We start from the raw sequence: 226,600 nt of genomic DNA on the forward strand, positions 1-226,600 counted from the left end.
GCCCGAGCGCAACCGCTACATGAAAGGCCTCTACGCCTGGGTCGGCCTGCCCACCGCGGTACTGCAGTACGACCGTGCCGCACGCCACGCCGGGCGCAGCAAGTGGGGCTACGCGGCGCTGGCCGGCCTGGCGCTGGAAGGCATCACCTCGTTCTCCACCGCGCCGCTGCGCCTGGCCACCATGGCCGGCGCGCTGACCGCGCTGGCAGGCGGGCTCTACTGTCTCTGGATCGTCGCCAAGGCGCTGCTGTTCGGCGATCCGGTGGCCGGCTATCCCTCGCTGGTGGCGCTGCTCGCCTTGCTGGGCGGCATGCAGTTGCTGGGCATCGGCATCGTCGGCGAGTACGTCGGCAAGACCTATCTGGAAGCCAAGCAGCGGCCGCTCTACCTGATACAGGATGAGCACCTGGTCCTCGCCGCCACCCGGATGGCCGAATGGAAGACGCGCCGCCATGCCTGATTCCAGCCGTCGGCCGACGACCGGATTCGGCCTGTTCTGGCTGCTGTGCGCGATACTCGGCCTGCGCCTGCTGAGCATGGCCGTACTGCCGATGAGCGACACCACCGAGCCGCGCTATGCCGAAACCGCCCGCCTGATGGCCGAGCGCGGCGACTGGATCACGCCCTGGTTCACTCCCGAGTTGCCCTTCTGGGGCAAGCCGCCGCTCTCGTTCTGGGCCCAGGCAGCGTCCTTGAAACTGTTCGGCGTGCATGACTTCGCCGCCCGCCTGCCGAGCTGGCTGGCCATGATCGGCATCCTGTGGCTCACGCTGAGGCTGGCGCGACAGCAGGGCAGCGAACGCCTGGCCTGGTGGTCCGGCCTGGTGCTGGCCAGCATGGCGCTGGCCTTCATCAGCGCCGGCGCGGTGCTCACCGACCCTTTCCTGGCTTTCGGCACCACCCTCAGCCTGGTCTCACTGGCCCTCGCCAGCCGCGGCCGGCGCGTACCGTGGGGCTGGCTGTTCTTCGTCGGCCTGGCGATCGGCCTGCTCGCCAAGGGGCCGCTGGCGCTGGTGCTGGTCGGCCTGCCCGGCACAGCCTGGCTGCTGTGCAAGGGCCGCTGGCGTCGCGCAGCGGACGCCCTGCCGTGGCGGGGCGGCAGCCTGCTGGTCGCCGTGCTGGTGCTGCCCTGGTACCTGGCAGCCGAACTGAAGACGCCCGGATTCCTGGACTACTTCCTGCTCGGCGAACATTTCCGCCGCTTCGTCGATCCGGGCTGGGCCGGCGACCTGTACGGCAACGCCCACCGCGAGACGCACGGCACGATCTGGCTGTTCCTGCTGTGGGCGAGCTTTCCCTGGGGCATCGCCGGCCTGGCCCTGCTGGCCCACCGCCTGTGCAGCCGTGCCGGCCGCGCCACGCTGCGCAAGGCACTGGCCGACGACGACGTGCGTCTGCTGCTGGCGGCCGGCTTCGCCCCGGCGGTGTTCTTCAGCTTTGCCGGCAACATCCTGTGGACCTACCTGCTGCCGGGCCTGCCCTTTCTCGCCATCCTGATCGCGCGCGGCCTGCTGCCGCTGCTGGATGCGACACCCGTGCGGCGGACAGCGCTGGCACTGGTGCTGGCAGTCCCGCTGATGCTCAGCGTGGCGGGCGTCCATCTTGCCCTGCATCCGCACACGCTGAAATCTGCCGCGCCGCTGATCGCCGCGCTCGAAGCACTGCCGGGCGGCAGCGTGGAGCGCCTGTACTACCTCGAGGACATGCCGTTTTCCGCGCGCTATTATTCGCGCGACGCCGCCCGCCGCATCGAGCGTGCCGAGCTGCTGGCGGCGCTGGCGCAGGCGGCCGACGGCTCTCCTCCTCTGTTCATCGCCGTCCGTCGACGCGATCTGGACTGGCTGGAACAAGCCGCCGGAACGCAACTGGCGGTACGCTACCGCGGCGCGCAACACATCCTGCTGCAGCACAACCCGCCGACGCCGCGCTGACGGCCAGGCCACTTTTACGAGACTGCCGATGCGTCTGCTGGTCATCGAGGACAACGCCGACATCCTGGCCAACCTGGTCGACTACCTGGGCATGAAAGGCTATGTCGTGGATTGCGCCGCCGACGGCCTCACCGGCCTGCACCTGGCGGCCACCCAGCACTACGACCTGATCGTGCTCGACGTCATGCTGCCTGGCGTGGACGGTTTCAGCCTGTGCGAACGCCTGCGCAACGGCGAACGCAAGAGCGTGCCGGTGATCATGCTGACCGCGCGCGACGCGCTGGCCGACCGCCTGCAGGGCTTTCACAGCGGTGCGGACGACTATCTGACGAAACCTTTCGCCCTGCCGGAGCTGGCCGCGCGCATCGAGGCCGTGCTCAAGCGCAGCCATGGCGGCATGCGCCGCGACCTGTGCGTCGGCGATCTGCGCTACGACCTCGACACGCTGAAAGTCAGCCGCGCCGGGCAGGGCCTGCATCCCGGCCCGATCGGGCTCAAGCTGCTCGCGGTATTGATGCGCAAGAGCCCGGCAGTCGTGCCCCGCGAAGTGCTGGAGGAAGCCCTGTGGGGCGACAACCCGCCCGACAGCGATGCGCTTCGCAGCCACATCCATGCGCTGCGCCAGCAGATCGACAAGCCTTTCTCCCGGCCGCTGCTGCATACGGTGCATGGCATCGGCTACCGCCTTGCCGATGGCTGAGCGCCTTTCACATCTTTTTCACTTGCCGTGCACCTTTCCTTGACCGCTGCCTGATTACCTTGCGTGGACTCTGCACCGAATGGAGTCCACCCCATGCCCCGCAACACCGCCCCAGCCGACGTCGAACTGCCATTCAGCGCCAAATACGACGCCGGGCATTCCGAGGCCTACCACGACAAGCATCTCAGCGGTCTGCGCCGTCGCCTGTCCAACCGCCGCGACCAGCAACTGGCACGCCAGGCCCTCGTGCTGGCCGGCGAGCCGCAATGGGTGCTGGACCTTCCATGCGGCGCGGGGCGCTTCTGGGAAGTGCTGGGCGAGCAGCCTGCGCGCCAGATCATCGCGGCCGACAACTCCGCCGCCATGCTGGACGTCGCGCTGCACCACTGTCCGGCAGGCCTGCGCGAACGCATCCGCCCGCTGCATACCTCGGCGTTCGCCATCGATCTGCCCGACCGTTCGGTCGACAGCATCTTCTGCATGCGCCTGCTGCACCACATCGGCGAGCCCGAACACCGCCTGGCCATGCTGCGCGAGTTCCATCGCGTCAGCCGCGATACGGTGATCCTGTCGCTGTGGGTGGACGGCAACTACCTGGCCTGGCGGCGCCGGCGGCAGGAAACGCAGCGGCAGCGGCGCGGCAGGACGGGCTACCAGAACCGCCACGTGCTGCCGCGCGCCACCGCGGAAGCCGAGTTCGCCAGCGCCGGTTTCGAGATCATCGGGCATCTCGATTTCCTGCCCCTGCATTCGATGTGGCGCGTCTATGTTCTGCGCCGCGCCTGAACGGCCCGCCGGGACGGCAATCGCGGGCAGGAACGACTTCGATTACTGGTGGACACTGCCGGGCGACTGGGTGGAAGAACCCAATGAACGGCGGAGCGGCTGGAGCGGCGTGATCCGCGCCGTGACCGGGAACGGCGTCGCCTACGTCAAGCGCCAGCGCAATCATCTGTTCCGCAGCCTGCGCCACCCGCTGGGCTGGCCCACGGCCAGCCGGGAGTGGTACTTCCTGCTGCAGCTGCGCGCGCTGGGCATCGCCGCACCCACCCCGCTCTTTCACGCCGTCCGGCATACGGCGGCCGGCATCGAAGCAGTGCTGGCAACCGCCGCACTGGAGGACTACCATCCGCTGCACGAACTGGAGGCATTGCCGGCGGACCGGCGCGCCACCGTCGCCGATGCGCTGGGCCAGACGCTCGGCCGCCTGCACCGCGAACGCCTGCAACACAGCTGCCTGTATGACAAGCACGTCATGATCCGCCTGCACCACGACGCTCCGCCCGATGTCGCGCTGCTGGACCTGGAAAAGATGCGCCGCCGCCTGACGCCGGGCCAGGCGGCGCGCCACGACCTCGCCCAATTGCGCCGCCGCCAGCGCCTGTTCGACGATCAGGAGTGGGCGCGGCTGCTCGCCAGCCACGCCCGCGCCCTGGCCGGCGAGCGCTCGAGCCGTCGATGAAAACCTCGCTCTCGCGCCGGCTGTTCCGCACCTTCCTCGCCATCGGCTTCATCAACGTCGCCGTCACGCTGGTCATCATCGAGAGCGTTTACGACGACATGGAAGACAGCATCCTGCGGAACGAACTGGCATTGGAGCGGGCCTTCCTGGAGCAGCACGTCGGCGGCACGGAGGTCGAATCCCGCGACACGGCGCTGCTGACCACGCTGTACGTGCCCGATGGCGCCACCACCGAACTGCCGGAAATCTTCCGCAACCGCCCGGTGCCGTTCTCGGCCGAAGTGGAAGTGGCTGACAAGACCTGGCTCATCTCCATCGAGCGTGTGGCGGCGCCCGCCGGCGTGATCTACCTCGCCCAGGACATCACGCTGATGGAAAGCCGCGAAGCAGCGCAGCGGTTTGGGTGGGGCTTGTTCGCCCTGCTGGTACTCGGCCTGGTCGTGCTGCTGACGCGCATCGGCACCCGCCGCATCCTCGGCCCGCTGGAAGACCTCACCCGCCACATCGCGCGCCTGCAGCCCGGCTCGCCGGTCGCCCGCATCGACAGCCGCTACGAGGACATGGAGCTGGCCAACATCGCCGCCACCCTCAACCAGTTGCTCGATGCGCTGGACGCCTACGTCCAGCGCGAGAAATCGCTGGTCAGCCTGGCCAGCCACGAGCTGCGCACGCCGGTGGCGGTGATCTCCGGCGCGCTGGACGTGCTGGCGCAGCGCAATTCGCTCGGCGACGCCGATCGCCACACGGTGGCACGCATCCGCCGCGCTGCCGACGAGATGCGGGCCGATGTCGAAACCCTGCTCAAGCTCGCCCGCCGCTCGGGCGACAGCGACCAGCCGGAAGACCTCGACCTGACCGACAGCGTGCGCGCGGTCGTGGCAGAGCTGGAAGACGGCGCGCCGCAGCAGGCCGGACGCATCCGCTGCAGCCTGCCGAAGCCCGCGCCCGTCGTACACGCCGATCCGACCCTGGTACGCATGCTGCTGCGCAACCTGGTGCAGAACGCGGTGCGCCACACCGCCGGCGAGGTGCATGTCGAACTCGGCGCCAACAGCCTCAGCATCAGCGATGCCGGCGCGGGACTGCCGGAGCACATCCGCGCCCGCCTGAACGCGCCTGCGGGCCGTCTCGTGCCGGAAGACGGACTCGGCCTGTTCATCGTCCGCCTGATCTGCGAGCGCCTGGGCTGGCTGCTGCGGGTGCGCCGCAGCGATGCCGGCGGCACCGTGCTGGACCTGCTGTTCCTGCCCGATGCGGCGCGCAGCGCCCAGGAATGAAGCACGGCGCGGGCGCCCTCAGTTCGGATAGACGATTTCCACCGCCTCCGGCGCCAGCCAGTCGCGCAGGCTTTCCAGCAGCGCATCGTCCAGCCGCACCCGCCAGCCGTCGCCCAGCGGCAGCTCCGCCTCGGCGGCGGCGTTGCGGTAGTTGACCCGTACCGGGCAGCCCCCTTCGCGGAAGGGTTCGAGCAGGGTCTGCAGCTTGCCGGCGGCCGCGAGCGCGCCGCCGCTGGCCGCGACTTCGCCGTTGATGCGCACCTGCAAGGCGCGGGCGAAGCGGCTGCGCGCCTCGCCGAGCGTGAGCAGCCGGTCTGCAACGATGCGCAGGCCACCGGAGAAGTCATCGTTACTGACCTTGCCTTCGACCACCAGAATCTCGTCGGTGACGATCTTGCCGCGGTTGGCGTCGAGCACTTCGGAATAGACCGCGACCTCGCGCGGCTGGCTGCCGTCGTCGAGCTGAACGAAGGCCATCTTGCCGCGGTTGCCCATCTTGGTACGGGTTTCCATCACCACGCCGGCCATCATCGTGATGTCGCGCGAGGGCTCCAGTTGCGCCAGCGTGCGCCGCACGAAGCGGCGCACTTCGGGCTTGAAGGCGTTGAACGGATGGCCGGAGAGGAAGAAGCCGATGGCAAGTTTTTCCTCCTTCAGCCGCTCGCGCTCGGTCCACGGCCGGACCCTGGCGAACTCCGGCGCCGCGCCGGCAGCCTCCGGCATCATGTCGAACAGGCCCCCCTGCATGGCGTTGGCCGCAGCCTGCTCGGCGGCCTCCATCGCCAAGGCCACAGTCGCCATCAGTTGCGAGCGATCCAGGCCGGCGTGGCCTTCCAGCGTATCCATCGCGCCGGAACGGATCAGCGCCTCGATGACGCGGCGGTTCACCATCCTGCGGTCGACCCGTTCGCAGAAGTCGAACAGATCACGGAAGCCGCCCGCCTTTTCGCGCGCGGCGATGATCGCCCGCACCGCCGGCTCGCCCACGCCCTTGACCGCCCCCAGGCCATAGCGGATCGTCTTGCGATCTACCGGCACGAAGCGGTAGTCGGAGGTGTTCACGTCCGGCGGCAGCACCTTGATGCCGTTGGCGACGGTGTCCTCGAAGAAGATCTTGACCGTGTCGGTGTTGTCCAGGTCGGACGACATCGTCGCCGCCATGAAGGCGGCGCAGTGATGCGCCTTCAGCCAGGCGGTGTGGTAGGTCACCACCGCATAGGCCGCGGTGTGCGACTTGTTGAAGCCGTACTCCGCGAACTTGGTCATCAGATCGAAGAGCTGCTCGGCCAGCGCCGGGTCGTAGCCCTTCTGCTTCGCGCCTTCGGCGATGGTGGCGCGGTGCTTGGCCATCTCCTCCGGCTTCTTCTTGCCCATCGCGCGGCGCAGCATGTCGGCGCCGCCCAGGGTGTAGCCGCCGATGATCTGGCTGATCTGCATCACCTGTTCCTGGTACACGATGACGCCGTAGGTCGGCTCCAGGCAGGCTTTCAGGTCGGGGTGGAAGTAGTCGATCTCCTGCTGGCCCTTCTTGCGCAGGATGAAGTCATCCACCATGCCCGAGCCGAGCGGGCCGGGACGGTACAGCGCCAGCACCGCGATGATGTCCTCGAAGCGGTCGGGCGCGAGCTTCTTCAGCAGCTTCTTCATGCCCTCCGATTCGACCTGGAAGATCGCCGTGGTATTGGCGTCCTTCAGGATCTGGTAGGCGGCGGGGTCCTCGAAACCCAGGCTCATCAGGTCGGGCCGGCTGCCTTCCAGGCGCTCGACATACTCCAGCGCCAGCTCGATGATGGTGAGGTTGCGCAGGCCGAGGAAGTCGAACTTCACCAGGCCGACCGCCTCGACGTCGTCCTTGTCGAACTGCGACACCGGCGAGGCATCGTCGCCGTCGGCGATGTACAGCGGGCAGAAGTCGGTCAGCTTGCCGGGCGCGATCAGCACGCCGCCGGCGTGCATGCCGACGTTGCGCGACAGGCCTTCCAGCGGCTGCGCCAGAGCCCACAGGGTCTGGACCGCCTCGCCGTCGTTGCCGTCCTTCATCATCTCGCCGATCTGCGGCTCCATCTCGTAGGCCTTGTTCAGCGAGACGGGCTTGGCACCCTCGATCGGGATCAGCTTGGACAGGCGGTCGCACAGGCCGTAGGGCAGGTCGAGCACGCGGCCGACGTCGCGCACCACCGCCTTCGATGCCATGGTGCCGAAGGTCGCGATCTGGCTGACGGCGTCCTTGCCGTAGCGCTCGCGCACGTATTCGATGACGCGGTAGCGGTTGTCCTGGCAGAAGTCGATGTCGAAGTCGGGCATCGACACCCGCTCGGGGTTCAGGAAGCGCTCGAACAGCAGCGCGTAGGCCAGCGGATCGAGATCGGTGATGTCGAGCGAATAAGCCACCAGCGAGCCCGCGCCCGAGCCGCGTCCCGGCCCCACCGGCACGCCATTCTTCTTGCCCCAGCGGATGAAGTCGGCCACGATCAAAAAATAGCCGGGGAAACCCATCTGGATGATGGTGTCGGTCTCGAACTTGAGCCGCTCCTCGTAGCGCGGGCGCTGCTGCTCGCGCTCCTCGGGGTGCGGGTAGAGCTGTGCCAGGCGGCGCTCCAGGCCGATCTTCGCCTCCTGGACGAGGAAGTCGTCCAGCGTCATGCCGTCGGGCGTCGGGAACTGCGGCAGGAAGTTCTTGCCCAGCTGCACCGTCAGCGAACAGCGGCGGGCGATCTCGACGGCGTTTTCCAGCGCCTCGGGCATGTCGGCGAACAGCTCGCACATCTCCGCCTGGCTCTTCAGGTACTGCTCTTCGGTGAAGTCGCGCGGCCGGCGCTTGTCAGCGAGCACGTAACCCTGAGCGATGCACACGCGTGCCTCGTGGGCCTGGAAGTCCTCGCGCTTGAGGAATTCCACCGGGTGCGTCGCCACCACCGGCAGGCCGAGTTCGCCGGCGATCTCGAGCGCCTGGCGGATGTAGCTTTCGGTGCCCGGGTGGCCGGCGCGCTGGACCTCGATGTAGAAGGCATCCGGGAACAGCCGTGCCCAGTCCGCCGCCAGTTGCGCCGCCTGCGCGGGATTGCCGGCGGCGATCGCCGCGCCGATGTCGCCCTGCATCGCGCCCGACAGGCACAGCAGTTCGCTCGCCGCGCCGTTCTCGAACCACTCGCGCCGCATCTCGGCACGGCCGCGGTACTTGTTGTCGAGATAGGCGCGCGTCAGCAGCTCGCACACCTGGCCGTAGCCCGCGCGGTTCTTGCAGATCAGCAGCACGCGATGGGGCTTGTCGCGCTCGACTTCGTTCTGGATCCAGGCATCGACGCCGACGATCGGCTTGACGCCCTTGCCGCGCGCGGTCTTGTAGAACTTGACCATGCCGAACAGGTTGGCGAGGTCGGAGATGCCGAGTGCCGGCATGCCGTCGGCCGCGGCGGCAGCGACGGCCTGGTCGATCTGGACGATGCCGTCGGTGATCGAGTATTCGGAATGCAGGCGGAGATGGACGAAGCGCGGCTGCGGCGGCGAAGCTGGCGAGTCCTGGGAAAGCGTATTCTGGGAGGCAGTCATGGCGGCGATTTTACCCGAGCCCGCCGGCCCTCACCGCCCTCTGATTGCGCCCTCATCGTTCCTTCGTTGTTCCCGCCCGCTGCGCCCGGCTACGGCAGCAGGATGGTCGACCCCGTGGTCCGGCGCGCTTCGAGATCGAGATGGGCCTGCGCCGCATCCTTCAGCGCGTAGCGCTGGTTGACGGCGATGCGCAGCCTGCCCGCACCGACGGCCTCGAACAGCGCGGCGCTGCGCAGTTCCAGCTCCTCGCGCGTAGCGATGTAGTCGAACAAGGTCGGGCGGGTGACGTACACCGAGCCGGCCCGCGCCAGCAGCGCGCAATCGAAGGGCGCGACCGGCCCGGTGGCGTTGCCGAAGCTCACCATCATGCCGCGCCGCTGCAGGCAGGATACGGAGTCGAGGAAAGTGTCGCGGCCCACCGAGTCGTAGACCACCGCCACGCCCGCGCCGCCGCTCAGCTCGCGTACCCGCTCGGCGAAGCGCTCGCGCGAATACACGATCACGTGGTCGCAGCCGAGCGCTTTCGCCTGCGCCGCCTTGTCGTCGTTGCCAGCGGTGCCGATCACGGTCGCCCCCAGCAGCTTCGCCCACTGCACCAGGATGGAGCCAACGCCGCCGGCCGCGGCATGCACCAGGATGATGTCGCCCGCCTTCACCGGGTAGGTGCTGTGCAGCAGGTAGTGCGCAGTGAGGCCTTGCAGCATCATCGCCGCGCCCTGCTCGAAAGAGATCGCCTCGGGCAGGCGCACGAGGTGGTGCGCCTCGATGTTGCGCGCCTCGGCATAGGCGCCGAGCGGACCGCTGGTATAGGCGACGCGGTCGCCGGCCTTCAGTTCGGCCACGCCTTCGCCGACGGCCTCGACGACGCCGGCCGCTTCCATGCCCAGCCCGGACGGCAGCGACAGCGGATACAGCCCGCTGCGGTGATAGGTGTCGATGAAGTTCAGCCCCACCGCATGGTGCCGGACCCGCACTTCTCCCGCGTCCGGCGCCGGCAGCGCCACCTCTTCCCATTGCAGCACTTCGGGGCCGCCCGTACGGTGAAAGCGAATCGCATGCGTCATGTCCGTCTCCTGTGTGAGCGTGCGCGACGGCATTGCCTCAGCGCACGAGTGAGATACCGATGCGCCACTGGCCGCCGTTGTCCTTGTCGTAGTCGAGCAGGGTTTCGCCGTAGCCACCGATGTACTGCAGATGCAGGAAGGCGCCCACGCCCGAGAACACGCTGCGGCGCAGCGGCCAGGACAGATCGAACTGGCGGCGCATCTTGCCCGCCGTACCCCGGCGCAGCAGCGAAGTGAGCATCAGGCCATCGTCCCGGCCGTAGCGCAAGCCCAATTCGGCATAGCCGCGGTAACGAGCAATATCTGGATTGTCCTCGCGGTCGAGATAGGTCCATACCTTGGGTTCGAGGCCGAAGTAACTCACGCCGTCATCCAGGTAATGGCGCCCCTCGGCCTTCAGGAACAAGGTATCGATGCTGCGCGAATCCTCCTCGTCCTTACCGTTCGATTCATGCTCGTAGCCGCCGGACAGGGCAACGAAGCCGCCCCGCGCAGGGTCGGAGACCAGCCAGCGGTAGAACAGCGAAGGACGGAAGCTGGTGTCGCGGAAAGGTTTCGAATCCGACTGCAGATCCCACAGCGAAGTCTGGGTGAAACCGAAATAGAGGCCACGCGCGACCGGGAAATGCTCGCCGACGACACCCTGGTCGTCGAACAGGCGATAACGGAAACTGAACTGGAAGCGCGCCGAGACCGGATCCTTTCCGCCGACGAGGAAATACATCGGCTCATGGGCAGCGAGCGCCGAAGGCTGGACCGGCTCGTGATGCGTCGCCGCCGCCGGCACGACGGTTCCGCTGCGCGCGAGGTCGTTCGACTGCGCAGTCTCCGCCGGCATGCGGAAGGCCGCTCCCGCATCCATGACGATGCGGGCCGACGCCGCATCGGACAGGGACAGCGTGGCGAAGCCGGTGACCTCGGCCGGCCAGCGGCCGAGGTAGCGCCGCTGCCGCGTGCGCTCATCGGCCGCAGCGGCAGCGACCAGTTCGAGTGCGATGTGCGGGCCGCCGTCGGGCAGTTCGATCTGCGCCGCCAGACGCTCCGGCAGTTCCGCCCCATCCGCCGGACCGATGACCACGACATCGAAGCTGCGGCCCGGCACCACACGCGGCTCGGGCGATGCCAGCAGCCACCCGTCCGCCATCGCGGGCAGGTTCGTCAGGCCCAGAATGCATGCGAGCATGCAGCGGGCGAGCGGGGCATGAAACGTCTTTGAAGTTCGGCAGGACGACATGGACAGTGCCGGACGGGCACGCTTTCGGTAGTTGATCGAGCACCTGGGCGCCACCCGCGGAGATGGCGCCCGGCAGATTGGATTCAGCCCGCCTGTTCGGCGCGCGAGGCCTGCGCGTCCACCACCGCCAGAGCGGTCATGTTGACCAGGCGGCGCACCGTGGCCGAAGGCGTCACGATATGCACCGGCTTGGCCGCGCCCAGCAGGATCGGCCCCACCGACACACCGTCGCCATTGGCGATCTTCATCAGGTTGAAGGAGATGTTGGCGGCGTCGAGGTTGGGCATCACCAGCAGGTTGGCTTCACCCCTGAGGCGCGAATCCGGGTGCAGGTTGTCGCGAATTTCCTCGGACAGCGCGGCATCGCCGTGCATCTCGCCATCGACGTTCAGGTCGGGGGCGGTTTCGCGCAGGATCTCGCAGGCACGGCGCATCTTGCGCGCCGACACCGACGTGGAGCTGCCGAAGCTGGAATGCGACAGCAGCGCGACACCGGGCTCGATGCCGAAGCGGCGCAATTCGTTGGCCGCCATCAGCGCGATGTCGGCCACCTCTTCGGCGCTCGGATTTTCGTTGACGTAGGTGTCCGTGACCGCAAGCATGCGCTTGGTCAGCAGCAGCAGGTTCATCGCCGCGAACTGCTTGGCGCCGGGCGCCAGGCCGATGACGTCCCCGACCTGCTTCAGGTGGTAATCGTAGGAGCCGAAGGTGCCGCACACCAGCGCGTCGGCATCGCCACGGCGCAGCAGCATGGCGCCGATCAGCGTGGTGTCGCGCCGGATCTTGGCCTTGGCCAGTTCGGGCGTGACGCCGTCGCGGCTCATCAACTGGTAATACTCGGTCCACAGTTCGCGGTAGCGCGGATCGGACTCCGGATTGATGATTTCGAAGTCGCGTTCGGGTACCAGGTTGAGGCCGATCTTCTTGATCCGCATCTCGATCACTTCCGGGCGCCCGATCAGGATCGGCCGCGCCAGCCCTTCGTCGAGCACCACGCGCACCGCATGCAGCACGCGCTCCTCCTCGCCTTCGGCGTAGATCACGCGTTTCTGCTCGGCCGGCACCCGCTTGGCGGCGGAGAACACCGGCTTCATGACCATGCCGGACTGATAGACGAAAGCGTTCAGGCCCGACGCATAGGCGTCGAAATCCTCGATCGGCTTGGTCGCCACGCCCGAATCCATCGCCGCCTTCGCCACCGCCGGCGCGATCTTGACGATCAGGCGCGGATCGAAGGGCTTGGGAATGATGTACTCGGGGCCGAAGCTCAGATCCTGGCCGCCGTAGGCGCTGGCGACGACGTCGCTCGCCTCGGCCTCGGCCAGCTCGGCGATCGCCTTCACGCAGGCGAGCTTCATCTCCTCGTTGATCGTGGTGGCGCCGACGTCAAGCGCACCGCGGAAGATGAAGGGGAAGCACAGCACGTTGTTGACCTGGTTCGGGAAGTCCGAACGGCCGGTGGCGACGATGCAGTCGGGGCGCACGGCCTTGGCGTCGGCCGGCAGGATTTCGGGGTTCGGGTTGGCGAGCGCGAAGATCAGCGGCTTGTTGGCCATCCTCGCCACCATTTCGGGCTTCAGCACGCCGGCGGTCGACAGGCCGAGGAACACGTCGGCGCCCTCGATGACCTCGCCCAGGGTGCGGGCAGCGGTCTGCTGCGCGTAACGGGCCTTGGTCGGCTCCATGCTGGCCTCGCGGCCTTCGTAGATCACGCCCTTGGAGTCGCAGACGTAGATGTTCTCGCGCCTGAGGCCGACGCTGACCATCAGGTCGAGGCAGGCGATGGCGGCCGCACCGGCGCCGGAGCACACCAGCTTGACCTCGGCGATGTCCTTGCCCACCACCTTCAGGCCGTTGATGAGGCCGGAGGCCGAGATGATCGCGGTGCCGTGCTGGTCGTCATGGAAGACCGGAATCTTCATGCGTTCGCGCAGCTTCTTCTCGATGTAGAAGCACTCCGGCGCCTTGATGTCTTCCAGGTTGATGCCGCCCAGCGTCGGCTCGAGCGAAGCGATGATGTCGATCAGCTTGTCGGGGTCGTTCTCCGCCAGTTCGATGTCGAAGACGTCGATGTTGGCGAATTTCTTGAACAGGCAGCCCTTGCCTTCCATGACCGGCTTGGACGCCAGCGGGCCGATGTTGCCCAGCCCCAGCACCGCCGTGCCGTTGGTGACCACCGCCACCAGGTTGCCGCGGCTGGTCAGTTCGAAGGCTTCGGCGGGATCGGCGACGATCGCGTCGCAGGCCGCGGCCACGCCGGGTGAATAGGCCAGCGCGAGGTCGCGCTGGTTGGTCAGGCCCTTGGTCGGAACAACCGAAATCTTGCCCCGCGTCGGCGAACGGTGGTAATCGAGCGCAGCGGCGATGAAATCCTGATCCATGCTTGGGTTCCCTCTTGGAATGAGTGTGTTTTGTGAGCTGTGGCGGCGCTGCCGCCCGCCGCATCGCACTGCCTGGAAAAAAGCGAGGAAGCGCGCGCGATTCCGCCATCCGGGTGGGTTTGTTCTTGTTGGCCCGCACGCCGCACCCACCGGCCGTGCCGGCCGCAGGATACCCGGCAGAGTTGACGTTGCGGAAGTTTAGCTCAGCACACAGGCCTTTGGCACGGTGCTTCCCACTGATATCCACTATCCGCAAAAACCCCTGTCCATGCCGCTTTTTGGCAGAATGCGGGCTCCGATCGAGGGAGCGAAGAATGCGACGCGTGGTATTCAATCAGAAAGGCGGGGTGGGCAAATCGACCATCACCTGCAACCTGGCGGCAATCAGCGCCCAGCAGGGCAAGCGCACGCTGGTCGTCGATCTGGACCCGCAGGGCAACTCCACCCAGTACCTGCTCGGCGCCTCGGCCGAGGATCTGGATGCCACGCTGGCCGACTTCTTCGACCAGACGCTGAACTTCAAGCTCAACCCGCGCGGCACTTCCGACTTCGTCGTCGCCACGCCCTTCGAGCACCTGCACGTGATGCCCTCGCACCCGCTGCTCGAAGAACTGCAGGGCAAGCTGGAGTCGCGCTACAAGATCTACAAGCTGCGCGATGCGCTCGAAGAGCTGGCGGACGATTTCGACTGCGTCTTCATCGACACGCCGCCGGCCCTGAACTTCTTCACCCGCTCGGCGCTGATCGCCGCCGATGCCTGCCTGATCCCGTTCGATTGCGACGAATTCTCGCGCAAGGCGCTGTATTCGCTGCTGGAGAACGTGCAGGAGATCAAATCCGACCACAACCGCGAGCTGCAGGTCGAAGGCATCGTCGTCAACCAGTTCCAGCCGCGCGCCAGCCTGCCGCAGAAAGTGGTGCAGGAACTGATCGACGAAGGCCTGCCGGTGCTGCAGCCTTATCTGTCCGCCTCGGTCAGGATCAAGGAATCGCACGAGCAGGCGAAGCCGATGATCCACCTCGATCCCAAGCACAAGCTGTCGCAGGAGTTCGTCGCCCTGCACGACACCCTGGCGCGCAAGTACGGCGCCTGACGGCACGGCAAGGCGAAGAAGCCCTGCCCGCGATGGCAGGGAGCGCCGACGCCCGCCGTTTCAACTCCCGGGGTCGGGAATCCGCAGCCGCTCGGCCATCCAGTCGATGAACAAGCGCACCCGGGACGACAGCAGCCGCGAATGCGGATACACCAGTTGCACCGGCAGCTCGGGCGGCTCGAATTCCCGCAGCAGGCGGACCAGCCGCCCGTCGGCCAGTTCGGCGGCGACCTGGTAATGCAGCAGCCGGGCGATGCCGAGCCCCTGCACGCAAGCCAGGCTGGCAGCCTGGACCTGGTTGGTGCCCAGGCGAGCCGGCACGGGCACGGTCAGCGCCGCGCCGCCGTCGATGAAATGCCACTCTCCGCCCTGCTGGGCGAAGACGATGCAGTCATGTTCGCGCAACGCGGACGGATGCGGAAGCTGCCGGCCCGCACGCAGGTAATCCGGGCTGGCACACACCACATGCCGCGTCCTGCCCAGCGGCACCGCCACCATCGACGAATCGGGCAATTGCCCGATCCGGACGGCGAGATCCAGCCCCTCTTCCAGCAGATCGACCATGCGGTCGAGCAGGATCAGCTCCACCCGCATCGCCGGATGCTGCGCCAGGAAGGCATTGACCAGGGGCGCGACATGGCGACGGCCGAACTCGACCGGCGCGGTCAGGCGCAGCAAGCCGCCGGGGCTGTGCCGGCGCGCGTCGAAGCTGTGCTCGATTTCGTCGAACTCGGCCAGGATGCGGCGGCTCCAGGCGAGGAACTCCGCACCCTCGTCGGTCAAGGCCAGGCGCCGGGTGCTGCGGTTCAACAGGCGCACGCCGAGGTGTTTTTCCAGCGCCGCCAGGCTGCGCACCACCGACGCGGCGGACTGCCCCGACGCCCCTGCAGCCGCGCTCAGGCTGCCGGCATCGACGATGCGCACGAAGGTGGCCATCGCTTTCAGTTTGTCCATCGCTCGCCTTTCATTTGTGCATCGAACGCAATGGTGTTGTCAGCCCGGCGGCATTGATGGTGCGCGCCGGGGCACCGACACTCGTCCCCGTCCCGACACCGCCGCCGATTTTCGACATGAACGCCGCCGCTTCCCCGATCGTGCCCCCACCGAGCATCCCGTCGCCCGCCGGCGCGGCGCGCTGCCCGGCCCGCATCCTGGCCTACGACCATGTCGGCATCCGCGTCAGCGACCGCCGCCGCGCGCTCGATTTCTACCAGGCGCTCGGCTTCGCCGAAAGCCTGCGCTTTCCCGAGCACGAAGCCAACGAGATGCTGAGCCCGGACGGCGTGCGCATCAACCTGATCTTCAATGCCGCGCGCCGGCCCGATGCACGCAACGTGCTGCTCGACGAACCCGTCAAGCTGCCGGGCATGACCCATCCGGCTTTCATCGTGGACGACCTCGGCGCACTGCAGGCCTGGCTGCGCCAGCGACGCATCACCATCACCGAAGGACCGCATCACATCGGCCCGCGCCGCATCGCGCTGTTCATCCGCGACCCGGACGGCAACGTACTCGAATTCAACCAACTGATGGACCACCCCGAAGGAGACAAGACATGAAACTCTACGATCTGGAACTGTCCGGCAACTGCTACAAGGTCAGGCTGTTCGCGGCACTGGCGAACATCAAGCTGGAGATCGTGCCGGTCGATTTCCTCGGCGGCGAGCACAAGCGCCCGCCGCTGACCGGGCTCAACCCCTGGGGCGAACTGCCCATCCTGGTCGACGGCGAACGGGTGCTGCGCGATTCGCAGGCCATCCTGGTCTACCTCGCCGGTACTTACGGCGGTGCGGCGTGGTGGCCGGCCGAAGCCCATCTGCAGGCCGAGATCGTGCAATGGCTGTCCACCGCGGCGAACGAAATCCAGCATGGCCCCGCTTCGGCCCGCCTGGTGGACAAGTTCGGCTACGCCATCGACAAGGCCGGCACCCTGGCCAAGGCCGCCCGCATCCTGCCGCTGCTCGACGCCCATCTCGCCGAACGGGACTGGCTGGCGCTGTCGCGCCCGACCATCGCCGACTGCGCGGTGTTCCCCTATGTCGCGCTGGCACCGGAAGGCGGCATCGAGCTGACGCCCTACCCCAACATTCTGCGCTGGATCGAGCGCATCAAGCGCCTGCCGGGCTATCTCGCGATGCCCGGCACCTGAGCGCGGCTCAGGCCGGATCCAGCTTCGCCACCGCCAGCAGCAGCCATTTCATGCCGGCCGAGCCGAAGTTGATCTGCACCTTGGCGTCGCTGCCGCTGCCCTCGGCGGCGACGATCACGCCCTGGCCGAAGCGGGCGTGGTTGACCGTCTGGCCGATGCGCAGGCCGTTGGGCAAGGCGGCAGAAGCTGGACGCGCCATCCGGGCGGCGGCCGGCCGCGGCGACGCGGCGCCCGAAGGCTTGAAGTAGCCCCCGCTCATGCCGCCCATCGCACCGCCCTGCGCGGAGCGCGGGTTCGGCGGCGTCAGCCACTTGGTCAGTTCGGCGGGAATCTCCTCGAGGAAGCGCGAGCGCAGGTTGTAGCGTGTCTGGCCGTGCAGCATGCGGCTCTGGGCGAAGGACAGGTACAGCCGCTCGCGCGCCCGCGTCACCGCGACATACATCAGCCGGCGCTCTTCCTCCAGACCGTCGGTCTCGAGGATGCTGTTCTCGTGCGGAAACAGCCCCTCTTCCAGCCCGGACAGGAAGACGACGTTGAACTCCAGCCCCTTGGCCGAATGCACCGTCATCAGTTGCACCGCGTCGGCGCCCTGGTCGGCCTGGTGGTCGCCCGCCTCGAGCGAAGCATGGGCGAGGAAATCGGCCAGCAAGGCGTGATCCTGCGCCAGCCCGGTCTCTTCTGCCGGCTGGAACTCGGCGAGGAAGTTGGCCGCGGCGCTCACCAATTCGTCCAGGTTCTCCAGCCGCTCCTGGCCTTCCTTGTCGGCCTTGTAATGCGCACGCAGGCCACTGATGTCCAGCACGTGGTCGACCAGTTCCGGCAGCGGCAAACTGGCGGTGTCGCGCCGCATGTCCTCGATCAGGCGCACGAACTGGCCGAGCGCCGTCCCCGGTTTGCCGGAAAGATGCGGCACGGCGGCATACAGGCTGGAGTTCCAGGTGCGCGCGGCGTCGCCCAGCACTTCCAGCGTGCGTGCGCCGATGCCGCGGGTGGGGAAATTGACCACGCGGGCGAACGAAGTGTCGTCGTCCGGGTTGGCGATCAGGCGCAGGTAGGCGAGCGCGTGCTTGATCTCCTGGCGCTCGAAGAAGCGCAGGCCGCCATACACGCGGTAGGGAATGCCGGCCGAGAACAGCTGGTGCTCCAGCACCCGCGACTGCGCGTTCGAGCGGTACAGCAGCGCGATCTCGCTGCGCTGCGCGCCGTCGCGCACCAGCGACTGGATCTCCTCGACGACCCAGCGCGCCTCGTCGCCGTCAGAATAGGATTCGAACACCCGGATCGGCTCGCCCGCGCCCTGGTCGGTCCACAGGTTCTTGCCGAGCCGGTTGCTGTTGTGGCGGATGATGGCGTTGGCGGCATCGAGGATGTTGCTGTGCGAACGGTAGTTCTGCTCCAGCCGGATCACGTTCCGGACGCGGAACTCGCGCTCGAAGTCGCGCATGTTGCCCACTTCCGCGCCGCGGAAGCGGTAGATGCTCTGATCGTCGTCGCCGACGCAGAACATCGCCGCGCCACCTTCCCGCCCTTCGTCGGCGAACTGCTTCAGCCAGCGGTACTGCAGGCGGTTGGTATCCTGGAATTCATCGACCAGGATGTGGCGGAAACGGCGCTGGTAATGGCGGCGCAGCGGCTCGTTGCGTTCGAGCAGCTCGTAGCTGCGCAGCAGCAACTCCGCAAAATCCACAACAGACTCGCGCTGGCACTGTGCTTCATACTCTTGGTAGAGCTGGACGCGCAGCCGAGTGTAGTCGTCCCAGGCCTCGACCGCATGCGGGCGAAGCCCGGCTTCCTTCTGGCCGTTGATGAAGTGCTGCAGCTCGCGCGGCGGGAACTTCTCGTCGTCGACGTTCAGCGTCTTCAGCAGGCGCTTGATCGCGGCAAGCTGGTCGCCCGAGTCCAGGATCTGGAACAACTGCGGCAGCCCGGCATCACGGTGATGCGCGCGCAGCAAGCGATTGGCCAGGCCATGGAAAGTGCCGATCCACATGCCGCGGGTGTTCACCGGCAGCATCGCCGTCAGGCGGGCGAGCATTTCCTTGGCCGCCTTGTTGGTGAATGTAACCGCCAGGATGCCGGCGGGATCGACCTGGCCGGACTGGATCAGCCAGGCGATGCGGGTCGTCAGCACCCGCGTCTTGCCCGAGCCGGCGCCGGCCAGGATCAGGGCGTGCTGCGGCGGCAGGCTGACGGCCTGCAGTTGTTCGGTGTTGAGATTGGCGAGCAGGTTGGACATCGGCGCTCCTTGCAAGGCCGTGCATTGTAATGCGGAGCCGCAGTGCGATCGATTCGGGCACAGCCGGCGCCCTGCCTGCAGGCCCGGCGGAAAGTGGCGAAGCAAATCGATGCTGCGATGTTGCGCCGCAACAACATGCAGCTTGCCAAGCATCGCCTCGGACGCTATTTTTGAATTGTGCGAAGCAGCAAAATTGCTGATGAAAGCGGAACCATTTCACGACACATCCGCCTAATCAACCATAAAATCAACCACAGAGAGCCACCGCAGCCCAATGTTGCGGTACAACATAGCTCAGCGTACGGTCCATAAAACCGTCAAGAGCTCGACGCCGTGACCCGGCGTATAGGAGAAACACCATGAAAACACCCAAACTGCTTCCGTGGTACGCCCGCAAGGCGGGTGTCTCGACCGAACGCGCCGAAGCCTTGTGGCACAAGGCCGTGCGCGAAGCCACCGCCGAGACCGGCTGGGTCGGCAATTCGGAATACTGGGGCGCCTGCATGGCCAGCTTCCTGGCACTGCTCGACAAGGAACGCAACACCTTGTGTGCGCCGCAGGTGCTGCCCTTCGTTCGCAGCCACAACCGCATGTGGCGCCTGCCCTTGCTGGCGATGGAAGACATGTGCTCCGCTCTCCACGCCAACTGGCAGCGCCAGCGCCACGCAGGCTTCCCGCGCCGGGCGGCCTGACCCGATCGGCCCAAGGGGCATCGAACTTCCGTGCGCAGCCAGAGCTGCGTACTCCCGTCTCCCTCCCTCTCCTTCAATGGAGATTCGGCATCCCGTTTCGGCGGGGTGCCATTTTTTTGCCCATACGATGCCGGCGTCGCCGGCCGCCTCTGCCAGCATGCCCCGCTTCGCGGCCCGCCCCGGCTTCGCGGTATACTCGCGTGTTTCCAACGCTTCCGAGCCCGCACGCACACCCATGCAGGACAAATACCAGCCCGCCGCCGTCGAGGCGGCCGCCCAGCAGCACTGGGACTCCACCGACGCCTTCCGTGCGACCGAAGACGCGAGCAGGCCCAAGTACTACTGCCTGTCGATGTTCCCCTACCCGTCGGGCAAGCTGCACATGGGGCACGTGCGCAACTACACCATCGGCGACGTGCTCGCGCGCTTCCACCGCATGAAGGGCTACAACGTGCTGCAGCCGATGGGCTGGGACGCCTTCGGCCTGCCGGCCGAGAACGCCGCGATCAAGAACAGGGTGCCGCCGGCGAAGTGGACCTACGACAACATCGCCTACATGAAGCAGCAGCTGCAGTCGCTCGGTTTCGCCATCGACTGGAGCCGCGAACTCGCCACCTGCCAACCGGACTACTACAAGTGGAACCAGTGGCTGTTCCTGCGCATGCTGGAAAAGGGCATCGCCTACAAGAAGACCCAGGTGGTCAACTGGGACCCGGTCGACCAGACCGTACTCGCCAACGAACAGGTCATCGACGGCCGCGGCTGGCGCACCGGCGCAGTGGTCGAAAAGCGTGAGATCCCCGGCTACTACCTGGCCATCACCCGCTACGCCGAAGAGCTGCTGGGCGATCTCGACGAACTCGAAGGCTGGCCCGAGCGGGTCAGGACCATGCAGGCGAACTGGATCGGCAAGAGCACCGGCGTGCGCTTCGCCTTCGGCCACGAGGTCCGCGACGACGCCGGCGAACTGATCGGCGATGGCAAGCTGTGGGTGTTCACCACCCGCGCCGACACCATCATGGGGGTCACCTTCTGCGCGGTCGCCGCCGAGCACCCGCTGGCGACGCAGGCCGCGCGCGACAACCCGGAACTGGCCGCCTTCATCGAAAAGTGCAAGCATGGCTCGGTGATGGAAGCCGACATGGCGACGATGGAGAAGGAAGGCCTGCCCACCGGCCTGAGCGTCGTCCACCCGCTGACCGGCGAGCGCGTGCCGCTGTGGGTCGGCAACTACGTGCTGATGAGCTATGGCGACGGCGCGGTGATGGGCGTGCCGGCGCACGACGAGCGCGACTTCGGCTTCGCGCTGAAGTACGGCCTGCCGATCAAGCAGGTCATCGCGGTCGGCGACAATGCCTTCTCGAGCACGGCCTGGGCCGACTGGTACGGCTCCAAGGACGGCGTCTGCGTCAATAGCGGCCGCTACGACGGCCTCGGCTACGCCGACGCGATCGAAGCGATCGCCGCCGACCTCGCCGCCGCCGGCGGCGAGAAGAAGGTCCAGTGGCGCCTGCGCGACTGGGGCGTGTCGCGCCAGCGCTACTGGGGCTGCCCGATCCCGATCATCCACTGCGAATGCTGCGGCGACGTGCCGGTGCCGGACGATCAACTGCCGGTGGTGCTGCCGGAAGACTGCATCCCCGACGGCTCGGGCAACCCGCTGCTCAAGCGCAGCGACTTCATCGACGTCGCCTGCCCGAAGTGCGGCGCGCCGGCGAAGCGCGAAACCGACACCATGGACACTTTCGTCGATTCGAGCTGGTACTACGCCCGCTACTGCTCGGCCGGCAACGACGGCGCCATGGTGGACGCGCGCGCCGGCTACTGGATGCCGGTGGATCAGTACATCGGCGGCATCGAGCACGCCATCCTGCACCTGCTGTATTCGCGCTTCTGGACCAAGGTGATGCGCGACATGGGCCTGACCACGGTCAAGGAGCCCTTCGCCCGCCTGCTGACCCAGGGCATGGTGCTGAACAACGCCTGGCTGCACAAGCCCGAAGGCGGCGGCAAGAACTACTACTGGGAAAGCGAGGTCGAGGTCGTCCGCGACGCCAAGGGCCAGATCACCGGCGGCCGGCTCCAGGCCGACGGCACCGTGCTCGAGCACGAACTGACGACGATGTCCAAGTCGAAGAACAACGGCGTGGACCCGCAGGCCCTGATCGAGCAGTACGGCGCCGACACCGCGCGCTTCTTCATGATGTTCGCCAGCCCGCCGGAACAGACGCTGGAATGGAACGACGCCGGCGTCGAAGGCGCGCACCGCTTCCTGAAGCGGGTGTGGTCCTTCGCCCACGCCTACGCCACCGAACTACGCCCTGCGCTGCCGGCCGGTCCGACGCTGGGTACGGTCAAGCTGCCGGCCGAGCTGGCCGAGCTGCGCCGCGAGCTGCACCTGGTGCTGAAGCAGGTCGGCTACGACCTCGGCAAGCAGCAGTTCAACACCGTCGCCTCCGGCGCGATGAAGATGCTCAACGCGCTGGAGAAGGCGCCGCGCAGCGGCGCCGATGCCGCCGAAGTGGCCGGCGAAGGCCTGTCGATGCTGCTGCGCGTGCTGTCGCCGATCTGCCCACACATCGCCCACGTGCTGTGGCGCGACTGCGGCTTCGGCGACGACATCCTGGACGCGCCGTGGCCCGAAGCGGCCGAATCGGCGCTGGTGCAGGACGAGGTCGAGCTGATGCTGCAGGTCAACGGCAAGCTGCGCGGCAGCGTGCGCGTGGCCGCCGATGCGGGCAAGGACGCCATCGAAGCGGCCGCGCTGGCTTCCGAAGCGGCGCAGAAGTTCATGGAAGGCCGGCCGGCCAGGAAAGTGGTCGTCGTGCCCGGCCGCCTGGTCAACATCGTCGCCTGAGGACAAGGCCATGCCCCACGCTTCGATACCCCCCCCGCCGGTCGCCACCGCCGCCGCGCTCTCGCGCAGCCGGCGGCGCCTGCTGCTCGGCGGAGCCGGCCTCGCCGGCCTGCTGCTGTCGGGCTGCGGCTTCAAGCTGCGCGGCCCGCAGCAGCTGGATTTCGCCACGGTGCACATCAATGCCAGCGAGCTTTCGGAACTGGGCGCCAGCCTGCGCCGGCTGATCGCCACCACCGGCAGCACCCGGGTGGTCGAAGACCCTGCGCAGGCAGATGCCCGCCTGCAGATCCTCGCCAACAACCGCGGCCGCGAGATCCTCAGCCTCACCGGTGCGGGCAAGGTGCGCGAATACCAGCTCACGCAGACGCTGCGCTTCCAGTTGCTCGACAAGAGCGGCGCGGCGTTGCTGCCGCCCACGGCGATCTCGGCGGCGCGCGAATACACTTTCGACGACTCCCAGGTGCTGGGCAAGGAGCAGGAAGAAACCCTGCTCTACAACGACATGCAGCAGGATCTGCTGCAACAGCTGATGCGCCGGCTCGCCAGCGTGCAGCGCGCGCACTGAGCGCCCGAACCGGCACCGCGCCGTGAATCTGCGCCCTGACCAACTCGCCGCCCAGCTCGACAAGCCGCTCGCTCCGCTGTGGCTGTTGCACGGCGACGAGCCGCTGCTGGTGCTCGAAGCCGCCGACGCGATCCGCGCCGCGGCGAAGCGGCAAGGCTTCGAGGAGCGCGAAACCCTGGTCGTCGGCCAGGGTTTCAAATGGGATGCGCTGGCGCTCGCCGCCGGCAACCTGTCACTGTTCGGCGGCGCCAAGCTGATCGATCTGCGCATTCCCGGCGGCAAGCCCGGCCGCGACGGCGGCGAAGCGCTGCAGCGCTACGCCGCCAGTCTGCCGGCGCAGACGCTGACGCTGATCACGCTGCCCGAGCTCGACTGGCAGGCGCGCAAGACCGGCTGGTTCAAGGCCGTGTCGGAGGCGGGCATCTGCATCGAGCTCAACGCGCCCGAACGCGAGCGCCTGCCCGACTGGATCGGCCGCCGGCTCGCCGCGCAGAAGCAGACCGCCGGCGCCGACGCACTCGCCTTCATCGCCGAGCACGTCGAAGGCAACCTGCTCGCCGCCCACCAGGAAATCCTCAAGCTCGGCCTGCTGCACCCCGAAGGACAATTGACGCTGGAGCAGGTGCGGGAGGCGGTGCTCAACGTCGCCCGCTACGACATCGACATGCTGCGCCAAGCCGTCGCCGAAGGCGACCCGGCGCGCTGCGCGCGCCTGCTCGAAGGCCTCAAGGGCGAAGGCGCGGCGCCGCCGCTGGTACTGTGGACGCTGGCCAACGAAACCCGCACGCTGGCCAGCCTGTGTGCCGGACGCGCCGCCGGCCAGCCGCTGCCGGCGCTGTTCAAGGCCGAACGCATCTTCGACCCGCGCCGCCAGCAGGCTCTCGGCCGCGCGCTGGGGCGCCTGAACCAGGGCGCGCTGCGCGCCGCGCTGATGCACGCTGCCCGCATCGACCGCATGATCAAGGGCCTGGTCGCTGGCGACATCTGGGACGAGTTCCTGCAGCTGGCGCTGCGGCTGGCGCGCCGCACATAGCCCGCGGGCGACGTTCGGTGTTTTAATTGGGCTTTGGGCTACCGCGCCCTCATCTCACCAGACACCGCGATGGACATCCAGAACTACATGCAGACCCTCGGCCGCCAGGCCCGCGCCGCCTCGCGCGTACTGGCCGCCGCCTCCACCGCCACCAAGAACGCCGCGCTGCTGGCGATGGCCGCCGAAATCCGTGCCCGCCGCGAAGCACTGCTCGCCGCCAATGCGCAGGATCTCGAAGCGGCACGCGCCGCCGGCCTCGAGCCCGCACTGATCGACCGCCTGACGCTGACCGGCAAGGGTGTCGAAGCCATGGCGGAAGGCCTCGAACAGGTCGCCGCGCTGCCGGACCCGGTCGGCGAGATGACCGACATCAAGCGCCGCCCGTCCGGCATCCAGCTCGGCAAGATGCGCGTGCCGCTGGGCGTGATCGGCATCATCTACGAAGCCCGCCCCAACGTCACCGCCGACGCCGCGGCGCTGTGCCTGAAGTCCGGCAATGCCGCGATCCTGCGCGGCGGCAAGGAAGCAATCAACGCCAACCGCGCGATCGCCGCCTGCGTGCGCAGCGGCCTGCTCGCCGCCGGCCTGCCCGAGCATGCGGTGCAGGTGGTCGAAACCACCGACCGCGAAGCCGTGGGGGCACTGATCGCGATGCCCGAATTCGTCGACGTCATCGTACCGCGCGGCGGCAAGGGCCTGATCGAGCGCATCTCCAAGGACGCGCGCGTGCCGGTAATCAAGCATCTCGACGGCAACTGCCACGTCTATATCGACGACGAAGCCGACCCGGCCAAAGTCGTGCCCATCGTCGAGAATTCCAAGACCCAGCGCTACGGCACCTGCAACACCGCCGAATCGCTGCTGGTCGCACGCGGCGTCGCCGACATCTACCTCGCCGAAATCGGCCGCATGCTGGCCGGCAAGGGCGTCGAGATGCGCTGCTGCGCCGATTCGCTGGCGCTGCTGCGCGAAGCCGGCATCGACGCCGCCAAGCTCGTCGCCGCCACCGAAGCCGACTGGCGCGAGGAATATCTCGCGCCGATCATCGCCATCAAGCTGGTGGACGGCCTCGACGAGGCGATCGCCCACATCAACGGCTACAGCTCGGGCCACACCGAAGCGATCGTCACCGAGAACTACAGCCACGCGATGCGCTTCCTGCGCGAGGTGGATTCGTCCTCGGTGATGGTCAATGCCTCCACCCGCTTCGCCGACGGCTTCGAATACGGCCTGGGCGCGGAAATCGGCATTTCCACCGACAAGATCCACGCTCGCGGCCCGGTCGGGCTGGAAGGCCTGACCAGCCAGAAGTGGATCGTGTTCGGCAACGGCGAGACACGCAAATAAGACGAAATCGAGACACAAGCGAGTGACGCAACCGAGCCACGCCTGATTTCCGGGCGCTCTGACGGAGCCTTCCCTGATGAAAGCACTTGTCCGTACCCTGCTGGCCGCCACCTTGCTGTCGGCCAGCCTCGCCCAGGCAGTGGAAGTGGCGGGCATCGACTTCGCGCCGCAGACCCAGGTCGACAACGGCACGCTGAGCCTGAACGGCGCCGGCCTGCGCACCCGGCTGACCTTCAAGGTCTATGCGATGGGGCTCTACCTGCGCAGTCCGAGCACCAGCAGCGCCGACATCCTGCAGGACAGCGCCGAGAAGCGTATCCGCATCGTCATGATTCGCGACCTCGACGGCAAACAGTTCGCCGATGCGATGCTCGACGGCCTGAAGCGCAACCATGACGACGAAACGCTCGCGGCACTGAAGCCCTCCATAGACGCCCTGCTCGCCGCCGTGCAGGGCAGCGGCGAGGCCAAGGCCGGCACCGAAGTGATCCTCGACCGGCTCGCCAGCGGCGCAACGCGCCTGCTGATCAACGGCCAGCCGCAAGGCAGCGACATTGCCGACCCGGCTTTCTACCCCGCCCTGCTGCGCATCTGGCTGGGCGAGCGGCCGGCCGACTCCGGCCTCAAGGCGAGCCTGCTGAAGCCCACACAATAGGCAGCCCGCAATGCGTGCCCAGGACACCCCGGCGGACGCCGGTTTCGATGCCGTGATCGCGCTGCCCTTCGGGCCGTTCGGCATTCGCGCAGCCGACGCTGCGGTCGGCGAACTGGTCTTCCTGCCGCCGGACACGCCGCTGCAGGCACCCGCGAACGAGACGGCCCGCATCGCGGCCGAAGCCCTGCACGGCTGGATCGAACATCCGGAGCGGCCCTTTCCGCTTCCGCTCCGCGAATGCGGCACGCCTTTCCAGCGCCGCGTGTGGGGCGAGATCAGCGCCATTCCGGCAGGCCGGACACGTACCTACGGTGAGTTGTCCACCCGGCTCGGCAGTGCGGCGCGCGCGGTCGGCCAAGCCTGCGGCGCCAACCCCTACCCGCTCGTCGTGCCCTGTCATCGCGTCACCTCGGCCAGCGGCCTCGGCGGCTTCGCCAACGCCACCGGCGGCTGGCTGCTCGACGTCAAGCGCTGGCTGCTGAGGCACGAAGGCGCGGCATGACGGCACGCCCGGCCGCTGCCGAAGCCGGTCCGAGTGCCGAAATCCGCAGCGAACTCGACCGCTTCACCGACAGCCTGTGGCTGGAGCACGGCCTCGCGCGCAACACTCTCGACGGCTACCGCAGCGATCTCGCCCTGTTCGCGGCCTGGCTGGCGGAACGCGGCCTGTCACTGCCGCGCGCGCACGCGGGCGACCTCGCCGCCTATCTGGCCGAGTTCAGCCTGCGTGCCCGCCCTGCCAGCCAGCGGCGCCTGCTGTCCGCCTGGCGGCGCTATTACCGCCATCTGCTCGCGAACCGCGAGATCGCCGAAGACCCGACGCTGATGCTGGACCCGCCGCTGCCCGGCCAGCGCTTTCCGAAGACGCTCAGCGAAGCCCAGGTCGAAGCGCTGCTCGCCGCTCCCGACATCGGCACGCCGCAGGGCCTGCGCGACCGCTGCATGCTCGAAGTCCTGTACGCCGCCGGGCTGCGCGTATCCGAGTTGATCGGGCTGAAGCTGTTCGCCGTCAGTCTGGATCAGGGCGCGCTTCGGGTGATGGGCAAGGGCAGCAAGGAAAGGCTCGTGCCGCTCGGCGAAATCGCCGCCGACTGGCTCGTGCGCTACCTGCGCGAAGCCCGCCCCGCTCTGCTCGCCGGCCGCAGTTGCGACGAAGTTTTCGTCACGCGTTTCGGCAGCGGCATGACACGGCAGATGTTCTGGCGCATCATCAAGCAGAACGCACTGCTGGCCGGCATTCCCCAGGAGCGCATTTCCCCCCATACGCTGCGCCATGCATTTGCGACCCATTTGCTCAACCACGGGGCCGATCTGCGCGTCGTCCAATTGCTGCTCGGTCATGCCGATATCTCGACCACCCAAGTGTATACCCATGTGGCACGTGAAAGACTCAAGCAACTGCATGCCAAGCATCACCCCCGGGGCTGACGGCGGCTCATCGCGCCGTCATGTCCTCCCGCCCCGTCCCATCTCTCCAGCTTCTTCCGGATTCCGATCATGAGCCGACACGATATCCGTCCGCCGGAGACTCCGGCGACCCGTTTCCTGAAACAGCACGGCCTGGCCTATTCGAACCATCTTTACGAATACGAGGAGCACGGCGGCACCGCCGTTTCTTCCCGTGAATTGAATGTCGACGAACACGCGGTGATCAAGACGCTGATCATGGAAGATGAAAATGCCCGTCCATTGATCGTGCTGATGCACGGCGATCACAAGGTCTCGACAAAGGAACTCGCCCGCCAGACCGGGCGCAAGCACATCGAGCCGTGCAAGCCCGAAGTCGCCAATCGCCATACGGGCTACCTCGTCGGCGGCACCTCGCCTTTCGGCACCCGCAAGACCATGCCGGTCTACATGGAAAGAAGCATTCTCGACCTGCCGCTGATCTATATCAATGGCGGCCGCCGCGGCTATCTCGTCGGCGTTCATCCGCACGACATTCTTCGAATCCTGCGGGCAGAGTTGGTCGAAGTGGCGAATTGATTGCCTCGAATGGCGCGGGCGCCCCAATCGAATCATTCAAAATACAAAAAACCATCGTATTGCGCCGCAATTGCTGGCAGAATCCGGACATGGCCGCCCGGCACTGCTGATCGATTGCTTGCCGGCCCAATTGTTTGCCGGCCAGACTCGGCATGAATTCATCCAATTCCAACTCGCACAACCAACGAGGACACACCATGGACCTTTCGAGCTACTCGCTTCCCGAACTGCGCCGTCTGCAGGCAAAGGTCGAGACTGAAATCCGGCGCCGCAGCGACTCCACACGCCGCACCCTGCTGAAGCAGGTGCAGAAGCTGGTCGCCGAACAAGGCCTCACCCTCGACGACCTGATCGACGCACCCGCCGCCGCGGCACCGGCCAAGGCGCCTGCCACCAAGGCCAAGCGCGGCACCGTCAAGAAGGCCAAGACGCCTTCCGTCATCAAGTACCGCAATCCGGCCAATCCCGAGCAGGGCTGGAGCGGCCATGGCCGTCGTCCCCAGTGGGTGCTCGACTGGCTGGCACAGGACAAGCCTCTGGAAGGCCTGGCGGCTTGAACTGGCCGACCATGCGATGAATGAGCCGGGCCTGTGCGCCCGGCTTTTTCATTTGCTGCGCTGAAACGCGCAAGGCGGCAAGCCTGCCGCATCCCGGAATACCCATCCATTCGGGCCAATGAATGCGCGGAATGCATCCATCGGCAGGTGAAATTGCCCGTGTTTCAAACTTCCGCCGGTGGCGGCGCCGTGCCGTCCCGCCCACGCTGAATGAAGACCCCGACACGGCGCACGTCCTTCATCACACCGATCTTCGCCACGCGCAGTTTCACCCAGGGCGCGCCGAACTCGTCGAACAGCAGCTTGACGACGAATTCACCCAGGCTTTCGATCAAGTTGAAATGACGCAGCCCCAGTTCCTCACGAATGCGCTGGGTGACGACTGCATAATCGATGGTATCCGCGATATCGTCCCGCTCGGCCGCGGTATCCGGAACGCCGAAGGTGAGATTGAGTTCGACGGTCTGCTGCCCGGTTTTCTCCCGCGCATAAACGCCGACCCAGGCCTTGACCCGCAATTCCTCGATGAAGATGAAATCCATGCTGGTTCCCGTTTAGAATCGTTGCGATTCTATCCTGTGCGCACACGCCGGCCGCGGCCGCAGATGCGCTTTCGCCACGTTGTCCTGAACATTTGATGCATTCGCCTCCTCCGATCCGGAGAGGCGCGGAGCGAAGATGCCCCTCATTGCCCTGCTCTTCGGAGCTTATCTGCTCGGCTCGATTCCTTTCGCCATCGTCACCAGCAAGCTGTTCGGCCTGGAGGATCCGCGCCGCTACGGCTCGGGCAACCCGGGCGCGACCAATGTGCTGCGCAGCGGCAACAAGGGCGCCGCAGCACTGACCCTGATCGGCGACTGCCTGAAAGGCTGGCTGGCAGTGTGGGCGGCCACCCGGCTGGGATTCGGCCCGCTGGAAGCCGCACTTGCCGGCCTTGCCGCCTTTCTGGGCCATGTGTTCACCATTTTCCTGCGCTTCAATGGCGGCAAGGGTGTGGCGACCGCGCTTGGCGTACTTGCCGGCGTGGATGGGCGCATCGCCATCCTGTGCGCGCTGGTCTGGCTGGCGGTGGCTTTCACCACCCGCTATTCGTCCGCCGCGGCGCTGTCGGCTGCCGTTGCCGCGCCCGTCGCCGGCTTGATCTTCCTCGGGCCGCAAGCGAGCGTGCTGGTGCTGGCGGCGATGGCCGCGCTGTTGATCTGGCGCCACGCCGCCAACATCCAGCGCCTGCGGGACGGAACCGAAGGCAGGATCGGCGGCAGCAAGAAACCGAAGGCGGACTGATCCGGTCAGCCCACTGCCGCCTGCGGCGGCTTCAGTTCGGCCAGCGGCCAGCGCGGCCGGATGCGCACCGACGGTTCGCCGGGCACGGCTTCTCCGGCGGCAAAGCGCATCGCGCCAGCGAAGGCGATCATCGCGCCATTGTCGGTACAGAGCGCCGGCTCCGGGTAATGAACCCGCCCTCCCCGCTGCTGCAGGGCGGCGTCCAGCGTCTGCCGCAGATGCAGGTTGGCACCGACGCCTCCCGCCACGACCAGGGTCTTCAGCCCGGTCTTCTTCAATGCCGCCAGCGCCTTCGCACACAGCACCTCGACCACCGCCTGCTGAAACTCCGCCGCCAGGTCGGCCATGGCGGACGGATCCCAGTCCGGCCCCGAAACAACATTGAGCACCGCGGTCTTGAGGCCGCTGAAACTGAAATCGAGATCGCCCGAATGCAGCATCGGCCGCGGCAGGCGAAAACGCCCGGCCACACCTTGCTCGGCAAGCCGGGCGAGCTGCGGCCCGCCGGGATAGCCCAGGCCGAGCAGTTTCGCGGTCTTGTCGAAAGCCTCGCCGGCGGCATCATCGGCGGACTCACCCAGCAGCGCGTAATCGCCCACGCCGCGCACCCGCATCAACTGGGTATGCCCGCCGGACACCAATAGTGCGACGAAGGGAAATTGCGGCGGATCGGCCGACAGCAGTGGCGACAGCAGGTGGCCTTCGAGATGATGGACCGGCAGCGCGGGGATGCCGCGCGCCAATGCGAAGGATTCGGCCACGCTCGCGCCGACCAGTAGCGCGCCCGCCAGGCCGGGCCCCGAGGTGTAGGCCACGGCATCGACATCGCGGCTCTCCAGCCCGGCCTGCGCCAGCGCCTGCTTGATCAGCATGGGCAGGCGGCGGATGTGGTCGCGCGAAGCGAGCTCGGGCACCACGCCGCCATAGGCAGCATGGAGGTCGATCTGCGAATGAAGGCAATGCGCCAACAGGCCGGCGCCGGTGTCGTACACCGCGACGCCGGTCTCATCGCACGAGCTTTCGATTCCCAGCACTTTCATGGCTTGCATCCGTTTGATTCGGTGCGCCATTTTAACCTTCGCCGGCCATTTTCCGTGCACCTGGCCCTTGCCATCCGAACAGGCGTGGTTTATATTCGCCGTCTTTCTGCCCACAAGACACCCAAGGAAGTCCGCAATGCCCGGTATCCGCGTCAAGGAAAACGAGCCGTTTGAAGTTGCGATCCGCCGCTTCAAGCGCACCATCGAAAAGACCGGTGTGCTGACCGAACTGCGCTCGCGCGAGTTCTACGAGAAGCCCACCGCAGAGCGCAAGCGCAAGCTGGCCGCCGCAGTGAAGCGCAATCACAAGCGCCTGCGCAGCCAGACGCTGCCGCCGAAGCTCTACTGATTCCCGCGGCAGCCGGTTCCGGTTGCCTCGGGTCATCGACTGCCTCGGCAGTCGGCCATACGCCGGAAGGAGATCGAATGAGACGATCTTCTGCCGGCGTTATGCTTTTCCGCTCGCGCAACTCGCCAACGGCCGCGCACGATGATTCCCCAGTCCTTCGTCCAGGAACTGCTGTCGCGCGTCGATATCGTCGACGTCATCGAACGCTACATCCCGCTGAAGAAGAGCGGCGCGAACTACTTCGCCTGCTGCCCTTTCCACGGCGAGAAATCCGCTTCGTTCTCGGTCAGCCCGTCCAAGCAGTTCTATCACTGCTTCGGCTGCGGCGTGCACGGCAGCGCACTCGGCTTCCTGATGGAATACAGCGGACTCGGCTTCGTCGATGCCGTCAAGGAACTGGCCGCCCAGGTCGGCCTGCAAGTCCCCGACGACGGACGCAGCGCCAGCCCGCAGGACGACAGCAGCGAACGCCTCTACGAGGCGATGAATCTGGCTGCGCGCTTCTACCGCGACCAGCTCAAGCCCACTCGCCGCGCCGTCGATTACCTGAAGCGCCGCGGCCTGTCGGGCGAAATCGCCGCGCGCTTCGGCCTCGGCTACGCCCCCGACGACTGGCAGGCGCTGCAGAAGATCTTCCCCGACTACCAGGCAAAAATCCTGGCCGAAGCCGGCCTGGTCATCGACAACGATCAGGGTCGGCGCTACGACCGCTTCCGCGACCGCATCGTCTTTCCGATCCATGACCGCCGTGGCCGCGTCATCGCCTTCGGCGGCCGCATCCTGGACAAGGGCGAGCCGAAGTATCTGAACTCGCCGGAAACGCCGCTGTTCGAGAAGGGGCGCGAACTCTACGGCCTTTACCTGGCGCAGAAGCCGATCCGCGACGAAGGCTTCGCCGTCGTCGTCGAAGGCTACATGGACGTCGTCGCGCTGGCGCAGTTCGGCATCGCCAACGCCGTCGCCACGCTCGGCACCGCTACCACGCCGCAGCACGTGCACACGCTGCTGCGCCAGACCGACCGCATCGTGTTCTGCTTCGACGGCGACGCTGCGGGCCGTCGCGCCGCCTGGCGGGCGCTGGAGAACGCGCTGGAATCCCTGCGCGACGATGCGACGCTGGCCTTCCTGTTCCTGCCTGCCGAACACGACCCCGACTCCTTCGTCCGCGCCGAAGGCACCGACGCCTTCCGCAAGGCGGCGACCGGCGCCAAGCCGCTGGCGCGCTTCCTGATCGAGGAGTTGCGCAGCCGCCACGACATGGATGCGGCCGAAGGCCGCGCCGCCTTCGTGCACGAGGCCGCACCGCTCGTCACCCGCATCGCCGCCCCGCTGCTGCGCCTGCAGGTGATCAAGATGGTGGCGGAGGAAAGCGGCCTGACCCAGGAGGAAGTGGAGCACGCCTTCGGCGTCATCGCCGCCAACCCGAGACACGGCCGCCAACGTGCACCACAGCCGGCGCCGCCCCCGGAAGACGCTCCCCGCCCCGCCTTCCAGGGCAAGCGGCGCAGCGGCGGCCTCGCCGGCATGCGTCCCGCCGGCCGCCGCAAGCCGCCTTCGACCGCCGCCACCCTGCTGCGGCTGATCATGCAGCATCCGGCCTGGGCAGCGCGCATGCCGGTCGACCTGGTGCCGTCGGACAGCGCGGAAGGCCTCGCCCTGATCGCCATCATCGACATGATGAGCCTCGGCGAGCCCATTCCGCCGGGCGGGCTCGGCGCGCTGATCGAGCGCTTCCGCGACACTCCTCACAGCGAAACACTGTCACGCGTCGCCGCGGAACTCGTCGACGCCGAATTCGACGAAAGCATCGTCGAGACCCTGTTCGAGGACAGCCTGCGAAAACTCCACGCCGACAGCCTCTCCGCCGAAATCGAGGCCCTGCTCCGCCACGACCGCGAGCACGGCCTCGACGCCGCCGGCCGGCACCGCCTGGCCGAACTGCTGGTGGACAAGCGCAAGCTGGCGGAAGCATCGAAAGCCTCGGATTTATAGTATAATTTTCGGTTTACCGTTTTCTTACTCCCTCACCTGAGGAGTGCTATGGCACGCGAAACAGCCAAGGATTCGCCGCGCAAGACCAGCCCCAAGGGGCGGACATCCAAAGCGAAGGACAAGGCCGCACAGGTCGTCGAAAGCCCCGTCGCCGCGCCGCTGGACGCCGAAGTCCGGCGTACGCGGCTGAAGACGCTGATCACGCTCGGCAAGGAGCGCGGCTACCTCACCTACGCCGAAATCAGCGATCATCTGCCCGACGACGTCGCCGACGCCGAGCAGATCGAAGGCATCATCGCCACCTTCAACAACATGGGCATCCAGGTCTACGACGAGGCGCCGGCCGCCGAAGACCTGCTGATGTCGGACAGCGTCGCGAGCAACGTCGACGAGGACGTCGCCGAGGAAGAAGCCGAACAGGCGCTGTCGTCGGTCGACTCCGAGTTCGGCCGCACCACCGATCCAGTGCGCATGTACATGCGCGAAATGGGCACGGTCGAGCTGCTGACCCGCGAAGGCGAGATCGAGATCGCCAAGCGCATCGAGGACGGCCTGAAGCACATGGTCCAGGCCATTTCGGCCTGCCCGACGACGATCGCCGAAATGCTCGAGATCGTCGACCGCATCGTTGCCGACGAAGCCAAGATCGACGAACTGGTCGATGGCCTGATCGACCCGAACTCCGGCAGCGAAGAAGCCGCCGGCGACGACGGCAGTGACGACGCCGACACCGACGAGACGGACGACGACGAAGGCGACGAATCGGACGGCGACGACGACGAATCCGACGAGGACAGCGCCGAGCGGGCCAACGCCGCCTCGCTGCTGCAGCTCAAGAACGACTCTCTGGCGCGCTTCGCGGTCATCCGCGGGCTTTACGCCCAGAAGATGGACGTACTGGGCAAGAAAGGCTCGCAGGACACCCAGTACCTGCTGCTCCAGCAGCAGATCTCGGACGAACTGCTCAACATCCGCTTCACCGCCAAGGCCATCGAACGCCTGTGCGACTCGGTGCGCCACATGGTCGAACAGGTACGCGGCCACGAACGCCAGATCCTGCGCCTGTGCGTCGACCGCTCCGGCATGCCGCGCCAGCACTTCATCAAGAGCTTCCCGGGCCACGAGACCGATCTCGACTGGCTGAAGAACGAAATCGCCGCCGGCAAGAACTACGCCGAGAACCTGCTGCGCGCCCACCCCGCGGTGCTCGAAGAGCAGCAGAAGCTCATCGACCTGCAGGACAGGCTCGGCATTCCGCTGAAGGAACTCAAGGACATCAACCGCCAGATGTCCACCGGCGAAGCCAAGATGCGCCGCGCCAAGCGCGAGATGACCGAAGCCAACCTGCGCCTGGTGATCTCGATCGCCAAGAAGTACACCAACCGCGGCCTGCAGTTCCTCGACCTGATCCAGGAAGGCAACATCGGCCTGATGAAGGCGGTGGACAAGTTCGAATACCGCCGCGGCTACAAATTCTCGACCTATGCGACGTGGTGGATCCGCCAGGCCATCACCCGCTCGATCGCCGACCAGGCGCGCACGATCCGCATCCCGGTTCACATGATCGAGACGATCAACAAGATGAACCGCATCAGCCGCCAGATCCTGCAGGAAACCGGTGCCGAGCCGGATCCCGCGACCCTGGCCGAGAAGATGGAGATGCCCGAGGAGAAGATCCGCAAGATCATGAAGATCTCCAAGGAGCCGATCTCCATGGAGACGCCGATCGGCGACGACGACGACTCGCATCTGGGCGACTTCATCGAGGACACCGCCACCCTGGCCCCGGCCGAGGCAGCGATGTACTCCGGCCTGCGCGACGCCACCGGCGAGGTGCTCGACTCGCTCACGCCGCGCGAAGCCAAGGTCCTGCGCATGCGCTTCGGCATCGAGATGAACACCGATCACACGCTGGAAGAAGTCGGCAAGCAGTTCGACGTCACCCGCGAACGCATCCGCCAGATCGAAGCCAAGGCACTGCGCAAGCTGCGCCACCCGAGCCGCTCCGAGAAACTGCGCAGCTTCCTCGACAGCGACCAGTAAGACGTTTCCCGGGCCTCTAGCTCATGCCTGGTTAGAGCAGCGGACTCATAATCAGGTTGCCAGTGTAGGAAGATACAAGTTTTCGGGCCTTTAGCTCAGTTGGTTAGAGCGCGCGACTCATAATCGCTCGGTCCCCGGTTCGAGCCCGGGAAGGCCCACCAACCCCTTGGTTTCCAAGGCTTTTTCTGGAAACCAGCCTTTGCCCGACCGCCCCGCCATCCAGCCCCACCAAGGGAGCTAGGATTGGCGGTGGTGCAGTCAAACCAGCCCCTCCCCAAAAGCCGGTGGTGCAGATGGAGGTGCAAACACCCTCCCAGCCCAGCCGGGGTTACACCCCAGCCACCCCCAGCCCAGCGCGGGCCAGCCGGACGCCTTCGCTTGCAAGGTCGCTGGCAAGGCGGAACACCTCGGCGGTGATGACCGGGCGCAGAGGGTCCAGCCCTACCGCGACGATGGCCGCCACTTGCAACGACTGCCGCGCCCATTCGCCTTCCATCCCGACCGGCCCATGCTCGCTGTAGGTGTCCATGTCCAAGCTCAGGAACAGGCGATACCAAGCAGCGGCGTCTTCGGTGACTTCGACCAGAACCTTTTGTCCGGCTTGGGCCAGGTCCGCCAGCTCGGCCAGACGGCCCAGCAGGGAGGCGGACGGCCGCCCATGTGGTTGTCGGTTCTTCTCGCCCCTTGGGCCATGGTGCCGGATCATCAGGCACTGGCCGTAGAACGGGCTGCCCTCGTACCAATGCGGCAGCAGGTAATCAAAGTCATCCGGCGTCGATTCGGCCAGCAAGAACAGGGAGCCGTCTAGCAGCCGGTCAAAGGTTGCAGGCTTGACGATGCCGCGCACCCTATCCACATTCTCGGGTTCCGGCTCCATCCCGGCGAGCGCCAGATGGTTGAAATGCTGGATGGTCAGCAGCCGCTGGGCAATGGCCGAGGTGTCCGGGCGCTGCCGTAGCAGCCCGCCCAGCAGTTGCTCAACCCCTTCGATGATTCCGCCCTTGCCGTGCGCCGGGTCGGCTACCAGCATGACGCTTTGCCCGATGGGCTGGGTCGTCGGGAAGTCCTCCGGCTCAAGGTGCGGCAGGACGCGGCGCACGGCTGATTCTGGGTAAGGGCCAATATGCGGCAACTCCCAGCCAGCGCCGACGATGGCCCCCAGCAGGGCAATGGCCCCGCCCATTGCCATCCGGGGAGTGGCGACGGGGGCCTGTTCATTGAGGTGCTGGGTAATCTCTCCGGCCAGCCCGGGAAGGTGAATCGCGTTCATTACTTGTCCTCCTTTGCTGCCATGCCATGAAGGAGCTTCAAGGCTTCCTCCAGTCGCCAGATGGCCCCCTCCGGGGAACCATGCTGTACGTAGCGGCCTGCATCGTTGATGTGCTCCAGAACCAAGTCGCGCTTGGTCACCGGCTGCGAAATGAAACCGTCGAAGGACTCAAGGACGGGACTGCTCTGCTTGCTCATGTTGTTCTCCTACCAGCTATGGCCGACGCAATAGGCCTTGGTGTCTAGTTTGAATTTCTCCCGCACTTGCTGCGGCGGTAGCTGTTGCAGTGCCCCGGCTTCGAGCAACGCCTTCAAGGTTTCATCCAGAAGGCGGCGCTCATCCTTGAACGGCTGCACCCGCTTCAACTTCGCGTACAGGTACGAATGCGGGATGACGCTGCCCGTCTGGAACGCTTTGGGCGTCTTGTAGGTCTCGCGCTTCTCGGGAGGCATGGCGAGGAAGTCAGCTACCGCAGTACGAATTGCCGCTTCGGCCTTGGCACCATCGCCGCCGCCGACCTCGCCTTTATCGAAGCGGGACTGGACGGCATGAACGCTGCGCCGGACAAACTCAACCGCCCAGCGGGCATGTTCAACGGTGACCAGCGGCTGGTAGGGGTTGCAGCCCACACCGATGACAGAGGCGACCTTCAGGGCGTTGAGGTGCGCCCGATTCCATAGCTGGACCTCGGCAGCGTTCCCGCCGTTGATGTGGTCATCGCATTCCCTGTCAAAAGCATCCAGCAGGGCTTCCGCGTCAGCGGCGAGATGGACCTTTGCAAAGCTGCCGTTCTGCTCGCCATGGACGGCGACCGTAACCAGATCAGCAAACCGCCTAACCAGCGTCGCGTCCGGCTTGCCGCCTGCGTAGCGATTGCGTGGCGGGCGACCTCCGGTGTATTCGATCACCAGCAGGCGAGGCACCAAGCCGTCTTGAACCAAGGCGCTATCGAGGCAGCCGAAGAAGACCTCCGGGGTCGATTCCCCGATGATGGTCAGGCTGGGGGCACGAACTACGGCGGTGTTCTTCTCCTTGTCGCTGTATGCCTGCACCCCGACGAAGCCATCCGGCCCGCTGCGCGAATACAGCGCCAGCAGTTCGCTATGCAGGGCTTGTTCTGCACCGGATGCCTTGGGCGTTGTGATGCGCTTGAGCGTATGGCCGAACTCGTCCAGCACCGAGTAGAAGCAAGGCCGTTCCTCGAAGTGCTTCACCAAGGCTTGCCCCGATGCAAACGAAGTCGGGCCGATGAAGCGGCTGACGGTCGGAATGCTGGGGCTGATCTCTGACAGCAGGCGATTGATGCCTTGCTTGCCCCCTTCCTTCCCGATGCCGGTCTTCGCCAGCAGGATCAAGTAGAGGTTCAAGCCAGTAGGCAGGCCGCTGGTGTAATAGGTGCGACCAGCGACCCCGGCAACCAGCCCCAGCGCAGCAGCAAGAGCAACTTCCGGCACTGGTCGGATAGCCGAACTGTAGATGTACTGGGCCAGCTCGCCGACCAAGCCCGGAGGGGGCGGTAACTCGCCGGTAACGGGGCCTTCCAGCCGAGGGGCGAGGCTATGGGAGGGGGACGGGACGGGCGCTTGTGGCGCGGTTGCCACTTGGGCGGCTAGTTCCTCCATTGCCTCCAGATCGACCGGCACCGGCTCATTCGCCCTGATCTTGCGAAGCGCCAGATCAATCCGGTAATCGGTGCCCCGGTGCTTGTCGCGCTTGCCGAGGGCGGACATTCGGAACAGGCGCTTTACCTGCTCGTTGCTGGGCGAGTAGAAGGCGAGGATCGCCAGCAACGCATGATCCGCTTCGGATGCGCTCTCATATCCCAGCGCCGCCCATTCACCAGCGCATAGCAGGTTGAACTTGTCCCCGTTGGTGGCGCGCATCGCCATTTCCACAAGGCCGGCGTCGTCTTGCAGTTCCTCGCGCTCCTCCAGCTCAACTTGCGGGGCGGGCCTCATCTCGCCGTACAGCACGTCCAGCAGGTCTTGCCGGTCGGCAATCTCCAGCGGGCGCATTACATCGCCGGTGCAGATCATGTAGCGGGCGCTGGAATAGACCTCGACGCCATCCCGATGGACGCCAGCAGGCATCTTGCCGCGCACGACGATATGAACGCCGCGCCCGGATTGCGACCGCTCGGTGTAGCTGTCGAACTTCTCGATGATCTTGGCGAAGCGGGCCTTCTGCTCGTCGGTCGCCGGGCGCTCGGGTTTGTCGTCCAGGTCAATGATTGTGTAAGGGTCGGATTCAGCCAGCACGAAGCCGACGCGCAAGCTGTGCCGGTCGGCATAAGCGCAGGCAACATCGAAGGCCGCCCATGTGGTCGAATCAGTGACAGAGGCTGCGCCCCCGGTCTTCGGGTTTAGCGGCTTCTTATCGGCGGCCGCGACTACCCATTGCGGAAGCTGTCGCAGCTCCAGCGGAATGTTGTTTCTCATTTGAGCCGTCCCCGCTGGTTATTGTTGTGCGGAGCGGGCTGCGCGTTTATCCGCCAGCCATTGTTCGACGACCTCACGAGGCCAGCCGACGCAGCGAGGACCGTACTTGATAGGCTTCGGAAAGATGCCCGTCCGCTGCCAGCGGTAAAGCGACTCTTGGGAAATGTTGAGCAGGGTAGCTACTTCGGGGTAGCGGAGGATCGCGCTCTCGGTCATGGTTTGTTCTCCGTCCAAGTAATTGAAGCCATTACTTGCGCTACGGAGAGCACCGCTCTCTAAGGTACGGGCCTTGGCGAAGGCCTCGGATGCAGGCACAGCCTGCGCGCGATGGGGTCATTATAAAAGCGACCCTTTATGAACTTCAAGTGAACAGCGGATGCCATTCACTTGTATATCAATCACTTAGAGTAGTATCCGGGTCTCCATATAAGGGTGCCCGTATCCGGTCCAGTCATGGCCACAGGTGGGGCGGAGTCGCCGCCAAAGCGCCGGGGACCCCGCCATTACCCCGGATGTGCCCAGCCAAAAACCCAATGCCACCAAGGCGTTACCGCTGGTCTGGGGTACGGGGTACAAGGGGTACAGAAATACAGAGAGAGATACCCAGATTAGATGAATCTTCCTAACCCCCTACCCTAAGTACCCCATGTACCCCTGTACCCCATATATTTAGTAACCCCTTATATTTATTAAAGAAATCAACTTTTTGATTAGGGGTCCATCTGGGGTAAAACGCGCATTCTTCTGTGCCCCCGCAAGTTCCAAACGATGACGCGACCGTTAGAACGGCATCTTTACCGGGAGCATGTCATTGGAGGCCAACCAGCAGCCGACGAGGGAGGCCCGCGACGGCGGCACCAACGCCGACCTTTTGCCTTGGCCCAGCGGGGCGCTTGAGTCGATTACTGATGCTTGATGCCAGCCGTCCAGCACCGGCACCCGGCGCGGCAGGCGCGACCCGGACGGCCCCCATGTGGTCATGCAGGAAAACAGGCGAGCGGATACATAGTCACCGGGTCCAGCAGGCGACCCGCGATTAGAAACAACGACTTAGACGAACGCCCCGGCTGGCAGGGGTGCCTTACGGGGTAGGCTGGCACCAGAAAACCCCCTCGCCACGGCCTTTTTGCCCCGGCCCCTCCCTACCCCATGCCCCAGCCCGCGAAATAGCCCCCACGCGCGGTTACGGCCTGTTACCGGCAGGGATGGGGGCCTTGGCCGGGGCTATGGGTAGGGCTGGCGGGGAGGGATCGAAAAAGGGGTAGCCCCACCGCAAAAGCCCACCGAGAATGGAACTGTCCCCCTGCCCCGGAGCCGTCCGTAAGCAAGAGTGACCAGAGCATCGTTCAAAGCCCGATGCACTGCCCCGAGGCCCCCTAGATTCGTCTGGCGGGGCCTCTTTTTTGCCTCAACGGCATCACCTTTCCAAGTGCCCCACCATTTTTACGGCGGGACCATAGCGGCAGCCCTGAGTTTTATTGGTTGCCGAGAATGAAAACACCACCATGGAAGCTGACGCCGGAGGCCCTGGCCCAGCAACAGGCCGAAGCCGCTGCCGCAGCAGATGCCCCCACCGAACACGCCAACGGCATCGCCAAGGACGCCAAGACCGGCCGCTTCATCAGAGGCGGCGCGGGCCGTCCGAAAGGCTCCCGCAACAAAGTCACCCTTGCCATCGAGAACATGATGGAAGGCGAAGCCGAGGCCATCACCCGCCATTGCATCGACCTCGCCAAGCGCGGCGACCCGACCGCCATGCGCCTTGTCATGGACCGCATCGCGCCCGTTCGCAAGGGCCGCCCGATTCCCAAGCTGGAGAAGCGCGACGGCGAAACCAGCATCGAAGCCCTGCTTCGGGCCGTCCTCGAAGGGGAGATTGCCCCCGAGGAAGGCAAGGAGGTTGTCGGCCTCATCGAAAGCGCCGCCCGTGTGGCTGCCACCCAGATTCTGGCCGACATGCGCCAGCGCCAGATGGAAGCCTTCCAGAAGGCAGCCGACTCCGGCGGGGTTCCCGGCGGCGTCATGTTGGTTCCCATGCTGGGCGGACTGGACGACTGGGAAAGCGCCGTTCTCAAGCAGCAGCAGCACCTCAAGCTCACCGTTAAGGAGTAACCCATGAACATCGAATCGCAGTACCTCGTCAAAGACCCCGCCGCTACTGGCTTCCTCGACAACGCCCAGCTCGACACCGGGCTCGCTGCCATGCTGGGCGATCCCAAAGGCATCGACGCCCATGTCGCGCCGGACGTGCAGAGCGCCCATATCACCCTCAAGGATGCGGCCAAGAAGATTGCGGCGCTGGTCGGCGACCCGACCCGGACGGAGGTTCAGAAACACGCCGCCGCCAAGCAGCTTGCGGAGAAGGTGACCAACCATCTGGAGAAATCCAAGGCCGCGCTGGAGGCGCACGCCGAGAAGCTGAAAGCGTCAGCGCTGGCGCAGGCTGATTTGCATCTCGGCCCCAGCTCGGAGCGCAGCGCCCTGCACAGCGAGATTCGTAGCTGGGTGCGCGAGCAGGCCAAGACGCCGGAAGGGTTGCTGCAAGTGAAGCAGGCGATGGCGGACAACGACGACGTTGCAGCCATCCTCTGGCACTCCCCCTCGTTCCTCGTCGGGCTGGCTCCCAGCGTCCATGAAGGGCTGCGCCTCGAAGCCCTGCAATCGCGCAAGCCGGACCTCTACACCAGCCTGAGCAACAGCGTCGGCCTGTCGAAGCTGGCGGGCAAGTATGAAGCCGCCATCCGCAAGGTTGCGCCCAGCTTCTACACGCCCAGCCTCGCGGAGCAGGCCAGCAAGCGCGTTGAGATTTGACGGGCTGGACACCCCCTCCGGCACCACCTCGCCGGAGGGGCGAACGCCAAGCCTTTGAGTAACCAAGGCGACCCGTTGCGGAACCGCCTGATTAAAGATTCGGAGACCCAAAATGACCGCAGCCCAACAGGCCCTTTCCGCGCTGGCCGACTGGATTAAAGCCAGCAGCCAGAACTACCAGACCCGCCTTGCCACCGTTGAGCGCGGCCCCTTCGCCGTCCTCGTCCCGCTGCCCCTCGACCAAGCGCCAGCGCCGACCTTCGACCGCGAAGCCCTGCCCCTGTGGGTACTGCAAGCGCAGGCACCCGCTGACCTCCCCGCCATCGACACCAGCGCCCCGGCCAGCCAAGACCGCAAGGCGCAGCGCCTCGGGCATATCGTCTGGATGGTGCAGGAGGGGCGCTTTCCGGGCGTCCAGCTTATCGACCTGACTGACCCCGGCGAAACGCTACAGGCGGCGCTTGACCGAGAAGCCCCCGGCCTTGACCTCGACCAGACCGCTGCCGTCTTCCTGCCCCGCTGGTGATCCTATGGTCCGCGCCAAGAACGACGGCCCCGACCTGCCGCCGCTGACGCAGGACCTGCGGCACACACCAGCCGATGCCATCCACAACCTGTTCGGCGCTGTCTTCTTCCAAGCGTTGCAGGAGCAGGACGGGGAATGGGTGGAAAGCCCCGACTACCTGCTGGTCGCCGAGCTTGCGGGGATCGACCTGGATCTAGCCGAGCGGGTGCGCCGGATGTTTCTTGCTGGCCAGATCAAGCCGGGAGCCTTCGCCGGGCTGGCCCCCTCCAAGCCGCCAGAGGCCCAGCGATGGGGCATCCGTTCTGCGGTGCAGCCATCGACCACTATCCGCCCCGTCGAGATGGTCCGGGCCATTGCCGCGACCATGCCCGATGCCAAGCCCAGCGAGGTCATCCGCGCCTGCATTGCCGCTGGGGTCAATCCGGCGACCGCCGCCACCCAAGTCCGCAAGTATCGAAAGGCGCTTGCTGAGTCGAACAATTGATCGCTTCCCCGAGTGCCACCCCTGCGCCCTCGCTTGATTATTGAGTCATCGAGCAGGGGAACGGCCCCTGACGCCAACCAGCAAGGGGAACATCATGAAACTGTACGCCGCCAAGTCTTCCGCCATCCGCGCCGCCAAGGCTGCCGGTCTGGAGCAATACGAGATCGTTGAGCAGGACGGGCAATTCGGATTCCGTCCCATCGAGGCCGAGGACTCCTGCGAAGGCGAAGCCCTCGAAGCCATGGAGCAGGAGCGCGACGAGGCCCAGAACCCGGACGCCCCCGAGGTGCCGGAGGAAGCCCCCGCCGACGAACCCCAGCAGGAAGAAGCCCCCGCCCCTGTGGTCAAGGCTCGCAATGCCTCCACCGTCGAAAGCCCGGTCAAGCGCGTCTGGGCCATCGCCGACTCGATGCCCGAGGCCAAGCGGAAGGATGTCATCGCCGCCTGCGTTGAAGAAGGCATCGCCTTCTTCACGGCGCGGACGCAGTACCAGAAATGGAAGCAAAATCAGGCGACCTGATTTCACATTAGATTGTCTCAAGCGAAAAGGCCCGGTCCCTCAAGGACTTGGGCCTTTGCTGTTTTCTGGGCGGTGCGATTGGAGGTAACCCCGGCCTTGTTACCTGCGATTTAAGGGGGTTTCGGGCCGGGGCTATAGGGTAGCCCGCCCCGGCCCCCAATCGCCCGGTATAGCGCGGTTACGGGGGCCAGGGGCGGGAGGTTAGGCCGGGACTTCGGCCCCTTCCTCGGCGGGGGCTGGGACTTCGGCGGGCTTGGGGTCGGTCAGGCTGGCCACATGCTCGGCCCATGCCTCGATGGCCTGCCGCGCCTCGGCGTCGTACATGTGCTGGTTATAGACCGATGCCGTCACGTCAGCGGCTGGCGGGGTATGTGCCAAGATGCGCTTGATGACCTCGGCCCGAACGCCCAGCTTCGCCAGACCGGAAGCGCAGGTGCGGCGCAAGTCATGCAGCCGCCAGTCGGCGACCGGCTCCCCTAGTTCCTCGCTCATGTACTGGTCCAGCGTCTGCTTGGCCTTGCCCCAGCCGTTGATGGCTACCTTGCCGTTGGTAGTAAAGACAAAGGCGCACTTGTCGAAACGCGGACGGCCTTCGATGATGGCTTGCGCCTTCTTCGATAGCGGGGCGCGGTAGTCGCGGCCTGCCTTCATGCGCGAAGCCGGGAGGCTGGCCCATTCCCCGCTCACCTCATCCCAGCGCAACAGCCCCGCCTCGTCGCGGCGCATACCGGACAGCAGCAGGAGGCGGGTACAGTCACCGAAGGCCCCGCCGATGCGCCCGGTTGCCTTCCAGAGCGCCTTAACCTCGTCGTCGGTCAGGATGCGGGTCCTGGCTTGTGGCTTGTACCGCTGCGCAATCCCGACGACCGGATTGACCTCGACAATCTCCCGCTCCAGCAGCCAGTTAAACATCTTGGAGAGGTACGCCCGCAGATGGTTGGACTGCCCCGGCGTCTTGGCGGCGACCTTCTCCAGCAGATCAACAATATCGCGGCGGCGAATGTCCTTGACGGGCCGATCCTTGAACTCGGGGATAGCCAGCCGCACAAAGGCGCTCTCGATTTGCTCCCATGACTTCAGCTTCGGCTTGCAGTACTTCTTGACGAAATCCTTGGCGCAAGCCTCGAAGCCGCTATACAGCCGTTCCCGTTCCTCGGCCTTCTTGTCTTCTACGGGGTCTTCGCCTCGCTGGACAGCGGCGCGGGCTTCCCGGGCGCGCTCCCTCGCCAGCTTCAATGTCACGCCCGGATAAACGCCCAGCGACAGGCGGCGCGGCATACCCTTGACCCGGTAAGTGAAGCTCCATGACTTGGTGCCGGATGGCAGCAGCCGGAGGACCAGCCCCGGCACTTCACCGTCATAAACGTCTTTGCGTGTTGCAGGCGTCGGCATCTTCTCGATAGCCGTCGCGGTAAGTTTGATGCTCCCCATAATCGTCCCCTCATGGTGGTTGGGTGGGTGGTGCGACTGGGGGCGATCTTTAATAAACCCCCATGAAGGGAAATTTTCAGGACGATTGGGGTAAAAGGCACCGTAAAACAAGGGGTTGGACATCACCATTGAAGGTTTATGAAGTCCTTTGAAATCCTATGGCTCCGGTCTCATAATCCGTTGGTGCTGGGTTCGACTCCCAGGGGGCCCACCAGAAGCAGAAAACCGCCGATCCGCAAGGGTCGGCGGTTTTCGTTCGGGCGTTCGGAACGGAAAGGAGATTCGCTTGCGGAAGCAGGTGACAAGGGCGAGCAAAGCCGTAGACGTGACGATGGGGACCGAAGTCCCCACCGGCTGTCTTGGGTAATAAGGCTTCAGCGGCCCCAGCTGTGCCGGTTAGGCGGCAACAGCGAAACGCTCATCGTTGGCGTTTGTGGTTTTGCGCGGATTACGTCCGTCGCCTCTCGGGTTGCCTGCTCACCTTTGCCCGCCCTGTCGAAACCAGTACACCCCCACCCAAGCACACTCATCTGCAGCAAGCGCAATGCGTGCGCTTGGGTGGAGGTGAGGGGAATCGAACCCCTGTCCAGAACGCCTCCGGGTTGCCGGAATTACAACCATGAGCGCTATGGTACGCAGACAGACGTGTGCGTCAAGCCCCCATCCCTGTCTTTGGCGGCCGGAGTTGTAAGCACAGCTGTCCCATCGCGCGGCAAAGGCCGGCCGGGCCGCGGGCATCCGCGCGGAAGATCCGCAGCCACGCTTAGGGGAAGCCCGGGGCTGGGACGAATCGGCGACTCGGGTGATAATGTCGGACTGCCGATTCAACGGACTGTATGCAATGAAGCGTGTTGACGATTTTCGCCTGAAGCTGGGTTCGCACGAGCTGGTGCCGATCATGGTGGGTGGCATGGGTGTCGATATCTCGACAGCCGACCTCGCCCTCGAGGCCGCCCGCCTGGGCGGCGTCGGGCATATTTCGGACGCGATGCTGCCGACGGTTTCCGATCGCCGCTACAACACGAAATACGTCAAGAACAAGCTTCAGCAATACAAGTTCAACGTCGCCAACTCGGACAAGTCCATCGTCCAGTTCGACCTCGGCCTGATCGCCGAAGCCACCGCGACGCATGTCAGCCGCACGATGGAACGCAAGCGCGGGGCAGGCCAGATTTTCATCAACTGCATGGAAAAGCTGACCATGAACGCGCCGAAGGACACGCTTCGGGCGAGGCTTCGCGCCGCGATGGACAACGGCATCGACGGCATCACGCTGGCGGCCGGCCTGCACCTGGGTTCGTTCGCACTGATCGAGGACCATCCGCGCTTCCATGACGTCAGGCTCGGCATCATCGTCAGCTCGCTGCGCGCGCTGCAGCTGTTCCTGAAGAAAAGCGCCCGCACCGGCCGGCTGCCCGACTACGTCGTCGTCGAAGGCCCGCTCGCCGGCGGCCATCTGGGCTTCGGCCTCGACTGGGCGCAGTACGACCTCGCCACCATCGTCGTCGAGATCCGCGACTGGCTGAGGGAACAGCAGCTCGACATTCCGCTGATTCCTGCCGGCGGCATCTTCACCGGCACGGATGCGGTCAATTTCCTCGAGATGGGCGCGGCGGCAGTGCAGGTCGCGACACGCTTCACCGTGACCAGGGAATGCGGTCTGCCGGAAGACGTGCAGCAGCATTACTTCAAGGCCAGCGAGGATGAGATCGAGGTCAACCAGATCTCGCCCACCGGCTATCCGATGCGCATGCTCAAGAGCAGCCCGGCGATCGGCAACGGCATCCGCCCCAATTGCGAAGCCTACGGCTACCTGCTCGACTCGACCGGCAACTGCCAGTACATCGAAGCCTACAACCGCGAAGTCGCCGCCCATCCGGAGGCGAAGAAGATCCGCGTCTTCGACAAGACCTGTCTGTGCACCCACATGCGCAACTTCGACTGCTGGACCTGCGGCCACTACACCTACCGGCTCAAGGACACCTCGGTGCGCGAGGAAAACGGCGACTACCGCATCCTGTCGGCCGAGCACGTGTTCCACGACTACCAGTTCAGCACCGACAACAAGATCGCCCTGCCCGGCTGACGGGCGGCAAACCCGGTGTCCGGCACTCCCGCCGCCCGGATGGCCGCCGGAGTGCCGGACACCGGGCCCAGGATCAGAAAGTCCTGCTCTGGATCAGTTCGACCTTGTAGCCGTCCGGATCTTCCACGAAGGCGATGATCGTCGTGCCGTGCTTCATCGGCCCGGCTTCGCGCACGACCTTGCCGCCGCGGGCACGGATCTCGTCACAGGCCTTCTTCGCGTCCGGCACTTCGAGCGCGATGTGGCCGTAGGCCGTGCCCAGCTCGTACTTGTCCACGCCCCAGTTGTAGGTCAGCTCGAGCACGGCGCCGTCCTGCTCGTCCTGGTAGCCGACGAACGCCAGCGTGAACTTTCCGTCCGGATAGTCGTGCCGGCGCAGCAGGCGCATCCCGAGCACATCGGTGTAGAAGGCGATGGAGCGATCCAGGTCGCCGACGCGCAGCATGGTGTGGAGAATTCTCATGTTCAGTCCTTCCTCTGCTTGAGATTTGCCGCCGGAACCGGCCGGCGACTGGAATGGCCGTTCAATCTTCGGCCTCGAGATTGTCGACCTGAGTGTCGACCTGAGCGCCCGCCTGCGCCGCACCGGCGGCGCCGATCACGGGCAGGCTTGCTGCGGCCTGCCGCAGGCGGGCACGTCCGGTGCGCCAAGCCGGGCAGACCGATTCGACCACCGCCCAGAAGCGGGGCGAGTGATTCATCTCGCGCAGATGCGCGACTTCGTGCGCCACCACGTAGTCGATGAGTTCGGGCGGCAGATGCACCAGCCGCCAGTGCAGCCGGATGCCGCTCAGGCTGCTGCAACTGCCCCAGCGCGTGCGCGCATTCGACAGCCTCACCGGCGGCACCGGCAAGGCCAGGCGCAGGCAGTACTCCTCGACCCGGCCACGATACCAGGCCAGCGCGCGGCCCTGCAGGGCACGCAGCAATGCGCGCTCGGCATCGGCTCGGGCAGGAAGATGCAGTTCCTCCGCGCCGTCGTTGCCCGGGCGCCATTGCGCGCGGCTCACGCCGCCGATGCGCAGCCGCATCGGGCGGCCGAACAAAGGCAGTTCGCAGCCATCCGCCGGCACCACCACCGGCGCGCGGGAAAGCTCGGCGGCACGGCCCAGGCGGTCGAGCAGCCAGGCAGCGTGATTGCGGATGAAGGCGTCGATCTCGGCCAGCGGCGTGCGCAAGGGCGCCGACACCCGCGCGCCGCGGTGATCGATCTGCAGGGCCAGCGTGCGCCGTGCCGGCGAACGCCTCAGCGTCAGCTCGACACATTGCCCACCCAGCTCGATCCGGTGCGCTTCCTCGCTCGCCGCCGCGCTACGCGCATGCTTCAAGGCTTGTCCTGCCACTCCAGCCCGCGTGCCTCCAGGTCGGCCTTGATCGAGACCATCGCTGCGGCCACTTGCCCAGCCCTACCCTTCATGCCCAATTCGAGCGATCGACGCTGTCCTTCTTCCGCCAGCGTGGGCAGACTGAACAGCGTCGCATCGGGGAAGTCGGCGGTGATCTGCCGCATCAGGCCGATCAACTGGCCTTCGTAGGCATCCCAGACGGTGACGGCCTGCTCGACGTAATCCTCGGCGTGGTGCAGATGGGCGTACTTGGTATCGAGCACCCATTCGACCATCGGCCAGGCCATCTTCGGGAAGCCCGGCGTGAAGTAGTGGTTGCGGATGGAAAAGCCCGGAATCCGGTTGTAGGGATTCGGCACGATCTCGCTGCCGCGCGGATAAACCCCCATCTGCAGGCGTTCGGGGGTGGTTTCGTCGCCGAAGCGGGCACGAATCTCGGCCTCCGCCTCGGGGTGCAATTCGAGTTCCAGGCCGAGCGCGGCGCCGGCCGCCTCGCGCGTGCGGTCGTCCGGTGTGGCGCCGATGCCGCCGAAGCTGAAGACGGCGTCGCCGGTGGCGAAAGTCTGGCGCAGCGTGTCGGCGAGCCGCTCGAAGTCGTCGCCGCAGTAGCGCGCCCACGACAGCTTGAGGCCGCGCGCGCCGAGCAGTTCGATCAGCTTGGCCAGATGCCTGTCGCTGCGGCGGCCCGACAGGATCTCGTCGCCGATGATCAGGGCACCGAAATTCATTGCGGAATCTGCTCCCGGCCGGGCGCTTCGGCATCGAGCAAGGTCACGCCGCGCACCAGGCGGTCCTGGCGCAGCCGGTCGAGCAGGTAATGAACGAAAGCCAGACCGGCATAGGCCGGCGCAACGAGGCTCACCACCGGCACATAGGCCAGCAAGGCGCTGCCGCCGCCCAGCAGCAGCATCTGCGGCCGCCAGTCACGGCGCAGGCGGTCCAGTTCCTCGTCGTCGGCATGCAGCATCAGCGCGTCGTAGCCGAAGGCACGCTGGTTCAGCCAGCCGGTCAGGAAGACCGAAGCCAGCAGCCCCACGCCGGGGATCAGCCAGAAAGGCAGCGACACGATCAGGGCGATCAGGAACAGCACGCCGGCAAGGATCGAATTCCAGGCACTGCCCAGGTTGGACCCGCCCTTGCGTTGCTCGATGTCGGCATAGTCGCGGCGGGCGACACGCTCCAGCATCATCGGCAATGCGATGGCGGCGACGATCAGCGCTGCCGTCACATAGACCAGCGGCACCAAGGCCAGCGCCACCGCAATCTTGACCAGCACCAGGGTCACGGCGGCCGTCGCCTCGGAAGCCGAAATCCAGCTGCCGACGAAGCTCCAGCCGCCCACCCAGGCGAAGATCCAGTCCGTCACCGGCACCCAGGCGAGCACCGCGACCACCGTCCAGATCAGCATCGACACCAGGCCCGGCCACAGCAGGTGCCAGAAGATGTCGCGCTGGAACAGGCTGCGCGTGGCGCGGCCGAAAGCGATCAGGATCTCCTTCATGTCTCCTCCGTGCCCGGCGTGTTCAACGCGGCATGCCCGGCAGGCCACCCGGCATCATGCCTTTCATGGCACGCATCATCTTGTGCATGCCGCCCTTGGAAAACTGCTTCATCACTTTCTGCGTCTGCTCGAACTGGTTCAGCAGGCGATTCACTTCCTGTACCGTCACCCCCGCGCCAGCGGCGATGCGCCGCTTGCGGCTGGCCTTGAGGATCTCGGGCTTGGCGCGCTCGAGCGGCGTCATCGAGTTGATGATGCCTTCGATGCGGCCGATGGCCTTTTCTTCCGCGCCGCCCTGCAACTGCCCGGCGGCCTGGGCGAACTGCGCCGGCAGCTTGTCCATCATCGACGCCAGCCCCCCCATCTTGCGCATCTGGCCGATCTGCTCCTTGAAGTCGTTGAGGTCGAAACCCTTGCCGCTCTTGAGCTTCTGCGCGAAGACGCGCGCCTTTTCCTCATCTACGCCGCGGCGCGCCTCCTCGACCAGGCCGAGGATGTCGCCCATGCCGAGGATGCGGCTGGCCATGCGGTCGGGATGGAAAGGCTCGATTCCGCCGAGTTTTTCGCCGACACCGGCGAACTTCAGCGGCTTGCCGGTGACGTGGCGCACCGACAGCGCCGCGCCGCCGCGCGAATCACCGTCCAGCTTGGTCAGCACCACGCCGGTCAGCGGCAGCGCCTCGTTGAAGGCGCGCGCGGTATTGACCGCGTCCTGGCCGAGCATGGCGTCGACCACGAACAGGGTCTCGACCGGCGACACCGCGGCGTGCAAGGCCTTGATCTCGGCCATCATCGCCTCGTCGATGGCCAGGCGGCCGGCGGTATCGACCAGCAGCACGTCGACATGGTGCTTGCGTGCGTAGTCCAGCGCCGCCTGCGCGATGTCGACCGGCTGCTGCCCCACGGCCGAGGGGAAGAACTCGACGCCCGCCTGGCCCGCCACCGTCTTCAACTGCTCGATCGCCGCCGGGCGATAGACGTCGGTGGACACCACCAGCACTTTCTTCTTCTGCTGCTCGTGCAGCAGCTTGGCAAGCTTGCCGGTCGTGGTGGTCTTGCCCGCGCCCTGCAGGCCGGCCATCAACACCACCGCAGGCGGCTGGACGGCGAGATTCAGGCCCTCGTGGGCGCTGCCCATCAGGCTGCGCAATTCGTCATGCACCACCCCGACCAGCGCCTGGCCGGGGGTCAGCGAGCCGACGACTTCCTGGCCCACCGCCTTTTCCTTGACCTTGGCGATGAAATCCTTGACCACCGGCAGCGCCACATCGGCCTCGAGCAGCGCCATGCGCACCTCGCGCATCGCTTCCTGGATGTTGTCTTCCGTCAGGCGGGCCTGGCCACGAAGGGTCTTGACGACTTTTGACAGCCGCTGGGTGAGATTGTCGAGCATGTGCGAGAAGCCTTCGTCCGGGGGTGACTTGGAGTAAACTTGCGTCTTGATATGCGCTCAATTCTACTTCATCTGATTCCCGCCTCGCTTTACGCCGGCGTCGGCATCGCGTACTGGCGCAGCTACACCGCCGCACGCGCGCCCGCAGCGAAAGGCCAGTCGTGCATGTCGCTGCGCGAGCGCCTGTTCCTGCTGCTGACGCTGATCGCGCACGGCGCGGCCCTGCACACGGCGATCTTCCCGGACGGGCAGATGCGCTTCGGCTTCGGCGTGGCGATGTCGTTGATGGTTTGGCTGGCGGTCTGCTTCTACTGGGTCGAGACGCTCTATACCCGGCTGGACGGCCTGCATACGCTGATCATGCCGGCCGGCGTGGTGGCGAGCATCGTGCCGCTGATCTTTCCGGGCGAGCACGTTCTCGTCAACGCGGCCTCGCCCGCATTCCGTGCGCACTTCGTCATCGCCATGCTGGCCTACAGCCTGTTCACCCTGGCTGCGCTGCACGCGATGCTGATGTCGATCGCCGGGCGCCAGTTGCACAACGCCCGCTTCAGCCGGCTGCTGGCGTGCCTGCCGCCCCTGCTGACGATGGAAGCGTTGCTGTTCCGGCTGATCTCGATCGCCTTCGTGCTGCTCACGCTGACGCTCATCACTGGCGTGATGTTCTCGGAATCCCTGTTCGGCCAGGCGTTCCGGGTCGACCACAAGACGGTCTTCGCCTTCGTCTCCTGGCTGCTGTTCGGCGGGCTTCTGCTCGGCCGCCAGCTGTGGGGCTGGCGCGGCCGGACCGCGCTGCGCTGGACCCTGGCCGGCTTCGTCGCGCTGATGCTCGCCTACGTCGGCAGCCGCTTCGTCATCGAAGTGGTACTGCAGCGGGCGGGCTGAACCGCTACCCCCGTGACGGCGAGCACGGGGCCTGCCTTCGTGCTGCAGTGAAGCCTTTACAAGGCTCGAGCCTGGATGCAACATCGACCGCAATTCAGTCCAGGGCAAGACATGGCGGCAAATCCTCAATCAGCCCTGAGCGGCTTCGCTCGGGCTCTCGTTCAGCACGGACGCATTTCCGAGGCCGACGCGATCGCCTGCACGCCACGGGACGCCGAAGGCGCCAACGCCTTCATGCTCGAAATCGCGCAGCGCGGCCTGCTGTCCGCCGCGGCCATGGCCCGCTTCGCCGCCGACACCTTCGGCTATCCGCTGGTCGACATCGCCGCCTTCGACAAAGCGACGTTCTCGATCGACGCGGTCGACCGCAAGCTGATGCAGAAGCATCAGGTCGTGGCCCTGGCCAAGCGCCAGAACCGCATCACGCTCGCCCTCGCCGATCCGTCCAGCATGCGCGCGCTGGACGAGATCCGCTTCCAGACCGGCATGCAGCTCGATCTGGTGGTTGCCGAAGCCGACAAGCTCAAGCGCGTGGTGGACGGCTTGTCGGAATCCGCCTCGGAAACGCTGAAGGAACTCACCGGCGACGATTTCGACATGGACCTCCTGAACCAGGAGGCGCCGGGCGAGGCACAGGCGGAAGAGGAAAGCAGCAACGACGTCGACGACGCGCCGGTCGTCCGTTTCATCCAGAAAGTGCTGATCGACGCGATCAACGAAGGCGCGTCCGACGTTCACTTCGAGCCTTACGAGAAGTACTACCGCATCCGCGTACGCACCGACGGCACGCTGCGCGAGATCGCCCAGCCGCCGCTGGTGCTGAAGGAAAAGATCGCCGCCCGCATCAAGGTCATCTCGCGCCTGGACATCTCCGAGAAGCGCGTTCCCCAGGACGGACGCATGAAACTGGTGCTGTCCAAGAACAAGGCCATCGACTTCCGCGTGTCGACGCTGCCGACCCTGCACGGCGAGAAGATCGTGATGCGTATCCTCGACCCGAGTTCGGCGATGCTGGGCATCGATGCGCTCGGCTACGAGCCGGACCAGCGCAAGGCCCTGCTCGACGCCATCGAACGGCCCTACGGCATGATCCTCGTCACCGGCCCGACCGGCTCCGGCAAGACCGTATCGCTGTACACCTGCCTCAACCTGCTGAACAAGGCAGGCGTCAATATCTCGACCGCGGAAGACCCGGCGGAAATCAACCTGCCCGGCATCAACCAGGTCAACGTCAACGAGAAGGCCGGGCTGACTTTCGCCGCGTCCCTGCGCGCCTTCCTGCGCCAGGATCCGGACGTGATCATGGTCGGCGAGATCCGCGACCTCGAAACCGCCGAGATCTCGATCAAGGCAGCGCAGACCGGCCACCTCGTGCTGTCCACGCTGCACACCAACGACGCACCGACCACGCTCGAACGCCTCAAGAACATGGGCGTGGCGCCGTTCAATATTGCCTCTTCAGTGATCCTGATCACGGCGCAACGCCTGGCGCGGCGGTTATGCTCCTGCAAGAAACCGGCCGACATACCGATCGAAGCGATGCTGGAAGCCGGTTTCACGGTGGAAGACCTCGACGGCAGCTGGCAGCCCTATGCGCCAGTGGGTTGCGAGCGCTGCAAGGACAGCGGTTACAAGGGACGGGTTGGCATCTATCAGGTCATGCCCATCAGCGAGGAAATTGCTCACATCATCATGACGGGTGGGAACTCCATGGACATCGCCGCACAGGCCGAACGCGAAGGCGTGCGCGACCTGCGCAAGTCCGGCCTGCTCAAGGTCAGGCAGGGCGTCACCTCACTCGAAGAAGTGCTGGCCACGACCAACGAATAAGGCAAAGGAAGTTCGATCACATGGCAACCGCAAGCCGGGCAGCGCATCAGACGGAGCCGAAAGAGCACCTCTACAACTGGGAAGGCAAGGACAAGAGCGGCAAGATCGTCCGCGGCGAAATCCGCAGCAACGGCGATGCCCTCGTTCGCGCCATGCTGCGCCGGCAAGGCATCCTGGTCACCAAGGTCAAGCAGCAGAAGATGTCGCGGGGCGGCAGGATTTCCGACCGGGACATCGCGCTGTTCACCCGCCAGTTGGCGACGATGATGAAATCCGGCGTGCCGCTGCTGCAGGCTTTCGACATCGGCATCAAGGGTTCGGGCAACCCGGCGCTGGCACGCCTGCTCAACGATGTCCGCACCGACGTCGAAACCGGCTCCAGCCTGTCGCAGGCCTTCTCCAGGCACCCGGTGCATTTCGACAGGCTGTTCTGCAACCTCGTCAGCGCGGGCGAACAGGCCGGCATCCTCGACAGCCTGCTCGACCGCATCGCCACCTACAAGGAAAAGATCCTCGCCATCAAGGGCAAGATCAAGTCCGCGCTGTTCTACCCGATCGCCGTCATGGTGGTGGCCGCGCTGGTCATCTCGGTGATGATGCTGTTCGTCATCCCCGAATTCAAGAGCGTCTTTGCCGGCTTCGGCGCCGACCTTCCGGCGCCGACGATGATCGTGATCGCGATGTCCGACTTCTTCGTCGAGTTCTGGTACATCGTGCTCGGCATACCGATCCTGGCCATCGCCGTCGTCGGTTGGCTGTACAAGCGCTCGCCGGCCATGCAGATCGCGGTCGACCGCATGGTGCTCAAGCTGCCGGTCGTCGGTCCGATCATCCGCAAGGCCACCGTGGCGCGCTGGACGCGGACCCTGTCGACCATGTTCGCCGCTGGCGTGCCGCTGGTGGAAGCGCTCGACTCGGTGGGCGGCGCCTCGGGCAACCACATCTACCTGATGGCAACGCGCGAGATCCAGAACGAAGTCAGCACCGGCACCAGCCTCACCGTGGCGATGCAGAGCTCGGACGTGTTCCCCACCATGGTCGTGCAGATGGTGTCGATCGGCGAGGAGTCCGGCCAGCTCGACGCCATGCTGGGCAAGGTCGCCGACTTCTTCGAGCAGGAGGTCGACGAGGCCGTCGCAGGCCTTTCGCAACTGCTCGAACCGATCATCATGGTCTTCCTCGGCACCGTGATCGGCGGCCTGGTGGTCGCGATGTACCTGCCCATCTTCAAGCTCGGCTCCATCGTCTAGGAGTCCCATGTCCGAGGCTCTTCGCGACCCCATCGCCTTCACCGTACTGGGCGCCCTGCTCGGGCTGTTCGTCGGCAGCTTCCTCAATGTGGTGATCCACCGCCTGCCCAGGATGATGGAGCGCGAATGGCATGCCCAGGCGGCGGAGCTTCGCGGCGAACCTGCGCCGGCGGCCGAACGCTTCAACCTCGCCACGCCGCGCTCGCGCTGCCCGCACTGCGGCCACCTGATCGGCGCCTTCGAGAACATTCCCGTCGTCAGCTACCTGGTCCTGCGCGGCCGCTGCCGCCACTGCGGTGCCGGCATCAGCAAGCGCTACCCGATCGTCGAGGCCTTCACCGCCGCACTGTCGGGCTACGCAGCCTGGCACTTCGGCTTCGGCCTCACCGCGCTCGGCGCCCTGCTCTTCATCTGGACGATGGTGGCGCTTGCCTTCATCGACCTCGACACCCAGCTCCTTCCCGATGAACTGACGCTGCCGCTGCTGTGGCTCGGCCTGCTGTTCAATCTGGGCGAGACATTCACCGATCTGCCGAGCGCGGTCGCCGGCGCGATGGCCGGTTATCTCGCGCTGTGGTCGGTCTATTGGACCTTCAAGCTGCTGACCGGCAAGGAAGGCATGGGCTACGGCGACTTCAAGCTGCTGGCGGCGATCGGCGCCTGGCTGGGCTGGCAGGCGCTGCCATTGACGATCCTGTTCTCGTCGCTGGTCGGCGCGCTGGCCGGTGTCGCGCTGATCGTCGTCGCCCGCCGCGGCCGCGATGTCCCGATCCCCTTCGGCCCCTATCTCGCCGCGGCGGGCGTGATCGCGCTGTTCTGGGGCGAAGCCCTGAGCACCCGCTACCTCGGCATGCTGTAGCCCGGCGCAAGCGGCAGCGGGGGGGCGGCTTCCGCCCATCCTTGAAACTCCTGCCGCGCGCGCCCATCTGCCGCCTTGCTCCGCTGCAGCGGACTCCGACTTTTTCCTTATGCTGCATTGCGTTAGACTTGCGCACTTGTTTTCGGGAGCCTGTCATGCCCATCTACGAATATCGTTGCCCGGATTGCGGTTTCCAGAAGGAACACCTCCAGAAAATGAGCGATGGCCCGCTCTCCAGCTGCCCTTCCTGCGGCAGCACCGGCTATGCCAAGCTGCTGTCGGCCGCCGGCTTCCAGCTGAAAGGCAGCGGCTGGTACGCGACCGACTTCAAGGGCGGCGGCAATGGCAGCAGCACGTCGGGCAGCACCGGCAGCAGCACGCCTGCCGCCCACAGTTGTTCCGGGGGCGGCTGCGGCTGCCACTGAGCGTCGGAGCGGGCCGCACCAGGCCGGCCTGCGCCCGATGCCCCCCTGCAAAGAGACTCCGTGAAGAAATACTTCATCACCGGCCTGCTGATCTGGATTCCACTGGCGATCACCTTCATGGTGCTCGCCTGGATCATCGGCACGCTCGACCAGATCCTGCTGTGGCTGCCCAACGGCGCCCAGCCCCGGGAATGGCTGGGCTTCGACATCCCGGGCGTCGGCATGCTGATGAGCCTGCTAATCGTGTTCACCACCGGATTGATCGCCGCCAACGTGCTCGGCCAGAAGCTCGTCCAGGTGTGGGAAGCCCTGCTCGCCCGCATTCCGGTGGTGAAGTCGATCTACTACGGCGTCAAGCAGGTGTCGGACACGCTGTTCTCCAGCAGCGGCCAGGCCTTCCGCAAGGCGCTGCTGGTGCAGTACCCGCGCCAGGGTTCGTGGACGATCGCCTTTCTCACCGGCCAGCCCGGCGGCGACGCGGCCAGGCACCTGCGGGGTGACTACGTCAGCATCTACGTGCCGACGACGCCGAACCCGACGTCGGGCTTCTTCCTGATGATGCCGAAGGAAGACGTCATCGAGCTCGACATGAGCGTCGACGAGGCACTCAAGTACATCATCTCGATGGGCGTCGTCGCCCCACCCTCACGCCTGCCCGAGCGGGCAGCACTGCTCAACGAATAACCCTCCTTTCAGACCTCCACGCGGCGTCCTGCGCCGCCATCAAGACCAGCCGGAACCCATCCATGCGAACTCATTACTGCGGCAAAGTCACTGCCGCCGACCTCGACCAGACCGTCACCATCTGCGGCTGGGTACACCGCCGCCGCGACCACGGCGGCGTCATCTTCATCGACCTGCGCGACCGCGAAGGCCTGGTGCAGGTGGTGTGCGACCCGGATCGCGCCGAGATGTTCAGGATTGCCGAATCGGTGCGCAGCGAGTTCGTGCTGAAGATGAGCGGCAAGGTGCGCCGCCGGCCGGCCGGCACCGAGAACGCCAACCTGACCTCGGGCGAGATCGAGATCCTCTGCCACGACATCGAGGTACTCAACAGCGCCGCCACGCCGCCCTTCCAGGTCGACGACGAGAACCTGTCCGAGACGGTGCGCCTGGCCAACCGCGTCATCGACCTGCGCCGTCCGCAGATGCAGAAGAACCTGATGCTGCGCTACAAGACGACGATGGCCTTCCGCCGCTTCCTCGACGCCGCCGGCTTCATCGACGTCGAGACGCCGATGCTGACCAAGAGCACGCCCGAAGGCGCGCGCGACTACCTCGTGCCCTCGCGCGTGCATCCGGGCCAGTTCTTCGCCCTGCCGCAGTCACCGCAGCTGTTCAAGCAGTTGCTGATGGTCGCCGGCTACGACCGCTACTACCAGATCGTCAAGTGCTTCCGCGACGAGGATCTGCGCGCCGACCGCCAGCCCGAGTTCACCCAGGTCGACCTCGAGACCTCGTTCCTGGACGAAACCGAGATCACCGCGCTGGTCGAGGAAATGATCCGCTTCGTGTTCAAGGAAGCGCTCGACGTCGAGCTGCCCGCGCCCTTCCCGCGCATGAGCTATGCCGAAGCGATGCGCCGCTACGGCTCGGACAAACCCGACCTGCGCGTCACGCTCGAACTCACCGACGTCACCGACGCGGTGCAGGACGTCGCCTTCAAGGTCTTCAGCGGCCCCGCCACTTCCGGCGGCCGCGTCGCGGCGATGCGCGTGCCCGGCGGCGCCAGCCTGACGCGCGGCGAGATCGACGAATACACCAAGTTCGTCGGCATCTACGGCGCCAGGGGCCTGGCCTACATCAAGGTCAACGACGCTTCCCAGGCCAACGAGCAGGGCCTGCAGTCGCCGATCGTCAAGAACATCCACGAAACCGCGCTGCGCACCATCCTCGAACGCACCGGCGCGCAATCGGGCGACCTGATCTTCTTCGGCGCCGACAAGACCAAGGTCGTCAACGATGCGATGGGCGCGCTGCGCACCAGGCTCGGCCACGAAAAGGCTTACGTCACGGGCCAGGCCTGGTGCCCGCTGTGGGTGGTCGACTTCCCGATGTTCGAATACGACGAGGACGACAAGCGCTGGACCGCCTGCCACCATCCCTTCACCAGCCCGAAGGACGGACACCTGGAGCTGCTGACCAGCAACCCGGGCGAATGCCTGGCCAAGGCCTACGACCTGGCGCTGAACGGCTGGGAAATCGGCGGCGGCTCGGTGCGTATCCACCGCGCCGACGTGCAGGCCAGGGTGTTCGAGGCGCTGAACATCGGCCCCGAGGAACAACAGGCCAAGTTCGGCTTCCTGCTCGACGCGCTGAAGTACGGCGCGCCGCCGCACGGCGGCCTGGCCTTCGGCCTCGACCGCATCGTCACGATGATGACCGGCGCCGAATCCATCCGCGACGTCATCGCCTTCCCGAAGACGCAGCGCGCCCAGTGCCTGCTGACCGATGCGCCGGGCGAGGTCGACGAGAAGCAGTTGCGCGAGCTGCACATCCGCCTGCGGCAGAAGGTCGAAACCCAGGTCGAGATCGGCAAGGGCTGAGCGACAAGAACCAAGCGGCAGGAGCTGAGCCCCCCCGGCTTCGCCACCTGCCGGCAACGCGGGCTCCACGGCCTTTCATCCATCGCGGTGAAAGGCCGTGGAGCCCGCACCGTTTCAGATTTCACCCGGGATGACGTAATCTTCACCCGAGGCACGCACCGCGTGCATTTGGCGCCAATACAGATGCTTCTTCCGAACGAGCTCGAAGTTCTCGTCGTCGAAAGCCAATCCACCATGCGCACGCAGCTGCGCACGATGCTGGCATCCATCGGGATCGAAACCGCCCATTACGCGGTGTCCGCCACTGCGGCGATCAAGCAACTGCGCGAGCAGCGCTACGACCTGATCCTGTGCGAGTACAACCTCGGCGAAGGCCAGGACGGCCAGCACCTGCTGGAGGACCTTCACGCCCACGGCATCCTCCCGCCCGACACGGTGTTCGTCATGATCACCGCCGAACGCAACAACGAGCGCGTCACCAGCGCCTGCGAGCTGACGCCGAACGACTACATCCTCAAGCCGCTCAATGCCGAGACGCTGCGCGTGCGCCTGCTGCGCGCCTTCCAGAAGCGCGATGCCTTCCTGCCCGCCTGGCAGCTGATGCGCCTCGGCGACCCGATCGGTGCGATCGAATACTGCCGCATCGCCCGCGACGAGAACCCCCAGTACCTGACCGATCTGATGCGGCTGCAGGCGCAGTTGCACGTCGGCATCGGCCAGCTCGACGAAGCCGAAGCGCTCCATCGTGAGATCCTCGGTTCGCGCAGCATTCCGTGGGCCGAACTGGGGCTTGCACGAATCCTCGTGCTGAAGAAGCGCCATGTCGAAGCGGAAAGCATCCTCGTCGACCTGCTCGCCCGCCACGACCGCTTCATCGCTGCCTACGAACTGCTCGCCCGCCTCCAGGAGGAGACTGGCCGTCCGCACGAAGCCTGTGCCACGCTCGCCACCGCGGCGGAAAAATCCCCTTATCGCATGGCCCGCCTGCGCCGCCTCGGCACCCTGTCGCTGGCCATCGGCAATCCCGCCGGCGCCGAAGCCGCGCTTGCGGAAGTCGTCAGCAAGGGGAAATACTCGGCGTTCCGCGATCCCGAAGATCACGTCCGCCTCGTCCAGGCCCAGCTTGCCCTGGACAAGATCGGCGACGTGCAGGAGACGATCACCGACCTCGACCGCAGCATGGGGCGGCAGCCGAAAGGCGAAGTGTGCAAGGCAGTCTGCAATGCGCTCATCCATGCCCACAAGCAGGATCGCGCCGGTGCGCAGCAGGCGCTCAAGGCCGCGATGCTGGCCGGCGGCACGATCCGCGAGCTTTCGGTCGAACTGCGCCAGGATCTGATCAAGACCTGCTTCGAACAGGACATGCAGGAACAGGCCAGCGAACTCGCCACCGATCTGCTGCGCAGTTCGGCCGACGAGCGCACCATCGAAACGACCCGTGCCATGCTCGACACCCGCGGACTCGGGCAGTTGTCCCGGAAGATCGAGGCCCGCGTGCAGGCCGAAGTCAAGACGCTCGTCACCACCGGCGCCGAAAAGGCCCGCGCGGGCGATTTCGACGGCGCCGTGAGCGAGATGATGAGCGCCGCGCGCAAGCTGCCGGGCAATCCGCATGTGCTGTTCAACGCCGCGCTGGCGCTGTTGCGCCATATCGAGCATCGCGGCTGGAACGACGCCTTCGCCACCCAGGCCCACGGCTTCATCCAGCGCGCCCAGCGCCTGTCGCCGGCCAACCCGCGCCTGGCGGCGATCACCGGCTTCATGCACGATCTGATCAAGCGCTACGGCATCCGGCCGGAAAAAGTCCTGACGCGGGTCATCCGCTCCTCCTGACGCCCAGCCATGATGCACACCCTGCTGCTCCGCCTGAGCGCTCTCGCCCTGCTCGCCCTCGCGGGCTGCACGCCCGCCTCGCCCGACAAGGGCGCACACGCCGGCATTCCGCCCGAAGCCTTCGAGACCATCGCCCTGATCCAGCAAGGCGGGCCTTTCCCCTACCGCAAGGACGGCACGGTGTTCCAGAACCGCGAAAAGCTGCTACCGCAAAAACCCCGCGGCTGGTATCGCGAATACACGGTGCCCACGCCCGGCGCGCGCGATCGCGGCGCACGCCGGATCGTCGCCGGCGGCAAGCCGCCGGAAATCTTCTACTACACTCCGGACCACTACCGGAGCTTCCGCCAGGTGGAACCGCGCCCATGACGCCGAGCCGCCCCTGCCCCCCCGTCCCGTCCGCCACGGACCCGCTCATCCTGCGGGTCGACCTCGCCGGCTGCACCGGCAAGGCCGAACTGCTCGATCGCTTCGCCGCGGCGCTGCACTTTCCCGCCTGGTTCGGACACAACTGGGATGCGCTTGCCGACCTGCTCTGCGATCTGTCATGGCTGCCGGCGTCGGCCCGCCATCTCGTGCTGTCCGGGCCGTCCGGACTGCGGACGGCCGATCCGGACAGCCACGCCACCCTGCTCGAAATCCTCGACGACAGCATCGCCTACTGGTCCGGCACCAGCACACCGCTCAGCGTCGCCATCGAGGAAAGTGGGCGAAGCGACGATCCTGATGCCTGAGCGGCCGCACCTGGCCGGCCGTATCGACCGGTCGCGCCTGGCCCAGGCCCGGCTTGCACCAGGCTGACCACCTGCGCGGCCTCGCTACCCGCTCAGCGATCGTGGTCCCGCTCTCGCGAGGAGCTCTCGTGCCTGAACCTCCGTAATGGGCCCGCCCCAAGCGCCTGACAGCCCCCAAAGATGGTGCCGGGCCTTTGGCCGATCACCTCGTGGCGGGCATGGGCGGTCTCGCCGCCCGCCGATTTCCCCGCAAGCATCGCGTCATTCGAGCTTCCCCTGCTCGAAGGGTGGCATATTCCGGGTGCAAGCCGACCCACCCGGAGTATGCCCGTAATCTTTTGCTATATATCTCTCATATGTTACCGTTATCGCTTTTCATGGATCGATACGGGAGCCACGGCCATGAACCGTCTTCTGGTCGCCCACACGCCGCTGGGCGACGCGCTGTGGGCGGTGAGCCTGTCGGGCCGCGAGGCGCTGTCCTCGCTGTACCGCTTCACGGTGCGCTTCAAGTCCGAATCGCCCGACCTGGACTGCCAGGCCATGATCGGCGAACGCTGCGCCATCGAACTCGAAACCGACCGCCGCGGCCGGCGCTGGCTGTCGGGCCAGATGATCGACTTCGCCGCGGTCGGCCACGAAGGCCGGCACTGGGTCTATGAAACCACCCTCGCCCCGCGGCTGTGGCACGCCTCGCGCCGCGCCGACTTTCGCATCTGGCAGAACCAGAGCGTGCCCGACATCCTGTACCAGGTACTGGGCGAGAACGCGGTGCGCTTCGACATGCGGCTCAAGGCGCGCTACAAGCGCTGGACCTACCTGGTCCAATACCGCGAGACGGACCTGTCCTTCATCTGCCGCCAGCTCGAACACGAAGGCATCTTCTTCTGGTTCGAGCACGCGGCCGACGGCGAGACCCTGGTGCTGGCCGATCACCTGTCGGCCCACCCGGACTGCCCCGGCTACGCCACCGTGCCCTACTACAGCGGCGTGCAGACCCGCCCGGACCGCGACCACTTCGACGCCTGGCGCCTGACCCGGCGCGTCGAGACCGGCCGGCTCATCCACGCCGACTACGACTTCGAGCGCCCCTCGTCGGACCTGACCACCGAACACGCCGACCCGCGCGGCCACCTGTTCGACCACTACACCCGCTATCACTACCCCGGCGACTACCTCGACCCCGGCGACGGCGCCCAGTACGCCGCCAACACCCTCGAGCGGCTGCAGCGCCAGCAAGAGACCATTCACCTGTCGGGCCGCGTGCGCGGCGCCGCCCCGGGCCACCGGCTCACGCTCACCGGGCACCCGCGCGCCGACCAGAACCGCGAACTCACGCTCGTCGCCGTCAGCTACGACATCGCCGACAACGACTACGAAGGCGCCGCCGGCAGCACCGCCAGCCACTTCCACGTCGACGTCGAGGCGCTGCCCGCCGAGCGCCCCTTCCGCCCGCCGCTGGCCACGCCCAAGCCGCGCGCCCGCGGCGTCGAGACCGCGGTGGTGGTCGGCCCGCCGGGCGAAGAGATCCACACCGACGAATACGGCCGCGTCAAGGTGCATTTCCACTGGGACCGCTACGGCAAGAAGGACGGCACCGACACCTGCTGGATCCGGGTCGCCTCGCCCTGGGCGGGCAGCAACTTCGGCGCCATCCACATCCCGCGCATCGGCCAGGAAGTCATCGTCGACTTCGAGCACGGCGACCCGGACCGCCCGATCATCACCGGGCGCGTCTATAACGCCGAGCAGATGCCGCCCTGGTCGCTGCCGGCCAACCGCACCCAGTCGGGCATCCTGACCCGCTCGAGCAAGGGCGGCGCGGCCGGTGCCGGCCTGCGCGACGGCGCGGGCGACGCCAACGCGCTGCGCTTCGAGGACAAGAAGGGCGCCGAACAGGTCTGGTTCCACGCCCAGAAGGACGCTCTGACCGAGGTCGAGCACGACGAATCCAAGTGGGTCGGCAACGACCGGCGCAAGGAAATCGACCGCGACGAGTTCAACACCATCCACCGCGACCGCACCGAGGTCGTCGATCGCAACGAGAAGATCGACGTCCACGGCTGGCGCACCGAGACGGTCGATCTGGACGAGACGCTGACCGTGCACCAGAACCGGACCCGCACGGTCGATGGCAACGAAGCGCTCACCATCCACAAGAGCCGGACCAAGACCGTCGACAGGAACGAATCGGTCAGCGTCGGCAAGAACCGCAAGACGAAGGTCGGAGCGGATGAAACCGTGCGCATCGGTGCATCGCGCAAGAGCACGGTTTCACGTAACGACACCTCCACCGTAGGGCTGACTGCCATCGACTCGACCGGACTGCTCCACATCACCAACGTGGGCGCCCTGTATTCGATCAACGTGGGCGGGGTCATGAACACCGCCGTATTGGGCATGTCGATGGAAACCGTCGGCACGGCCAAGCAGATTCAGGCTGGAAAAGAACTGAACCTCAATGCCGGGGAGCGGGTGCAGATCACCTGCGGCAAATCGATGATTTCCATGGACAGCGACGGCACGATCAAGATCGTCGGGGTGCAGGTGCATATCCAGGGACAAGATATCGTCCATGCCGAAGGCGCCATCAGCACGCCTCCGCCGCCGGCACCGGCGGCCGACAACGGCCTTTCCCTGCTCTCCGGCCTGGCTTCGGGAGGCGCGGGAGACGTATTTCGTGCTGCAAGCCAGTTGCTGGGAACGGCCCAGCAGGTGGCGAGCATGGCGGGCGCCCTGTCCAGCGGCGACGTAGCGGGGATGCTCGGGGGGCCAGCAGCATGCTCGGCCTGGGCAGCCGCGTCCTGAACGGGCCGGACGCCAGTCAACTGGAAAAAGCCTTGATCCTGTCGTTTTGAAGAGACGATCCATTTCGCGCACCTGAGCATGGCCTCGCTTCCATTCCCCCCGCCTGCCGAATTCATGCCATACGAAGAATGGCTCGCCCAGCTCCAGTACCTCGGCGTACCGGCCGCGCTGGCGGCCTATCTGGTCGCCATGCTGCCCTCTCACGGCACACCCTCCTGGCGGATCCGCCCGGATGGCCCATGCCAGCGCGAGATCGTCCATGCCTGCCTGGCGCAGTGCAAGCACCCCGGCTGGCACCGTGCAGTGCACGACGACCCCTTGCTTGAAAGTGTCGAAACGGCGCTTACCGACCTGCTTGCGAGCCCGCATATGGACACCCCTCGCGCAGCCCATCAGCCGGCCGATTTCATCGTCCGGCGCTTGGCGGACGAACTGGGATCTACGCTGATCAGCTCGGCACTCATCCATGGGCAGGCCGAATCCATTGCGCGTCTGGCCGGCTGGCTGCGCCAGCTGGAGGACGATTCGCCGGAGGCGGATTCATGAACGGCACACTCATGCCCTTGCCGCAGTGGCTGTCCGGGTATGCCGAACTGCGCCCGCAAGGCACTCACCCACATGCCGGCCGTTTCACCTTCATCGTCTCCCAGCTGCTTCCTGGCGCCGCACAAGGCCTGGAGCAGGAAGAGCAGCCCTGCGTGGAGGCCCTGCTCATTGCCCGCTTGATGCTCGACGCTGGCGGGCTGCCCGCGCGCAGCGGCCTGCTCGATCAGCTCGACGCCTGGCTGGCCGCGAGCCTGCTGCGCCTGGCCGGATGGGCGCCTGTCCAGCGCCGCGCCTGGTGGCAGGCGGAAACCCTCTCCATCATCGCCGAGGTGCTGTCGCGCTGGACGCGCCAGCACGTGTTGCTGCCGGTATCGCACGGGCAGCCCGCCCCGGCCAACCCGGACATCGTCCGCCTGTGCGGCCACTGGGCGGAATTCCACAGCCTGGCCCAGGCCGCCGGCCCGCAACTGAGCAATCTGTATGCGGTGGAGATTTCCGAAAGCCTGCTCGACTGCGCGTTCGCCCTGGGTTTCACCCAGGCTCAAAGCCTGCGCGGCGCGGCCCTGCGCCGCCGCCTCCACCATGCCCATTCTCCGGAGCCGTCCCATGCCGCACGTAGCCCGCAACGGTGACCGGGGCCCCAAGGGCTTCATCCAGACCCGGCCCCGCAGCCACCGCAACCTCTCCGACACACAGCCCACCGCCATCGTGGGCGACGACTACAAGTGCAGGAAGAAAGGTCACTCGGGCGCCACGCTCAAGAACGGCTGCTTCTTCTTCAAGATCGACGGCCAGCCGGTGGCCATGCAGTACGCCACGGTGGCCACCTGCGGCTGCCGCATCCTCCAAGGTTCGCCGGTGCACCGCTGCTGCCCGCATCTGGACGCCAAGGCCCGGCGGCTGGCCGAGCGCGAGATGAAGATCGAAGCCGCGCGCGACCTGCTTGCCGATGCCGAACGCAGGCCGGGCGAGAGCGTGGCGGACTGGCGCAAGCGCACGGGCCTGCCGGCCAACCAGATGCGCCACGACGCGCTGGCCGGGGCGGCCGACGAACTGGAGCGCCTGAACCGCGACGTGCGCCGCGCCGAGGCCAGCCTGGCCGTGTATGGCGCCAAGGCGGACGACCCCCGGACCTTCGGCGGCAACGCCGGCCTGGACGGCGACCCCGCGAACAACGCCCCCGAGGCCATGCTCAACCTGCGCCGGGAGGAGTTCCGCGATCTGGGCCTGCTGCCGGAAGAAATGCTCAACGACGATAAATTCTGGATCGATCATAAAAGCAACTACTACGCCGCCCCCTACTACGACGAACTGACCGGGGAAGTCACCATCGCCTTTCGCGGCACCGAGCTGGACGGCAGCCTGAACGACCCGGAAAGCAAGACATACAAGGACATGGTGCTGACCAATGTGCCGCAGGGCGCGGGCGAACAGACCGCCCAGTACGATGCCGCGATGCAACTGGGGGCCGAAATCCACAAGGCGGAGGACTACGCCAAGTCCGTCACCTTCGCCGGCCACAGCAAGGGCGGCGGCCAGGCCGGCGCGGCGGGCATCATCGGCAATCGCCCCTTCGTCTCCTTCAACCCGGCCACGCTGTCGCCGATGACCCCTTACCGCTTCAGCGAGGGCGAGCGCACCATCGAGCATGGCGGCCCGCTGGGCACCCGCTACCGCACCCATTTCGACTACGTCAGCGGGCCGCTGGATGCGGCTTCGCGCAACTTCAGGCTCGGCCTCCTGGACCGTCTCCATCAGTGGGCGCAGGGGGAGCCGGTCAGGCGTGTCGCCCGCCCGGTGGGCGACACCGTGTTCGAACTGCCGCCCCGATCTGCAAACACCCATTCGATGGGCGAACTCATCGACGCCATCGAAGCGCGCAAGGCCGCCGCGCTGGCCGTCATCGAGCGCGAACTGGGCGCGGGCACACCGGGCAGCCGGCTGCCGCCGCTCGGGGGCGGCCGATGAGCCTGCTCGCCCGCCTGCTCGCCGCCCTGCTGGCCCTGAGCCTCTTGACCGCCTGCGAACGCCCCGCCTGGGACAAGGACAGAAACATGGACATCATGCACTTTGGCGCCTTCAAGGTCGAACTGCCCCTGGAGTTTCCCGACCCCGAACAGCGCGCCTTCGCGCTCACCGTGCTCGAAGGGCGCGTGCATGTGCTCGCCCCCGAATCGGTTCGCCACCTGATCGACCGGCCCGGCGCCACCTACCACCTGACGCCGCTGATCCTGGCCGTGCGCAACAAGCAGCACACGTCGGCACGATGGCTGCTGGAGCACGGGGCCGATCCCAACTATCACGTTCCTGCGTGGCCACGCGGACGCAATCCGCTCCAGAAAAGATCGCCTTTGTTCTACGCTGTCAATCTCGGCGACCTCAGGATGGCCACGCTGCTGTTCGACTTCGGCGCCGATCCCAACCAGAAAGGGCTGGTGGTGCCCATCTTCTTCGAGACCATGGATCTGGGCCGCGGCGACGGGCCGCTGTTCCGCCTGTTCATCGAGCGCGGCGCCGACATCGATTTACGCCAGAACCCCATGGACGTTCGTCCCATGGACACGCCTGTGCTGGCGTATGCCGTCACGCGCGGCCACTGCGAAGCGGCCCTGCACCTGATCGAGCTGGGCGCCGACGTGCACGCGAGAACCCGCATGCGACTGGGCGGGCCCTACGATTCCGAGGATGGCTGGATTTACATCAATGAAGGGGCGGCCGCACTCAACGGCATCGACCTGAAGGAGACGCGCAACGAAGGCCGCTGCTATGCCCGCCTCAAACGCGCGTTCATCGAGCGCGGGGTGCGTTTCCCGCAGTTCGACAAACGCTTCATCGGCCGCTGGCTGCGTGCCAAGACCGACATCACCGAACAACTGCTGCGCGAGCACGGCGCGGACGACGACACCGTGCGCCGCGTGCTCAAGTGGTATGACGAGGAAGTCCTGCCGCCGATGCCCGGCCGCCAGATCGGCCGCTGGCTCAACGATGGCGTGCCTTTCACCGAACAGATGCTGCGCGAGATCGGCGCCAATGACGAACAGGTGCGTGACGCGCTGAGCGAACAGGAAGTATGGAAGTTGCCCGAACACATGCGTATGAAGCACCGCCAGATCGACGACTGGCTGCGCGATGGAATTCCCTTCACTGAACAGATGCTGCGCGAAATCGGCGCCGACGACCAGCAGATACGCGTTGCGCTGGCACGCCAGGAAATCCATCGGCGCTACCGGCCGTCTTCCCCGCGGGAATGAGCCTGTCCGTTTCCGTTCCGGCCATCGAAGCGCGCAAGGCCGCCGCACAGGCGGCAAATTCGCATCCGCCGGCCTGCCGAAGAGGCTAACCGGCCGCTGCCCGCTCCTTGGCGGCAACGAGTTCGGCCAGACAGGCCGGGCAGTAGCACGCCCCGGTGTCGGGCACGGTCTCCACCGCCGGCACCGCAAAAGCCGGCGGAAAAGCGACGCACCAGCACACCTCCTCGCCGGCCCGCATCCCACAGCTGAAAACGGCCCCGCAGCGCGGGCAGACATTGCCCGGCGGCGTCTCATTCACAACGTGCTCCATGAAGCTCGAACCTCTCTCCGTCAGTCGTGGCCCGCATGATAGACCGGAGTCCGCCAATCCCTTCGTGTCTCCCTCTTGAATCATGGCCGCGTGCTCCCATATTCGTATCGAGACCGGAAAGACTGCCGGCCAACTCAAGCAGAAGGAGAGCAAGCGATGAGCAACAATCTGACCCGTCGTGTCGATCCGCTGGAAGATTTCTTCCGCGGCTTCTTCGTCCGCCCGGTGGACTTCGGTGGTGGCGCACTCGCCAGCGCCGGCAGCGAAGCGCCGCAGATGCGTGTCGACGTCAAGGAAACCAATACTGGTTACGAAGTCCATGCCGAACTGCCCGGCATGAAAAAGGAGGACATCCACGTCCACATCGACGGCCCGGTGGTATCGATCAGTGCCGAACGCAAGCAGGAGAAGGAAGTCAAGGAAGGCGAGAAAGTCCTGCGCACCGAGCGCTACTTCGGCAAGGTGTCGCGCAGCTTCCAGCTCGGCCAGGAAATCGATGAGGAGAAGGCGTCCGCCAGATTCAACGACGGCGTCCTCGAACTGTCGCTGCCGAAGAAGGCCGAAGCCCAGGCCAAGCGGCTGAGCATCGACTGAGGGCGCGCGCGCGGGCAGACAGGCCCGTTTCCCCTGTGCCAAGGCAGGGGAACGGGCCTGTCGGCTTTCCTGCAACAGCCATCGGTGATCACGCGCCAAACGACGGGGAGCGCAGTAAACTGGCGGCCTTCATCCGCACTGCAACCGAGGACGCCCCATGACCGACACCCAAGCCGCCGACACCGTCAGCCCCGCCCGCAAGGCCGAAATCCTCGCCGAGGCCCTGCCCTACATCAAGCGCTTCTTCGACAAGACCATCGTCATCAAATACGGCGGCAACGCGATGACGGATCCGAAGCTGAAGGACTGCTTCGCCCGCGACGTCGTGCTGCTCAAGCTCGTCGGCCTCAATCCTGTCGTGGTGCACGGCGGCGGCCCGCAGATCGAGAACCTGCTGGCCCGCGTCGGCAAGAAGGGCGAGTTCGTCCAGGGCATGCGCGTCACCGACGCCGAGACCATGGAAGTGGTCGAGATGGTGCTGGGCGGCCAGGTCAACAAGGAAATCGTCAACCTGATCAACCAGGCCGGCGGCAAGGCGGTGGGCCTGACCGGCAAGGACGCCAGCTTCATCCGCGCCAAGAAGCTGCTGATGCAGAAACTCGACGCGCCGGCGGGCGATCTGGTCGACGTCGGCCAGGTCGGCGAGATCATCAGCATCGACCCGAGCCTGATTTCCTTCCTCGACAAGGGCGATTTCATCCCGGTGATCGCGCCGATCGGCGTCGGCGAAGAAGGCGAGACCTACAACATCAACGCCGACGTGGTCGCCGGCAAGCTGGCCGAGATCCTGAAGGCCGAGAAGCTGGTGCTGCTGACCAACACGCCGGGCGTGCTCGACAAGAGCGGCAGGCTGCTGACCGGCCTGACGCCGCGCGAGATCGACGAACTGGTCGCCGACGGCACGCTGTCCGGCGGCATGCTGCCCAAGATCGGCTCGGCGCTGGACGCGGCGCGCAACGGCGTGAAGTCGGTGCATATCATCGACGGCCGCGTCGAACACTGCCTGCTGCTCGAAATCCTCACCGACCACGGCGTCGGCACGATGATCAAGAGCAAGTAGCCCCAAAAGGAAAGCCCGCCCCTGCGGCAGGCACGGGTGGGCGGGCCTTCATCGTCCGGCGCGGGCGCTCAGACGCGATGGTAGTCGCGGTACCAGGCGACGAAGCGCCCCACCCCGTCCTTGACGCTGGTGGCCGGTGCGAAGCCGGTCCACTCGTTCAGCGCATCGGTGTCGGCATAGGTGGCCGGCACGTCGCCGTCCTGCAGCGGCATGAAGTTCTTCTGCGCCGTCGTGCCCAGCGCCTCTTCGATGGCCTCGACGAAAGCCATCAGCTCCACCGGATTGTTGTTGCCGATGTTGAACACCCGGAACGGCGCCTTGCCGCGGCCCGGATGGGGGGCGTCCGAATCGAACGCGGGATCCGGCTCGGCAGTGCGGTCCAGCGTGCGGATCACGCCTTCGACGATGTCATCGACGAAGGTGAAGTCGCGCTTCATCCTGCCGTGGTTGAAGACGTCGATCGGCCGCCCTTCGAGAATCGCCTTGGTGAACAGGAACAGCGCCATGTCCGGCCGGCCCCACGGGCCATACACGGTGAAGAAGCGCAGGCCGGTGGTCGGCAGGCCGTACAGGTGGCTGTAGGTGTGGGCCATCAGCTCGTTGGCCTTCTTGGTCGCGGCGTAGATGCTGACCGGATGGTCGACGCTGTCGGCCTCGGAGAACGGCATCCTGGTGTTGCCGCCATAGACGCTGGAGCTGGACGCGTAGACCAGGTGCCGCACCCTGGCGTGGCGGCAGCCTTCGAGGATGTTCATGAAGCCGACGACGTTGCTGTCGATGTAGGCATGGGGGTTCTGCAGCGAGTAGCGCACGCCGGCCTGGGCGGCGAGATGGATCACGCGGTCGAACCTTTCCTCGGCGAACAGCCGCTCCATGCCGGCGCGGTCGGCCACGTCCATCTTGACGAAGCGGAAACCCGCGTGCGGCGTCAGGCGGGCGAGACGTGCCTCCTTCAGCGTCGGGTCGTAGTAATCATTGAGATTGTCGAGGCCGACGACTTCGTCGCCACGCTCGAGCAGACGCAGGGAGGCGTGCATACCGATGAAGCCGGCGGCACCAGTGACAAGAACTCTCATGAGGCTCTCAGAAAAAAGCAGGAAATCCGAAGGGCTTCGATTATCGCATGCCGCCGTGCCATGCCGCGCCGTTGAAACACCGATGCCGTCATCCTTGCTTATACTTGCGTGACCGATTCATCACCCGATTCGATGCTGACCCGCCTCCCCTACACGCTGCTGTGGATTCTTGCCCTGCCTCTCGTGCTGTTGCGCCTCGTCTGGCGCGGACGGCGCCAGCCGGGCTATCTCAGGCACCTCCGCGAGCGCTTCGGCCGCTACGCGGTGCGGGCGCCGACCCAGGTCATCTGGGTGCACGCAGTGTCGGTCGGCGAGACCCGTGCCGCCGAACCGCTGGTCAAGGCATTGCTGCGGCGCTGGCCCGAGCACAGCATCCTGCTCACCCACATGACGCCGACCGGGCGCGAAACCTCGCAGAGCCTGTTCAACGGCAATGCGCGCGTGCTGCGCTGCTACCTGCCTTATGACCTCGGCTGCTTCGCGCACGCCTTCCTGCGCCACTTCCGCCCCCAGTTCGGCGTGATCATGGAAACCGAGCTGTGGCCCAACCTGCTCGCCGCCTGCCGGCAGCGCAGGATCCCGGTGATGCTCGCCAACGCCCGGCTTTCGGAACGCTCGGCGAAGCGCTACGCCCGCCTGCCGGCACTGAGCGCGCTGACGATGGGCGCACTGAGCGCGATCGGCGCCCAGACCGCAGCCGATGCGGCGCGCCTGTCCGCGCTCGGCGCCCGCCGCGTGCTGGTCACCGGCAACATCAAGTTCGACATCACCCCGCCCGAGGATATCAGCGCTCGCACCAAGCTTTTCCGCACGCGCATCGGCAACCGGCCCGTGCTGCTCGCCGCCAGCACCCGCGACGGCGAGGAAGAACTGCTGCTCGGCGCCTTCGCCCGCCTCGCCCCGCCCGACGTGCTGCTCGTGCTCGTGCCACGCCACCCGCAGCGTTTCGACGACGCGGCACGGCTGGTGGCCCGCCACGGCCTGAAGCTGCAGCGACGCTCGGACGACGCGCCGGTCGCCGGCGACACCCGCGTCTGGCTGGGCGACTCGATGGGCGAAATGTTCGTCTATTACGCGGCAGCCGACGTGGCGCTGATCGGCGGCAGTTGGCTGCCCTTCGGCGGCCAGAACCTGATCGAGGCCTGCGCCGTGGGCACGCCGGTCGTCGTCGGCCCGCACACTTTCAATTTCGCCGCTGCCGCCGAACAGGCGATCCGCGCGGGCGCGGCGCAGCGCGCCACGGATGCGGATGACGGCATCCGCATGGGGCTTGCACTGCTGGACGACGAAGCCTCGCGCCATGCCATGGCCGTTGCCGGCAAGGCTTTCGCCGCAGCCGACCGCAGCGCGACCGCGCGCACGCTGGAAATGCTCGAAGGATTGAAAGCCTGAATGGCGGCGCTCAAGGCGCCAGCAGGGCGTTGATGGCGCGGACGTCGTCCTCGCCAAGCGTGCCGGCCGCCGCCTTCAGCCGCAGTTGCGCCAGCAGCGTGTCGTAGCGCGCCCGCGACAAGCGCTGCAGCGTATCGGCAAGCTGGGTCTGGGCGTTCAGCACGTCGATGTTGATGCGCACACCGACTTCGTAGCCGAGCTTGTTGGCTTCGAGCGCCGATGCCGACGAAATCCTGGCGGCCTCCAGCGCCCTCACCTCGGCCATGCCGCTGGTGACGCCGAGCCAGGACTGGCGGGCCGCCAGGGCTGCGCTGCGGCGGGCATCCTCCAGGTCGGCATCGGCCTTCATGCGCAGCGCAGCGGCCTCGCGCGTCACCGAAGACACGCGCCCGCCCGCATACAGCGGCATGTTGAGCTGCACGCCGATGGTCGTGCTTTCATTGCGATCGGTCGCCAGTTGCGGCCGATGGATCACGCCATGCGAGGCGATCAGATCCACCGTGGGCAGATGCCCGGCCCGGGCATGCTCGACTTCGCGCGCGGCAATCTCGCGCACCAGTTGCTGCGCCTGCACGCCCAAGTTGCCCGCCTCGGCGGCATTCACCCAATCGGCGATGCTGTCCGGCTGCGGCCGCTGCAGCGCGACGCCTTCGCGCAGACCGGCAAGCGTGTCGGGCTGCCTGCCGATGATCTGCGCCAACACCTGGCGCGCCACTTCGAGCTGGTTCTGCGCAGCGATTTCCTGCGCCGAGGCGAGATCGAAGCGCGACTGCGCCTCATGCACATCGGTGATCGTCACCGTACCGACTTCGAAGCTGGTCCTGGCCAGTTCCAGCTGCTCACCCGCCGCGGTGCGCAGCTGGCTCACCGCTTCCACCGCATCCTGGGCGTTGAGCACGTCGAAATAGGCTTCGGCGACGCGCAGCACCAGTTCCTGCCGCTGCGCATCGAACTGGGCGCCGGCAAGCGCGGTCTGCAGTTCGCCCTGCTTGAACTGCACCCAGTTCTGCCAGCGGAACAATGGCTGGGTGAGCTGGACGCCGTAGCCACGACTGTCGTAGTCGCCGGACGTCCTGCCGGCGCGGGCCTCGATCTCGCTGTCGTTCCAGCTTGCATCGGCATTGAGGCCGATCTGCGGCAACAGGCCGGCGCGCCCCTGTGCCACCCTTTCCTGCCCTGCCTCGAACTGCGCGCGAGCAGCGGAGAATTTCGCGTCGTTCGCCAGCGCCTCCTGATACATCTGCATCAGATCGGCCGCCAGGGCGCCACCTGAAAACAGCGCGGACAGACAGATTGCCAAGATGCGATTCACTCGAGCCTCCGGAGACAGGCTGCCGCTCAGTATCGCGGCATGCCCGGATCGACCTGTGCCGCCCAGCCGGCAACGCCGCCTGCCAGGTTGATGACCCTGGTGAAGCCCTGGTGTTCGAGGAACATGCACACCTGAGCGCTGCGCCCGCCGTGGTGGCAGATCACGATCGTCTCGCGCTCACGATCCAGTTCGGCAAGACGCGCGGGCACGCTGCCCATCGGCATCGGCACTGAACCGGCGACGCGGCACAGTTCGAACTCCCAGGGCTCGCGCACGTCGAGCAGTAGCGGCGCTTCCCGGGATGCATCATTCAGGCGCTCCGCCAGGTCGCGCGGGCCGATCTGTCGCATCGGCGGCAGCTCAGAAGCTGAAGCTGTCGCGGCGCGATGCGTTCTGCAGCATCGGCACGACGGTTTCGAAGATGTCTTCGGTGCGGAAGCGCCCTTCACCTTCGCAGGTGATCAGGCGGGCCTTCATCACCGGGGCCTCGCCGACGAAGGCGAACAGGCGGCCACCGACCTTGAGCTGCTCCAGCAGCGCCTGCGGCACATACTGCACGCCGCCCGAAACGACGATCACGTCGTAGGGCGCACGCTCGGGCCAGCCGTCGATGCCGTCGCCCTGGGCGACGATGACGTTCTCGACGCCATTGCGCGCCAGGTTGGCGGAAGCGAGCCTGACCAGTTCGGGCTCGATTTCCATCGTCCGCACCCATTCGCAGCGCGCGGCCAGCAGGGCGGCGAAGAAGCCGGAGCCGGAGCCGATCTCGAGCGCGGAGTCGGACTTCGCCGGTTGCAGCGCCTGCAGCACCTTGCCTTCGATGACCGGCTTCAGCATCACCTGGCCACAGCCGATCGGGATCTCGACGTCGGCGAATGCCAACGCACGTGCCTCCGCCGGCACGAATTCCTCGCGCTTGACCGTCATCAGGAGATCGAGCACGTCCTGATCCAGCACCTCCCAGGGGCGGATCTGCTGCTCGACCATGTTGAAGCGTGCTTTTTCGAAGTTCATCAAGTGCTCCCGGCGAAAATAGGCGGACTCTTGGCGGACGCTGATTCGATACGCCGTCCATTGTGGCAAAACCGCGTCATTCTAACGCAGTTGATGCCCCACGACGGGAATGGATCGCGGACGAAGCACGGCAAGCGAAACCGCACATGCCAGGCACGCGAACTCAACGCGACTCGAGCACCAGGCGGCCGTTGGTCGGCTGGATCGGCCGCGTATTGCGCGCATAAAGGCGGCTGAAGATGGCGAGTTGATCGGCACTCATCTCCACCGGCGTCTTCATCACCACCCACACCACGTCCTCGGTGCAGGGCGGCGTCGGCAACGAGCCCAGGTAAAGGAAATGGGCTGGATCGGACGGCACGAAGGTGGCCAGATCGATGGCCGCATCGGGCACGTACTCGCGGCCGCGATCGAGCGGCAGGTTGTTCCACAGCGTCTGCAGCAGCGCGTTGGGCTCCGTGCCGACCGTCAGTTGCACGGCCAGCATCGCGATGTCGCCGCCGGCGCTGCGATGTTCGAGGTACATCGCCATGTCGTAGGCCATGCCGCCGATGCGCTCCTGCGACGGGCGGTGAAGCGTGAAGCGCTCGAGTTCGTAGCGGACGCCCCGCACCTCCATGCCCATGCCGCCGCCGACATCGACCTGCAGCGTGTTGCCCGTATCGCTGATGCGGAAGCCGCTGGCGTGGTAATGGAACTTGACCGGAGCCAGATCGACTGCCAGGCCTTCGCGCAGATCGATCGGCGACTGGCGCCGCCCCTCGCTGCAGATGCGCCAGTCGGGCCGCAGCCGCCCCCAGGCTTCGGGGCCGGTGTCGCCGTCGTAGCTCCAGCCCGGCCCCACCGCTTTGCTGCGCCGGGCCTGCAGCAGCGCCTCCAGCGGATCATCCTCTGCCACCTCGCCCGTCGGCTTCGCCGCGAGCGCCTGCCCCGTTCCCGCTGACGGCCGGGCCGGCGGCGTGGAACCCGGCCTAGCTGCCTCGCTCACGGACGCTTTGCGCGCAACGCCCGGCTTCGCTTTCTGCACGGCAGTTGCAGGCACGGGACGTCCGGCCTGGCGCTGCGGCGCGGACTCCGGGGCGCGGGGCGCCTCCCGCTCCACGGCTTGCGGATCAGGCTTGGCCGGTTTGATGCTGGGCAAGCCTGGAACGATCGACGCCTGCGGTGGCTGCGCATCCATCGCACGGAGCGGCTGCGCCGAAACGTCGCGCGCCTCGATCGGGCCGGGACGGGCAGCCTCTCCGGCAGGCTGCGGCCGCTCGGCAGACTTGGCGGCGACTGTCTGCGGCCCGGCCTTCTCGGCCAGCTTCTGGATCTCGCCCGCCACCTTCCGGATGTCGGCGGAGGATGGCGGGCCGCACACTTCGCGCCACATCCGTTCATCCACCGAACCCGGCGTCACCTGCAGGGGCTTCGCATCCGCAACCGGCTCCTCGCGCACGATGTTGTCGTCGACGTCCAGATAGACACGCTTGACGGTGGCGAAAGTCCGGTTCTGGCAGTCATAGCGGTTCAGCGCCTTGATCGTGGCGTAACCGGAAGACACCGCCTCCGCCCTGCCCAGGACCACTCTGCCCCACGACACCTTGGTGCCGCGGTCGGACGAGAAGATGCTGGCGCGATCGATTTCGACACGCCGGCTGCGATCGCTCAGCACCAGTTGCCAGTCGGCGGCAAGTGCGTCCTGCAAGGGCACGGCGGCCAGCAAAGCCACCAGAAGGAGACGGAACGGTTTCATCGAAACAGCCGGATTCGGATCGGTACGATCCTAAACGACTTCGCCGCCGAAATCTTGAGACCCTTGCCACACGCAAGCACATGCAGTATCGTCTGCCGCTCTCGTTGGGGGTGCCCGTGGCGCATGGGCTGAGATACACCCTTGGAACCTGATCCGGCTCGCACCGGCGTAGGGAAACGGAATCATGAACTCACCTGCATCATCCGCGGCTGCGGCCAGCAGCCCATCCCACATTCCGAACGTCGTCTCGATCGCCGGCATCGACCCATCCGGCGGTGCAGGCGTCTTCGCCGACATCAAGACCTTCTCCGCGCTCGGCGCCTACGGCTGCGGCGTGGTCGCGGCACTGACCGCGCAGAATACGCAGGCCGTGACCGGTGTGCATGTACCGCCGACCGATTTCCTGCGCCTGCAGATCGACACCCTGTTCGCCGACGTCCGCTTGCATGCCACCAAGATCGGCATGCTCGGCAGCGCCGAAGTCACCGCCGCTGTCGCCGACCGCCTCGCCCACTGGCAGGCCGCCAGGGTCGTGCTCGATCCGGTCATGGTGGCCAAGAGCGGCGACAGCCTGCTGGCGAAAAGCGCGATCGCGATGATGCGCGAGGCGCTGTTCCCGCAGGCTTTCATGATCACCCCCAACCTGCCCGAGGCCGGCGTGCTGCTCGAGCAGCGCGCCCCGGAATCGGTCAAGGAAATGTACCGCGCCGCCGAGCGCCTGCGCGAACTGCTGCCGCTGTCGTCCGAACGCTGGGTGCTGCTGAAGGGCGGCCACCTGCCGGGCGACGAGTTGACCGACCTGCTGTTCGACGGCGACCGCATGGTCGAACTGCCCGCCCGACGCATCGACACCCGCAACACCCACGGTACCGGCTGCACGCTGAGCTCGGCCATCGCCGCGCTGCTGCCCCAGACGGCGGGCGGCTTCCGCCCGGTCGAAACCGCGGTACGCCATGCCCGCCAATGGCTGGTGAATGCGATCGCGCATGCAGACCAGTTGGCGGCAGGCAGCGGCCATGGACCGGTCCATCACTTCCACGCGCTGTGGCGCGCACGGAACGGCTCGGACTGAGCGCCTCCGGCGCCCCACACCGAGAAGGTCCGCAGCGCGCCCGCTGCCCTCCCCGCCGCATCGCCATATCGCCGCATTCCACGCTGACGGTGCAGCCTGTTTTCCCTGTTCCATCCTGCAGTACACGATTCAAACACCCAACACGGAGACACCCATCATGAACGCCCCGGAAAAATTCCTCGCCTCATCCGCCCACGTCGACGAAGCCGCCATTGCACCGCTGCCCAACTCGCGCAAGATCTACGTCGAAGGTTCGCGCCCGGACATCCGCGTGCCGATGCGCGAGATCACCCAGAGCGACACCCCGGCTTCCTTCGGCGCCGAGCCCAACCCACCGATCTTCGTCTATGACTGTTCCGGCCCCTATACCGACCCGGCCGCGAAGATCGACATCCGCTCCGGCCTGCCCGCGCTGCGCCAGGACTGGATCGAGGAGCGCGGCGACACCGAAGTGCTGCCCGACCTGTCCTCCGAATTCGGCCGCCAGCGCGCCGCCGACGAGGCGCTCGACGAACTGCGCTTTCCTGGCCTGCACCGCAAGCCGCGGCGTGCCAAGGCCGGCGCCAACGTCACCCAGATGCACTACGCCCGCCGCGGCATCATCACCCCCGAGATGGAATACATCGCCATCCGCGAGAACCTGAACCGCGCCCGCTACATCGAGTTGCTGCGCGCCACCGGCCCCAAGGGCCAGCGCATGGCCGAGATGCTGCTGCGCCAGCACCCGGGCCAGAGCTTCGGCGCCAGCCTGGTCGCCGAGATCACGCCCGAGTTCGTCCGCGACGAAGTCGCCCGCGGCCGCGCCATCATCCCCAACAACATCAACCACCCCGAAACCGAACCGATGATCATCGGCCGCAACTTCCTGGTGAAGATCAACGCCAACATCGGCAATTCGGCGCTGGGCTCCTCGATCAGCGAGGAAGTCGACAAGATGACCTGGGCGATCCGCTGGGGCGGCGACACCGTGATGGACCTGTCGACCGGCAAGAACATCCACGAAACGCGCGAATGGATCATCCGCAACAGTCCGGTGCCGATCGGCACCGTGCCGATCTACCAGGCGCTGGAGAAGGTCAACGGCAAGGCCGAGGAACTCACCTGGGAAATCTTCCGCGACACCCTGATCGAACAGGCCGAGCAGGGCGTGGACTACTTCACCATCCACGCCGGCGTGCGGCTGCGCTACGTGCCGCTGACCGCCAACCGCATGACCGGCATCGTCAGCCGCGGCGGCTCGATCATGGCCAAGTGGTGCCTGGCCCACCACAAGGAAAGCTTCCTGTACGAACGCTTCGAGGAAATCTGCGAGATCATGAAGGCCTACGATGTGGCCTTCAGCCTCGGCGACGGCCTGCGCCCTGGCTCGATCTACGACGCCAACGACGAAGCGCAGCTGGGCGAACTCAAGACTCTGGGCGAACTGACCCAGATCGCCTGGAAGCACGACGTGCAGGTGATGATCGAAGGCCCGGGCCACGTGCCGCTGCACCTGATCCGCGAGAACATGGACCTGCAGCTCGAACAGTGCCACGAAGCGCCCTTCTACACCCTGGGGCCACTGACCACCGACATCGCGCCGGGCTACGACCACATCACCAGCGGCATCGGCGCGGCCACCATCGGCTGGTACGGCACCGCGATGCTGTGCTACGTCACGCCCAAGGAGCACCTGGGCCTGCCCAACAAGCAGGACGTCAAGGAAGGCATCATCACCTACAAGCTCGCCGCCCACGCCGCCGACCTGGCCAAGGGCCATCCGGGCGCACAGATCCGCGACAACGCCTTGAGCAAGGCACGCTTCGAGTTCCGCTGGGAAGACCAGTTCAACCTCGGCCTCGACCCCGACAAGGCGCGTGAATTCCACGACGAGACCCTGCCCAAGGATTCGGCCAAGGTCGCCCACTTCTGCTCGATGTGCGGACCGCACTTCTGCTCGATGAAGATCACCCAGGACGTGCGCGACTTCGCCGCCGCCCAGGGCATCGCCGAAGCCGACGCACTGAAGAAAGGCATGGAGGTGAAGGCAGTGGAGTTCGTGAAATCCGGTGCCGAGGTTTACCGGAACGTCTGAACGCGGCGGCCGAACCCGCAAGGTCCAGCCGTCAACGGCAAAGGGGGCTGCGCCCCCTTTGCCGCGCCGCACCTTCTGGAGCAAATGCCGCCCCACCCTCCCTGCTGGCCCCGTCTGCTAACGGCCGCGCTCGCGCTTGACCTCATTTTCCAGGCCGTACTGCCGCAGCTTCTGGTACAGCGTGCTCTTCGCGATGTCCAGTTCGCGCGCCGCTTTCGTCAGATTGCCGCGCGTAGCGGAGATGGCGCTGCGGATCAGCTCCGCCTCGCCCGTGGCGATGCTGCGCACGGCAGGTGCCGGCAACGATGTCCTGTGCTCATCGGCCGGCTCGGCGCCGGCAGCCCTCAGTTCCGGCGGCAGGGCCTCGATACCGAGCACCTCGCTCTCGCTCATCAGCAGCATGCTCTCGATGACATTGCGCAGTTCGCGCACATTGCCCGGCCAGGCATAGACCTCCAGCGCGGCGAGTAGCGGCTCGCTGAGCCAGCGCGGCCCCAGCCCATGGCGCTCCCGGAACAACTCGACGAAGTGGGCAGCAAGCAGGCGCACGTCGCCGCCGCGCTCGCGCAGTGCCGGGATGCGGATCGAGGTCACCGCCACACGGTAGTAGAAATCCATGCGGAAGCGGCCGCCCGCCACTTCCTGGCGCAGATCGCGATGGGTCGCCGCGACCAGGCGGAATGTGACCTTGCGCGGCACGTTCTCGCCCAGGCGGTAGATCTCACCCTGTTCCAGCACGCGCAGCAGATGCGGCTGCAGGTCGAGCGGCATCTCGCCGATCTCGTCGAGGAACAGGGTGCCGCCGTTGGCCGCCTCGATCTTGCCCACCAGCCCACCCTTGCGCGCGCCGGTGAACGCGCCGTCGACATAGCCGAACAGTTCGCTTGCCAGCAGCTCGCGCGACAGGCCGCCGCAGTTCAAGGCCACATAGGGGCCGTCGCTGAAAGGGCTGGCCTTGTGCAGGCCCTGCGCGAACTCCTCCTTGCCTGCTCCGGTCTCGCCCAGCAGCAGCACCGGAACCCGCGAGCGCGCGAGCTGGCTGGCCTTGCGCAGGGCCTCGCGAAGCCCGGCATCGGCCGTGACGACGCCGCCGAAGCCGGCAGGCGTTTCCGTCGCGCGCGGGCTGCGCACGGTGGCCTCCCCGGCCAACTCACGCATCGGCCCGGCCGCCCGCGCCCGGCCGAGGCGCGGCAAGGGCACGATCATCAGGGTGCCCAGGCGTTCGCCACGGCGGCTCACCGGCTGCAACCATGCAGACTGCAGCCATGCCGGCAGCGCCTGGCCGCCGCCTTCCAGCGCAAGCGCCGGAATCCGCCGCGGCGCGGCAAGATCGAGATCGGCGCCCAAGGCGGCAATCGCCGCCTGCGCGTTTTCGTTAGCCTTGATCGGATAACCACGGTGGTCGAACAGCACGACGCCGTCGGTGCCGCCAGCCCAGTGCGGCAGCGCGGCCTCCAGCAGGTGGTAGCGCCGCTCCATTTCGAGCAGGGTCAGCCGGCTCTCGATGCGGCTCGCCGTGGTGACGACCAGCGCCAAGCTCTGGCGGCTGTAGGTCTCGGACAATCCCGACACGTCCACCACGCCCAGGATCTCGCCGTCCTGCGGGTGGCGGATCACGGTGGCCGAACAGGTCCAGCGCTTGATGCCCGCACAGTAGTGCTCCGCAGAGTGGATCTGCACCGGCTGGCCCACGGCGAGCGCAGTGCCGATGGCGTTGGTGCCGCAGATACGCTCGCTCCACGACACGCCGGGCAGCAGGTGGATGGATTCGGCCGAACCCATGGTGGGGTTGTCTCCCTCCATCGTCAGGATGGTCGAGCTGGTATCGGCAAGCGCCATCACGGTACCGGTCTCGGCGAGAAAATCACGCGCACAGGCCATCACCGGCGCGCTTGCCTGCAGCAGCCCGCTGTGGCGCTGGCAGAGCGAGGCCAGCGCGGACTCCGCCACCGGCGGCGGCGCACAGGACTTGTCCGGATCGACGTTGTGCCGCTGGCAGCGCTGCCAGGAGCCGTCGACCAGGCTGCGCAGCGCATCGGAGGGCACGGCGCTACCGCTGAGGAAGCGCTCCCACGCATCCATGACATCAGCATCATTACAGGGATCGGAAAACTTCTGCCCGTCGGGCATGCGCAATGAGTTCAATGTCTCCTCCTCGCGAAACGCGACGCGGCGGGCCGCTGTATGCGGCCAGAGGGATGGGCCCCTTGTGGATTCTGCCGCCCCGGTTCCGGGTCTTGCCGTCGGAGTCGTCGGACGACGACGCGATGAGCCGCGCCGCAACCGTACCGGCGGCGGCGCGCGGCTCGTGCTGAAGCATAGCAAACCAGATGCCAGGAGCCATGTGCCGGGCGATCTCCCCCGGCAACACGCGCGGAAGCCCAGCAGTTCGGGCATCTCAAGCCGCAGGAGCGGACGGCGCAAGCCCGATGGACGGCGGGAACACCCTGCGGCGGGCGGACGGCCGTACGGAAATCGGACGGTCATCCGCCCGCCGGCGTTCGAATACCGTACGTTTCAGGCGTTCGGCGCGGACGGCGGAAGGCAGGCACGGATCGCCTCCAGCGCGGCCGGGTCCTCCAGCGAACTCAGGTCGCCCAGCGCCTCGCCGAGATAAACGGCGCGCACCAGGCGGCGCAGGATCTTGCCGTTGCGCGTACGCGGCAGTGCCGCCGCACGATGCACCCGGGCAGGCGCCAGCGGCTTGCCGAGGCGTTCGCCGACATGCGCGCGCAGGGCGCGCTCGGACGCGCCCCAGTCCTCCGCGCCTCCGGCTGCCGCCAGCGTCACGAAGCACACCACCGTCTCGCCCTTGAGCGGATCGGGCACGCCGACCGCGACCGCCTCCTTGACCAGCTCATGATCGACCAGGGCCGATTCGTACTCGGCCGGGCCCACGCGCTTGCCGGCGATCTTCAGCGTATCGTCGCTGCGGCCCTCGATGAACCAGTGGCCGCCGGCATCAACCCGCGCCCAGTCGCCATGCACCCACAGGCCGGGAAAGCGCGACCAGTAGGCATCGAGGTAGCGTGCCTCGTCCTGCCAGAAGCCGGCCGCCATGCCCGGCCAGGGCGCGCGCAGCACGAGTTCGCCGACCTCGGCGCCGGTGCCGCTGCCCGGCAGCGCGCGCAGGCTCCGCCCGGCGGCATCGACGACATCGGCGACCATTCCCGGAATCGGCCCGGTGAAGCCGCAAGGCTTCTGCGGCAGACCGGCGAAACAGCCGAGGATGCCGCCGCCGATCTCGGTGCCGCCGGAATAGTTGATGATCGGGCAGCGCCCTTCGCCGACGCGCTCGAAAAGCCAGCGCCAGGGCGCCTCGTTCCAGGGCTCGCCGGTGGAGCCGAACATCCGCAGGCCGGCGAGCGCGCCGGGTGCCGGCAGCCCCGCCTCACCTTCGGCCATCAGCAGCCGGACCAGCGTCGGCGACAGGCCAAGGTGGCTGAGGTGGTGGCGCTCGGCCAGTTGCCACAGGCGATCCGGCCGCGGATGGTCGGGCGTGCCTTCGAACAGCATCAGGGTGGCGCCGCGCAGCAGGCCGCCGAACACCAGCCAGGGGCCCATCATCCAGCCCATGTCGGTGATCCAGCAGATGCGGTCGCCCGCCCCCAGGTCGAAGGCCATCATCATGTCCTGCGCCGCCTTCAGCGGGAAACCGGCATGGGTGTGGATCACGCCCTTCGGCCGCCCCGTCGTGCCCGAGGTGTACAGGATCATCAGCGGCGTCTCGGCGGCGTGGGACGCTGCCCCCTGCTGCGGGGCGCTGCGCGCGATCAGCGCCCGGTAGCCGGTTTCGCGCCAGCGCCGCGCGCCCTGCGATGGCGCCACCCCGCCGCCCTTGCGGCCGACGACCAGCAGATCGGCGAGCGCCGGGCAGTCCGCTGCCGCCCTGCGCGCTTCGCCGAGCATGTCGACCCAGCGCCCGCGGCGCAGATAGGCATCGGCGCACACCAGCAGCCTCGCGCCGCTGTCCCGCAGCCGGCTCGCCACCGCGTCGGCGCCATAACCTGAAAACAGCGGCAGCGCGATGGCACCGAGGCGGGCGCAGGCAAGCAGCACGGCCGCCGTCTCCGGCACCATCGGCAGGTACATCGCCACACGCTCGCCGTGACCGACGCCGAGCGCCGCCAGCCCGGTCGCGAGCCGCCGCACTTCCTCGTCGAGCGCGGCATAGTCGAGCAGCCGCAGGCTGCCGTCGTCGCCTTCCCACGACAGCGCCGGGCGTCCTGGGTCGTCACGTGCTATACGGCCGAGCAGATTGTCGTGCAGGTCGAGTTCTCCGCCGACGAACCAGCGCGGCCAGGCCGGCCCGCCGTCCAGGTCGAGCACCTGCCGGTATGGCCGCGTCCAGCGCAGGCCGAGCGCCTCTTCGACCTCGGCCCAGAAGCGCGCCGGCTCTTCGGCGGCGCAGGCATGCAGGCCGGCGAGGTCGACGTGGCCATAGTGCCGGATGAAGCGTGCGAGTGCGGTGTCCTCGAAGTAGATGCCGCTGCCGACACAGGTTTCCATGCTGTCTCCTTTCGCGAAATCGAAAGCGGCACGGCGCCCCACCAGGCCCGCCGTGCCGCGACATGGACCTCAGTCGGCGCGTTCCGGCACCGGCAGGCCCACCCACTCCTCGTAGAAGGCCTCGATGTCCGGTTCGAAGTCGTGGATCACCGGGTACCACGGCGTCGGCGCCTCGACGTCGTGCATCGTGCCGCAGCTCGGGCAGTAGTACTCACGGTACACCTGCCACTGCGTGTCCGGCGCCATCAGCCTGGGATAGACCTCGGTCATCGCCTCCTCGGTGTCGCGCACGTAGATCGCCGCGTGCAGCTTCCAGTTCTCGCGGTAGTCGCAGAACGCGTGGCCGCAGTCGCACTGGGTGACCCACTGCTTGTTCGCGTTCTGCACGATGTGGAGGTGCGGACCCAGCGGCAGCACGATCCGCTCCTTGAAGCCCACCTTGGCCTGCAGCGCCTTCAGGTACTGCTCGAAGCGGCTGTTGTCCTTGGGCATCGACAGCATGCGGAAGGTGGTTTCCCAGTTCAGGGTGCCATCGACGAGATGGGCGACCTGTTCATCGGTATAGGTAGACATGTTCCAGCTCCTTGATTCGGTGATTACTCTTCGACCTGGACGACGGTGGTGACGTCCGGCAGCAGCGACAGGTCCATGCGGTGCTTGGCACCGTAGGACGGCACGCCCAGCTCGGATTCGAGCAGTTGCCAGTCGGCCGGCAGGCTCCAGAAGGCCTTGAACTCCCTGGTGAACTTCTCCGACAGCGCGAAGCTGGTGGCGAACATGTGCTGCACCTGGGGCGAAGCGCTCTTGTTGATGATCTTTTCCCGCTCGCCCCGCATCCAGTCGCGCACCGGCATCGCGCGGGCCAGGCGCTCCTTGCGGAGCGCGGCGCGGCGCGCCTGGGTCCTGGCCGCGTCCACCGTGAACACGCCCTTCGCATCCTGCGTGAACTCCGCGCCATAGACCTTTCGCGCGTACTCGGGCAGCAGGAACTTCTGGTTCAGGTCGTTCTCGATCGCCTTCGGGTCACGGTCGATCGGGTCGCCGAAACCGGGGCCGCCGCGCAGGTAGTTGAGGTAGAGGTCGTGGTTGCCGTAGCAGTCCTCGGTGGTGATGCACTGCTTGTCGCGCTTGACCGCCGCGGTCGCATCGATGTGGCGCTCGTAGTCCGGGTCCGAGGGGTCGAAGTCGCCGCCGAGCGGCAGCGAATCGCCGATCTCGATGCGCTTGTCGAGGCCGGTGCCGTGTGCCTCGAAGCGGTAGCCGGTGGCCGACGGATAGCCGCCCATCAGGCCCCAATCGCTGTTCATGAAGCCATTGCCCATGAAGAACATGGTCCAGTCCTGGGCGTTCCAGACCATGCGCAGCGTCTCGAAGCCGCAGCCGCCGCGGTACTTGCCGTAGCCGCCGGAGTTGGCCTTGACGTTGCGGCCGAGGTACAGCAGCGGCTCGGCCATCTCCCAGATCTCGATGTCGCCCATGTCGCCTTCGGGGTTCCAGATCGCCGCGGCGTGGTTCAGGCCGTCCTTGATGGCGCAGGCGCCGGTGCCGCAGCTCGAGGCTTCGAAACTATTCACCGCGTGGATCTCGCCGTCCTGGTTGATGCCGCCGCCCTGCAGCCAGTTCGAGGTGTTGGCGTTGCCGGCGTTGACCTCTTCCAGGTAGCCGCGGCTGAAGTAGGACTGGGACAGACCGCGCCACAGCGCCGCCCAGCCGGAGACGAGGAAGTGCCAGGCGTAGGCGTGGCCGGTGCGGCGGTCGTCGGGGTTGCACCAGGTGCCCTTGGGCAGGCGGAACTCGGTGGCGAAGTAGGCACCGTCGTTGATGCGCTGGGTCGGCACCAGAGTCTGGCACATCATCACCCAGATGCCCGAGGTGAAGGCCACCTGGTGGGCGTTGAAGGTATGCCAGCCCCAGCGGCTCGCGCCCTCGAAGTCGAGCCGCCACTTGCCGTCCGGCCGGATCGTCATCTCGACCGGCGAGTGCATGATGGAGTCGAGCTTGGCGAAGGCGTTGGACACCTGCACGTCCTCGTGCTTGTAGGGCACGTCGACAAAGGACACCTTGCGGTAGGTGCCCGGCAGCGTCATCGCCTTGATCCGGCTCATCAGCCCGCGGCGACCCTCCTCGATGACCTCGAAGGCGAACTTCTCGTAGGCCTCGATGCCGTCGGCGCGGATCACTTCCTCGACCAGCTCGCGGATCATGTGGCAGCCGGCGATGCGGGTCTTCTCGTCGAGGATCCAGTACTTGGGCGTGCGCACCGAGCGTTGCGATTCGTGCAGCCAGTCGCGCAGCGGCTCGTCGTTGATGCCGGTCTTGCGGCAGGTGATCATGTAGCCGTCGCCGAAGCGCTGGGTCTGGCCGGTGGACATCGAGCCCGGCGTCACCGCGCCGGTGTCGATCACGTGGGTCACGCCGCCGACCCAGCCGATCAGCCGGCCTTCCCAGAAGATCGGCACGATGGTGGCAATGTCGCAGGGGTGCACGTTGCCGATGGCGCAGTCGTTGGTCGTGAACATGTCACCGGGATTGATACCGGGGTTGGCCTCCCAGTTGTTCTCGATCATGTACTTGATCGCCGCGCCCATCGTGCCGACGTGGATGATGATGCCGGTCGAGGTCAGCACGCAGTCGCCGGCGGCGTTGTACAGCGTGAAGCACAGCTCGCCTTCCTGTTCGACGATCGGGCTGGCGGCGATCTTCTTGGCCGTTTCGCGGGCATGCACCAGGCCGCCGCGCAGCTTGGAGAACAGCTTCTCGTAGCCGATCGGGTCGCTGTCGCGGAGCGCGAGCTTCTCGAGGCCGTTGTAGTGGCCGGTCGCTTTCGTGCGTTCGATGATGCCGTCACGGTACTGCTTCAGCGTCTGGCCGTTCTTCAGCAGGTCGGCAAAGCCGACTTCCTTGCTTGTCATCATGTTCATGGCGCGTCTCCTCCTTATTTCACTTCTTTCAGATGGAACAGGCGGTGCTTGTCGACCGTCGTCTCGAAACCTTCCGGCACGACGAAGGTGGTGGCGTCGGATTCGATGATCGCGGGGCCGACGATGTGGTTGCCGGCCTTGAGCGACTCCATCTTCCACAGCGCGGCATCGACCCATTTCTTGTGGCGGTAGAACGGACGGGTGCCGAGAAAGGCCTCCTTCGGCGGCGTCGGCCCGGCATCGGCGTCCTCCGGCAGCACCGGCTTCTGCGTCACCACCATGCCGCGCAGGATCGCGCCGGTGATCGAGAAGCCCAGTTCCGGCGAACGCGCCGAGCTGGCATAGACGCGGCCGTAGGTGGTCTCGAAGGCGTCGACGATGCGGTCCCAGTCGGCGGCGGTCGCGGCCGTGGACACCGGCGAAACGATCTCGAGATCGTTCAACTGGCCCATGTACTGCATCTTGTAGCCGGGGATCAGGATCACGTCCTCGGCCTTGTAGCCGTTGATGACGAACTCGTCGATGACCTTCAGCGCCAGTTCTTCCCAGGCCTGCTGCAGCGTCGCGCAGGCCGCTGCCTTGTCGGTGTCGGGGGCGAGCTGGGCCACGCCGAGATCCACCGACTTGTCGTAGCGGTACTCGAAATCCGCGCAGGCGCAGCCGAAGGCCGAGAAGCCGGCGGCCCAGGCCGGCACGACGACGTCCTTGAAGCCGACGCCTTCGGTGTAGCCGTAGGTGTGCACCGGCCCCGCGCCGCCGTAGGAGAAGCAGGTGAACTCGGCCGGGTTGTAGCCCTTGGCGCTGATGTTGGCGCGCAGGTATTCCGACAGCGTCAGGTCGAGCAGCTCGATCACGCCGGCTGCGGCATCCTCGACCGACAGGCCGAGCGGGTCGGCGATCTGGGCCTTGATGTGGTCTCGCGCGCGCTGCACGTCGAGCTTGATCGCACCACCGAGGAAGTTGTCCGGGTTGAGGTAGCCGAGCACGACGTGGCAGTCGGTGACCGACACCGTATCCAGCCCGCTTTCCGGCCAGCTGGTGCCGACGCGGTAGCCGGCGCTGTCGGGGCCGAGCTTGATCGACTTGCTATAGGGGTCCAGCCGCACGAAGCTGCCAGCGCCCGAGCCGACCGAGTCCATCGCCACCAGCGGCAGCGACAGCACCAGGCGGGCCATGTCGGGGTCGGACTTGATCGCGAAGTTGCCCTTGGTGATCAGGGCGACGTCGAAGGAGGTGCCGCCGATGTCCGAGCAGGCGATGTTCTCGTCGCCCAGGCATTCGCCCAGCAGCCTGGAGCCGATCACGCCGCCGATCGGGCCGGAAACGATGGTGCGGGCCAGTTCCTTGGCCTTCCACGAGATCGTGCCGCCATGGGTCGCCATCACCCGCAGGTCGAACTTCGCGCCGTGCTTCTTGAAGCGGTCGCTGACCTTCTTCAGCGTCTGGCGCGAAGGCTCGGCGCCGTAGGCTTCGAGGATCGTCGTGTTCATGCGGTGGCTTTCCTTGCGCGACGGGTAGTAGTCCACCGACGCGAACACCGGGATGTCGACTTTCAGCTTCTTCAGTTCGTCGAGCACCAGATCGCGCGCGCGCTCCTCGTTGCTGCCGTTCTTGTGCGACTGCAGCAGACAGATCACGATCGCCTGGGCGCCGGCCTCGACCAGTTCGCGGGTCGCCTGGCGCACCTCCTCGGCACGCAGCGGGATCACGACCTTGCCCTGCACGTCGGTGCGCTCGGTCACGCCGCGGGTGCGCGACACCGGCACCAGCGGCTCGTCGTAGCGATGGGTGTTGAGGTGGATGCGGTCTTCCAGCGCATAGCCGAGATAGCTCTGCAGGGCGCGGCCCATCGAATGAATCTGCTCGAAGCCGCGATTGCAGATCAGGCCGACGTCGAGGCCCTTGCGCATCAGGACGCGGTTGAGCATCGCCGTGCCGGAATAGACACAGGTCGCAAGCTCGGGGTAGACGTCGTCGACACCCCGTCCCCAGTGTGCGAGCGCATCCTGGGATGAGTTGAAAATGGCGAGCGACTCGTCCGCCGGATTGCTCTGCGCCTTGCCGACGACGAAGCGGCCGTCGTCGCGCACGAAGAAAGTGTCGGTCATCGTGCCGCCGGCATCGATTCCCATCACCTGTACCCGTGATGCGGTCTGGACTTCCATGGTTGTCTCCGTTCCTTCTGGTTGGATGAACTGGTCGGTGCGTGGCACCGCTTCGTCCATTGCAACCCCCATGCCATGGCAGCGCCTCCGCAACGCAGCATCCAGACAGCCCGCTGCGGGACTGCCCCCTGGCCGCGCCCACCCCGCAGCGCAACATGGTGTACGAACGGAGTTGAGCGGCCGGATTCGGTATCGTCGTCCGGAATCCGGACGTTCGATGAATACGGAAACGCGTCCTGAAGCAGTCGCGGGCACACCGTACGCACAGGCAGGGCACGGCGCCCTTCGCCATGCGCCGAACCAGCGGCCATGGGCACGGTCACGCCCGGAGGCAGGGCGGCGCAGGCCCGAAGCGGGCGGCAGCAGCCGGGTGTTGATTCAGCTACGGAAGAAGCCCGCCCATCGGGAACGAAGACAGCGGCATCGGGGGCGGGATGGCCGAGGGCGCGAACGGCCCTGGCGGGTCCGGCGTTCAGACCGCACGTACCGTGTCTGAACGCCGCCTGCGGAATGGGAAAGGAAACGGGCGCCTATTTACTGCGCGGCTTCGCCGACGAAAATCTCGACGCGGCGGTTCATCGCGCGGCCGGACACGGTCGAGTTGTCGGCGATCGGCTGGCGCGAGCCGCGGCCGTCGATGGCGATGCGCTGCGCCGACACGCCGCGCGCCGTCAGGTAGTCCCGTACTGCGGCGGCGCGGTTGATCGACAGGGGATTATTGACCGCATCGCTGCCGGTACTGTCGGTGTGGCCGATGATGGTGACGGTGGTGACAGGGTGCTGATTCAGGCCGCCCGCCAGGCGGTCGAGCACCGGGCGCATGTTCGGCTTGATGTCGTAGCGGCCGGTGTCGAAAGAGACATCGCTCGGGATATCGACCTTGAGCTGGTTGTCGGCGGTCTGGCTGACGCCGATGCCGGTGCCCTGGGTCGCCTGCTCCATCTCGGCCTTCTGCTTCTGCATGTGCTGCGACCACAGATAGCCGCCCGCGGCACCCACCGCGGCGCCCACCGCCGCCCCGGTCGTGGTGCTCTTGCCCTTGTTGCCGCCGGCCGTCGCACGCCCGATCGCGGCACCGGCCACGGCGCCGATGCCGGCGCCGATGCCGGTATCGCGCTGGGTTTCGCTCATGTTGGCGCAGCCGACCAGGCCGCCGGCGGCAAAGGTGAGCGCAGCCAGGGAAACGATGATCTTCTTCATGATGTCCAGCCTCCAGATTTGTAACAGGCCCGGCGATTATCCACGCCCAACGCACGCGCCTCGCCAAGCGGGTGTGCAACAAAGGATGACCGGCTCCACGCCGGCCATCCGCGCAAATGGAAATCGAATCGATTGCCATGTTGCCAGAACCGCGCCGCATGCATGCGGGAAGAGGCGCAAGCCGGCGGACAGGCTCGCCGCCGGCGTGTCATGCGTCACACCCGAAAGATTGCCGCCTGGCGCTGCCGCATCCCCGGACGTCCGAAGCCGGCGAGCACAGGCAGCTTCATGCGTGTTCCCTGTCGATCACCGCCCGGCCGGCGTCGACGCCGAGCTGGAAGCCTTCCGATGCCCGCAGGCCGCGGCCGAGCGCACGCATGTCGGCGCCACTGGGATGCTGGAACACGCGCAGGCCGAACTCCGGCAGGATGGCCAGCAGATGGTCGAAGATGTCCGACTGCGTACCTTCGTATTCGGCCCACACGACGGTGTTGGAGAAGCAGTAGATCTCCAGCGGCAGGCCGTCCGAAGTCGGCGCCATCTGGCGCACCATCAGCATCATGCCCTGATGCACGCCGGGATGATGGCGCAGGTAGCGGTCCACATAGGCGCGGAAGGTGCCGATGTTGGTGACGCGGCGGCGGTTGACGATGTCACGCTCGCCGCCCGGCAGGCTGGCGTTCCAGGCTTCCAGTTCGGCCTCCTTGGCCGGCAGGTAGCCGTCGAGCAGCGCGAAGCGGTCGAGACGATGGCGCTCCTCGTCGGTCAGGAAGCGGATGCTGTGCTGGTCGATGTACAGGCTGCGCTTGATCCGCCGCCCGCCGGATTCGCGCATGCCGCGCCAGTTGCGGAACGAATCCGAGATCAGGCGCTTGGTCGGAATGGTCGTGATGGTCTTGTCGAAGTTCTGCACCTTCACCGTGTGCAGCGCAATGTCGACGACGTCGCCATCCGCATTCAGTTGCGGCATCTCGATCCAGTCGCCGATGCGCACCATGTCGTTGGACGCCAGCTGGATGCTGGCGACGAGCGACAGCAGGGTGTCCTGGAAGATCAGCATCAGCACCGCTGCCATCGCCCCCAGGCCGGACAGCAGGATCAGCGGCGAACGATCGACCAGGCTCGCTGCCATCAGGATCGCGGCGATGAAGTAGATGATGATCTTCGTCACCTCGACATAGCCCTTGATCGGCCGGATCCTGGCGCTGGGACGGCGCTGATAGCGCGCGCCGAGAATGTTCAGCAAGCCACCCAGCGCCAGCGCCACCGTCAGCACGATGAAGGCGCTGCACACGTTCTCGACCACCGCCACCAGCGCTTGCGGAAGATGCGGCACCATGCCGACGCCGATCATCAGCACCAGCGCGGGAACGGTATTCGACAGCCGCGACACCACCCTCATCGGCGTCGTGCCGCCCGGCTCGCCATCCCGGGCGAGCACGCTCGCGCCCAGCAGCTTGCGCAGGCCGCGCAGCAGGACGTGCTTGGTCAGCCAGTTCGCCAGCCAGGCGAGGGCCAGCAGGCTGCCGGCCGCGACCAGCGTGTACAGCAGCGGGTGCTGCTCCAGCACACCGACCGCAGCATCGAAATCCTCTTGCATTCCATCTCCACGAAAACGCGCCCCAGCGTATATCCGAACGCCGTCCGCCGGCGAACCGCATTTGGCGCAAATTATATCCAGCCGATTTCCTGCCCTTCCGTCTCCCCAACCCGACGGGTGGAACCAATCGGCTACAATCCACCCCAATCGCAAGCATCCACGGGCCATGCCGGCAGGCTGCCCGCAACTCTCCAGCTCCCTTGAATCCGATGAATCACCCCGACCACAAAGCCGGCGCCGAAGCCGCCGCACCGAGCAACTTCATTCGCAACATCATCGACGAGGACCTCCGCAGCAACAAATGGGGCGGCCGCGTCGAGACGCGCTTCCCGCCCGAACCGAACGGCTACCTGCACTACGGCCACGCCAAGTCGATCTGCCTGAACTTCGGCCTGGCCGAAGCCTATGGCGGCGTCTGCCACATGCGTTTCGACGACACCAACCCCGAGAAGGAAGAGCAGGAATACGTCGACGCCATCATCGAGTCGGTGCGCTGGCTCGGCTTCGACTGGGGCGAACACCTGTATTTCGCCTCGGACTACTTCGACACCATGCACGCCTGCGCCGTCAGCCTGATCAAGGCCGGCAAGGCCTATGTCGACTCGCAGTCGGCCGAGGAAATGCGCGCCAACCGCGGCACGCTGACCGAAGCCGGCAAGAACAGCCCCTGGCGTGACCGCAGCGTGGCCGAGAACCTGGAGCTCTTCGAGCGCATGCGCGCCGGAGAGTTCGCCGAAGGCAGCCACGTCCTGCGTGCGAAGATCGACATGGCCAGCCCCAACATCAATCTGCGCGATCCGGCGATCTACCGCATCCGCCACGCCAGCCACCACCGCAGCGGCGACAAATGGTGCATCTACCCGATGTACACCTTCGCCCATCCGATCGAGGACGCGATCGAGAACATCACCCACTCGGTGTGCACGCTCGAATTCGAGGACCAGCGGCCCTTCTACGACTGGCTGCTCGACGCGCTGGCCACCGAAGGCCACTTCCCGCGCCCGCTGCCGCAGCAGATCGAGTTCTCCCGCCTCAACCTGACTTACGTCGTGCTGTCCAAGCGCAAGCTGATCCAGCTCGTCAACGAAGGCCACGTCGACGGCTGGGACGACCCGCGCCTTCCGACCCTGATCGGCGCACGCCGCCGCGGCTTCACGCCGGCCGGCTTCCGCCGCTTCGCCGAGCGCATCGGCGTCTCCAAGGCCGACGCCTGGATCGACATGAGCGTGCTCGAAGAGTGCATGCGCGACGACCTCAACGAAGCCGCCGAACGCCGCGTCGCCGTGCTCGACCCGCTGCGGCTGGTCATCACCAACTACCCGGAAGGCCAGTCCGAGCTGTGCGAAGCGCCCAAGCACCCGCTCAAGCCCGAGCTCGGCAAGCGCGAAATGCCTTTCGGCCGCGAGCTGTGGATCGAGCGCGAGGACTTCATGGAAGAACCCGTCAAGGGCTTCCGCCGCCTCTACCCCGGCAACATGGCGCGGCTGCGCTACGGCTTCGTCGTCAAATGCACCGGCTGCGAGAAGGACGCCGATGGCAATGTCACCGCGGTGCTGGCCGAATACATGCCCGACTCCAAGTCCGGCACGCCCGGCGCCGACGACTACAAGGTCAAGGGCAACCTGCACTGGGTCTCGGCCGCGCACGGCTACCAGGCCGAAGTGCGCCTGTACGACCGCCTGTTCGCCCACCCCCACCCCGGCCAGCGCCGCGAAGGCGACGCCCCGGACGCCGAGCGCGACTTCCTCGACGACATCAACCCGGACAGCAAGCGCACCGTCACCGCCTGGCTGGAACCGGCGCTGAAGGACGCCCAGGCCGAGGACCGCTTCCAGTTCGAGCGCCACGGTTACTTCGTCGCCGACCGCGTCGATTCGAAACCCGGCGCGCCGGTGTTCAACCGCACGGTCACGCTGAAGGATTCGTGGGCGAAGGGCGGAAAAGCTTGATCGAAAGCCTGCTAACCTGAGCCATTGAATGGCGAGCCAAGAGATGCACACCGACCCGATCACAGCCAGGGTAGGATGGGTAGAGCCGCAGGCGAAACCCATCGTTTGCGGGGAGCAGGGGTGATGGGTTTCGCTACGCTCTACCCATCCTACTCGTGCTCAGCAACGAGGCATTCGAGCAAGAACGTAGCCTCCCCAACACACTTGCTTGGCGCGCTGCCCGTGAGGGGCAGGTTCATGAGTTCCAGCACTGATCCCGCCTCTCATACCGGTCGACAAGCTACGGCGGTTCCAGGAAGCGTGTGTGGTGTTCCTGGAGAAGCGAGGACTGTCCGAGCGCAGCGAGTTCCGCAGCCTCGGAAGGAATTCCACACACGCTTCCCCCACACGAGCGTCCAGAAACACGATTCCAGACAGCCGTCGAAAGTACCAAGCGTTTTACTTTCCATGCGCTCTACCGGCAAACACTGGCCATGAAGATCCTCCGCCGCCTCCTGCCCCTGATATTGATTGTCAGCCTCGTGGCGGCAGCCGGCTGGTGGCTGACGCGGCCCAAGCCGGTGGCGGTGGTGGTGCATGAAGTGGGGCGCGGGCTGGTCGAGGCGACGCTGTCGAACACGCGCGCCGGCGAAATCGAAGCCTGCCAGCGCAGCAAGATGGCAACCATCGTCGGCGGCCGCATCGACTATCTGGGCGTCAAGGAAGGCGACCGCGTCGAAGCGGGCCAGGTGCTGATGCGGCTGTGGCATGGCGACCTCGAAGCACGGCTGACGGTGGCCAGGGCCCAGCTTGCGACCGCGCGCCAGCGCGTGCGGGAAGCCTGTACCGTCGCCGACAACGCCGAACGCGAGGCGGCACGCCAGGCACAACTGGTCAAACGCGGCTTCGTCTCGGCCAGCGCCGAGGAAAGGGCCCGCACCGAAGCCCATGCCCGGCGCGCCGCCTGCGACACCGCGCGGGCCGACGTCCTCACCGCCCAGGCGCAGGTCGACGCCACCGAGATCGACCGCCAGCGCCTGGTGCTGGTCGCGCCCTTCGCCGGCACCGTGGCGCTGATCACCGGCGAACTCGGCGAGATTTCCATCCCCTCCCCGCCCGGCGTGCCGACACCGCCGGCGATCGACCTGATCGACGACACCTGTCTGTACGTCAAGGCACCGATGGACGAAATCGATGCCCCGCGGATCCGTCCCGGCCAGCCGGTGCGGATCACGCTCGAAGCGATGCCGGCCACCGTCTTCGAAGGCCGCGTCAAGCGCATCGCGCCTTACATCACCGCGGTCGAGAAGCAGGCGCGCACGGTGGAGGTGGACATCGACTTCGTCCGCCCCGACGAGGCGCGCGGCATGCTGGTGGGCTACAGTGCCGACGTCGAGATCGTGCTCGACACCCGCGCCGACGCGCTGCGCATTCCCACCGCGGCGCTGCGCGAAGGCCAACGCGTGCTGGTGGAAACGAACGGCCGGCTGGTCGAACGCGAAGTGCGTACCGGATTGTCGAACTGGGAGCACACCGAGATCGTTGACGGCCTGAACGCCGGCGAGCGCATCGTCACCTCGCTGGAGCGCGCAGGTGTCGTGGCTGGCGCACGGGTCAGCGTCGAATCCACCGCCCGCTAGCCCGGAGCACGGCATGGCACAGATCGAACTGGAAGGCATCGAACGCATCTTCCGGCTCGGCGACAGCGAGGTGCATGCGCTGAGCGACGTGTCGCTGCGCATCGAGGCCGGCGAATACGTCGCGGTCATGGGCCCTTCCGGTTCGGGCAAGTCCACGCTGCTGAACCTGCTCGGCCTGCTCGACCGCCCGAACAGCGGCCGCTACCGGCTCGAAGGCCGCGACGTCACCACCTTGTCGGCCGACGAGCAGGCGGCGGTGCGCAGCGCGCGCATCGGCTTCGTGTTCCAGAGCTTCCATCTGGTGCCGCGCCTGACCGCCGCCGAAAACGTTGCCCTGCCGCTGATGCTGGCCGGCGTCCCGGCGGCGGAGCGCGGCGTACGCGTGGAGCGGGCATTGAAGGATTTCGGCCTCGAATCGCGCGCCCACCACCGCCCGGACGAACTTTCCGGCGGCCAGCGCCAGCGCGTGGCGATCGCCCGCGCCACGATCATGCGCCCAGCCATGCTGCTCGCCGACGAACCCACCGGCAACCTCGACCGCGCCACCGGCCAGGAAGTCACGGCGCTGCTCGAAGCGCTGAACGCCGCCGGCACCACGCTGATCGTCGTCACCCACGACCCGGCGATGGGCGCACGCGCCCGCCGCCGCCTGCTGATGGAGGACGGCGCCATCCGCCAGGACGTGCGCAACACGCCGACGGCAGCGCCGAATCCGCCATGAGCCCCGCCGATACGCTGCGCTTCGCCACCCGCGCCGCGCTCGGCTACCCGCAGCGCACCGCGCTGATGATGCTGGCGATGTCGATCGGCGTCGCCGCGGTGGTGATGCTGACCGCGCTCGGCGACGGCGCGCGGCGCTTCGTCGTCGAGGAGTTCTCCGCGCTCGGCGCCAACCTGCTGATCGTGCTGCCCGGCCGCACCGGCACCGGCGGCGTCAACCCGGGCAGCTTCGTCAGCAGCACGCCGCGCGATCTCACCACCGACGATGCCGCCGCGCTGCTGCGCGTGCCGCAGGTCAAGCGCGTCGCCCCGCTGGCGATGGGCAGCGCCGAAATTTCCTTCGGCGGCCGCCTGCGCGAAGTCATGGTGCTGGGCACCAGCGCCGACTATGTCGACATCCGCGGCTTCGGCGTCGCCCGCGGACAGTTCCTGCCGCGCGAGGACTTCCGCCGCGCTTCGGCAGTCGCCGTCATCGGCGAGACGATCCGTGCCGAACTGTTCGGCAACCAGAATGCCATCGGCCGCATGATCCGGCTGGGCGACCGCCGGCTGCGCGTGATCGGCGTCATGGGGCCGGCCGGCCGCGGGCTGGGCATGAACTCGGACGAACTGGTGCTGGTGCCGGTCGCCACCGCGCAGGCGATGTTCGACACCAACTCGCTGTTCCGCATCATGATCGAGACGCGCGACCGTGAATCTCTGTTGCCCGCCCAGCGCGAGGTCGAGAAGCTGCTGGGCGCACGCCGCCAGGGCGAGCTCGATTTCACCGTCATCACCCAGGACGCAGTGCTGGGCACTTTCGACCGCATCCTCGGCGCGCTGACGCTGGGCGTCGCCGGCATCGCCGCGATCAGCCTGGCAGTGGCGGGCATCCTGGTCATGAACGTGATGCTGGTCGCCGTCACTCAGCGCACCGGCGAAATCGGCCTGCTGAAGGCACTGGGCGCCAGCCGCCGCGCCATCCGTTTCGCCTTCCTGGCCGAAGCCGCGCTTTTGTCGCTGGCAGGCGCACTGGCCGGCTTCATCCTCGGCCATGCCGGTGCGTGGGCGATCCGGCTCGCCTTTCCCGCCCTGCCCGCCTGGCCGCCGGACTGGGCGGTGAGCGCCGCGCTCGGCACCGCACTCGCCACCGGCCTGCTGTTCGGCGTCATGCCGGCACGCCGCGCCGCCGCGCTGGACCCGGTCCAGGCGCTGACGAAGCGATGAACACGGGGACGATGCCATGAGCTGGCGCGACCTCCTGCATCTGGCCCTGCGCTCGATCACCGCCCACCGCCTGCGCAGCATGCTGACGCTGGGCGGTATCGCGGTCGGCATCGCCGCAGTGATCCTGCTGACTTCGCTCGGCGAAGGCCTGCACCGCTTCGTGCTGCGGGAGTTCGGCCAGTTCGGCACCAACGTCATCGAAGTCGCCCCCGGCCGCGAAGGCGCACGCGGCGGCCCGCCGGGCCTGCCCTCCTCCGCGCGCGAACTGACGCTCGACGATGCCGCGGCGCTCGCCCGCCTGCCGCATGTCATCCATGTTTCCGGCAACGTCAGCGGCAACGCCGAAGTGCGCGCCAATGGCCGCGTGCGGCGCACCACGGTGCTGGCGGTGGGTTCCGGCATGCAGGACATCTACGCGATGCGGGTCCGCATCGGCCGCTTCCTGCCGCCGGACGACAGCGACAGCGCACGCGCCTTCGTCGTGCTCGGCGCCAAGCTCAAGCGCGAACTGTTCGATGCCGGCAACGCACTCGGCGCACGGGTGCAGATCGGCGACGAGCGCTACCGGGTCATCGGCATCATGGAAGAAAAGGGGCAGTTCCTCGGCTTCGATCTCGACGACACCGCCTTCATCCCCACCGCGCGCGGCATGGCGCTGTTCAAGCGCGACGGCCTGATGGAGATCGGCCTCAGCTACGACGAGAACGTGCCGGCCGCGCGCGTGGTCGATCAGGTCAAGCGCAGCCTGATGGCACGCCACGGCCGCGAGGACTTCACCGTGCGCACCCAGGAAGACATGCTGGCGACGCTGTCGAACATCCTCGGCATCCTCACCGCGGCGGTCGGCGCGCTGGGTGGCATTTCGCTGCTGGTCGGCGGCGTCGGCATCGCCACCATCATGACCATCGCCGTCACCGAACGTACCAGCGAAATCGGCCTGCTGGTCGCGCTCGGCGCGCGCCGCCGCACCATCCTCGGCCTGTTCCTGGGCGAAGCAGTGGTGCTTGCCGCCGCCGGAGGCCTGGCCGGCCTGGCCGCGGGCATGGGCCTCGCCCAGTCGATCGGCCTGCTGCTCCCCAACCTGCCGGTCAGCACGCCCTGGGCTTTCGTCCTCGCTGCTGAAAGCATGGCAGTGCTGATCGGCCTGCTGGCCGGCATCCTGCCCGCCAGCCGCGCCGCCCGCCTGAACCCCGTGGAGGCCCTGCATGCCGAATGAACTCGGCGGCACACGCCGCGCCGCGCTGCTCGCCATGCTGCTGCTGACGGCCTCTGCCGACGCCGCGCCGGCACCATGGCATGTCTGGCGCAGCAAGCTGGACGGGCAGGAATTCTGTGCCCAGACGTCGCCTGGCCCCGGCTGGACACACGAACGCGGCCCCTTCGCCGACCTCCATTGCCGCAAGCCCAGCAAGCCGGCAGGCCCGTCAGGCAAGGCGAATATCCCTCCCGCATCCCCTTCGGTTGACCCAGGTCAAGCTTTGCCCAGATTGCCCGGCAAACCCGCTTCGACCCGCTAGACTGGAATCAAGGATTCGCCGTGACGTATTTCACGCAACATTCCGGATGCTTTCGGAGCCGCAGCAAGCTTGACCAGCATAAAAAAGGAGACAGCCATGAGTATCCTCGATTCCCCGCTCGGTCGCTGCGAAGCCATCCGTGAAATGGTTCTTCTCGACGAAACGCAACAGGAATGCGCCTGTGAACACGGTTGTCCGCCGGGCTGCGATTGCCCGCTCGCCGGCTGCTTCGCCGAAGTGAGTGGCCTGAGCGCGGAGCACGCAGCCGAGCTGAAACAGGTCGACGAGCGCATCAGGCAGACGAAGGCTCGGGCGCGCGAACTCTTGGCTGCCTGAACACCCCGGTCCAGGCATCTGCGGCCATCATTCCGATGGCCGCATTCATTTTGCTGCGTTCCGCTCAGGCAGGCCGAATCAGAAGGATTCGTCCTCGCGCAGGTAGCGCCATTGTCCGAGCGGCAGGTCGCCAAGCTTCACCTTGCCGATGCGCACGCGCTTGAGGCCCACGACTTTCAAGCCGACCAGTTCGCACATGCGGCGGATCTGGCGCTTTCGCCCCTCGCGCAACTGGAAACGCAGCTGATCGTCGTTGATCCACTCGACTTTCGCCGGGCGCAGCCTGACTCCATCGAGTTCGAGGCCATGATTCAGCAAGGCCAAGCCATCCGCCTGAAGCCTGCCTTCGACACGGACCAGATACTCCTTGTCCACCCTGGAATCGTCGCCGATCAACTGGCGGGCAATGCGGCCATCCTGGGTCAGCACCAGCAGACCGGTCGAATCGATGTCGAGCCGCCCGGCAGGCGCAAGGTTCTTGAGCTGGCTGGGATGGAAGCGTTGCGCGATGTCGCGATCGAACTGGTTGGCCGCGCCGATCAGGCTCACCGCCGGCGCATAGCCCGGCTCCGGCTGGCCGGACACATAGCCGACCGGCTTGTGCAGCAGGATCGTGACGCGCTGGCGCTGGGCCCGGCTGGCTTCCGGCGCGAGATCGATGCGCACCTCCGGTTCGACGCGGATACCCAGTTCGGACACCCGCTTGCCATCGACGAAGACCCAGCCGCGCTCGATGAACTCATCGGCCTCGCGGCGCGAACAGATGCCGCGCTCGGCCATGATCTTGGACAGGCGCACGCCCTGGGGCGCGGGTTCTCCTCCCTGCTCCCGGTCGGCAGGCCCATCATCGGCTCGCGGTTTCCGCCCCGTCGAAGCCGGACGGGAGGCCGAGCCCGCCGCCTTGCCCCGTCCGCCAGGCCGCGCTGCGCCAGCGGCTGGTGCCCGGCGCCGGACGGCGGGCTCGGCCTCCCGGGGCCCGGCATCCTTGCGCTCTTCGCCATCGGCAACTTCCGCCGTACGCGGACGCAGCTTGAGCGTACCGCTGATCTGCGAAGGCGCAGGCGTGGGAGGGGTTCGGCGAATCGTGTTCAAGACGGCTCCCGGCTGAGGGGTCGATGGAGACAAGGCTGCATTATCGCCCACAATCGGGACGGCACGCGTGCCATGGGGTCGCACTTCATTTCATTAGGCGAAATCAAGGTGGGCGGGTAAGATTCGCACTCCTGACAATCCATCGAATGCTCGTATAGAGCACTGCCGTGTCCACCAAGAAGATCGACCCCGCTCCCGCTGCAACCGAAGGCAAGAACTCGATTCAGGTCATCGACCGCATGATGAAACTGCTGGACGTCCTCGCCCAGCATGCCGACCCGGTTCCACTCAAGCAGCTTGCCCTGGAAACCGAACTCCATCCCTCGACGGCCCACCGCATTCTCGGTGCGATGACCCAGAGCGGCTTCGTCGACCGCACGGATGCCGGCATCTACCGCCTGGGCATCCGCCTGCTGGAACTGGGCAGCCTGGTGAAGTCACGCATCTCGCTGCGCGAAACCGCCATGCCGATGATGGTGAAGCTGCATGCAGCCACCGGCGAGAGCGTAAACCTCGGTATCCGTGCAGGCGACGAGATCGTCTATGTGGATCGGACTTCGAGCGGGAGATCTTCGGTGCGCGTGGTACATATCGTCGGTGCCCGTGCGCCCCTGCACACGACGGCGACCGGCAAGCTGTTCCTGGTCGAAGACGGCCCCGAACGCATTCGGGAGTATGCCCGGCGCACCGGACTGCCGCCTTCGACACCGGCTTCCATCACCACCTTGCCGGCGCTCGAAAAGGAGCTCGAACGGGTCCGCCGCCACGGCGTGGGTTTCGACCTGGATGAGGTCGAGGCCGGCGTGCGCTGCATTGCCGCCGGCATCCGCAACGACAGCGGCGAGTTGATCGCCGGCCTGTCGCTGTCGACGCCGTCCGAGCGCTTCAACCCCGACTGGGCGCCGCTGGTGCGCGAAACCGCGGACGAAATCTCGCGTGCCCTGGGCTATGGCGCCGCACGCGCCGCCCGGGAGCATCGCTGACGCGAATCGATCAGCCTTCGCGGCGAACCGGCGCCGCCGCCATGCGCGGCGCGCTGTCGGCCTGCTCCAGCCATTTGCGCACGCGCTTGGCATCCGCCGTGCGGGTGTAGAGCCCGCTGGAATCCATCAGTACCATGACCACCGGCTGGTCATGCAGCCAGGTCTGCATGACCAGGCAGCGGCCGGCCTCGGAGATGTAGCCGGTCTTGGACACGCTGATCGACCACTCGGGACTCTTGACCAGGCCGTTGGTGTTGCCGAAGCGGGTCAGGCGGCCACGGACATCGACGTAGCGCTCGGCCGAGGTCGAGAACTCCCGGATCAGCGGATAGGACGCCGACGCCGACACCATCTTGGCCAGGTCGCGCGGGCTGGAGACGTTGGCCGGGTTCAGTCCGGTGCTGTCGTGGAAGCGGGTATTCCAGAGTCCGAGCAGGCGCGCCTTGACGTTCATCGCTTCGATGAAGGCCCTCTCGCCACCCGGGTAGTGGCGCGCGAGCGCCGAGGCAGCACGATTTTCGGACGACATCAATGCAAGGTGCAGCATTTCTTCGCGCGTCAGCGTGGAGCCGATGGCCAGGCGCGACCCCGTACCCTTGAGCGTATCGATGTCGGCGTTCGTGATCGTGATCGGTTCGGACAGGCTCTGCCCGGCATCGAGCACGACCATCGCGGTCATCAGCTTGGTGATGGAAGCGATCGGCACCACCACGGCGGCATTGCGCTCGAGCAGCACTTCGCCATTGGCCGGGTTGACGATGTAGAAGGCACTGGAGCCGAGCTGCGGGAAACCGTTGGCATCCAGCGCCAGCGCAACCTCTTCCGCAGCGGCCGCTGCCGCGGCGGCCGTCGCAGCGGCAGCAGGTGCCATCCGCACCGAAACACGCTGGGCCTTTCCGGTCGGAACGGCCTTGCTCCTGGCATTCCGTGTCGTCTTGCCGGCAGACGGTTTCACTGCAGCCTTCTTCTTCGGTGCAGCCGTCTTCGCAGCAGGCTTCTTTGCCACGGACTTCTTGGCAACAGGCTTCTTCTGGACGGCCTTGGCACTGGTTCGCGCGGGCTTGCTGGCTGCAGCCTCGGCAAGATTCGAAACCGGTTGCAACATGAACAGGCCGATCACGGCAGCGGCAAGCAGGAAACGTGGTTTCATGGCAGGGCGTGCAACAGGAAATTACCTTCCTTGAATCTGCAGTAAAAATAATCAGATAACAAGGCTATTTGAAGCAAATTCGCAGGCAGGTGCGAATTGTCACACGAACACAGCCACGCGGCATCGCCTGATACAAAAAATGCCGCCATGCCTGGCCGCTGCACGGCCGTAGACGGCGGCCTCACGCAGCCGAACCGTTCCGCTCCATGAAATCCATGCGCCGCCGGCGCCACTAGAGGCGAAGGAAATCGCTCACTTCGCCGCGCCGCGCCATCGTGTCCTCGTAACCCAGCCCGATCAGCGCATTCGTGAATGCCGGCTCGAACAACAGGTAGGACAGCAGCGCCGAACCCTCGCTGCGCATCGCGCCCAGGCTGCGCAGCACGGTACGCAGGGTACGCGGCAAGGCCAGGCGATGCTGGCCGGCGATGGTGTCGAGCCGGCGCGAAGGCAGCATCACCAGCGTTTCGATGGGCTTCAGGCCGGCCGAAGCTCTCCGCTCTTCGGCCGTCATCAGCGCCAGGCTTCGGTTGATCCGGTCGAGCCGCTCGAGATCGACCGCGAGCGTATCGAGAAAGATGCTCGACATCGCATGCCCGGCGATCTGGGCCGGCGATGGATAGTCCTCCCCCCGCTGGCGCACCTCCTCCGCGAGCCGCCCCGCACCGACCACCATGATCCGGTCGGCCCCCAGGTGGATTGCCGGACTGACCGGCGCCAGCTGGCGCATCGAGCCGTCACCGAAGAACTCGCGATGAATATGCACCGCCGGAAAGACGAAAGGCAGGGCACTGCTGGCCATCAGGTGATCGACGCCGATACAGCTGCGCACACCCATGCGATGCGTGCGCCGCCACGGCTGGATGTCGGGCGCGGCCTCGAAGAAGGCCAGGCTCTCGCCCGAGGAGTAGCCGGAGGCCGTGACGCTCAGCGCCCGCAGATGGCCACGCTCGATGGCTCGGCCGATTTCGGTGAAATCCAGCACCCGACCCAACAACTCGCCCAAGGGCGCGTTGTCGAGCAGCGAACGGGGGGTCTGGCGCACGGCCCAGCCGGTCGTCAGCGCCAGGCCCCAGCGCCCGATGCTGCCGAGCACGGCAGGGGCATCGGCACGATAGATCTGATCTACGTGGAGATTGCGCCAGATGTACTCGAGCCGCGAGACGCCATACTTGAAGCTGCGCGAGAACACCGCCAGCGCAGTTGCGTTGATCGCGCCGGCCGAGGTGCCGCACAGGATGGGAAAGGGGTTGCCCGCGCGACGGCCGCGCAGTTCACTGACCGCGGCCAGCACGCCGACCTGATAGGCGGCGCGCGCGCCGCCGCCCGTCAGCACCAGCGCTGTCTGCGGCCTCCCCGCCGTCATCGTCCATCATGCCCACGTGTTGCCATGCGCAAAGGATGAACGATGAAGGCGGCAGGCGGCAAGCACATCAGTCTCGCTGGCCGGCTTCGACGACGGTCAGCGCCGTCATGTTGATGATGCGCCGGACGGTGGCGGAAGGCGTCAGGATATGGACCGGCTTGGACGCCCCCAGCAGGATCGGCCCCACGGTCATGCCTTCGCCCGCGGCGTTCTTGAGCAGGTTGAAGGCGATGTTGGCCGCATCCAGGGTCGGGAAGATCAGCAGGTTCGCATCCTCGCGCATCCTGGCGTTGGGGAAGATCTGCAGGCGATGCCTGGCATCCAGCGCCGAGTCGCCATGCATTTCGCCTTCGACGGCGAGATCGGGGTGCTGCTCGTGCAGCGTGTGCAGCGCGGCGCGCATCTTCCCGGCGGTCGGCGAATCGGCCGAACCGAAGGACGAATGCGACAGCAGGGCCACCTTTGGCTCGACACCGAAGCGCTTCATTTCCTCGGCCGCCAGCAAGGTCATCTCGACGATCTGCTCCGAGGTCGGGTCGTAATTGACGTAGGTGTCGGCCAGGAACAGGGTGCGGCCCGGCAGGCTGAGCAGGTTGACCGTGTAGAGATGCTCGACGCCTTCGCGACGGCCGAGCACGGATTCGACGAACTCGCGGTGCAGGCGGTGCATGCCGTAGGTGCCGCAGATCAGCCCGTCGCCGTAGCCGAACTTGAGCAGCAGCGTGCCGATCAGCGTCGTGCGGCGGCGGACTTCCTTCTTGGCGTACTCCACCGACACCCCGTGGCGTTCCATCAGTTCGTGGTAGTGCTGCCACAACTGGTTGAAGCGCGGGTCCGAATCGGGGTTGACCAGTTCGTAGTCGCGATCGGCCAGCATGCGCAGGCCGAAGCGTTCGATGTTGGACTTCACCACCTCGGGACGGCCGATCAGGATCGGCCGCGCCAGGCCTTCGTCGACCACCTGCTGCACCGCGCGCAGCACTTTCTCGGACTCGCCTTCGGCAAAGATGATGCGCTTCGGGTTCGCGCGTGCGGCGGCGAACACCGGCTTCATGATCAGGCCGGACTGCCAGACGAAATTGTTGAGCTGGGCACGGTAGGCATCCCAGTCGGTGATCGGCCGCGTCGCCACACCCGAGGTCATCGCCGCCTCGGCCACCGCGGGTGCGATCTTGACGATCAGGCGCGGGTCGAAGGGACGCGGAATGATGTAGTCGGGGCCGAAGCCGCCGACCTTCTCGCCGTAGGCGGCCGCGACGATGTCGCTCTGCTCGACGCGCGCCAGTTCGGCGATCGCCTTCACCGCGGCAAGCTGCATCTCGTCGGAAATCGTGGTGGCGCCGACATCGAGCGCGCCACGGAAGATGAAGGGGAAGCACAGCACGTTGTTGACCTGGTTCGGGTAATCCGAACGGCCGGTGGCGATCAGCGCGTCGTCGCGCACTTCCTTGACCTGCTCCGGCAGGATCTCGGGCGTCGGGTTGGCCAGCGCCAGGATCATCGGCCGCGGCGCCATCTTCGCCACCATCTCCGGCTTGAGCACACCGCCCGCCGACAGGCCGAGGAAGACGTCGGCGCCTTCGATGATCTCGCCCAGCGTACGGGCATCGGTGCGCTTGGCGTAGCGCGCCTTGATCGGGTCCATCAGCGCCGTGCGGCCCTCATAGACCACGCCCTCGATGTCGGTGACCCAGATGTTGTCGACCGGCACGCCGAGCTTTTCGAGCAGGCCCAGGCAGGCCAGCGCCGCAGCGCCGGCGCCCGAGGTCACCACCTTGACCTGATTCAGCGCCTTGCCCTGCAGGTGCAGGCCGTTGAGGATGGCGGCGCCGACCACGATCGCGGTGCCGTGCTGGTCGTCGTGGAAGACCGGAATCTTCATGCGCTCGCGCAGCTTCTTCTCGATGTAGAAGCACTCCGGCGCCTTGATGTCCTCGAGGTTGATGCCGCCGAAAGTCGGCTCGAGCGCGGCGATCATGTCGATCAGCTTGTCGGCGTCGGGCTCGTCGATCTCGAGGTCGAAGACGTCGATGCCGGCGAACTTCTTGAACAGCACGCCCTTGCCTTCCATGACCGGCTTGGACGCCAGCGGGCCGATGTTGCCCAGGCCCAGCACCGCCGTGCCGTTGGTGACGACACCGATCAGGTTCGAACGCGCGGTGAGCTCGGCCGCCTGCGCGGGGTCCTCGACGATCGCGTCGCATGCGGCAGCCACACCGGGCGAATAGGCCAGCGACAGATCCCGCTGGTTGGACAACACCTTGGTCGGCGTGACCGAAATCTTGCCCGGGCGCGGATAGCGATGATAGTCGAGGGCGGCACTGCGGATCAGTTCATCCATGGTCTCTTTCCTGTCTCGTCTTCTGGTATGGAGCGCGCGGCACGCAGCATCGACCGCTCCCGGCATCGGAGCAGGCAGGGCAACGCGCGCGCGACCCTGCCGAGGATACCGCGATTACCAATTTTCCGCATTCCGAAAACGCGATTTGCGATGTGAAAGGAAACTGAAAGGGAAGCAATGCACCCCGCGGCATCATCATAAACGTCCCCGGACGAGCCAATCACTTACGAGCATATCCAATTCATGATCCGGCATCGGCCGTGGCATAATTATGGGCTTTCGCCGGTCGCGGCCCGCCTTCGCGAAACCGTGACCGGACATCGGGTGCCGCCGGCACCCACGCAGCCCGCCGGCCAGGCAGCAGACCGCCTCGACGATGGCCGACCGACGGGAATGGTTTCGCATCACAGCACGGGAGAGCTGTACACATGTCTCAGAACCACGCCCAGGCGGCCATTGCCGCTGCCCCCGAATACGTTCGCCACGAAGGCCTCAAGAAGTGGGTCGGCGAAATCGCCGCCCTCACCGAGCCCGACCAGGTGGTCTGGTGCGACGGCTCGCAGGAAGAATACGACCGCCTGTGCGCCGAAATGGTCGAATCCGGCATGCTGATCAAGCTCAACCCGGAAAAGCGCAAGAACTCCTACCTCGCCTGGTCCGACCCCTCCGACGTCGCCCGCGTCGAAGACCGCACCTTCATCTGCTCCCGTGACAAGGCCGACGCCGGCCCCACCAACAACTGGGAGGACCCGGCGGTGATGCGCGAGACCCTGAACGGGCTGTTCAAGGGTTCGATGCACGGCCGCACGATGTACGTGATCCCGTTCTCGATGGGCCCGCTCGGCAGCCCGATCGCCCACATCGGCATCGAGATCTCCGACAGCCCCTACGTCGTCACCAACATGCGCACGATGACGCGCATGGGCCGCGGCGCGCTCGACGTGCTCGGCGCCGACGGCGAGTTCGTGCCCTGCGTGCATAGCGTCGGCGCGCCGCTGGCGCACGGCGAGAAGGACAGCCGCTGGCCGTGCAACCCCACCACCAAGTACATCGTGCATTTCCCCGAAACGCGCGAGATCTGGTCCTACGGCTCGGGCTACGGCGGCAACGCGCTGCTGGGCAAGAAGTGCTTCGCGCTGCGCATCGCCTCCACCATGGCGCGCGACGAAGGCTGGCTGGCCGAGCACATGCTGATCCTCGGCGTCGAATCGCCCGACGGCGAGAAGAGCTACGTCGCCGCCGCCTTCCCATCGGCCTGCGGCAAGACCAACTTCGCCATGCTGATCCCGCCCAAGAGCTTCGACGGCTGGAAGATCACCACCGTGGGCGACGACATCGCCTGGATCAAGCCGCGCAAGGAAGCCGACGGCAGCACCCGCTTCTACGCCATCAACCCCGAAGCCGGCTTCTTCGGCGTCGCCCCCGGCACCTCCGAGAAGACCAACTTCAACGCCATGGCGACGCTGAAGGAAAACATCATCTTCACCAACGTCGCGCTGACCGACGACGGCGACGTGTGGTGGGAAGGCATGAGCAAGGAAGCCCCCGCCCACCTGATCGACTGGCAGGGCAAGGACTGGACGCCCGAGATCGCCAGGGAAACCGGCCGCAAGGCGGCGCACCCGAACTCGCGTTTCACCGCGCCGGCCGGCCAGTGCCCGTCGATCGACGCCGCCTGGGAAGAACCCGCCGGCGTGCCGATCTCGGCCTTCATCTTCGGCGGCCGCCGCGCCACCACGGTGCCGCTGGTGTACCAGGCCTTCAACTGGAACTTCGGCGTCTACATGGCCTCGACGCTGGGCTCCGAAACCACCGCCGCCGCCTTCGGCGCGCAGGGCGTGGTGCGCCGCGACCCGTTCGCGATGCTGCCCTTCTGCGGCTACCACATGGGCGACTACTTCAACCACTGGCTGCGCATGGGCCACGCCGTCGAAGACACGCCGAAGATCTTCTGCGTGAACTGGTTCCGCATGAACGAGAAGGGCGAATTCATGTGGCCCGGCTTCGGCGACAACATGCGTGTGCTGAAGTGGATCATCGACCGCTGCAAGGGCCGCATCTCCGCCAAGGAAACCGCACTGGGCTGGATGCCGCGCTTCGAGGACCTCGACTGGACCGGCACCGACATCAGCCGTGAAGAATTCGAGGCCCTGACCCAGGTCGACGCCGACGCCTGGCGCACCGAGCTGAACGCCCACAAGGAATGGTTCGACAAGCTGCAGGACCGCCTGCCGCGCCAACTGGCGCTGAAGCGCGAGCTGTTCGAGCTAGCGCTGAACGCCGACTGAACACCGGCCGGCTCCACGACGAAAAAGCGCCGCGGGTCGGCGCTTTTTCGCTTTCCGGGGAATGCCACCCCACCTTCACCAGGACGATCAAGCCATGCACCGCTCGAGCCGCCTCGACGACATCCAGCCCTTCCACGTCATGGAGCTGCTGCGCCGCGCGCGCGAACTTGAAGCGCAGGGCCGCGACATCATCCACATGGAAGTCGGCGAACCGGACTTCCCCACTCCGCAGCCCGTCATCGACGCCGCAACACGCTTCATCGCCAGCGGCGACGTGCATTACACTGCCGGCCTGGGCCTGCCCGCACTGCGTGAAGCCATCGCCCGCTTCTATCACGACCGCTTCGGTGCGGACGTCGCGCCCGAACGCATCGTCGTCACCGCCGGCGCCTCGGGCGCGCTGATGCTGGCGCTGGCGGCGACGACCGAGCCGGGAGACGAATGGCTGCTGCCCGATCCGGGCTACCCGTCCAACCGTCATCTGGTGCGCAGTTTCGAAGGCCGGGCGCGAGGGCTGCCGGTGGATGCCGCGAGCCGCTATCAGCCCACGCCGGAGCAGGTCGAGGCCGCCTGGGGCAGCCACTGCCGCGGCCTGATGGTGGCAACGCCTTCGAACCCGACCGGCACGCTGCTGGAGGTCGACGAAATCGCCGCGCTGCATGCCGTCACGCATGCCCGACGCGGCGTGCTGATCGTCGATGAGATCTACCAGGGCCTCAGCTACGGCGTGGAGGCGGCGACCGCCCTCGCCCATCCGGCGCTGAATGCCGCCGACGACGTATTCGTGGTCAACAGCTTCTCGAAGTACTTCGGCATGACGGGCTGGCGCCTGGGCTGGCTGGTGGCACCGGCCGGCATCGTGCGCGACATCGAGAAGCTCGCGCAGCATTTCTTCATCTCGCCATCGACGCCGGCGCAGCATGCGGCGCTGGCGGCTTTTCGCCCGGAAACGCTGGAGATTCTGGAAGCGCGCCGGCACGCGTTCGGCGAGCGCCGCGACACCCTGCTGCCGGCGCTGCGCAGCCTCGGCTTCACGGTGGCGACCGAGCCGCAGGGGGCGTTCTACATCTACACCGACGTGTCGAAGCTGGCGGACGATGCCGAAGCGCTGGCGCACCGCCTGATCGAGGAAGCCGGCATCGCTGCCACGCCCGGCCTGGACTTCGGCCATCACCTGCCGCACCGGCACCTGCGCATCGCCTACACGACGCGGCGCGAACGCCTGCTGGAAGCGGCCGAGCGCATCGCCCGGCTCAGGCTGTAGGCTGCTGTCAGCCGGCGGACGCCGGCGTTTCGTTCCGCACCACGGCCTCGCGACCCGAAGCCGCCACCAGGCGCTTCTTGATCGCCATCACCTTGCGCGTATAGCGCGCATTCGGATCCTTCAGCGAGCCGTTGTAGTACTGCAGGGCACGTTGCAAGGAACCGTAGCGCTGCAGCCCCTCCTGCAGCACCAAGGTGCCCACGCGCACGTTCAGGGTCGGGTCGAACAGCGCGTACTTGCCGCGTCCCTGGCCGATCTTGTCCTGGTGATAGCGCGGGATGACCTGCATCAGGCCCTGGGCGCCCATGTTGCTGACCGCGCGCGGGTTGAAGCTGGACTCGACCGCCATGATCGCGACGATCAGCAAGGGATCGAAGCCATGCTCCTCGGCCGATTCCTCGGCCGCCATCAAGGCCGGCTCGATCACGTCCCCCGACACCCGATAGGTATCGGTGATCCAGTCGCGCACCCGGAGCATCTCGGGTGACAGCCCGTCGTCTCCGTCTTCCAGATCGAAGGCCGGCATGCGGAGCGACGCAAGCGCCGGCGATGGCTTGCGAGCGCTCGGCGCGGACAAGCCCGGTTCCGGCTTCTGCGTCGCGACCAGCGCCGGCTGGGCGCGATGCGCATCCGCCAGCACCATCGCCGCTTCGCTCACCGTCGGCGCCGCCTTGCCCTGCACGCGCAGATCGGCATAGCCGATCACGGGGCGGCTGCCGCCGTCGTGCCCCAGGTAAGCCATGCCCGCAAGGCCAAAGAAAAGAACGGCACCGTGCGCAATACCGAACGCGGCCCCGCTCGCCTGGCGCGCGAGCGCGTTGATTCGAGTTGCGTGTTTCATGGTGTCCTCCATGCTGTGGCCTGAGGGCTGCGCAGGATTGCCATGGTGGGCATCCAGAAGCCCGCGCAGGTATCGCGCAAGCCGTCTCCGAAGCGGCGGATCAGCCGCTCCTGAGTGCAGTCACACTCGGTCGCCAGTAGGTGTTCAAGCCCGTCGCCGCAACCAGACAGCGGGCCCCGCGGTGCGTGCGTCCATGAAACTGCGTCTCCCCTGGAGGAAGGCGCCGCACCGAGATCGATTTATGAGTCAATAAGATTGCTGCAAAGCAACATCGGGCGGATTCTATTGTGGCAAAAACATTTTGTCAAAACTTGGTGCGCCATCTGTGACGTACCGGCTTGACACATCCCCGGAATTGATCGACCAGCAAGCAGCGCCGCTCACCCCTTCCGGGCGGAAACACAGCGATCGAGCCGATCCCAGTCGAAGCAGGGCCCCGGATCGGTCTTTCTGCCCGGCGCGATGTCGGCATGCCCGACGACCGCCTCGATCGGGTAGCGCTGCTCCAGTTCGACGACCAGTTCGGCCAGGCGCCGATACTGGACATCCTCGAAGGGCAGCGTATCGCAGCCTTCCAGCTCGATCCCGATCGAAAAATCGTTGCAACGCTCCTGTCCGTTCCAGCTCGAAACCCCCGCATGCCAGGCCCGCAGGTCCGGATCGACGAAGCGGATCACCATGCCATCGCGGCGAATGAAATAATGAGCCGACACCCGAAGATGGTGGATCGAGGCGTAGTACGGGTGCTCATCCGGGTCCAGCGCATTGGTGAACAACTGCGCCACCCCCGGCCCGCCAAACTGGTCCGGCGGCAAACTGATCGCATGCACCACGATGAGGCGGACGCTTTCGCCCTCCGGGCGCACATCGAAGTTTGGTGAGGGCAGGTAAAGGTTCACGATGCTCACGGCGATCCTGGACGACAATGGGCGCAGCGACGTTAACAGCAAACCCCCGGGCATGCCAAGGTGGCCGACGCGTTGTGCCCGACATGCCGAGGCGTTAACCTAATGCGCTGCGCAATTTCCCGCCTGTCCGAACGACCCGAAATGAACCACACCCACCTGCTGCACCAGCTCATCCTCGCCTCGGCCGAACGCGACGCCGACGCTCCCGCGCTCAGCTTCGGCGCCGAACACCGCAGCTATGCGCAACTTGCCGCCGACATCCGGGCCTTTGCTGCCGGTCTGCGCCAGTTGGGCATGGAACGCAGCGAACGTGTCGGCATCTATCTGGACAAGCGCATCGAAACCGTCGTCGGCATGTTCGGCACCACTGCCGCGGGCGGGGTGTTCGTGCCGGTGAACCCCATCCTGAAAGCCGAGCAGGTCGGCTACATCCTGCAGGACTGCAACGTCCGCGTATTGCTGACCTCGCCCGAACGCTTCTCCGCACTGGCCGGCGTGCTCGGCAGCTGCCACGACCTGCGCCACGTCGTACTGACCGGCGCGCCGGCCGAACTGCCCTCGCTGCCCGGCGCCTCGGTGCACCGCCTGGGCGATCTGCTCGCCGCGCCCGCCACCCCCGGCCACCGCGTCATCGACGCCGACATGGCCGCCATCCTGTATACCTCGGGCAGCACCGGCCGGCCGAAGGGTGTCGTGCTGTCGCACCGCAACATGGTCGCGGGCGCGAAGAGCGTCGCCCAATACCTCGAGAACCGCGCCGACGACACCTTGCTGGCCGCCCTGCCGCTGTCCTTCGACGCCGGCTTCTCGCAGCTGAGCACCGCCTTCCACAGCGGCGCGCGCGTGGTGCTGCTCAACTACCTGCTGCCGCGCGACGTGCTGAAGGCGGTCGAAAAGGAAAAGGTCACCGGCCTCACCGCCGTTCCGCCGCTGTGGATCCAGCTTTCGCAGCTCCAGTGGCCCGACACCGTCACCGAACATCTGCGCTACATCGCCAACACCGGCGGACGCATGCCACTGGAGACGCTGACCAAGTTGCGCAGCATGCTGCCGAAGACCAAACCCTTCCTGATGTACGGCCTCACCGAAGCCTTCCGCGCCACCTACCTGCCGCCCGAGGAAGCCGACCGCCGGCCCGACTCCATCGGCAAGGCCATCCCGAACGCCGACGTGGTCGTGCTGCGCGAGGACGGCAGCGAATGCGCGCCCAACGAACCGGGCGAACTCGTCCAGCGCGGCGCGCTGGTGGCGATGGGCTACTGGAACGACCCGGAGAAGACCGCCGAACGCTTCAAGCCACTGCCGAGCCATGCGCCCGGCCGCCAGAGCGGCCTCGTCCTGCCGGAACTGGCGGTATTCTCGGGTGACACCGTGCGTCGCGACGAGGAAGGCTTCCTGTACTTCATCGGCCGCCGCGACGAGATGATCAAGACCTCGGGCTACCGCGTCAGCCCCACCGAAGTCGAGGAAATCCTCTACGCCACCCGGCTGGTCGGCGAATGCGCCGCCTTCGGCGTCGAACACGACACGCTCGGCCAGAGCATCACCGTCATCGCCACCCCGCCGCAGGGCGGCACGCTCGACAGCGCAGCCCTGCTGGCGGAATGCCGCCAGCGCATGCCGGCCTACATGGTGCCGAGCCGCATCGAAGTGCGCGACGGGCCGTTGCCGCGCAACCCGAATGGCAAGATCGACCGCAAGACCTTGTCGAGCGAAATCTGACAAGCCGCCCCGAGCATGTCCGCCACACTCAGCCCAGGATCAGCTCTGCACGGCGTTTGCAGCAGCGCTGCGGCGCTCCGCTGCGGTCTGCTCATCGTCGGCCTCGCCCTGTCCCTCGACCTCGCCGCAGCCGTGTTGCGCGTCGGCCCGGGCGAAGCTTTCGAGCGGATCGCCGATGCGGCAAAAGCTGCCCGCGACGGCGACATCGTCGAGATCATGCCCGGAGAATATCGGGGCGACGTCACCGTATGGCGGCAAAAGGAACTGCTGATCCGCGGCATCGGCGAGCGCCCGGTGCTGATCGCCGGCGGCAGGATCGCCGAAGGCAAGGCCATCTGGGTCATCCGCAACGGCAACATCCGCATCGAAAACATCGAGTTCCGGGGGGCAAGGATTCGTGGCGGCAATGGCGCGGGCATCCGCTTCGAGCGCGGCCGCCTCGAAGTACGGAACTGCGCCTTCATCGACAATCAGAATGGCATACTCACGGCAAATTTCACCGATGCCGAGCTCACTATCCGCGACAGCCTGTTCGCACAGGCGCCACGCCAGGAGCACTCCCTTCCCCACCTGCTCTACGTCGGCCGCATCGCCCGCTTCGAACTCAGCGGCAGCCGCTTCCACCAAGGCTACCGCGGCCACCTGGTCAAGACTCGAGCACGCCACAACGACATCCGCTACAACCTGCTTTATGACGGCCCGCTCGGCGAAGCCTCCTACGAGCTCGATCTGCCCAATGGCGGCGTCGCATTCGTCATCGGCAACATCATCGGTCAGAGTGTCAACACGCAGAACCCGATCGTGGTCGCCTATGGCGCCGAAGGTCAGTTCTGGCCCGAAAATGCGCTCTATCTCGCGCACAACACGCTGCTCAGCGACCGCCTGACCGGCACCTGGTTCCTGCGCACCTTCTCCGAGAGGCTGCCACCCGATACCGAAATTCTCGGCATCAACAACCTGACGGTTGGCATCGGCGCATTCACGCTCGCCGCCAGCGGCACATTCCGGGGCAATGTTCCGCTGCCCCCTGGCGGCCTGCGCGACCCGGGCACGCTGGATTTTCGGCCGCAAGGCACCAGCCTGCTGCGCTGGATTACGGAGCCTGCCGGCAGCGTGGGAGACGTATCGCTGGTCCCCGATGCCGAATTCGCCCTGCCGCTGGGTACCCGGCCTCTGCCGTCAGGGCACAGTTGGCTGCCCGGTGCGCTGCAAAGCGGCGACTGAGCAGTTGCAACTCACCCGGCACGGCCAGCGAAGCAAGGTTCATGTCATGCCGCGGTGACGGGAATCACTGACAATTCGTGCTTCATACGGCATCATTTGCACGTTTTTGATCTTTCTCGGCCCCAGCGGCCAACGGAGTACGGTGTGCTAGAGCTGTTTTGCGGTGTTCTTCATGCGTCCGGCACAGTCACGGACGCAAGCAGCGATTTCCCCAATCAATTGGCACGGCTCCAGTTGCCACGAGGCGCAATCGGCTACAGGGCCGACGTGGCAGTGTTCCAGGGCGACGGTCAGATCTGCCTCGCTCTCGGCAATCCGCGCTTCAAGGACGCCGCCCTGCAGCAGACCAAGGAACAGCGCGGAGCCGCAGCCGCCTGGGTACAGGCCTTCCGCAGCCACGGCGACGACGCCCTGCAGCAGGCAAGCGGCCGCTTCAGCGTCATTCTCGTCGGGCTCGACGGCCGCGAGGCGCTGCTTGCCACCGACCGGTTCGGCACCTGGCCGGTGTGCTACGCCGAACGAGACGGGCGGCTGCACTTCTCCGATCGGGCCAACGCCGTTCCCGGCATCCGCCGGCAAGTCTCGTCGCAAGCGGTGTTCGAATACCTCTTCTTCCACATGATTCCCGCGCCCACGACCATTTTCGAGGGCGTGTATCGGCTGCCGCAGGGGCATCTGCTCAGGTGGCAGGACGGCAAGGCGGAATGCCGGCGCTGGTGGCAGCCCCGCTTCGACGAGGATGCCAGGCCGAATCTCGAGGAATCCAAGGCGCGCTTCCTGCAGATCATCGAAGACGGCGTGCGTCGCGAAGCCGAAGGCACCGAAATCGGCTGCTTCCTGTCCGGCGGCACCGACAGCTCCACCGTCACCGGCATGCTGTGCAAGGTCCTCGGCCGGCCCGCCCGCAGCTACTCGATCGGCTTCGATGCCAGCGGCTACGACGAGATGGAGTACGCCCGCATTGCCGCCCGGCGCTTCGGCGCCGATCACCGGGAATACTACGTCACCCCTGACGACCTGCTCGACGGCATCCCCAAGGTCGCCACCCACTACGACCAGCCTTTCGGCAATTCGTCGGCAGTGCCGGCATGGATCTGCGCCAGCCGGGCCCGCGAGGACGGCATCGACAAGATGCTCGCCGGCGACGGTGGCGACGAGCTTTTCGGCGGCAACACCCGTTATGCCAAGCAGCGGGTGTTCGGCTGGTACGAAGGCATTCCGGGTCTCGTGCGCCGCGGTCTGCTCGAACCCACGCTGGCGCTGCCGGGCATGGACCGCATCCCGGTGGTGAAGAAGGGCGTCAGTTACGTCGAACAGGCGCGCGTACCGATGCCCGACCGCATCCACATGTACAACATGCTGGTACGCCTGGGCATGGACACCGTGTTCGAGCCCGACTTCCTCGCCCGCATCGACCTCGAACAGCCCAAGCGTGAACAGCGCGAAGTCTGGCAGGCGACCAACGCCCGCTCGCACATCAACCGCCTGCTCAACTACGACTGGAAATACACTCTCGCCGACAACGATCTGCCCAAGGTCATCGGCACCACGCAACTGGCCGGCGTCGATGTGGCCTTCCCGCTGCTCAGCGACGAACTCACCGACTTCTCCACCGGCCTGCTGCCGGAATGGAAGCTCAAGCGCCTGACCCTGCGCTGGTTCTTCAAGGAAGCCCTGCGCGGTTTCCTGCCCGACGAGATCATCGCCAAGAAGAAGCACGGTTTCGGCCTGCCTTTCGGCGTATGGGCCTGCCAGCATGCCGGGCTGAAGGCGCTCGCCACCGACGCACTGAACAGTTTCCGCAAGCGCGGCATCGTGCGCCCAGGCTTCATCGACGAACTCCTTTCCACCCATCTCCCGGCCTACCCCGGCTACTACGGCGAAATGGTGTGGATCCTGATGATGATGGAGTTCTGGATGCGCGAGCATCTGCACGACTGATCCATCACTCCCTGCATACGAAACGAATCCTGACATGACCGAAGTCCGCCAAGCCCCCGTCCATACCCCGATGTCGCAGTTCCGCACCGCGGGCAGCGATCTCGTCATTAACGGCCAGCCGATCAGCCGCATCGCTGCCCGCGTCGGCCGTACGCCGTTCTACGCCTACGACCGCAGCCTGCTCGACGCCCGCGTGGCCCACCTACGCGCAGCGCTGCCCAAGGCAGTCAAGCTGCACTACGCGATGAAGGCCAACCCGATGCCCGCCCTGGTGGGCCACATGGCGCGCCTGGTCGATGGCATCGACGTGGCTTCGGCCGGCGAGCTCATGGTGGCGCTGGACGCCGGCGCCGATCCGCGCGAAATCAGCTTCGCCGGACCGGGCAAGACCGAGACCGAACTGCACCAGGCCGTCGCCGCCGGCATCCTCATCAACGTCGAATCCTTTCGCGAAGTGCCCTTGCTGGCTGCCGCGCAGCAGGCGCTCGGCCTGCCGGCACGCGTCGCGGTGCGCGTCAATCCCGATTTCGAACTCAAGTCCTCCGGCATGAAGATGGGCGGCGGTCCCAAGCAGTTCGGCGTCGACGCCGAGCAGGTACCCGAACTGCTGGCCGAAATCGGCCGCGCCGGCCTGGCTTTCGAAGGCTTCCACCTGTTCGCCGGTTCGCAGAACCTCAAGCCCGAAGCCATCGTCGAAGCGCAGCAGAAAAGCTACGCGCTGGCATGCCGGCTCGCCGAGCATGCGCCCTCGCCGATCAGGTTCCTCAACCTGGGCGGCGGCTTCGGCATTCCCTACTTCCCCGGCGAGCAGCCGCTGGACCTCGCCCCCATCGGCGCCAACCTCGCCGACATCGCAGAACAGGCGAAGCAGGCTCTGCCCGAGGCCGAAATCGTCATCGAACTGGGCCGCTACCTGGTCGGCGAAGCCGGCCTGTACGTCGCCAGGGTGATCGACAAGAAAATCTCGCGCGGCCACACCTATCTCGTCACCGACGGCGGCCTGCACCACCACCTGTCGGCCTCGGGCAACTTCGGCCAGGTCATCCGCAAGAACTACCCCGCCGCCATCGCCAACCGCATGGACACTCCGGCTCAAGAATCTGTCTCCGTGGTCGGCCCACTCTGCACCCCGCTCGATCTGCTGGCGGACCGCATGAGCCTGCCCAATGCCGAACCGGGCGACCTCGTCGTCATCTACCAGTCGGGAGCCTACGGTGCCAGCGCCAGTCCGCAACGGTTTCTGGGACATCCGGAGGTGACGGAAGTGCTCGTCTGACATCCGTCCAGGCGAATGGGCCCTTCTCGCGCCCCTCCCGAGGAGGGGCTTTTCGCCTGGGGGCGGCCCCCGGCGGCAAAAAAAGACTAACGGTCAGACACGGCCTCTCGCCACTTGCCAGCACGCATCAACTGATTCTTGAGTCCAGGGAGAGGGAAGCCAAGCCGATATGCGATGTGGGCATTCTCCAGCGCGGCATTGTAGTCACCCAGCTTGACGTAAGCCAAACCAAGGTTGTAATGAACATTGGCATTGGGTTGCCCTCCCTCCTTTGCCTGCTCCAGGTACTTCACGGCCTCGCGGTTTTTTCCCGAGCGCAGCAGATGCATGCCATACAGCATCTTGACCACTTCGTCATCGGGCCTGAATCGCATCCCTCGTTCGAACCAGCAATCGACTGAGTACCTCGCTCCTTCCGGAGTGGGCTTTTTCTCCCGCTCGCTTAGCCGCGCCATGGCGTCAAGTGCCCGCGGATGATTCGGAAACACCCTCAGCACATAGGCAATGTCGCCACCAATCCTGGTTGAAGACGCGCCACCTCTCAATTGCTCGACATCCTGAGTGAAGTGAAAGCGTTCGACGATGGCATGCTTATCATGGTTCGAACGATAGTCGAACGGCCCATAGCCGTTACTCAGACTACCGCAGGCATTCATCTCCTGCGCCGACGCAGCGAACGCAGCGCACATGAACAGGCTCATCCCTGTTCTCGCCAACAGCCCACGACCAAATTTCATCATCTTTGGTTGTCGACGCGACATCTTCACTCCTTCGCCGTTCATCACCAGCCTTCCCCCAGAATCACGACCTGAAACTGCTCGAAGCCTGCAGATTGATCCATTCGAGCGTAAAACGTTCCGCTTCGCATGCATCCTCAACACGGGAAAAAGTGTGATCCGCCTGCTCGAAATGCTTTACGGCAACCCGTTTCGAATCCATCGCACAGCGCCATCCCGAATCAAGCTTCGTCAGTTGCTGAAACTCACGCGCAACAAAATCTCGCCCACTCAACAAGACTGCAAATGGGCGGCCGGATTGCGTCAAACCGTCCAACATCCGTTGCCGCAGATCTGGGACGTCAGCCAAGTGTGGCGGTTTCGCTGGGGCCGATACCTGCTGAGGCGCGGTTTGCGCTACGGAGGCTGACGCTCCTTGCCGTTTTCCAGCACCAAGCACCGTGGCCATCAAGGACCGCAATGCACCCACGAAGTGCACATCGCCACGCAGGACTTTACGCCAGAACCGCCCATCGAAAAGTCGCTGGAGGTAATAGTGACGAAGCATTACGCTGGCATTTCCCTCCGCAGTGCGAACCCAAGGGTTGAGCAGCACCGCACCGGCAATCAGCGGATGCGCCGGCATCGCCATGCAGGCTGCACTAGCACCGTCGCACAAACCCCACAACACGATTTTCCTCAACCCTGGCGCCGCAGCAACGAACGCTTCGATGGCGGCCTGAATGTCGTCACCGACCTCCGCAAAGCTACGCTGAGCGCCAGTGGCATCCCCCATTCCCCGGTAGTCGAAGCGCATGCACGGTATGCCGTGCCTGGCCAAGAAACGGGCAAGATTGACGAACTGGCGATGGCTACCCACCCGATACTGGGGGCCGCCAACCACGATCAGGACACCGATCGATGAATCCTGACCAGAGGAGGAGATGACGCCGAGCAGGCTGTCATCTCCGCAATCGAATATCAGTGCCTGCTCAATGACTCCCATGCATCTCGTCCATCGCCACCAAGGTGGCATCGAGCAGGGCTTCGCAAGTTTCGATCTCCTGCGTTTGCCAGAACGATGGTCCATGTACGCACTTGGCCACAATGTCCACACCCTGGGCAGCAGCACGCTCGGCCAGCATGACAATGGCTGGGGAACAGGTAGCTGGTTCCACGGAATTGAGTTCAAGCAAGCGAACTGGAGCATGGAAACCTGAGCGGAAGCTCAGCTTTGCCGCCTCCAACCCTGCACATAGCTCTGAGCCAAGCGTGTATCCTGCCACCTCCACCGCCTTGCCCGCATCGATATCCGCACGCATCGCCGCCATGACGGCCTTTGCATCGTGCTCGTCCAGCATCCCGCTGACACCCTTCAGCCGTAGGAACTGGTTGAGGTGCTGCTTGCCATTGCCTACCGGTTGCCACAGGATCACCGCATGGCTTCCGGTGTCCGTCCGCGACAGCCAGTCCGATATCAGTAGCGCGCCGGCGCGCAAGCCCCATAGCACGACATGTTCGAACCCCTGCTCGCCCAGCCACAGATACGCCGCATCCAGATCGGCCAACCAAGCATCCCAAGACGCATCGGCAAAATCGCCACTGCTATCGCCGCACCCCAGCAGATCGAGCTGAAGAACCGTCCACCCCGCTCTGGCCAGACTGGCGGCACACAAGGCCGCCATGCGCCGGGATTTGTTCAGTTCTTCAGCAAACGGATGAACATACAGCACCGCTCCACGCGACTGCGCGGCGGCAGGCCCGGTCAGCAAGCAGAAACGCTGTCCGCCTCCGCCAATCGGCAAAAAAAAAGCTTCGCGCCGCAACGAGGACATGCAGACTCAGCTCAGCTTCCCGGACACGAACTCGACGAGCGTCCCCACACTTGCAAAAGTCGCGCCGTCGATCTCGTCATCCTCGACATACAAACCGAAGCGCTCCTCAAGCATGTTGATCACGCCTACCACCGCCATGGAGTCCAACTCGGGCACGGCGCCCAGCAAGGCCGTATTGACGTCGAATTCCTGCGCCCGGCCATTGAGACTCAGCACGTCATCGAGAATCGCAAGAACTTCTTTCTGAATATCCAAAGATCACTCCCCAATGCAGATCGGTTTTCGCAAGTTCGATCATCGCATCTGAAGCGCTGGCCGAACGCGGGGTATTATAAACGCCACTCGTCACAAACAAACCGTTGTAGCCTGAAGCGGAGACATTTTGAACACCTCCCTCGCATCACGTCTGACCAGCACCTTCCAGCAGTTCGGCCGGAAGGAAGGCTTCATTTATCTTCTCGGAAAGGCGCTCGCACAAACGACGGGCGGCAGACTTCGCCTCATCCGCTACCATCTGGTAGCCCAGCCCGTACCGCCTTCACCACAAGAGCGCCCCCTGCCCCCCGGTGCCCGCACATCCATCGGGTTCATCTCCCCCGACGCCTCAATCGTCAGCCAGTTTCCACGCCCGCAGGAAGTCATCGCACGCCGCTTCGCCAACGGAGATCGCTGCATCACAGCCCAGACTGACGGACGCTTCGCCGGCTACATCTGGCTTGCGCACAACCAATACGACGAAGACACCGTGCGCTGCCTGTATCGCCTCGCCGACCCTGCTCAAAGCGCCTGGGATTATGATGTCTATGTAGATCCAGATTTTCGCATGGGACGCACGTTCTCCAGACTGTGGGCCAGCGCCAACCGACAGCTTGCCAGCGAAGGCATACGTTGGAGTTTTTCGAGGATCGCCGCCGCGAACCCCCAGTCGCTCGACTCTCACCGCCGATTAGGTATCCAAAAGTTGTTCTCGGCAAGCTTCATCAAGGCCGGCAAGTGGCAAGTGATGATTGCCTGCGCACATCCCTACATCCATATCTCGATATCCACAACTTCGCGCCCCACGCTGCTTCTTCACCCTCCACGGGCCAAGTAGCCACCTCTCGCCAGCCGAGCATGACAGTCGGCAACATGGAACGAGCGCCCGAACCAACTCCAGGTTCTCGATAGCCGCTCGCAGCTGCGGGCTACACTCGCAAGGACTGGCTGCTTGACTTAATGAGTCCCCCCAAACCCTGATATCATCCGGCAGGCATTATTCAGTTCAGTTGCCACAAGGACATACGCTCCCTGCGCTCCACAGCATCATGAGACCACCGATACAATGGAACTCCTGACGACTCCTTCGACGGGTCCCACCGAATCAGTATCCAGCAAACGGGAATCGCGAAAAAATGACACCAATGCCAGCACTCAAGCATTGGTGAGCGTTGTCATTCCCGCCTACAACTGCGCAAACTATCTTCGCCGGTCAATCGAAAGCGCATTGGGACAAACCCATCCTTTCGTTGAATGCATAGTCGTGAATGACGGCTCAACGGACGACACCGAAAATGTTGCAATGAGCTATGGCCCCAGGATCAAACTCATAAATAGACCAAATGGCGGTGCGTCTGCAGCAAGAAACACCGGCATCGATTCCGCATCAGGCGAGTTCATCGCATTCCTTGATGCCGATGACTATTGGCACCCAAGCAAAATCGAAAAACAGATTCGTTTAATGAGCACCTACCCGGATGTCGTCCTGGTAAGCACCGGCTTTACACACCACGTAAGCAGTGAAGCTGAAGTCATGGAACGCATAGGGTCTCAGGCGGCCACACCATACGACGCCGCATTCGCCGAGATTCACCACGATTTTCTTCCCTTGTTCCGCGACCCTTACCTTGGAACACCTACCGTTCTCGTCCGCACAGATCGCGCCCGCGAAATCGGTGGATTCGACGTCACACTCCCGATCGCCGAAGATATCGATTTCTATTTCAAGGTATGCAAGCATCGCTCTTACGCTCGAATCAACCAACCTCTGACAATCATTCAACAACGCCCAGGCAGCCTTTCTTTCACCCAACCGGGCTACCGCTTGAATCTCGAGGTGTTGAACCGCCTTGAAGCAGCCTATCCCGAATTCGCCGCCGCCCATTCCGATGAATTCAGACAGCAGCGACTCAGGATCTACGAGAGCTGGGCTGCCCGTTGCATCATCGCCGGACGCGGCTCCCAGGCGAGAGAGCTACTGGGAGAAAGCAAAAAATACGGTAGAGCTACTGCGTATACGCGGCTGCTGATCAAATCCTATCTGGCAGGAGCAATTGCTGCAATCAAGAGGCTTGGGCAGCAGACAGCCGCCAAATAAAAACAATCCATCCGACATACATCCACGTAACACCGGATCCCTACACACAGCGCTTCAAGCAAGAAAGCAGAAATTCAAATAGCCGTTTTTTCAGTGAACGGAGGGCGTATTGACATCAGTCGGAAAAAAAGTTGCAGCAGGCGCCGCCTGGATGATCGGCATGAGATTCGTGGAACGAAGCATCGGCATCGTTTCAACGCTGATCCTGGCGCGCCTTCTCGTACCCGAAGACTTTGGCCTCGTCGCAATGGCAATGGCTGTCTTTGCCTTTGTCGAGATAGCTGGTCAATTTGGATTCGACCTGGCGCTGATTCGCGAGCAGCACGCCGCTCGTGAACACTATGACAGCGCATGGACTGTTTCCGTATGTTACGGCATTCTCGCGGCTCTGATTCTTGCAGCACTAGCCATCCCAGCTGCGTATTTTTTTGGCGATCCGCGGCTCGAGACGATTATCTACATCTTTGGAGCAGTGGCGCTACTTCAAGGTTTCGAAAACATCGGAACGGTTGATTTCAGAAAAAATCTGAACTTTGGAAAGGATTTCCGGTTTATTTTTTTCAAAAAGATAATTTCGTTCGCCATCACAGTAGCGCTCGCATTCCACTTCCGTAGTTACTGGGCCTTGGTAGCCGGTATGGCCGCGTCCCGCATCGCAGGCGTCGTATTGAGTTACGCGATGCATCCTTTCCGGCCGCGAATTGATTTTTCGAAAACAAAAGCTCTTTTCAAGTTTTCGAAATGGATTGTCCTCACCCGAGTGATCGACTACTTCGGTACCCGCAGCCCTGATTTCATGATCGGCAGATTTTTAGATGCTAGCGCTTTAGGCCTCTATCGCGTTGGTCACGAGATAGCAACGCTTCCCACCTCGGAACTGATCTTTCCGATAATGCGGGCTGTCTTCCCTGGCTACGCCACAGTCGCTCACGATCGCGCTCTACTGGCGCGCTCCTTCCTCGCCTCACAGGCAATGATAGTAACGCTCGCGCTACCCGCCGGGCTGGGCATCGTGCTTCTTGCCGAGCCTTTTGTGCTGGTTCTGCTAGGTGAAAAATGGTTACCTGCCGTGCCGGTAATCAAGATTCTCGGCCTATACGGTGCCGTCGCAGTTTTCCAGGCAACGAACAATTCGATATTCAACGTGCTTGGCGTACCTTCATGGGCAACAGGTTTGAAGACTGCTGAATTCATCATATTGCTTCCCGCAATCTATTACGGCCTTCATTCAGGCCGCGGACTCGAGGGCGTGAGCTACGCAATTCTTGGAACAAAGCTCATCATCATTCCGATCGAAATGGCACTTACCGCATACCTGCTGAGAATCGGGTTCATTGATCGGATTCGGACGGCTTGGCGGCCAATAATGGCCGCCTTGGCCATGTGGTTTGCCGTGTCATACCTGTTGCCGCAGCAAGTTGAAACAGAAAAAGATGCCATAATGATTCTGGCGCTGGCAATCCCGACAGGCATGTCGGTTTATGCAGTTTCACTTCTAGCTCTTTGGGCCATCATTGGAAGGCCCGAGGCTCCGGAAAAGTTTCTGATGGATTTTCTCCGCCAGCGATTTCGCCCATGACGATTCCGCTTGCATCAGAGCGGTGCATCACCAAAAAAACGACCAAGCAAGATAACCGATCATGAGCACTGGATCACTCGACAAACTGGCAAGGCTAGCCGGGGCCGACACGCCCCCCCCACGATGGCTTTACAACAATCGCTGGCCTGGGCGGACACGCAAGCTGCTGCAGATCGCATATTCGCTTCTTTCGTGGCTCACGGCGCGTGGAAATTTTCTTACGCTGAAAGGAGAACGGCTGACTGCCACAAGTGGCCACGTCGAGGCATTCTCAACAGCCTCGCTGTCGATCGTGGCACAGGGCGCTCTGGTTCTGAGAAAGGCGAGCCTTTCGCATCTGGCAAACGAACTCGCAATCGACCCTGCAACATCAACCAGAACCTACCTTGCGGATGCAGATGTTCTTGTTGTGCTCGCAACGAGGAACAATACTCCCGTTGTCATTCACGTGGCCGATGATCAAATGCGTGGCGACCGCTATCGACAAGGCAGCGAATGGGCGAGAGAGGCTTTCTCCAGATCAGGAAATGATCATCTGATCCCACGCATCATCGATTATCGGAAACACCCCGTCGGCTGGATGTTGACCCAGCAACGACTCCCCGGGCGAATGATTCGTGCCGGATCGCTCAGTGCCGACGCTCTCGTGGCCCACGTTTCAGCAGCCATCAACGCCTTGCCAGCAAGCAACCCGACTGGTACATGCCAGTCAAACCATGCCGGAAGGAAGATTACGTTTACCCCAGGGCTGTTTCTTTCACTTCTTGAGAACAACCATCTGCGGACTTTTGTTCAGGAGCCCATCAAACGAATTGAAGCATGGTTGAGCAGCGCACAATTTGAAACCACGACCGCCCATCGAGATTACTGCTTCTCGAATGTCCTGTTCAGCGAAGAGTCAGCGTCGACACCTGTCATTACAGGAATTGTGGATTGGGAGCGGGCAGGCCTGGGAGCACCAGTCGGCGAGGATGCGCTTTACTTTGCTGCGTTCGCATTCGCACATTGGCGAGGGTGTTCACCTATGACGGTTCTCTGCATGATCTGGGATGGGGTACAGGAGCCAACACTCGAACGAATGCTTGATATGGTGCGAACCCGATTCAAGCTCACCGAGCTCGCCCTCGGCCATTTGAGCATTTATTTATGGCTAAGCCATCTTGTCAGGCAAACCGATGGAATTTCCCGCTGGACCGAGATGAACAGGCTCGAATGGCTCCTGCAGCCGAGCCAGAGTGCGAGAATCTGGATGGAAAAAAACCCGCTTAGCGAAACTTGAGCCGTTCCTCGATCAATCGTGTGCGTCCGACGCCGCCAACGGCCAAATATCATATCCACCAATAATCTGGTCGCGCACAAAAACTGGCAGCTACATCTTGTTACGCCCATCCGTGCCATCAGGGACAGGAGCACTCGCCTAGACCGTTGCCTTCCTGATCTGATGCAGGCGCCCCTCCCTTTAATCATTGTGAAACGTTTCCGAGGCACCATTTCATGGTCAGCCTTAATGGATTTCTGTTCACATATGAAATTATACTATTTTGCGGACCCTCACGGTAATTTCGGTGATGACTTAAACCCTTGGTTGTGGAAGAAGCTCGCCCCAAGCCTGATGAATGAAGATGAGATGGAACTCTTCATCGGCATAGGGACACTGCTGAATCATCGGCTTCCGAGCGCTCCGATAAAACATGTATTCGGCAGCGGTGTTGGTTATGGGAATTTACCCGAGCGAAACGGCCGCCTGATCATTCATGCCCTTCGAGGGTACGAAAGTGCTCGCCTGCTCGGAGAAGACAAGCGCAAGGTCATCACTGATGCCGCCATACTTGTCCGTGCCGTAGATTATCCCAGGGCTCCCATCAAGGACAAGGAATACGGTTTCATTCCCCACACCCTGAGTAGCCAATACTATGACTGGTCTGGAGTCTGCGACGATCTCGGAATTCATCATGTCAGCGCTCAATGGAATGTCGAGCGCGTTTTTCGCGAGATGACGCGTTGCAAAGTCATGGTATGCGAGGCCATGCATGGAGCAATAATTGCAGACGCTCTCAGAATCCCCTGGATTCCGGCCGTCTGCTACGACTACATCTCGGCTTTCAAATGGGGAGACTGGCTATCAACCCTCGATTTGCCGTATCAACCGAGTGTGATAACGTCATTATATGATCCCGAAAGGAATTCCCTTCCCGTCCCCCGCCTTAAGAACAAAGTAAAGCGCGGCTTTGCTCGCATAGGAATTGCACCGACAAACTGGACTGAGCCTCCGCCGGCTAAAACCGGTATGAAGGAGCGTGCTCGTGCAACCCTGGAACTCAAGGCCGCGCTGAACCGCCCTCCTCAGTTGAGCAAAGACAGCATAATCGAATCACACACGAATCGCTATCTGGATCTGCTGGACCAGTTTTCCAGAACGCATCCCATTATTCAAAAAACATGACCAGGCCATTCACCGCAACAGATGTCGGAATAATTTACACTCCGTCACATCCTTACAAAGATGGATGGCCCCTTTCATTACAGAAAACTGTTTTAACTGCTTTTTTTTGAACAACGGAACATGGCATTCATTTTGCTTGGCTGAGATCAGCCTAACGGATAGGCACTCAACCCAATCCATCATGCGGCAGGAGATGTGCTCAAGCGGAGCGCCAGCCTAGGGAGTGTGGTGGCCGAGAGGAAGAAAATGAACGCATCATGCATGGCACATCAGGATTTTCGTCGCACGATGGCAACAGCCATCCAGCACATTGCTGCAACTGCTTTCCTGACTGGCGCGACATTCGGCGCCATGGCACAAGGCGCCCCCTATGCGGAAGGACCGTTACTCGAGATCATCAAGGAGATGCCCGAGGGCAGCTGGGCAAAAGTCAACGAAAATGCATTTTCTGATGTATGGACACCTGCCGCTCTCAGGCCCTTGTATGGAAGCTCCAGCAATCCAACCCCCTCGAAGATTCTCGGTTCATGGAGCAGTTTTGCGTGGGACAGCAAGCGCGGCGATTTGATTTTGTATGGAGGAGGTCATGCGAACTACTCCGGCAATGACGTTTACAGATGGCGCTCACGCGACTTGCAATGGAGTCGGGCAGCACTCCCGAGTGAGACTTTTTTTGTTGGATCGAATACCTGGAACGCAATTGACGGGGCGGATGCAGCCCCTACGTCTGCGCATACTTACGATAACGCAGTTTACCTCCCCATCGCCGACCGATATCTCAATTTCGGCGGTGCAATCTACAATACCGGCGGAGCCTACACACGACCAGACGAACTAATCCCCGGGGCGCTTAGACAGACGGGGCCATATCTGTTCGACCCGTCACGAGCCGATCCCGACAAGGTTGGTGGTACTACCGGGTCGCATGTGCAGCGCGTAGCCCCCTATGCCGACATCCTCGGCGGCAACATGTGGGAGAATCGTGACATCCACAAGCACCTCTCCCACCTGACGCGCCCTCGCTCGCATATCAATGGTTGTACCGCCTACAACCAGTCGCCAGAGGGGCATGACGTCGTTTTCGTTGCTGCCCGGACCGGCGGAACCGCCCTTGATCTCTATCGCTACGATTTGATCGACATCAACGACCCTTCGTTCGATGAACTCAGCCGCGTCGGCGTGTACTGGTCAGGCCCATCGGGCCAAACAACCTGCGCTCATGACCCCATTCTCAACATCGTGCTCCGGACTGGCACTAATGCCAATCCATTCTATTTCTGGGACCTGAATCCCGAGCGCATCACCAATCGTGATCAGCGTGTTGCAGTTGTCGGATCTGTCAGGGATCTCTCCGATTGGCTCACCGATGCAGGCAAAGCGATAACGCATTGTGCCATTGACTACGATCCGGTCCGCTCCGAATTTCTGTTGTGGTGCGGTACAGGTGAAGTCTGGAGCATTGTGCCCCCATCGACTCCAACCGGAGATGGCTGGACAGTAATACGTCATCCAGCCGAAATCGGCGAGACGCCTCCAGGCAACGTCGGCGTGGGGATACTTGGAAAGTGGAAATATATCCCCGGTTTTGATGTCTTCATGGGACTCGAGGATGTTTCACTTGGCAATATCTGGGTCTACAAGCCAGAGGACTGGATCCCGCCTGGCAGCGATGGTGGTAACCCGGGTGACGACGGCGATAATCCGGGTGATGACGACGGCAATCCGGGTGACGGGGGCTCCCAGCCTGGCGATGGTCCCGACCCTGTGAACCAACCTCCCGTCATCAGCCTTACGCAACCCACATCCACGAGCGCTCTGGAAACCGGCACCACATTGCTCATGCAGGCCGAGGCCAGCGACCCTGATGGCACCGTTGCGATGGTCGTTTTCAAGATCAACGGCGGCATCGTGGGCATGAGCAACGTTGCACCTTACGTCGCTTCGTGGACGGTACCGAGCGCGGGAGCCTACTCTGTTTCTGCTGAGGTGACTGACGATGCTGGCGCCACCGTGGCGACACCGGCAATCACCCTCACTGCCGTGGCCCCCAGTCCTGATGTCGGAACAACAACCGTAAGTCTTCAACAGGGAACCGGATACAACGGTACGAGCGACACTTATATTTCCAATTATCATAAGGCAAGCAACTTCGGTCCAAGCCAACGCATGGATCTCGACCGCAACAACTACGTACCTCTGCTGCGGTTTGCGATATTTTCCTCTGAAGGCGGCCCGGTTCCAGATGATGCGATCATAGAATCGGCCAAGCTGCGTCTATACAAGGGCGCTTACGACAGCACGATTGCGCTTCACGCAATGTTGGTTCCTTGGGTTGAAACCGAAGCAACCTGGAGTCGTCCTCGTATCGGTGCCAACTGGTCTTCAGACGGTGCTGCCGGTGCCGGCCATGATTACATCGCCGCAGCAGACGCAATCGTTGCCGCACCATGGAATCCAGGATGGCTTGATTTTGACGTCACCGATCGGCTACGCCAGTACGCTACAGGCGCCCCGAACAACGGCTGGCGGCTGATAGCAGGCAGTGGCAACAACAACCGGAAGGAAATTCACTCAAGCGAGCAAGCCGCCACGGACACCCGCCCGATTCTGGAGATCACATGGCGATCGGCTGACCCCGAGGGAGGCAATGGCAGCCCCACTGATCCTGACGAGGAAACGCCTCAACCACCAACAGGCGGTGAGCCCGTCACGACGGTCATGCAACGCAATATCGCGGGTTACAAAGGTGTAGCGGATACGTATCTGTCGAACTATCACAAAACCTTGAACTTCGGTGCGAGCGCTCAGATGGAGCTCGACCGCAACAATTATGTCCCTCTGCTACGGTTTGCGATCCTCGCATCCGAAGGCGGCCCGGTTCCCGATGGGGCAGTAATTCAAACAGCCACACTCCATCTCAGCAAAGGATCATACGACAGCGTTATCAGCCTCCATGCGATGCGCGTAAACTGGTCGGAATCCGAGGCCACCTGGAATCGTGCCAATAGCAATACAAGCTGGAGCGCGCCAGGCGCCAGCGGGCAAGGAAGTGATTATGAAAGCATCGCCGATGCGCAAGTAAATGCCCCCTGGAGCCCTGGCGAACTCGTGTTCAACGTCACGGAACGTGTGCGCAGTATCGCAGCAGGCGAGAGCAATATGGGCTGGCGCTTGCTTGCGGGCACGGGAAATAATAATCGCAAGCAAATCATCAGCAGCGAGAACAATTCTGATTCTGTTCTTATACCGAAACTGGTCGTCACTTGGTCCTTGCCGTCAGACGAGTAAATCCGGCACAAGGCTTCGCACGGCACTTGTCCGTGCGAAGCCTGAAAGCTAACCTTGATAGCGATAAACCCAGACCTTGTTCTCGGTCAAAACCACGACCACATTGAAGTTCGCATCAAAATAAGCAAGCTGTTTCTTTCCGGACGGCATCGGATCACCATCTATCTGCAAGTTGCTCCACGCCCCCCTGTCGGGATCGTACCCCCAGATCCTGCTGGATTTCAGATCTACTAAAATGCCATGCCCACTCTTCGGATCGAAGTACATGGGCGTTCTTGCATCGTGCGCGTCAGGAACATGATCGGATCCTTCAGGTTCATCGATGATTTTTCGCCATCTTTTCCGAATCACATCGAAATGTGATGTCCGCGTGCCACTACTGAGCACCAGTATTCTTCGAATCGGGTCGTAATAACCGACCTGCTCCTGTCGAGGCACCTCGCCAAGGTAATCAACCTCCTTGCCGTGCTCGGCCAATTTCTCCCATTCCCCCGATCGCGTGCGGAAAAGCCATGTTGCCCGCATCTGCCAATGGTTTGAATGCCAGACCACGCCACCGAGTGGTTCGACGTACTCCATAAAGCCTGCGAATGGAGCACGCGGATATGGGCCATTCGATTTGATCGCTCCCCAGCTCTTGCTAGTCGGGTCGAAACTCCACAAGGGAGGCCCCTTGTAGCGCTGCATGGGATCGCCACCAAGAGCGAGAATAGCTTTATCCTGATCGGTCGCCCAGGTGTTCATATAAAGGATCTGACGATCCGTCCAGTCGTAGGCCATCCCCCACCACGTATGGCCAATCACAGCTGGCCCACCTCGTTTCGTCACCAGCACGCCGTCCTTGAACAACACATCGCTCATGTCCTTACCCAATCCAGCATAGCTGCGGGAATTGTCGGAAGCATACAGCATCCGCCAAGCCATGGCGTCAAGGTCGAACTCCCAGACGTCATTGAGCCTGTGCGGGCTACCATGATTTGCCCCCAGAAACAAAGCGGCATCACGATCTGGTGCCCAGACCATCTTGACTGAGAAATCACGGCCACGCGGCCCGGTTCGATCAAGTGAATGATCCCTTGCCACATCATTGAATTCCCCCAGAACAGCAGCCTTTCCCAACACGAGACCACGACCAGGCTCGAGGGCAAGCAGCTTCTGCCGTACGCCCGCCGGCGGCGTCTTCGCTTCTGTGGCCGAAGTATTGTCTGCGCCAGCCGAGCAAGGAGTGCCAATGATCTGGAGCACCAATGCACTTGCCGCAACTGCTCGAATGAAAGATGCTCGACCGCATCGGAATGACGGAGCTGACGCTATGGGCAAGCACGCAGCTCCCCTGGTCGAGCTACCTCGCCATGGGCCCGATATATTCACTTGCAATCACCACGTTATCGATATAGAGGGACATTTCCCGGGGCGGCTTGGCCGTCCCGCCATGATAGACGTTGAACCAGGCCGTTTCGATTTTCAGGGTATCCACATCACGAAAGCGAAGATCCGTCCGTTCGAACACCAGTTCTCCATCGATCCAGGCTCGAAATACACCATCATTCTTTCCAAGTGTATTCATTCGGACATACTGTTCGACCGCGTACCATCTGGCTGTATCGAGCATTCCTGTCGGCCCCAGATTCCAGCCCCAGAAAGTACCCGATTTCCCCTCTGAATCGACATGGTAGACATACGATCCGATTGCAACCGGCGAAGGGGCGAGGGAGTTCGATGAGTGCTGCCTGGCAAACGCACCCCTGGCCGACCAGCCGTTGGTACCGTCAGAAGCCCTGAGCCCCCAGCCGCCCTGGTTATAGGTGCCCGCGAAACCAGGAAGCTTTCCTCCATCGACATCGGGCTGCCAATTCTTACCGAACATCAGGTAGTAACGCATGTACGCTTCGGTCGGTTCCCGAGCAAGCTCCTTGGCGAAGTCGTAGCGGAGATCCAGACCGAGATTCTGCCGGGGATTCAATGAAACCTTGAGTGCATTGCCAAGAAGAGGCGTAAAACCGTTCTCATCCGCACTATTGACCAGCTCGGCCAGGCTTTTCTTTGCCAGCACGGTCCAGCCACGAGAGAACGGCGGCTGCTCGAAGCCAGTCGCAAAAAAAACAGCAGGATGCGATTGGATATTTCTATCCCCCGGGTAAGCCTCTGCAATGCCTCGGCGATTCTCGGATACCCGGTCGCTGCCTGGCAAGGCGGCCATGAACACTGCAACCTCCCCCTTCGGATTGCCCCAAACTCTCTGCGTGGTGAGCCTCAAGATCGCGCTGGTAATCTTTCCCATATCAACCGAGGCAAGATCGAACTCGATGAATGCGCGCTGGTTGTCGCTGAGCTTGAAAGTGTCGTTCCTGCCAAGCGCTCGCCTCGTGGAACAATCCAGAACGGTATCCGCCACCGGTGCAAGCGTCATCCGCCTTCCGTCGGTCAGAACGACCTCCAGGGCTGGTCGGGCCTGGAGATCCTGACTCTCGCGGGAGTGATATGCCAAAGTACCGCTGGGGCCGACATAGTGAAGAATCAACCCACCAAAGCCATCCGACCTCTTGCGCATCGTCTCGAGCAAGGTGCTTACGTCCAGCTCGGTTACCTGACCGGCTGTCCCAGGGGCCATGCCAGTCGACAATGCGCCATCACCGTGCAGCTTTCCCGACGCATCAATCCAGTCCCCCCCTCGTCTCGCCCATGCCAGACGCCCTTCGGCCGAAAAGAAATCGCATGTGATGCCTTCCGGCCCATCAGACAGTCGCCCTCCCTCTGCATACGCTTGCGGAACAAGCTGCAAGGCAACTGCCATCAGCAGCATGCGAATGAAGCTCAGGCACTTCCCCGCAAACGATTCATCAGACTCCAGAAGCCACATAACTTTGCCTCAAGTTCAAGATCTGACATGGATTCGCAATCCAGAACCCGGGCTAGTGCATAAGGATTGCTCCCGGGTCCATTCAGGCCAAAATCTGTGGTGGTCGCAGACGCGACCCCTACCGATTCAAGGGCCTTGAATATCGATTGATTGTACACCCCACTAGGATAGCAAAAATGGTTCAGGGTTTCGGCCGGCACACTTGCAAGCTTGGATATCTGCGCACGATTGATTTCCAGGTCTGCAACGAGTCGATCAGGTTCGAAATCGTACATCTGATGGCGATGAGTATGCAATTGCACATCGAACCCGCGCTGCACAGCATCGGAAAGCTCCGTTTCTCCCATGAGATGGAAGCAACGCCCAGCGTCTATCCGGTTGAAATCGAGGCCGACCGCGGCAGCAATCCGTGCAAGAAATTCTCGTCGCAGCTCATCCGAAGGCAGCGTATCAGCCTGATCGGACAGGCGTTCAGACAACGAGCCCAACGAGTCCGGAACCGATGACGGATCCGACATGAGTGGCGACAGCCTCGCGAGTGCATCCGACAGACTCTTCGTACGCGAAACCATGTAACCAATAAGTACGTTTCTGACCGGCTGCCCTTTCTCGGAATAATACGTTGTTACATAAATTGTCGCAGGGAATCCGTGCTCCTCCAGTGCCGGAAGCATCTCACTATAAGTACCATGCCATGCATCATCGATCGTCAGTACCACGGGAAAGTCGGGGAGCGTTCCATCACGTAAACGCGTCAACGCTTCATCAAGCGGAAGTATGTCGCAACCCAACGTCTCAAGCAGATTCAAGCGCTGCCTGAAGCGTGCTGCGCTCATGTACAGGCAGTCACCATAATGTGGGGGATCGCCCGTCCAGATCCCGTGATAACAAAGTATCCTCAGATGACCACGAAATGCACGCAGCCCCAAATTGAAGAGGCCAATCCGCTTTGCGACACCCAGAATCGCCGATTTCATTTATTTCTTTGTCCTTGACCGTAACGAGCAAGAATGTCCGCTCGCGTCCAGAGCATCATATAGTTCCGCGGCTGATATCTCCCTTCCTGTGCAAGCCGGGCGCGCGTAGGGGAACGTGCAAGAGCGCTCGCCGTAGCATCTGGATGAACGCCCATGTCGACAAAACACGCACCGGCTTGTGCCGGCTCATCATGCAGATAGGCAAGACGAGGACTGATTTGCCCCACGTTTGGATCGTAATACCAGCTCGTCCCCATGAGTCCACGCGCATCCGGCCACAAATCCAGTAAACGACAAATGAGCCGATAGCACTGCTGTCGACCAGCCTGATCGAACCGGTCCAGCATTCTAGGGTGCACATGATTTTCCAGGAAAGGTCTGAAACCACCGGCTCTGGCAAGAGTGCGAGCCACACGCAAGAAAGCCGAAGGTTGTTTCACGCCAATCAACGCCCGTCGCGGAACCCCGGAGTAGCGATAGACCAGGTGAGAGACGCATGGAATCAAGTGCAGGCGAGCAATGCCAAGGTCCTTGAGGAACATATCACTGCCCAGCCCAATCATTGGTGCCTCGGGAGGAGTTCTGATATCAGCAAGAATTCTGTCGAAATTACGTGCGAACTCAGGCCTGAAATCGTCATGCAACCCGCTTTTCTCGAAGCGAGAGTCGAACTGAGCGATTAATTCCAGCAATAGTAGATTGAGGAATTCAGGCGCAGCCTTCGGACCCAGCCGCCTCACCAACTGGTCGAGCCGGTCAACAAGAGATTGTGAAATATAGCTATAACCCCTGTATGGGTCCTGTTCATCAAGCCCATTGATGAACGCCCCAAGCTCGCCACTCACATCGATATCAGCGAGAGCAGGATTACGCGACAAAACTTCGGCATGCAAACCGGGCAGATCGAAATCATGGTGATTATTTGAGGTAATCATTGATTTTGCGCCAAAGTCAATATCCGCATCAACGAAAGAACGATTCTGACATATTCACTCCGCCGATCAGGCATGTTTCGATCACAAGCGCCGCAGGGGCGACGATACGGATTCGAGTCACACACGCTCGGCCGGAGCGCCGAATAGATTACGGAGCATTCTGTACCCAAATCGCATTTCCGTTCGATCCCATGGCGTGAAACGGGGAATCTGGAAAAAATCGACAGCCTTGTCCAGAACTCCCCAAGCCGTGGACACCGCGGCATCGAAGCCTGCCTCACGAACGATTTCGACATGTTCCGCACGGTAATCCTTGCCCGGTTTACCGTTTGGATACGCAAAAAGACTCACTGGTTCGCCCAGCAGGCTTTCGAGGCAGCGCTTACCTTCATTGATCTCCGTGCGTGCGTGCTCGACGTCGAGAGACGACAGGATCGGGTGCGAGCATGTGTGGGCACCGATCACCATGCCGTTAGATCTCAACTCTCGCACTTGAGCTCCGGTCATCATGAGATCATCAGGCAGCTCGCTTCCCGATATCGCGGCGAGCGCCTCGACTGTAGCCAGCCGTTCGGTATGTGGTAGATACTTCAGCTTTCCCAGCAGGCCGGCAATCGTCTGACGTTTTTCAGAATTCGTTGCTACTGCCCATTGCCCCAGACCAAGCTCGGACAGATCCAGTACCGGAGATGGGCAGTTGCGGATAGCCGCAATCACGGAATCATTCCACATGCGGCCCCCGTCGATGAAGTCGGTTGCAACGAAAAAAGTCGCGGAAACGCCATGTTTCTTGAGCAACGGCAAGGCAATCTCGCAGTTGTCAGCATAACCATCGTCAAACGTGATTGCAGCTGCGCGCGCTGGCAGGGATCCCGTACGCGCGCGCGCAATCGCCTCATCCAATGGCAACACGTTGAATGCCGATCGTAGCCAGGTCAGCATCTGGTCAAACCGCACAGCATCGAACTCACCGGGGAAAACGGGATCTGGAACAGGCAGGACGCGATGAAAGATGAGCACCGACAACCTGGCCGACGATCCGGATGGAGAGGCAACTGCTAGCAGGGGTCTGATCAGATTCATAGAATTTCAGTTGGTCCGGGGCAACGCAGTCTGCTCCGGCTTGGGACGGCGCAGGCCTGCATATTCCATAAAGGGGACTGTAGGCTCCTTCTCCCAGGCGCGCCGCTCCACCCAATTCTTTGCCAGCACAACCATCACCATGATGTTATATGGCAGGTCGAAGTAAGCGAGCGACAAAAACGCTCCACCTACGGCATAACCGACGAGACTCACCTGCGCCATGGCGCCCAGCATCACCACCCAGCGGGTTTCAGGAAGCTTTCCACCATGCTTGCGCAGCCATCCCGCCATTCGGAAGGTGGAAACCCATACCATAAGATACAGAAACAGACCTACGAAGCCGTGATTGCCCAGAATCTGGAAATAGATGCTGTGCGCTGCGCGAGCGAAGCTCTCGTAGCGGCCGTACAACATGAAAAGCTCATTGTGCTGGTAAGACATCCCGGCACCGAAAAACCTGTCCTTGGCAACGTCCCACGCAACCCACCACGCATTGATTCTCCCCATCGCGGAGGTGTCTTCTTCGTAGCTCTTGATCGTCCCCATGCGCTCCCACCAATGCTCGGGCATCATCGGCAGCAGGATGAGCACCACGAAGACAGCCAGCACGGCAATTGCTCCTTTCTTGGAGCTTCGCCACCAGAAAATCGCGCCCATCGCACCCAACGCAAGAAGCGCACCGCGCGAATGGCTTCCAAGCGCTGAAGCAACAGACAGCAAGATCGCCACCGTCATGGCCTGCCGGATCCAGGAGCGCGTAACCTGAAGTTGCAGGAAATGCAGCAGCGGAATCGCAATAATCACGGCAAGGGCAAATTCGTTGTTGTCCGCGATGAAACTGCCGGGCGGCCCCCACACCCTATGAGCACCGCCCGACATAATGGTGTAGACACCCCCCTTGACCGCGAGGAGTATCACCGACGCCGTGGAAACCCAGGCAAACGCCATGATGTGGTACTTGTTATGCAGCAGCATCAGCGCAACGAAGGTCATGAAGTAGATTTTCATGACCTTCGTCCACTGTCCATAGTCACCGACCACATCTATGCCGAACAGCCAGGACAACGTCATCCAGACGGCGAAGGCGAACATCCAGGTCACCGGCGCACCAAGAAACGGTGAGCGGCGTTCCTTGGAGGCAAGCAGGCCCAGCAGGGTCACGCCGGCTGCCACTGCAGCCAAGGGCGCTGAATACGCGAATCCCCAGGTGTATCGATGCGGATTCATGATGCTGAGCCATGTCCATAGCATCACGCCGATCCATGGCCGACGCAGTGCCATGCCGGCAGCAACGACCACTATCGCCACGATTATGAGATCACGTATCGGCATCTTTCTCAGCCCTTTACTGCGCTGTCCGGGGAGTCCGTCGCCGAAACCTTGACGTGGCTGACGACGTAGCGAAATTTGCCCGATTTTTCGGGCATTATTTCTTTCACTTGACTCACAGCCACTTCAACCTGCTCACCAAGACGGCTCCGAAAATCGCGCGCGATCTTTTGCTCGTCCGCAGGGTCGAACTGTGCATTTGTAACGAGCTGCACTTCAGTCCGATCAAGGGATTGCTGCACAATCTTGAAGCACTCGACTCCCTGCAGATCACGCACCGAATAAATCAATGCCAAACCATGCATGATCGTGCCATCGTGGGCAACGACGAAGTCCGTTGTCCGGCCCTGTACTTCACTCAGTACAGGCAAGGTTCGCCCACATGAGCACAAATCTTGCGACAGCAAGCCCACATCACCGGTACGGTAGCGCACGAACGGAAAATCGGCCGTCGCCATATGGGTTACCACTAGCTCGCCCGCGACCCCTGGCGCTGTCGGTCGACCTTCGGCATCAACAGTTTCCACGATGATGTCTTCGGCACTGATGTGCAAGCTGCCATGCGGGCACTCGTGCGCGATGAAGCCCGCATCGCGCGCACCGTAGCCATTGGCGACCGGGCAACCGAAGACCCCGCCAATGATCGCCCGCTGTTCATCGTACAAGCGTTCAGAAGTGACGAAAGCAACCTTGATACCGAGTCCATCCATCGAGACCCCCTTTTTCCTGGCATGGCCAGCGATCAGCGACAGACTGGACGGGTAGCCAAACAGCATTGCCGGGCGCACGCGACGAATGGTGTCGACAAAGCGATCCAGGTTGGCAGGAGACATCTCGAAAGCCGGCAGCAGGTGACTGCGCATGAGTGCGTCACGCAATTGGCGGACACGGTCCTGGGCACCGAGTTCGACCGGGCTGCCCCAGACTACAAGCTCCGGATCACCGATATCCACCCCCCACCAGCGTGTGGCCCGCCACTTGGCAGCAACATCGTGGCTCTTGCGGGATTTACCGATATAGAAGATCAGCGGTTCGCCCGAGGAACCACCAGTGTTATAGCGGCTGAGCGGACCGTGCCCCTCCGCCTTGAGCTGTTCGACGTTGGCACGGATGACGGATTTCGTGAGAAAAGGCAAATCCTGGAGGGATGCAAGCGTATCGACTTTGCCGGGGTCGAACCCTTCACGTGCAAACAGATCCCGGTAATAGGGCACCGTCCGCCCGATCTGGCCGAGAAAGGCACGCAAGCGTTCAATACGATACTGCGCGAGGCGATCGGCAGGCCACCGCTGGCTATCCTCGAGTTGGCGGCGCAGCGCAACCGAGTCGTGATGCTTGAGCCGCTCATGCAGCGGGAAAAGAAAATTGGCGCAAAGCGCAGTGTAGAGCCCCATCATGCATCCTGTTGCCCGGCGATGCGCCGGTAAAGATCGAGCCATTGATCCCTGACCGTGGGCCAGGCGTAGCGCGCCACCGCTTCGATGCCTGCGGTGCGCATGGAAGCCGCACATGCCGGCTCGGCAAGCACGCGCAGAGCCTCGGCCGCCATGCGCTCGGCGTCGCCGATCGGGACGAGGCGCGCAGAAACACCATCCTCGACCATGTCGGGAATGCCTCCGGCATCGGTACTGATCACCGGCACACCACTGGCAAAAGCCTCGAGAATGGAAATCGGCATGTTGTCGACGGTGCTCGGATTGAGCATGCAGTCGGCAGACGCATAGAGTGCAGGAATGTCGGCATTGTCGATACGACCAGCAAAGTGCACGGCAGCTTCGATACCGAGCTCCCGGGTCAGCGCCTGCAGGCGGCCGAGCTCGGGACCGGTTCCGGCGACGGTCAGCCGTGACCCGGGCAGTACCTTCCGGATGCGCTCAAAGGCGCGAATGGCGGTCGGAATATCGTAGATCTGTTCGAGGTTGCGGGTCACGATCAGATGCGGCGCATCGCCGAAATCACGTGCAAGTGCCGGACTGAAGCGCGACAGATCGATGATGTTCGGCACGATCACGGCCCCCAGGCCATGGCGTGCAAAGACACGCTGCAGATAACCGGACGGCGTGACACGCTCACTTGCCATGCGAAGCGTCGCGAGCACGTGGCGTGGCGCCGCCGCAAAAAAGGTGTCGGCGTTGCCGCCACGGTAATTGACGATCACGCTCACGCCACGGACACGCCCGATCCATACCGCCGGCGCGGCGAAGAGGTGCCAGGCCCAGCCGGAGTTGGCAAGAACATGCATGACCTGCACCCGCCCCGCAGCCGACCACAGCCCAGCCAGGTAGGGGAGCAGACGGAACAGCGCACGCAACACAGGAATACGCCCTGCCCATTCGGGCTTGTAGGGCGCGTTGTTGCGCACAAGCTCAACCTGAACCCCTTCCTGGCGCAGCAGGCGGACAAGCTGCTCGCACTGATTGGCCATACCACCGGAGGGTGGCGGCAAGGGCCCGACGATGCAGAGGGCAGGCATGACCCTGGGCTGGACAATATGTGCGGAGGAATCAGACATCAACACACTCAATTGGAATCAACAGCAGTGCGTGCACGCCTGCGAATCAGCCAGATGACGAAGAACAGGCAGCACAGCGCGCCTAGAGCAGAGGCAGCCCAAAGTCGGACACGCAGCATCTGCATCGCATCTCGCTGCACCGCATTCTGCTCGGTAGCCAGAATGCGAATGCCTGGGTGAACGCCCGACACCACACCTCCCAACTGCTCAAGGGCCCGGTGCACACCTCCCAGCAATTGCACCAGCAATGCCTGGTCGTATTCGAACACGTTGTTGCCCCACCACATGTACCATTCGGGCAAACCGCGACGGTAGTAGTCGAACGCTTTCGCCTCCTCACGGAAACCGGGGCTGGCCAAGGGATCCAACGGGATCAGGCGCAGGTCACCCGCACCTGCCTCCAGCGCGGCACGGAAAGCCATGGCCGACAACGGCTCGCCGCTGGCATCGATGACGTAGAAGTTGTTGAACACGTCGATCATGACCCAACGTGCCCGCTGGCTGTCCCAGATCTCGTTGAAGATGTGGCCGTGCCCGCCGAAACCGTCGAAGGAAAACGCCCACGGCCGCGAGAACACCCCGGCAGCAGTGGCGAAGCCGGTAAAGCTGTCGGCATAGTCGCCGCAGTAGCCCTCGCCCTGCTGCGTGATGCGCGTGTAGGTATCGGCGAGATCGGCCTGGATCGCGCCGCCCTGCCTCCGTCCATCGGGCAACAGATGGCGGCCGATGGCGAGCGCAGTGGCCCAGTCGTCGCCGTCGACCTTCAGTTGATCGCGGGTGACGATGTCGGCGTAGAGCGGCAGCGGCTCTGCCCTTTCGACGGCGAAGCCGGCCGGCACGTTTGCAGGCGTCCAGTCGTACACTGCCGGCTCGGATTGCAGCAGCAAGGCGTTGCGCATGCGCACCAGTTCGGTGGAGTCGCGCAGGTGCGGCACGAGCGTGGCGCCCACCGCCAGCGTCAATACGGCGGACAGCCAGAACAGGCGCAGCCAGATACGTGATCTCGCCGCGCTGTTCTGCCGCTCCACGGCAGCTCTCACCAGCAGAGCCCTTCGACTTCGGCGCGCAGCGCCTTGCCGTTGGGCAGGTTCACCAGATCCAGCACCTTCTGCTCGGGCCGTACGTGCGTCGCCAGGGCATCGAAGATCGCAGCATTGGAGACGCCGACGATCAGCATCTCGGCATCGGCGATGATGGCATCGAGGTCAGGCTGGAGCAGGTCGCCGATATGCGGCAACTGGGTCTCGATGAAACGACGGTTCGCGCCAAGCAAGCGCGACAGCTGCACGTCCGGGTCGTAGATGGCCAGTTGCACGCCCTTGCCGATGAGCTGCTCGGCCAGCGTCACCAGCGGGCTTTCGCGCAGGTCGTCGGTGCCGGTCTTGAACGACAGGCCGAGCATGCCGACCTTGCGGCAGCCGGATTCGAGCACCTTGGCGACGGCGCGGTCGATGTGCTGGCGGTTGGACTGCAGGATACCGCTCAACATCGGCAGTTCGACATCGTGCATCTTCGCCAGGTAGGTGGTGGCGCGCAGATCCTTGGGCAGGCACGAACCGCCGAAGGCAAAACCGGGTTTCAGGTAGGCGGGCGAAATGTTGAGCTGGGTATCCTGGCAGACCAGTTCCATGACCTCGAACGGATTCACCCCCAGCGCCCCGCACAGGCGCGCGGTTTCGTTGGCGAAGGTGATCTTGAGGGCATGGAAATTGTTGCAGGCATATTTCATCGTCTCGGCCGCACGCACCGAGGTGCGCAGGAACTTGCACGGCAGATGGCCGAAGAGTTCGCGCAGGCGCTCGACCGGCTGATCGTGGTTGGCGCCGACGACGGTGAAGGGCGGCTTGTCGTAATCGCGGATGGACGAGCCTTCGCGCAGGAACTCGGGCTGGAAGCAGGTGAAGAAGCCTTCGCCGTCGCGCTTGCCGGATTCGGCCTCGAGAATGGGAATCAGCGTGCTCTCGACGGTGCCCGGGACGAGCGTGGAGCGGAACACCAGCACGTGCGGTGTCGACTTCTTCGCGATGGCCTTGCCGAGGTCGGCCGCCAGGCGCAATACCGCACCCTGGTCCTGGCTGCCATTGGACGCCGAAGGCGTGCCCACGCAGATCAGCGAGACATCGCTGTCGAGCAGCGCCTGACCGGCATCGGTGGTGACGCTGACGCGGCCACTGGCGGCGACGCTGGCCATGAGATCGACCATGCCCTCTTCCACCACCGGCGTGGTGCCTGACTTGATGAGATCGAGCTTGCTCTGGTCGATATCGACGCCGATGACCTGGTGGCCGTCGCGCGCAAGGCAGGCGAGCGACACCGCTCCAACGTAACCGAGGCCGAAAATACTGATCTTCATTGCGTTGCTCCGTGTTTGCTTTGAAATTCGTCGAGACAGCGGTCGAGGATGGTATCGAGCCGTTCCATGGACCGCGGCCAGGCGTGGTGGGACAACATGCGTTCGCGCCCGGCTCGGGCGAGGCGGTCGCGCTCGGCGGGCTGTTCGATGATGCTGGCGACGGCTTCGGCATACTCCTGTGCGCTGTCGGCGACGAGGAGATGCTCCCCCGCCACCGCATCGACACCGCCCGCCGCGATACGGCTGGAGACGACCGGCACGCCCATCGCCATGGCTTCGAGGATCTTGTTCTGCGTGCCGCGCGCAATGTTGAGTGGCGCGACCATCGCCGCCGAGCGCAGGATGTAGGGACGTACGTCGGGCACCGAACCGGTCACAGTGATGCCCGCACGCTCGCCGAGCTTCTGCACCGCGGGAATGGGGTCGGCGCCGACGATGAGCAGCTTCATGTCGGGGCGCCGGCTTCGCAGCAAGGGCCAGACCTCGTCGCAGAAGCGGAACATGGCTTCCTGGTTGGGGTAGTAGTCCATGCGGCCGATGAAGCTGATCGTGTCCGGATCGTAGCCGTCGCCATCGGGCTTGAAGAAGTCCGCGTCCACGCCATTGGGAAACCAGTCGGACGACACGCCGGTACCGTAGGACTCGAGCGTCTCCCATTCGGCACGGGTGGTGGCGGTGCACAGGTCGAAGCGACGGGCGAGGCGCTTTTCCTCGCGCACGAGCTTGGTGCCCTCCAGCCAGTAGCCCATGCTGAGCGGAAAGGATTTGTAATTGACGTACTCCAGCCACTTCTGCGAATCCATGTCGCCGAAGTCGAGGATCTTGGGAATCCCACGCACCTTCTCCACATACTGCGCCACCGAAGAGCAATGCACGAAGATGAGATCGAAGCGTTCGCTGGCGAGCAGCGCATCGACCTTGCGCGCGAGTTCGGGCGAGTAGAAATAGCCCATCGAGGACGGTACGGGACTCGGCAGCCGGGCAAGCATGCGCGCGGTCTGGACCGGGTTGGATACCACCGCCATCTCGAAGCGCGCGCAATGCGGCTGGATGCCCCTGCCCTCCTGCGCTTCGGCCTCGCTGCGGGCGAGCGAGCACACGCTCACCTCATGCCTTTGCGACAGATGGCGAATCATGTTGAAGGGACGGATCTTGCCTCCGCGCTTGGGCGGGAACGGAAAGCGGTGGCAAACGTAAAGAATCTTCATGCGATGAGGCTCTTCAACTCTGCGGTGACGTCGTCGGGAGAATGGCCGTCGAGGTAGAGCCGGCTCCAGATCTCGAGGTTCATCAGGGCAAGCAACGCATCGGTGCCGTCGATGCGGGCGGCCTCGTGGTCGGCGACCAGGCGGGCGACGACGTCGGCGTCGAACAGGCCGCGGTCGTGCACCACGTCGCGTGCAAGCAGGCGCCGCAGCACCGGGGCGAGATCGCGCTTGAGCCAGGCGCCCATCGGCGTGCCGAAGCCGCGCTTCTTGCGGTCGAGGATGTCGGGCGGAAGGATGTCGGCCAGCGCATCCTTCATCAGATGCTTGAGGCGGCCGTTCTTCACTTTCAGGGACTCGGGAATCGCGGCGGCCAGCTCGACCAGTTGCCGGTCGAGCAGCGGCACGCGGCATTCCAGCGACACCGCCATGCTCATCTTGTCGGTGAGCAGCAGCAGATCGTCGGGAAGCTGGGTCTCGGCGTCCACCGCGAACATGCGGTTGAGCGCATCGTCCTGCCCCGCTGCGGCGAAGGCCGCGGCCAGCGCATCGCTGCCGCCCCCTGCACCGCGGGTCAGGGCAGCAACTGTTTCACGCTCGAGCACCTGCAGGTAGGCCCGGTAACGATCATCGGCCGACAGTTCCGCCGAGGCCAGGAAGCCGCGCGCCAGCCGCACGGTGTTGAGCAGCGTCGAATGGCGATCGCTCGGCAGCAGCCCCGCGGTGCGCGACAGCAGCAGCCGCGACCAGCGCGGCAGGCGCTGCAGTTTGCGCACGTAATGGTCACCCAGATAGCGGCGATAGCCGCCGAACAGCTCGTCGCCACCGACGCCGGACAGGATCACCTTGACGTCTCGACGGGCGAACTCCGACACCAGGTAGGTGGTGATGAAAGCCGAGTCCGCCACCGGCTCGTCCATGTGCCACAGCAGCTTCGGCAGCAGGCCGACGACATCCGGCCGCACGACGATCTCGTGGTGCTCGGTTCCCAGCAGCGTGGCCACCTGGCGCGCATAGGGCAGCTCGTTGTACAGGCGCTCCGCTTCCCCGCCCTCGAAGCCGATGGCGTAGGTGCGGATCGGCTGCTCGGAGTGCTTCGCCATGTAGGCGACCACCGCACTGGAATCGACGCCGCCCGACAGGAAAGCTCCGATCGGCACGTCCGACACCATCTGCCGATGTACCGCGGCTTCCATGCCGCTGCGGATGCGCTCGACCCACTCGGCCTCCGACGGCGCGCGGTCGATGCGCGACGGCAGGCGCCAATAGCGCCACTCCCTGACCTCGCCGTTCTCCACCGCCAGCAAGGTGGCCGGCGGCAGCTTGCGGATGCCCTTGAACATCGACTGCGGCGCCGGCACGTAGCCCAGATGCAGGTAGTCGCCGAGCACTTCGCGATTGAGCTCCGCCCGCATGCCGGGCAGTTGCAGCAAGGCCTTGGCCTCGGTGGCGAAACCCAGCATGGCGCCCGACTGATGCACGTACAGCGGTTTGACGCCGAGATGATCGCGGCCGATCAGCAGGCGCTTGCGACGCTCATCCCACAAGGCGAAATTGAACATGCCGTCCAGCCGGTGGACGAAATCGTCGCCCATCTGGTCATAGAGGTGAAGCAGCACCTCGCTGTCCGAGCCGGTCTTGAAACGATAGCCGCGAGCCTGCAGTTCTGCGCGCAGCTCGCGGAAGTTGTAGATCTCGCCGTTGCATACCAGCCATACGCTGTCGTCGGCATTGGAGATCGGCTGGTGGCCGCCGGCAAGGTCGATGATCGACAGCCGGCGCATCGCGATACCGCAGCGGCCATTCGGGTCGATGTGCTGGCCTTCGTCGTCCGGGCCGCGGTGGACGGTGACATCGCCCATGGCGCTGAGCTGCGCAGGGTCGACGCGGGTGCCATCGAAACGGTACAAGCCATGGATGCCGCACATGATCAACGCACCTCGACAAGGACGGATTCACGGCCATGGCAGGCAAGCGCACGCCGATAGACTTCGCGGTAGCGGCCGACGCTATTGGCCCAGGTCCGCTCGCGCTCGACGAAATCGCGCGCCTGGCGGCGGATCGCAGGCCAGCGCTCGCGATGCTCGAGCACATCGGCGATGGCATCGGCCAGCGCGTCGACGCTGCCGGCCTTGCACAGGAAACCGGTCTCGCCGTGCCGAATGAGCTCCCGATGGCCGCCGACGTCCGAAGCCACGAACATCCGCCCCTGGGCCATGGCTTCGAGCGGTTTCAGCGGCGTGACGAGTTCGGTGAGGCGGATCGGCAGGCGCGGATAGGCGAGCACGTCGATGAGTTCATAATATTTCTGCACCCGGCTGTGCGGTACCCGGCCGGTGAAAATGACGCGGTCGGCGATGCCCTCCGCCGCGGCCTGGCTGCGCAGGCTGTCCTCCTGCACGCCGCCGCCGACCATCAGCAGGCGGATGTCCGGATAGCGCGCCGCCAGTCTGGCCGTGGCCGACACCAGCAGATTGAGTCCCTCGTAGCCATAGAACGAGCCGGCGAAGCCGAGCACGGTGCAGCCGTCGAGGCCGAGTTCGCTGCGCAAGGCCGGATCGGCTTCGGCGCCGAACTGAAAGGAGTCGGCATCGACCGCATTCGGAATCACGGTGATCCTGTCGGCCGGGATGCCACGCGCCTGGATGTCGCCGCGCAGGCCTTCGCAGATCGTGGTGATCTGGTCGGCATGACGCAGGGCGAAGCTTTCGAGCGCACGCGAGACACGATAGCGCAGGCTGCCCTCGGTGGTCGTGCCATGATCGACTGCGGCATCCTCCCATGAGGCGCGCATCTCGTAGACCACGGGGATCCGGCGCCTGCGGCCGATCCACTCTGCTGGCAAGGCATTGAGTACCGGGGAATGCGCATGAATCAGATCAGGCGTGAACTCGGCGACGAGTTGGTCGATACGCCCCGCGGTGAGGCGCATCTGCGCAATCAGGCCTGTGTCCTGCGGCGCCGGCGTGCGGTGGAAGCGCAGGCCATCCGCCTCTTCCGCCTCCATGTCGGAAAAGCCCTGCTTGGGCGTCGTCAGGTGGACCGTCTCCCAGCCAAGCGCATGCTGCTCGCGCAGGATGGCCGCGGTACGGAAGGTGTAGCCGCTGTGCAGCGGCAGGGAATGATCGAGTATGTGAAGGATGCGCATGGTCATTCAAACCGCTTCGGCCAATGCCGGCGAGATGGCGGACACAGCCTCGTTTCTGCGCATGAAGGCCTCGAACATCAGCAGCGTCCACAGCGGCGCACTATAGTCGCGCGCGCCCGACTGGTGGGCATCGACCAGGTGCTGCAGGTAATCGCGCTTGAACATGCCGGTCGCCGCCAGCGTGTCGCCCAGCACGGCCTCGCGCACGCGCTGCTTGAGCGGACCGCGGAACCAGCGCGCGAGTGGCACGGCAAAACCCATCTTGGGCCGGTAGAGCACGTCGTCGGGCAGCAACGGCTCCATCGCCTTCTTGAAAACGTACTTGCCTTCGTTGCCCTGGATCTTCAGGGAAGATGGCAAGGTGGCGAGCCATTCGACCAATTCGTGGTCCATCAGCGGTTCGCGCACTTCCAGCGAGTGGGCCATGCTGGCGCGGTCGACCTTGGTGTTGATGTCGCCGACCAGGTAGGTCTTGAGGTCCAGGTACTGGATCAGCGCCAGCGCATCGTCGGTGCCGGCCTTGGCGGCGTGGCGGCGAAACACTTCGAGCGCATCGTAGCCACCGAGCTTGCGGAGGAAATCGGCACTGAAGAGCTTGCTGCGCATGTCGCCGCGCAGAATCGACACACTATGGAAATAGGCCTCGACAGAATCGCGTGCCATGGCCTGGAAGGTGGTCTTGGCGCGGAACACGCGCGGCGCCCAGTCGGCCTTGGGATACATGCGGCCGAGCAGGCCGAACAAGGGCTGGCGCAAACCTTGCGGCAGCGCCGAGCGCATGCGCTCTTCCATCAGGTGCATGCGATAGCGGCGGTAGCCGCCAAAGCTCTCGTCACCGCCGTCGCCCGACAGCGCCACCGTGACCTTCTTGCGCGCAAGCTGGCAGACGCGATAGGTGGGAATGGCGGAGCTATCGGCATAGGGCTCGTCGTACAGCGCCGCAAGCGTGTCGATGAGGTCGAAGTCATCCGACTTGACGGTTTCGATGAAGTGATTGGTGCGGTAGCGGTCCGCGACCATCTGCGCGAACTCGGACTCGTTGAACTTCGGATCGTCGAAGGCGATGGAGCAGGTGTTGACCGGCTCGTCCGACAGGCCCGCCATGGTGGCGACCACGGCGCTGGAATCCACCCCGCCCGACAGGAAGGCGCCCAAGGGCACTTCGGAAATCATGCGCAGGCGCACGGATTCGCGCAGGCGCTCGGTGAGTTCAGCAGTGGCATCGTCGAGCGACAAGGGGTTGTCGAGCGTGAAGCGGACATCCCAGTACTGCTTCGGCTCGGGCACCGGCTGGCCGCGGCGGATGCACAGCGATTCGCCCGGCCCGAGCTTTTTCGCGCCGAGGAAGATGGTACGCGGCTCGGCGACGTAGCCCAGCGCGAAATACTCTTCCACCGCCAGCGGGTCGATGCGGCGGTCGAGCCCGGGGTGCTGCATCAGCACCTTCAGCTCCGAGCCGAAGGCCAGCGTGCCGTCGTCGAGCAGCGCGTAGAACATCGGCTTGACCGCCAGGCGGTCGCGCGCCATGAACAGCGTGTCGCGCTTGCGGTCGTGAATCGCGAAGGCGAACATGCCGCGCAGGCGCTGCACGCAGTCCTCGCCCCAGGCCTGCCAGGCATGGACGATGACCTCGGTGTCGCTGCGGGTGCGGAACACGTAACCCAGCGCCTCGAGCTCGGGCACGAGCTCCTGGAAATTGTAGATCTCGCCGTTGAAGACGATGCCGACCGAGCCGTCCTGGTTGAACAGCGGCTGCTGGCCAGTGGCGAGGTCGATGATGGACAGGCGGCGATGCGCCAGCGCAACGCCGGGCTCGAAGTGGTAGCCCCCTTCGTCCGGACCGCGATGGTGCTGAATATCGTTCATACGCCGCATCAGCTCGCGATCGAAGTCGCGCTTGCCGCGCGTGTCAAAAAGGCCGGCAATGCCGCACATGCTCAATCATCCTTCCTCAGGGCGAACGCCGTCGCAGCAGGCGTTCGTAAAGTTCGGTATAGCGCGCCACCATGGCGTCGAGGCTGAAGCCCTGCTCCACCCGTTGACGGCCGGCTAGTCCATGTGAATTCTGCAGCGCAGCATTCGAAGCGTAGCACATCAGCGCCTCGGCCATCGTGACCGGCTCCTCTGCCGGCACCAAAAGCCCCGTGCGCCCGGCCTCGATCAGCTCGCCATTGCCGCCGACATCGGTCGCCACCACCGGCAAGCCGCTGGCCATCGCCTCGAGAATGGTGTTGGAAATGCCTTCCGCCCTGGACGGCAGCGCGAAGATGTCCAGGCTGCGCATCACTTCAGGCACATCCTTTCGTTCGCCTGCCATCCATACGACATCGGCCAGGTTCTGCTGCCTGACCTCATCCTCGATCGCTGGCCTGAGCGGACCTTCTCCGGCAATGACGAGCCGCAGGCGAGCGGCAGCCTCGCCTCCATCCCTGCGCGCGACGGCAAATGCACGGACCAGGTTCAGTTGATCCTTGACCACCTGCAAGCGACCGACGGTACCGACGACGAGTGCATCCGGGGTATCGAAGGGGCTGTCCGCAAGCGGCACACGCACGCCTCCCGGAGCCGGCTGGAAACGAATGGTGTCCACGCCGTTGCAGATGCGCTCGACGCGCGCCGCCGCCACACCGACACGTTCGACCAGATAGCGCTCGATCTGCCCCGACAGCGCGACATAGCGCGCAACGAAAGGACTGTAGGCGCGACGCACGAGTTGGTATTTGCGCCGCACGCCGCCGGGATCGGATACATCCCAGCCGTGTTCGCCATGCACACGCGCCGGCACACCCGCCGCCCAGGCTGGCACGGCGGCTTCGAGCGCGGCGAGGTTGCGTGTATGCACGATGGCCGGCCGGTGCTCACGAAACAGCCGGAACAGGCGTGGATACAGCTTGACGCCATGGCCGGGCGGCTTGTGCAGCGAGATGAACTGGACATCGTCGCGTTGCACCCGCTTGCTGAAACCCTCCGCACAATGGCTGAGCGCGACCACCATGTGGCGGAAGCGCTCCGCCGGCATGCGGTTGACGATATTCACCACGCCATTCTCGAGGCCGCCGACATCGAAGCTGTACAGCACGTGCATCACCAGCGGACGGCCATCGCTTGCGGAGGACGGAATCATCGGCAGGCTCATTCCGGAATACTCTCCGCAGTCCGGTCCACCGCCATTTCGATGGCCGCCAGATGCGCACCAAGGAAAGCCTCCAGGCGCTGGCCCGCACGGCCAGCGTCGTCTCCCACTGGCGTCGCCAGCACGATGGCAGCCGACGCGTCCTCTCGGCCCACCAGACGTTCGAGGGCGAGACGCAGCTTGACTTCGCTGTCGCGATGGAAATTCAGTCCGTCCAGCCGATATAGATGCCAGACCAGCAGGTTGCCTTGGGGCGAGGTGATCAGCGTTTGCACCAACGCAAGCCCGCCGGCGACGCTTCGCACTTCGCGGCGCAGGATATCGACGCCGTCCTCCCGCGCCGATACCACGCCATTGCCCCACTTGAGCATTTCGCTGTCGTCCCGTTGCGCGTAATACCAGGCGATGGACAAGCCGACGGGCGGCGAGCCGGCCTCATCCCGGTAAGCACCGAAAGCTTCGACCCGCGCACCGGCATAGTGCGGACGATAAGCAATGGCCGTCGCATCCTCCGCGTACCAGCCCGCAGCCGGCGCCGGCGCCGACAAAGCCACCGGGAAAGCAGCCACCGGCGCTTCGAGCGCGCGCAGCAAGGCGGGAAAGGGCGTCACAGCGAGGGCCAGGACCATCACCGCAGCCCAGGGTCGTGCCGCAACCGATGCATCCGCAGCCTCCGCCAGTGGTGTTGGATAGACCGGTTCTTCCCGCCAGCGCCCCCCGATCCAGAACATCAGAAAGATGACGATGCCGAAGAACACCCAGCCATACAGCAGGTGGTCGACACCGACGGCCAGCGTGTTGTCCGACAGATAGCCGATCATCACGATCATGTAGGCACGGAGCCAGTTGGCCAGAATCGGCACGATCGCCGCGACAAGCATGAAAAGCAGACGCCGCCGCAGGCTGCGGTAGTTGAGGTAGGCGTACAAGGCACCGACCATCAGTGAGGCGATCAGGTAGCGGCTTCCGCTGCACGCCTCGACGACCGACCAGCGTCCATTCGGCACGACGAAATGCAGGCCTTCCTGATAGACGGGCACGCCGGACAGGCGCAGTGCCCATACGGTGAATTCCGCCGTGTAGTGCATCAGCGTCGGCAGCATGAAATCGCCGATGGGCACGGCGAAGAACAGGAACAACAAGGGGAAAAGCAGCACCCGCCCCAGCTTCCAGCCCAGGCTGCCGAGAAATACGCAGAACAGCATCGTCACCAGCGCGAAATGCTGGGCGGCAGCCACGCTCGCCAGGCCGCCGAGCAGCCACAGCAGGCCGGCCGCGGCCGCCGGCAGCGCCATCCAGCCGCTTGGCTGCGGCCCCAGGCCCGCCATGCGGTCGCGCGCACGCCAAACCAGCCAGGCGAAGATCGGCAGCACGACCAGGCCATGCGCATAGGTGTCGGAGCGCCACCAGATGCCGGCCATGTCCCGCGCGGTCTGCCAGTACCATCCCACGACCCAGAGCAGTCCCAGGACGAGCGCCAAGGCCACGCCCGACAGGCCCGGGCCGCGCCGTGCGGTGATGTCAGGATTCACACCACTCCCCCGTCCAACACTCTCAACGACAACTGCATCGATCGCCACCATGTGATAACCAGTCATTCCAGGGTTCGACTGAGCGTGCCTTGCCGATCTCGCCGGACAGCCACGAAACAAGGCCCCAAACGGCAAGCTGACGACAAGAGCGCCTCTCGCCCTGCCCGCCCTCAGCCCAGGTTGCGCACGATGTGTGGGCCGATGGCGTTCGCCACGCCCAGCGGCAGGCGCTTCCACAAAGCGATGAAGGCGCGGTACTTGGGGTTCATCGGATTGTTCTGCGGCACGCCGTCGCGCTTGTACAGGCGGTACTCGTATGACAGCGGCTGAGGCTCGAAACCCCAGTTCTTCTTGAAGCTGTATGGGCCGGTGCCGATCTTGCTGCGACCGTAGTCGAACACCTTGCAGCCGCGCTCACAGGCGCGACGCATCAACTCCCAGTACTTGAAATCGTTGGCCGCGAGCTCGCGCGCGGCAACATCGTCGCCGGCGTAATAGGGCAGCACCTCGTCGCGGAAGTAGAAGCTGAGCACGCTGGAAAGCGGCCGGCCGTCGGCATCGGTGACGGTGAGCACTTCGCAATCATCGCCGAACGTGGCCTTCAGGCGCTGGAAGAACTTCTTCGGCAATGCCGGCGTGCCGTGGCGCAGCACGTTGTCGGAGTACAGCGCGAAGAAGCGCTCGACGTCCGCATCGATGTGGCTGACGAGTCCGTTCTTGATGCCCTTGCGCACCATGGCGCGCTGCTTGCGTGGAATGGCGAGCATGTTGGCTTCGACCTCGGGCAGGATTTCCTTGCGGAAAGTCACGTAGAGATCCTGGCGCGGCCAGTCCTCGTGGCGAATACGGTCGAGATTGCGGTATTCCAGATGCTGCACGCCGAGTTTGCGGGCAAGGGCGTCAGCCTCCTGCTCGAGCAGGGCGACGGCCTCGTCGCCCGCCTCCTCGGCCGCGGCGATGCCGCCGTACACGCAGAACGGCAGCGAAGTCAGGGCGTGGCCGAAGAGCCGGCTCTTGACCTCGGCCAGCGGCAGCACGGCAATGATGTCGCCGTCGCGCTCGGCAAACAGGAAGAAGGTTCGATGACGGAACACCGTGCGCACGATGTCCTGCCACGCCGACAGGTGGAAGAAAGTCGCCTGCGGGCATTCACGCACGAAGGCGTCCCAACGCTCGGCGTGCTCGGGTGAAAGCGGTTTGACCTTGATTGGCATGCGGTACACCTGTTCTGCCAGCCATTCAGGCCGCGTCGCGGAAAACCTCATCCGCACGCCCCCAGGCAAAGTCGGACAACAGGCGGTCGAGGCGCGCGGCGGTGCGCTCCAGATTCACGTAATGGCGGAAGCGCGTCTTGGCGCTGGCTTCCCGTACGCGGGGCTGCTCGGGGTCGATTTCCCACGGATGGAAATAGAAGATCGCCGGGCGCCTGTCATCGGCATTGACGCGCGCGATCTGCCAGCGCGACAGCGAATATGGCAGCAGGCGGAAAAAGCCGCCGCCGCCTGCCGGCCAGTTGCGGCCGAAGGCGCGCACCGTGGTGACCGGCACTTCCACCAGGCCATTGGCGAGCCGCCACGGAAAGCGCGGCGCGTCGGGAATGCCGTAGTGGTCGTGCTTGACCGGATAGACGCTGGAACTGTAGGCGTAGCCGGCCTCGGCAATGCAGTCGTGTGCCCACAGATTGCCGGTGCCGATCGAAAAGCTCGGCGCGCGGTAGCCGGAGACGGACTGGCCGATGATGTCTTCCAGCACAGCCTTGGCCAGGCGGATGTCGGCAGAAAACGCTTCGGGCATCATCGCGCTGGCACGCTCGTGGCTGTAGCCGTGGCTGGCCACTTCGTGGCCGTTGTCGGCAATGCGGCGAACCAGTTGCGGGAAGCGCTCGGCAATCCAGCCGAGCGTGAAGAAGGTACCGCGCGCACCATGGCCATCGAGCATCTCGAGAATGCGGTCGACGTTGCGTTCGACCCGGCAGGGCACGGCGTCCCAGCCTTCGCGCGGGAAATGCGGCGACAGCGCGGAGACCTGGAAATAGTCCTCGACGTCGCAGGTAAAGGCGTTGGTGATGCGATCGTTCATGTCAGGCCTTCGTCGCATGGGCTTCGGCCGCCGCCAGCCAGCCATGCAGGTGGGCAGCGATGCGCTCCGCGGCATGCCCATCCCAGAATTCAGGAATGCGCCCTGCCTTGCCGCCCGTACCCAGCACTTCACGTGCGGCAACGGTGATGGCTTCCGGGTCGATGCCGACAAGCGTATTCGTACCCTGCTCGACCGTGATCGGGCGTTCGGTATTCTCGCGGATCGTGACGCAGGGCACGCCGAGCGCGGTTGTCTCTTCCTGGATGCCGCCCGAATCGGTCAGCACCAGACGCGCGCCGGACATCAGGCCGAGCATTTCGAGATAACCCTGCGGCGGCAGGAGCAGGAAGTTGCCCTGCTCCACCCGGTCGAGCATGCCGAAACGTTCGAGGTTGTTGCGGGTGCGCGGATGCAGGGCGAAGACCAGCGGCAACGATGCGCTGACCTGTTTCAGCGCATCGATGATCGGGCCGAGGGTGTCGGCATCGTCCACATTGGACGGCCGATGCAAGGTGACCACGCCGTAGCCGCCAGCGATCCGGCCGGCATCGAGGCCCGCTGCGGCAAGCAGATCGGCCGCCGGCACCGCCTTGGGCAGGCTGGCGCGCAGGCTGTCGATCATGACGTTGCCGACGAAGACGACGCGTTCGGCCGCAATCCCTTCGCGAACGAGATTGTCGTGGGCGCTGCGTTCGGTGGTGTACAGAATGTCCGAGAGCTGGTCGGTCAGGATGCGGTTGATTTCCTCCGGCATACGGCGGTCGTTGCTGCGCAGGCCGGATTCGACATGAACCACCGGGATGTGGCGCTTGCTGGCCACCAGCGCGCAGGCAAGCGTCGAATTGACGTCGCCCACCACCAGCACTGCCCGGGCACCATGCTCATCGATGACGGGCTCGAAGCGCTTCATGACTTCGGCCGTCTGCACGGCGTGCGAGCCCGAGCCGACGGCCAGATTGACGTCCGGTTCGGGCAGATCGAGATCGGCGAAGAGGCGATCCTTCATCGCCGGATCGTAGTGCTGGCCGGTATGCACCAGCAGCGTCGGGATCGGCGGCTGATGGGCAGCGCAGGCACGAATGATCGGCGCCACCTTCATGTAGTTGGGGCGCGCGCCGACGACGCAGATGACGGGCGCGCTGGATGAAGCGGAAACGGTCATGAGGCCTTCTCTTCGGCAGGCGCATCGTTGCGCACCGCCTGCAATAACTGATTGAGTACGTTCAGAGTGGCGGACACCGAATGTTCCAGACTGGTCAGGCGCGCCTCGATGCGCTGGATATCGGTGTTGGCGGCCATCTCCGCGACCTGGTTCACGAGTTCGGGCGATACCTGCAGCCGCTCGAGCGCAAGCCGGTCGAGCGCAAGGCCCTGGGGCAGTTGCACAGGCGTTGCGGCATCCGACGGGCGCGAGGCGGCGAACTCCTCTTTCAGTTCATCGATGGTTTCGCGCACGTCGGCCTCGCTGACCGTATGGCGGTCCGCCAGATAGGCGCCGAGCAGCAGCCTGTCGCACAAGGTATTGATCTTGCGCGGAATGCCTCCCGTATAGCCGTAGATTGCGGTGTAGGCGCCGGACTCGAAGATGGGGTCGCCGCTCCAGCCGACATGGCGGAGGCGATGCTCGATATAGCCCGTGGTTTCCTGCGAATCGAGTGGCCCGAGGTGGTATGAGGCAATCACACGCTGGCGCAGTTGCTGCATCCGGCCGCTTTGCATGATTTCGCGGAACTCGGGCTGGCCGATCAGAAAACTCTGCAGCAGGGCGTGGTCTTCGAGCTGGAAGTTGGACAGCATGCGCAGCTCTTCCACCGCGGCCGGCGTCAGGTTCTGCGCTTCATCGACGATCAGCAGCGCACGCTTGCCGGCTGCAGCGACCGATACCAGAAAGGTCTCGAGCGCAAGCAGCAGCCCGGCCTTGTCCAGATTGCCGGCCGGCACGCCAAAAGCCGCTGCGACCATGCGCAGCATGTCGCTGGCATCGATCTGGGTGCTGACGAGGTTGGCCGCGACGACCTGCGCCGGGTCGAGCTGTTCGAGCAGGCTGCGCACGATGGTAGTCTTGCCCGCACCGATCTCGCCGGTGATGACGATGAAGCCTTCGCTCTGGTGCAGACCATATTCCAGGTAGGCCATCGCACGCTTGTGGCCGCGGCTGCCATAAAAGAAGGTCGGATCCGGGTTGAGCTGGAAAGGCTTGCCCTTGAGCTTGAAGAATGATTCGTACATCTGCGATCCGCTCAGAAACTCATTCCGAGAGTGGCTCTGATGGAGTTCTCGGTGTAGTCGTTCGTGCCTGTTGTCTTGCTGTGACGATAATTGAGGCCGGCCGTCGTATCCGGGCTGAGCTGGCGTGTGATGCCGATATTGAAGAGCAGGCGATCGACATCGCGATTGCTGCTCCCCTGGCCTTCGGTCTTGGAGCGGGTGATCGAGCCATTCAGGTTCGACGTGCCCGTCAAGCGGTGCAGCAACATGACCGACATCGAGCGCGTATCGGTGTAATCAAACTCGGCAAAATCGTCGGTAGCGAGGAAGCCTGCCAGAGTATTCAGGCGCTCGCGTTCGGCACGCCGAACAGAGAACGACAGGGTATTTCGCGCACCAGTGAAAGACACGCCGGCAGCGATCGCACGTTGCAGGAAGTAAGCATTGGTACGGATGCCGACACCGCCCGCACGCTCATAAGCGGTGCGAGCCAGCCGCATGCGCTCGGCTTCGGGCAGGCTCGGATCGGTGAGGAGATAGAAAAGCTGGAACACCGGATCCAGCACTTCTCCCCCCGCCAATTCGTCGAGAGTGGACGAGATGTCGCGACTAGCCGAGAAATTCCACGTGGACCGGGCCATGCGGTGCTGGAGTTGAACGTCGTAGCCAGTGCCGAAGATCCGATCCTCGGCAATGGCGGAAATGCTGGTGCGCTCGGTCGGATACCAGTCGAAACCCGCCCCCCAGATGGAGCCTTCTTCTCCCTCGACCAGATCATAGTCGTTGGACTCATAGCCACCGATCAGCCGCAGCCTGAATTGCGGATCGATATTGACGAACAAGGTGGCGCGGCCGATTTCCTGGGTGACGTCCCGGCCTGAACCTTGTTCGAAGGTCGTGTCGGTGCGCGCCAGATCGATACCCCAGCCAAAAAGGCGCAAGGCACTTGGATCGGATACCGCCAGTGTCCAGCGCTCCTGCCGAGTATCTGCCAGGGTCCCACTGCCGCCCCGCAGCCAGCGGGATTCATAGCCCAGACGGCCCATGCCCGCATCGCCGAACCTGAACTGGTAACGCGGCGCGATCGACCACATGCGCGTTTCGTCAGCCTTGTCCGCACTGAGCGAATCGCCGCCGCCACGGCGGCTGAATGCCGAAGTATCGGTACGGCTGATCGAGCCCGCCAGCGCGATGAACACCGCGTCCTCGATGGCCTCGAACTCGCCGTTGCCACGAAAGGCCAGATAGGTCTCGTTCTTGTCGGTTGCCTGAGCATGAACCAGGTTGCGCAGACTGGCATTCAGGTAGCCGCGAAAACGTCCGGACTCCCGCGACACTCCGATACCCGGCGATATTTCAGCGACCCAGTCCTTCCGGGGGTTGGCGTCCGAGGCATCAACGTTGTCCGTCCATGTCAGGCCGGTATCGAGCCTGGGCGTGATGCTCACCGTCTGCGCAGCCGCCGGCGCCGTCATGAACACGGCAAGCGCGAGCGTAGACAGCGCAGGCGTCATCCGTGTACGCATCTCAAGCCGCCTGCTCACGCAGTGCGTCGCCATACCCGTAACCATAGCCATAACCATAGATCGAATCAGCCCCTTGCCCCCGGGACTTGTTCAGCACCATCAGCTTGATGGGGCAGCTTTCGATGGTGGAGAGCGCCTGCTTGACCGTGGCATGCGTGGTGCGTTCGGCTTCCACCACCACGACGATCTGCCCCATGTGCGTCGCCAGCACGCGCGACTCGGTGGTCACCAGCAAAGGCGGCGAATCGAACACGATGATCCGGTCCGGATAACGGCTCGCCATCTGCTCGAGCAGGCGCGTCATGGCATCGGATGCAAGCAGCTCGGTCGCACGCTGATGCGGCATGCCCGCGGGCAGAATCGAGAGCTTCTCGATGTTGGTGCGCATCAGGACTTCGCTGAGGTCGGTGACGTCCCCGGCCAGCACGTCCATCAGGCCCTTCTCCGGCGGCAGCCCGAGCTGCCTGAGCACCGAAGGGCGCGACACGTCCGCATCGACGAGCAGGACCGTGTAATCGAGCTCCATCGCCATGCTGATGGCGAGGTTGACCGCATTGAAGGTCTTGCCTTCACCCGGCAAGGCGCTGGTCACCATGATCAGGTTGCCGTCGTCGATCTTGGCCGCACCGGTTGCCGTGGCATTGCGCAACAAGGGGCGCTTGATGACCCGATACTCTTCGGCGATGCTGCTGCGAGGATGATCGGGCGTCACCAGGCCGAGGGAATGCAAGCGCTGCAGGTCGATCTGCGCAACCCGCGACACAACGCGGCTGAATGCGTGGCCAGCAGCTGCCTTGGGCACTTCGGACGACCGGATGGCAGCCGTTTCGGCTTCGGGCTTGTCGACCGCAGAGGGCTGGGCCGGCAACTCGCTTGCGGACTCGCCCGAGGCCTGCTTCAACTGGTCAAGGCGTTGTGCCGCTTTTTCGATAAGACTCATCGTTTCGTTTCCATTCAGCCCTGGATCAGTTTGAGTACCGCAACAGCAATGGCAAAGCTCGCGGCATACGCAACGAGTCCGCTGCCGAACGCCGCCAACCCACGTTTCCGCTTGCTCCTGCGTTCCGCCGTCTGCAGCATGGATACCGCCCCCAGGACCGGAAGCCCGGTGATCTCGCGCAGGCTGCGTCCGTCGGCAAATGCGGGACGCAACTGGCTGACCAGGAAAGTCAGCGCAAACCCCGCAGCCAGGCCGGCCAGTGCCGCCAGCGGCAGCAGCAGGACGCGGTTCGGCGCCGATGGCTTGGTGGGCAGCGTGGGTGGATCGATCACGCGGAAATCGGCGACCCCGCCCTGGGCATCCATCTCGACCGACATCGTGGCCGACTCACGCCGTGCCACGAGACTGTCGTAATTGGTCTTATGCACGGCGTAGTCGCGGTTGAGCTGTGCCAGTTCGGCCTCGATCTCGGGCACGCGCTTGGCAAGCTCGCGCAACTGATCCAGGCGGGCCTGGTACTCCCCGACGCGCGCGCGCATCGAGGCGACGCGGGATTCGGATTCGGCCAGGGCCAGCTTCATCTGCTGGAAAACCGGATTGGAGTTCAGCGCCCCGAACTGGGAGCCGCCGCCAAGTGCGCGCATCTCCTCGATCTGCTTGCGCTTCTGCCCTTCGAGCTCTTCGATGACGCGGCGTGCTCCGATCACATCGGGATGCTGTTCGGTGTAGCGCTGCAGCAGATCATCGAGATTGCGCTGCAGCGCATCGATACGACCATCGATCTCCGGAATCGAGACTGCAGAGTTGGGCGGAGTCTGCGGCAGCAGGACGGGCTCCTCGCCCACCAATTGGCGCTGCATCGCATCACGTGCATTTTCCGCTTCGCGCAATTCGAGCTGAGCCTGCTGAAGCTGCCCAGTGATCATGGCGATTTGCGCGACGTAATCCCTGGCACCATCGCCGAGCAACGTCATGTTGCGCAGACGGAACTCCTTGACGCGATTTTCCGCCTCGACCAGTTTCTGCTCGTAGTTGCGAATCTGCTCTTCGATGAAGCGACGTGCGGCATCTGAATCCTGGCGCTTGCCACCCAGCCCTGATTCGACGAACAGTGAAACCAGGGACTGAACGACGCGCTGGGCACGGTCCGGCCGCGTATCCGAATAGGCGAGCATGAAGAGGTTGGTGCTGGCCGCCGAGCGAATCTGCAGATCCTTCATGAGCCTGCCGATCAGCGCCTCGCGCTGCTCGGGCGTACGCACGTCGAGATCCAGATCCGCCATCGTGATCAGCTTCTCGACGTTGGGCCGGCTGATCAATGTCCGGCTCAGCATGGCAATCTGCTGGTCGATGTTGGGCTGCACGGCAAGGCCGGACATCAGCGGCCGCAGCACCGACTGGGTATCGACGTGGATACGTGCCGTCGACTCGTACCGATCGGGCATGAGATAGATGAACACCCCGGCAGCAAGCCCGACAACCCATGCGAATGCCAGCCCCCACCAGCGAAAGCGCCACATGCCGCGCAGGTAACCGACGATTTGTGTTACGAGCTCTTCCATCAGATTTCTTCATCGACACGAAGTCCGCCACCGGGCGCAGGCGCGCCGAGCGGACTCCGGAGGTTGGCGGACTGGCGAATCAGAACCAGCTTTGCGGGATGATCAGGACGTCGCCCGGACGCATCTCGACGTTTGCCGAGACATCGCCGCGCTTGACCAGGTCACGGATGCGGACGCTGTACTGCTTGTTGCCCTCGGCGGTACGCAGGATGGTCGCGTTGTTGCCATCGGCGAACTCCGTCATGCCGCCGACGGCGATCATGACGTCGAGAAGCGTCATCTTCTGGTTGTAAGGCAAGATTTTGGGCTCGGCCGCTTCGCCGATCACCCGGATCTGCTCGCTGTAGGGGCCGACGAAACCGGTGACGATCACGGTCACCACCGGATCGCGAATGAACTTGGCGAGCTCCTGCTCGATGTCTCGTGCCAACGTGGAGGCATCCTTGCCCATTGCAGGCAGATCCTCGACCAGCGGCGTGGTGATCTTGCCATCAGGCCTCACAGGAACCGACATCGACAACTCGGGGTTGCGCCAGACAACGATGTTGACGTTGTCGCCCGGCCCGATCACGTAGTTGTACTCCGAGTCGGCAGCGGCAGCCGGCGCCGGCGGATACGAACTTGCGCAGGCGGAAAGCAGCGCCCCTGCAGCCAGCATGAACACAGCGCGCCACACCCAGGCGAGCACACTCGAAGACTTCCGGATCATGTTCTAGTTCCTCCCAGGATTCATAGCCCGCTATGATACGACGACAAGCCCCAGCAAAATGCTACAAAGCTGTGTAATATGTTCCGAGGAACAAATGCACACAATCCCTTACACTGCTGTGTGCGTCTGCTGGCTAGAGTGCCGGGGTTTTCGAAGAAGCAAGTCGACACCGAACATGCGCCAACCTAGGACAAGGGCGTAATCGAACGAACGAACGCGAAGGATCGCACTACCCATGGACGCTTCCTCTCAGCGCCGCGCCGTTGACCTGGCGACCCGCTCACATCATGCACTCGCCCTCTTTCCCGGCACCACCCTGAATCCGGCACCGGCCTGGAAATCACAGCACCCAGCAGACTCCTTTCGCCTGAACCCCGATTTCAGGCTGATCCGGGATGGCTACGAACTCCGCATCGCCAACGGCACGGAGGCACTCAAGCGCAACACGGCTCGGCTCATCGAGCGAATGTACTCCTCACGCGGCCTTTTCCCCTACGGCCAGGGTGAAAGCCTGGACGAGCGGGACATCACGGTCGCAGCCTGCAAGGGCGATCACGCCGTCGCCACTTTGACTTTATGCCTTGACGCAGGCAGAGGCCTCCTAGCAGACACACTTTATCGCGCCGAAATCGACGCGGCACGCGAAAACGGCGGCCAAGTGTGCGAAATCACACGCTTGGCGATGGATCCCGAGCACAGTTCGCATGAAGCCCTGGCAGGCATGATGCAGATCCTGTACATCATCGCCCGCTTGACCTACCGCGTCACCGACGTGTTCATCGAGGTCCATCCGCGCCATGCCGGCTTTTATCGGCGCCTGCTGGGTTATCAGATGGTCGGCCCGGAGAAGATCTGCCCGCGAGTCGGCGCCCCTGCAGTGCTGATGCATCTCTGCCAGCAACGGCTGGATCATCTGATCGACACGCATGCCGGCCGCTCCGATGACGATTCGCGCAGCTTCTACCGGATGTTCCAGAGGCGCGCCGAACTCGAAGCACTTCAGCGCGCGCTGGTGGCGTCCAGCCCGATTCAGAACCAGCGCCGGACTTCCATATAAACGCGGTCCCGCTCGTCGAAGCGGCCGAACATGCCCTGCTGGGGTCCATGGAAGATGTCCATGCCCGCAGTGGCGCGCCATTCAGGCGCGAATTTCCAGCTCAGCTTGGGACGCAGCATGTAATCGCTGCGATTGAGGCTGGCTGCGGCAAGAAGCTCGAGTTCGACGGTGCTGCCGATTTCGCGCACGACCTGGAAAGTCACGCCGCGCTCCTCGCGATCGAGTTCCATCCGCTCGTCGTGCCTGTCGAGCCAGCGGGCAAAGTATTGCAGGTTGAAGCGCCACACATCCCGGTACGGAACATCCACGCCGAAGGCGTAGTCGAGCATGTCGGTCTTCTCCAGACCGATCCTCCCATCCTCCAGGAAGGTGTTGAGGCTGCGGCCGCTGGTATGCACGGCTTCGCCCTTGAGGACGAAGCTGCCCATGTCCTTGCTGAACGTGCCGCCGATCTGGCGAATCCGCTCATGCGTCAGTTCGAGCCCCGTCGTGGCGGGGTTCAGGCCCAGCGTGGGCGTGATGTCGCTGCTGCGATAGTAGAACGCGCTCATGTCCCAGCCGCCGATCAGCCTTGAGATCCGCAGGCCCCAATTGCTGTTCGAAAGGCTGTCCGAGGGCTCCCGTTCCTTCACCCGGGTACCGGCAGGCAGACGTGGATACATGTAGAAATCCGAACCCGGCTTGCCGATGTCGTCGTAGCTCGGACTCGGAATCCAGATCATCTCGAAATGCGTCTCCCCGCCGAAGTACTCCGCCCTCGCAGCCCATTGGGCGATGCGCATGGCCTCGAGCTCGGGCAGCAGGAAATCACGCATGTCGCGGGCGGACACCACGTCGGCAAAGAAGAAGCCGACCATCTCACCCCAGATGATGTGCTGGCGGCCGAGCCGGAACTCCCAGTCGCCCGCGCCGAAATCGACCCAGGCTTCACGCAGGATGGCATCACGGCGCTGATCCCTGCGGACGGCGGACGGATAGTAGTCATCCTCGAGATCGAAAGCACCGTCGGCATCGGCCCGTGCGGACAGCTTCCAGCGCGCCCGCTCCCCCAGCCTGCCGCTGGCGGCCAGCTCGAGCCGGGCGCGCAGCCGCGACCAGCGCTCGTCGTCGGCATAGGTATAGGCAGCACCTAGTTCGCCGTAGCCCGATAAACGGATGCCGGAGCCGCTTTCGCTGGCGGCCCCGAGATCCAGCAAGGCATCGAGTTCGGCATCCTCCACCGCCTGCTCGGCGGCGAATCCGGACAGGGCGAAGGAGGCACAGGCGAGCGCCAGCGCGGCGCGTCGAATCACAGACATGAATACTCCTAGACTTCAGGCTCGACTTCGCCCTTGGGGCGCTGATCCTGGACGAACATCCACTGGTCGTCCGATCGCATGCCCAGCGCGGTGATTTCACCGTCCGCGATGCGCACCAGGCGGTCCGCCATGTTCATGACCTTTCGATCGTGGGTGGAAAAGACGAAGGTGGTGCCCGATTCGCGATTGATCCGCTGCATCAGCTTCAGGATGCTCGTCCCCGTCTTGCTGTCGAGGTTGGCGGTCGGCTCGTCGGCCAGCACGATCTTGGAATGCGTCGCCAGCGCGCGCGCGATCGCCACGCGCTGGCGCTGCCCGCCCGACAGCTGGTTGGGGCGGTGCGAGGCGTACTTGCTCAGGCCGACGACCTCGAGATAATGCTTCACCCGCTCCTGCCGCTCGGCCTTCGACAGCTCCTTGAGCTGCAGCAAGGGGTATTCGACGTTTTCCGCCGCCGACAGCACCGGCAGCAGATTGAAGGTCTGGAAGATGAAGCCGATGGTCCGCGCCCGCACGTCGGCAAGCTGGTCCGGCGTCCTTCCCGATACGTCGTGGCCGTCGATGATGACGCGCCCCGAAGTCGGCGTATCGATGCAACCGATGATGTTCAGCAGTGTAGACTTGCCGCTGCCGGACGGACCGGCGATGGCCAGAAAGACGCCGGGCTCGATCGCGAGCGACACATTGGTCAGCGCCTTCACGTCCTGATCACCCAGACGATAGTGTTTGCTGACGTTTTCGACCCGAACAATAGCCATCTGGATGGTGACGAATTGATGAAAACCGCCAAGAGGATAGCATCCATGAGCCAAGCGATGAATCATGAACGCCGACTGCGCCGCAGCATGCTCGGCCTGCTGGCCGGCGCCGTGCTGCTGCCTGCCTGGATGCAGGCGCATGCCCAGGATCCGGACGCACGATCGGCGGCGGCCCCCGCGGCGACGCCCGAAGCCATCGAAATGGTCAAGCATGCCGACGAAATCCGCTTCCCGCGCGAAAGCTTCCAGACCGAAATCACCATCCGCAACCTGAGCGACGGTCAGCAGACGGATCAGCGCAAGTTCCGCATCCTGTCGCGCGGCAACGAAAACACCATCGTGTTGACCACCGAGCCTGCCTCCGAGCGCGGCCAGGCGCTGCTGATGCGGGGCCGCGATCTGTGGATCTTCATGCCCAGCGTCTCCCAGCCCGTGCGCCTGTCGCTGGCTCAGCGCCTCACCGGCCAGGTGGCCAACGGCGACCTGGCCCGTGCCAACTTCGCCGGCGACTACACGCCCAGCATCATCGGCGAGGAAACGCTGGACGGGCAGCCGGCGATCGTGCTCGACCTCGTCGCGGTGGATCGCAGCGTCACCTATTCGAGGGTCAAATACTGGATCGCCGAGCAGGACAAGCGCCCGCTGAAGGCCGAGTTCTATGCGCTCTCCGGACGCCTGCTGAAGACTGCCCTCTACGAGGACTTCAAGGAGCTGGCCGGCCGCCTGCGCCCCACCCGCCTGGTGATGGAAGACGCCCTCAAGCGCGGTGAAGTCTCCATCCTCACCTACGAAACGATGAACGTCCGCGACCTGCCCGAGCGCATGTTCACACGCGAATACCTGCGCCGCCTCGAACAATGACGCCGGCGAGGCGCCGAGGGGGCCATCCCGGTAGCAAGCCGGGATTCATGACAGATGGAATCGCCGCATGAACCCCCGCATCCTCCATCACGGCGCACGGCACGGTGTCACCGGGTCCTGCCACCAGCTCTTCATCGACGGCGACCAGAGCGTCCTGATCGACTGCGGCCTCTTTCAGGGCGCGGAAACCTCTCCCGACGGCAGTGCCGGCGCAGACCGGCTCGACATTCCCTTTCCGGTGTCGAACATCGGCGCACTGGTCCTGACGCACGTCCATATCGACCACTGCGGCCGCCTGCCGTGGTTGCTGGCCGCCGGCTTCCGCGGACCGATCTTCTGCAGCGAACCCTCTGCGCGCCTGCTGCCGACCGTTCTTGCCGACGCCTTCCAGGTCGGCGTGACCCGCGACAGGGCACTGGTCGAGCGCTACCTGCAGATGGTCGAGGCGCGCATCCGCCCCCTGCCCTACCGCCAATGGCACACGCTCTACCGCGGTGCGGACACCACCTGCAGGGTCCGGCTGCAGCGTGCCGGCCACATCCTGGGTTCGGCCTACGTCGAATTCGACCTCTCCGGCAAAGCCTGGCCGCAACGGCGCCGGGTGCTGTTCTCGGGCGATCTCGGCGCGCCCCATGCGCCACTGCTGCCCGCGCCGCGCCCACCCTGGCAGGCGGATCTCGTCGTGCTCGAAAGCACGTACGGCGACCGCATCCACGAGGACAGGCGGCATCGCCGCGAACGCCTGTGCCGCGTGGTCGAACGCGCCCTGGAAGATGGCGGCACGGTGATCATCCCGGCCTTCAGCATCGGCCGCACCCAGGAACTGCTGTACGAGTTCGAGGACATCCTGCACCGCCAGCGCCGCAAGCCCGGGCGCCATGCCGCACGCTGGGAAGCGCTGAAGATCCATCTCGACTCGCCACTGGCCAGCCGTTTCACCCAGCTCTATCGCGAACTCCAGCCTTTCTGGGACGCCGAGGCGAAAGCGCGGCTACGCGCCGGGCGCCAGCCGCTGAGCTACGCACAGCTGGTGGCGATCGACGGCCACGACGCCCATCTCGCCAACGTCCAGCGCCTCGCCCGCAGCGGCGAACCTGCCGTTGTCATCGCCGCCAGCGGCATGTGCGCGGGCGGACGGGTGATGAACTACCTCAAGGCCATGCTCGGCGACGCCCGCCACAACGTCGTCTTCGTCGGCTACCAGGCGCGCGGCACGCCGGGCCACGCCATCCAGGCTTTCGGCCCGCGCGGCGGCTACGTCGATATCGACGGCCAGCGCATCGGCATCCGTGCCGGCATCGACACGCTGTCGGGCTACTCGGCGCATGCCGACCGGGACGATCTGACCCGCTTCATCACCCGCATGCGCCATCTCCCGGCCGAAGTGCGGCTGGTGCATGGCGAAGACGAAGTCCGCGCCGCCTTCGCCGCGCACCTCATCCACGCGACCGACGGCAAGGTCCGTGTACAGGCCTGAACATCACTCCATGCCCCACTTCTGCAGCCGGTAGCGCAACTGGCGCAGCGTCATGCCGAGCTTGCGCGCCGCCGCGCTGCGGTTCCAGCGTGTCTGCTCCAGCGCCTGCAGCACGCGCAGACGCTCGATCTCGCCATCAGCCTCGGGATCGTAGCCACCGACGTCAGCCATGCCCGGCTCCACTGCTGCACCGGGACCGGACATCGCTGCAGGTACGGCCGCCACCGGCGACGCAAACTCCACCGGCAACAGGTCGATGTCCTCGACACCGATCTCGTCCCCTTCGCACAAGGCGCAGGCGCGTTCGAGCAGGTTCTCCAGCTCGCGCACGTTGCCCGGGAAGGAATGGCGCTGCAGCGCCGCCTGCGCCGCGGGCGACAGGCGGCGCGGTGTCGTACCCTCGCGCTCGGCGACGCGGGCGAGGATGTGTTCGGCCAGCGCGGGAATGTCCTCGCTGCGCTCGCGCAGCGGCGGAACACGCAGCGTGATCACGTTGATGCGGAAGAACAGATCCTGGCGAAAGCGGCCTTCGGCCACCAGCCGCGCCAGATCCTGGTGGGAAGCAGACAGGATGCGCACATCCACCGCCTCCTCGGCATGCGCACCGACCGGGCGCACGGCCCGCTCCTGCAGCGCGCGCAACAGCTTGACCTGCATCGGCAGCGGCAGCTCGCCGATCTCGTCGAGAAACAGGGTGCCGCCGCGAGCGGCCTGGAACAGGCCTTCCTTGTCGCTGGCCGCGCCGGTGAAGCTGCCCTTGCGATGGCCGAAGAACTCGCTTTCCATCAACTCGGGCGAGATCGCACCACAATTGACCGGCACGAACGGCCCGTTGGCGCGCGCGCCGAGCGCGTGGATCAGGCGGGCGATGACTTCCTTGCCGGTACCCGACTCGCCGTGGATGAACACCGGCGCCTGGTTGCGCGCCAGCTTCTCGGCCTGGCTGCGCAGTTGCTGGAAAGCCGGCGAGGCGCCGATCAGCCTGCGTCCATCCGGCGCATCCGCCCCGGCGCCCGGTTCGAGCTTGAGCGCATGGCTGACGAGTTCGCGCAGCACCTTGAGCTCGATCGGCTTGGTGACGAAATCGAAGGCGCCGAGCTTGAGCGCGCGGATCGCGGTGTCGATGCTGCCGAAGGCCGTGATCACCGCCACCGGCAGGCCGGGCAGATGCTGCTGGATGTACTCGACCAGCTCGAAGCCTTCGCCATCGGGCAGGCGCATGTCGGTCAGGCACAGGCGGTAGCGCCGCTGCTCCAGGCAGGCACGCGCCTCGGCCACCGAACCGGCCGTGTCGCAGCCCAGCCCCATGCGCAGCAGCGACAGCTCCAGCAGTTCGCGGATGTCGTCCTCGTCATCGACGACGAGGACGTCGACGGATGCAGGACGGTGGCGGCGTTCGTGGATGCTCATGGTTTCTGGCGCCCTTCAAGGACGAAATCCGCACCCGGGCCGTTCGCCGCAAGTTCGAGGGTGGCGTCGTTGGCCTCGGCCAGCTCGCGTGCGATGTACAGCCCCAGGCCGGTGCCCTTGGCATGGGTCGTGAAGAAAGGTTCGAACAGATGCAGGCGCGTGGCCTCGTCGAGCCCGGGGCCATCGTCGCGCACATGCAGCGCAACGCGCTCGCCCGCCAAGGCCACCGCATGCAGGCGTACGGCCGCAGGCTTGCCCGAGCAGTAGCGCCGCGCATTCGCCAGCAGGTTGTCGAGGATCTGGTGCAGATGCGCCCGGTCGATGGCGAAACTGAGCGAGGGCTCGATCTCGATCGCATACAGATCGCGCTCGGCGGGATCGCTGAACGCCCGCGCCTCGATCACTTCGGCGGCGAACTGCGCCAGCGGCAGCGCTTCGGGCAGCGCCTGCTCGCGCCGGCCGAGCGCCAGCACGTCGCGGATCATGCGCTCGATGCGATGCGCGTTGTCGTTGATGATGCGCACCAGCCGCCCCTGCATCTCGCCGCGCTTCTCGTCGCGCAGCAACTCGGCCGCCTGGGTCACGGCCGACAGCGGGTTGCGGATCTCGTGCGCCATGCTGGCAGTCAGGCGCCCCAGCGCCGCCAGCTTGGTCTGCTGCAGCCCGCGCTGGATATCCTCGAAGTCGGTCAGGTAGATCAGGAAGCCGCCCCCCTCGGCACCCTGCTGCTCGCCATACACCACGCGGCAGCGCATCAGGCGTCCGCCCGGGCCGATGCGCAGCAGGCGGCCATCCGGATGGCGTCCGCACATCAGTTCGTCGAACACCGGATCGACGTCCAGCAGCTGCAGCCCTTCGAGCGAGCCCGCAGCGGACGCGGTCATGCCGAGCAGCACGGCCGCCTGCGGGTTCGACTGCAGCACGCGACCCTTTGCGTCGGCGACGATCACGCCATCCTGCATGTCGCGGATGATGCGTTCGTTGACCGCCTGCTGCTTGGCCAGCGCTTCGCCGCGTTCCGCCGCGAGCGAGGCATTGGCCTGCGCCCGCGAGGCAAGCAGACGGGCGATCAAGGCGATGCCGAAGAAACCTGTGCAGAAGATGCCGACCTTGAGGAAATCGACCGGCTGATCGCCGACCGCCAGGCGCCATGCGTTCTCGATCAGCACCGCGATGGTCGCCAGCGCGGCGAAGAACAGCACCATGCGCCCTTCCGCCACCAGGCCGACGCCGGCCAGCATCACCATCATCAGCACCGGCAGGCCGCTGCCGTAGCCGCCGCTCGCCCACATCATCAGCGACAGCGCCGCGACGTCGATCACGGCCTGCAGCGCGATCGCGCGCGATTCGCCCAGATAGCCGGCCACTTCGCGGAAACCGAGCACCAAGGCGCTCGCCACGTAACCGTACGCGACGACGCGAAACACCGCCGGCATCTCGCTTCCCAGCCCCAGCTCCTCGCCCGCGACGACGAACAGCCCCGCCAGCACCAGCCGGAACAGGTTGAGAAAATGCAGCGAGACGAGGCGCGAACGCTCGATGGCGATCGACGCAGCCGCGCTCATTTCACTCCCGCGGCCCGGCGAGCCGATGCGCATCGGAGCAGTAGAAGCGGCCGTGCTCGCGCACGCCTTCGGATTCGGGCACGTTGATGCCGCAATGCGCGCACTCCAGCACGCGCTCGGCCGCGGCATCCGCCTGGCCCCCCTTACCCCTGGGCGGCCTTTTCCCGATCCGCGCCATCGCCCGCCGGATCCACCAGATGCCGGCAATGACGAGAATGAGGATCAGCAGATTGCGCACGGTAGGCAAGGCGAAAAAGGCATCGCCGGACAGGATGAAGACGCGCCGGATTCTAGCACGCCGCCCCTTGCCGCCCTGCTGCGACGGCTCGCCTGCATGGCCTGCCGGCAAGGCTCGTCGCCATGGCCCGCCACTGCGCTCCGCCACTGCGGCTGCCATCTCCGCGCGCTCTTTGCGACAATGGCGGCTCCATCCGCTTTCCTGCCCGCCATGCCGCACTTTCCCGCTCCGCTCTGCTCGCGCCTGCCCACCGTCGGCACCACGATCTTCACCGTCATGTCGCGCCTGGCGCAGGAATGCGGGGCGATCAACCTGTCGCAGGGCTTCCCGGACTTCAACGCCGAAGACATCCTGTTCGAGCGCGTCGCGCACTGGATGCGTGCCGGCCACAACCAGTATCCGCCGATGGCCGGCTGCCTGCCGCTGCGCGAAGCCGTCGCAGCCAAGATCGGGACGCTGTACGGCACGCGCTACGACGTCGACACGGAGATCACCATCACCGCAGGCGCCACCCAGGCGCTGTTCACCGCAGTGGCGGCCTGCGTGCATCCCGGCGACGAAGTGATCGTGTTCGAGCCGGTCTATGACTCCTACGTACCGTCGATCGAGCTGGCCGGCGGCAAGGCCGTGCGGCTGCGGCTGGCGGCACCCGACTACCGCCCGGACTGGACGGCGGTGGCGGCGGCGATCACGCCGCGCACCCGCATGATCATGATCAACACGCCGCACAACCCGACCGCGACCGTCTGGCAGCGCACCGACCTCGACCGCCTTGCCGAGCTGGTTCGCGGCACCGGCATCATCATCGTCGCCGACGAAGTCTACGAACACATCGTTTTCGACGGCGTCGCCCACGCCAGCTGCGCCGCCCACGCCGAACTCGCCGAGCGCAGCTTCGTGGTCTCGAGCTTCGGCAAGACCTACCACATCACCGGCTGGAAAGTCGGCTACGTGGTCGCGCCGCGCGAACTGATGGCGGAATTCCGCAAGGTGCATCAGTTCAACGTCTTCACCGTGAATACGCCGGTGCAGCTCGCGCTCGCCGACTACATGGCCGACGCTTCGCGCCACGCCGGCCTGGCCGCCTTCTACCAGGCCAGGCGCGACTTCTTCCGCAGCGGGCTGGCCGGCTCGCGCTTCGAGCTGCTGCCCTCGCGCGGCACCTACTTCCAGCTCGCCCGCTACGACGCGGTCTCCGACCTGGGCGACACCGCCTTCTGCGAATACCTGACCCGCGAAGTCGGCGTCGCCGCCATCCCGGTGTCCGCCTTCTTCGCCGACGGCCACGACGACAAGGTGGTGCGCTTCTGCTTCGCCAAGAACGAAGCGACGCTGGCCACCGCCTGCGAAAAACTCGACGCCGCCTTCGGCACAGCCTGACTCCGGCGCAGACAGGATCCCTGAATGTTCGAACAACCCATCCCCACGCTGCGCCGCGACGGCGACGCGGTCCTCATCCTCGACCAGACGGCGCTGCCCTTCCGCAGCGAAACCCTGCGCCTCGCCACGCTGGCCGACGCCGCCCGCGCCATCCGCGACATGCAGGTGCGCGGCGCACCGCTGATCGGCGCCACCGCCGCCCATGGCGTCGCCCTCGCGCTGTTGCACGACAGCAGCGACGCGGCGCTCGAGCATGCCCTGCAGGCGCTGGCCGCCACCCGGCCGACTGCGGTCAACCTGCACTGGGCGCTGGCGCGCATGGCGACGCTGCTGCGGCCGCTGCCCGCCGCCGACCGCCTGGCCGCTGCCTGGGCCGAAGCCGAAGCGATCCGCGCCGACGACGCCGCGACCTGCGACGCCATCGGCCGCCACGGCCTGAAGCTCATCGAAACGATCGCCGCCCGCCGCCCCGGCCCGGTGCGGCTGATGACCCATTGCAACGCCGGCTGGCTCGCGACCTGCGGCGCCGGCACCGCGCTGGCGCCGGTCTATGCCGCGCAGGCCGCAGGCATTGCCGTGGAAGTCTTCGTCAGCGAAACCCGGCCGCGCAACCAGGGTCTGCTGACTGCCTGGGAACTGGCTGCCGCCGGCGTGCCGCACACGCTGATCGCCGACAACGCCGCCGGCCTGCTGCTGATGCGCGGCGAAATCGACCTGGTGATCACCGGCGCCGACCGCATCGCCGCCAATGGCGACACCGCCAACAAGGTCGGCACCTGGCTGAAGGCGCTCGCCGCACAGGCCAGCGGCGTGCCCTTCTACATCGCCGCGCCGCATTCGACGCTGGACTTCGGCTGCGCCGACGGGCCGTCCATTCCGATCGAAGACCGTGGAGCGGCAGAGCTCTGCATGCTGCGCGGCATCGACGCCAGCGGCGGCCTCGCCGCACTGCGCCAGGCTGCGCCCGGCACCCATGCTGCAAACCCCGCATTCGACATCACGCCGGCATCGCTGATCACTGCGATCATCACCGAGCGCGGCATCGCCGCCCCCGGTCAACTCGCCGGCCTCTACCCCGAGGCCGCACGATGAGTGCCGAAGCTGCCGCACAGCCGACCCCGCCGGACGCCGATGCCAGCCCGGAACTGCGCGCCGCCCTGCTCGACACCATGCGCGCGATGGGCGCCGCACACCTGAACGTCGGCACCGCGGGCAATGCCAGCGTGCGCCTGCCGTCGCCGGCCTGCATGCTGATCACGCCGAGCGGGCTGCCTGCCGAACGCAGCCGGCCGGAAGACATGGCCGTCGTCGGCACCGACGGCAACTGGCACGGCCTGTTCGCTCCTTCGTCCGAATGGCAGCTGCACCGCGACATCTACGCCGCCTTTCCCGATGCCGGCGCGATCCTGCACGCCCATGCGCCCTTTGCCACCGCGCTCGCCTGCCAGCGCATCGACATCCCGCCTTTCCACTACATGATCGCGCGCTTCGGCGGCAGCACCGTGCGCTGCGCGCGCTACGCCACCTTCGGCACCCAGGCGCTGTCGGATGCCGCCATCGCCGCCCTGCACGGGCGCAGCGCCTGCCTGCTGGCGAACCACGGCATGGTGGTGTTCGGCCGCGACCTGCAGCACGCGCTGGCACTGGCGATCGAGTTCGAAACCCTGTGCGAGCAGTACTGGCGCACGCTGCAGCTCGGCCCGCCGGTGCTGCTGTCCGCCGAGGAAATGGCGGAAATCATCGAGCGCTTCCGCTGGTACGGCAAGCCGCGCGGCTGAGCCTACCGTCCCCGGAGCGGCTTCTGCGCGAAGCTGGCCTAGCGATCCGAGCTTTCCAGCAGCCGCAACAGGCTGGCGGTGTCGTCCCTCCCCCAGCCCGCCCGCATCAGTGCATTGAGCTGCTGCCAGACCTGAGCGGCGACCGGCAGCGGCGCACCGAGCCGGGCCGCCTCGTCCATCAGCAGCGCGAAGTCCTTGTGGTGCAGCCGTGCCTCGACGCCCGCGGCGAAGTCGCGCTCGACCATCTTCGCCCCCATCACCTCCAGCACGCGCGATGCCGCCGACCCGCCCATCAGCGCGCTGCGCACCGCCGCCGCGTCCACGCCGTGCGCATTGGCCAGGCTGACGGCCTCGGCGCAGGCCTGGATGGCGGAGACCATGATCATCTGGTTGCAGGCCTTGGCCACCTGGCCGGCTCCCGGCGGGCCGATGTGCACGATGCGCTTGCCCACCACCTCGAGCAGCGGCCGCACGCGCGCCAGCACGGCCTCGTCGGCGCCGGCCATGATCGCCAGCGTCGCCTCGCGCGCGCCCTGGCCGCCGCCGGACACCGGTGCATCGACGAAGCCGATGCCACGCGCGGCGTAGCGCTCGGCCAGCGAACGCGCCATCGCCGGCGCGATCGTGCTCATGTCGACGTGGACGGCGCCGGGCGCGAAGCCGGCGGCAAGGCCCTGCTCGCCGAAAGCCAGCGCATCCACGTCCGCGCTGGCGGTAACGATGGTGATCACCGCTTCGCTGCGCGCCGCCAGCTCGGCAGGCGTGGCGCACACCGGCACGCCTTCGGCTGCCAGTGCTGCCGCCGACTCCGGCCGGCGCGCCCACACCGCCAGATCATGCCCCGCCGTACGCAGATGGCGCGCCATCGGCTCGCCCATCACCCCCAGTCCGACGAAACCGACTTTCATGTCCGCCCCCTCACTTGCCGCTGCCGCCGCTCATGCCTTCGAGCAGCTTCAGCATCGCCACCGAGTCGTCTTCGCCCAGGCCGCTGCCGACCATCGCATTGAACATCTGCGCCGTCGCCGCCGACGACGGCAGCGCCAGGCCGAGGCGGTGTGCCTCTTCCATGACGATGCGCATGTCCTTCTGGTGCATCCAGGCCTTGAAGCCCGGCTTGAAGTTGCGCTCGAGCATGCGCTGGCCGTGATTCTCGAGCACCCGCGAATAGGCGAAACCGCCGAGCAGCGCCTCGCGCACCCTGGCGGCGTCGACGCCGCTCTTGCTGGCGAAGTTCAGCGCCTCGGCCACCGCCGCCACGCCGACGCCGGTCAGGATCTGGTTGCAGGCCTTGGCGACCTGGCCCGCCCCGCTGTCACCGATGCGGGTGACGGACTTGCCCATGGCCAGGAACAGCGGCAGCGCGCGTTCGAACGCCGCCGCGTCGCCGCCGGCCATGATCGTCAGCGTGGCGGCGATGGCGCCGACTTCGCCGCCGGACACCGGCGCGTCGATCATGCTCACGCCGCGCTCGGCCAGGCGGGCCGCGATCGACTGCGCCGCCGCCGGCGCGATCGTGCTCATGTCGATGTGGATGTGGCCGGCAGAAGCGCCGTCGGCCACGCCATCGGTGCCGAGCGTGACCTGCTCGACATCGGGAGCATCGGCGACGATGCTGATCGTGATCGCCGCACTGCGGGCGACTTCGGCCGCACTGGCGGCGTCATTCGCGCCAGCGTCGAGCAGCGGCTGCATCGATTCGCGCCTTCTGCTCCAGACATGCACCGTGTGGCCGGCCTTGATCAGGTTCAATGCCATGGGCCGGCCCATGAGGCCGAGTCCGATGAATCCGACTTCCATTCCGTATTCGCTCCGTATTCGGGGTTGGGGCACAGGGCGGGCTGGTGAGCGGTTGCAAACATGCCCATAATCGCCGCCATGAACTACGGCCCAATCATCAAGGAAATCGGACGAGGCGCCAAGGGCGCGCGTTCACTCGACACTGCCACGGCGGCAAGCCTGTTCGGCGACATCCTCGACGGCAAGGTAGCGGACATCGAGCTCGGCGCCATCCTGATCGCCTTCCGCATCAAGAGCGAATCGCTCGAGGAACTGATCGGCTTCAAGCAGGCGATGGATGCGCGGACGGTGCAGCTGACGGTACCCGACGGCCCGCGCTGCGTGGTGCTGCCCACCTACAACGGCGCCCGCCGCCAGTCCAATCTGATGCCGCTGGTGGCGATGCTGCTGGCGCGCGAAGGCGTGCCGGTGCTGATCCAGGGCCGGCACGATTTCGACACCCGGGTGAGTCCTTTCGAGCTGCTCGCTGCCCTCGGCCTGCAGCCCGCCGCCGATGCCGAAGATGCATCGCGGCAATTGGCGGCCGATCGCCTGGCCTGTATCGGCGCCGACAGGCTGCTGCCCGGCCTCGACCCGCTGCTGGCGCTGCGCACGCGCATGGGCGTGCGTGCCAGCGGCCACATCGTCGCCAAGCTGCTCGACCCCTGCCGAGGCCGCAGCGTGCGGGTGGTCGCCGTCACCCACCCCGAATATCTCGAGCGCATGGACGCTTTCCTCCGCGCCGATACCAGCCCGAGCGGCCGCGCCATGCTGCTGCGCGGCACCGAAGGCGAAATCCACGCCAACCCGCGGCGCTGCCCGGAAATGAAGGTCTACCGGGACGGCATCGCGTCGATCGGCGTGGCGGGCGAGGAAGGCGGTGCGCCGCCGCTCGGCACTCTGCCGGATGCGCCGTCGGTGGCGGACAACGCTGCGCAGATCCGCGCCATGCTGGCCGGCGAGATGCCGATTCCCGCGCCGATCAGCGCCCAGGTGGCGGCGCTGAAGGCGCTCGCCGGCTGAAGCCGGCCCTCCTCCCCTCCCTCGGCGGGAAAGCGCATTGCCGGCCCGGACACAGCCGGCTTCAGGCGCCGGCCAGCGTGCCGGCACGGTAGTCGGCCAGCGCCTGGTAGATCTCCTGCTCGCTGTTCATGACGAACGGCCCGTACTGCGCGATCGGTTCGCCCAACGGACGGCCGGCAATCAGTAGCACACGCGTTCCCAGGCCGGCCGCCTCGATGACGACACCGTCGCTGCCCGCGTCATTGGTCAGGATGGCCATGCGCCCGGCGGGCACCGACGTGCCGGCGACTGCCAGCTCCCCGCGATAGACATGCAGGAAAGCGTTGTGCCCTTCGGGCAGTGCCTGGCTGAAGGGCGCACCGGCCGGCAGTTGCAGGTCGAGATACAACGGCGCAGTCGCCTCGCGCGTCACCGCGCCAGCCACACCATGGCTTTCGCCCGCGATCACCGTCACCTGCACACCGGCATCGGTGTTGAAGCGCGGCAGTTCGCCGCCGGTGAAATCGCGATACCAGGGCGTGCACAGCTTGTCTCGCGCCGGCAGGTTCAGCCACAGCTGAAAGCCTTCCATCCGGCCTTCCTGCTGCTGCGGAATCTCGGAATGGATCACGCCGCGGCCTGCCGTCATCCATTGCACGCCGCCGTTTTCCAGCAGACCCTCATGGCCGGCGCTGTCGCGATGCCGCATGCGGCCGGCGATCATGTAGGTGATGGTCTCGAAGCCGCGGTGCGGATGGTCGGGAAAACCGGCGATGTAGTCGTCGGCCTCGTCGCTGCCGAAGGCATCCAGCATCAGGAAGGGGTCGAGCCGGCGCTGCAGCGGCTGGGTCAGCACGCGGGTGAGCTTGACGCCGGCACCGTCGGATGTGGCCTGGCCGGCGACCAGGCGCTCGACGCTGCGCGGACGGAGAACGGTTTCGGCGGCACGGACGGTCATGGCGGTACTCCTGCAGAAAGGCACGAGGAACGTGGGGCGGATGAAGACAGGGCGAAACGGAACGAAATGGCACGAAACGAGGCGAAGCTGACCGGCGGGCATGCCCGCCGGTCAGCAGGCGCTCAGCCCAGCACGGCATCCATGTCGGCTTCGGCCTGGGCAAAACCCTGCTGCGCGGCTTCTTCGCCCATGTTCAGGCCTTCGGCATAGACGAAGCGGACATCGGTGAGGCCGACGAAACCGAGCACGGTCTGCAGGTACGGCGTCTGCGTGTCGGCCGGCGTACCGCGGTAGCGGCCGCCGCGGGCGAAGGCGACGAACACCTTCTTGCCCTTCAGCAGCCCTTCGGGGCCGTTCTCGGTGTAGCGGAAGGTCACGCCGGCGCGGGCAATGGCGTCGATCCAGTTCTTGAGCTGGGACGGAATGCCGAAGTTGTACATCGGCACGCCAAGCACGATGACGTCGGCGGCCTGCACTTCGGCGATCAGCGCATCGCTTGCGGCGACGCGGGCAGCCTGCTCCGGCGTGCGCTGCTCGAGCGGGGAAAACAGCGCGCCGAGCGCAGCTTCGTCGATGATCGGCGCGGGATCGCGCGCCAGGTCGCGCAACACGACACGGGCCTGGGGGTCGGCCGCCAGCAGGCGGGCAACGATGCCGTTGGCGACGCGGGTGGAGTTCGCGCCTTCGCTGCGGGCGCTGCCGTTGATCTGCAGAATGTTCATAGTATGTTCTCCGTGGGGTCGGGATGCGGCTGGCTTCTGTCCGGAATCCGTCCAAGGCGATGCCGGGACCATGGTGTTCGAGGTCGCAGCCTTGTTCGAAGACGACGATCGGAGTTTAATCATGTCTCCGATCTTCATTAATCCCTGGAAACGAACAACATTGTCCTTTTCATGGAACAGTACAACCCCAACGATCTGCTGATCTTTGCCCGCGTGGCCGAAAGCGGCAGCTTCACCGCCGCAGCCGACCGGCTCGGCCTGCCCAAGTCCACGGTTTCGCGCCGCATCTCGCAACTGGAAGAGCAGTTGGGCGAGCGGCTGATGCTGCGCACTACGCGGCGGCTGACGCTGACCGAGTTCGGCACGGCGCTGCTGGAGCATGCGCGGCAGATGGTCGACGAGATCGAGGCGGTGAAGGCATTGGCCGAAAGCCGCCGGGCCAGGCCCAGCGGCCGCCTGCGGGTGTCGATGCCGAGCGATTTCGCCAACCTGCTGCTGGTCGACATGCTGTCGGCCTTCACCGCGATGCATCCGGCGGTGTCGCTGGAGCTGGATCTGTCGCCGCGCCGGGTGGACCTGCTGGGCGAGAGCTTCGACGTCGCCATCCGCATGGGCGAACTGCCCGACGATGCCCTCCTCGCCGCACGCCGCCTGGCGGTCTTTCCCAGCGGGCTGTATGCCTCGCCCGGCTATCTCGCCGAGCACGGCGAACCCGGGCATCCCGAGGCGCTGAACACGCACCGCGCGCTGCGTCTGCTGACGCGCAGCGGCGAAGCACTCGGCTGGACACTGATGCGGGACGATGCCCGCTGGCAGGGCACGCCGCCCGGCAGCATCACGGCCAATTCACCCGAGTTGCTGATCCGCTTTGCCCGCGCCGGCGCCGGCATCGCCGCAGTACCCGATTATTTCGCTGCACCCTATGTGCGCCAGGGTGAGCTCCGCCGCGTGATGGCGGACTGGTGCCTGCCTGCCAACACCGCCTGGGCGGTGTTTCCCGGCCGCCGGCTGATGCCGGCCAAGACGCGGGCCTTCCTCGACATGCTGCAGGCGGCGCTGGGAACCTGAAGCCGTCCGCCGCACTCCGAGGGAACATCCCCTATACAATGGGCGCCCGCCCAGCAACACCAGATCGAGATGTCCCTGTTCCAGATCCTGCTGCGCCTGCCGGCGCGCACGCTTTACCTCGCCCTGTTCGCCACCGCCATCGGCCTGCTCGGCTTCGGCCTCTACCTGCAGCATGTGAAAGGCCTCGAACCCTGCCCGATGTGCGTGATGCAGCGCTACGTCTTCCTCGCCGTGGCCTTGATCGCCCTGGTCGGCGGCCTCCATGGGCCAGCCCGCACGGGTAGCCGGATCTATGCCGCGCTGATCGGCCTGGGGGCACTGGTCGGCGGCGGCATCGCCGCACGCCAGACCTGGATGCAGCTCAATCCCCCCGCGATTCCCGAATGCGGCCCGGGGCTGGAGTTCATGCTGGAGAGCTTCCCGCTCGGCGAAGCGTTGCCGATGATCTTCCGCGGTGCGGGCGACTGCGCAGCGGTGGATTGGACTTTCCTCGGCCTGTCGATCGCCAACTGGTCGCTGCTGAGCTTTGCGGCGACGGCGGTGTTCGCGCTGTGGATGCTGCTGCGCCGGGAAGGCCCGCGCTGAGCCAGGCCCGCCGGGCAGCCCGGCGGCCATTGCGCGTCAGTCGACCACGCGCATCATGCGGCCGCCGATCTCGTAGCGGCCGTCACCCAGCGCATTGCAGCGCGTGACTTCGAGCTTGCCGACCAGCGGCGGGCGACCGGATACGGGCGAACCCTGAGGCCCGAGCACCGCGACGTCGAGGACTTCGTTCTGCTCCGGCACGTAGGCAGCATGCAGGGTCATGCCGCCGACGCCGATCTCGATGCACACCGCCTCGATACGCTGACCGCTGCGCAGGGCGATGAAAGCCGGGCAGCCGAGCGGCAGGCGCCGGTCGAGGCGCCGGTTCTGATGGGGCGGAATGTCCTTCATGTCGATAGATGTCCAAGGCTGACGGTGCGGATCGCCCGATTCTAGCCCTGCGGCTGCGCCAGGCAGCGCCGGCACCCATGCCGGACGTGTATCAGGTCACACTCCGGTGACGGTCCCGACCCGCGCCGGCACGCCTTCAGGCCGCGCAGCTGCGGGCGTATTCGGCCATCGCCGCGATCACGCCTTCGGCTTCGCCCGCAGCGACGGCGAGCGTGATCTCGCACTCCGGGTGTGCGGCGCGTGCCGCATCGAGCAGCACGGGAAGGTCGCGCTTCAGATGCCCGTTCTGGGCCAGGAAGACCGGCACGATGGCAATGCGCCGCATCCCGGCTCCGGCCAGCGCAGCGATGGCGTCGGCCAGGGTCGGCTGCATGAACTCGAGAAAGGCCAGCTCCACGCGCGGCGCGCCGGGCTGGGCCAGCATGTGCTCGCGGATCCGCTTCATCGGCCCGGCCCATCCGGGATCGCGCGCGCCGTGGCCGAACAGGATCACCGCCACGTCGCTCATGCCCCTGCTCCGATCATGGCTTCGGCCCGTTCCGCTGCACCCGCCGCACGTGTCCGGCCGGCGCTCAGCAGGTGAAGCAGCGCACGCGAAGCACAGAACAGTCCGACGCTGGCGGTCATCGCCATGCTCGAACCGTAGCCGGCGCAGGCCAGGCCCTGCGGCCCGCGGCTCTGCCCCCCCTCTGCCTCGCAGGCCGGCGCGGGCGGATGGCGCAGTGCTTCGGTGGAAAACACCGCCTCGATGCCGAACTTCTTTTTCGGGTCGCGCGGAAAGCCGTGCTCCTTGCGCAGGCGGGCACGCACCTTGGACAGCAGCGGATCCTGCAGCGTACGGGCCAGATCGTCGATGCCGATCTGCGCCGGATCGAGCTTGCCGCCCGCGCCACCCGCCATCACCAGCGGCATCTGCCGCGTCCGGCAGAGCGCGGCGATCGCCACCTTGGCCCGCACGTTGTCGATGGCGTCGATGACGACGTCGAAACCCTGCAGCAGGCTTGCGGCATTTTCCGGCGTGAGGAAATCCTCGACCGTGTCGACCCGGCATTGCGGACTGAAGGCGGCGATGCGATCCGCCATCGCCTGCACTTTCGCCTGCCCGAGCGTGGCATCGAGCGCATGGGCCTGGCGGTTGATGTTGGACTCGGCGACGTGGTCGAGGTCGATCAGCGTCAACCTGCCCACGCCGCTGCGCGCCAGCGCCTCGACGGCCCAAGAGCCGACACCGCCGATGCCGATCACGCAGGCATGGGCGGCCGCCAGCGCATCCGCGGCCCCCCTGCCGTAAAGGCGGTCGATGCCGCCGAAGCGGCGGGCGCGGTCCACGTCCTCCACCCCCTCGTCGGCCCCGCCGCCATCCACCCGGCTCGCGTCCATCGTCCTTCCGTCAGGCCGGCTGCGGCTCGGCCACGCGCTGGCTGTCGAGCCAGATGCCCAGGCCTTGCGCGTTGAGCTCGAGGTCCATGCGCAGCAGTTCCAGCGTCTGCTCCTCGTCCAGCGCCCAGCCCTGGCGCCCAGCTTCCTCGCGGATGACCTGCTCCAGACCGGCGAGGATCTCGACGTGGCGCGCCACCTCGTCGCCCCGCGCCGCCCGAGCCACCGCGACCATGGCGTCGATCAGGCGGTGGAGGTCGGCGCCGAGCCGCGGCACGTCGGTCACGCGGCCGTAGTGGGTCAGGTACATCGCCTGCGGCTGCATGGACAGCATGCGGTCGATCGACTCGTGCATCGCCTCCGGGTCGAACTGCGTCGGCGTGGTGGTCGGCAGCACGAAGACCCGGCCATCGACGTCGAGTTCGCGGTAGGACAGGCCGAAGGTGTCGCCGGTGAAGAAGGCATGCGCGCTGTCGTCCCAGATGCAAATATGGTGGCGGGCATGCCCCGGCGTGTCGAACACGCGGAACAAGCGCTTGCCCATGCGCAGCTCCAGCCCGTCGGTCGCCGGCACGATGCGCTCGGGCGGAACCGGCACCAGCCGGCCATAGAGCTGGTAGGCGCGCTCGGCGCCATAGACGGCGGCAGTGCCTTCCCACAGCTTCGAGGGGTCGATCATGTGGCGCAGGCCGCGCGGATGCACCAGCAGGCGGGCCTTGGGCAATGCGCACATCAGGCTGCCCGCCCCGCCCGCATGGTCCAGATGGATGTGGGTCAGCATCACCCATTCCACGTTGCCGGGCTCGATGCCGAGCATCGCCAGCGCGCTCAGCACGCGGGGCACGGAATCATTGCTGCCGGTATCGACGATCGCGGCACGCCCCTCGTCGACCACGATGTGAATCGCCGCCAATTGCGGCCGGCCGTAGCCGGACTCCAGCGCACGGATGCCATCCGGATAGCTGATGAGCTCGTTCATGGAAGTCCCCTCCTCTCGTTGCTTCTTCGGGTCGAACGCCCGATCTCATGTTAGCGGTGATCCGCAGCCGCAACCCGGACGCAAGTCACGCCGCAAGAAGCGCCTGCCCCCGCCTTCAGAACGGGATGTCATCGTCGAAGTCGCCGAAGCCGGACGAGGACGCCGCCGGAGCCTGTGACTGCGGGCGCGGCGCGGCCGCCGGTGCCGGACGCGATGCCGGCGCCGGCGCGTCGTAGCCGCTGTCCGGCGCACGCATCGGCGCGTCGCCGCCTTCGCGCCGGCCGAGCATCTTCATCTCGTCGCCGCGGATTTCGGTGGTGTAGCGATCCTGGCCGTTCTGGTCCTGCCACTTGCGCGTCTGCAGGCGGCCTTCGACGTAGATCTGGCTGCCCTTGCGCAGGTACTGGGCGGCGACTTCGGCAACGCGGCCGAAGAACACCACGCGGTGCCACTCGGTGGCCTCGCGGCGTTCGCCGCTGGTCCGGTCCTTCCAGACTTCGGTGGTCGCCAGCGTCAGGTTGCAGATCGCGTCGCCGCTGGGCGCGTAGCGCGTCTCGGGATCGCGGCCGAGATTGCCGATGAGAATCACTTTGTTCAGGGATGCCATCCCGTTCTCCTTTCAAATGAATGCCGTGCGGTGATTCATGCCCTGGTTCAGGTGCTTTCGGGCGCCGGCACCGCACGTACCGGAGGTGGGGTCATGCTCGATGCCAGCAGCAGCCAGAGAAGCGCCAGCGCGCCACAGACCAGACTGACCGCGCCGGCCCCGAAACGTTGCCCGAGCCAGCCGCCGAGCAGCCCCCCCAGGAACAGGCCGACCGACTGCAGGGTGTTGTAGACGCCCAGCGCCGTTCCCTTCGAATGTGCGGGCGCGATGCGCGAAATCCAGGACGGCTGCGTCGCCTCCAGCACGTTGAAGGAAACGAAGAACAGGGTCAGCAGCAAGGCCAGCGGCAGCAGGCCGTCGCCGAACAGCCACAGGCCGAACTGCACCAGGGCCAGCAAGCATATCGCGGCATTGAACACCGGCTTCATCAGGTTGCGCCGCTCGGCGACGATCACCGCGGGCACCATGACGACGAAGGACAGCAGCACCGCGGGCAGATAGACTTTCCAGTGTTCGGGCATCGGCAGCCCTGCGGCGACCAGCCCCACCGGCACCATGACCCACATCGTGGTCTGGATGAGGTGCAGCGCAAAGACGCCGAAATTCAAGCGCATCAACTGGCCGTCGCGCAGCACGTCGATGAAGCGGCCGCCGTTGGCGCGCGGCACCGGCGGCGCGGCCGGCACCACCCACAGCACGACGGCGATCGCCGCACAGGCCAGCGCCGCGGTCAGCCAGAAGATGCCGCTCATGCCGATCGCCGCATACAGCAGCGGTGCCGCCACCATCGACAAGGCGAACACCAGCCCGATGGACGAACCGATCATCGCCATGACCTTGGTCCGGTGCTGGTCGCGCGTCAGGTCGGCCGCCAGCGCGGTGACCGCCGCCGAGATGGCACCCGCACCCTGCAGCACGCGGCCGGCGATGATCATGTGGATGTCGGCCGCGAGCGCCGCGACCGCGCTGCCAGCGACGAACAGCAGCAGGCCGAAGACGATCACCGGCTTGCGGCCGAAGCGATCGGAGGCCGCGCCATAGGCGATCTGCAGGCAGGCCTGGGTCAGGCCGTAGGCGCCGATCGCCAGGCCGACCAGGGTCAGGTCGTCGCCCCCGGGGATGCCTTCGGCGTAGACCGCGAACACCGGCAGGATCAGGAACAAGCCCAGCATGCGCAATGCAAAGATCGCCGCCAGGCTCATGCCAGCCCGGCGTTCGGCGGAAGTCATCGGATCGTGCGGTGCGGACATGCGGGAAGATGGGCTTCGATAAAGCGATGAATTCTAGCATCGCACCGCCTCTTCCCGGCCGTTCCGGATTGGCTCGCGCCGGCGTTCTCTCTTATAGTTTCGGGTTCCCTACCGCAAGCCGTGCAACCATGGACGAAATCCGCATCCGCGGTGCCAGGACCCATAACCTGAAGAACATCAACATCGATCTGCCGCGCAACCGGCTGACGGTGATCACCGGGCTGTCGGGATCGGGCAAGTCCTCGCTGGCTTTCGACACGCTGTACGCCGAAGGCCAGCGCCGCTACGTCGAATCGCTGTCGGCCTACGCCCGCCAGTTCCTGCAACTGATGGAAAAGCCCGACGTGGACCTGATCGAGGGGCTGTCGCCAGCGATCTCGATCGAGCAGAAAGCCACCAGCCACAACCCGCGCTCCACGGTCGGCACCGTCACCGAGATCCACGACTACCTGCGCCTGCTGTACGCCCGCGCCGGCACCCCTCACTGCCCCGACCATCCCGAGCACGCACTGGCGGCGCAGAGCGTGGCGCAGATGGTGGACCACGTACTGGCGCTGCCCGCCGAGACGCGGCTGATGATCCTGGCTCCCGTCGTCGCCGGCAGGAAGGGCGAGCAGGCCGACCTGTTCGCCGACCTGCGCGCCCAGGGTTTCGTGCGCGTGCGCGTGGACGGCGAAGTCATGGAGCTGGACGCGATGCCTCCGCTGGAAAAGGGCCGGCGGCACGACGTCGAAGTGGTGATCGACCGCCTGAAGATCCGCGACGACCTGCGCGGCCGGCTGGCGGAATCCTTCGAGACCGCGCTGACCCATGCCGACGGCCGCGCGATCGCGGTGGAGATGGATGGCGGCCGGGAACACCTGTTCTCCGCCCGCTTCGCCTGCCCGGTGTGCAGCTTCGCGCTGGCCGAACTCGAGCCCCGGCTGTTTTCCTTCAACAATCCGGCTGGCGCCTGCCCGAAATGCGACGGCCTGGGCCAGGTCGAGTTCTTCGATCCGGCGCGCGTCGTCGCCCACCCGGAGCTGTCGCTGGCCGCCGGCGCCATCCGCGGCTGGGACAGGCGCAACCAGTTCTATTTCCAGATGCTGACGAGCCTGGCCGAACACTACGGCTTCGACGCCGAGGCCGCCTACGAAACGCTGCCGGCGAAAATGCGCGACATCGTCCTGCACGGCTCGGGCAAGGAAAAGATCGCTTTCCGCTACATGGCGGACAACGGCCGCATGGTGCTGAAGGAGCACCCCTTCGAAGGCATCATCCCCAACCTCGAACGGCGTTTCAGGGAAACCGATTCGATCGCCGTGCGCGAGGAGCTGACCAAGTACCGCGCCACCCAGCCCTGCCCGAGCTGCAAGGGCAGCCGGCTGCGCAGCGAAGCGCGCCACGTGCTGATCGGCGGACGGGCACTGCACGAGATCGGCCACCTGCCGCTGGGCGAGTGCCGCGACTTCTTCGCCGGCCTCAAGCTCGAAGGCGCGCGCGGACAGGTCGCCGACAAGATCGTCAAGGAAATCGCCGGCCGCCTGAGCTTCCTGATCAACGTCGGCCTCGACTACCTGTCGCTGGACCGCTCGGCCGACACCCTGTCCGGCGGCGAGGCCCAGCGCATCCGCCTGGCGAGCCAGATCGGCTCTGGCCTGACCGGTGTGCTCTACGTGCTCGACGAACCTTCGATCGGCCTGCACCAGCGCGACAACGACCGCCTGCTGGCCACGCTCGGCCAGTTGCGCGACCTCGGCAACACGGTGATCGTCGTCGAGCACGACGAAGACGCGATCCGCCATGCGGACTACCTGGTGGACATGGGCCCCGGTGCCGGCGAGCACGGCGGCCGCATCGTCGCCCACGGCACGCCGGCCGAAGTCATCGCCGACCCGGCCTCGGTGACCGGCGACTACCTGTCGGGCCGGCGCGCGATCGCCGTCCCCGGCCGCCGCACACCCCCCGACGAAACACGCATGCTGCGCATCGCCGGCGCCCGCGGCAACAACCTGAAGAATGTGGACGTCGCCCTGCCGCTCGGCCTGCTGACCTGCGTCACCGGCCTGTCCGGTTCGGGCAAATCCACCCTGATCAACGACACGCTCGCTGCCGCGGCCAGCCGCCACCTCTACAAGTCGGCCACCGAACCCGCGCCCCATGACGCGATCGAGGGCCTGGACGCCTTCGACAAGGTCATCAACGTCGACCAGTCGCCGATCGGGCGCACGCCGCGCTCGAACCCCGCGACCTACACCGGCATGCTGACGCCGATCCGCGAACTCTTCGCCGGCGTCCCCGAAGCGCGCGCACGCGGCTACGGCCCGGGCCGCTTCTCCTTCAACGTCCGCGGCGGGCGTTGCGAGGCCTGCCAGGGCGACGGCCTGGTCAAGGTCGAGATGCACTTCCTGCCCGACATGTACGTGCCTTGCGACATCTGCCACGGCAAGCGCTACAACCGCGAGACGCTCGAAATCCGCTACAAGGGCCGCAGCATCCAGGAAGTGCTGGAAATGACGGTCGAACAGGCGCTGGCCTTCTTCGCGCCGGTGCCGGCCGTCGCGCGCAAGCTCGAGACGCTGATGGACGTCGGCCTGGGCTACATCCGCCTGGGCCAGAGCGCGACGACGCTGTCCGGCGGCGAGGCCCAGCGGGTGAAACTGGCCCTGGAACTGTCGAAGCGGGACACCGGCCGCACCCTGTACATCCTCGACGAGCCGACGACCGGCCTCCATTTCCAGGACATCGAGCTGCTGCTGAAAGTGCTGCACCGCCTGCGCGACCAGGGCAACACGATCGTGATCATCGAGCACAACCTCGACGTCATCAAGACTGCCGACTGGATCGTGGACATGGGCCCCGAAGGCGGCGCCGGTGGCGGCACGGTGGTGGCCTGCGGCAGCCCGGAAACCGTGGCGGCGAACCCCGCCAGCCACACCGGACGCTACCTGCAGAAGGCGCTTGCCGCAGCGGCACGCTGAAACGATCCGTAGGAAGCGGCTTCAGCGGGGGCGTCCGCCTCAGCTCCGATAACCCTGCGGGTTGCTGCTCTGCCAGCGCCAGGCATCTTCACACATCGCCGCGAGATCACGCTCGGCCCGCCAACCCAGCACCTCCGCCGCGCGGTTTGGATCAGCCCAGCAGGCGGCGACGTCGCCGGGGCGCCGATCGACGATGTCGAATGGCACTGCGCGCCCCGAGGCCTGCTCGAAAGCCCGCACCATCTCCAGCACGCTGTAGCCGCGCCCGGTGCCGAGGTTCAGCGTCGTCACCCCGGGCAGCGCCTCGATGCGCTCCAGCGCCTTCAGGTGGCCGAGCGCCAGATCGACGACGTGGATGTAGTCGCGCACGCCGGTTCCGTCCGGTGTCGGATAATCGTTGCCGAAGACCCTGAGGCGCTGGAGGCGGCCGACCGCCACCTGGCTGACGTAGGGCATCAGATTGTTGGGCAGCCCATCCGGATCCTCGCCGATGCGTCCGCTCGCATGCGCCCCCACCGGGTTGAAATAGCGCAGCAGCACGATGTTCCAGCGCGGATCGGACACGGCGAGATCGCGCAGGATCTGCTCGCCCATCAGCTTGGTCCAGCCGTAGGGGTTGGTCGCCATCGTCGGAAAGCTCTCGTCGATCGGCACGCTGGCCGGATCGCCGTAGACGGTCGCCGACGAACTGAACACGATCCGCCGGCACGCCGCGGCGTCCATCGCCTGCAGCAGGCGCATCAGGCCGAGCAGGTTGTTGTCGTAGTAGGCCAGCGGCTGCTCGACGGATTCGCCGACCGCCTTCTTGGCGGCGAAATGGATGACGGCTTCGACCGGATGGGTACCGAACACCGTCTCGAGCAGCGCGGCGTCCCGCACGTCGCCCTGGATGAAGGCGCGAAGCGGGCGCCCCGCCAGCGCCTCGATCCGGCGCACCGCTTCGGGAGAAGCATTCGACAGATCATCCAGGACGACGACATCGCCCCCCGCGGACAACAGTTCGACGCAGGTGTGAGAGCCGATGTAGCCGGCCCCACCTGTCACCAGGGTCACGCTCATGAATCGCTTCCTCCAGGTAGCGGAGCTGGACGAAAAAAAACCGGGCAGAGCCCGGCTTTTTTCACCGAAGCCAGCCCGATCAGGCTGCCTCGTCGACTTCCACGGCTTCGCCCTCTGGGCGGTCGAGCAGCTCGACGAAAGCCATCGGCGCATTGTCGCCGTCACGGAAGCCGCACTTCAGGATGCGCAGGTAGCCACCGTTGCGGGTAGCGTAGCGCGGACCCAGCTCGTCGAACAGCTTGACGACCATCTCGCGGTCGCGCAGGCGATTGAAAGCCAGACGGCGGTTGGACAGATTGGGCTTCTTGCCCAGCGTGATCATCGGCTCGACGACGCGGCGCAGTTCCTTCGCCTTCGGCAGGGTCGTCTTGATCACTTCGTGGCGCAGCAGCGAGTTGGCCATGTTGCGGAACATCGCCTGGCGGTGGCTGCTGGTACGATTCAACTTGCGAAGACCATTGCGGTGACGCATTTCAATTCCTCACTTGCCCGGCGTCTCAACCGAGCTTTTCAAGCCCGGCCGGCGGCCAGTTTTCCAGTTTCATGCCAAGGGTCAGGCCGCGGGAGGCCAATACTTCCTTGATTTCGTTCAGCGACTTGCGGCCCAGGTTCGGGGTCTTCAGCAGCTCGGTTTCGGTCCGCTGGATCAGGTCGCCGATGTAGTAGATGTTCTCGGCCTTCAGGCAGTTGGCCGAGCGCACGGTCAACTCGAGATCATCGACCGGGCGCAGCAGCACCGGATCGATCGTCATCTGCTTCTCGATCGGCGCCGACACCGGCGTCCCTTCGAGTTCGGCGAACACCGACAGCTGGTCCATCAGCACGCGGGCGGCGTAGCGGATGGCCTGCTCGGGGTCGACCGCGCCATTAGTCTCGATATCGACCACCAGGCGGTCCAGGTCGGTGCGCTGTTCGACGCGGGCGCTCTCGACCAGGTAGCTGACGCGGCGCACCGGCCCGAACGAAGCGTCCAGCACGATACGGCCGATCGTCTTGCTCTCAGCGTTGACCGGACGAACGTTGCCCGGCACGTAGCCACGGCCTTCCTCGACCTTGATCTGCATGTCGAGCTTGCCGCCCGGCGCGATATGGGCGATGACGTGATCGGGGTTGATGATCTCGACGTCGTGACCGACTTCGATGTCACCTGCCCGCACCACGCCTTCACCCGACTTCGCCAAGCGGAGCGTGACCTCGCTGCGGTTGTGCAGCTTGAACACGACGCCTTTCAGGTTCAGCAGAAGGTCGACCATGTCCTCGCGCACGCCGTCGAGCGTGGAGTACTCATGGAGCACGCCTTCGATCGACACTTCGGTCGCTGCATGACCGGGCAGCGACGACAGGAGGATGCGCCGCAGCGCATTCCCCAGCGTATGGCCGAAGCCACGCTCGAACGGCTCCATCGTCACGCGCGCCTGGACCGGCGAGCTGCTCTGGACGTCGATGATGCGTGGTTTCAGCAGTGCATTGCTTTGCATCAGCATTCCCTCGGAACTAGAAGAGGATCAGCCTCCCGATCAGCGGGAGTACAGTTCCACCACCAGGCCTTCGTTGATCGTGGGGGGCAGTTCGGCGCGCGCCGGGTAGGCCTTGAAGACACCCTTGCCGGCCTTGACATCCACTTCCAGCCACTCGGGGAAGCCACGCGACGAGGCGGCTTCCAGCGCGGCCTTGACGCGGAGGTGGGCGCGAGCACGTTCGCTCAGCTCGACCACGTCGCCCGGACGCACGACATACGACGGAATATTGACGCGCTTGCCATTGACCAGCACGCCATTGTGGCGGACGACCTGGCGAGCTTCGGCACGCGAACCGCCGAAGCCCATGCGATAGGCGACGGAGTCCAGACGGCCTTCGAGCAGTTGCAGCAGGTTCTCGCCGGTCTGGCCGCGGCGGCGGTCCGCCTCGGCATAGACCTTGCGGAACTGGCGTTCGAGCACACCGTACAGGCGGCGGATCTTCTGCTTTTCGCGCAGTTGCACGCCATAACCCGACAGACGCTGGCCCGAGCGCTGGCCGTGCTGGCCAGGCGCATAGGCGCGGCGCTCGATGGCGCACTTGTCGGTGAAACACTTTTCAGCCTTCAGGAACAGCTTTTCGCCTTCGCGACGGCACTGACGGCACTTGGGATCGAGATTACGAGCCACTTATCAACTCCTTGTCAGATACGGCGCTTTTTCGGCGGACGGCAGCCGTTGTGCGGGATGGGGGTGATGTCCGTGATGCTGGAAATCTTGATCCCCAGCGCGTTCAGCGCGCGCACGGAAGACTCGCGGCCAGGACCGGGGCCCTTGATGCGCACTTCCAGGTTCTTGATGCCGCACTCCTGCGCCACCTTGCCGGCAGCCTCGGCAGCCACCTGGGCAGCGAACGGCGTGCTCTTGCGCGAGCCCTTGAAGCCGGCGCCGCCGGAGGTCGCCCACGACAGCGCATTGCCCTGACGGTCGGTGATGGTGATGATCGTATTGTTGAAGCTCGCGTGAATGTGGGCGATGCCTTCGGCCACATTCTTCTTGATCTTCTTACGAACCTTCGTTCCAGTCTTAGCCATTATCGGTTCCTATTACTTCTTGCCGGCGATCGCCTTGCGGGGACCTTTGCGGGTACGCGCATTCGTACGGGTACGCTGACCCCGCAGCGGCAGGCCGCGACGATGGCGGACGCCGCGGTAGCAGCCCAGGTCCATCAGTCGCTTGATGTTCATCGTCACTTCGCGGCGCAGATCGCCTTCGACGACGAACTTGCCCACTTCGTCGCGCAGCTTTTCCATGTCCGACTCGGTCAGATCCTTGATCTTGATCGAGCGCACGATGCCCGCGGCGTCGCAGATTTTCTGAGCACGCGTACGGCCGATCCCAAAGATTGCGGTCAACGCGATCTCGGCGTGCTTGTGATTGGGAATGTTTACCCCAGCAATACGGGCCATCCGTCTACCCCAAAACGCTAAACATTAAATTTTAATAGCTAGAGTTGACTTAATCAACCCTGGCGCTGCTTATGCCGCGGATCGGTGCAGATGACGCGCACGACACCCTTGCGGCGAATGATCTTGCAATTGCGGCAAAGCCGCTTGACTGACGCCTGGACTCGCATGTTCTTGCTCCTGTTTCTCTATTCTCACTTGGTCCGGAAGACGATCCGGCCCTTTGTCAGGTCGTAAGGGGTGAGCTGCACCGTCACCTTGTCACCAGGAAGGATGCGGATGTAGTGCATCCGCATTTTTCCGGAGATGTGGCCGAGAACCATGTGGCCGTTCTCGAGCCTCACACGAAACGTTGCGTTGGGCAGGTTTTCCGTGACCTCGCCCTGCATCTCGATAACATCTTCCTTCGTCATGTTACCTGGTCGGGAAACCCGCCCCTTTGAAGTTCGCCTTCTTCAGCAGACTCTCGTACTGGTGCGACATCACCGCCGCCTGAACCTGCGCCATGAAATCCATCGTGACAACCACGATGATCAGCAGCGAAGTGCCGCCGAAGTAGAACGGAACGTTCCATTTCAGGATCAGGAACTCGGGCAGCAGGCAGACCAGGGTGATATACACCGCGCCAGCCAGCGTCAGCCGCATGAGAATCTTGTCGATGTAACGCGCGGTCTGATCGCCCGGCCGGATACCCGGGACGAATGCACCGCTTTTCTTCAGGTTGTCTGCCGTCTCCCGCGCATTGAACACCAGCGCGGTATAGAAGAAGCAGAAGAACACGATCGCCAGCGCATACAGCATCACGTAGATCGGCTGGCCGGGAGACAGCGTGGAAGCGATGTCACGCAGCCAGTACATCCCTTCCGACGAACCGAACCACTGCCCCAGCGTCGCCGGGAACAGGATGATGCTCGAGGCGAAGATCGGCGGAATTACCCCCGACATGTTCAGCTTCAGCGGCAGATGGGAACTTTGCCCGCCATAGATCTTGTTGCCGACCTGGCGCTTGGCGTAGTTCACCAGGATCTTGCGCTGGCCGCGCTCGACGAACACCACGAAACCCGTCACCAGCACCACCAGCACGCAGATGAACAGCGCCGTGAAGGGGTGCATCGAACCCGTGCGCACCAGCTCGAACAGTCCGCCGATGGCACTCGGGAGGCCCGCGACGATACCGGCGAAGATGATGATCGAGATGCCGTTGCCGATCCCGCGCTCGGTGATCTGCTCGCCCAGCCACATCAGGAACATCGTCCCGGTGACGAGCGTGGCGACGGTCACGAAGCGGAAGGTCAGACCCGGATCGAGCACCAGCCCCGGCTGGCCTTCGAGCGCGATCGCCATGCCCAGCGACTGGGCGAAGGCAAGCACCAGCGTACCGTAGCGCGTGTACTGCGTGATCTTCCTGCGCCCTGCTTCGCCTTCCTTCTTCAGCGCCTCGAGACTCGGCACCGCCACGGTCATCAACTGCATGATGATCGAGGCCGAAATGTAGGGCATGATGCCCAGCGCGAAGATGGTGAAGCGCGACAGCGCCCCGCCGGAGAACAGGTTGAAGACCCCGAGGATGCCGCCGGCCTGAGACTGGAACAGCTCGGCCAGTTGATCCGGATCGATGCCGGGGACGGGAATGTGAGCGCCCAAGCGATAGACGATCAGCGCGCCCAGCAGGAACAGCAGGCGACGCTTGAGGTCGCCGAACCGTCCCGGATTGCCCAGCGTGGCGGAAGGATTGGCCACAGCTCGTCCCTTTATTACTCAGCCGACACCGAACCGCCGGCAGCTTCGATCGCCGCCTTGGCACCCTTGGTCGCACCGACGCCACGCAGAACGACCTTGCGGTCGATCGCGCCGGACAGCACCACCTTGGCCGACAGCGCATCGCCCGGCACCACGCCCGCCTGCTTCAGCGTCAGCAGATCGATTTCCTCGACCGGCACGGCCGCCAGTTCGGACAGACGCACTTCGACGTTGCGGGCGCGCGTCAGCGAGACGAAGCCGCGCTTCGGCAGACGACGCTGCAGGGGCATCTGACCGCCCTCGAAACCCGTCTTGTGGAAACCGCCTGCACGCGACTTCTGGCCCTTGTGGCCGCGGCCGCAGGTCTTGCCCAGGCCACTGCCGATGCCACGGCCGACGCGCTTGGCGGCCGACTTGGAGCCGGCACCCGGCTTGATGTTATTCAGGCGCATATCAACCCTCACGCTTGAGCAGGTAGGACACCTTGTTGATCATGCCGCGCACTTCGGGCGTATCCGCCAGCTCGACCGTGTGGTTGAGGCGGCGCAGGCCCAGACCGCGAACGGTGGCGCGGTGCGACTGCTTGGTGCCGATCACGCTCTTGACGAGCGTCACCTTGATTTTCTTGTCCGACATCGCTTACCCCAGGATCTCTTCGACGGTCTTGCCGCGCTTGGCCGCAATTTCCGCCGGGGTGTTGATCGCCATCAGGCCGTTGATGGTGGCACGCACGACGTTGTAAGGATTGGCCGAGCCAATGCACTTGCAGATCACGTCGGTGACGCCCATCACTTCGAACACGGCGCGCATCGGGCCACCGGCGATGATGCCGGTACCGGCCGGTGCGGGCTGCATCAGCACCGAAGCGGCGCCGTGCTTGCCGATCACCGTGTGCTGCAGGGTGCCGTTCTTCAGCGAGACCTTGCGCATCTTGCGACGCGCTTCGTCCATCGCCTTCTGCACCGCCACCGGCACTTCGCGCGACTTGCCCTTGCCCATGCCGATCGCGCCGTCACCGTCGCCGACCACGGTCAGCGCGGCAAAGCCGAGGATCCGGCCGCCCTTGACGACCTTGGTCACGCGATTGATCGCGACCATCTTCTCCCGCAGGCCGTCATCGCGCTCGTCGGAGGCTTGCGCACGTTTGGTTTGCTGCTTAGCCATTCGATTCCTCGCTTAGAACTTGAGGCCGCCTTCGCGGGCAGCCTCGGCCAGCGCCTTGACGCGGCCGTGATACAGGAAACCCGAGCGGTCGAACGCGACCTGCTCGATGCCGGCAGCCTTCGCACGCTCGGCGATCAGCTTGCCGACGAGCTCCGCGGCAGCCTTGTTGCCGCCGTTCGGCACCTGGGCGCGGACATCGGCTTCGACCGTCGACGCTGCGGCGAGCACCTTGGAGCCGCAACCCGAGATGACCTGGGCGTAGATGTGGCAGTTGGACCGGAACACCGCGAGGCGAACCGCCTTGAGCTCCGCGAGTTTGGCGCGAGTTTTGCGCGCACGGCGAAGACGAGTTTCTTTCTTGTTCATGACGAACCGCCTTACTTCTTCTTGGTTTCCTTGAGAACCACCACTTCATCCGCGTAGCGGACGCCCTTGCCCTTGTAGGGTTCGGGAGCGCGGTAAGCTCTCACCTCGGCCGCAACCTGGCCAACCTTCTGCTTGTCGCTGCCCTTGATCAGGATCTCGGTCTGCGAAGGCGTTTCGACCTTCACGCCTTCCGGCATCTGGTGCACCACCGGATGCGAGAAACCGAGCGACAGGTTGAGCTTGTCGCCTTGAGCCTGGGCACGGTAGCCCACGCCGACCAGGGTCAGCTTGCGCTCGAAGCCCTTGGTCACGCCGGTCACCATGTTATTCACCAGCGCACGGACGGTACCCGACATCGCGCGGGAGTTTTCCACGCCTTCGCGCGCCTTGCAGACGAGCTCATTGCCTTCGCGCTCGATGCTGACCTGGCCGGTCAGCGGCTGGCGCAGCGTGCCCAGGGGGCCCTTGACGGCGATTTCGGCATCGGAGATCACGACCTCCACACCACTCGGAATCGCCACCGGATTCTTAGCTACACGAGACATTGCTTCTCCCCTCAAGCGACCAGGCAGAGAACTTCGCCGCCGACGCGGTTGGCCCGCGCGCTGCGGTCGGTCATCACGCCGCGCGGCGTGGACACGATCGCGACGCCGAGACCGTTCATCACGCGCGGCAGCTCGTCGCTACCCTTGTAGATACGGAGACCGGGGCGGCTGACACGCTCGATGCGCTCGATCACCGGACGGCCCGCGTAGTACTTCAGCGCCACATCCAGGGTCGGCTTGCCGGCTTCGTCGTTGACGGCGAAGCCGTCGATATAACCTTCGTCCTGCAGCACTTTCGCGATCGCGACCTTCAGCTTCGACGACGGCATCGACACCGATGCCTTCTGAGCCTGCTGGCCGTTGCGGATGCGCGTCAGCATGTCGGCGATGGGATCGGACATACTCATCTTCGAATTCTCCTTACCAGCTCGCCTTGGTCATGCCAGGCACTTCGCCGCGGAAAGCGATCTCGCGCAGCTTGTTGCGGCACAGACCGAACTTGCGGAACACACCGCGCGGACGACCGGTCAGCGCGCAACGATTGCGCTGGCGCGTCGGGTTCGCATTGCGCGGCAGCTGCTGCAGCGCAAGACGGGCCGCCATGCGTTCTTCTTCGGACAGCTTGGTGTCCTGGACCTGCGCAACCAGCGCGGCACGCTTAGAGGCAAACTTGGCCACCAGCTTCGCACGCTTGGCTTCGCGGTTGATCAGAGCGAGTTTCGCCATATCACCCTCAATTCTTGAACGGGAACTTGAACGCACCCAGAAGCGCGCGCGCCTCTTCGTCCGTCTTCGCCGTCGTCGTGATGCTGATGTTCATCCCGCGCAGAGCATCGATCTTGTCGTACTCGATTTCCGGGAAAATGATCTGTTCCTTGACGCCGAGGTTGTAGTTGCCACGGCCATCGAAGCCCTTGGCACCGATACCACGGAAGTCGCGAACACGCGGCAGCGCGATCGTCACCAGGCGATCGAGGAATTCGAACATGCGCGGACCACGCAGCGTCACCATGCAGCCGATCGGATAGCCGTCGCGGATCTTGAAGCCGGCGATCGACTTGCGCGCCTTGGTGGCGACCGGCTTCTGACCGGCGATCTTGGTCATGTCGCCGATGGCGTGTTCCAGAATCTTCTTGTCGCCGACGGCTTCACCGACACCCATGTTCAGGGTGATCTTGGTGATGCGCGGCACTTCCATCACGGACTTGTAGCCGAACTGCTTCTGCAGCGCCGGCGCGACTTCGTCCCTATAAACCTGTTGCAAGCGAGCCATCGTCACTCCTTAGGCGTTCACCAGCTCGCCGTTCGACTTGAAGAAGCGGACCTTCCGGCCGTCTTCAAGCGTCTTGATCCCGATGCGATCACCCTTCTGGGTGGCGGGATTGAACAGCGCGACGTTCGAGACATGGATGGGCATTTCCTTTTCGACGATGCCACCCACTTCACCCTTCAGGGGATTCGGGCGCACATGCTTCTTGACCCGATTCACACCTTCGACCACGACGCGCTCGTCATCGACGCGGCGCAGCACGGTGCCACGACGGCCGCGATCCTTGCCCGTCAGCACCACCACTTCGTCACCCTTGCGGATCTTGTTCATCTAGCGACTCCTCAGAGCACTTCAGGCGCCAGCGAGACGATCTTCATGAACCGCTCGGAGCGCAGCTCGCGCGTCACCGGCCCGAAGATACGGGTGCCGATCGGCTCGAGTTTGTTGTTCAGGAGGACGGCCGCGTTGTTGTCGAACTTGACCAGCGAGCCGTCAGGACGACGAACACCCTTGGCAGTGCGAACCACCACGGCGTTATAGACGTCACCCTTCTTCACACGGCCACGCGGCGCGGCATCCTTCACGGTCACTTTGATGATGTCGCCGACGCCGGCATAGCGGCGCTTCGAACCACCCAGAACCTTGATGCACATCACCGAGCGTGCGCCGGTGTTGTCGGCCACGTCCAGTCTGGACTGCATTTGAATCATGAAAATATCTCCAACTTATCCCGCATTCGCGGACAGTCTTGGAACCCGTCAGGGTAGGATGCCCCGAGCGAGCCCCGGAGCAAAGAGGCAAAAGTATAACAGCTTGGCACCGAGGCGCCAAGCTGTTTTTTCATTTGCTACTTACTCGCCACTCAGATGACGCGTGCCTTCTCGAGCACCTTGGCGACACGCCAGGTCTTGGTACGCGAGATCGGGCGGCATTCCTCGATTTCGACCAGATCACCGGCCGCGGCCGCACCGTCTTCGACGTGCGCGTGGTACTTCGCCGAACGCGTGATGATCTTGCCGTACAGCGGATGCTTGACCCGGCTTTCGACCAGGACCGTGACGGTCTTCTGCATCTTGTCGCTCACCACACGCCCAACCAGCGCGCGACGAACCTTTTGAACCTGTTCGCTCATTGCTGACCCGCCTTTTCGCGCAGGATGGTACGGACGCGCGCGATGTCGCGACGAACCTTCCCGATCTGACTCGTATTACCCAACTGCTGCGTCGCGTGCTGCATGCGCAGCGAGAACTGCGCCTTCAGCAGTTCGACCAGCTCCGTGTTCAACTCATCAGCGCTCTTGGCGCGGAGTTCACTCGCCTTCATGCTCAAGCTCCCACCATGCGAGTCACGAAGACCGTCTCGATCGGAAGCTTGGCGGCTGCGAGCCGGAATGCTTCACGGGCGAGCGCTTCGTCCACGCCGTCCATCTCATACAGCACCTTGCCGGGCTGGATTTCCGCAACCCAGTACTCCGGGTTGCCCTTGCCGTTACCCATACGCACTTCGGCGGGCTTACGCGAAATCGGCTTGTCCGGGAAGATGCGAATCCAGATACGACCGCCCCGCTTGATGTGGCGGGTCATCGCACGACGCGCCGATTCGATCTGGCGCGCGGTCAGGCGACCGCGACCGACCGCCTTCAGGCCGAACTCGCCGAAGGACACCTTCGCACCACGGGTAGCGATACCGGTGTTGCGGCCCTTCTGCTCCTTGCGATATTTCCTTCTAGTCGGCTGCAGCATCATTCACCCCTGCTTTCTTCTTGCCGGCCTTCGCCACGACGAGCGGGACGGCGACCCGGACGGCCTTCGCCGTCACGCGGAGCGCCACGGCGGCCACGGCGGTTGTCGGCTTCAGGCTCGGCAGCGACCGGCTGCTCGTTGCGGCCCAGCATTTCGCCCTTGAACACCCAGACCTTGATGCCGATGATGCCGTAGGTCGTCTTGGCTTCCGAAACGCCGTAGTCGATGTTGGCGCGCAGGGTGTGCAGCGGCACACGGCCTTCACGGTACCACTCGGTACGGGCGATTTCGGCGCCGTTCAGGCGGCCCGAGCTCATGATCTTGATGCCCTGCGCACCGAGGCGCATGGCGTTCTGCATCGCGCGCTTCATCGCACGGCGGAACATGATGCGCTTCTCGAGCTGCTGGGCGATCGAGTCGGCGATCAGCTTGGCATCGACTTCGGGCTTGCGCACTTCCTCGATATTGACGTGGACCGGCACGCCGACGATCTTCTGCAGATCGCGCTTCAGCGCTTCGATGTCCTCACCCTTCTTGCCGATCACGACGCCGGGACGCGCGCTGTACAGCGTCACGCGGGCGTTCTTGGCCGGGCGCTCGATGACCACGCGGCCGACCGAGGCGTGCGCCAGGCGCTTCTTCAGGTACTCGCGCACCTTCAGGTCTTCATGCAGCATACCGGCATAGTCACGGCTGGAAGCGAACCAGCGCGAACCCCAGTCACGCGTGACGGCGAGACGGAAGCCAGTGGGATTGATTTTCTGACCCATGTTTACTCCTTACTCGCCGACGGTCACGTAGACGTGGCAGGTGGGCTTGAGGATGCGGTTGCCGCGACCCTTCGCACGCGCGGTGAAGCGCTTCAGCGTCATCCCTTCTTCCACGTGAATGGTCTTGACCTTCAGCGCGTCGATATCAGCGCCGTCGTTGTGCTCGGCGTTGGCAATGGCCGACTCGACCACCTTGCGGATGATCTTGGCGCCGCGCTTCGGCGAGAACGCCAGGATGTTCAGCGCCTGCTCGACGGGCTTGCCGCGAACCAGGTCGGCGACCAGGCGGCCCTTCTGGGCCGACAGCCGAACGCCACGGAGAATTGCTTTGGTTTCCATGTCGTCCCTCTTAGCGCTTGGCCTTCTTGCTGGCGGCGTGACCCTTGAAGGTACGCGTCAGCGCGAACTCACCCAGCTTGTGGCCGACCATGTTCTCGGTCACGAACACCGGAATGTGCTGCTTGCCGTTATGCACGGCAATCGTCAGACCGATGAAATCGGGCAGAACCGTGGAACGGCGCGACCAGGTCTTGATCGGGCGCTTGTCGTTGCTCGTCCGTGCCGCGTCGACCTTCTTCAGGAGGTGCGCGTCGATGAACGGGCCTTTTTTGATAGAACGTGCCATCTTTTACCCCTTAACGCTTGTGACGACGCTGCACGATCATGTTGTCGGTGCGCTTGTTGCTACGGGTGCGATAACCCTTGGCAGGCGTACCCCACGGGCTGACCGGCTCGCGAGCCTCGCCGGTGCGGCCTTCGCCACCACCGTGCGGGTGATCGACCGGGTTCATCGCCACGCCGCGAACGGTCGGGCGGATGCCGCGCCAGCGGTTGGCACCGGCCTTGCCGATCTTGCGCAGACCGTGTTCGCCGTTGCCGACTTCACCGATCGTCGCGCGGCACTCGACGTGCACGCGGCGGATTTCACCGGAACGCAGACGCAGCTGGGCATAGCTGCCCTCGCGCGCCAGCAGCTGCACCGAAGTACCTGCGGCGCGAGCGATCTGCGCACCCTTGCCCGGCATCATTTCGATGCAGTGGATCGTCGAACCGACCGGAATGTTGCGGATCGGCAGTGCATTGCCCGGCTTGATCGGCGCTTCGACGCCGCTCAGCAGCTGCTGGCCGACTTCGACGCCGCGCGGCGCGATGATGTAGCGACGCTCGCCATCGGCATAGCACAGCAGCGCGATGTTCGCCGAACGGTTCGGGTCGTACTCGATGCGCTCGACCTTGGCCGGGATGCCGTCCTTGTTGCGACGGAAATCGACGATGCGGTAATGCTGCTTGTGGCCACCGCCCTGGTGGCGGATGGTGATGCGACCGCTGTTGTTGCGGCCGGCATTCTTGCTCTGCTTCTCGACCAGCGAGGCGAGCGGACGACCCTTGTAGAGGTCGGGATTGACCACCTTGACCTGGGCACGGCGACCGGCCGAGGTCGGCTTGAGTTTTACGATTGCCATGATCTATTACTCCCCGGCCGCGAAGTTGATTTCCTGGCCGGGCTTCAGGCAGACGAAAGCCTTCTTCCAGTCCTTGCGGCGCCCCATGGTCTTGCCGAAACGCTTGGCCTTGCCCTTGACGTTCAGCACCTGAACGGACTTGACCTCGACCTTGAACAGCGACTCGACAGCCGCCTTCACTTCGGGCTTGGTGGCGTCGGCTGCGACCTTGAACACCACCTGCTCATTCTTGTCGGCGACGAAGGTCGCCTTTTCGGAGATCTGCGGGGCGAGCAGCACCTGCAGCAGACGTTCCTGACTGATCGCGCTCATTGCCACGCTTCCTCCATCTTCGCCAGCGCACCCTTGGTGACCAGCACCTTCGGGAAACGCACCAGCGACACCGGATCCGCTTCGCTGACCGACAGCACCAGAACCTGGTGCAGGTTGCGCGAAGACAGGAACAGGTTCTCGTCGATTTCGTCGGTGATGACCAGGACGGAGTCCAGGCCCATGCCCTTCAGCTTCTGCGACAGCAGACGCGTCTTCGGCGCCTCGACGCTGAAGCTGTCGACCACCGCCAGACGGTCTTCGCGCGCCAGCTGCGACAGGATCGCCGCCACACCCGCGCGATACATCTTACGGTTGACCTTCTGGCTGAAGTTTTCGTCCGGCGTGTTCGGGAAGATCTTGCCGCCCCCGCGCCACAGCGGACTCGACGCCATACCGGCGCGGGCATTGCCCGTACCTTTCTGGCGGAAGGGCTTGCGGGTCGACTTGGCGACCTCGGAACGGCCCTTCTGCTTGCGGTTACCCGAACGCGCATTGGCAAGATAGGCCGTCACGACCTGGTGCACCAGCGCTTCGTTGTAATCACGGCCAAACAGCACATCCGACGCCTGCAGCGTCGACGCGGCCTGACCCTGATCATTCAAGAGTTTCAGTTCCATTCCGCGCTCCTCAAGCCTTGACCGCCGGGCAGACGACGACGTCGCCACCCTTCGAACCGGGCACAGCACCCTTCACCAGCAGCAGCTGGCGCTCGGCGTCGATGCGAACGATCTCCAGACCCTGGGTCGTGCGCTGGACGTTGCCGTACTGACCGGCCATGCGCTTGCCCGGGAACACGCGACCCGGATCCTGCGCCATGCCGATCGAACCGGGCGAGCGGTGCGAGATGGAGTTACCGTGGGAAGCACGATTGGACGAGAAGTTGTGACGCTTGATCGGGCCCGAGAAGCCCTTGCCGATCGTCACGCCGGTCACGTCAACCTTCTGGCCGACCTGGAACAGGTCGACGCTGATCGTGTCGCCAGCATTGAAGCCGGACAGCTGATCTTCGGCGACGCGGAATTCCTTCATGCCGCGGCAGGGCTCGACGCCCGCCTTGGCCAGATGGCCCGCCACCGGCTTGGTGATCCGGCTGGCGCGACGCTTGCCATAAGCGACCTGAACCGCGGCATAGCCGTCGGTTTCAGAGGTCTTGATCTGGGACACACGATTGTCCGACACGTCAAGCACCGTCACCGGAATGGACCTGCCATCCTCGGCGAAGATGCGAGTCATGCCGACCTTGCGTCCAACAAGGCCTAGACTCATATTTTTCTCCTGAATCCCGGTTGCGATTGACCGGGGGTCACAATTAATGCGCCAAAAGGCACAAAGGCCGGATTATACCGGCCTGTTCCAAGCTTTCGCAAGCAGGGATTGCTTACTGCAGCTTGATCTCGACATCCACACCTGCCGGAAGGTCCAGCTTCATCAGCGCGTCGACCGTCTTGTCGGTCGGATCGATGATGTCCATCAGGCGCTGGTGGGTACGGATTTCCATCTGGTCGCGCGAAGCCTTGTTGACGTGCGGCGAGCGCAGCAGGTCGAAACGCTCGATGCGGGTCGGCAGCGGCACGGGGCCACGGACGACGGCGCCGGTGCGCTTGGCGGTATCGACGATCTCGAGCGCCGACTGGTCGATCAGGCGATAGTCGAAGGCCTTCAGACGGATGCGGATTTTCTGGTTCTGCATGGTATTTCCTAAAGAGCGAAAAGAGCGTTGGGCGGAATCCGGAGATTCCGCCCGCAACGAGTATTACTCGATGACCTTGGCGACGACGCCGGCGCCGACGGTGCGGCCGCCTTCGCGGATCGCGAAACGCAGACCTTCTTCCATCGCGATCGGCGCGATCAGCTTCACCGTGATCGACACGTTGTCGCCCGGCATCACCATCTCGGTGCCTTCCGGCAGCTCGATCGAGCCGGTCACGTCCGTCGTACGGAAGTAGAACTGCGGACGGTAGTTGTTGAAGAACGGCGTGTGACGACCACCCTCTTCCTTCGACAGCACATACACCTCACCCGTGAAGTGGGTGTGCGGCGTGATCGAACCCGGCTTGGCCAGCACCTGGCCACGCTCGACGTCTTCACGCTTGGTGCCGCGCAGCAGCACGCCGACGTTGTCGCCCGCCTGACCCTGATCCAGCAGCTTGCGGAACATTTCGACGCCGGTGCAGGTGGTCTTGACCGTCGGCTTGATGCCGACGATTTCGATTTCCTCGCCAACCTTGACGATGCCGCGCTCGACACGGCCCGTCACCACGGTGCCACGACCCGAGATCGAGAACACGTCTTCGATCGGCAGCAGGAAGGGCTTGTCGATCGCACGTTCCGGCGTCGGGATGTAGGTATCCAGCGCTTCGGCCAGACGGAAGATCGCCGGCTCGCCGATCTCCGACTGGTCGCCTTCGAGCGCCTTCAGCGCCGAACCCTTGATGATCGGGATGTCGTCGCCCGGGAAGTCGTACTTCGACAGCAGTTCGCGCACTTCCATCTCGACCAGCTCGAGCAGCTCTTCGTCGTCGACCATGTCGCACTTGTTCAGGAAGACGATGATGTAGGGCACGCCCACCTGGCGCGCCAGCAGGATGTGCTCGCGCGTCTGCGGCATCGGGCCGTCCGCGGCCGAGCACACCAGGATCGCACCGTCCATCTGCGCCGCACCGGTGATCATGTTCTTGACGTAGTCGGCGTGACCCGGGCAGTCGACGTGCGCGTAGTGACGGTCGGCCGTCTCGTACTCGACGTGCGAGGTGTTGATCGTGATGCCGCGCGCCTTTTCTTCCGGCGCGCTGTCGATCGACGCATAGTCCTTCGCCTCGCCGCCGAACTTCTTCGTCAGCACCGTCGTGATCGCGGCCGTCAGCGTCGTCTTGCCGTGGTCAACGTGACCAATCGTGCCAACGTTGACGTGCGGCTTGGTACGTTCGAACTTACCCTTTGCCATGTCTGTGAGTCCTCTGGTTTGTCGTTACTGTGAATCTGAAAATTACTTGCGGCTGCTGATGACGGCTTCGGCAACGCTCTTCGGAGCTTCGGCGTAGTGCTTGAACTCCATCGAGTAGGTCGCGCGACCCTGGGTCAGCGAGCGCAGCTGGGTAGCGTAGCCGAACATTTCGGCCAGCGGCACCTCGGCCTTGATTTCCTTCATGCCGCCCGGAATGTCGTCCATGCCCTGGACGATGCCACGACGGCCCGACAGGTCGCCCATGACGTTGCCCATGTAGTCTTCCGGCGTCTCGACCACGACCGCCATCATCGGCTCGAGCAGTACCGGGCTGGCGCGGCGCATGGCTTCCTTGAACGCCATCGAACCGGCCATCTTGAACGCGTTTTCGTTCGAGTCCACATCGTGGTACGAACCGAAATGCAGCGTGACCTTGACATCGACCACCGGGAAGCCGGCGAGGATACCGTTGTTGAGGGTTTCCTGGATGCCCTTGTCGACCGCGGGGATGTATTCGCGCGGCACCACGCCACCCTTGACCGCATCGACGAACTCGTAGCCCTTGCCCTGCTCGGCCGGCTCGAGGTTGATGACGACGTGGCCGTACTGGCCGCGGCCGCCGGACTGCTTGACGAACTTGCCTTCGACGTCGTTGGCGGCCTTGCGGATGGTTTCGCGATAGGCGACCTGCGGCGCGCCGACGTTGGCTTCGACGTTGAATTCGCGCTTCATGCGGTCGACGATGATCTCGAGGTGCAGTTCACCCATGCCCGAGATGATGGTCTGGCCCGACTCTTCGTCGGTGCGCACGCGGAAGGACGGATCTTCGGCAGCCAGGCGGCTGAGCGCCAGACCCATCTTCTCCTGGTCGCCCTTGGTCTTCGGCTCGACGGCGACGTGGATCACCGGATCCGGGAAGACCATGCGCTCGAGGATCACCGGCGCCGAAACGTCGCACAGCGTCTCGCCGGTGGTCACGTCCTTCAGGCCGACCACGGCGGCGATGTCGCCCGCCAGCACTTCCTTGATCTCCTCGCGGTCGTTGGCATGCATCTGCAGCAGGCGGCCGATGCGCTCCTTCTTGCCCTTGACCGAGTTCAGCACGGTCGAGCCCGACTCCAACACGCCCGAATAGACGCGGATGAAGGTCAGTTGACCGACGAAGGGGTCGGTCATCAGCTTGAAGGCCAGCGCCGAGAACTTCTCGTCGTCCCGGGCATGGCGCACGACTTCCTTGTCGTCGTCATCGACGCCGGCGACCGGCGGAATGTCGACCGGCGACGGCAGGTACTGGATCACGGCGTCGAGCATGCGCTGCACGCCCTTGTTCTTGAACGCGGTACCGCACAGCATCGGCTGGATCTCGCACGCCAGGGTACGGGCGCGCAGGCCGGCAATGACCTCTTCCTCGGACAGCTCGCCGTCCTCGAGGTACTTGTTCATCAGCTCTTCGGACGCCTCGGCAGCCGCCTCGACCATGTTGGCGCGCCATTCCTCGGCAACACCGACGATGTCGGCCGGAATCTCGCCGTACTCGAACTTCATGCCCTGGGACGCTTCGTCCCAGATGATCGCCTTCATCTTCAGCAGATCGACGACGCCCTTGAAGCTGTCTTCGGCGCCGATGGGCACGACGACCGGCACCGGGTTCGCCTTCAGGCGGGTCTTCATCTGCTCGACGACCTTGAAGAAGTTGGCGCCGGAGCGGTCCATCTTGTTAACGAAGGCCAGGCGCGGCACCTTGTACTTGGTGGCCTGGCGCCACACGGTCTCGGACTGGGGCTGAACACCGCCCACCGCGCAGTAGACCATGCAGGCGCCATCAAGCACGCGCATCGAGCGTTCGACTTCGATGGTGAAGTCGACGTGTCCCGGGGTGTCGATGATGTTGAAGCGGTGCTCGGGGAAGGACTGGTCCATACCTTTCCAGAAGCAGGTCACGGCCGCCGAGGTGATCGTGATGCCGCGCTCCTGCTCCTGCGCCATCCAGTCGGTGGTCGCAGCGCCGTCATGCACCTCGCCGAGCTTGTGGCTCACGCCGGTGTAGAAGAGGATACGCTCGGTCGTAGTCGTCTTGCCGGCGTCGATGTGAGCGGAGATACCGATATTGCGGTAGCGCTCGATGGGAGTCTTGCGAGCCACGTTTTACCTGCCTTCTGTTATGCGCGCACTGGTCGCGATCAACGAATTTCTTGCGTTAGAAAACAATCGAGCCCTGTACAGGGCCCGAGGTACCGCTGCCGACGAGGATCAGAAGCGGAAGTGCGAGAACGCCTTGTTGGCTTCGGCCATGCGGTGCACTTCTTCGCGCTTCTTCATGGCGGAGCCACGGCCTTCGGCGGCCTCGAGCAGCTCGCCGGCGAGGCGCTGGGCCATCGACTTCTCGGCACGCTTGCGCGCGGCTTCGCGCAGCCAGCGCATCGACAGCGCCATGCGGCGCGACGGACGCACTTCGACCGGAACCTGGTAGTTGGCACCACCGACGCGGCGGCTCTTGACCTCGACCACCGGCTTGACGTTGCCGACCGCCGCCGAGAACACTTCCAGCGGATCCTTGCCGGCCTTGGCAGTGATGTGATTGAACGCACCATAGACGATGCGTTCGGCAACGGACTTCTTGCCCGACTGCATGATCACGTTGATGAACTTCGAAACGTCCTGGCTACCGAACTTCGGATCCGGCAGGACATCGCGCTTGGGTACTTCACGACGACGCGGCATGACAACCTCTCGCTAAATTTCTTGGGCCAACAATCAGGCTTTCTTCGGACGCTTCGCGCCGTACTTGGAACGCGACTGCTTGCGATCCTTGACGCCCTGCAAGTCGAGGGAGCCGCGAACGATGTGGTAACGCACACCGGGCAAGTCCTTCACACGACCGCCACGGATCAGCACGACGGAGTGCTCCTGCAGGTTGTGACCTTCACCGCCGATGTACGAGATGACCTCGAAACCGTTGGTCAGGCGAACCTTGGCGACCTTGCGCAGCGCCGAGTTCGGCTTCTTCGGGGTCGTGGTATAGACGCGGGTGCACACACCACGCTTCTGCGGGCAAGCTTCCAGGGCAGGAACCTTGCTCTTCGAAGCTTCCATCTGGCGCGGCTTGCGGACAAGCTGATTGATTGTTGGCATAGCTTAAGAATTTCCCAAAAAACCGAGGCAGCCCACCACGGGCCGCCTCGGGCGGATTATTCCGGCTGCGACCGACTACGATTGGTCGGTCCACAAAAAGAGGCCGGATTCTATTCCGAGACGGAAGAAAAAGTCAACCGGCCTCGATGTCCTGATTCGGTTCGACGGCGATCTCGGTCGCCCACGCATGTTCCGGTCCCAGATCGACCCCCTGCTCCTGCGCCTTGCGGCTGCGGTGGTAGGCCAGGCCGGTGCCGGCCGGAATCAGGCGGCCGACGATGACGTTTTCCTTCAGGCCGCGCAGCTCGTCGCGCTTGCCCATGATTGCCGCTTCGGTCAGCACGCGGGTGGTTTCCTGGAAGGACGCCGCCGAAATGAAGGAATCGGTCGATAGCGAAGCCTTGGTGATGCCGAGCAGCACGTTCTCGTACTGCGCCGGCAGCTTGCCTTCGGCTTCCATGCGGTCGTTCTCGTCCAGCACCTCGGAGCGCTCCACCTGCTCCTCGCGGATGAATCGGGTGTCGCCGGCATCGGTGATCACGACGCGGCGCAGCATCTGGCGGACGATCACCTCGATGTGCTTGTCGTTGATCTTCACGCCCTGCAGACGGTAGACGTCCTGGACCTCGTCGATGATGTAGCGGGCCAGTTCGTTGATGCCCTGCAGGCGCAGGATGTCGTGCGGATCGGCCGGGCCGTCGACGATGAGTTCGCCCTTGTTCACCACCTGACCGTCGTGAACCATCAGGTGCTTGTCCTTCGGGATCAGGAACTCGTGCGCAGTGCCGTCCGGCTCGGTGATCACCAGGCGCTGCTTGCCCTTGGTCTCCTTGCCGAACGAGACCGTGCCGGTGTATTCGGCAAGCATCCCGGCGTCCTTCGGCGCGCGCGCTTCGAACAGCTCGGCGACGCGCGGCAGGCCGCCGGTGATGTCGCGGGTCTTGGCCGATTCCTGCGGAATGCGCGCCAGCACTTCGCCGACGCCGATCTGCTGGCCGTCCTTGACCGTGATCAGCGACCCGACCTGGAAGGTGATCGCCACGGCGTGGTCGGTGCCGGCGATCTTCACTTCCTCGCCGTTCTCGTCCAGCAGCTTGACCTGCGGCCGCACGCCCTTGGCTGCACCGGTCGCCGAGCGGCGCTTGGAGTCGATCACGACCAGCGTGGACAGGCCGGTGATTTCGTCGATCTGCTTGGCGACGGTGACGCCTTCCTCGACGTTCTCGAACTTCACCGTACCGCTGTACTCGGTGACGATCGGGCGGGTATGCGGATCCCAGGTCGCCAGTTGCGTGCCCGCCTTGACCGCCGCACCGTCGTCGACCAGCAGCATCGCGCCGTACGGCAGCTTGTGGCGCTCGCGCTCGCGGCCCATGTCGTCGGCAACCACGACTTCGGCCGAGCGCGCGATGACGACCTTCTCGCCCTTGGCGTTGGAGACGTAGCGCATGTTGCCGGCGAAGCGGATGGTGCCGCCCGACTTGGCCTCGACGCCGCTCGCGGCAGCGGCCCGCGATGCGGCGCCGCCGACGTGGAAGGTACGCATGGTCAGCTGGGTGCCGGGCTCGCCGATCGACTGCGCGGCGATGACGCCGACCGCTTCGCCGGCATTGACCATCGAGCCGCGGCCGAGGTCGCGGCCGTAGCACTTGGCGCACAGGCCGTAGCGGGTTTCGCAGGTCAGCGGCGTGCGCACCTTGACTTCGTCCACGCCGAGGCCTTCGATCGCATCGACCGCATTCTCGTCGAGCAGGCTGCCCGCCTCGATCACGGTTTCCTGCGTGTCCGGATTGACGACGTCCTCGGCCGTGACGCGGCCCAGGATGCGCTCGCGCAGCGGCTCGACGACCTCGCCGCCTTCGATCAGCGCTTTCATCGCGAAGCCTTCGCGGGTGCCGCAGTCGTCCTCGATCACCACCAGATCCTGGGTGACGTCTACCAGGCGGCGGGTCAGGTAGCCGGAGTTCGCGGTCTTCAACGCCGTGTCGGCCAGACCCTTACGCGCACCGTGGGTCGAGATGAAGTACTGCAGAACGTTCAGGCCTTCACGGAAGTTCGTCGTGATCGGTGTCTCGATGATCGAGCCGTCCGGCTTCGCCATCAGGCCGCGCATGCCGGCCAGCTGGCGTATCTGCGCTGCGGAACCGCGCGCCCCCGAGTCGGCCATCATGTAGATCGAGTTGAACGACTCCTGGCGGACGGTCTTGCCTTCGCGGTCGACCACTTCCTCGGAACCGAGCTGTTCCATCATCGCCTTGGCGACCTGGTCGCCGCAGCGGCCCCAGATATCGACCACCTTGTTGTAGCGCTCGCCGTCGGTCACCAGACCGGAGGTGTACTGCTGGGCGATTTCCTTGACCTCGGCTTCGGCGGCACGGATCAGGTCGTGCTTGGCGGTCGGCACCAGCATGTCCTTGACCGCGATCGACAGGCCGGCGCGGGTCGCCAGGCCGTAGCCGAACTGCATCAGGCGGTCGGCGAAGATCACCGTCGCGCGCAGGCCGCAGCGGCGGAACGAAGCGTTGATGAGCTTGGAGATTTCCTTCTTCTTCAGCGGCTTGTCGATGACGCTGAACGGCAGCCCGGCCGGCAGGATCTCCGACAGGATGGCCCGGCCGGCGGTGGTCTCGTAGCGATTGATCTTCTCGATGCGCTCACCGTTGGGGCCGAGGTCGGCCTCCTTCAGGCGCACGGTGATGCGCGCGTGCAGCGCGATCTGGCCGGATTCGTAGGCGCGCTTGACTTCCGACACGTCGGTAAACAGCATGCCTTCGCCCGGCACGTTGATGCCCTCGCGGGTGGCGTAGTACAAGCCGAGCACGATGTCCTGCGAGGGCACGATGATCGGCTCGCCGTTGGCCGGCGACAGCACGTTGTTGGAGGCCAGCATCAGGGTGCGGGCTTCCATCTGCGCCTCCAGCGACAGCGGCACGTGGACGGCCATCTGGTCGCCGTCGAAGTCGGCGTTGAAGGCGACGCAGACCAGCGGGTGGAGCTGGATCGCCTTGCCTTCGATCAGCACCGGCTCGAAAGCCTGGATGCCCAGGCGGTGCAGCGTCGGTGCGCGGTTCAGCAGCACCGGATGCTCGCGGATCACCTCTTCGAGGATGTCCCACACCACCGGCTCCTGCGACTCCACCATCTTCTTGGCCTGCTTGATGGTCGTGGCCAGCCCCATCAGTTCGAGCTTGTTGAAGATGAAGGGCTTGAACAGCTCCAGCGCCATCAGCTTGGGCAGGCCGCACTGGTGCAGCTTGAGCTGCGGGCCCACGGTGATCACCGAACGGCCCGAATAGTCGACGCGCTTGCCCAGCAGGTTCTGGCGGAAACGGCCGCCCTTGCCCTTGATCATGTCGGCCAGCGACTTCAGCGGGCGCTTGTTGGCGCCGGTCATGGCCTTGCCGCGGCGGCCGTTGTCGAGCAGCGAGTCGACGGCTTCCTGCAGCATGCGCTTCTCGTTGCGCACGATGATGTCGGGCGCCTTGAGTTCGAGCAGGCGCTTCAGGCGGTTGTTGCGGTTGATGACGCGGCGGTAGAGATCGTTCAGGTCGGACGTGGCGAAGCGGCCGCCGTCCAGCGGCACCAGCGGGCGCAGGTCGGGCGGCAGCACCGGCAGCACTTCGAGCACCATCCACTCCGGCTTGATGCCCGACTGCTGGAAGGCCTCCAGCACCTTCAGGCGCTTGGAGAACTTCTTGATCTTGGCTTCGGAGTTGGTCGTCTCGAGGTCGCCGCGCAGCTTCTCGACTTCCAGGCTAACGTCGAGCGTGCGCAGCAGCTCGCGGATGCCTTCGGCGCCCATCACGGCATCGAAGTCGTCGCCATATTCCTCGACCTTGGCGAGGTAGTCGTCCTCGGTCAGCAGCTGGCCGCGGTTGAGCGGGGTCATGCCCGGCTCGACGACGACGAAGGCTTCGAAGTACAGCACGCGCTCGATGTCGCGCAGGGTCATGTCGAGCACCATGCCGAGACGGCTGGGCAGGCTCTTCAGGAACCAGATGTGGGCGACCGGCGAGGCCAGCTCGATGTGGCCCATGCGCTCGCGGCGCACCTTGGACAGCGTCACCTCGACGCCGCACTTCTCGCAGATCACGCCGCGGTGCTTGAGGCGCTTGTACTTGCCGCACAGGCACTCGTAGTCCTTGACCGGGCCGAAGATCTTGGCGCAGAACAGGCCATCGCGCTCCGGCTTGAAGGTGCGGTAGTTGATGGTCTCCGGCTTCTTCACTTCGCCGTAGGACCAGGTGCGGATCTTGTCGGGCGAGGCAAGCCCGATGGTGATCGCGTCGAACTCTTCCTCGTTCGGCAGGGTTTGCTTGAACAGGTCAGCGAGCAGGCTTTTCATGTATCACTCCATCCGGACCGCCGCGTCGTGTGCGGCGGCCCCGGGATTCAATCGCAGGCAGGTTGGTGGCGGAAATTCGCGGATCTCAGTCGCGGTCGCGGTCGAGATCGATGTCGATCGCGAGCGAGCGGATTTCCTTCACCAGCACGTTGAAGGATTCCGGCATGCCGGAATCGATCTTGTGCTCGCCCTTGACGATGTTTTCGTACACCTTGGTCCGGCCGGTCACATCGTCGGACTTGACCGTCAGCATCTCCTGCAGCGTGTAGGCCGCGCCGTAGGCTTCCAGCGCCCACACTTCCATTTCACCGAAGCGCTGGCCACCGAACTGCGCCTTGCCGCCCAGCGGCTGCTGGGTGACGAGCGAGTACGGACCGGTCGAACGGGCGTGCATCTTGTCGTCGACCAGGTGGTGCAGCTTGAGCACGTGCTTGTAGCCCACCGTGACCTTGCGCTCGAAAGGCTCGCCGGTGCGGCCGTCGAACAACGTCACCTGGCCACCGACGGGCAGGCCGGCGAGTTCGAGCATCTGCTCGATCTCGGATTCCTTGGCACCGTCGAACACCGGCGTGGCGAAAGGCACGCCCTTGCGCAGGTTGGACGCCAGATCGACCACTTCCTCGTCGCTCAGCCCGGCAATGTCTTCCGGCTTGCCGCTGCCGTTGTAGATCTGTTCGAGGAAGCCGCGCAGCTCGTCGACCGCGGCCTTCGCCTGCAGCATGCGGTCGATCTGCTGGCCCAGGCCCTTGGCCGCCCAGCCCAGGTGGGTCTCGAGGATCTGGCCGATGTTCATCCGCGACGGCACGCCCAGCGGGTTCAGCACGATGTCGAGCGGCGTGCCGTCTTCCATGTAGGGCATGTCCTCGACCGGCACGATCTTCGACACCACGCCCTTGTTGCCGTGACGGCCGGCCATCTTGTCGCCCGGCTGCAGGCGGCGCTTGACCGCCAGGTAGACCTTGACCATCTTCTGCACACCCGGCGGCAGTTCGTCGCCCTGGGTGAGCTTCTTCTTCTTGATCTCGAAGGCCTGGTCGAAGTCCTTGCGGGTGTTCTCGAGGCCTTCGCGCACGGCTTCGAGCTGGGTCGCCAGCGTTTCGTCGGCCAGGCGGATGTCGAACCAGTGGTAGAACTCGAGCGAGTCGAGGTATTCCTCGCTCAACTCGGCGCCCTTGGCGAGCTTCTTCGGCCCGCCATTGACCTTCTGGCCCAGGATCATGCGCTTGATACGGGCGAAGGCGTCACGCTCGACGATGCGCATCTGGTCGGCGAGGTCGGTCTTGTAGCTGCGCAGCTGGTCGTCGATGATCGACTGCGCGCGCTTGTCGCGCTCGATGCCCTCGCGGGTGAACACCTGCACGTCGATGACGGTGCCGACCATGCCGGAGGGCACGCGCAGCGAGGTGTCCTTCACGTCGGAGGCCTTCTCGCCGAAGATCGCGCGCAGCAGCTTTTCTTCCGGCGTCAGCTGGGTCTCGCCCTTGGGCGTGACCTTGCCGACCAGCACGTCGCCGGCCTCGACTTCGGCACCGATGTAGACGATGCCCGACTCGTCCAGGCGCGACAGCTGCGCCTCGCCCAGCGAGGCGATGTCGCGGGTGATTTCCTCGGGCCCGAGCTTGGTGTCGCGGGCGACGACGGTCAGTTCCTCGACGTGGATCGAGGTGAAGCGGTCGTCGGCGACGACGCGCTCGGAGATCAGGATCGAGTCTTCGAAGTTGTAGCCGTTCCACGGCATGAAGCCGAGTAGCATGTTCTGGCCCAGGGCCAGTTCGCCGAGGTCGGTGGAGGCGCCGTCGGCCACCACGTCGCCCTTGGCGATGATGTCGCCCACCTTCACCACCGGGCGCTGGTTGATGTTGGTGTTCTGGTTGGAACGGGTGTACTTGATCATGTTGTAGATGTCGACGCCGACTTCGCCCGGCAGGGTTTCGTCGTCGTGCACCCGGATCACGACCCGGTTCGCATCCACGTAGTCCACCACGCCGCCACGGGTCGCCTGCACCGCGGTGCCCGAGTCGACCGCCACGCGGCGCTCGATGCCGGTACCGACCAGCGGCTTCTCCGGGCGCAGGCAGGGCACGGCCTGGCGCTGCATGTTGGCACCCATCAGTGCGCGGTTGGCGTCGTCGTGTTCCAGGAAGGGAATCAGCGAGGCGGCGACCGACACGATCTGGCCCGGCGCGACGTCCATGTACTGGACCATGTCCGCGGTCGCCAGCAGGAACTCGCCCTTGTGGCGGCACGAAACCAGGTCGCCGGCCAGCGCACCGGCCTCGTCGATCTCGGCGTTCGCCTGGGCGATCACGTACTGACCTTCCTCGATCGCCGACAGGAAGTCGATCTGGTCGGTGACCTTGCCGTCCACCACCTTGCGGTAGGGCGTCTCGAGGAAGCCGTGGCGGTTGGTGCGGGCATACACGGCCAGCGAGTTGATCAGGCCGATGTTCGGACCTTCCGGCGTTTCGATCGGGCACACGCGTCCGTAGTGGGTCGGGTGCACGTCGCGCACCTCGAAGCCGGCGCGTTCGCGCGTCAGGCCGCCCGGGCCCAGTGCCGAGACGCGGCGCTTGTGCGTGATCTCGGACAGCGGGTTGGTCTGGTCCATGAACTGCGACAACTGGCTGGAGCCGAAGAACTCCTTGATCGCGGCCGAGATCGGCTTGGCGTTGATCAGGTCGTGCGGCATCAGGTTGTCGGATTCGGCCTGCGACAGACGCTCCTTGACCGCACGCTCGACGCGCACCAGGCCGGCGCGGAACTGGTTTTCGGCCAGTTCGCCGACCGAGCGCACACGGCGGTTGCCGAGGTGGTCGATGTCGTCGATCTCGCCGCGGCCGTTGCGCAGTTCGACCAGCACGCCGATCACGGCCAGGATGTCCTCATTGACCAGCACGCCCGGGCCATCCTCGCCCTGCGCGCCGACGCGCTCGTAGAAGCGCTTCAGCCAGCCCGGCGCCTTGTCGTCGATCTTCTCGGGATAGGCGCGGCGGTTGAACTTCATGCGGCCGACCGAGGACAGGTCGTAGCGCTCCTCGGCATAGAACAGGCCGTTGAACAGGCCTTCCACCGCATCCTCGGTGGGCGGCTCGCCCGGACGCATCATGCGGTAGATCGCGACCTTGGCGCCCCACTGGTCGGTGGTCTCGTCGATGCGCAGGGTCTGCGAGATGTAGCCGCCGCGGTCGAGGTCGTTGATGTACAGCGTGCGCAGATCGGTGACACCGGCGATGCGCAGCTTGTCCAGCAGGTCCTCGGTCAGTTCGTCGTTGGCGCGCGCCAGCACTTCGCCGGTCTCGGGATCGGCGATGTCGTTGGCGATCACGCGGCCGAGGACGAATTCGTCCGGCACGCCGATGGTCTTGACGCCGGCCTGGTCGATCTCGCGGATGTGCTTGGAGGTGATGCGCTTGTCACGCGCGACGATGATTTTGCCGTCCGGCGTGACGATGTCGAAGCGCGCCACTTCGCCGCGCAGGCGATCGGGCACCAGCTCGAACTGGGCGCCTTCACCCTGCAGATGGAAGTTGTCGAAGTCGTGGAAGGTTGCCAGGATCTCTTCCGGGCTCATGCCGATGGCACGCAGCAGGATCGTCACCGGCATCTTGCGGCGGCGGTCGACGCGGAAGTACAGGTAGTCCTTCGGATCGAACTCGAAATCGAGCCAAGAGCCGCGGTAGGGGATGATGCGGGCCGAGAACAGCAGCTTGCCCGAGGAGTGGGTCTTGCCGCGGTCGTGCTCGAAGAACACGCCGGGCGAACGGTGCAGCTGCGAGACGATGACGCGCTCGGTACCGTTGATGACGAAGGAGCCGGTGGTGGTCATGAGCGGAATCTCGCCCATGTACACTTCCTGCTCCTTCACTTCCTTGATCGTTTCCTTGGGCGCTTCGCGGTCCATGATGACCAGGCGCACGCGCGCGCGCAGCGGCGAAGCGAAGGTAAGGCCGCGCTGCTGGCACTCCTTCACGTCGAAGGCTGGCTCGCCCAGCATGTATTGGACGAACTCGAGCCGCGCGTTGCCGCTGTGGCTCGAGATCGGGAAGATCGAGGTGAAGGCCGCCTGCAGGCCCTGGTTGCGCCTTGCCTCCGGCAGGGTTTCGGCCTGCAGGAATTCGGCGAAGGACTCGATCTGGGTGGCGAGCAGGAAAGGCGCATCGAGCACGGCCGCGCGCTTGGCGAAGCTCTTGCGGATACGTTTCTTTTCGGTGTAGGAATACGCCATGGATGCTCCGGCTAGAGGGCTGACATCTAAAAACAGAACACAGCGTCCGCTTCAATCCTGGCCGCGATGCGGCCCGCAAACGCTCTGCTCTGGCTTCGTCCCTGGCCTGCCGGCGACGCCCGCAAGCTTCGGCACAAAGCACGAAAGGGCTGGCATTCCGAAGAATGCCAGCCCCGCTGGAAAGCCGGGTCTTACTTGATCTCGACCTTGGCGCCAGCGTCTTCCAGTTGCTTCTTCAGCGCTTCGGCGTCGGCCTTCGAAGCGCCTTCCTTCACGGTCTTCGGCGCGCCGTCGACCACGTCCTTCGCTTCCTTCAGGCCCAGGCCGGTGGCAGCGCGGACGACCTTGATGACTTCGACCTTCTTGTCGCCGGCGGCGGTCAGCACGACGTCGAACTCGGTCTTCTCTTCGGCAGCCGGAGCGGCAGCGCCGGCACCCGGGGCGGCCACGGCCATCGCGGCGGCGGAAACGCCGAACTTCTCTTCGAACGCCTTGACCAGGTCGTTCAGTTCCATCACGGTCATCGCGCCGACGGCTTCGAGGATGTCTTCTTTGGTGATTGCCATTTCAAAAACTCCAGAATCGATTATGTTCAGTTTGCTTGTGCGAACGGGGCGAGAAAGCGGCTGCGATCAGGCAGCGGCTTCTTCCTCGCGCTTCTTGGCGAGCGCAGCCATGGCGCAGGCGAAGCCCGACACCGGCGCCTGCATGACGCCCAGCAGGGTCGCCAGCAGTTCCTCGCGGCTCGGGATCGAGGCGAGCGCCTTCACACCGGCCTGGTCGAGCGTCTTGCCCGCATAGGAACCAGCCTTCAGCACCAGCTTGTCGTTGCCCTTGGCGAAGTCGTTCAGCACCTTGGCAGCAGCGACCGGATCGGCCGAGATGCCATAGATCAGCGGGCCGGTCAGTTGATCGGCCAACCCCTCGAACGGGGTACCGGCGATCGCACGACGGACCAGGGTGTTCTTCAGCACGCGCAGGTAAACGCCAGCTTCGCGGGCCTTGGCACGCAGCACGGTGAGATCGCCCACCGCAACGCCGCGATACTCGGCCACCGCGATAGTCTGGGCGTTGGCCACCTGTGCCGACACCTCAGCCACTACGGCTTTCTTGTCATCGAGATTGAGGCTCACAGGCCTTTCCTCCTTTTCAAGTCAACACACGGACCGAAAACACGCGATCCGCACCCACGGCGACCTGGATCAGGAGCGCGGCTGCATCGCAGCCAGAATCCTGTTCTGGGCACACCATCTGCGCAGGCCGTCCGAAGACGATTAGACGGTCGGCCAAAACCTGGCTAGGCCTTCCGCACCTGCGGTCTTTGACGATCCGTGCCGGACATGGTCCGGCACGGCCCAAAGTTCTGTTCGCGCCGCCCTTCGGGGCGGCGCATGGATCAGGCAGCGTTGACGCTGCTCGGATCGACGCGGACACCGGCACCCATGGTGCTGGAGACCGCGATGCGGCGCAGATAGACGCCCTTGGCGGCAGCCGGCTTGGCCTTGACCAGCGCGTCGACGAAGGCCGACAGGTTCTGCTGCAGCGCGTCGACACCGAAGGATGCACGGCCGATGGTGGCGTGCACCAGACCGGCCTTGTCGGTACGGTACTGTACCTGGCCAGCCTTGGCGTTCTTGACCGCGGTGGCAACGTCCATGGTCACGGTGCCGACCTTCGGGTTCGGCATCAGGCCGCGCGGACCGAGGATCTGGCCCAGCTGGCCGACGACGCGCATGGCATCCGGCGTGGCGATGCAGACGTCGAAGTCGAGCTTGCCGGCCTTGACCTGCTCGGCCAGATCGTCGAAGCCGACGACTTCGGCCCCTGCGGCGCGTGCGGCTTCGGCCTTGTCGCCCTGGGCAAACACGGCGACGCGGACGCTCTTGCCGGTACCGGCGGGCAGCACCACCGAGCCACGGACGACCTGGTCGGACTTGCGTGCATCGACGCCGAGATTCACGGCGACGTCGATCGATTCGTCGAACTTGGCGGTCGCACACTCCTTGACCAGGGTCAGGGCTTCAGCCACCGGGTAGCTCTGGTTGCGGTCGACCTTGGCGCGCAGCGCCTGAACTCGCTTGGAAAGTTTCGCCATGATTACAGGCCCTCCACGGTGATGCCCATGCTGCGGGCGGAACCGGCGATCGTGCGCACGGCGCCTTCCAGATCGGCAGCGGTGAGGTCGGGCTGCTTGGTCTTGGCGATTTCCTCGACCTGGGCGCGGGTGATCGAACCGACCTTGTCGGTATGCGGCTTCGCCGAGCCCTTCTGCAGGCCGGCAGCCTTCTTGATCAGCACGGTCGCCGGCGGCGTCTTCATGATGAAGGTGAAGGACTTGTCGGCAAACGCGGTGATCACCACCGGGATCGGCAGGCCCGGCTCGAGACCCTGGGTCTTGGCGTTGAAGGCCTTGCAGAATTCCATGATGTTCAGACCGCGCTGACCCAGCGCCGGACCGATCGGGGGGCTGGGGTTGGCCTTGCCGGCCGGCACCTGCAGCTTGATGTAGCCAATGATTTTCTTTGCCATTGCGGCTTGCTCCTGTATTGAGTGCTAGCGCACCGGTCAGACCCGGCGCTCCTCGCCTTGCTTGCCGTTCACCAAAGCCCGGGACAATCTTCCCGAGACGGCCGTGAACGGGCTACGGCAGGCCAGATGGCCTGCCGCTCGACACTCAGGTCTTCTCGACCTGGGTGAAATCCAGTTCGACTGGCGTCGCGCGGCCGAAGATGGTCACGGAAACGCGCAGCTTGCTCTTTTCGTAGTTGGCATCTTCCACCGAGCCGTGGAAGTCGGTGAACGGGCCTTCCTTGACGCGGACGACCTCGCCGATCTCGAACAGCACCTTGGGACGCGGCTTGTCGACGCCGTCCTGCATCTGCTGCATGATCTTTTCGACTTCCTTGTCGGAAATCGGCGCCGGCTTGTTGGCCGTACCGCCGACGAAGCCGGTGACCTTGGGCGTGGACTTCACCAGATGCCAGCTCTCGTCGTTCATTTCCATCTCGACGAGCACGTAGCCCGGGAAGAACTTGCGTTCGGTAATGCTCTTCTGGCCGCCCTTCATCTCGACGACCTCTTCGACCGGAACCAGGATCTGACCGAAGAAATCCTGCATGCCCGCGCGGTTGACGCGCTCGATGAGCGCCCGCTGCACCGACTTTTCGAAGCCGGAATAGGCATGAACCACGTACCAACGCTTCGTCATATCACTTCCAACCCAGAACGAGATCGTACAGAACCCATTCCAGGCTCTTGTCGGTCAGCCACAGGAAGATCGCCATCACGACCACGAAGGCGAACACGAGACCCGTCGTCTGAACCGTTTCCTTGCGGCTCGGCCAGACGACCTTCTTCGTCTCGACGACCGCTTCGCGCGCGAACTCAACGAAGCGGCGACCCGGCACGGAGAACCACGCCACGGCAATGCCCGCGGCCACGCCCAGCAGGACGGACAGCACACGAAGCACGAGCGGCTGCTCGGAAAGCAGATAGAAGCCGACAACACCGGCAGCCAGCAAAGCCAGAGCCAGCGCAAACTTCAACTTATCGGCCATTGCGGAAAACCACCCGAAAAAATTGTGGCAGGGGCAGAGGGAATCGAACCCCCAACCTTCGGTTTTGGAGACCGACGCTCTGCCAGTTGAGCTATACCCCTGCAGCAGAGACTACGAGGCGCGCCCGCCAGGGCACGCCTTTGCATCGGTCAGCGAGCGTATTACTCGATGACCTTGGCGACGACGCCGGCGCCGACGGTGCGGCCGCCTTCGCGGATCGCGAAGCGCAGACCTTCTTCCATCGCGATCGGCGCGATCAGCTTCACCGTGATCGACACGTTGTCGCCCGGCATCACCATCTCGGTGCCTTCCGGCAGCTCGATCGAGCCGGTCACGTCCGTCGTACGGAAGTAGAACTGCGGACGGTAGTTGTTGAAGAACGGCGTGTGACGACCACCCTCTTCCTTCGACAGCACATACACCTCACCCGTGAAGTGGGTGTGCGGCGTGATCGAACCCGGCTTGGCCAGCACCTGGCCACGCTCGACGTCTTCACGCTTGGTGCCGCGCAGCAGCACGCCGACGTTGTCGCCCGCCTGACCCTGATCCAGCAGCTTGCGGAACATTTCGACGCCGGTGCAGGTGGTCTTGACCGTCGGCTTGATGCCGACGATTTCGATTTCCTCGCCAACCTTGACGATGCCGCGCTCGACACGGCCCGTCACCACGGTGCCACGACCCGAGATCGAGAACACGTCTTCGATCGGCAGCAGGAAGGGCTTGTCGATCGCACGTTCCGGCGTCGGGATGTAGGTATCCAGCGCTTCGGCCAGACGGAAGATCGCCGGCTCGCCGATCTCCGACTGGTCGCCTTCGAGCGCCTTCAGCGCCGAACCCTTGATGATCGGGATGTCGTCGCCCGGGAAGTCGTACTTCGACAGCAGTTCGCGCACTTCCATCTCGACCAGCTCGAGCAGCTCTTCGTCGTCGACCATGTCGCACTTGTTCAGGAAGACGATGATGTAGGGCACGCCCACCTGGCGCGCCAGCAGGATGTGCTCGCGCGTCTGCGGCATCGGGCCGTCCGCGGCCGAGCACACCAGGATCGCACCGTCCATCTGCGCCGCACCGGTGATCATGTTCTTGACGTAGTCGGCGTGACCCGGGCAGTCGACGTGCGCGTAGTGACGGTCGGCCGTCTCGTACTCGACGTGCGAGGTGTTGATCGTGATGCCGCGCGCCTTTTCTTCCGGCGCGCTGTCGATCGACGCGTAGTCCTTCGCCTCGCCGCCGAACTTCTTCGTCAGCACCGTCGTGATCGCGGCCGTCAGCGTCGTCTTGCCGTGGTCAACGTGACCAATCGTGCCAACGTTGACGTGCGGCTTCGTCCGCTCAAACTTACCCTTAGCCATATCGCCATCCTTAAGATCAGAACCAGAAAAACCAGAACGGCGCCCATTCAGACCGGAATCCGATCATCTTGGCCGCCGCGCCAGGCCAGGCAGAAAATGAGTGGTGCCCTTGACGTGGATTGAACACGTGGCCTCTCCCTTACCAAGGGAGTGCTCTACCACTGAGCTACAAGGGCGCCGAAAACAGCACATCTGGAGCGGGTGAAGGGAATCGAACCCTCGTCATAAGCTTGGAAGGCTTCTGCTCTACCATTGAGCTACACCCGCACAGCCATCACTGCATGAACTCGCAGCCGATTCCTCAACCTCAATCCTTCAACCCACTTCACTACTACGCCGACCGAACCGAACGCGCCGCCCGGCGTCTGTATTACTGGTGGAGGGAGAAGGATTCGAACCTTCGAAGGCTGAGCCGTCAGATTTACAGTCTGATCCCGTTGACCGCTTGGGTATCCCTCCACGCGAGAGCCACGCACTATAGGCGACGAAATAATCCATGTCAAACACTTTTTGCAGCTTTCCGCGCCGGCGTCGATTGCCGCCGCCCATTCCGCAGGATGCCGGGGAATCTTGCGGGTTTTCCGGCATTGAAAGCGCCACGCGCATTCGCTTAGCCTGATCGCACCGGCTCCCTGCTGGTACCGCCCACAAGGCCTGTGTCGCAGGCAGCCCGTGCCATTCCGGAAACCAAAGCTCTGGAAGGAGACAGCGCCATGGCCGTACATGACCCGCATCCCGCGACAAGGGCCCCCAGCCTGGACGACAAGTACACCGCCACGAGCGGCCGCGTCTATCTCACCGGCTACCAGGCGCTGGTCCGCCTGCTGATGATCCAGAAAGCCCGCGACGAGGCCGCCGGCCTCGACACTGCCGGCTTCGTTTCAGGCTACCGCGGCTCGCCGCTCGGTGGCCTCGACCAGACGCTGTGGAAGGCGCGCCGCCATCTCGAGCAGCACGGCATCGTGTTCCAGCCCGGCATCAACGAAGACCTTGCCGCGACCGCGGTCTGGGGCAGCCAGCAGGTGCAGCTGTCGCCGGGCGCCCGCCACGACGGCGTGTTCGCGATGTGGTACGGCAAGGGGCCGGGCGTCGATCGCTGCGGCGACGTCTTCCGCCACGCCAATGCCGCCGGCAGCGCCCGTTTCGGCGGCGTGCTGGTGGTCGCGGGCGACGACCACGCCGCCAAGTCCTCCACGCTGCCGCACCAGACCGACCACTTCTTCAAGTCGATGATGATGCCGGTGCTCGCCCCCGCGGGCGTGCAGCAGTACATCGATTTCGGCGTGCATGGCTACGCCCTGTCGCGCTATTCCGGCTGCTGGGTCGCGTTCAAGGCGCTCGCCGACACCGTCGAGACCTCCGCTTCGGTGGATATCGATCCCCAGCGCGTGCAGGTGGTGGTACCGACCGACTTCGCCCTGCCCGCCGACGGCCTCAACCTGCGCTGGCCCGACCCGCCGCTGCTGCAGGAAAAGCGCCTGCTGCACTACAAGCTGTATGCCGCGCTGGCCTACGCCCGCGCCAACCGGCTCAACCGGATCGTCATCGACTCGCCCAATCCGCGGCTCGGCATCATCACCAGCGGCAAGAGCTATCTGGACGTGCGCCAGGCACTCGACGACCTCGGCATCGACGCCGCACAGGCCGCCGAAATCGGCCTGCGGGTCTACAAGGTCGGCATGGTCTGGCCTCTCGAAGCCGACGGCGTGCGCAGCTTCGCCGAAGGCCTGGAAGAGATCCTGGTGGTGGAGGAAAAACGCCAGCTGCTCGAATACCAGCTCAAGGAAGAACTGTACAACTGGCGCGAGGACGTGCGCCCGCGCGTGGTCGGCAAGTTCGACGAGAAAGGGGAATGGGCGCACGTCCAGCGCGCGGACGGCACGATAGACCACGGCACCTGGCTGCTGCCCGCCGCGGGCGAACTGACGCCGGCGATGATCGCGCGCGCCATCGCGCTGCGCATCGGCCGTTTCGTCACCTCGGAACGCATCGAGACCCGCATCGCCTTCCTCCAGGCCAAGGAGCAGGCCCTGGCGCAGCGCAGCTTCAGCGCCGACCGCGTGCCCACCTTCTGCTCGGGCTGCCCGCACAACACCTCCACCCACGTCCCCGAAGGCAGCCGCGCGCTCGCCGGCATCGGCTGCCACTACATGGCGACCTGGATGCCCGAGCGCCGCACCCAGACCTTCACCCACATGGGCGGCGAAGGCGTACCCTGGGTCGGCCAGGCGCCCTTCACCGACGAAGCGCACATCTTCGCCAACCTGGGCGACGGCACCTACTTCCATTCAGGCCTGATGGCGATCCGCCAGGCCGTCGCGGCAAAGGTGAACATCACCTACAAGATCCTCTACAACGACGCCGTCGCGATGACCGGCGGCCAGCCTCACGACGGCCCGCTCGACGTGCCCACCATCGTGCGCCAGCTGCAGGCCGAGGGCGTGCACAACATCGTCGTCGTCACCGATGGCACCGAGCGCGCCTACGGTCCGGCCGACCTCCCCCATGTGCCGATCCGCCACCGCGACGAGCTCGACCTGATCCAGCGCGAACTGCGCGCCTCGGGCGGCGTCACCGCGCTGATCTATGACCAGACCTGCGCCGCCGAGAAGCGCCGCCGCCGCAAGCGCGGCACCTACCCCGATCCGGCGCTGCGGGTGTTCATCAACGAGGCGGTCTGCGAAGGCTGCGGCGACTGCGGCGACCAGTCCAACTGCATGTCCATCCTGCCGGTCGAAACCGACCTCGGCCGCAAGCGCCGCATCGACCAGTCCTCGTGCAACAAGGATTATTCCTGCCTCAACGGCTTCTGCCCCAGCTTCGTCACCGTCGAAGGCGGCAGCCTGCGCAAGGGCCAAGCCATCGCCGGCGACGAAGCCAGCCTGCCGCTGCTGCCCGAGCCGCAGCGGCCATCGACGACCACGCCCTTCGGCATCCTGGTCACCGGCGTCGGCGGCACCGGCGTCATCACCATCGGCGCCCTGATCGGCATGGCCGCCCATCTCGACGGCAAGGGCGTCACCGTGCTCGACATGACCGGGCTGGCACAGAAGGGCGGCTCGGTCTTCAGCCACATCCGCATCGCCGACCAGCCCGAGGCGCTGCATGCCGTCCGGATCGCCGCCGGCGAAGCCGATGCGGTGATCGGCGGCGACCTGATCGTCAGCGCCAGCGTCGAGGCGCTGGCCAAGATGGCGGCCAGCCGCAGCCGGGCCGTGATCAACACCGCGGAGATTCCCACTTCGGCCTTCGCCCACGACCCCGACTGGCGCTTCCCGCAGCAGCGCATGATCGCCACCTTGCGGGACGCCACTGCGGTCGACAGCGACTTCATCGATGCGCAGCGGCTGGCGCAGGCACTGCTCGGCGACGGCCTGGCGGTCAATCCCTTCCTGCTCGGCTTCGCCTGGCAGCGCGGCCTGGTGCCGGTGTCCGAAGCCGCGCTGATGCAGGCGATCGAACTCAACGGCGCAGCGGTCGACATGAACAGGCGCGCCTTCCGCTGGGGCAGGCGGGCGGCCCACGATCTGCAGAGCGTCGAAGCGCTGCTGCCGCCGGCAAGCGCGGAAAACCTGCCCGCACCGGGCCTGGATGCGCTGATCGAGCGCCGCATGGCGATGCTGACGGACTACCAGGACGCAGCCTATGCCGAACGCTATCGCCGCCTGGTCGAACGCGTGCGCGAAGCGGAAGCACGCTGCATCGGCGCCGGCAGCGGCCTGGCCGAAGCCGTCGCGCGCAGCTATGCCAGGCTGCTCGCCTACAAGGACGAATACGAAGTGGCCCGCCTCCACACTGCGGCCGCGTTCCGGCGGCAGCTCGACGAAACCTTCGAAGGCGACTACGGCCTGCGCTTCCACCTCGCCGTACCGCTGCTGGCACGCCCCGATCCCCATACCGGCCGCATCGCCAAGCGCAGCTTCGGCCCCTGGGTGCTGCGGCTGTTCCGCCTGCTCGCCGGCTTCAAGCGGCTGCGCGGCACACGTTTGGATATCTTCGGCCACACCGCGGAGCGGCGCGCGGAACGCGCGCTGATCACGGAATTCGAGACCGACATCGAGGAACTGCTCGGCAACCTGAGCCCGGACCGCCTGCCGCTGGCGATCCAGATCGCCGAACTGCCCGAGCGCATTCGCGGCTTCGGCCACATCAAGACCAGGAACATGGCCTGGGCGGCGCAGCAGCGCAGGCAGTTGCTCGCGCAATGGCGGGCCACCCCGGCGAGCACGGCCGAGCAGCCAGGCTCCGGCACGGAAGCCATGGCGGACAGCAGATCACGAACGGAGGTGACAGCCTGAAGCAGACCACCTACGCCCCCTGCCTCCAGACGTGCACCGAACAGGTGCGCAGCAGGGCGAGCAGTAGCACCAAATCCACGCACAGACGAAGCCACCTTCCACAATCCGACTCGGTGGGTTTCGCCTGCGGCTCTACCCACCCTACGCAGCAAAACGACGCAACGCGACGGCCAACGGCCTCGATCAAGCACCCAGGCAGCCCGCACCGTCCGGGGTATCCCTGGCGGGGGCGAGGACTGTCCGAGCCCGCAGGGCGAGTTCCGCAGCCCCCAGAAGGGATACCCCGGGCGGCGCGGGCGAGCCACCGGCACGGAGACATGCCCGATAAACCTCAGGATGCAGGCTAAGATCGGCGTCTTTCACCCTCCGCCAACCGATGCCGCCAGCCCTCAAAGCCCTCTGCGCCCAACTGCTCGGCGTGGCAGGCGCCTTCGCCCTCGCCCGTGCAGGATTCGTCGGCGGCCTGTGGCCGCTGGTCGCCGCGCAGGCAGTCCTGGCCGCCCTCGCCAGCCTGCTGCTGCGCAGCGAACGCTGGTGGCTGCCGATCCATCTCGGCTTCCTGCCCACCGCGCTGCTCGCCCATGGGCTGGCGCGGGCGCTGGACCTGCACCCCGGCTGGTTCCTGGCCGGCTTCGTGCTACTGCTGCTCGTATACTGGACGAGCTTCCACAGCCGCGTGCCGCTCTACCTGAGCAACCGCGCGACCGCGGCAGCTCTCGGCCAGTTGCTGCCCGCCGCGCCGGCCCGCCTCCTCGACATCGGTGCCGGCACCGGCTCGGTGCTCCGCCCGCTCGCCCGTGCCCGGCCGGACTGCCGCTTCACCGGTATCGAACTCGCGCCCATTCCATGGTTGCTCGGGCACCTGTTGACGCGTCGTCTGCCCAACATCGACTGGCGGCGCGGCGACCTGTTCGCCCCGGCATGGTCGGACTGCGACGTGGTGTATGCCTTTCTGTCACCGGTGCCGATGGCGGAGGTCTGGGCCAAGGCCAGCGCCGAGATGAAACCCGGCAGCCTGCTCGTCAGCAACAGCTTCGCCGTGCCCGGCATCGAAGCGGAACGGATCGTCGCCGTCGGCGACCGGCGCGGCGCGCAGCTCCACCTGTACCGGATCGGCGTACCGGGCGACAGCGCCGATAGGCCGAAATAGCGGGTCGAACCGGCGCTTTTCCACCGCTTGCCGGCGTCCCTGTCCCCGGATAATCCCGATCGTGCGGTCGACCGCGGCCGCCAGCAAAGGATGGACGGATTCATGGCTGAGATCATCTGCGTGATCGGCAACAAGGGCGGCACCGGCAAGACCACGCTATCGCACATGCTGTGCCAGGGCCTGGGCCTGCTCGGCCAGCGCGCCGCCTGCGTGCTCACCGACACCTCGCGCGAGCCGCTGTCGCCCGCCGGCCGGCGCTACGTCACCGCCGATGCCCGCACCCGCGAGGCGCTGACCAAGGTCGTGGACAAGCTGCGCGGACTCGACGACTGGATCGGCATCATCGACGGCGGCGGCAACCGCACCGAGATGGACCGCAAGCTCTATGCACTGTCGGACATCGTGCTGCTGCCGTTCCGCGAATCGCACGAGGACATCCGCACCGTGCTGCGCGACCTCGAGATGTTCCCGCGCGCCTACGCCGTTCCTTCGCAGTGGCCGAACAACGCCTGGCAGCGCGACGCCGCCGACCGCGCCGTCGCGCAGCTGATGCATGCCCACCGCCACCGTATCCTGCGCCCGGTCAACGCGCTGTCGTCCTCGAAGCTGCTGCTGCAGCGGCAGATACCGGAACAGCTGCCGACGCCGCTGGCCAACGCCTGCCGTTCGATCGCCCGCCAGGTGCTGCAGGTTCTCGAGATCGACTTCGCCGAAGCCGCCGACGACGAACACCTCGACGACGTCGAGCCGCTGCCGGCAACGGAGCGGCCCCTGCGCCTGGCCGGCGCGGCGCGGCGCTCCCACTGAGCCAGGCCGGACGGCCCCGCTCCGCTCAAAGCCGCGCGCCGCAGCGCGACATCACGACCAGCGCCTGGGCGCGGCTCGACACGTCGAGCGCGCGGAAGATCGCCGTCATATGCACCTTGACCGTGCCTTCCGAAACCCCTAGCAGGTCGGCGATCTCCCGGTTGGTCCTGCCCGCGGCGAGCAGTTCGAGCACGCGCCCCTGGGCCGCGGTCAGGCCGTAGCGCTCGCTGGCCGGCAAGCGGGCCCGCTTTGCCGGCTGCGCAGCCGTTTTCGCCTCGGGCAGATGCACTCCGCCTTCGAGCACGTCCCTGACCGCCTGCAGCAGCACTTCGCTGGAACTGGATTTCGACACGTAGCCGGAAGCGCCGGCCTTGATCGCGCGCCTCACCGATGCCTCGTCGTCGATCGCCGACACCACCACGGCCGGAATCTCGGGGAAGCGCTTCGCCAGGATGGCGAGCAGGGAGAAGCCGCTCATGTCGGGCAGCATCAGGTCGATCACCGCCAGGTCGATGTCGCCGTCGGCATCGAGGCAGGCCAGCGCCTGGTCGGCGCTGCTCGCCTCGACGCACACCAGCCCCGCCTGCAGCCGTGCCAGGCTCTGTGCCATGGCTTCGCGGACGAGGGCATGATCCTCGACGATGAGTATCCTGCTTGCATGCCGTTCCACCTGCAACACCACCCTCGCTGTCGTATGCCGGCGAAGCATAGCATGCAGGCCGGCAGGGTCTTTCACCCCGTGCGGCCGAAAACGGCGACAATCGCTTCCCCTGCGCACGGGCGTCTGCCGACGGCGGCCGTGCGCACTCTGAGACAGGAGGAGGACAGGCCATGATTTCGGACTGGGGCGTCCGTTCGCGGGTGATGCTGGCGGCCGTGCTGCCGATGCTGATCCTCGCCGCAATCATGACCACCGTATTCACCGGCCTGCGCCTCTCCGATCTGGACGAGGCGCTCGCTGCGCGCGGCCGCGCCTTCGCCCGCCAGCTCGCGGCGGCGAGCGAGCAGGCCATGTTCGCCGGCAACACCAAGGCGCTGCAGCAGATCGCCTCGTCCGCGACCGGTGAAGACGACGTCCTGGCCGTGCACATCTTCGATCGCGACGGCCAGTTGCTGGCGCTCAGCCGGCAGGCCACCGACCCGCCGGCGCCTCCGCTGCCGGAGCCCCGGCTCGCGCCCCCGCTGGAAGCCCGCTCCACCTTGCTGCAGGACGGCATGCTGCTGCGGCTGGCCGAGACGATCCGGCCGATGCCGATCGACATCGACGACGGCATTTCGCTCGCGCCGGCCGATGCGCCGCACATCGACCTGGCCCGCCCGCAGGGAATCGTGGTGCTCGATCTCTCGCTCGAACGGCTGCAGCAGCGCCGCACCGAACTGCTGCTGGCCGGCATCGGCTCGATGCTGGTGGTGCTGTTCGCCAGCCTGCTGCTGGCCGCACGCCTGAGCCGCGGCGTCACCGGCCCCATCCGTGCAGTCGCCGACGTCGTGCTGCGCATCGGCCACGGCCGGCTGCACGAACGCGCCGCAGCCCGCGGCGGCGGCAGCCTGCAGCGCCTGGCGCGAGGCGTGAACGAAATGGCCGAGCGCCTCGAGCATGCGCATGACCACATGCGCCGCCAGATCGACGAGGCCACCGCC

General features: G+C 65.1%; 207 protein-coding genes, 5 tRNA genes, 1 other RNA gene and 1 riboswitch (2 of these 214 cut by a window edge). Of the genes, 84 read left to right on the forward strand and 129 right to left on the reverse strand.

Annotated elements, in window-relative coordinates:
- From ACNQFN_RS17570 to ACNQFN_RS17595, 6 genes are all read left to right on the forward strand, one after another.
- A protein-coding gene (locus tag ACNQFN_RS17570) for a glycosyltransferase family 2 protein (protein WP_418647106.1) crosses the window boundary here: on the forward strand, positions 1–460 show its final stretch. Its footprint begins 554 nt before the window's first position; only the last 460 of its 1,014 coding nucleotides appear in the window; its start codon lies off the left edge, out of view; it ends in the stop codon at positions 458–460.
- Entirely contained in the window at positions 453–1,931 is a 1,479-nt protein-coding gene (locus tag ACNQFN_RS17575; RefSeq protein WP_418647107.1) for an ArnT family glycosyltransferase, read from the forward strand. The genes ACNQFN_RS17570 and ACNQFN_RS17575 overlap by 8 nt, the downstream gene beginning before the upstream one ends.
- 28 nt (positions 1,932–1,959) lie before the next feature.
- Positions 1,960–2,631, forward strand: a complete 672-nt coding sequence (locus ACNQFN_RS17580; protein ID WP_418647108.1) for a response regulator transcription factor — start codon at positions 1,960–1,962, stop codon at positions 2,629–2,631.
- Positions 2,632–2,724: 93 nt separating this feature from the next.
- Positions 2,725–3,417 carry a class I SAM-dependent methyltransferase gene (locus ACNQFN_RS17585; protein ID WP_418647109.1) on the forward strand — a complete coding sequence of 231 codons (693 nt, stop codon included), beginning with the start codon at positions 2,725–2,727 and terminating at the stop codon, positions 3,415–3,417.
- Entirely contained in the window at positions 3,398–4,093 is a 696-nt protein-coding gene (locus ACNQFN_RS17590; protein WP_418647110.1) for a lipopolysaccharide kinase InaA family protein, read from the forward strand. Before ACNQFN_RS17585 ends, ACNQFN_RS17590 begins: the two co-directional genes overlap by 20 nt.
- Positions 4,090–5,370, forward strand: a complete 1,281-nt coding sequence (locus tag ACNQFN_RS17595) for an ATP-binding protein (RefSeq protein ID WP_418647111.1) — start codon at positions 4,090–4,092, stop codon at positions 5,368–5,370. The genes ACNQFN_RS17590 and ACNQFN_RS17595 overlap by 4 nt, the downstream gene beginning before the upstream one ends.
- Positions 5,371–5,388: 18 nt before the next feature.
- Here ACNQFN_RS17595 and dnaE read toward each other — a convergent pair whose 3' ends face one another.
- The 4 genes from dnaE to ACNQFN_RS17615 all read right to left on the reverse strand — a co-directional run bounded on the left by dnaE (position 5,389) and on the right by ACNQFN_RS17615 (position 13,598).
- The gene (gene dnaE, locus ACNQFN_RS17600) at positions 5,389–8,919 is read right to left on the reverse strand and encodes a DNA polymerase III subunit alpha (protein WP_418647112.1); all 3,531 of its coding nucleotides are present in this window, start codon (positions 8,917–8,919) and stop codon (positions 5,389–5,391) included.
- An 89-nt stretch (positions 8,920–9,008) separates the two neighbouring features.
- The gene (locus ACNQFN_RS17605) at positions 9,009–9,983 is read right to left on the reverse strand and encodes a quinone oxidoreductase family protein (RefSeq protein WP_418647113.1); all 975 of its coding nucleotides are present in this window, start codon (positions 9,981–9,983) and stop codon (positions 9,009–9,011) included.
- Positions 9,984–10,020: 37 nt separating this feature from the next.
- Entirely contained in the window at positions 10,021–11,166 is a 1,146-nt protein-coding gene (locus ACNQFN_RS17610; RefSeq protein ID WP_418647114.1) for a phospholipase A, read from the reverse strand.
- Positions 11,167–11,300: 134 nt separating this feature from the next.
- Entirely contained in the window at positions 11,301–13,598 is a 2,298-nt protein-coding gene (locus ACNQFN_RS17615; RefSeq protein WP_068637521.1) for an NADP-dependent malic enzyme, read from the reverse strand.
- Positions 13,599–13,912: 314 nt separating this feature from the next.
- Between ACNQFN_RS17615 and ACNQFN_RS17620 the strand changes: the two genes are divergently transcribed.
- On the forward strand, positions 13,913–14,692 hold the full coding sequence (locus ACNQFN_RS17620) for a ParA family protein (RefSeq protein WP_418647115.1): 780 nt from the start codon (positions 13,913–13,915) through the stop codon (positions 14,690–14,692).
- Positions 14,693–14,752: 60 nt separating this feature from the next.
- Here ACNQFN_RS17620 and ACNQFN_RS17625 read toward each other — a convergent pair whose 3' ends face one another.
- Positions 14,753–15,646, reverse strand: a complete 894-nt coding sequence (locus tag ACNQFN_RS17625; protein ID WP_418647116.1) for a LysR substrate-binding domain-containing protein — start codon at positions 15,644–15,646, stop codon at positions 14,753–14,755.
- 116 nt (positions 15,647–15,762) lie between these two features.
- On the opposite strand from ACNQFN_RS17625, the gene ACNQFN_RS17630 reads away from it, so the two are divergent.
- Both ACNQFN_RS17630 and ACNQFN_RS17635 read left to right on the forward strand, forming a co-directional pair.
- Entirely contained in the window at positions 15,763–16,251 is a 489-nt protein-coding gene (locus ACNQFN_RS17630; RefSeq protein ID WP_083953632.1) for a VOC family protein, read from the forward strand.
- Positions 16,248–16,841 (forward strand): glutathione S-transferase family protein, encoded by a 594-nt coding sequence (locus ACNQFN_RS17635; protein ID WP_418647117.1) that lies wholly within the window; start codon positions 16,248–16,250, stop codon positions 16,839–16,841. The genes ACNQFN_RS17630 and ACNQFN_RS17635 overlap by 4 nt, the downstream gene beginning before the upstream one ends.
- Positions 16,842–16,848: 7 nt before the next feature.
- Here the strand turns inward: ACNQFN_RS17635 and ACNQFN_RS17640 are convergent, their stop codons facing one another.
- On the reverse strand, positions 16,849–19,077 hold the full coding sequence (locus ACNQFN_RS17640) for a UvrD-helicase domain-containing protein (RefSeq protein ID WP_068637513.1): 2,229 nt from the start codon (positions 19,075–19,077) through the stop codon (positions 16,849–16,851).
- 359 nt (positions 19,078–19,436) lie between these two features.
- On the opposite strand from ACNQFN_RS17640, the gene ACNQFN_RS17645 reads away from it, so the two are divergent.
- The 10 genes from ACNQFN_RS17645 (at position 19,437) to ACNQFN_RS17690 (ending at position 28,769) form a co-directional block, all read left to right on the forward strand.
- Positions 19,437–19,769 carry a hypothetical protein gene (locus tag ACNQFN_RS17645; protein WP_068637511.1) on the forward strand — a complete coding sequence of 111 codons (333 nt, stop codon included), beginning with the start codon at positions 19,437–19,439 and terminating at the stop codon, positions 19,767–19,769.
- Between the two features lie 235 nt (positions 19,770–20,004).
- Positions 20,005–22,626 (forward strand): leucine--tRNA ligase, encoded by a 2,622-nt coding sequence (gene leuS, locus ACNQFN_RS17650; protein WP_418647118.1) that lies wholly within the window; start codon positions 20,005–20,007, stop codon positions 22,624–22,626.
- A 10-nt stretch (positions 22,627–22,636) separates the two neighbouring features.
- Positions 22,637–23,191 (forward strand): LPS assembly lipoprotein LptE, encoded by a 555-nt coding sequence (gene lptE, locus ACNQFN_RS17655; RefSeq protein ID WP_418647119.1) that lies wholly within the window; start codon positions 22,637–22,639, stop codon positions 23,189–23,191.
- Positions 23,192–23,213: 22 nt separating this feature from the next.
- Positions 23,214–24,224 carry a DNA polymerase III subunit delta gene (holA, locus tag ACNQFN_RS17660; RefSeq protein WP_068637505.1) on the forward strand — a complete coding sequence of 337 codons (1,011 nt, stop codon included), beginning with the start codon at positions 23,214–23,216 and terminating at the stop codon, positions 24,222–24,224.
- Between the two features lie 69 nt (positions 24,225–24,293).
- The gene (locus ACNQFN_RS17665) at positions 24,294–25,571 is read left to right on the forward strand and encodes a glutamate-5-semialdehyde dehydrogenase (protein ID WP_418647120.1); all 1,278 of its coding nucleotides are present in this window, start codon (positions 24,294–24,296) and stop codon (positions 25,569–25,571) included.
- Positions 25,572–25,647: 76 nt separating this feature from the next.
- A complete protein-coding gene (locus ACNQFN_RS17670) occupies positions 25,648–26,226 on the forward strand; it encodes a chalcone isomerase family protein (protein ID WP_418647121.1) in 579 nt (192 codons plus the stop codon).
- Between the two features lie 10 nt (positions 26,227–26,236).
- Complete coding sequence (locus ACNQFN_RS17675) at positions 26,237–26,728, forward strand: methylated-DNA--[protein]-cysteine S-methyltransferase (protein ID WP_418647122.1); 492 nt, start codon at positions 26,237–26,239, stop codon at positions 26,726–26,728.
- Complete coding sequence (gene xerD, locus ACNQFN_RS17680) at positions 26,725–27,654, forward strand: site-specific tyrosine recombinase XerD (RefSeq protein ID WP_418647123.1); 930 nt, start codon at positions 26,725–26,727, stop codon at positions 27,652–27,654. Before ACNQFN_RS17675 ends, xerD begins: the two co-directional genes overlap by 4 nt.
- A 69-nt stretch (positions 27,655–27,723) precedes the next feature.
- Entirely contained in the window at positions 27,724–28,212 is a 489-nt protein-coding gene (gene ybaK / locus ACNQFN_RS17685) for a Cys-tRNA(Pro) deacylase (RefSeq protein WP_418647124.1), read from the forward strand.
- Between the two features lie 197 nt (positions 28,213–28,409).
- On the forward strand, positions 28,410–28,769 hold the full coding sequence (locus ACNQFN_RS17690; RefSeq protein WP_418647125.1) for an H-NS family nucleoid-associated regulatory protein: 360 nt from the start codon (positions 28,410–28,412) through the stop codon (positions 28,767–28,769).
- 164 nt (positions 28,770–28,933) lie between these two features.
- Here ACNQFN_RS17690 and ACNQFN_RS17695 read toward each other — a convergent pair whose 3' ends face one another.
- On the reverse strand, positions 28,934–29,311 hold the full coding sequence (locus tag ACNQFN_RS17695; protein ID WP_418647126.1) for a dihydroneopterin aldolase: 378 nt from the start codon (positions 29,309–29,311) through the stop codon (positions 28,934–28,936).
- A gap of 136 nt (positions 29,312–29,447) precedes the next feature.
- Here ACNQFN_RS17695 and plsY point away from each other — a divergent pair, with 136 nt between their 5' ends.
- A complete protein-coding gene (gene plsY / locus ACNQFN_RS17700; protein WP_418647127.1) occupies positions 29,448–30,053 on the forward strand; it encodes a glycerol-3-phosphate 1-O-acyltransferase PlsY in 606 nt (201 codons plus the stop codon).
- 5 nt (positions 30,054–30,058) lie between these two features.
- Here the strand turns inward: plsY and tsaD are convergent, their stop codons facing one another.
- Positions 30,059–31,093 (reverse strand): tRNA (adenosine(37)-N6)-threonylcarbamoyltransferase complex transferase subunit TsaD, encoded by a 1,035-nt coding sequence (gene tsaD / locus ACNQFN_RS17705; protein WP_418647128.1) that lies wholly within the window; start codon positions 31,091–31,093, stop codon positions 30,059–30,061.
- Positions 31,094–31,229: 136 nt separating this feature from the next.
- On the opposite strand from tsaD, the gene rpsU reads away from it, so the two are divergent.
- The 4 genes from rpsU to ACNQFN_RS17725 all read left to right on the forward strand — a co-directional run bounded on the left by rpsU (position 31,230) and on the right by ACNQFN_RS17725 (position 35,638).
- Positions 31,230–31,442 carry a 30S ribosomal protein S21 gene (gene rpsU / locus ACNQFN_RS17710; RefSeq protein WP_002924646.1) on the forward strand — a complete coding sequence of 71 codons (213 nt, stop codon included), beginning with the start codon at positions 31,230–31,232 and terminating at the stop codon, positions 31,440–31,442.
- Between the two features lie 141 nt (positions 31,443–31,583).
- A complete protein-coding gene (gene dnaG / locus ACNQFN_RS17715) occupies positions 31,584–33,434 on the forward strand; it encodes a DNA primase (protein ID WP_418647129.1) in 1,851 nt (616 codons plus the stop codon).
- A gap of 48 nt (positions 33,435–33,482) precedes the next feature.
- Positions 33,483–35,477 (forward strand): RNA polymerase sigma factor RpoD, encoded by a 1,995-nt coding sequence (gene rpoD, locus ACNQFN_RS17720; protein WP_418647130.1) that lies wholly within the window; start codon positions 33,483–33,485, stop codon positions 35,475–35,477.
- An 84-nt stretch (positions 35,478–35,561) separates the two neighbouring features.
- A tRNA-Ile gene (locus ACNQFN_RS17725) sits at positions 35,562–35,638 on the forward strand.
- A gap of 167 nt (positions 35,639–35,805) precedes the next feature.
- On the opposite strand, the gene ACNQFN_RS17730 is transcribed toward ACNQFN_RS17725, so the two are convergent.
- Genes ACNQFN_RS17730 through ACNQFN_RS17745 form a run of 4 tightly spaced genes read right to left on the reverse strand, consistent with a single transcriptional unit; the run spans position 35,806 to position 39,401 of the window.
- Entirely contained in the window at positions 35,806–36,747 is a 942-nt protein-coding gene (locus tag ACNQFN_RS17730) for a hypothetical protein (RefSeq protein WP_418647131.1), read from the reverse strand.
- A complete protein-coding gene (locus ACNQFN_RS17735; RefSeq protein WP_418647132.1) occupies positions 36,747–36,944 on the reverse strand; it encodes a hypothetical protein in 198 nt (65 codons plus the stop codon). The genes ACNQFN_RS17730 and ACNQFN_RS17735 overlap by 1 nt, the downstream gene beginning before the upstream one ends.
- Positions 36,945–36,953: 9 nt before the next feature.
- Entirely contained in the window at positions 36,954–39,185 is a 2,232-nt protein-coding gene (locus tag ACNQFN_RS17740) for a hypothetical protein (protein WP_418647133.1), read from the reverse strand.
- 18 nt (positions 39,186–39,203) lie between these two features.
- Positions 39,204–39,401, reverse strand: a complete 198-nt coding sequence (locus tag ACNQFN_RS17745; protein ID WP_043218357.1) for a helix-turn-helix transcriptional regulator — start codon at positions 39,399–39,401, stop codon at positions 39,204–39,206.
- 1,275 nt (positions 39,402–40,676) lie between these two features.
- Between ACNQFN_RS17745 and ACNQFN_RS17750 the strand changes: the two genes are divergently transcribed.
- The 5 genes from ACNQFN_RS17750 (at position 40,677) to ACNQFN_RS17770 (ending at position 43,526) form a co-directional block, all read left to right on the forward strand.
- Entirely contained in the window at positions 40,677–41,297 is a 621-nt protein-coding gene (locus tag ACNQFN_RS17750; RefSeq protein WP_418647134.1) for a hypothetical protein, read from the forward strand.
- Positions 41,298–41,300: 3 nt separating this feature from the next.
- Positions 41,301–41,996 (forward strand): hypothetical protein, encoded by a 696-nt coding sequence (locus ACNQFN_RS17755; RefSeq protein ID WP_418647135.1) that lies wholly within the window; start codon positions 41,301–41,303, stop codon positions 41,994–41,996.
- 112 nt (positions 41,997–42,108) lie between these two features.
- Positions 42,109–42,522, forward strand: coding sequence for a hypothetical protein (locus ACNQFN_RS17760; RefSeq protein ID WP_418647136.1), 414 nt, complete (start codon positions 42,109–42,111; stop codon positions 42,520–42,522).
- Between the two features lie 4 nt (positions 42,523–42,526).
- Entirely contained in the window at positions 42,527–43,006 is a 480-nt protein-coding gene (locus ACNQFN_RS17765; RefSeq protein WP_418647137.1) for a hypothetical protein, read from the forward strand.
- Positions 43,007–43,100: 94 nt separating this feature from the next.
- Positions 43,101–43,526 (forward strand): hypothetical protein, encoded by a 426-nt coding sequence (locus ACNQFN_RS17770; protein ID WP_418647138.1) that lies wholly within the window; start codon positions 43,101–43,103, stop codon positions 43,524–43,526.
- Between the two features lie 201 nt (positions 43,527–43,727).
- Here the strand turns inward: ACNQFN_RS17770 and ACNQFN_RS17775 are convergent, their stop codons facing one another.
- Both ACNQFN_RS17775 and ssrA read right to left on the reverse strand, forming a co-directional pair.
- Positions 43,728–45,086: a tyrosine-type recombinase/integrase gene (locus tag ACNQFN_RS17775; RefSeq protein WP_418647139.1), complete on the reverse strand. Its 1,359-nt coding sequence runs from the start codon at positions 45,084–45,086 to the stop codon at positions 43,728–43,730.
- A gap of 197 nt (positions 45,087–45,283) precedes the next feature.
- Positions 45,284–45,627, reverse strand: a transfer-messenger RNA (tmRNA) gene (ssrA, locus tag ACNQFN_RS17780).
- 171 nt (positions 45,628–45,798) lie between these two features.
- Between ssrA and ACNQFN_RS17785 the strand changes: the two genes are divergently transcribed.
- Positions 45,799–47,043: a nitronate monooxygenase gene (locus tag ACNQFN_RS17785; protein ID WP_418647140.1), complete on the forward strand. Its 1,245-nt coding sequence runs from the start codon at positions 45,799–45,801 to the stop codon at positions 47,041–47,043.
- A 73-nt stretch (positions 47,044–47,116) separates the two neighbouring features.
- Here ACNQFN_RS17785 and gloA read toward each other — a convergent pair whose 3' ends face one another.
- The 5 genes from gloA to ffh form a co-directional block, all read right to left on the reverse strand.
- A complete protein-coding gene (gloA, locus tag ACNQFN_RS17790; protein WP_341643659.1) occupies positions 47,117–47,506 on the reverse strand; it encodes a lactoylglutathione lyase in 390 nt (129 codons plus the stop codon).
- A 61-nt stretch (positions 47,507–47,567) separates the two neighbouring features.
- A complete protein-coding gene (locus ACNQFN_RS17795; RefSeq protein ID WP_418647141.1) occupies positions 47,568–48,371 on the reverse strand; it encodes a M48 family metallopeptidase in 804 nt (267 codons plus the stop codon).
- Positions 48,368–49,117, reverse strand: coding sequence for a competence/damage-inducible protein A (locus tag ACNQFN_RS17800; protein WP_068637475.1), 750 nt, complete (start codon positions 49,115–49,117; stop codon positions 48,368–48,370). The genes ACNQFN_RS17795 and ACNQFN_RS17800 overlap by 4 nt, the downstream gene beginning before the upstream one ends.
- On the reverse strand, positions 49,114–49,890 hold the full coding sequence (locus ACNQFN_RS17805) for an EI24 domain-containing protein (RefSeq protein ID WP_418647142.1): 777 nt from the start codon (positions 49,888–49,890) through the stop codon (positions 49,114–49,116). Before ACNQFN_RS17805 ends, ACNQFN_RS17800 begins: the two co-directional genes overlap by 4 nt.
- 22 nt (positions 49,891–49,912) lie before the next feature.
- Positions 49,913–51,283 carry a signal recognition particle protein gene (gene ffh / locus ACNQFN_RS17810; RefSeq protein ID WP_068637472.1) on the reverse strand — a complete coding sequence of 457 codons (1,371 nt, stop codon included), beginning with the start codon at positions 51,281–51,283 and terminating at the stop codon, positions 49,913–49,915.
- Between the two features lie 51 nt (positions 51,284–51,334).
- Here ffh and ACNQFN_RS17815 point away from each other — a divergent pair, with 51 nt between their 5' ends.
- The 15 genes from ACNQFN_RS17815 to ACNQFN_RS17885 all read left to right on the forward strand — a co-directional run bounded on the left by ACNQFN_RS17815 (position 51,335) and on the right by ACNQFN_RS17885 (position 68,250).
- Positions 51,335–52,168 carry a cytochrome C assembly family protein gene (locus ACNQFN_RS17815; RefSeq protein WP_068637470.1) on the forward strand — a complete coding sequence of 278 codons (834 nt, stop codon included), beginning with the start codon at positions 51,335–51,337 and terminating at the stop codon, positions 52,166–52,168.
- A gap of 111 nt (positions 52,169–52,279) precedes the next feature.
- Positions 52,280–53,998 carry a type IV-A pilus assembly ATPase PilB gene (gene pilB, locus ACNQFN_RS17820; protein ID WP_068637468.1) on the forward strand — a complete coding sequence of 573 codons (1,719 nt, stop codon included), beginning with the start codon at positions 52,280–52,282 and terminating at the stop codon, positions 53,996–53,998.
- A 20-nt stretch (positions 53,999–54,018) separates the two neighbouring features.
- Positions 54,019–55,248, forward strand: coding sequence for a type II secretion system F family protein (locus tag ACNQFN_RS17825; RefSeq protein WP_068637466.1), 1,230 nt, complete (start codon positions 54,019–54,021; stop codon positions 55,246–55,248).
- A gap of 7 nt (positions 55,249–55,255) precedes the next feature.
- A complete protein-coding gene (locus tag ACNQFN_RS17830) occupies positions 55,256–56,107 on the forward strand; it encodes a prepilin peptidase (RefSeq protein WP_068637464.1) in 852 nt (283 codons plus the stop codon).
- A 155-nt stretch (positions 56,108–56,262) separates the two neighbouring features.
- Positions 56,263–56,532, forward strand: a complete 270-nt coding sequence (locus ACNQFN_RS17835) for an FmdB family zinc ribbon protein (RefSeq protein WP_068637462.1) — start codon at positions 56,263–56,265, stop codon at positions 56,530–56,532.
- A gap of 60 nt (positions 56,533–56,592) precedes the next feature.
- A complete protein-coding gene (locus tag ACNQFN_RS17840; protein ID WP_068637461.1) occupies positions 56,593–57,216 on the forward strand; it encodes a DUF502 domain-containing protein in 624 nt (207 codons plus the stop codon).
- 62 nt (positions 57,217–57,278) lie between these two features.
- Entirely contained in the window at positions 57,279–59,078 is a 1,800-nt protein-coding gene (gene aspS / locus ACNQFN_RS17845) for an aspartate--tRNA ligase (RefSeq protein ID WP_068637459.1), read from the forward strand.
- Between the two features lie 183 nt (positions 59,079–59,261).
- A complete protein-coding gene (locus ACNQFN_RS17850; protein ID WP_068637457.1) occupies positions 59,262–60,911 on the forward strand; it encodes a response regulator in 1,650 nt (549 codons plus the stop codon).
- 9 nt (positions 60,912–60,920) lie between these two features.
- Positions 60,921–61,280 (forward strand): ribonuclease domain-containing protein, encoded by a 360-nt coding sequence (locus tag ACNQFN_RS17855; RefSeq protein WP_068637455.1) that lies wholly within the window; start codon positions 60,921–60,923, stop codon positions 61,278–61,280.
- Positions 61,277–61,645: a barstar family protein gene (locus tag ACNQFN_RS17860; RefSeq protein WP_068637453.1), complete on the forward strand. Its 369-nt coding sequence runs from the start codon at positions 61,277–61,279 to the stop codon at positions 61,643–61,645. The genes ACNQFN_RS17855 and ACNQFN_RS17860 overlap by 4 nt, the downstream gene beginning before the upstream one ends.
- 402 nt (positions 61,646–62,047) lie before the next feature.
- Positions 62,048–64,453, forward strand: a complete 2,406-nt coding sequence (locus tag ACNQFN_RS17865; RefSeq protein ID WP_418647143.1) for a type VI secretion system Vgr family protein — start codon at positions 62,048–62,050, stop codon at positions 64,451–64,453.
- A gap of 114 nt (positions 64,454–64,567) precedes the next feature.
- Complete coding sequence (locus ACNQFN_RS17870; RefSeq protein WP_418647144.1) at positions 64,568–64,999, forward strand: hypothetical protein; 432 nt, start codon at positions 64,568–64,570, stop codon at positions 64,997–64,999.
- Complete coding sequence (locus ACNQFN_RS17875; protein ID WP_418647145.1) at positions 64,996–65,631, forward strand: hypothetical protein; 636 nt, start codon at positions 64,996–64,998, stop codon at positions 65,629–65,631. Before ACNQFN_RS17870 ends, ACNQFN_RS17875 begins: the two co-directional genes overlap by 4 nt.
- Positions 65,606–66,967, forward strand: coding sequence for a hypothetical protein (locus ACNQFN_RS17880; protein WP_418647146.1), 1,362 nt, complete (start codon positions 65,606–65,608; stop codon positions 66,965–66,967). The genes ACNQFN_RS17875 and ACNQFN_RS17880 overlap by 26 nt, the downstream gene beginning before the upstream one ends.
- The gene (locus ACNQFN_RS17885) at positions 66,964–68,250 is read left to right on the forward strand and encodes an ankyrin repeat domain-containing protein (RefSeq protein ID WP_418647147.1); all 1,287 of its coding nucleotides are present in this window, start codon (positions 66,964–66,966) and stop codon (positions 68,248–68,250) included. The genes ACNQFN_RS17880 and ACNQFN_RS17885 overlap by 4 nt, the downstream gene beginning before the upstream one ends.
- Positions 68,251–68,335: 85 nt before the next feature.
- Here ACNQFN_RS17885 and ACNQFN_RS17890 read toward each other — a convergent pair whose 3' ends face one another.
- A complete protein-coding gene (locus tag ACNQFN_RS17890; protein ID WP_369404205.1) occupies positions 68,336–68,644 on the reverse strand; it encodes a cysteine-rich CWC family protein in 309 nt (102 codons plus the stop codon).
- A 72-nt stretch (positions 68,645–68,716) separates the two neighbouring features.
- Between ACNQFN_RS17890 and ACNQFN_RS17895 the strand changes: the two genes are divergently transcribed.
- Positions 68,717–69,154, forward strand: coding sequence for an Hsp20/alpha crystallin family protein (locus tag ACNQFN_RS17895; RefSeq protein WP_068636853.1), 438 nt, complete (start codon positions 68,717–68,719; stop codon positions 69,152–69,154).
- Positions 69,155–69,311: 157 nt separating this feature from the next.
- Positions 69,312–70,214 (forward strand): acetylglutamate kinase, encoded by a 903-nt coding sequence (argB, locus tag ACNQFN_RS17900; protein ID WP_068636854.1) that lies wholly within the window; start codon positions 69,312–69,314, stop codon positions 70,212–70,214.
- 68 nt (positions 70,215–70,282) lie between these two features.
- Here the strand turns inward: argB and ACNQFN_RS17905 are convergent, their stop codons facing one another.
- Positions 70,283–71,290, reverse strand: coding sequence for an NAD-dependent epimerase (locus tag ACNQFN_RS17905; RefSeq protein WP_068636855.1), 1,008 nt, complete (start codon positions 71,288–71,290; stop codon positions 70,283–70,285).
- Positions 71,291–71,422: 132 nt separating this feature from the next.
- Here ACNQFN_RS17905 and waaA point away from each other — a divergent pair, with 132 nt between their 5' ends.
- The gene (gene waaA, locus ACNQFN_RS17910; RefSeq protein ID WP_418647148.1) at positions 71,423–72,682 is read left to right on the forward strand and encodes a lipid IV(A) 3-deoxy-D-manno-octulosonic acid transferase; all 1,260 of its coding nucleotides are present in this window, start codon (positions 71,423–71,425) and stop codon (positions 72,680–72,682) included.
- A gap of 10 nt (positions 72,683–72,692) precedes the next feature.
- On the opposite strand, the gene ACNQFN_RS17915 is transcribed toward waaA, so the two are convergent.
- The 4 genes from ACNQFN_RS17915 to ACNQFN_RS17930 all read right to left on the reverse strand — a co-directional run bounded on the left by ACNQFN_RS17915 (position 72,693) and on the right by ACNQFN_RS17930 (position 76,746).
- Positions 72,693–73,994, reverse strand: coding sequence for a TolC family outer membrane protein (locus ACNQFN_RS17915; RefSeq protein WP_418647149.1), 1,302 nt, complete (start codon positions 73,992–73,994; stop codon positions 72,693–72,695).
- A gap of 26 nt (positions 73,995–74,020) precedes the next feature.
- Positions 74,021–74,344 carry a rhodanese-like domain-containing protein gene (locus ACNQFN_RS17920; RefSeq protein ID WP_418647150.1) on the reverse strand — a complete coding sequence of 108 codons (324 nt, stop codon included), beginning with the start codon at positions 74,342–74,344 and terminating at the stop codon, positions 74,021–74,023.
- Positions 74,345–74,354: 10 nt separating this feature from the next.
- Positions 74,355–75,008, reverse strand: a complete 654-nt coding sequence (locus ACNQFN_RS17925; RefSeq protein ID WP_418647151.1) for a protein-L-isoaspartate O-methyltransferase family protein — start codon at positions 75,006–75,008, stop codon at positions 74,355–74,357.
- A gap of 163 nt (positions 75,009–75,171) precedes the next feature.
- Positions 75,172–76,746, reverse strand: coding sequence for a surface-adhesin E family protein (locus tag ACNQFN_RS17930; RefSeq protein WP_418647152.1), 1,575 nt, complete (start codon positions 76,744–76,746; stop codon positions 75,172–75,174).
- A gap of 96 nt (positions 76,747–76,842) precedes the next feature.
- Positions 76,843–76,938, forward strand: a riboswitch (TPP riboswitch).
- Here ACNQFN_RS17930 and thiD point away from each other — a divergent pair.
- A complete protein-coding gene (thiD, locus tag ACNQFN_RS17935; protein ID WP_418647153.1) occupies positions 76,931–77,818 on the forward strand; it encodes a bifunctional hydroxymethylpyrimidine kinase/phosphomethylpyrimidine kinase in 888 nt (295 codons plus the stop codon). It overlaps the preceding riboswitch by 8 nt.
- A 157-nt stretch (positions 77,819–77,975) precedes the next feature.
- Positions 77,976–79,892, forward strand: coding sequence for a phosphomethylpyrimidine synthase ThiC (thiC, locus tag ACNQFN_RS17940; protein WP_418647154.1), 1,917 nt, complete (start codon positions 77,976–77,978; stop codon positions 79,890–79,892).
- Between the two features lie 117 nt (positions 79,893–80,009).
- Here the strand turns inward: thiC and ACNQFN_RS17945 are convergent, their stop codons facing one another.
- The 7 genes from ACNQFN_RS17945 to ACNQFN_RS17975 all read right to left on the reverse strand — a co-directional run bounded on the left by ACNQFN_RS17945 (position 80,010) and on the right by ACNQFN_RS17975 (position 92,287).
- Positions 80,010–81,974, reverse strand: coding sequence for a sigma-54-dependent Fis family transcriptional regulator (locus ACNQFN_RS17945; RefSeq protein ID WP_418647155.1), 1,965 nt, complete (start codon positions 81,972–81,974; stop codon positions 80,010–80,012).
- Between the two features lie 435 nt (positions 81,975–82,409).
- A complete protein-coding gene (locus ACNQFN_RS17950; protein WP_418647156.1) occupies positions 82,410–84,401 on the reverse strand; it encodes an AMP-binding protein in 1,992 nt (663 codons plus the stop codon).
- A gap of 69 nt (positions 84,402–84,470) precedes the next feature.
- Positions 84,471–84,974, reverse strand: coding sequence for an acetone carboxylase subunit gamma (locus ACNQFN_RS17955; RefSeq protein WP_068636865.1), 504 nt, complete (start codon positions 84,972–84,974; stop codon positions 84,471–84,473).
- A gap of 23 nt (positions 84,975–84,997) precedes the next feature.
- Positions 84,998–87,322: a hydantoinase B/oxoprolinase family protein gene (locus ACNQFN_RS17960; protein WP_068636866.1), complete on the reverse strand. Its 2,325-nt coding sequence runs from the start codon at positions 87,320–87,322 to the stop codon at positions 84,998–85,000.
- Between the two features lie 14 nt (positions 87,323–87,336).
- Positions 87,337–89,487 carry a hydantoinase/oxoprolinase family protein gene (locus ACNQFN_RS17965; RefSeq protein WP_418647157.1) on the reverse strand — a complete coding sequence of 717 codons (2,151 nt, stop codon included), beginning with the start codon at positions 89,485–89,487 and terminating at the stop codon, positions 87,337–87,339.
- A gap of 534 nt (positions 89,488–90,021) precedes the next feature.
- Positions 90,022–90,687, reverse strand: coding sequence for an OmpA family protein (locus ACNQFN_RS17970; protein WP_068636868.1), 666 nt, complete (start codon positions 90,685–90,687; stop codon positions 90,022–90,024).
- Positions 90,688–90,973: 286 nt separating this feature from the next.
- Complete coding sequence (locus tag ACNQFN_RS17975) at positions 90,974–92,287, reverse strand: mechanosensitive ion channel family protein (RefSeq protein ID WP_068636869.1); 1,314 nt, start codon at positions 92,285–92,287, stop codon at positions 90,974–90,976.
- A 209-nt stretch (positions 92,288–92,496) separates the two neighbouring features.
- Between ACNQFN_RS17975 and ACNQFN_RS17980 the strand changes: the two genes are divergently transcribed.
- From ACNQFN_RS17980 to ACNQFN_RS18010, 7 genes are all read left to right on the forward strand, one after another.
- A complete protein-coding gene (locus ACNQFN_RS17980; protein ID WP_068636870.1) occupies positions 92,497–94,236 on the forward strand; it encodes a glutamine--tRNA ligase/YqeY domain fusion protein in 1,740 nt (579 codons plus the stop codon).
- 473 nt (positions 94,237–94,709) lie between these two features.
- A complete protein-coding gene (locus ACNQFN_RS17985; protein ID WP_068636871.1) occupies positions 94,710–95,855 on the forward strand; it encodes an efflux RND transporter periplasmic adaptor subunit in 1,146 nt (381 codons plus the stop codon).
- A gap of 13 nt (positions 95,856–95,868) precedes the next feature.
- Positions 95,869–96,576, forward strand: coding sequence for an ABC transporter ATP-binding protein (locus tag ACNQFN_RS17990; protein ID WP_418647158.1), 708 nt, complete (start codon positions 95,869–95,871; stop codon positions 96,574–96,576).
- Positions 96,573–97,781, forward strand: a complete 1,209-nt coding sequence (locus ACNQFN_RS17995; protein WP_418647159.1) for an ABC transporter permease — start codon at positions 96,573–96,575, stop codon at positions 97,779–97,781. Before ACNQFN_RS17990 ends, ACNQFN_RS17995 begins: the two co-directional genes overlap by 4 nt.
- 16 nt (positions 97,782–97,797) lie before the next feature.
- Positions 97,798–98,997, forward strand: a complete 1,200-nt coding sequence (locus ACNQFN_RS18000) for an ABC transporter permease (RefSeq protein WP_068636874.1) — start codon at positions 97,798–97,800, stop codon at positions 98,995–98,997.
- Complete coding sequence (locus ACNQFN_RS18005) at positions 98,987–99,298, forward strand: hypothetical protein (protein ID WP_083953587.1); 312 nt, start codon at positions 98,987–98,989, stop codon at positions 99,296–99,298. Before ACNQFN_RS18000 ends, ACNQFN_RS18005 begins: the two co-directional genes overlap by 11 nt.
- Positions 99,299–99,394: 96 nt before the next feature.
- Positions 99,395–99,634, forward strand: a complete 240-nt coding sequence (locus ACNQFN_RS18010; RefSeq protein ID WP_068636875.1) for a hypothetical protein — start codon at positions 99,395–99,397, stop codon at positions 99,632–99,634.
- Positions 99,635–99,712: 78 nt separating this feature from the next.
- Here the strand turns inward: ACNQFN_RS18010 and ACNQFN_RS18015 are convergent, their stop codons facing one another.
- On the reverse strand, positions 99,713–100,432 hold the full coding sequence (locus ACNQFN_RS18015) for a pseudouridine synthase (protein WP_245650907.1): 720 nt from the start codon (positions 100,430–100,432) through the stop codon (positions 99,713–99,715).
- Between the two features lie 461 nt (positions 100,433–100,893).
- On the opposite strand from ACNQFN_RS18015, the gene ACNQFN_RS18020 reads away from it, so the two are divergent.
- The gene (locus ACNQFN_RS18020; protein ID WP_068636876.1) at positions 100,894–101,709 is read left to right on the forward strand and encodes an IclR family transcriptional regulator; all 816 of its coding nucleotides are present in this window, start codon (positions 100,894–100,896) and stop codon (positions 101,707–101,709) included.
- Between the two features lie 10 nt (positions 101,710–101,719).
- On the opposite strand, the gene pbpG is transcribed toward ACNQFN_RS18020, so the two are convergent.
- From pbpG to ACNQFN_RS18035, 3 genes are all read right to left on the reverse strand, one after another.
- Complete coding sequence (gene pbpG / locus ACNQFN_RS18025; RefSeq protein ID WP_418647160.1) at positions 101,720–102,859, reverse strand: D-alanyl-D-alanine endopeptidase; 1,140 nt, start codon at positions 102,857–102,859, stop codon at positions 101,720–101,722.
- Between the two features lie 232 nt (positions 102,860–103,091).
- Positions 103,092–104,225 (reverse strand): patatin-like phospholipase family protein, encoded by a 1,134-nt coding sequence (locus tag ACNQFN_RS18030; RefSeq protein WP_068636878.1) that lies wholly within the window; start codon positions 104,223–104,225, stop codon positions 103,092–103,094.
- 67 nt (positions 104,226–104,292) lie between these two features.
- Positions 104,293–106,566: an NADP-dependent malic enzyme gene (locus ACNQFN_RS18035; RefSeq protein WP_068636879.1), complete on the reverse strand. Its 2,274-nt coding sequence runs from the start codon at positions 106,564–106,566 to the stop codon at positions 104,293–104,295.
- Positions 106,567–106,994: 428 nt separating this feature from the next.
- Between ACNQFN_RS18035 and ACNQFN_RS18040 the strand changes: the two genes are divergently transcribed.
- The gene (locus tag ACNQFN_RS18040; RefSeq protein ID WP_068636880.1) at positions 106,995–108,854 is read left to right on the forward strand and encodes a phosphoenolpyruvate carboxykinase (GTP); all 1,860 of its coding nucleotides are present in this window, start codon (positions 106,995–106,997) and stop codon (positions 108,852–108,854) included.
- Positions 108,855–108,948: 94 nt separating this feature from the next.
- The gene (locus ACNQFN_RS18045; protein WP_418647161.1) at positions 108,949–110,118 is read left to right on the forward strand and encodes a pyridoxal phosphate-dependent aminotransferase; all 1,170 of its coding nucleotides are present in this window, start codon (positions 108,949–108,951) and stop codon (positions 110,116–110,118) included.
- Positions 110,119–110,125: 7 nt separating this feature from the next.
- On the opposite strand, the gene ACNQFN_RS18050 is transcribed toward ACNQFN_RS18045, so the two are convergent.
- Entirely contained in the window at positions 110,126–110,971 is an 846-nt protein-coding gene (locus ACNQFN_RS18050; protein ID WP_245650908.1) for a lytic transglycosylase domain-containing protein, read from the reverse strand.
- 368 nt (positions 110,972–111,339) lie between these two features.
- On the reverse strand, positions 111,340–111,921 hold the full coding sequence (gene ampD / locus ACNQFN_RS18055) for a 1,6-anhydro-N-acetylmuramyl-L-alanine amidase AmpD (protein ID WP_418647162.1): 582 nt from the start codon (positions 111,919–111,921) through the stop codon (positions 111,340–111,342).
- Between the two features lie 87 nt (positions 111,922–112,008).
- Here ampD and ACNQFN_RS18060 point away from each other — a divergent pair, with 87 nt between their 5' ends.
- From ACNQFN_RS18060 to ACNQFN_RS18075, 4 genes are all read left to right on the forward strand, one after another.
- On the forward strand, positions 112,009–113,589 hold the full coding sequence (locus tag ACNQFN_RS18060) for an acyl-CoA ligase (AMP-forming), exosortase A system-associated (RefSeq protein ID WP_418647163.1): 1,581 nt from the start codon (positions 112,009–112,011) through the stop codon (positions 113,587–113,589).
- 15 nt (positions 113,590–113,604) lie between these two features.
- Positions 113,605–114,813, forward strand: coding sequence for a hypothetical protein (locus tag ACNQFN_RS18065; RefSeq protein ID WP_418647164.1), 1,209 nt, complete (start codon positions 113,605–113,607; stop codon positions 114,811–114,813).
- A gap of 273 nt (positions 114,814–115,086) precedes the next feature.
- Positions 115,087–116,754: an asparagine synthetase B family protein gene (locus tag ACNQFN_RS18070; protein ID WP_418648932.1), complete on the forward strand. Its 1,668-nt coding sequence runs from the start codon at positions 115,087–115,089 to the stop codon at positions 116,752–116,754.
- Positions 116,755–116,788: 34 nt separating this feature from the next.
- The gene (locus tag ACNQFN_RS18075) at positions 116,789–118,030 is read left to right on the forward strand and encodes a pyridoxal-dependent decarboxylase, exosortase A system-associated (RefSeq protein WP_418647165.1); all 1,242 of its coding nucleotides are present in this window, start codon (positions 116,789–116,791) and stop codon (positions 118,028–118,030) included.
- Positions 118,031–118,116: 86 nt separating this feature from the next.
- On the opposite strand, the gene ACNQFN_RS18080 is transcribed toward ACNQFN_RS18075, so the two are convergent.
- The 4 genes from ACNQFN_RS18080 to ACNQFN_RS18095 are packed head-to-tail and all read right to left on the reverse strand — an operon-like array spanning position 118,117 to position 120,836.
- Positions 118,117–118,812: a tetratricopeptide repeat protein gene (locus ACNQFN_RS18080; RefSeq protein ID WP_418647166.1), complete on the reverse strand. Its 696-nt coding sequence runs from the start codon at positions 118,810–118,812 to the stop codon at positions 118,117–118,119.
- A 19-nt stretch (positions 118,813–118,831) separates the two neighbouring features.
- Positions 118,832–119,752: a hydrolase 1, exosortase A system-associated gene (locus ACNQFN_RS18085; protein WP_418647167.1), complete on the reverse strand. Its 921-nt coding sequence runs from the start codon at positions 119,750–119,752 to the stop codon at positions 118,832–118,834.
- Complete coding sequence (locus ACNQFN_RS18090) at positions 119,739–120,581, reverse strand: hydrolase 2, exosortase A system-associated (RefSeq protein ID WP_418647168.1); 843 nt, start codon at positions 120,579–120,581, stop codon at positions 119,739–119,741. Before ACNQFN_RS18090 ends, ACNQFN_RS18085 begins: the two co-directional genes overlap by 14 nt.
- Positions 120,582–120,587: 6 nt before the next feature.
- A complete protein-coding gene (locus tag ACNQFN_RS18095) occupies positions 120,588–120,836 on the reverse strand; it encodes an acyl carrier protein (RefSeq protein WP_418647169.1) in 249 nt (82 codons plus the stop codon).
- 127 nt (positions 120,837–120,963) lie between these two features.
- Between ACNQFN_RS18095 and ACNQFN_RS18100 the strand changes: the two genes are divergently transcribed.
- The 6 genes from ACNQFN_RS18100 to ACNQFN_RS18125 all read left to right on the forward strand — a co-directional run bounded on the left by ACNQFN_RS18100 (position 120,964) and on the right by ACNQFN_RS18125 (position 130,244).
- Complete coding sequence (locus tag ACNQFN_RS18100) at positions 120,964–121,674, forward strand: N-acetyltransferase family protein (protein WP_418647170.1); 711 nt, start codon at positions 120,964–120,966, stop codon at positions 121,672–121,674.
- A gap of 228 nt (positions 121,675–121,902) precedes the next feature.
- Positions 121,903–122,934 (forward strand): glycosyltransferase family 2 protein, encoded by a 1,032-nt coding sequence (locus ACNQFN_RS18105; RefSeq protein WP_418647171.1) that lies wholly within the window; start codon positions 121,903–121,905, stop codon positions 122,932–122,934.
- A 109-nt stretch (positions 122,935–123,043) separates the two neighbouring features.
- Entirely contained in the window at positions 123,044–124,513 is a 1,470-nt protein-coding gene (locus ACNQFN_RS18110) for a lipopolysaccharide biosynthesis protein (protein WP_418647172.1), read from the forward strand.
- A 61-nt stretch (positions 124,514–124,574) separates the two neighbouring features.
- Positions 124,575–125,792, forward strand: coding sequence for a phosphotransferase (locus tag ACNQFN_RS18115; protein ID WP_418647173.1), 1,218 nt, complete (start codon positions 124,575–124,577; stop codon positions 125,790–125,792).
- A gap of 246 nt (positions 125,793–126,038) precedes the next feature.
- On the forward strand, positions 126,039–126,956 hold the full coding sequence (locus ACNQFN_RS18120; RefSeq protein WP_418647174.1) for a polysaccharide pyruvyl transferase family protein: 918 nt from the start codon (positions 126,039–126,041) through the stop codon (positions 126,954–126,956).
- A gap of 261 nt (positions 126,957–127,217) precedes the next feature.
- Positions 127,218–130,244 carry a DNRLRE domain-containing protein gene (locus ACNQFN_RS18125; RefSeq protein WP_418647175.1) on the forward strand — a complete coding sequence of 1,009 codons (3,027 nt, stop codon included), beginning with the start codon at positions 127,218–127,220 and terminating at the stop codon, positions 130,242–130,244.
- 48 nt (positions 130,245–130,292) lie between these two features.
- Here ACNQFN_RS18125 and ACNQFN_RS18130 read toward each other — a convergent pair whose 3' ends face one another.
- The 24 genes from ACNQFN_RS18130 to ACNQFN_RS18245 all read right to left on the reverse strand — a co-directional run bounded on the left by ACNQFN_RS18130 (position 130,293) and on the right by ACNQFN_RS18245 (position 160,284).
- A complete protein-coding gene (locus ACNQFN_RS18130) occupies positions 130,293–131,492 on the reverse strand; it encodes a hypothetical protein (RefSeq protein ID WP_418647176.1) in 1,200 nt (399 codons plus the stop codon).
- A gap of 94 nt (positions 131,493–131,586) precedes the next feature.
- Positions 131,587–133,047: a polysaccharide lyase gene (locus ACNQFN_RS18135; RefSeq protein WP_418647177.1), complete on the reverse strand. Its 1,461-nt coding sequence runs from the start codon at positions 133,045–133,047 to the stop codon at positions 131,587–131,589.
- Between the two features lie 11 nt (positions 133,048–133,058).
- Positions 133,059–134,081 (reverse strand): polysaccharide deacetylase family protein, encoded by a 1,023-nt coding sequence (locus ACNQFN_RS18140; RefSeq protein WP_418647178.1) that lies wholly within the window; start codon positions 134,079–134,081, stop codon positions 133,059–133,061.
- Positions 134,078–135,016 carry a hypothetical protein gene (locus tag ACNQFN_RS18145; protein WP_418647179.1) on the reverse strand — a complete coding sequence of 313 codons (939 nt, stop codon included), beginning with the start codon at positions 135,014–135,016 and terminating at the stop codon, positions 134,078–134,080. Before ACNQFN_RS18145 ends, ACNQFN_RS18140 begins: the two co-directional genes overlap by 4 nt.
- 117 nt (positions 135,017–135,133) lie before the next feature.
- On the reverse strand, positions 135,134–136,099 hold the full coding sequence (locus ACNQFN_RS18150) for a polysaccharide deacetylase family protein (protein WP_418647180.1): 966 nt from the start codon (positions 136,097–136,099) through the stop codon (positions 135,134–135,136).
- 6 nt (positions 136,100–136,105) lie between these two features.
- On the reverse strand, positions 136,106–137,431 hold the full coding sequence (locus tag ACNQFN_RS18155) for a putative O-glycosylation ligase, exosortase A system-associated (protein ID WP_418647181.1): 1,326 nt from the start codon (positions 137,429–137,431) through the stop codon (positions 136,106–136,108).
- A gap of 5 nt (positions 137,432–137,436) precedes the next feature.
- Complete coding sequence (locus tag ACNQFN_RS18160) at positions 137,437–138,825, reverse strand: phenylacetate--CoA ligase family protein (protein ID WP_418647182.1); 1,389 nt, start codon at positions 138,823–138,825, stop codon at positions 137,437–137,439.
- Positions 138,822–139,940: a glycosyltransferase family 4 protein gene (locus ACNQFN_RS18165; RefSeq protein WP_418647183.1), complete on the reverse strand. Its 1,119-nt coding sequence runs from the start codon at positions 139,938–139,940 to the stop codon at positions 138,822–138,824. The genes ACNQFN_RS18160 and ACNQFN_RS18165 overlap by 4 nt, the downstream gene beginning before the upstream one ends.
- Positions 139,941–139,948: 8 nt before the next feature.
- Positions 139,949–140,968 (reverse strand): hypothetical protein, encoded by a 1,020-nt coding sequence (locus tag ACNQFN_RS18170; protein ID WP_418647184.1) that lies wholly within the window; start codon positions 140,966–140,968, stop codon positions 139,949–139,951.
- Between the two features lie 8 nt (positions 140,969–140,976).
- On the reverse strand, positions 140,977–142,293 hold the full coding sequence (locus ACNQFN_RS18175; RefSeq protein WP_418647185.1) for a nucleotide sugar dehydrogenase: 1,317 nt from the start codon (positions 142,291–142,293) through the stop codon (positions 140,977–140,979).
- Positions 142,290–143,501 (reverse strand): TIGR03087 family PEP-CTERM/XrtA system glycosyltransferase, encoded by a 1,212-nt coding sequence (locus ACNQFN_RS18180; protein WP_418647186.1) that lies wholly within the window; start codon positions 143,499–143,501, stop codon positions 142,290–142,292. Before ACNQFN_RS18180 ends, ACNQFN_RS18175 begins: the two co-directional genes overlap by 4 nt.
- The gene (gene asnB, locus ACNQFN_RS18185) at positions 143,498–145,426 is read right to left on the reverse strand and encodes an asparagine synthase (glutamine-hydrolyzing) (RefSeq protein WP_418647187.1); all 1,929 of its coding nucleotides are present in this window, start codon (positions 145,424–145,426) and stop codon (positions 143,498–143,500) included. The genes ACNQFN_RS18180 and asnB overlap by 4 nt, the downstream gene beginning before the upstream one ends.
- 2 nt (positions 145,427–145,428) lie before the next feature.
- On the reverse strand, positions 145,429–146,646 hold the full coding sequence (locus ACNQFN_RS18190; protein ID WP_418647188.1) for a TIGR04063 family PEP-CTERM/XrtA system glycosyltransferase: 1,218 nt from the start codon (positions 146,644–146,646) through the stop codon (positions 145,429–145,431).
- A gap of 6 nt (positions 146,647–146,652) precedes the next feature.
- Positions 146,653–148,581 (reverse strand): XrtA/PEP-CTERM system amidotransferase, encoded by a 1,929-nt coding sequence (locus tag ACNQFN_RS18195; protein WP_418647189.1) that lies wholly within the window; start codon positions 148,579–148,581, stop codon positions 146,653–146,655.
- 16 nt (positions 148,582–148,597) lie between these two features.
- On the reverse strand, positions 148,598–149,782 hold the full coding sequence (locus tag ACNQFN_RS18200; protein ID WP_418647190.1) for a TIGR03088 family PEP-CTERM/XrtA system glycosyltransferase: 1,185 nt from the start codon (positions 149,780–149,782) through the stop codon (positions 148,598–148,600).
- Positions 149,779–151,311: an exosortase A gene (gene xrtA, locus ACNQFN_RS18205; protein WP_418647191.1), complete on the reverse strand. Its 1,533-nt coding sequence runs from the start codon at positions 151,309–151,311 to the stop codon at positions 149,779–149,781. Before xrtA ends, ACNQFN_RS18200 begins: the two co-directional genes overlap by 4 nt.
- A gap of 170 nt (positions 151,312–151,481) precedes the next feature.
- Positions 151,482–152,534 (reverse strand): FemAB family XrtA/PEP-CTERM system-associated protein, encoded by a 1,053-nt coding sequence (locus ACNQFN_RS18210; protein WP_418647192.1) that lies wholly within the window; start codon positions 152,532–152,534, stop codon positions 151,482–151,484.
- 16 nt (positions 152,535–152,550) lie between these two features.
- Positions 152,551–153,390: an XrtA system polysaccharide deacetylase gene (locus ACNQFN_RS18215; RefSeq protein ID WP_418647193.1), complete on the reverse strand. Its 840-nt coding sequence runs from the start codon at positions 153,388–153,390 to the stop codon at positions 152,551–152,553.
- A gap of 1 nt (position 153,391) precedes the next feature.
- Positions 153,392–154,552 (reverse strand): non-hydrolyzing UDP-N-acetylglucosamine 2-epimerase, encoded by a 1,161-nt coding sequence (wecB, locus tag ACNQFN_RS18220; RefSeq protein WP_068636910.1) that lies wholly within the window; start codon positions 154,550–154,552, stop codon positions 153,392–153,394.
- A complete protein-coding gene (locus ACNQFN_RS18225) occupies positions 154,549–155,619 on the reverse strand; it encodes an XrtA/PEP-CTERM system-associated ATPase (protein ID WP_418647194.1) in 1,071 nt (356 codons plus the stop codon). Before ACNQFN_RS18225 ends, wecB begins: the two co-directional genes overlap by 4 nt.
- 11 nt (positions 155,620–155,630) lie before the next feature.
- Entirely contained in the window at positions 155,631–157,112 is a 1,482-nt protein-coding gene (locus ACNQFN_RS18230) for a TIGR03016 family PEP-CTERM system-associated outer membrane protein (protein ID WP_418647195.1), read from the reverse strand.
- A gap of 13 nt (positions 157,113–157,125) precedes the next feature.
- Entirely contained in the window at positions 157,126–158,064 is a 939-nt protein-coding gene (locus ACNQFN_RS18235; RefSeq protein WP_418647196.1) for an XrtA-associated tyrosine autokinase, read from the reverse strand.
- A 14-nt stretch (positions 158,065–158,078) separates the two neighbouring features.
- A complete protein-coding gene (locus tag ACNQFN_RS18240; RefSeq protein WP_418647197.1) occupies positions 158,079–159,626 on the reverse strand; it encodes an XrtA system polysaccharide chain length determinant in 1,548 nt (515 codons plus the stop codon).
- 79 nt (positions 159,627–159,705) lie between these two features.
- Positions 159,706–160,284, reverse strand: a complete 579-nt coding sequence (locus tag ACNQFN_RS18245; protein ID WP_245650966.1) for an XrtA/PEP-CTERM system exopolysaccharide export protein — start codon at positions 160,282–160,284, stop codon at positions 159,706–159,708.
- 286 nt (positions 160,285–160,570) lie between these two features.
- On the opposite strand from ACNQFN_RS18245, the gene ACNQFN_RS18250 reads away from it, so the two are divergent.
- Positions 160,571–161,392, forward strand: coding sequence for an N-acyl amino acid synthase FeeM domain-containing protein (locus ACNQFN_RS18250; protein ID WP_418647198.1), 822 nt, complete (start codon positions 160,571–160,573; stop codon positions 161,390–161,392).
- On the opposite strand, the gene ACNQFN_RS18255 is transcribed toward ACNQFN_RS18250, so the two are convergent.
- A complete protein-coding gene (locus ACNQFN_RS18255) occupies positions 161,365–162,690 on the reverse strand; it encodes a DUF1302 family protein (RefSeq protein WP_068638452.1) in 1,326 nt (441 codons plus the stop codon). The two genes, ACNQFN_RS18250 and ACNQFN_RS18255, sit on opposite strands and share 28 nt — an antisense overlap.
- Before the next feature lie 8 nt (positions 162,691–162,698).
- Entirely contained in the window at positions 162,699–163,448 is a 750-nt protein-coding gene (locus ACNQFN_RS18260) for an ABC transporter ATP-binding protein (protein WP_068638450.1), read from the reverse strand.
- 45 nt (positions 163,449–163,493) lie between these two features.
- Between ACNQFN_RS18260 and ACNQFN_RS18265 the strand changes: the two genes are divergently transcribed.
- The gene (locus ACNQFN_RS18265; RefSeq protein ID WP_245650964.1) at positions 163,494–164,309 is read left to right on the forward strand and encodes an outer membrane lipoprotein-sorting protein; all 816 of its coding nucleotides are present in this window, start codon (positions 163,494–163,496) and stop codon (positions 164,307–164,309) included.
- Between the two features lie 67 nt (positions 164,310–164,376).
- Positions 164,377–165,786: an MBL fold metallo-hydrolase RNA specificity domain-containing protein gene (locus ACNQFN_RS18270; RefSeq protein WP_418647199.1), complete on the forward strand. Its 1,410-nt coding sequence runs from the start codon at positions 164,377–164,379 to the stop codon at positions 165,784–165,786.
- Positions 165,787–165,789: 3 nt separating this feature from the next.
- Here ACNQFN_RS18270 and ACNQFN_RS18275 read toward each other — a convergent pair whose 3' ends face one another.
- Genes ACNQFN_RS18275 through ACNQFN_RS18285 form a run of 3 tightly spaced genes read right to left on the reverse strand, consistent with a single transcriptional unit; the run spans position 165,790 to position 169,218 of the window.
- Positions 165,790–167,196, reverse strand: a complete 1,407-nt coding sequence (locus tag ACNQFN_RS18275) for a sigma-54-dependent transcriptional regulator (protein ID WP_418647200.1) — start codon at positions 167,194–167,196, stop codon at positions 165,790–165,792.
- Positions 167,193–168,761, reverse strand: a complete 1,569-nt coding sequence (locus tag ACNQFN_RS18280) for a sensor histidine kinase (RefSeq protein WP_418647201.1) — start codon at positions 168,759–168,761, stop codon at positions 167,193–167,195. Before ACNQFN_RS18280 ends, ACNQFN_RS18275 begins: the two co-directional genes overlap by 4 nt.
- A gap of 1 nt (position 168,762) precedes the next feature.
- A complete protein-coding gene (locus ACNQFN_RS18285; protein WP_418647202.1) occupies positions 168,763–169,218 on the reverse strand; it encodes a PP0621 family protein in 456 nt (151 codons plus the stop codon).
- On the opposite strand from ACNQFN_RS18285, the gene ACNQFN_RS18290 reads away from it, so the two are divergent.
- The 3 genes from ACNQFN_RS18290 to ACNQFN_RS18300 are packed head-to-tail and all read left to right on the forward strand — an operon-like array spanning position 169,210 to position 172,157.
- Positions 169,210–170,379 (forward strand): pyridoxal phosphate-dependent aminotransferase, encoded by a 1,170-nt coding sequence (locus ACNQFN_RS18290; protein ID WP_418647203.1) that lies wholly within the window; start codon positions 169,210–169,212, stop codon positions 170,377–170,379. The genes ACNQFN_RS18285 and ACNQFN_RS18290 overlap by 9 nt on opposite strands.
- Positions 170,380–170,403: 24 nt before the next feature.
- Positions 170,404–171,471, forward strand: a complete 1,068-nt coding sequence (mtnA, locus tag ACNQFN_RS18295) for an S-methyl-5-thioribose-1-phosphate isomerase (RefSeq protein WP_418647204.1) — start codon at positions 170,404–170,406, stop codon at positions 171,469–171,471.
- A complete protein-coding gene (locus ACNQFN_RS18300; protein WP_418647205.1) occupies positions 171,468–172,157 on the forward strand; it encodes a class II aldolase/adducin family protein in 690 nt (229 codons plus the stop codon). Before mtnA ends, ACNQFN_RS18300 begins: the two co-directional genes overlap by 4 nt.
- Before the next feature lie 38 nt (positions 172,158–172,195).
- On the opposite strand, the gene ACNQFN_RS18305 is transcribed toward ACNQFN_RS18300, so the two are convergent.
- Together ACNQFN_RS18305 and ACNQFN_RS18310 are read right to left on the reverse strand one after the other, a co-directional pair.
- Entirely contained in the window at positions 172,196–173,065 is an 870-nt protein-coding gene (locus ACNQFN_RS18305; protein WP_418647206.1) for an NAD(P)-dependent oxidoreductase, read from the reverse strand.
- A gap of 10 nt (positions 173,066–173,075) precedes the next feature.
- Positions 173,076–173,957, reverse strand: coding sequence for an NAD(P)-dependent oxidoreductase (locus ACNQFN_RS18310; protein ID WP_418647207.1), 882 nt, complete (start codon positions 173,955–173,957; stop codon positions 173,076–173,078).
- 78 nt (positions 173,958–174,035) lie between these two features.
- On the opposite strand from ACNQFN_RS18310, the gene ybiB reads away from it, so the two are divergent.
- Positions 174,036–174,959 (forward strand): DNA-binding protein YbiB, encoded by a 924-nt coding sequence (ybiB, locus tag ACNQFN_RS18315; protein WP_418647208.1) that lies wholly within the window; start codon positions 174,036–174,038, stop codon positions 174,957–174,959.
- A 61-nt stretch (positions 174,960–175,020) separates the two neighbouring features.
- Here the strand turns inward: ybiB and ACNQFN_RS18320 are convergent, their stop codons facing one another.
- Positions 175,021–175,896 carry a pirin family protein gene (locus ACNQFN_RS18320; RefSeq protein WP_418647209.1) on the reverse strand — a complete coding sequence of 292 codons (876 nt, stop codon included), beginning with the start codon at positions 175,894–175,896 and terminating at the stop codon, positions 175,021–175,023.
- Between the two features lie 122 nt (positions 175,897–176,018).
- Positions 176,019–176,618, reverse strand: a complete 600-nt coding sequence (locus tag ACNQFN_RS18325) for an FMN-dependent NADH-azoreductase (protein WP_418647210.1) — start codon at positions 176,616–176,618, stop codon at positions 176,019–176,021.
- 171 nt (positions 176,619–176,789) lie between these two features.
- Here ACNQFN_RS18325 and ACNQFN_RS18330 point away from each other — a divergent pair, with 171 nt between their 5' ends.
- On the forward strand, positions 176,790–177,686 hold the full coding sequence (locus tag ACNQFN_RS18330) for a LysR family transcriptional regulator (protein WP_068638427.1): 897 nt from the start codon (positions 176,790–176,792) through the stop codon (positions 177,684–177,686).
- 69 nt (positions 177,687–177,755) lie between these two features.
- A complete protein-coding gene (locus tag ACNQFN_RS18335) occupies positions 177,756–178,271 on the forward strand; it encodes a disulfide bond formation protein B (RefSeq protein WP_068638425.1) in 516 nt (171 codons plus the stop codon).
- Positions 178,272–178,307: 36 nt separating this feature from the next.
- Here ACNQFN_RS18335 and ACNQFN_RS18340 read toward each other — a convergent pair whose 3' ends face one another.
- The 6 genes from ACNQFN_RS18340 to ACNQFN_RS18365 form a co-directional block, all read right to left on the reverse strand.
- Positions 178,308–178,622: a PilZ domain-containing protein gene (locus tag ACNQFN_RS18340; RefSeq protein WP_418647211.1), complete on the reverse strand. Its 315-nt coding sequence runs from the start codon at positions 178,620–178,622 to the stop codon at positions 178,308–178,310.
- 136 nt (positions 178,623–178,758) lie between these two features.
- Complete coding sequence (locus ACNQFN_RS18345; protein WP_068638422.1) at positions 178,759–179,130, reverse strand: sirohydrochlorin chelatase; 372 nt, start codon at positions 179,128–179,130, stop codon at positions 178,759–178,761.
- Complete coding sequence (locus tag ACNQFN_RS18350) at positions 179,127–180,002, reverse strand: tRNA threonylcarbamoyladenosine dehydratase (protein ID WP_068638420.1); 876 nt, start codon at positions 180,000–180,002, stop codon at positions 179,127–179,129. Before ACNQFN_RS18350 ends, ACNQFN_RS18345 begins: the two co-directional genes overlap by 4 nt.
- 10 nt (positions 180,003–180,012) lie before the next feature.
- Positions 180,013–180,978 carry an MBL fold metallo-hydrolase gene (locus ACNQFN_RS18355; protein WP_418647212.1) on the reverse strand — a complete coding sequence of 322 codons (966 nt, stop codon included), beginning with the start codon at positions 180,976–180,978 and terminating at the stop codon, positions 180,013–180,015.
- 115 nt (positions 180,979–181,093) lie between these two features.
- The gene (gene ssb / locus ACNQFN_RS18360) at positions 181,094–181,585 is read right to left on the reverse strand and encodes a single-stranded DNA-binding protein (protein WP_068638416.1); all 492 of its coding nucleotides are present in this window, start codon (positions 181,583–181,585) and stop codon (positions 181,094–181,096) included.
- 47 nt (positions 181,586–181,632) lie between these two features.
- On the reverse strand, positions 181,633–182,835 hold the full coding sequence (locus ACNQFN_RS18365; protein ID WP_245650962.1) for an MFS transporter: 1,203 nt from the start codon (positions 182,833–182,835) through the stop codon (positions 181,633–181,635).
- A gap of 128 nt (positions 182,836–182,963) precedes the next feature.
- On the opposite strand from ACNQFN_RS18365, the gene uvrA reads away from it, so the two are divergent.
- The gene (uvrA, locus tag ACNQFN_RS18370) at positions 182,964–185,795 is read left to right on the forward strand and encodes an excinuclease ABC subunit UvrA (RefSeq protein WP_418647213.1); all 2,832 of its coding nucleotides are present in this window, start codon (positions 182,964–182,966) and stop codon (positions 185,793–185,795) included.
- A 39-nt stretch (positions 185,796–185,834) separates the two neighbouring features.
- Here the strand turns inward: uvrA and galE are convergent, their stop codons facing one another.
- The 47 genes from galE to ACNQFN_RS18605 all read right to left on the reverse strand — a co-directional run bounded on the left by galE (position 185,835) and on the right by ACNQFN_RS18605 (position 219,163).
- Positions 185,835–186,854 carry a UDP-glucose 4-epimerase GalE gene (galE, locus tag ACNQFN_RS18375; protein ID WP_068638414.1) on the reverse strand — a complete coding sequence of 340 codons (1,020 nt, stop codon included), beginning with the start codon at positions 186,852–186,854 and terminating at the stop codon, positions 185,835–185,837.
- A 79-nt stretch (positions 186,855–186,933) separates the two neighbouring features.
- Positions 186,934–187,326, reverse strand: coding sequence for a 50S ribosomal protein L17 (rplQ, locus tag ACNQFN_RS18380; protein ID WP_068638413.1), 393 nt, complete (start codon positions 187,324–187,326; stop codon positions 186,934–186,936).
- A 25-nt stretch (positions 187,327–187,351) separates the two neighbouring features.
- Positions 187,352–188,338 (reverse strand): DNA-directed RNA polymerase subunit alpha, encoded by a 987-nt coding sequence (locus ACNQFN_RS18385; protein WP_245650961.1) that lies wholly within the window; start codon positions 188,336–188,338, stop codon positions 187,352–187,354.
- 33 nt (positions 188,339–188,371) lie between these two features.
- Positions 188,372–189,001, reverse strand: coding sequence for a 30S ribosomal protein S4 (rpsD, locus tag ACNQFN_RS18390; protein ID WP_068638412.1), 630 nt, complete (start codon positions 188,999–189,001; stop codon positions 188,372–188,374).
- Between the two features lie 14 nt (positions 189,002–189,015).
- The gene (gene rpsK, locus ACNQFN_RS18395; protein ID WP_068638411.1) at positions 189,016–189,405 is read right to left on the reverse strand and encodes a 30S ribosomal protein S11; all 390 of its coding nucleotides are present in this window, start codon (positions 189,403–189,405) and stop codon (positions 189,016–189,018) included.
- A 12-nt stretch (positions 189,406–189,417) separates the two neighbouring features.
- Positions 189,418–189,780, reverse strand: coding sequence for a 30S ribosomal protein S13 (rpsM, locus tag ACNQFN_RS18400; protein WP_068638410.1), 363 nt, complete (start codon positions 189,778–189,780; stop codon positions 189,418–189,420).
- A 53-nt stretch (positions 189,781–189,833) separates the two neighbouring features.
- Positions 189,834–189,947 carry a 50S ribosomal protein L36 gene (gene rpmJ / locus ACNQFN_RS18405; protein ID WP_004258276.1) on the reverse strand — a complete coding sequence of 38 codons (114 nt, stop codon included), beginning with the start codon at positions 189,945–189,947 and terminating at the stop codon, positions 189,834–189,836.
- A 24-nt stretch (positions 189,948–189,971) separates the two neighbouring features.
- On the reverse strand, positions 189,972–190,190 hold the full coding sequence (gene infA, locus ACNQFN_RS18410; RefSeq protein WP_004298457.1) for a translation initiation factor IF-1: 219 nt from the start codon (positions 190,188–190,190) through the stop codon (positions 189,972–189,974).
- 1 nt (position 190,191) lies between these two features.
- Positions 190,192–191,517 carry a preprotein translocase subunit SecY gene (gene secY, locus ACNQFN_RS18415; protein ID WP_068638409.1) on the reverse strand — a complete coding sequence of 442 codons (1,326 nt, stop codon included), beginning with the start codon at positions 191,515–191,517 and terminating at the stop codon, positions 190,192–190,194.
- A gap of 14 nt (positions 191,518–191,531) precedes the next feature.
- Positions 191,532–191,969: a 50S ribosomal protein L15 gene (gene rplO, locus ACNQFN_RS18420; protein ID WP_068638408.1), complete on the reverse strand. Its 438-nt coding sequence runs from the start codon at positions 191,967–191,969 to the stop codon at positions 191,532–191,534.
- Between the two features lies 1 nt (position 191,970).
- Positions 191,971–192,153 carry a 50S ribosomal protein L30 gene (gene rpmD / locus ACNQFN_RS18425; RefSeq protein ID WP_004332362.1) on the reverse strand — a complete coding sequence of 61 codons (183 nt, stop codon included), beginning with the start codon at positions 192,151–192,153 and terminating at the stop codon, positions 191,971–191,973.
- Positions 192,154–192,156: 3 nt separating this feature from the next.
- Positions 192,157–192,681 carry a 30S ribosomal protein S5 gene (gene rpsE / locus ACNQFN_RS18430; protein WP_068638407.1) on the reverse strand — a complete coding sequence of 175 codons (525 nt, stop codon included), beginning with the start codon at positions 192,679–192,681 and terminating at the stop codon, positions 192,157–192,159.
- Positions 192,682–192,693: 12 nt separating this feature from the next.
- Positions 192,694–193,047 carry a 50S ribosomal protein L18 gene (gene rplR / locus ACNQFN_RS18435; RefSeq protein ID WP_004258249.1) on the reverse strand — a complete coding sequence of 118 codons (354 nt, stop codon included), beginning with the start codon at positions 193,045–193,047 and terminating at the stop codon, positions 192,694–192,696.
- Between the two features lie 11 nt (positions 193,048–193,058).
- The gene (rplF, locus tag ACNQFN_RS18440) at positions 193,059–193,592 is read right to left on the reverse strand and encodes a 50S ribosomal protein L6 (protein WP_068638406.1); all 534 of its coding nucleotides are present in this window, start codon (positions 193,590–193,592) and stop codon (positions 193,059–193,061) included.
- Between the two features lie 11 nt (positions 193,593–193,603).
- Positions 193,604–193,999 carry a 30S ribosomal protein S8 gene (gene rpsH, locus ACNQFN_RS18445; RefSeq protein WP_068638405.1) on the reverse strand — a complete coding sequence of 132 codons (396 nt, stop codon included), beginning with the start codon at positions 193,997–193,999 and terminating at the stop codon, positions 193,604–193,606.
- A 13-nt stretch (positions 194,000–194,012) separates the two neighbouring features.
- Positions 194,013–194,318 carry a 30S ribosomal protein S14 gene (gene rpsN / locus ACNQFN_RS18450; RefSeq protein ID WP_068638404.1) on the reverse strand — a complete coding sequence of 102 codons (306 nt, stop codon included), beginning with the start codon at positions 194,316–194,318 and terminating at the stop codon, positions 194,013–194,015.
- 7 nt (positions 194,319–194,325) lie between these two features.
- Positions 194,326–194,865 carry a 50S ribosomal protein L5 gene (gene rplE, locus ACNQFN_RS18455; RefSeq protein WP_068638403.1) on the reverse strand — a complete coding sequence of 180 codons (540 nt, stop codon included), beginning with the start codon at positions 194,863–194,865 and terminating at the stop codon, positions 194,326–194,328.
- A 9-nt stretch (positions 194,866–194,874) separates the two neighbouring features.
- The gene (gene rplX, locus ACNQFN_RS18460; protein WP_004258231.1) at positions 194,875–195,192 is read right to left on the reverse strand and encodes a 50S ribosomal protein L24; all 318 of its coding nucleotides are present in this window, start codon (positions 195,190–195,192) and stop codon (positions 194,875–194,877) included.
- 11 nt (positions 195,193–195,203) lie between these two features.
- Positions 195,204–195,572: a 50S ribosomal protein L14 gene (rplN, locus tag ACNQFN_RS18465; RefSeq protein ID WP_004332368.1), complete on the reverse strand. Its 369-nt coding sequence runs from the start codon at positions 195,570–195,572 to the stop codon at positions 195,204–195,206.
- A 152-nt stretch (positions 195,573–195,724) separates the two neighbouring features.
- Entirely contained in the window at positions 195,725–195,994 is a 270-nt protein-coding gene (gene rpsQ, locus ACNQFN_RS18470) for a 30S ribosomal protein S17 (protein WP_068638399.1), read from the reverse strand.
- On the reverse strand, positions 195,991–196,185 hold the full coding sequence (gene rpmC, locus ACNQFN_RS18475; protein ID WP_068638397.1) for a 50S ribosomal protein L29: 195 nt from the start codon (positions 196,183–196,185) through the stop codon (positions 195,991–195,993). Before rpmC ends, rpsQ begins: the two co-directional genes overlap by 4 nt.
- A gap of 2 nt (positions 196,186–196,187) precedes the next feature.
- On the reverse strand, positions 196,188–196,604 hold the full coding sequence (gene rplP / locus ACNQFN_RS18480; protein ID WP_068638402.1) for a 50S ribosomal protein L16: 417 nt from the start codon (positions 196,602–196,604) through the stop codon (positions 196,188–196,190).
- Positions 196,604–197,374, reverse strand: coding sequence for a 30S ribosomal protein S3 (gene rpsC, locus ACNQFN_RS18485; protein ID WP_068638395.1), 771 nt, complete (start codon positions 197,372–197,374; stop codon positions 196,604–196,606). Before rpsC ends, rplP begins: the two co-directional genes overlap by 1 nt.
- 9 nt (positions 197,375–197,383) lie before the next feature.
- A complete protein-coding gene (rplV, locus tag ACNQFN_RS18490) occupies positions 197,384–197,713 on the reverse strand; it encodes a 50S ribosomal protein L22 (protein ID WP_068638393.1) in 330 nt (109 codons plus the stop codon).
- Between the two features lie 10 nt (positions 197,714–197,723).
- Positions 197,724–197,999, reverse strand: a complete 276-nt coding sequence (gene rpsS, locus ACNQFN_RS18495) for a 30S ribosomal protein S19 (RefSeq protein ID WP_002931587.1) — start codon at positions 197,997–197,999, stop codon at positions 197,724–197,726.
- A gap of 10 nt (positions 198,000–198,009) precedes the next feature.
- Positions 198,010–198,837 carry a 50S ribosomal protein L2 gene (gene rplB, locus ACNQFN_RS18500; RefSeq protein WP_068638391.1) on the reverse strand — a complete coding sequence of 276 codons (828 nt, stop codon included), beginning with the start codon at positions 198,835–198,837 and terminating at the stop codon, positions 198,010–198,012.
- A gap of 6 nt (positions 198,838–198,843) precedes the next feature.
- Positions 198,844–199,140, reverse strand: coding sequence for a 50S ribosomal protein L23 (gene rplW / locus ACNQFN_RS18505; RefSeq protein WP_304650851.1), 297 nt, complete (start codon positions 199,138–199,140; stop codon positions 198,844–198,846).
- 5 nt (positions 199,141–199,145) lie between these two features.
- Positions 199,146–199,766: a 50S ribosomal protein L4 gene (rplD, locus tag ACNQFN_RS18510; protein WP_068638388.1), complete on the reverse strand. Its 621-nt coding sequence runs from the start codon at positions 199,764–199,766 to the stop codon at positions 199,146–199,148.
- A gap of 10 nt (positions 199,767–199,776) precedes the next feature.
- Positions 199,777–200,415, reverse strand: a complete 639-nt coding sequence (rplC, locus tag ACNQFN_RS18515) for a 50S ribosomal protein L3 (RefSeq protein ID WP_068638385.1) — start codon at positions 200,413–200,415, stop codon at positions 199,777–199,779.
- Positions 200,416–200,527: 112 nt separating this feature from the next.
- Positions 200,528–200,839: a 30S ribosomal protein S10 gene (gene rpsJ / locus ACNQFN_RS18520; RefSeq protein WP_002931577.1), complete on the reverse strand. Its 312-nt coding sequence runs from the start codon at positions 200,837–200,839 to the stop codon at positions 200,528–200,530.
- A gap of 63 nt (positions 200,840–200,902) precedes the next feature.
- Positions 200,903–202,093, reverse strand: coding sequence for an elongation factor Tu (tuf, locus tag ACNQFN_RS18525; protein ID WP_418647214.1), 1,191 nt, complete (start codon positions 202,091–202,093; stop codon positions 200,903–200,905).
- Between the two features lie 42 nt (positions 202,094–202,135).
- Positions 202,136–204,235 (reverse strand): elongation factor G, encoded by a 2,100-nt coding sequence (gene fusA, locus ACNQFN_RS18530; protein WP_068639520.1) that lies wholly within the window; start codon positions 204,233–204,235, stop codon positions 202,136–202,138.
- Positions 204,236–204,343: 108 nt separating this feature from the next.
- Positions 204,344–204,814: a 30S ribosomal protein S7 gene (rpsG, locus tag ACNQFN_RS18535; protein ID WP_068639519.1), complete on the reverse strand. Its 471-nt coding sequence runs from the start codon at positions 204,812–204,814 to the stop codon at positions 204,344–204,346.
- Between the two features lie 33 nt (positions 204,815–204,847).
- Positions 204,848–205,225 carry a 30S ribosomal protein S12 gene (gene rpsL / locus ACNQFN_RS18540; RefSeq protein ID WP_004258162.1) on the reverse strand — a complete coding sequence of 126 codons (378 nt, stop codon included), beginning with the start codon at positions 205,223–205,225 and terminating at the stop codon, positions 204,848–204,850.
- 133 nt (positions 205,226–205,358) lie between these two features.
- The gene (gene rpoC / locus ACNQFN_RS18545; RefSeq protein WP_068639518.1) at positions 205,359–209,570 is read right to left on the reverse strand and encodes a DNA-directed RNA polymerase subunit beta'; all 4,212 of its coding nucleotides are present in this window, start codon (positions 209,568–209,570) and stop codon (positions 205,359–205,361) included.
- Between the two features lie 85 nt (positions 209,571–209,655).
- Positions 209,656–213,795: a DNA-directed RNA polymerase subunit beta gene (rpoB, locus tag ACNQFN_RS18550; RefSeq protein ID WP_418647215.1), complete on the reverse strand. Its 4,140-nt coding sequence runs from the start codon at positions 213,793–213,795 to the stop codon at positions 209,656–209,658.
- Positions 213,796–213,986: 191 nt separating this feature from the next.
- On the reverse strand, positions 213,987–214,361 hold the full coding sequence (rplL, locus tag ACNQFN_RS18555) for a 50S ribosomal protein L7/L12 (protein WP_068639516.1): 375 nt from the start codon (positions 214,359–214,361) through the stop codon (positions 213,987–213,989).
- Between the two features lie 66 nt (positions 214,362–214,427).
- The gene (gene rplJ, locus ACNQFN_RS18560; RefSeq protein WP_068639515.1) at positions 214,428–214,928 is read right to left on the reverse strand and encodes a 50S ribosomal protein L10; all 501 of its coding nucleotides are present in this window, start codon (positions 214,926–214,928) and stop codon (positions 214,428–214,430) included.
- Positions 214,929–215,191: 263 nt separating this feature from the next.
- Positions 215,192–215,890, reverse strand: a complete 699-nt coding sequence (rplA, locus tag ACNQFN_RS18565; protein ID WP_068639514.1) for a 50S ribosomal protein L1 — start codon at positions 215,888–215,890, stop codon at positions 215,192–215,194.
- A 2-nt stretch (positions 215,891–215,892) separates the two neighbouring features.
- On the reverse strand, positions 215,893–216,324 hold the full coding sequence (rplK, locus tag ACNQFN_RS18570; RefSeq protein WP_068639513.1) for a 50S ribosomal protein L11: 432 nt from the start codon (positions 216,322–216,324) through the stop codon (positions 215,893–215,895).
- 145 nt (positions 216,325–216,469) lie between these two features.
- Positions 216,470–217,003, reverse strand: a complete 534-nt coding sequence (gene nusG, locus ACNQFN_RS18575) for a transcription termination/antitermination protein NusG (protein WP_068639512.1) — start codon at positions 217,001–217,003, stop codon at positions 216,470–216,472.
- 1 nt (position 217,004) lies between these two features.
- Positions 217,005–217,352, reverse strand: coding sequence for a preprotein translocase subunit SecE (secE, locus tag ACNQFN_RS18580; protein ID WP_068639511.1), 348 nt, complete (start codon positions 217,350–217,352; stop codon positions 217,005–217,007).
- A 25-nt stretch (positions 217,353–217,377) separates the two neighbouring features.
- Positions 217,378–217,453: transfer RNA gene (locus ACNQFN_RS18585), tRNA-Trp, on the reverse strand.
- Positions 217,454–217,513: 60 nt separating this feature from the next.
- A complete protein-coding gene (tuf, locus tag ACNQFN_RS18590; protein ID WP_418647214.1) occupies positions 217,514–218,704 on the reverse strand; it encodes an elongation factor Tu in 1,191 nt (396 codons plus the stop codon).
- 101 nt (positions 218,705–218,805) lie between these two features.
- Positions 218,806–218,880, reverse strand: a tRNA-Thr gene (locus ACNQFN_RS18595).
- 17 nt (positions 218,881–218,897) lie between these two features.
- Positions 218,898–218,971, reverse strand: a tRNA-Gly gene (locus ACNQFN_RS18600).
- A 107-nt stretch (positions 218,972–219,078) separates the two neighbouring features.
- Positions 219,079–219,163, reverse strand: a tRNA-Tyr gene (locus ACNQFN_RS18605).
- A 254-nt stretch (positions 219,164–219,417) separates the two neighbouring features.
- On the opposite strand from ACNQFN_RS18605, the gene ACNQFN_RS18610 reads away from it, so the two are divergent.
- From ACNQFN_RS18610 to ACNQFN_RS18620, 3 genes are all read left to right on the forward strand, one after another.
- Positions 219,418–223,002 (forward strand): indolepyruvate ferredoxin oxidoreductase family protein, encoded by a 3,585-nt coding sequence (locus ACNQFN_RS18610; RefSeq protein WP_068639372.1) that lies wholly within the window; start codon positions 219,418–219,420, stop codon positions 223,000–223,002.
- Between the two features lie 376 nt (positions 223,003–223,378).
- Positions 223,379–224,152, forward strand: coding sequence for a class I SAM-dependent methyltransferase (locus ACNQFN_RS18615; protein WP_418647216.1), 774 nt, complete (start codon positions 223,379–223,381; stop codon positions 224,150–224,152).
- A 102-nt stretch (positions 224,153–224,254) separates the two neighbouring features.
- The gene (locus tag ACNQFN_RS18620; RefSeq protein ID WP_068639370.1) at positions 224,255–224,959 is read left to right on the forward strand and encodes a ParA family protein; all 705 of its coding nucleotides are present in this window, start codon (positions 224,255–224,257) and stop codon (positions 224,957–224,959) included.
- A 25-nt stretch (positions 224,960–224,984) separates the two neighbouring features.
- On the opposite strand, the gene ACNQFN_RS18625 is transcribed toward ACNQFN_RS18620, so the two are convergent.
- Positions 224,985–225,629 carry a response regulator gene (locus ACNQFN_RS18625; RefSeq protein ID WP_281178483.1) on the reverse strand — a complete coding sequence of 215 codons (645 nt, stop codon included), beginning with the start codon at positions 225,627–225,629 and terminating at the stop codon, positions 224,985–224,987.
- Positions 225,630–225,790: 161 nt separating this feature from the next.
- Between ACNQFN_RS18625 and ACNQFN_RS18630 the strand changes: the two genes are divergently transcribed.
- Positions 225,791–226,600: the start of an ATP-binding protein gene (locus ACNQFN_RS18630; RefSeq protein WP_068639368.1), read on the forward strand. 1,140 nt of this gene lie beyond the right edge of the window; the window shows 810 of its 1,950 coding nt (coding positions 1–810); the start codon lies at positions 225,791–225,793; its stop codon lies off the right edge, out of view.

The organism is Thauera butanivorans (genome assembly GCF_048398245.1).
Taxonomy (GTDB): domain Bacteria; phylum Pseudomonadota; class Gammaproteobacteria; order Burkholderiales; family Rhodocyclaceae; genus Thauera; species Thauera butanivorans.

Excerpts from the sequence above, each read along its gene's own strand:
- ACNQFN_RS17575 (WP_418647107.1), top strand. The coding sequence starts at position 453 with ATGCCTGATTCCAGCCGTCGGCCGACGACCGGATTCGGCCTGTTCTGG.
- ACNQFN_RS17580 (WP_418647108.1), top strand. The coding sequence starts at position 1,960 with ATGCGTCTGCTGGTCATCGAGGACAACGCCGACATCCTGGCCAACCTG.
- ACNQFN_RS17585 (WP_418647109.1), top strand. The coding sequence starts at position 2,725 with ATGCCCCGCAACACCGCCCCAGCCGACGTCGAACTGCCATTCAGCGCC.
- ACNQFN_RS17590 (WP_418647110.1), top strand. The coding sequence starts at position 3,398 with ATGTTCTGCGCCGCGCCTGAACGGCCCGCCGGGACGGCAATCGCGGGC.
- ACNQFN_RS17595 (WP_418647111.1), top strand. The coding sequence starts at position 4,090 with ATGAAAACCTCGCTCTCGCGCCGGCTGTTCCGCACCTTCCTCGCCATC.
- dnaE (WP_418647112.1), bottom strand. The coding sequence starts at position 8,919 with ATGACTGCCTCCCAGAATACGCTTTCCCAGGACTCGCCAGCTTCGCCG.
- ACNQFN_RS17605 (WP_418647113.1), bottom strand. The coding sequence starts at position 9,983 with ATGACGCATGCGATTCGCTTTCACCGTACGGGCGGCCCCGAAGTGCTG.
- ACNQFN_RS17610 (WP_418647114.1), bottom strand. The coding sequence starts at position 11,166 with ATGCTCGCATGCATTCTGGGCCTGACGAACCTGCCCGCGATGGCGGAC.
- ACNQFN_RS17615 (WP_068637521.1), bottom strand. The coding sequence starts at position 13,598 with ATGGATCAGGATTTCATCGCCGCTGCGCTCGATTACCACCGTTCGCCG.
- ACNQFN_RS17620 (WP_418647115.1), top strand. The coding sequence starts at position 13,913 with ATGCGACGCGTGGTATTCAATCAGAAAGGCGGGGTGGGCAAATCGACC.
- ACNQFN_RS17625 (WP_418647116.1), bottom strand. The coding sequence starts at position 15,646 with ATGGACAAACTGAAAGCGATGGCCACCTTCGTGCGCATCGTCGATGCC.
- ACNQFN_RS17630 (WP_083953632.1), top strand. The coding sequence starts at position 15,763 with ATGAACGCCGCCGCTTCCCCGATCGTGCCCCCACCGAGCATCCCGTCG.
- ACNQFN_RS17635 (WP_418647117.1), top strand. The coding sequence starts at position 16,248 with ATGAAACTCTACGATCTGGAACTGTCCGGCAACTGCTACAAGGTCAGG.
- ACNQFN_RS17640 (WP_068637513.1), bottom strand. The coding sequence starts at position 19,077 with ATGTCCAACCTGCTCGCCAATCTCAACACCGAACAACTGCAGGCCGTC.
- ACNQFN_RS17645 (WP_068637511.1), top strand. The coding sequence starts at position 19,437 with ATGAAAACACCCAAACTGCTTCCGTGGTACGCCCGCAAGGCGGGTGTC.
- leuS (WP_418647118.1), top strand. The coding sequence starts at position 20,005 with ATGCAGGACAAATACCAGCCCGCCGCCGTCGAGGCGGCCGCCCAGCAG.
- lptE (WP_418647119.1), top strand. The coding sequence starts at position 22,637 with ATGCCCCACGCTTCGATACCCCCCCCGCCGGTCGCCACCGCCGCCGCG.
- ACNQFN_RS17665 (WP_418647120.1), top strand. The coding sequence starts at position 24,294 with ATGGACATCCAGAACTACATGCAGACCCTCGGCCGCCAGGCCCGCGCC.
- ACNQFN_RS17670 (WP_418647121.1), top strand. The coding sequence starts at position 25,648 with ATGAAAGCACTTGTCCGTACCCTGCTGGCCGCCACCTTGCTGTCGGCC.
- ACNQFN_RS17675 (WP_418647122.1), top strand. The coding sequence starts at position 26,237 with ATGCGTGCCCAGGACACCCCGGCGGACGCCGGTTTCGATGCCGTGATC.
- xerD (WP_418647123.1), top strand. The coding sequence starts at position 26,725 with ATGACGGCACGCCCGGCCGCTGCCGAAGCCGGTCCGAGTGCCGAAATC.
- ybaK (WP_418647124.1), top strand. The coding sequence starts at position 27,724 with ATGAGCCGACACGATATCCGTCCGCCGGAGACTCCGGCGACCCGTTTC.
- ACNQFN_RS17690 (WP_418647125.1), top strand. The coding sequence starts at position 28,410 with ATGGACCTTTCGAGCTACTCGCTTCCCGAACTGCGCCGTCTGCAGGCA.
- ACNQFN_RS17695 (WP_418647126.1), bottom strand. The coding sequence starts at position 29,311 with ATGGATTTCATCTTCATCGAGGAATTGCGGGTCAAGGCCTGGGTCGGC.
- plsY (WP_418647127.1), top strand. The coding sequence starts at position 29,448 with ATGCCCCTCATTGCCCTGCTCTTCGGAGCTTATCTGCTCGGCTCGATT.
- tsaD (WP_418647128.1), bottom strand. The coding sequence starts at position 31,093 with ATGAAAGTGCTGGGAATCGAAAGCTCGTGCGATGAGACCGGCGTCGCG.
- rpsU (WP_002924646.1), top strand. The coding sequence starts at position 31,230 with ATGCCCGGTATCCGCGTCAAGGAAAACGAGCCGTTTGAAGTTGCGATC.
- dnaG (WP_418647129.1), top strand. The coding sequence starts at position 31,584 with ATGATTCCCCAGTCCTTCGTCCAGGAACTGCTGTCGCGCGTCGATATC.
- rpoD (WP_418647130.1), top strand. The coding sequence starts at position 33,483 with ATGGCACGCGAAACAGCCAAGGATTCGCCGCGCAAGACCAGCCCCAAG.
- ACNQFN_RS17730 (WP_418647131.1), bottom strand. The coding sequence starts at position 36,747 with ATGAACGCGATTCACCTTCCCGGGCTGGCCGGAGAGATTACCCAGCAC.
- ACNQFN_RS17735 (WP_418647132.1), bottom strand. The coding sequence starts at position 36,944 with ATGAGCAAGCAGAGCAGTCCCGTCCTTGAGTCCTTCGACGGTTTCATT.
- ACNQFN_RS17740 (WP_418647133.1), bottom strand. The coding sequence starts at position 39,185 with ATGAGAAACAACATTCCGCTGGAGCTGCGACAGCTTCCGCAATGGGTA.
- ACNQFN_RS17745 (WP_043218357.1), bottom strand. The coding sequence starts at position 39,401 with ATGACCGAGAGCGCGATCCTCCGCTACCCCGAAGTAGCTACCCTGCTC.
- ACNQFN_RS17750 (WP_418647134.1), top strand. The coding sequence starts at position 40,677 with ATGAAAACACCACCATGGAAGCTGACGCCGGAGGCCCTGGCCCAGCAA.
- ACNQFN_RS17755 (WP_418647135.1), top strand. The coding sequence starts at position 41,301 with ATGAACATCGAATCGCAGTACCTCGTCAAAGACCCCGCCGCTACTGGC.
- ACNQFN_RS17760 (WP_418647136.1), top strand. The coding sequence starts at position 42,109 with ATGACCGCAGCCCAACAGGCCCTTTCCGCGCTGGCCGACTGGATTAAA.
- ACNQFN_RS17765 (WP_418647137.1), top strand. The coding sequence starts at position 42,527 with ATGGTCCGCGCCAAGAACGACGGCCCCGACCTGCCGCCGCTGACGCAG.
- ACNQFN_RS17770 (WP_418647138.1), top strand. The coding sequence starts at position 43,101 with ATGAAACTGTACGCCGCCAAGTCTTCCGCCATCCGCGCCGCCAAGGCT.
- ACNQFN_RS17775 (WP_418647139.1), bottom strand. The coding sequence starts at position 45,086 with ATGGTGATGTCCAACCCCTTGTTTTACGGTGCCTTTTACCCCAATCGT.
- ACNQFN_RS17785 (WP_418647140.1), top strand. The coding sequence starts at position 45,799 with ATGAAGCGTGTTGACGATTTTCGCCTGAAGCTGGGTTCGCACGAGCTG.
- gloA (WP_341643659.1), bottom strand. The coding sequence starts at position 47,506 with ATGAGAATTCTCCACACCATGCTGCGCGTCGGCGACCTGGATCGCTCC.
- ACNQFN_RS17800 (WP_068637475.1), bottom strand. The coding sequence starts at position 49,117 with ATGAATTTCGGTGCCCTGATCATCGGCGACGAGATCCTGTCGGGCCGC.
- ACNQFN_RS17805 (WP_418647142.1), bottom strand. The coding sequence starts at position 49,890 with ATGAAGGAGATCCTGATCGCTTTCGGCCGCGCCACGCGCAGCCTGTTC.
- ffh (WP_068637472.1), bottom strand. The coding sequence starts at position 51,283 with ATGCTCGACAATCTCACCCAGCGGCTGTCAAAAGTCGTCAAGACCCTT.
- ACNQFN_RS17815 (WP_068637470.1), top strand. The coding sequence starts at position 51,335 with ATGCGCTCAATTCTACTTCATCTGATTCCCGCCTCGCTTTACGCCGGC.
- pilB (WP_068637468.1), top strand. The coding sequence starts at position 52,280 with ATGGCGGCAAATCCTCAATCAGCCCTGAGCGGCTTCGCTCGGGCTCTC.
- ACNQFN_RS17825 (WP_068637466.1), top strand. The coding sequence starts at position 54,019 with ATGGCAACCGCAAGCCGGGCAGCGCATCAGACGGAGCCGAAAGAGCAC.
- ACNQFN_RS17830 (WP_068637464.1), top strand. The coding sequence starts at position 55,256 with ATGTCCGAGGCTCTTCGCGACCCCATCGCCTTCACCGTACTGGGCGCC.
- ACNQFN_RS17835 (WP_068637462.1), top strand. The coding sequence starts at position 56,263 with ATGCCCATCTACGAATATCGTTGCCCGGATTGCGGTTTCCAGAAGGAA.
- aspS (WP_068637459.1), top strand. The coding sequence starts at position 57,279 with ATGCGAACTCATTACTGCGGCAAAGTCACTGCCGCCGACCTCGACCAG.
- ACNQFN_RS17850 (WP_068637457.1), top strand. The coding sequence starts at position 59,262 with ATGCTTCTTCCGAACGAGCTCGAAGTTCTCGTCGTCGAAAGCCAATCC.
- ACNQFN_RS17855 (WP_068637455.1), top strand. The coding sequence starts at position 60,921 with ATGATGCACACCCTGCTGCTCCGCCTGAGCGCTCTCGCCCTGCTCGCC.
- ACNQFN_RS17860 (WP_068637453.1), top strand. The coding sequence starts at position 61,277 with ATGACGCCGAGCCGCCCCTGCCCCCCCGTCCCGTCCGCCACGGACCCG.
- ACNQFN_RS17865 (WP_418647143.1), top strand. The coding sequence starts at position 62,048 with ATGAACCGTCTTCTGGTCGCCCACACGCCGCTGGGCGACGCGCTGTGG.
- ACNQFN_RS17870 (WP_418647144.1), top strand. The coding sequence starts at position 64,568 with ATGCCATACGAAGAATGGCTCGCCCAGCTCCAGTACCTCGGCGTACCG.
- ACNQFN_RS17875 (WP_418647145.1), top strand. The coding sequence starts at position 64,996 with ATGAACGGCACACTCATGCCCTTGCCGCAGTGGCTGTCCGGGTATGCC.
- ACNQFN_RS17880 (WP_418647146.1), top strand. The coding sequence starts at position 65,606 with ATGCCGCACGTAGCCCGCAACGGTGACCGGGGCCCCAAGGGCTTCATC.
- ACNQFN_RS17885 (WP_418647147.1), top strand. The coding sequence starts at position 66,964 with ATGAGCCTGCTCGCCCGCCTGCTCGCCGCCCTGCTGGCCCTGAGCCTC.
- ACNQFN_RS17890 (WP_369404205.1), bottom strand. The coding sequence starts at position 68,644 with ATGATTCAAGAGGGAGACACGAAGGGATTGGCGGACTCCGGTCTATCA.
- ACNQFN_RS17895 (WP_068636853.1), top strand. The coding sequence starts at position 68,717 with ATGAGCAACAATCTGACCCGTCGTGTCGATCCGCTGGAAGATTTCTTC.
- argB (WP_068636854.1), top strand. The coding sequence starts at position 69,312 with ATGACCGACACCCAAGCCGCCGACACCGTCAGCCCCGCCCGCAAGGCC.
- ACNQFN_RS17905 (WP_068636855.1), bottom strand. The coding sequence starts at position 71,290 with ATGAGAGTTCTTGTCACTGGTGCCGCCGGCTTCATCGGTATGCACGCC.
- waaA (WP_418647148.1), top strand. The coding sequence starts at position 71,423 with ATGCTGACCCGCCTCCCCTACACGCTGCTGTGGATTCTTGCCCTGCCT.
- ACNQFN_RS17920 (WP_418647150.1), bottom strand. The coding sequence starts at position 74,344 with ATGCGACAGATCGGCCCGCGCGACCTGGCGGAGCGCCTGAATGATGCA.
- ACNQFN_RS17925 (WP_418647151.1), bottom strand. The coding sequence starts at position 75,008 with ATGAACTTCGAAAAAGCACGCTTCAACATGGTCGAGCAGCAGATCCGC.
- ACNQFN_RS17930 (WP_418647152.1), bottom strand. The coding sequence starts at position 76,746 with ATGAAACCGTTCCGTCTCCTTCTGGTGGCTTTGCTGGCCGCCGTGCCC.
- thiD (WP_418647153.1), top strand. The coding sequence starts at position 76,931 with ATGAACTCACCTGCATCATCCGCGGCTGCGGCCAGCAGCCCATCCCAC.
- thiC (WP_418647154.1), top strand. The coding sequence starts at position 77,976 with ATGAACGCCCCGGAAAAATTCCTCGCCTCATCCGCCCACGTCGACGAA.
- ACNQFN_RS17945 (WP_418647155.1), bottom strand. The coding sequence starts at position 81,974 with ATGGATGCGTGGGAGCGCTTCCTCAGCGGTAGCGCCGTGCCCTCCGAT.
- ACNQFN_RS17950 (WP_418647156.1), bottom strand. The coding sequence starts at position 84,401 with ATGGAAACCTGTGTCGGCAGCGGCATCTACTTCGAGGACACCGCACTC.
- ACNQFN_RS17955 (WP_068636865.1), bottom strand. The coding sequence starts at position 84,974 with ATGTCTACCTATACCGATGAACAGGTCGCCCATCTCGTCGATGGCACC.
- ACNQFN_RS17960 (WP_068636866.1), bottom strand. The coding sequence starts at position 87,322 with ATGAACATGATGACAAGCAAGGAAGTCGGCTTTGCCGACCTGCTGAAG.
- ACNQFN_RS17965 (WP_418647157.1), bottom strand. The coding sequence starts at position 89,487 with ATGGAAGTCCAGACCGCATCACGGGTACAGGTGATGGGAATCGATGCC.
- ACNQFN_RS17970 (WP_068636868.1), bottom strand. The coding sequence starts at position 90,687 with ATGAAGAAGATCATCGTTTCCCTGGCTGCGCTCACCTTTGCCGCCGGC.
- ACNQFN_RS17975 (WP_068636869.1), bottom strand. The coding sequence starts at position 92,287 with ATGCAAGAGGATTTCGATGCTGCGGTCGGTGTGCTGGAGCAGCACCCG.
- ACNQFN_RS17980 (WP_068636870.1), top strand. The coding sequence starts at position 92,497 with ATGAATCACCCCGACCACAAAGCCGGCGCCGAAGCCGCCGCACCGAGC.
- ACNQFN_RS17985 (WP_068636871.1), top strand. The coding sequence starts at position 94,710 with ATGAAGATCCTCCGCCGCCTCCTGCCCCTGATATTGATTGTCAGCCTC.
- ACNQFN_RS17990 (WP_418647158.1), top strand. The coding sequence starts at position 95,869 with ATGGCACAGATCGAACTGGAAGGCATCGAACGCATCTTCCGGCTCGGC.
- ACNQFN_RS17995 (WP_418647159.1), top strand. The coding sequence starts at position 96,573 with ATGAGCCCCGCCGATACGCTGCGCTTCGCCACCCGCGCCGCGCTCGGC.
- ACNQFN_RS18000 (WP_068636874.1), top strand. The coding sequence starts at position 97,798 with ATGAGCTGGCGCGACCTCCTGCATCTGGCCCTGCGCTCGATCACCGCC.
- ACNQFN_RS18005 (WP_083953587.1), top strand. The coding sequence starts at position 98,987 with ATGCCGAATGAACTCGGCGGCACACGCCGCGCCGCGCTGCTCGCCATG.
- ACNQFN_RS18010 (WP_068636875.1), top strand. The coding sequence starts at position 99,395 with ATGAGTATCCTCGATTCCCCGCTCGGTCGCTGCGAAGCCATCCGTGAA.
- pbpG (WP_418647160.1), bottom strand. The coding sequence starts at position 102,859 with ATGAAACCACGTTTCCTGCTTGCCGCTGCCGTGATCGGCCTGTTCATG.
- ACNQFN_RS18030 (WP_068636878.1), bottom strand. The coding sequence starts at position 104,225 with ATGACGGCGGGGAGGCCGCAGACAGCGCTGGTGCTGACGGGCGGCGGC.
- ACNQFN_RS18035 (WP_068636879.1), bottom strand. The coding sequence starts at position 106,566 with ATGGATGAACTGATCCGCAGTGCCGCCCTCGACTATCATCGCTATCCG.
- ACNQFN_RS18040 (WP_068636880.1), top strand. The coding sequence starts at position 106,995 with ATGTCTCAGAACCACGCCCAGGCGGCCATTGCCGCTGCCCCCGAATAC.
- ACNQFN_RS18045 (WP_418647161.1), top strand. The coding sequence starts at position 108,949 with ATGCACCGCTCGAGCCGCCTCGACGACATCCAGCCCTTCCACGTCATG.
- ACNQFN_RS18050 (WP_245650908.1), bottom strand. The coding sequence starts at position 110,971 with ATGGAGGACACCATGAAACACGCAACTCGAATCAACGCGCTCGCGCGC.
- ampD (WP_418647162.1), bottom strand. The coding sequence starts at position 111,921 with ATGCCCGGGGGTTTGCTGTTAACGTCGCTGCGCCCATTGTCGTCCAGG.
- ACNQFN_RS18060 (WP_418647163.1), top strand. The coding sequence starts at position 112,009 with ATGAACCACACCCACCTGCTGCACCAGCTCATCCTCGCCTCGGCCGAA.
- ACNQFN_RS18065 (WP_418647164.1), top strand. The coding sequence starts at position 113,605 with ATGTCCGCCACACTCAGCCCAGGATCAGCTCTGCACGGCGTTTGCAGC.
- ACNQFN_RS18075 (WP_418647165.1), top strand. The coding sequence starts at position 116,789 with ATGACCGAAGTCCGCCAAGCCCCCGTCCATACCCCGATGTCGCAGTTC.
- ACNQFN_RS18080 (WP_418647166.1), bottom strand. The coding sequence starts at position 118,812 with ATGAACGGCGAAGGAGTGAAGATGTCGCGTCGACAACCAAAGATGATG.
- ACNQFN_RS18085 (WP_418647167.1), bottom strand. The coding sequence starts at position 119,752 with ATGGGAGTCATTGAGCAGGCACTGATATTCGATTGCGGAGATGACAGC.
- ACNQFN_RS18090 (WP_418647168.1), bottom strand. The coding sequence starts at position 120,581 with ATGTCCTCGTTGCGGCGCGAAGCTTTTTTTTTGCCGATTGGCGGAGGC.
- ACNQFN_RS18105 (WP_418647171.1), top strand. The coding sequence starts at position 121,903 with ATGGAACTCCTGACGACTCCTTCGACGGGTCCCACCGAATCAGTATCC.
- ACNQFN_RS18115 (WP_418647173.1), top strand. The coding sequence starts at position 124,575 with ATGAGCACTGGATCACTCGACAAACTGGCAAGGCTAGCCGGGGCCGAC.
- ACNQFN_RS18120 (WP_418647174.1), top strand. The coding sequence starts at position 126,039 with ATGAAATTATACTATTTTGCGGACCCTCACGGTAATTTCGGTGATGAC.
- ACNQFN_RS18125 (WP_418647175.1), top strand. The coding sequence starts at position 127,218 with ATGGCACATCAGGATTTTCGTCGCACGATGGCAACAGCCATCCAGCAC.
- ACNQFN_RS18135 (WP_418647177.1), bottom strand. The coding sequence starts at position 133,047 with ATGCTGCTGATGGCAGTTGCCTTGCAGCTTGTTCCGCAAGCGTATGCA.
- ACNQFN_RS18140 (WP_418647178.1), bottom strand. The coding sequence starts at position 134,081 with ATGAAATCGGCGATTCTGGGTGTCGCAAAGCGGATTGGCCTCTTCAAT.
- ACNQFN_RS18145 (WP_418647179.1), bottom strand. The coding sequence starts at position 135,016 with ATGATTACCTCAAATAATCACCATGATTTCGATCTGCCCGGTTTGCAT.
- ACNQFN_RS18150 (WP_418647180.1), bottom strand. The coding sequence starts at position 136,099 with ATGAATCTGATCAGACCCCTGCTAGCAGTTGCCTCTCCATCCGGATCG.
- ACNQFN_RS18155 (WP_418647181.1), bottom strand. The coding sequence starts at position 137,431 with ATGCCGATACGTGATCTCATAATCGTGGCGATAGTGGTCGTTGCTGCC.
- ACNQFN_RS18160 (WP_418647182.1), bottom strand. The coding sequence starts at position 138,825 with ATGATGGGGCTCTACACTGCGCTTTGCGCCAATTTTCTTTTCCCGCTG.
- ACNQFN_RS18165 (WP_418647183.1), bottom strand. The coding sequence starts at position 139,940 with ATGTCTGATTCCTCCGCACATATTGTCCAGCCCAGGGTCATGCCTGCC.
- ACNQFN_RS18175 (WP_418647185.1), bottom strand. The coding sequence starts at position 142,293 with ATGAAGATCAGTATTTTCGGCCTCGGTTACGTTGGAGCGGTGTCGCTC.
- ACNQFN_RS18180 (WP_418647186.1), bottom strand. The coding sequence starts at position 143,501 with ATGAAGATTCTTTACGTTTGCCACCGCTTTCCGTTCCCGCCCAAGCGC.
- asnB (WP_418647187.1), bottom strand. The coding sequence starts at position 145,426 with ATGTGCGGCATCCATGGCTTGTACCGTTTCGATGGCACCCGCGTCGAC.
- ACNQFN_RS18190 (WP_418647188.1), bottom strand. The coding sequence starts at position 146,646 with ATGCGCATCCTTCACATACTCGATCATTCCCTGCCGCTGCACAGCGGC.
- ACNQFN_RS18195 (WP_418647189.1), bottom strand. The coding sequence starts at position 148,581 with ATGTGCGGCATTGCCGGCCTTTTTGACACGCGCGGCAAGCGCGACTTC.
- ACNQFN_RS18200 (WP_418647190.1), bottom strand. The coding sequence starts at position 149,782 with ATGAGCCTGCCGATGATTCCGTCCTCCGCAAGCGATGGCCGTCCGCTG.
- ACNQFN_RS18215 (WP_418647193.1), bottom strand. The coding sequence starts at position 153,390 with ATGAACGATCGCATCACCAACGCCTTTACCTGCGACGTCGAGGACTAT.
- wecB (WP_068636910.1), bottom strand. The coding sequence starts at position 154,552 with ATGACCGTTTCCGCTTCATCCAGCGCGCCCGTCATCTGCGTCGTCGGC.
- ACNQFN_RS18225 (WP_418647194.1), bottom strand. The coding sequence starts at position 155,619 with ATGTACGAATCATTCTTCAAGCTCAAGGGCAAGCCTTTCCAGCTCAAC.
- ACNQFN_RS18230 (WP_418647195.1), bottom strand. The coding sequence starts at position 157,112 with ATGACGCCTGCGCTGTCTACGCTCGCGCTTGCCGTGTTCATGACGGCG.
- ACNQFN_RS18235 (WP_418647196.1), bottom strand. The coding sequence starts at position 158,064 with ATGAGTCTTATCGAAAAAGCGGCACAACGCCTTGACCAGTTGAAGCAG.
- ACNQFN_RS18240 (WP_418647197.1), bottom strand. The coding sequence starts at position 159,626 with ATGGAAGAGCTCGTAACACAAATCGTCGGTTACCTGCGCGGCATGTGG.
- ACNQFN_RS18245 (WP_245650966.1), bottom strand. The coding sequence starts at position 160,284 with ATGCTGGCTGCAGGGGCGCTGCTTTCCGCCTGCGCAAGTTCGTATCCG.
- ACNQFN_RS18250 (WP_418647198.1), top strand. The coding sequence starts at position 160,571 with ATGGACGCTTCCTCTCAGCGCCGCGCCGTTGACCTGGCGACCCGCTCA.
- ACNQFN_RS18255 (WP_068638452.1), bottom strand. The coding sequence starts at position 162,690 with ATGTCTGTGATTCGACGCGCCGCGCTGGCGCTCGCCTGTGCCTCCTTC.
- ACNQFN_RS18260 (WP_068638450.1), bottom strand. The coding sequence starts at position 163,448 with ATGGCTATTGTTCGGGTCGAAAACGTCAGCAAACACTATCGTCTGGGT.
- ACNQFN_RS18265 (WP_245650964.1), top strand. The coding sequence starts at position 163,494 with ATGAGCCAAGCGATGAATCATGAACGCCGACTGCGCCGCAGCATGCTC.
- ACNQFN_RS18270 (WP_418647199.1), top strand. The coding sequence starts at position 164,377 with ATGAACCCCCGCATCCTCCATCACGGCGCACGGCACGGTGTCACCGGG.
- ACNQFN_RS18275 (WP_418647200.1), bottom strand. The coding sequence starts at position 167,196 with ATGAGCATCCACGAACGCCGCCACCGTCCTGCATCCGTCGACGTCCTC.
- ACNQFN_RS18280 (WP_418647201.1), bottom strand. The coding sequence starts at position 168,761 with ATGAGCGCGGCTGCGTCGATCGCCATCGAGCGTTCGCGCCTCGTCTCG.
- ACNQFN_RS18290 (WP_418647203.1), top strand. The coding sequence starts at position 169,210 with ATGCCGCACTTTCCCGCTCCGCTCTGCTCGCGCCTGCCCACCGTCGGC.
- mtnA (WP_418647204.1), top strand. The coding sequence starts at position 170,404 with ATGTTCGAACAACCCATCCCCACGCTGCGCCGCGACGGCGACGCGGTC.
- ACNQFN_RS18300 (WP_418647205.1), top strand. The coding sequence starts at position 171,468 with ATGAGTGCCGAAGCTGCCGCACAGCCGACCCCGCCGGACGCCGATGCC.
- ACNQFN_RS18305 (WP_418647206.1), bottom strand. The coding sequence starts at position 173,065 with ATGAAAGTCGGTTTCGTCGGACTGGGGGTGATGGGCGAGCCGATGGCG.
- ACNQFN_RS18310 (WP_418647207.1), bottom strand. The coding sequence starts at position 173,957 with ATGGAAGTCGGATTCATCGGACTCGGCCTCATGGGCCGGCCCATGGCA.
- ybiB (WP_418647208.1), top strand. The coding sequence starts at position 174,036 with ATGAACTACGGCCCAATCATCAAGGAAATCGGACGAGGCGCCAAGGGC.
- ACNQFN_RS18320 (WP_418647209.1), bottom strand. The coding sequence starts at position 175,896 with ATGACCGTCCGTGCCGCCGAAACCGTTCTCCGTCCGCGCAGCGTCGAG.
- ACNQFN_RS18325 (WP_418647210.1), bottom strand. The coding sequence starts at position 176,618 with ATGAACATTCTGCAGATCAACGGCAGCGCCCGCAGCGAAGGCGCGAAC.
- ACNQFN_RS18330 (WP_068638427.1), top strand. The coding sequence starts at position 176,790 with ATGGAACAGTACAACCCCAACGATCTGCTGATCTTTGCCCGCGTGGCC.
- ACNQFN_RS18335 (WP_068638425.1), top strand. The coding sequence starts at position 177,756 with ATGTCCCTGTTCCAGATCCTGCTGCGCCTGCCGGCGCGCACGCTTTAC.
- ACNQFN_RS18340 (WP_418647211.1), bottom strand. The coding sequence starts at position 178,622 with ATGAAGGACATTCCGCCCCATCAGAACCGGCGCCTCGACCGGCGCCTG.
- ACNQFN_RS18345 (WP_068638422.1), bottom strand. The coding sequence starts at position 179,130 with ATGAGCGACGTGGCGGTGATCCTGTTCGGCCACGGCGCGCGCGATCCC.
- ACNQFN_RS18350 (WP_068638420.1), bottom strand. The coding sequence starts at position 180,002 with ATGGACGCGAGCCGGGTGGATGGCGGCGGGGCCGACGAGGGGGTGGAG.
- ACNQFN_RS18355 (WP_418647212.1), bottom strand. The coding sequence starts at position 180,978 with ATGAACGAGCTCATCAGCTATCCGGATGGCATCCGTGCGCTGGAGTCC.
- ssb (WP_068638416.1), bottom strand. The coding sequence starts at position 181,585 with ATGGCATCCCTGAACAAAGTGATTCTCATCGGCAATCTCGGCCGCGAT.
- ACNQFN_RS18365 (WP_245650962.1), bottom strand. The coding sequence starts at position 182,835 with ATGTCCGCACCGCACGATCCGATGACTTCCGCCGAACGCCGGGCTGGC.
- uvrA (WP_418647213.1), top strand. The coding sequence starts at position 182,964 with ATGGACGAAATCCGCATCCGCGGTGCCAGGACCCATAACCTGAAGAAC.
- galE (WP_068638414.1), bottom strand. The coding sequence starts at position 186,854 with ATGAGCGTGACCCTGGTGACAGGTGGGGCCGGCTACATCGGCTCTCAC.
- rplQ (WP_068638413.1), bottom strand. The coding sequence starts at position 187,326 with ATGCGTCACCGCAATGGTCTTCGCAAGTTGAATCGTACCAGCAGCCAC.
- ACNQFN_RS18385 (WP_245650961.1), bottom strand. The coding sequence starts at position 188,338 with ATGCTGATGCAAAGCAATGCACTGCTGAAACCACGCATCATCGACGTC.
- rpsK (WP_068638411.1), bottom strand. The coding sequence starts at position 189,405 with ATGGCTAAGACTGGAACGAAGGTTCGTAAGAAGATCAAGAAGAATGTG.
- rpsM (WP_068638410.1), bottom strand. The coding sequence starts at position 189,780 with ATGGCCCGTATTGCTGGGGTAAACATTCCCAATCACAAGCACGCCGAG.
- rpmJ (WP_004258276.1), bottom strand. The coding sequence starts at position 189,947 with ATGCGAGTCCAGGCGTCAGTCAAGCGGCTTTGCCGCAATTGCAAGATC.
- infA (WP_004298457.1), bottom strand. The coding sequence starts at position 190,190 with ATGACGAAGGAAGATGTTATCGAGATGCAGGGCGAGGTCACGGAAAAC.
- rplO (WP_068638408.1), bottom strand. The coding sequence starts at position 191,969 with ATGCGCCTGAATAACATCAAGCCGGGTGCCGGCTCCAAGTCGGCCGCC.
- rpmD (WP_004332362.1), bottom strand. The coding sequence starts at position 192,153 with ATGTCGGACAAGAAAATCAAGGTGACGCTCGTCAAGAGCGTGATCGGC.
- rpsE (WP_068638407.1), bottom strand. The coding sequence starts at position 192,681 with ATGGCTAAGCAGCAAACCAAACGTGCGCAAGCCTCCGACGAGCGCGAT.
- rplR (WP_004258249.1), bottom strand. The coding sequence starts at position 193,047 with ATGAACAAGAAAGAAACTCGTCTTCGCCGTGCGCGCAAAACTCGCGCC.
- rplF (WP_068638406.1), bottom strand. The coding sequence starts at position 193,592 with ATGTCTCGTGTAGCTAAGAATCCGGTGGCGATTCCGAGTGGTGTGGAG.
- rpsH (WP_068638405.1), bottom strand. The coding sequence starts at position 193,999 with ATGAGTATGTCCGATCCCATCGCCGACATGCTGACGCGCATCCGCAAC.
- rpsN (WP_068638404.1), bottom strand. The coding sequence starts at position 194,318 with ATGGCGAAACTCGCTCTGATCAACCGCGAAGCCAAGCGTGCGAAGCTG.
- rplE (WP_068638403.1), bottom strand. The coding sequence starts at position 194,865 with ATGGCTCGCTTGCAACAGGTTTATAGGGACGAAGTCGCGCCGGCGCTG.
- rplX (WP_004258231.1), bottom strand. The coding sequence starts at position 195,192 with ATGAACAAGATCCGCAAGGGTGACGAAGTGGTGGTGCTGACGGGCAAG.
- rplN (WP_004332368.1), bottom strand. The coding sequence starts at position 195,572 with ATGATTCAAATGCAGTCCAGACTGGACGTGGCCGACAACACCGGCGCA.
- rpsQ (WP_068638399.1), bottom strand. The coding sequence starts at position 195,994 with ATGAGCGAACAGGTTCAAAAGGTTCGTCGCGCGCTGGTTGGGCGTGTG.
- rpmC (WP_068638397.1), bottom strand. The coding sequence starts at position 196,185 with ATGAAGGCGAGTGAACTCCGCGCCAAGAGCGCTGATGAGTTGAACACG.
- rplP (WP_068638402.1), bottom strand. The coding sequence starts at position 196,604 with ATGCTGCAGCCGACTAGAAGGAAATATCGCAAGGAGCAGAAGGGCCGC.
- rpsC (WP_068638395.1), bottom strand. The coding sequence starts at position 197,374 with ATGGGTCAGAAAATCAATCCCACTGGCTTCCGTCTCGCCGTCACGCGT.
- rplV (WP_068638393.1), bottom strand. The coding sequence starts at position 197,713 with ATGGAAACCAAAGCAATTCTCCGTGGCGTTCGGCTGTCGGCCCAGAAG.
- rpsS (WP_002931587.1), bottom strand. The coding sequence starts at position 197,999 with ATGGCACGTTCTATCAAAAAAGGCCCGTTCATCGACGCGCACCTCCTG.
- rplB (WP_068638391.1), bottom strand. The coding sequence starts at position 198,837 with ATGGCAATCGTAAAACTCAAGCCGACCTCGGCCGGTCGCCGTGCCCAG.
- rplD (WP_068638388.1), bottom strand. The coding sequence starts at position 199,766 with ATGGAACTGAAACTCTTGAATGATCAGGGTCAGGCCGCGTCGACGCTG.
- rplC (WP_068638385.1), bottom strand. The coding sequence starts at position 200,415 with ATGAGTCTAGGCCTTGTTGGACGCAAGGTCGGCATGACTCGCATCTTC.
- rpsJ (WP_002931577.1), bottom strand. The coding sequence starts at position 200,839 with ATGCAGAACCAGAAAATCCGCATCCGTCTGAAGGCCTTCGACTATCGC.
- tuf (WP_418647214.1), bottom strand. The coding sequence starts at position 202,093 with ATGGCAAAGGGTAAGTTCGAACGTACCAAGCCGCACGTCAACGTTGGC.
- rpsG (WP_068639519.1), bottom strand. The coding sequence starts at position 204,814 with ATGCCGCGTCGTCGTGAAGTACCCAAGCGCGATGTCCTGCCGGATCCG.
- rpsL (WP_004258162.1), bottom strand. The coding sequence starts at position 205,225 with ATGCCAACAATCAATCAGCTTGTCCGCAAGCCGCGCCAGATGGAAGCT.
- rpoC (WP_068639518.1), bottom strand. The coding sequence starts at position 209,570 with ATGAAAAGCCTGCTCGCTGACCTGTTCAAGCAAACCCTGCCGAACGAG.
- rpoB (WP_418647215.1), bottom strand. The coding sequence starts at position 213,795 with ATGGCGTATTCCTACACCGAAAAGAAACGTATCCGCAAGAGCTTCGCC.
- rplL (WP_068639516.1), bottom strand. The coding sequence starts at position 214,361 with ATGGCAATCACCAAAGAAGACATCCTCGAAGCCGTCGGCGCGATGACC.
- rplA (WP_068639514.1), bottom strand. The coding sequence starts at position 215,890 with ATGGCGAAACTTTCCAAGCGAGTTCAGGCGCTGCGCGCCAAGGTCGAC.
- rplK (WP_068639513.1), bottom strand. The coding sequence starts at position 216,324 with ATGGCAAAGAAAATCATTGGCTACATCAAGCTGCAGGTGCCGGCCGGC.
- nusG (WP_068639512.1), bottom strand. The coding sequence starts at position 217,003 with ATGACGAAGCGTTGGTACGTGGTTCATGCCTATTCCGGCTTCGAAAAG.
- secE (WP_068639511.1), bottom strand. The coding sequence starts at position 217,352 with ATGGCCGATAAGTTGAAGTTTGCGCTGGCTCTGGCTTTGCTGGCTGCC.
- tuf (WP_418647214.1), bottom strand. The coding sequence starts at position 218,704 with ATGGCTAAGGGTAAGTTTGAGCGGACGAAGCCGCACGTCAACGTTGGC.
- ACNQFN_RS18610 (WP_068639372.1), top strand. The coding sequence starts at position 219,418 with ATGGCCGTACATGACCCGCATCCCGCGACAAGGGCCCCCAGCCTGGAC.
- ACNQFN_RS18615 (WP_418647216.1), top strand. The coding sequence starts at position 223,379 with ATGCCGCCAGCCCTCAAAGCCCTCTGCGCCCAACTGCTCGGCGTGGCA.
- ACNQFN_RS18620 (WP_068639370.1), top strand. The coding sequence starts at position 224,255 with ATGGCTGAGATCATCTGCGTGATCGGCAACAAGGGCGGCACCGGCAAG.